The 230,686-nt window shown below is 39.1% G+C and carries 218 protein-coding genes, 1 pseudogene, 1 riboswitch and 1 other annotated feature (2 of these 221 running past the window's edge); of the genes and pseudogenes, 41 read left to right on the forward strand and 178 right to left on the reverse strand.

The features are described 5' to 3' along the window. The 23 genes from MHH70_RS04115 to MHH70_RS04225 form a co-directional block, all read right to left on the reverse strand. Positions 1-117 carry the 5' end (the start) of an immunity protein YezG family protein gene (locus MHH70_RS04115; protein WP_342472635.1) on the reverse strand. 372 nt of this gene lie to the left of the window's left edge, so only the first 117 of its 489 coding nucleotides appear in the window; it begins with the start codon at positions 115-117; its stop codon lies beyond the left edge, outside the window. A gap of 5 nt (positions 118-122) precedes the next feature. Further along, positions 123-1,481 carry a DNA/RNA non-specific endonuclease gene (locus tag MHH70_RS04120; RefSeq protein WP_342472636.1) on the reverse strand — a complete coding sequence of 453 codons (1,359 nt, stop codon included), beginning with the start codon at positions 1,479-1,481 and terminating at the stop codon, positions 123-125. Continuing rightward, positions 1,481-1,858, reverse strand: coding sequence for a hypothetical protein (locus MHH70_RS04125; RefSeq protein ID WP_342472637.1), 378 nt, complete (start codon positions 1,856-1,858; stop codon positions 1,481-1,483). The genes MHH70_RS04120 and MHH70_RS04125 overlap by 1 nt, the downstream gene beginning before the upstream one ends. 329 nt (positions 1,859-2,187) lie before the next feature. Continuing rightward, positions 2,188-2,643, reverse strand: coding sequence for an immunity protein YezG family protein (locus MHH70_RS04130; RefSeq protein ID WP_342472638.1), 456 nt, complete (start codon positions 2,641-2,643; stop codon positions 2,188-2,190). Positions 2,644-2,662: 19 nt separating this feature from the next. Next, on the reverse strand, positions 2,663-3,973 hold the full coding sequence (locus tag MHH70_RS04135; RefSeq protein ID WP_342472639.1) for a DNA/RNA non-specific endonuclease: 1,311 nt from the start codon (positions 3,971-3,973) through the stop codon (positions 2,663-2,665). After that, positions 3,973-5,430, reverse strand: a complete 1,458-nt coding sequence (locus MHH70_RS04140; RefSeq protein WP_342472640.1) for a contractile injection system protein, VgrG/Pvc8 family — start codon at positions 5,428-5,430, stop codon at positions 3,973-3,975. The genes MHH70_RS04135 and MHH70_RS04140 overlap by 1 nt, the downstream gene beginning before the upstream one ends. A gap of 18 nt (positions 5,431-5,448) precedes the next feature. Further along, positions 5,449-5,859 carry a DUF4280 domain-containing protein gene (locus MHH70_RS04145; protein ID WP_082798950.1) on the reverse strand — a complete coding sequence of 137 codons (411 nt, stop codon included), beginning with the start codon at positions 5,857-5,859 and terminating at the stop codon, positions 5,449-5,451. Positions 5,860-5,885: 26 nt separating this feature from the next. Beyond that, on the reverse strand, positions 5,886-6,434 hold the full coding sequence (locus MHH70_RS04150; protein WP_107942540.1) for a serine protease: 549 nt from the start codon (positions 6,432-6,434) through the stop codon (positions 5,886-5,888). 13 nt (positions 6,435-6,447) lie between these two features. Further along, a complete protein-coding gene (locus MHH70_RS04155; protein WP_342472641.1) occupies positions 6,448-7,578 on the reverse strand; it encodes a pentapeptide repeat-containing protein in 1,131 nt (376 codons plus the stop codon). Between the two features lie 11 nt (positions 7,579-7,589). Next, a complete protein-coding gene (locus tag MHH70_RS04160; protein WP_342472642.1) occupies positions 7,590-9,011 on the reverse strand; it encodes a hypothetical protein in 1,422 nt (473 codons plus the stop codon). Then, positions 9,008-9,643 (reverse strand): hypothetical protein, encoded by a 636-nt coding sequence (locus tag MHH70_RS04165; RefSeq protein ID WP_342472643.1) that lies wholly within the window; start codon positions 9,641-9,643, stop codon positions 9,008-9,010. Before MHH70_RS04165 ends, MHH70_RS04160 begins: the two co-directional genes overlap by 4 nt. Before the next feature lie 17 nt (positions 9,644-9,660). Beyond that, positions 9,661-10,434 (reverse strand): DNA and RNA helicase, encoded by a 774-nt coding sequence (locus MHH70_RS04170; RefSeq protein WP_066163759.1) that lies wholly within the window; start codon positions 10,432-10,434, stop codon positions 9,661-9,663. A gap of 21 nt (positions 10,435-10,455) precedes the next feature. Beyond that, on the reverse strand, positions 10,456-13,101 hold the full coding sequence (locus MHH70_RS04175; protein WP_342472644.1) for a molecular chaperone: 2,646 nt from the start codon (positions 13,099-13,101) through the stop codon (positions 10,456-10,458). Between the two features lie 20 nt (positions 13,102-13,121). Then, complete coding sequence (locus MHH70_RS04180) at positions 13,122-13,811, reverse strand: iron-dependent peroxidase (RefSeq protein WP_066163764.1); 690 nt, start codon at positions 13,809-13,811, stop codon at positions 13,122-13,124. Next, positions 13,808-15,085 carry a normocyte-binding protein gene (locus MHH70_RS04185; protein ID WP_342472645.1) on the reverse strand — a complete coding sequence of 426 codons (1,278 nt, stop codon included), beginning with the start codon at positions 15,083-15,085 and terminating at the stop codon, positions 13,808-13,810. Before MHH70_RS04185 ends, MHH70_RS04180 begins: the two co-directional genes overlap by 4 nt. Beyond that, entirely contained in the window at positions 15,085-16,701 is a 1,617-nt protein-coding gene (locus MHH70_RS04190) for a serine/threonine protein phosphatase (protein WP_342472646.1), read from the reverse strand. Before MHH70_RS04190 ends, MHH70_RS04185 begins: the two co-directional genes overlap by 1 nt. A gap of 28 nt (positions 16,702-16,729) precedes the next feature. Next, positions 16,730-17,569 (reverse strand): protein phosphatase 2C domain-containing protein, encoded by an 840-nt coding sequence (locus MHH70_RS04195; protein WP_066163767.1) that lies wholly within the window; start codon positions 17,567-17,569, stop codon positions 16,730-16,732. 6 nt (positions 17,570-17,575) lie between these two features. Further along, positions 17,576-18,100 carry an FHA domain-containing protein gene (locus MHH70_RS04200; protein ID WP_066163770.1) on the reverse strand — a complete coding sequence of 175 codons (525 nt, stop codon included), beginning with the start codon at positions 18,098-18,100 and terminating at the stop codon, positions 17,576-17,578. A gap of 21 nt (positions 18,101-18,121) precedes the next feature. After that, on the reverse strand, positions 18,122-18,700 hold the full coding sequence (locus MHH70_RS04205; protein WP_066163775.1) for an FHA domain-containing protein: 579 nt from the start codon (positions 18,698-18,700) through the stop codon (positions 18,122-18,124). Positions 18,701-18,715: 15 nt separating this feature from the next. Then, positions 18,716-19,138 (reverse strand): DnaJ domain-containing protein, encoded by a 423-nt coding sequence (locus MHH70_RS04210; protein ID WP_342472647.1) that lies wholly within the window; start codon positions 19,136-19,138, stop codon positions 18,716-18,718. A 277-nt stretch (positions 19,139-19,415) separates the two neighbouring features. Then, the gene (locus MHH70_RS04215) at positions 19,416-19,841 is read right to left on the reverse strand and encodes a membrane-associated protease 1 (RefSeq protein WP_066163783.1); all 426 of its coding nucleotides are present in this window, start codon (positions 19,839-19,841) and stop codon (positions 19,416-19,418) included. Positions 19,842-20,091: 250 nt separating this feature from the next. Then, positions 20,092-22,263: a transcriptional regulator gene (locus MHH70_RS04220; protein ID WP_342473163.1), complete on the reverse strand. Its 2,172-nt coding sequence runs from the start codon at positions 22,261-22,263 to the stop codon at positions 20,092-20,094. A gap of 435 nt (positions 22,264-22,698) precedes the next feature. Continuing rightward, positions 22,699-23,526: a serine/threonine-protein kinase gene (locus MHH70_RS04225; RefSeq protein WP_235616017.1), complete on the reverse strand. Its 828-nt coding sequence runs from the start codon at positions 23,524-23,526 to the stop codon at positions 22,699-22,701. Positions 23,527-23,710: 184 nt separating this feature from the next. Here MHH70_RS04225 and MHH70_RS04230 point away from each other — a divergent pair, with 184 nt between their 5' ends. Next, positions 23,711-24,574 carry a helix-turn-helix domain-containing protein gene (locus tag MHH70_RS04230; RefSeq protein WP_342472648.1) on the forward strand — a complete coding sequence of 288 codons (864 nt, stop codon included), beginning with the start codon at positions 23,711-23,713 and terminating at the stop codon, positions 24,572-24,574. A gap of 304 nt (positions 24,575-24,878) precedes the next feature. Here the strand turns inward: MHH70_RS04230 and MHH70_RS04235 are convergent, their stop codons facing one another. The 4 genes from MHH70_RS04235 to MHH70_RS04250 all read right to left on the reverse strand — a co-directional run bounded on the left by MHH70_RS04235 (position 24,879) and on the right by MHH70_RS04250 (position 28,229). After that, positions 24,879-25,304 carry a universal stress protein gene (locus MHH70_RS04235; protein WP_066163795.1) on the reverse strand — a complete coding sequence of 142 codons (426 nt, stop codon included), beginning with the start codon at positions 25,302-25,304 and terminating at the stop codon, positions 24,879-24,881. A gap of 152 nt (positions 25,305-25,456) precedes the next feature. Continuing rightward, the gene (locus MHH70_RS04240; RefSeq protein WP_107942529.1) at positions 25,457-26,032 is read right to left on the reverse strand and encodes an aminodeoxychorismate/anthranilate synthase component II; all 576 of its coding nucleotides are present in this window, start codon (positions 26,030-26,032) and stop codon (positions 25,457-25,459) included. Then, a complete protein-coding gene (gene trpE, locus MHH70_RS04245; protein ID WP_342472649.1) occupies positions 26,029-27,393 on the reverse strand; it encodes an anthranilate synthase component I in 1,365 nt (454 codons plus the stop codon). Before trpE ends, MHH70_RS04240 begins: the two co-directional genes overlap by 4 nt. Positions 27,394-27,444: 51 nt before the next feature. Further along, positions 27,445-27,647: a binding site (T-box leader), on the reverse strand. A gap of 39 nt (positions 27,648-27,686) precedes the next feature. After that, positions 27,687-28,229, reverse strand: a complete 543-nt coding sequence (locus MHH70_RS04250; protein WP_066163803.1) for a biotin transporter BioY — start codon at positions 28,227-28,229, stop codon at positions 27,687-27,689. Between the two features lie 160 nt (positions 28,230-28,389). Here MHH70_RS04250 and MHH70_RS04255 point away from each other — a divergent pair, with 160 nt between their 5' ends. Continuing rightward, positions 28,390-29,937 (forward strand): amidohydrolase, encoded by a 1,548-nt coding sequence (locus tag MHH70_RS04255; protein ID WP_342472650.1) that lies wholly within the window; start codon positions 28,390-28,392, stop codon positions 29,935-29,937. A 165-nt stretch (positions 29,938-30,102) separates the two neighbouring features. On the opposite strand, the gene phoU is transcribed toward MHH70_RS04255, so the two are convergent. From phoU to MHH70_RS04295, 8 genes are all read right to left on the reverse strand, one after another. After that, positions 30,103-30,762 carry a phosphate signaling complex protein PhoU gene (phoU, locus tag MHH70_RS04260; protein WP_066164495.1) on the reverse strand — a complete coding sequence of 220 codons (660 nt, stop codon included), beginning with the start codon at positions 30,760-30,762 and terminating at the stop codon, positions 30,103-30,105. Positions 30,763-30,780: 18 nt separating this feature from the next. Then, positions 30,781-31,608, reverse strand: coding sequence for a phosphate ABC transporter ATP-binding protein PstB (gene pstB / locus MHH70_RS04265; RefSeq protein WP_066163810.1), 828 nt, complete (start codon positions 31,606-31,608; stop codon positions 30,781-30,783). 12 nt (positions 31,609-31,620) lie between these two features. Continuing rightward, on the reverse strand, positions 31,621-32,499 hold the full coding sequence (gene pstA, locus MHH70_RS04270; protein WP_066163813.1) for a phosphate ABC transporter permease PstA: 879 nt from the start codon (positions 32,497-32,499) through the stop codon (positions 31,621-31,623). 1 nt (position 32,500) lies between these two features. Then, the gene (gene pstC, locus MHH70_RS04275; RefSeq protein ID WP_066163816.1) at positions 32,501-33,442 is read right to left on the reverse strand and encodes a phosphate ABC transporter permease subunit PstC; all 942 of its coding nucleotides are present in this window, start codon (positions 33,440-33,442) and stop codon (positions 32,501-32,503) included. A gap of 75 nt (positions 33,443-33,517) precedes the next feature. Beyond that, positions 33,518-34,507 carry a PstS family phosphate ABC transporter substrate-binding protein gene (locus MHH70_RS04280; protein WP_066163819.1) on the reverse strand — a complete coding sequence of 330 codons (990 nt, stop codon included), beginning with the start codon at positions 34,505-34,507 and terminating at the stop codon, positions 33,518-33,520. A 440-nt stretch (positions 34,508-34,947) separates the two neighbouring features. Then, the gene (locus tag MHH70_RS04285) at positions 34,948-35,361 is read right to left on the reverse strand and encodes a hypothetical protein (protein ID WP_066163824.1); all 414 of its coding nucleotides are present in this window, start codon (positions 35,359-35,361) and stop codon (positions 34,948-34,950) included. A 169-nt stretch (positions 35,362-35,530) separates the two neighbouring features. Next, a complete protein-coding gene (locus MHH70_RS04290; protein WP_342472651.1) occupies positions 35,531-37,747 on the reverse strand; it encodes a penicillin-binding protein 2 in 2,217 nt (738 codons plus the stop codon). A gap of 196 nt (positions 37,748-37,943) precedes the next feature. Further along, positions 37,944-38,339 carry a VOC family protein gene (locus tag MHH70_RS04295; protein ID WP_342472652.1) on the reverse strand — a complete coding sequence of 132 codons (396 nt, stop codon included), beginning with the start codon at positions 38,337-38,339 and terminating at the stop codon, positions 37,944-37,946. A 120-nt stretch (positions 38,340-38,459) separates the two neighbouring features. Here MHH70_RS04295 and MHH70_RS04300 point away from each other — a divergent pair, with 120 nt between their 5' ends. Further along, positions 38,460-39,512, forward strand: coding sequence for a hypothetical protein (locus MHH70_RS04300; RefSeq protein WP_342472653.1), 1,053 nt, complete (start codon positions 38,460-38,462; stop codon positions 39,510-39,512). 193 nt (positions 39,513-39,705) lie between these two features. Here MHH70_RS04300 and MHH70_RS04305 read toward each other — a convergent pair whose 3' ends face one another. Together MHH70_RS04305 and MHH70_RS04310 are read right to left on the reverse strand one after the other, a co-directional pair. After that, complete coding sequence (locus MHH70_RS04305; RefSeq protein WP_066163841.1) at positions 39,706-40,311, reverse strand: superoxide dismutase; 606 nt, start codon at positions 40,309-40,311, stop codon at positions 39,706-39,708. A 113-nt stretch (positions 40,312-40,424) separates the two neighbouring features. Beyond that, entirely contained in the window at positions 40,425-40,901 is a 477-nt protein-coding gene (locus MHH70_RS04310) for a DUF456 domain-containing protein (RefSeq protein WP_342472654.1), read from the reverse strand. 337 nt (positions 40,902-41,238) lie between these two features. Between MHH70_RS04310 and MHH70_RS04315 the strand changes: the two genes are divergently transcribed. After that, positions 41,239-41,751 (forward strand): DUF1189 family protein, encoded by a 513-nt coding sequence (locus MHH70_RS04315; protein WP_066163851.1) that lies wholly within the window; start codon positions 41,239-41,241, stop codon positions 41,749-41,751. A gap of 326 nt (positions 41,752-42,077) precedes the next feature. Here MHH70_RS04315 and glsA read toward each other — a convergent pair whose 3' ends face one another. After that, a complete protein-coding gene (glsA, locus tag MHH70_RS04320) occupies positions 42,078-43,013 on the reverse strand; it encodes a glutaminase A (protein WP_342472655.1) in 936 nt (311 codons plus the stop codon). Positions 43,014-43,116: 103 nt separating this feature from the next. On the opposite strand from glsA, the gene MHH70_RS04325 reads away from it, so the two are divergent. The 3 genes from MHH70_RS04325 to MHH70_RS04335 all read left to right on the forward strand — a co-directional run bounded on the left by MHH70_RS04325 (position 43,117) and on the right by MHH70_RS04335 (position 45,344). Beyond that, entirely contained in the window at positions 43,117-43,446 is a 330-nt protein-coding gene (locus tag MHH70_RS04325; protein ID WP_107942521.1) for a hypothetical protein, read from the forward strand. Between the two features lie 203 nt (positions 43,447-43,649). Beyond that, positions 43,650-44,756 (forward strand): flavodoxin-dependent (E)-4-hydroxy-3-methylbut-2-enyl-diphosphate synthase, encoded by a 1,107-nt coding sequence (ispG, locus tag MHH70_RS04330; RefSeq protein WP_066163865.1) that lies wholly within the window; start codon positions 43,650-43,652, stop codon positions 44,754-44,756. A gap of 15 nt (positions 44,757-44,771) precedes the next feature. Continuing rightward, entirely contained in the window at positions 44,772-45,344 is a 573-nt protein-coding gene (locus MHH70_RS04335) for a hypothetical protein (RefSeq protein WP_066163869.1), read from the forward strand. A 224-nt stretch (positions 45,345-45,568) separates the two neighbouring features. Here the strand turns inward: MHH70_RS04335 and MHH70_RS04340 are convergent, their stop codons facing one another. The 6 genes from MHH70_RS04340 to MHH70_RS04365 all read right to left on the reverse strand — a co-directional run bounded on the left by MHH70_RS04340 (position 45,569) and on the right by MHH70_RS04365 (position 52,355). Continuing rightward, entirely contained in the window at positions 45,569-45,697 is a 129-nt protein-coding gene (locus tag MHH70_RS04340; protein WP_268807852.1) for a hypothetical protein, read from the reverse strand. Positions 45,698-46,320: 623 nt separating this feature from the next. Further along, the gene (locus MHH70_RS04345) at positions 46,321-49,716 is read right to left on the reverse strand and encodes an InlB B-repeat-containing protein (protein WP_342472656.1); all 3,396 of its coding nucleotides are present in this window, start codon (positions 49,714-49,716) and stop codon (positions 46,321-46,323) included. A 298-nt stretch (positions 49,717-50,014) separates the two neighbouring features. Next, on the reverse strand, positions 50,015-50,446 hold the full coding sequence (locus tag MHH70_RS04350; protein WP_342472657.1) for an HIT family protein: 432 nt from the start codon (positions 50,444-50,446) through the stop codon (positions 50,015-50,017). After that, entirely contained in the window at positions 50,443-51,075 is a 633-nt protein-coding gene (locus tag MHH70_RS04355) for an esterase (RefSeq protein ID WP_342472658.1), read from the reverse strand. Before MHH70_RS04355 ends, MHH70_RS04350 begins: the two co-directional genes overlap by 4 nt. 12 nt (positions 51,076-51,087) lie before the next feature. Then, positions 51,088-51,648, reverse strand: a complete 561-nt coding sequence (locus MHH70_RS04360; protein WP_342472659.1) for a DNA helicase — start codon at positions 51,646-51,648, stop codon at positions 51,088-51,090. Positions 51,649-51,668: 20 nt separating this feature from the next. Continuing rightward, complete coding sequence (locus MHH70_RS04365; protein WP_342472660.1) at positions 51,669-52,355, reverse strand: O-linked GlcNAc transferase; 687 nt, start codon at positions 52,353-52,355, stop codon at positions 51,669-51,671. 141 nt (positions 52,356-52,496) lie between these two features. On the opposite strand from MHH70_RS04365, the gene MHH70_RS04370 reads away from it, so the two are divergent. The 6 genes from MHH70_RS04370 to MHH70_RS04395 all read left to right on the forward strand — a co-directional run bounded on the left by MHH70_RS04370 (position 52,497) and on the right by MHH70_RS04395 (position 58,477). Further along, positions 52,497-53,888 (forward strand): L-cystine transporter, encoded by a 1,392-nt coding sequence (locus tag MHH70_RS04370; protein WP_342472661.1) that lies wholly within the window; start codon positions 52,497-52,499, stop codon positions 53,886-53,888. A gap of 498 nt (positions 53,889-54,386) precedes the next feature. Next, positions 54,387-54,989, forward strand: a complete 603-nt coding sequence (locus MHH70_RS04375; protein WP_107942516.1) for a hypothetical protein — start codon at positions 54,387-54,389, stop codon at positions 54,987-54,989. A 343-nt stretch (positions 54,990-55,332) separates the two neighbouring features. Beyond that, positions 55,333-56,244, forward strand: a complete 912-nt coding sequence (locus MHH70_RS04380) for a methyl-accepting chemotaxis protein (RefSeq protein ID WP_066163886.1) — start codon at positions 55,333-55,335, stop codon at positions 56,242-56,244. Positions 56,245-56,259: 15 nt separating this feature from the next. Next, entirely contained in the window at positions 56,260-57,009 is a 750-nt protein-coding gene (gene pgeF / locus MHH70_RS04385; protein WP_066163888.1) for a peptidoglycan editing factor PgeF, read from the forward strand. A gap of 140 nt (positions 57,010-57,149) precedes the next feature. After that, entirely contained in the window at positions 57,150-57,485 is a 336-nt protein-coding gene (locus tag MHH70_RS04390) for a PadR family transcriptional regulator (RefSeq protein WP_066163891.1), read from the forward strand. After that, complete coding sequence (locus MHH70_RS04395; protein ID WP_107942515.1) at positions 57,485-58,477, forward strand: hypothetical protein; 993 nt, start codon at positions 57,485-57,487, stop codon at positions 58,475-58,477. The genes MHH70_RS04390 and MHH70_RS04395 overlap by 1 nt, the downstream gene beginning before the upstream one ends. 1 nt (position 58,478) lies before the next feature. Here the strand turns inward: MHH70_RS04395 and MHH70_RS04400 are convergent, their stop codons facing one another. The 10 genes from MHH70_RS04400 to MHH70_RS04445 form a co-directional block, all read right to left on the reverse strand. Continuing rightward, positions 58,479-59,090 carry a DUF3298 domain-containing protein gene (locus MHH70_RS04400; RefSeq protein WP_342472662.1) on the reverse strand — a complete coding sequence of 204 codons (612 nt, stop codon included), beginning with the start codon at positions 59,088-59,090 and terminating at the stop codon, positions 58,479-58,481. Positions 59,091-59,324: 234 nt separating this feature from the next. Next, positions 59,325-60,005 (reverse strand): hypothetical protein, encoded by a 681-nt coding sequence (locus MHH70_RS04405; RefSeq protein WP_342472663.1) that lies wholly within the window; start codon positions 60,003-60,005, stop codon positions 59,325-59,327. Positions 60,006-60,008: 3 nt separating this feature from the next. Next, positions 60,009-60,500 (reverse strand): ECF transporter S component, encoded by a 492-nt coding sequence (locus MHH70_RS04410; protein WP_342472664.1) that lies wholly within the window; start codon positions 60,498-60,500, stop codon positions 60,009-60,011. Continuing rightward, on the reverse strand, positions 60,497-60,901 hold the full coding sequence (locus MHH70_RS04415; RefSeq protein WP_342472665.1) for a bifunctional adenosylcobinamide kinase/adenosylcobinamide-phosphate guanylyltransferase: 405 nt from the start codon (positions 60,899-60,901) through the stop codon (positions 60,497-60,499). The genes MHH70_RS04410 and MHH70_RS04415 overlap by 4 nt, the downstream gene beginning before the upstream one ends. Next, complete coding sequence (locus tag MHH70_RS04420) at positions 60,853-61,443, reverse strand: histidine phosphatase family protein (protein ID WP_066163905.1); 591 nt, start codon at positions 61,441-61,443, stop codon at positions 60,853-60,855. The genes MHH70_RS04415 and MHH70_RS04420 overlap by 49 nt, the downstream gene beginning before the upstream one ends. Next, positions 61,416-62,183 (reverse strand): adenosylcobinamide-GDP ribazoletransferase, encoded by a 768-nt coding sequence (gene cobS, locus MHH70_RS04425; protein ID WP_107942512.1) that lies wholly within the window; start codon positions 62,181-62,183, stop codon positions 61,416-61,418. Before cobS ends, MHH70_RS04420 begins: the two co-directional genes overlap by 28 nt. 12 nt (positions 62,184-62,195) lie before the next feature. Beyond that, a complete protein-coding gene (locus MHH70_RS04430; RefSeq protein WP_342472666.1) occupies positions 62,196-62,849 on the reverse strand; it encodes a bifunctional adenosylcobinamide kinase/adenosylcobinamide-phosphate guanylyltransferase in 654 nt (217 codons plus the stop codon). A gap of 336 nt (positions 62,850-63,185) precedes the next feature. Then, entirely contained in the window at positions 63,186-63,605 is a 420-nt protein-coding gene (locus MHH70_RS04435; RefSeq protein ID WP_107942510.1) for a Fur family transcriptional regulator, read from the reverse strand. Then, positions 63,602-64,453 carry a metal ABC transporter permease gene (locus MHH70_RS04440; protein WP_107942509.1) on the reverse strand — a complete coding sequence of 284 codons (852 nt, stop codon included), beginning with the start codon at positions 64,451-64,453 and terminating at the stop codon, positions 63,602-63,604. Before MHH70_RS04440 ends, MHH70_RS04435 begins: the two co-directional genes overlap by 4 nt. A 13-nt stretch (positions 64,454-64,466) precedes the next feature. Then, entirely contained in the window at positions 64,467-65,213 is a 747-nt protein-coding gene (locus MHH70_RS04445) for an ABC transporter ATP-binding protein (protein ID WP_107942508.1), read from the reverse strand. A gap of 104 nt (positions 65,214-65,317) precedes the next feature. Here MHH70_RS04445 and MHH70_RS04450 point away from each other — a divergent pair, with 104 nt between their 5' ends. Continuing rightward, a complete protein-coding gene (locus tag MHH70_RS04450; protein WP_082798955.1) occupies positions 65,318-65,557 on the forward strand; it encodes a hypothetical protein in 240 nt (79 codons plus the stop codon). Between the two features lie 324 nt (positions 65,558-65,881). On the opposite strand, the gene dacB is transcribed toward MHH70_RS04450, so the two are convergent. The 3 genes from dacB to MHH70_RS04465 all read right to left on the reverse strand — a co-directional run bounded on the left by dacB (position 65,882) and on the right by MHH70_RS04465 (position 69,892). Further along, positions 65,882-67,303, reverse strand: coding sequence for a D-alanyl-D-alanine carboxypeptidase/D-alanyl-D-alanine-endopeptidase (gene dacB, locus MHH70_RS04455; RefSeq protein WP_342472667.1), 1,422 nt, complete (start codon positions 67,301-67,303; stop codon positions 65,882-65,884). Positions 67,304-67,690: 387 nt separating this feature from the next. Beyond that, positions 67,691-68,578, reverse strand: a complete 888-nt coding sequence (locus tag MHH70_RS04460; RefSeq protein ID WP_066163922.1) for a deoxyribonuclease IV — start codon at positions 68,576-68,578, stop codon at positions 67,691-67,693. A 12-nt stretch (positions 68,579-68,590) separates the two neighbouring features. Next, positions 68,591-69,892 (reverse strand): DEAD/DEAH box helicase, encoded by a 1,302-nt coding sequence (locus MHH70_RS04465; RefSeq protein ID WP_342472668.1) that lies wholly within the window; start codon positions 69,890-69,892, stop codon positions 68,591-68,593. A 173-nt stretch (positions 69,893-70,065) separates the two neighbouring features. Between MHH70_RS04465 and vrrA the strand changes: the two genes are divergently transcribed. From vrrA to MHH70_RS04480, 3 genes are all read left to right on the forward strand, one after another. After that, positions 70,066-70,509 (forward strand): VrrA/YqfQ family protein, encoded by a 444-nt coding sequence (gene vrrA / locus MHH70_RS04470; protein ID WP_342472669.1) that lies wholly within the window; start codon positions 70,066-70,068, stop codon positions 70,507-70,509. 824 nt (positions 70,510-71,333) lie between these two features. Continuing rightward, positions 71,334-72,302: a 4-hydroxy-3-methylbut-2-enyl diphosphate reductase gene (locus MHH70_RS04475; protein WP_066163933.1), complete on the forward strand. Its 969-nt coding sequence runs from the start codon at positions 71,334-71,336 to the stop codon at positions 72,300-72,302. Between the two features lie 480 nt (positions 72,303-72,782). Beyond that, complete coding sequence (locus MHH70_RS04480) at positions 72,783-72,950, forward strand: aspartyl-phosphate phosphatase Spo0E family protein (protein ID WP_082798956.1); 168 nt, start codon at positions 72,783-72,785, stop codon at positions 72,948-72,950. A 9-nt stretch (positions 72,951-72,959) separates the two neighbouring features. On the opposite strand, the gene MHH70_RS04485 is transcribed toward MHH70_RS04480, so the two are convergent. The 10 genes from MHH70_RS04485 to MHH70_RS04530 form a co-directional block, all read right to left on the reverse strand. Further along, positions 72,960-73,157: a hypothetical protein gene (locus MHH70_RS04485; protein WP_066163937.1), complete on the reverse strand. Its 198-nt coding sequence runs from the start codon at positions 73,155-73,157 to the stop codon at positions 72,960-72,962. 141 nt (positions 73,158-73,298) lie between these two features. After that, a complete protein-coding gene (locus MHH70_RS04490; RefSeq protein ID WP_342472670.1) occupies positions 73,299-74,420 on the reverse strand; it encodes a Nif3-like dinuclear metal center hexameric protein in 1,122 nt (373 codons plus the stop codon). Beyond that, positions 74,417-75,115, reverse strand: coding sequence for a tRNA (adenine(22)-N(1))-methyltransferase TrmK (locus MHH70_RS04495; protein ID WP_066163943.1), 699 nt, complete (start codon positions 75,113-75,115; stop codon positions 74,417-74,419). Before MHH70_RS04495 ends, MHH70_RS04490 begins: the two co-directional genes overlap by 4 nt. 167 nt (positions 75,116-75,282) lie before the next feature. Then, a complete protein-coding gene (locus MHH70_RS04500) occupies positions 75,283-75,612 on the reverse strand; it encodes a cytochrome c (protein WP_066163948.1) in 330 nt (109 codons plus the stop codon). A gap of 142 nt (positions 75,613-75,754) precedes the next feature. After that, positions 75,755-76,897 carry an acyl-CoA dehydrogenase family protein gene (locus tag MHH70_RS04505; protein WP_342472671.1) on the reverse strand — a complete coding sequence of 381 codons (1,143 nt, stop codon included), beginning with the start codon at positions 76,895-76,897 and terminating at the stop codon, positions 75,755-75,757. 497 nt (positions 76,898-77,394) lie between these two features. Then, positions 77,395-77,943 carry a hypothetical protein gene (locus MHH70_RS04510; protein ID WP_066163954.1) on the reverse strand — a complete coding sequence of 183 codons (549 nt, stop codon included), beginning with the start codon at positions 77,941-77,943 and terminating at the stop codon, positions 77,395-77,397. A 362-nt stretch (positions 77,944-78,305) separates the two neighbouring features. Further along, positions 78,306-79,430 carry an RNA polymerase sigma factor RpoD gene (gene rpoD, locus MHH70_RS04515; protein ID WP_066163957.1) on the reverse strand — a complete coding sequence of 375 codons (1,125 nt, stop codon included), beginning with the start codon at positions 79,428-79,430 and terminating at the stop codon, positions 78,306-78,308. Positions 79,431-79,462: 32 nt separating this feature from the next. Continuing rightward, the gene (gene dnaG, locus MHH70_RS04520) at positions 79,463-81,283 is read right to left on the reverse strand and encodes a DNA primase (protein WP_066163960.1); all 1,821 of its coding nucleotides are present in this window, start codon (positions 81,281-81,283) and stop codon (positions 79,463-79,465) included. 409 nt (positions 81,284-81,692) lie between these two features. Further along, entirely contained in the window at positions 81,693-82,505 is an 813-nt protein-coding gene (locus tag MHH70_RS04525; protein ID WP_107942500.1) for a pyruvate, water dikinase regulatory protein, read from the reverse strand. A gap of 8 nt (positions 82,506-82,513) precedes the next feature. Next, entirely contained in the window at positions 82,514-83,143 is a 630-nt protein-coding gene (locus MHH70_RS04530; RefSeq protein ID WP_235616047.1) for a helix-turn-helix transcriptional regulator, read from the reverse strand. Positions 83,144-83,524: 381 nt separating this feature from the next. On the opposite strand from MHH70_RS04530, the gene MHH70_RS04535 reads away from it, so the two are divergent. After that, positions 83,525-84,913 carry a glycine--tRNA ligase gene (locus MHH70_RS04535; RefSeq protein WP_342472672.1) on the forward strand — a complete coding sequence of 463 codons (1,389 nt, stop codon included), beginning with the start codon at positions 83,525-83,527 and terminating at the stop codon, positions 84,911-84,913. A gap of 231 nt (positions 84,914-85,144) precedes the next feature. On the opposite strand, the gene MHH70_RS04540 is transcribed toward MHH70_RS04535, so the two are convergent. The 4 genes from MHH70_RS04540 to MHH70_RS04555 all read right to left on the reverse strand — a co-directional run bounded on the left by MHH70_RS04540 (position 85,145) and on the right by MHH70_RS04555 (position 89,834). Then, positions 85,145-86,755 carry a glutathione ABC transporter substrate-binding protein gene (locus MHH70_RS04540; RefSeq protein WP_342472673.1) on the reverse strand — a complete coding sequence of 537 codons (1,611 nt, stop codon included), beginning with the start codon at positions 86,753-86,755 and terminating at the stop codon, positions 85,145-85,147. A gap of 515 nt (positions 86,756-87,270) precedes the next feature. Continuing rightward, complete coding sequence (locus MHH70_RS04545; RefSeq protein ID WP_107942497.1) at positions 87,271-88,578, reverse strand: methyl-accepting chemotaxis protein; 1,308 nt, start codon at positions 88,576-88,578, stop codon at positions 87,271-87,273. A gap of 91 nt (positions 88,579-88,669) precedes the next feature. After that, positions 88,670-89,251 (reverse strand): hypothetical protein, encoded by a 582-nt coding sequence (locus tag MHH70_RS04550; protein ID WP_342472674.1) that lies wholly within the window; start codon positions 89,249-89,251, stop codon positions 88,670-88,672. Positions 89,252-89,468: 217 nt separating this feature from the next. Next, positions 89,469-89,834 carry a hypothetical protein gene (locus MHH70_RS04555; protein ID WP_342472675.1) on the reverse strand — a complete coding sequence of 122 codons (366 nt, stop codon included), beginning with the start codon at positions 89,832-89,834 and terminating at the stop codon, positions 89,469-89,471. A 46-nt stretch (positions 89,835-89,880) separates the two neighbouring features. Continuing rightward, positions 89,881-89,988: riboswitch (TPP riboswitch) on the forward strand. 72 nt (positions 89,989-90,060) lie between these two features. Here MHH70_RS04555 and MHH70_RS04560 point away from each other — a divergent pair. From MHH70_RS04560 to MHH70_RS04585, 6 genes are all read left to right on the forward strand, one after another. Then, the gene (locus MHH70_RS04560) at positions 90,061-90,591 is read left to right on the forward strand and encodes a thiamine phosphate synthase (RefSeq protein ID WP_342472676.1); all 531 of its coding nucleotides are present in this window, start codon (positions 90,061-90,063) and stop codon (positions 90,589-90,591) included. 12 nt (positions 90,592-90,603) lie between these two features. Continuing rightward, positions 90,604-91,713 carry a glycine oxidase ThiO gene (gene thiO / locus MHH70_RS04565; protein ID WP_342472677.1) on the forward strand — a complete coding sequence of 370 codons (1,110 nt, stop codon included), beginning with the start codon at positions 90,604-90,606 and terminating at the stop codon, positions 91,711-91,713. A gap of 5 nt (positions 91,714-91,718) precedes the next feature. Next, entirely contained in the window at positions 91,719-91,931 is a 213-nt protein-coding gene (gene thiS / locus MHH70_RS04570) for a sulfur carrier protein ThiS (RefSeq protein WP_342472678.1), read from the forward strand. Positions 91,932-91,933: 2 nt separating this feature from the next. Next, complete coding sequence (locus MHH70_RS04575) at positions 91,934-92,698, forward strand: thiazole synthase (RefSeq protein ID WP_066163991.1); 765 nt, start codon at positions 91,934-91,936, stop codon at positions 92,696-92,698. Continuing rightward, positions 92,695-93,711: a ThiF family adenylyltransferase gene (locus MHH70_RS04580; RefSeq protein WP_342472679.1), complete on the forward strand. Its 1,017-nt coding sequence runs from the start codon at positions 92,695-92,697 to the stop codon at positions 93,709-93,711. The genes MHH70_RS04575 and MHH70_RS04580 overlap by 4 nt, the downstream gene beginning before the upstream one ends. Before the next feature lie 79 nt (positions 93,712-93,790). Continuing rightward, positions 93,791-94,318, forward strand: a complete 528-nt coding sequence (locus tag MHH70_RS04585) for an isochorismatase family protein (protein ID WP_066163996.1) — start codon at positions 93,791-93,793, stop codon at positions 94,316-94,318. A gap of 292 nt (positions 94,319-94,610) precedes the next feature. Here the strand turns inward: MHH70_RS04585 and MHH70_RS04590 are convergent, their stop codons facing one another. The 39 genes and pseudogenes from MHH70_RS04590 to MHH70_RS04780 all read right to left on the reverse strand — a co-directional run. Then, a complete protein-coding gene (locus MHH70_RS04590; RefSeq protein ID WP_107942490.1) occupies positions 94,611-95,207 on the reverse strand; it encodes a dienelactone hydrolase family protein in 597 nt (198 codons plus the stop codon). Between the two features lie 40 nt (positions 95,208-95,247). Continuing rightward, positions 95,248-96,057 carry an enoyl-CoA hydratase/isomerase family protein gene (locus tag MHH70_RS04595; protein ID WP_342472680.1) on the reverse strand — a complete coding sequence of 270 codons (810 nt, stop codon included), beginning with the start codon at positions 96,055-96,057 and terminating at the stop codon, positions 95,248-95,250. 13 nt (positions 96,058-96,070) lie between these two features. Further along, a complete protein-coding gene (locus MHH70_RS04600; protein WP_342472681.1) occupies positions 96,071-97,105 on the reverse strand; it encodes an acyl-CoA dehydrogenase family protein in 1,035 nt (344 codons plus the stop codon). Next, the gene (locus tag MHH70_RS04605) at positions 97,102-98,247 is read right to left on the reverse strand and encodes an acyl-CoA dehydrogenase family protein (protein ID WP_342472682.1); all 1,146 of its coding nucleotides are present in this window, start codon (positions 98,245-98,247) and stop codon (positions 97,102-97,104) included. The genes MHH70_RS04600 and MHH70_RS04605 overlap by 4 nt, the downstream gene beginning before the upstream one ends. An 80-nt stretch (positions 98,248-98,327) precedes the next feature. Next, on the reverse strand, positions 98,328-99,089 hold the full coding sequence (gene recO, locus MHH70_RS04610; protein ID WP_066164010.1) for a DNA repair protein RecO: 762 nt from the start codon (positions 99,087-99,089) through the stop codon (positions 98,328-98,330). Between the two features lie 263 nt (positions 99,090-99,352). Next, positions 99,353-99,754, reverse strand: coding sequence for a cytidine deaminase (locus MHH70_RS04615; RefSeq protein WP_107942486.1), 402 nt, complete (start codon positions 99,752-99,754; stop codon positions 99,353-99,355). 154 nt (positions 99,755-99,908) lie between these two features. Continuing rightward, complete coding sequence (locus MHH70_RS04620) at positions 99,909-100,595, reverse strand: YjjG family noncanonical pyrimidine nucleotidase (protein ID WP_107942485.1); 687 nt, start codon at positions 100,593-100,595, stop codon at positions 99,909-99,911. A gap of 1 nt (position 100,596) precedes the next feature. Beyond that, positions 100,597-101,514 carry a GTPase Era gene (gene era / locus MHH70_RS04625; protein WP_066164019.1) on the reverse strand — a complete coding sequence of 306 codons (918 nt, stop codon included), beginning with the start codon at positions 101,512-101,514 and terminating at the stop codon, positions 100,597-100,599. After that, positions 101,489-101,908 carry a cytidine deaminase gene (locus MHH70_RS04630; RefSeq protein WP_066164022.1) on the reverse strand — a complete coding sequence of 140 codons (420 nt, stop codon included), beginning with the start codon at positions 101,906-101,908 and terminating at the stop codon, positions 101,489-101,491. Before MHH70_RS04630 ends, era begins: the two co-directional genes overlap by 26 nt. A gap of 22 nt (positions 101,909-101,930) precedes the next feature. Then, positions 101,931-102,281, reverse strand: a complete 351-nt coding sequence (locus tag MHH70_RS04635; protein ID WP_066164025.1) for a diacylglycerol kinase family protein — start codon at positions 102,279-102,281, stop codon at positions 101,931-101,933. Further along, the gene (ybeY, locus tag MHH70_RS04640) at positions 102,281-102,757 is read right to left on the reverse strand and encodes an rRNA maturation RNase YbeY (protein ID WP_342472683.1); all 477 of its coding nucleotides are present in this window, start codon (positions 102,755-102,757) and stop codon (positions 102,281-102,283) included. Before ybeY ends, MHH70_RS04635 begins: the two co-directional genes overlap by 1 nt. A gap of 11 nt (positions 102,758-102,768) precedes the next feature. Further along, positions 102,769-104,868, reverse strand: a complete 2,100-nt coding sequence (locus MHH70_RS04645) for an HD family phosphohydrolase (protein WP_066164031.1) — start codon at positions 104,866-104,868, stop codon at positions 102,769-102,771. Between the two features lie 447 nt (positions 104,869-105,315). Further along, positions 105,316-106,275, reverse strand: a complete 960-nt coding sequence (locus MHH70_RS04650) for a PhoH family protein (protein WP_107942482.1) — start codon at positions 106,273-106,275, stop codon at positions 105,316-105,318. An 11-nt stretch (positions 106,276-106,286) separates the two neighbouring features. Then, positions 106,287-107,405, reverse strand: a complete 1,119-nt coding sequence (locus MHH70_RS04655) for a sporulation protein YqfD (protein WP_161956378.1) — start codon at positions 107,403-107,405, stop codon at positions 106,287-106,289. Then, positions 107,377-107,610 (reverse strand): hypothetical protein, encoded by a 234-nt coding sequence (locus MHH70_RS04660; RefSeq protein WP_066164039.1) that lies wholly within the window; start codon positions 107,608-107,610, stop codon positions 107,377-107,379. Before MHH70_RS04660 ends, MHH70_RS04655 begins: the two co-directional genes overlap by 29 nt. Positions 107,611-107,923: 313 nt before the next feature. Further along, positions 107,924-108,415, reverse strand: coding sequence for a hypothetical protein (locus MHH70_RS04665; RefSeq protein WP_107942480.1), 492 nt, complete (start codon positions 108,413-108,415; stop codon positions 107,924-107,926). Between the two features lie 33 nt (positions 108,416-108,448). After that, a complete protein-coding gene (floA, locus tag MHH70_RS04670) occupies positions 108,449-109,444 on the reverse strand; it encodes a flotillin-like protein FloA (protein WP_066164046.1) in 996 nt (331 codons plus the stop codon). Positions 109,445-109,448: 4 nt separating this feature from the next. Continuing rightward, the gene (locus tag MHH70_RS04675; RefSeq protein WP_107942479.1) at positions 109,449-110,777 is read right to left on the reverse strand and encodes a nodulation protein NfeD; all 1,329 of its coding nucleotides are present in this window, start codon (positions 110,775-110,777) and stop codon (positions 109,449-109,451) included. Positions 110,778-111,041: 264 nt separating this feature from the next. After that, positions 111,042-111,986: a malate dehydrogenase gene (mdh, locus tag MHH70_RS04680; protein ID WP_066164052.1), complete on the reverse strand. Its 945-nt coding sequence runs from the start codon at positions 111,984-111,986 to the stop codon at positions 111,042-111,044. After that, on the reverse strand, positions 111,986-112,339 hold the full coding sequence (locus MHH70_RS04685) for a BMC domain-containing protein (protein ID WP_066164056.1): 354 nt from the start codon (positions 112,337-112,339) through the stop codon (positions 111,986-111,988). The genes mdh and MHH70_RS04685 overlap by 1 nt, the downstream gene beginning before the upstream one ends. Then, positions 112,332-112,616: a EutN/CcmL family microcompartment protein gene (locus tag MHH70_RS04690; RefSeq protein ID WP_066164059.1), complete on the reverse strand. Its 285-nt coding sequence runs from the start codon at positions 112,614-112,616 to the stop codon at positions 112,332-112,334. Before MHH70_RS04690 ends, MHH70_RS04685 begins: the two co-directional genes overlap by 8 nt. A 34-nt stretch (positions 112,617-112,650) precedes the next feature. Beyond that, positions 112,651-113,520, reverse strand: coding sequence for a phosphate propanoyltransferase (gene pduL / locus MHH70_RS04695; RefSeq protein WP_066164062.1), 870 nt, complete (start codon positions 113,518-113,520; stop codon positions 112,651-112,653). Between the two features lie 15 nt (positions 113,521-113,535). Beyond that, positions 113,536-114,126 (reverse strand): phosphate propanoyltransferase, encoded by a 591-nt coding sequence (locus MHH70_RS04700; RefSeq protein WP_107942478.1) that lies wholly within the window; start codon positions 114,124-114,126, stop codon positions 113,536-113,538. A gap of 418 nt (positions 114,127-114,544) precedes the next feature. Beyond that, entirely contained in the window at positions 114,545-114,832 is a 288-nt protein-coding gene (locus tag MHH70_RS04705) for a BMC domain-containing protein (protein WP_042478217.1), read from the reverse strand. A 15-nt stretch (positions 114,833-114,847) separates the two neighbouring features. Continuing rightward, positions 114,848-116,341, reverse strand: a complete 1,494-nt coding sequence (locus tag MHH70_RS04710; protein WP_342472684.1) for an aldehyde dehydrogenase family protein — start codon at positions 116,339-116,341, stop codon at positions 114,848-114,850. 16 nt (positions 116,342-116,357) lie between these two features. Beyond that, positions 116,358-117,008 carry an ethanolamine utilization microcompartment protein EutL gene (eutL, locus tag MHH70_RS04715; RefSeq protein WP_342472685.1) on the reverse strand — a complete coding sequence of 217 codons (651 nt, stop codon included), beginning with the start codon at positions 117,006-117,008 and terminating at the stop codon, positions 116,358-116,360. Between the two features lie 11 nt (positions 117,009-117,019). Beyond that, complete coding sequence (gene eutC, locus MHH70_RS04720) at positions 117,020-118,000, reverse strand: ethanolamine ammonia-lyase subunit EutC (protein WP_342472686.1); 981 nt, start codon at positions 117,998-118,000, stop codon at positions 117,020-117,022. 9 nt (positions 118,001-118,009) lie between these two features. Further along, the gene (locus MHH70_RS04725) at positions 118,010-119,377 is read right to left on the reverse strand and encodes an ethanolamine ammonia-lyase subunit EutB (RefSeq protein WP_066164079.1); all 1,368 of its coding nucleotides are present in this window, start codon (positions 119,375-119,377) and stop codon (positions 118,010-118,012) included. Positions 119,378-119,383: 6 nt separating this feature from the next. After that, positions 119,384-120,802, reverse strand: coding sequence for an ethanolamine ammonia-lyase reactivating factor EutA (locus MHH70_RS04730; RefSeq protein ID WP_342472687.1), 1,419 nt, complete (start codon positions 120,800-120,802; stop codon positions 119,384-119,386). Between the two features lie 17 nt (positions 120,803-120,819). Further along, on the reverse strand, positions 120,820-121,320 hold the full coding sequence (locus MHH70_RS04735; RefSeq protein WP_107942474.1) for a EutP/PduV family microcompartment system protein: 501 nt from the start codon (positions 121,318-121,320) through the stop codon (positions 120,820-120,822). Between the two features lie 10 nt (positions 121,321-121,330). Next, positions 121,331-121,672, reverse strand: coding sequence for a BMC domain-containing protein (locus MHH70_RS04740; protein ID WP_066164095.1), 342 nt, complete (start codon positions 121,670-121,672; stop codon positions 121,331-121,333). Positions 121,673-121,698: 26 nt separating this feature from the next. Further along, the gene (eutH, locus tag MHH70_RS04745) at positions 121,699-122,931 is read right to left on the reverse strand and encodes an ethanolamine utilization protein EutH (protein WP_066164099.1); all 1,233 of its coding nucleotides are present in this window, start codon (positions 122,929-122,931) and stop codon (positions 121,699-121,701) included. A gap of 80 nt (positions 122,932-123,011) precedes the next feature. Continuing rightward, positions 123,012-123,590 (reverse strand): response regulator, encoded by a 579-nt coding sequence (locus MHH70_RS04750; protein WP_066164103.1) that lies wholly within the window; start codon positions 123,588-123,590, stop codon positions 123,012-123,014. Next, a complete protein-coding gene (locus tag MHH70_RS04755; RefSeq protein WP_107942473.1) occupies positions 123,583-125,013 on the reverse strand; it encodes a PAS domain-containing sensor histidine kinase in 1,431 nt (476 codons plus the stop codon). Before MHH70_RS04755 ends, MHH70_RS04750 begins: the two co-directional genes overlap by 8 nt. A gap of 268 nt (positions 125,014-125,281) precedes the next feature. After that, the gene (rpsU, locus tag MHH70_RS04760; RefSeq protein ID WP_004227078.1) at positions 125,282-125,455 is read right to left on the reverse strand and encodes a 30S ribosomal protein S21; all 174 of its coding nucleotides are present in this window, start codon (positions 125,453-125,455) and stop codon (positions 125,282-125,284) included. Between the two features lie 265 nt (positions 125,456-125,720). After that, positions 125,721-126,389 (reverse strand): deoxyribose-phosphate aldolase, encoded by a 669-nt coding sequence (deoC, locus tag MHH70_RS04765; protein WP_342472688.1) that lies wholly within the window; start codon positions 126,387-126,389, stop codon positions 125,721-125,723. A gap of 251 nt (positions 126,390-126,640) precedes the next feature. Then, entirely contained in the window at positions 126,641-128,890 is a 2,250-nt protein-coding gene (locus MHH70_RS04770) for an excinuclease ABC subunit UvrA (protein ID WP_342472689.1), read from the reverse strand. 964 nt (positions 128,891-129,854) lie between these two features. After that, positions 129,855-131,204, reverse strand: coding sequence for a tRNA (N(6)-L-threonylcarbamoyladenosine(37)-C(2))-methylthiotransferase MtaB (gene mtaB / locus MHH70_RS04775; protein ID WP_342472690.1), 1,350 nt, complete (start codon positions 131,202-131,204; stop codon positions 129,855-129,857). Positions 131,205-131,481: 277 nt separating this feature from the next. Further along, a pseudogene (locus MHH70_RS04780) lies at positions 131,482-131,673 on the reverse strand (IS5/IS1182 family transposase); the annotation flags it as partial. A gap of 1,044 nt (positions 131,674-132,717) precedes the next feature. Here MHH70_RS04780 and MHH70_RS04785 point away from each other — a divergent pair. Then, complete coding sequence (locus MHH70_RS04785; RefSeq protein WP_107942470.1) at positions 132,718-133,554, forward strand: hypothetical protein; 837 nt, start codon at positions 132,718-132,720, stop codon at positions 133,552-133,554. A gap of 512 nt (positions 133,555-134,066) precedes the next feature. Further along, positions 134,067-134,498: a stage III sporulation protein AH gene (locus tag MHH70_RS04790; RefSeq protein WP_107942469.1), complete on the forward strand. Its 432-nt coding sequence runs from the start codon at positions 134,067-134,069 to the stop codon at positions 134,496-134,498. A gap of 413 nt (positions 134,499-134,911) precedes the next feature. Here MHH70_RS04790 and MHH70_RS04795 read toward each other — a convergent pair whose 3' ends face one another. From MHH70_RS04795 to hemW, 7 genes are all read right to left on the reverse strand, one after another. Beyond that, a complete protein-coding gene (locus tag MHH70_RS04795) occupies positions 134,912-135,655 on the reverse strand; it encodes a 16S rRNA (uracil(1498)-N(3))-methyltransferase (RefSeq protein ID WP_066164117.1) in 744 nt (247 codons plus the stop codon). Positions 135,656-135,761: 106 nt separating this feature from the next. After that, positions 135,762-136,700 (reverse strand): 50S ribosomal protein L11 methyltransferase, encoded by a 939-nt coding sequence (gene prmA, locus MHH70_RS04800; RefSeq protein ID WP_342472691.1) that lies wholly within the window; start codon positions 136,698-136,700, stop codon positions 135,762-135,764. Between the two features lie 21 nt (positions 136,701-136,721). Further along, complete coding sequence (gene dnaJ / locus MHH70_RS04805) at positions 136,722-137,837, reverse strand: molecular chaperone DnaJ (RefSeq protein WP_107942467.1); 1,116 nt, start codon at positions 137,835-137,837, stop codon at positions 136,722-136,724. Positions 137,838-138,001: 164 nt separating this feature from the next. Further along, positions 138,002-139,834 carry a molecular chaperone DnaK gene (gene dnaK / locus MHH70_RS04810; RefSeq protein ID WP_066164127.1) on the reverse strand — a complete coding sequence of 611 codons (1,833 nt, stop codon included), beginning with the start codon at positions 139,832-139,834 and terminating at the stop codon, positions 138,002-138,004. Between the two features lie 108 nt (positions 139,835-139,942). Beyond that, positions 139,943-140,482: a nucleotide exchange factor GrpE gene (gene grpE / locus MHH70_RS04815; RefSeq protein ID WP_342472692.1), complete on the reverse strand. Its 540-nt coding sequence runs from the start codon at positions 140,480-140,482 to the stop codon at positions 139,943-139,945. Between the two features lie 23 nt (positions 140,483-140,505). Next, positions 140,506-141,525: a heat-inducible transcriptional repressor HrcA gene (hrcA, locus tag MHH70_RS04820; RefSeq protein WP_066164132.1), complete on the reverse strand. Its 1,020-nt coding sequence runs from the start codon at positions 141,523-141,525 to the stop codon at positions 140,506-140,508. Between the two features lie 201 nt (positions 141,526-141,726). Continuing rightward, complete coding sequence (hemW, locus tag MHH70_RS04825) at positions 141,727-142,866, reverse strand: radical SAM family heme chaperone HemW (protein WP_342472693.1); 1,140 nt, start codon at positions 142,864-142,866, stop codon at positions 141,727-141,729. Between the two features lie 170 nt (positions 142,867-143,036). On the opposite strand from hemW, the gene MHH70_RS04830 reads away from it, so the two are divergent. Continuing rightward, entirely contained in the window at positions 143,037-144,071 is a 1,035-nt protein-coding gene (locus MHH70_RS04830) for a YdcF family protein (protein WP_107942463.1), read from the forward strand. A 33-nt stretch (positions 144,072-144,104) separates the two neighbouring features. Here MHH70_RS04830 and MHH70_RS04835 read toward each other — a convergent pair whose 3' ends face one another. The 6 genes from MHH70_RS04835 to gpr all read right to left on the reverse strand — a co-directional run bounded on the left by MHH70_RS04835 (position 144,105) and on the right by gpr (position 151,803). After that, positions 144,105-144,956: a pentapeptide repeat-containing protein gene (locus MHH70_RS04835; RefSeq protein WP_342472694.1), complete on the reverse strand. Its 852-nt coding sequence runs from the start codon at positions 144,954-144,956 to the stop codon at positions 144,105-144,107. A 1-nt stretch (position 144,957) separates the two neighbouring features. Beyond that, entirely contained in the window at positions 144,958-145,659 is a 702-nt protein-coding gene (locus tag MHH70_RS04840; protein ID WP_342472695.1) for a Type 1 glutamine amidotransferase-like domain-containing protein, read from the reverse strand. A gap of 139 nt (positions 145,660-145,798) precedes the next feature. Further along, entirely contained in the window at positions 145,799-147,628 is a 1,830-nt protein-coding gene (gene lepA, locus MHH70_RS04845; RefSeq protein WP_066171333.1) for a translation elongation factor 4, read from the reverse strand. Positions 147,629-148,044: 416 nt separating this feature from the next. Beyond that, a complete protein-coding gene (locus MHH70_RS04850; RefSeq protein WP_342472696.1) occupies positions 148,045-149,613 on the reverse strand; it encodes a family 10 glycosylhydrolase in 1,569 nt (522 codons plus the stop codon). Positions 149,614-149,905: 292 nt separating this feature from the next. Then, the gene (spoIIP, locus tag MHH70_RS04855) at positions 149,906-150,730 is read right to left on the reverse strand and encodes a stage II sporulation protein P (RefSeq protein WP_066171339.1); all 825 of its coding nucleotides are present in this window, start codon (positions 150,728-150,730) and stop codon (positions 149,906-149,908) included. A 53-nt stretch (positions 150,731-150,783) separates the two neighbouring features. After that, positions 150,784-151,803: a GPR endopeptidase gene (gpr, locus tag MHH70_RS04860; RefSeq protein WP_066171342.1), complete on the reverse strand. Its 1,020-nt coding sequence runs from the start codon at positions 151,801-151,803 to the stop codon at positions 150,784-150,786. 165 nt (positions 151,804-151,968) lie between these two features. On the opposite strand from gpr, the gene rpsT reads away from it, so the two are divergent. The 3 genes from rpsT to MHH70_RS04875 all read left to right on the forward strand — a co-directional run bounded on the left by rpsT (position 151,969) and on the right by MHH70_RS04875 (position 153,497). Next, positions 151,969-152,217, forward strand: coding sequence for a 30S ribosomal protein S20 (rpsT, locus tag MHH70_RS04865; RefSeq protein WP_066171347.1), 249 nt, complete (start codon positions 151,969-151,971; stop codon positions 152,215-152,217). Between the two features lie 118 nt (positions 152,218-152,335). Next, positions 152,336-153,031 (forward strand): response regulator transcription factor, encoded by a 696-nt coding sequence (locus MHH70_RS04870; RefSeq protein WP_342472697.1) that lies wholly within the window; start codon positions 152,336-152,338, stop codon positions 153,029-153,031. Positions 153,032-153,209: 178 nt separating this feature from the next. After that, positions 153,210-153,497, forward strand: a complete 288-nt coding sequence (locus MHH70_RS04875) for a YesK family protein (protein ID WP_342472698.1) — start codon at positions 153,210-153,212, stop codon at positions 153,495-153,497. A gap of 140 nt (positions 153,498-153,637) precedes the next feature. On the opposite strand, the gene MHH70_RS04880 is transcribed toward MHH70_RS04875, so the two are convergent. Both MHH70_RS04880 and holA read right to left on the reverse strand, forming a co-directional pair. Then, a complete protein-coding gene (locus MHH70_RS04880) occupies positions 153,638-154,585 on the reverse strand; it encodes a c-type cytochrome (RefSeq protein ID WP_342472699.1) in 948 nt (315 codons plus the stop codon). A 288-nt stretch (positions 154,586-154,873) separates the two neighbouring features. Then, a complete protein-coding gene (gene holA, locus MHH70_RS04885; RefSeq protein WP_342472700.1) occupies positions 154,874-155,887 on the reverse strand; it encodes a DNA polymerase III subunit delta in 1,014 nt (337 codons plus the stop codon). Between the two features lie 205 nt (positions 155,888-156,092). Between holA and MHH70_RS04890 the strand changes: the two genes are divergently transcribed. Beyond that, complete coding sequence (locus tag MHH70_RS04890) at positions 156,093-156,263, forward strand: YqzM family protein (protein ID WP_082799124.1); 171 nt, start codon at positions 156,093-156,095, stop codon at positions 156,261-156,263. Between the two features lie 216 nt (positions 156,264-156,479). On the opposite strand, the gene MHH70_RS04895 is transcribed toward MHH70_RS04890, so the two are convergent. The 12 genes from MHH70_RS04895 to MHH70_RS04950 all read right to left on the reverse strand — a co-directional run bounded on the left by MHH70_RS04895 (position 156,480) and on the right by MHH70_RS04950 (position 166,699). Further along, positions 156,480-158,792 carry a DNA internalization-related competence protein ComEC/Rec2 gene (locus tag MHH70_RS04895; protein ID WP_342472701.1) on the reverse strand — a complete coding sequence of 771 codons (2,313 nt, stop codon included), beginning with the start codon at positions 158,790-158,792 and terminating at the stop codon, positions 156,480-156,482. Beyond that, positions 158,761-159,336 carry a ComE operon protein 2 gene (locus MHH70_RS04900; RefSeq protein WP_066171365.1) on the reverse strand — a complete coding sequence of 192 codons (576 nt, stop codon included), beginning with the start codon at positions 159,334-159,336 and terminating at the stop codon, positions 158,761-158,763. Before MHH70_RS04900 ends, MHH70_RS04895 begins: the two co-directional genes overlap by 32 nt. A gap of 70 nt (positions 159,337-159,406) precedes the next feature. Beyond that, complete coding sequence (locus tag MHH70_RS04905) at positions 159,407-160,018, reverse strand: helix-hairpin-helix domain-containing protein (protein WP_342472702.1); 612 nt, start codon at positions 160,016-160,018, stop codon at positions 159,407-159,409. A 423-nt stretch (positions 160,019-160,441) separates the two neighbouring features. Then, positions 160,442-161,179, reverse strand: a complete 738-nt coding sequence (locus MHH70_RS04910; RefSeq protein ID WP_107942455.1) for a class I SAM-dependent methyltransferase — start codon at positions 161,177-161,179, stop codon at positions 160,442-160,444. Then, positions 161,179-161,523, reverse strand: coding sequence for a ribosome silencing factor (gene rsfS, locus MHH70_RS04915; RefSeq protein ID WP_066171375.1), 345 nt, complete (start codon positions 161,521-161,523; stop codon positions 161,179-161,181). The genes MHH70_RS04910 and rsfS overlap by 1 nt, the downstream gene beginning before the upstream one ends. A 7-nt stretch (positions 161,524-161,530) precedes the next feature. After that, the gene (yqeK, locus tag MHH70_RS04920) at positions 161,531-162,091 is read right to left on the reverse strand and encodes a bis(5'-nucleosyl)-tetraphosphatase (symmetrical) YqeK (protein WP_342472703.1); all 561 of its coding nucleotides are present in this window, start codon (positions 162,089-162,091) and stop codon (positions 161,531-161,533) included. Next, entirely contained in the window at positions 162,069-162,650 is a 582-nt protein-coding gene (locus tag MHH70_RS04925; protein ID WP_342472704.1) for a nicotinate-nucleotide adenylyltransferase, read from the reverse strand. The genes yqeK and MHH70_RS04925 overlap by 23 nt, the downstream gene beginning before the upstream one ends. 12 nt (positions 162,651-162,662) lie before the next feature. Next, complete coding sequence (yhbY, locus tag MHH70_RS04930) at positions 162,663-162,968, reverse strand: ribosome assembly RNA-binding protein YhbY (RefSeq protein WP_342472705.1); 306 nt, start codon at positions 162,966-162,968, stop codon at positions 162,663-162,665. An 86-nt stretch (positions 162,969-163,054) separates the two neighbouring features. Further along, the gene (gene aroE, locus MHH70_RS04935; RefSeq protein WP_107942452.1) at positions 163,055-163,879 is read right to left on the reverse strand and encodes a shikimate dehydrogenase; all 825 of its coding nucleotides are present in this window, start codon (positions 163,877-163,879) and stop codon (positions 163,055-163,057) included. Positions 163,880-163,898: 19 nt separating this feature from the next. Continuing rightward, positions 163,899-165,002, reverse strand: coding sequence for a ribosome biogenesis GTPase YqeH (gene yqeH / locus MHH70_RS04940; RefSeq protein WP_342472706.1), 1,104 nt, complete (start codon positions 165,000-165,002; stop codon positions 163,899-163,901). Then, positions 165,002-165,520 carry a YqeG family HAD IIIA-type phosphatase gene (locus MHH70_RS04945; protein ID WP_066171392.1) on the reverse strand — a complete coding sequence of 173 codons (519 nt, stop codon included), beginning with the start codon at positions 165,518-165,520 and terminating at the stop codon, positions 165,002-165,004. The genes yqeH and MHH70_RS04945 overlap by 1 nt, the downstream gene beginning before the upstream one ends. A gap of 396 nt (positions 165,521-165,916) precedes the next feature. After that, positions 165,917-166,699 (reverse strand): phosphatidylserine decarboxylase, encoded by a 783-nt coding sequence (locus MHH70_RS04950; protein ID WP_066171395.1) that lies wholly within the window; start codon positions 166,697-166,699, stop codon positions 165,917-165,919. Between the two features lie 303 nt (positions 166,700-167,002). On the opposite strand from MHH70_RS04950, the gene pssA reads away from it, so the two are divergent. Together pssA and sigK are read left to right on the forward strand one after the other, a co-directional pair. Continuing rightward, a complete protein-coding gene (gene pssA / locus MHH70_RS04955) occupies positions 167,003-167,542 on the forward strand; it encodes a CDP-diacylglycerol--serine O-phosphatidyltransferase (RefSeq protein WP_066171399.1) in 540 nt (179 codons plus the stop codon). A gap of 257 nt (positions 167,543-167,799) precedes the next feature. Next, positions 167,800-168,501 (forward strand): RNA polymerase sporulation sigma factor SigK, encoded by a 702-nt coding sequence (sigK, locus tag MHH70_RS04960; protein WP_042478132.1) that lies wholly within the window; start codon positions 167,800-167,802, stop codon positions 168,499-168,501. A 561-nt stretch (positions 168,502-169,062) separates the two neighbouring features. Here sigK and mtnN read toward each other — a convergent pair. The 14 genes from mtnN to MHH70_RS05030 all read right to left on the reverse strand — a co-directional run bounded on the left by mtnN (position 169,063) and on the right by MHH70_RS05030 (position 184,886). Further along, positions 169,063-169,755 carry a 5'-methylthioadenosine/S-adenosylhomocysteine nucleosidase gene (gene mtnN, locus MHH70_RS04965; protein WP_342472707.1) on the reverse strand — a complete coding sequence of 231 codons (693 nt, stop codon included), beginning with the start codon at positions 169,753-169,755 and terminating at the stop codon, positions 169,063-169,065. A 29-nt stretch (positions 169,756-169,784) separates the two neighbouring features. Further along, a complete protein-coding gene (locus MHH70_RS04970; RefSeq protein ID WP_342472708.1) occupies positions 169,785-170,528 on the reverse strand; it encodes a YrrS family protein in 744 nt (247 codons plus the stop codon). Positions 170,529-170,732: 204 nt separating this feature from the next. Further along, positions 170,733-171,224, reverse strand: a complete 492-nt coding sequence (gene greA, locus MHH70_RS04975) for a transcription elongation factor GreA (RefSeq protein WP_066171405.1) — start codon at positions 171,222-171,224, stop codon at positions 170,733-170,735. 505 nt (positions 171,225-171,729) lie between these two features. Further along, positions 171,730-172,365, reverse strand: a complete 636-nt coding sequence (gene udk / locus MHH70_RS04980) for a uridine kinase (RefSeq protein ID WP_107942450.1) — start codon at positions 172,363-172,365, stop codon at positions 171,730-171,732. After that, on the reverse strand, positions 172,366-173,643 hold the full coding sequence (locus tag MHH70_RS04985) for a U32 family peptidase (protein ID WP_342472709.1): 1,278 nt from the start codon (positions 173,641-173,643) through the stop codon (positions 172,366-172,368). Positions 173,644-173,661: 18 nt separating this feature from the next. Then, positions 173,662-174,594 (reverse strand): peptidase U32 family protein, encoded by a 933-nt coding sequence (locus tag MHH70_RS04990; protein WP_107942448.1) that lies wholly within the window; start codon positions 174,592-174,594, stop codon positions 173,662-173,664. 5 nt (positions 174,595-174,599) lie between these two features. Continuing rightward, positions 174,600-175,232, reverse strand: coding sequence for an O-methyltransferase (locus MHH70_RS04995; protein WP_107942447.1), 633 nt, complete (start codon positions 175,230-175,232; stop codon positions 174,600-174,602). Positions 175,233-175,521: 289 nt separating this feature from the next. Next, the gene (gene mltG / locus MHH70_RS05000) at positions 175,522-176,640 is read right to left on the reverse strand and encodes an endolytic transglycosylase MltG (RefSeq protein ID WP_066171421.1); all 1,119 of its coding nucleotides are present in this window, start codon (positions 176,638-176,640) and stop codon (positions 175,522-175,524) included. Between the two features lie 544 nt (positions 176,641-177,184). After that, complete coding sequence (locus MHH70_RS05005; protein ID WP_066171424.1) at positions 177,185-177,700, reverse strand: DUF1292 domain-containing protein; 516 nt, start codon at positions 177,698-177,700, stop codon at positions 177,185-177,187. Between the two features lie 166 nt (positions 177,701-177,866). Continuing rightward, complete coding sequence (locus MHH70_RS05010; protein WP_066171427.1) at positions 177,867-178,157, reverse strand: DUF1292 domain-containing protein; 291 nt, start codon at positions 178,155-178,157, stop codon at positions 177,867-177,869. A 134-nt stretch (positions 178,158-178,291) separates the two neighbouring features. Next, entirely contained in the window at positions 178,292-178,714 is a 423-nt protein-coding gene (gene ruvX / locus MHH70_RS05015) for a Holliday junction resolvase RuvX (protein ID WP_107942446.1), read from the reverse strand. Continuing rightward, positions 178,711-178,983: an IreB family regulatory phosphoprotein gene (locus MHH70_RS05020; RefSeq protein ID WP_066171433.1), complete on the reverse strand. Its 273-nt coding sequence runs from the start codon at positions 178,981-178,983 to the stop codon at positions 178,711-178,713. The genes ruvX and MHH70_RS05020 overlap by 4 nt, the downstream gene beginning before the upstream one ends. Positions 178,984-179,186: 203 nt before the next feature. Next, positions 179,187-181,847, reverse strand: a complete 2,661-nt coding sequence (gene alaS / locus MHH70_RS05025; RefSeq protein ID WP_066171436.1) for an alanine--tRNA ligase — start codon at positions 181,845-181,847, stop codon at positions 179,187-179,189. Positions 181,848-182,477: 630 nt separating this feature from the next. After that, positions 182,478-184,886: an ATP-dependent RecD-like DNA helicase gene (locus MHH70_RS05030; RefSeq protein WP_107942444.1), complete on the reverse strand. Its 2,409-nt coding sequence runs from the start codon at positions 184,884-184,886 to the stop codon at positions 182,478-182,480. Positions 184,887-185,379: 493 nt separating this feature from the next. On the opposite strand from MHH70_RS05030, the gene hisA reads away from it, so the two are divergent. After that, the gene (gene hisA, locus MHH70_RS05035) at positions 185,380-186,135 is read left to right on the forward strand and encodes a phosphoribosylformimino-5-aminoimidazole carboxamide ribotide isomerase (RefSeq protein WP_107943085.1); all 756 of its coding nucleotides are present in this window, start codon (positions 185,380-185,382) and stop codon (positions 186,133-186,135) included. Positions 186,136-186,158: 23 nt separating this feature from the next. Further along, a complete protein-coding gene (locus MHH70_RS05040) occupies positions 186,159-186,449 on the forward strand; it encodes a hypothetical protein (RefSeq protein ID WP_066171443.1) in 291 nt (96 codons plus the stop codon). Positions 186,450-186,596: 147 nt separating this feature from the next. Here the strand turns inward: MHH70_RS05040 and MHH70_RS05045 are convergent, their stop codons facing one another. From MHH70_RS05045 to MHH70_RS05065, 5 genes are read right to left on the reverse strand one after another with little or no spacing between them, the layout of a single operon-like run. After that, complete coding sequence (locus MHH70_RS05045; RefSeq protein WP_342472710.1) at positions 186,597-187,109, reverse strand: TraR/DksA C4-type zinc finger protein; 513 nt, start codon at positions 187,107-187,109, stop codon at positions 186,597-186,599. 55 nt (positions 187,110-187,164) lie between these two features. Continuing rightward, on the reverse strand, positions 187,165-187,824 hold the full coding sequence (locus MHH70_RS05050; RefSeq protein WP_107942442.1) for a tetratricopeptide repeat protein: 660 nt from the start codon (positions 187,822-187,824) through the stop codon (positions 187,165-187,167). A 44-nt stretch (positions 187,825-187,868) separates the two neighbouring features. Then, positions 187,869-188,990 (reverse strand): tRNA 2-thiouridine(34) synthase MnmA, encoded by a 1,122-nt coding sequence (gene mnmA / locus MHH70_RS05055; RefSeq protein ID WP_342472711.1) that lies wholly within the window; start codon positions 188,988-188,990, stop codon positions 187,869-187,871. Between the two features lie 53 nt (positions 188,991-189,043). Next, the gene (locus tag MHH70_RS05060; RefSeq protein WP_342472712.1) at positions 189,044-190,186 is read right to left on the reverse strand and encodes a cysteine desulfurase family protein; all 1,143 of its coding nucleotides are present in this window, start codon (positions 190,184-190,186) and stop codon (positions 189,044-189,046) included. 12 nt (positions 190,187-190,198) lie between these two features. Then, entirely contained in the window at positions 190,199-190,618 is a 420-nt protein-coding gene (locus MHH70_RS05065; protein WP_066171459.1) for an Rrf2 family transcriptional regulator, read from the reverse strand. A gap of 215 nt (positions 190,619-190,833) precedes the next feature. Here MHH70_RS05065 and MHH70_RS05070 point away from each other — a divergent pair, with 215 nt between their 5' ends. Then, the gene (locus MHH70_RS05070; RefSeq protein WP_342472713.1) at positions 190,834-192,120 is read left to right on the forward strand and encodes a replication-associated recombination protein A; all 1,287 of its coding nucleotides are present in this window, start codon (positions 190,834-190,836) and stop codon (positions 192,118-192,120) included. A gap of 794 nt (positions 192,121-192,914) precedes the next feature. On the opposite strand, the gene lpdA is transcribed toward MHH70_RS05070, so the two are convergent. Continuing rightward, entirely contained in the window at positions 192,915-194,252 is a 1,338-nt protein-coding gene (lpdA, locus tag MHH70_RS05075; RefSeq protein ID WP_342472714.1) for a dihydrolipoyl dehydrogenase, read from the reverse strand. 244 nt (positions 194,253-194,496) lie between these two features. Beyond that, entirely contained in the window at positions 194,497-197,586 is a 3,090-nt protein-coding gene (locus MHH70_RS05080; protein WP_107942437.1) for an efflux RND transporter permease subunit, read from the reverse strand. Positions 197,587-197,678: 92 nt separating this feature from the next. Here MHH70_RS05080 and MHH70_RS05085 point away from each other — a divergent pair, with 92 nt between their 5' ends. Continuing rightward, positions 197,679-198,518: a TetR/AcrR family transcriptional regulator gene (locus MHH70_RS05085; protein ID WP_066171480.1), complete on the forward strand. Its 840-nt coding sequence runs from the start codon at positions 197,679-197,681 to the stop codon at positions 198,516-198,518. 60 nt (positions 198,519-198,578) lie between these two features. On the opposite strand, the gene MHH70_RS05090 is transcribed toward MHH70_RS05085, so the two are convergent. Further along, entirely contained in the window at positions 198,579-199,754 is a 1,176-nt protein-coding gene (locus MHH70_RS05090) for an MFS transporter (RefSeq protein ID WP_107942436.1), read from the reverse strand. A gap of 147 nt (positions 199,755-199,901) precedes the next feature. On the opposite strand from MHH70_RS05090, the gene MHH70_RS05095 reads away from it, so the two are divergent. Beyond that, the gene (locus MHH70_RS05095; protein ID WP_066171485.1) at positions 199,902-200,450 is read left to right on the forward strand and encodes a flavodoxin family protein; all 549 of its coding nucleotides are present in this window, start codon (positions 199,902-199,904) and stop codon (positions 200,448-200,450) included. Positions 200,451-200,903: 453 nt separating this feature from the next. Here MHH70_RS05095 and MHH70_RS05100 read toward each other — a convergent pair whose 3' ends face one another. From MHH70_RS05100 to MHH70_RS05120, 5 genes are read right to left on the reverse strand one after another with little or no spacing between them, the layout of a single operon-like run. Then, a complete protein-coding gene (locus tag MHH70_RS05100) occupies positions 200,904-201,944 on the reverse strand; it encodes a glycosyl hydrolase family 18 protein (RefSeq protein ID WP_107942435.1) in 1,041 nt (346 codons plus the stop codon). 21 nt (positions 201,945-201,965) lie between these two features. After that, the gene (locus tag MHH70_RS05105) at positions 201,966-203,717 is read right to left on the reverse strand and encodes a polysaccharide deacetylase family protein (RefSeq protein ID WP_342472715.1); all 1,752 of its coding nucleotides are present in this window, start codon (positions 203,715-203,717) and stop codon (positions 201,966-201,968) included. Then, positions 203,714-205,576, reverse strand: coding sequence for a glycosyltransferase (locus MHH70_RS05110; RefSeq protein WP_342472716.1), 1,863 nt, complete (start codon positions 205,574-205,576; stop codon positions 203,714-203,716). The genes MHH70_RS05105 and MHH70_RS05110 overlap by 4 nt, the downstream gene beginning before the upstream one ends. A 5-nt stretch (positions 205,577-205,581) precedes the next feature. Next, positions 205,582-207,012 (reverse strand): polysaccharide deacetylase family protein, encoded by a 1,431-nt coding sequence (locus MHH70_RS05115; protein WP_066171494.1) that lies wholly within the window; start codon positions 207,010-207,012, stop codon positions 205,582-205,584. Between the two features lie 11 nt (positions 207,013-207,023). Continuing rightward, positions 207,024-208,337, reverse strand: a complete 1,314-nt coding sequence (locus MHH70_RS05120) for a nucleotide sugar dehydrogenase (protein ID WP_342472717.1) — start codon at positions 208,335-208,337, stop codon at positions 207,024-207,026. A gap of 1,734 nt (positions 208,338-210,071) precedes the next feature. Here MHH70_RS05120 and MHH70_RS05125 point away from each other — a divergent pair. After that, entirely contained in the window at positions 210,072-211,061 is a 990-nt protein-coding gene (locus tag MHH70_RS05125) for a M23 family metallopeptidase (RefSeq protein ID WP_066171497.1), read from the forward strand. A gap of 227 nt (positions 211,062-211,288) precedes the next feature. On the opposite strand, the gene MHH70_RS05130 is transcribed toward MHH70_RS05125, so the two are convergent. The 4 genes from MHH70_RS05130 to MHH70_RS05145 all read right to left on the reverse strand — a co-directional run bounded on the left by MHH70_RS05130 (position 211,289) and on the right by MHH70_RS05145 (position 214,045). Then, complete coding sequence (locus MHH70_RS05130) at positions 211,289-211,822, reverse strand: hypothetical protein (protein WP_066171499.1); 534 nt, start codon at positions 211,820-211,822, stop codon at positions 211,289-211,291. After that, the gene (locus MHH70_RS05135; protein WP_342472718.1) at positions 211,815-212,927 is read right to left on the reverse strand and encodes a hypothetical protein; all 1,113 of its coding nucleotides are present in this window, start codon (positions 212,925-212,927) and stop codon (positions 211,815-211,817) included. Before MHH70_RS05135 ends, MHH70_RS05130 begins: the two co-directional genes overlap by 8 nt. Next, the gene (locus MHH70_RS05140) at positions 212,908-213,435 is read right to left on the reverse strand and encodes a sigma-70 family RNA polymerase sigma factor (RefSeq protein ID WP_235616013.1); all 528 of its coding nucleotides are present in this window, start codon (positions 213,433-213,435) and stop codon (positions 212,908-212,910) included. Before MHH70_RS05140 ends, MHH70_RS05135 begins: the two co-directional genes overlap by 20 nt. Positions 213,436-213,673: 238 nt before the next feature. Beyond that, on the reverse strand, positions 213,674-214,045 hold the full coding sequence (locus tag MHH70_RS05145) for a DUF423 domain-containing protein (protein WP_066171508.1): 372 nt from the start codon (positions 214,043-214,045) through the stop codon (positions 213,674-213,676). A 180-nt stretch (positions 214,046-214,225) separates the two neighbouring features. On the opposite strand from MHH70_RS05145, the gene MHH70_RS05150 reads away from it, so the two are divergent. After that, complete coding sequence (locus tag MHH70_RS05150; protein ID WP_342472719.1) at positions 214,226-215,389, forward strand: PLP-dependent aminotransferase family protein; 1,164 nt, start codon at positions 214,226-214,228, stop codon at positions 215,387-215,389. Between the two features lie 441 nt (positions 215,390-215,830). Further along, positions 215,831-216,625, forward strand: coding sequence for a GNAT family N-acetyltransferase (locus MHH70_RS05155; RefSeq protein ID WP_342472720.1), 795 nt, complete (start codon positions 215,831-215,833; stop codon positions 216,623-216,625). Positions 216,626-216,799: 174 nt separating this feature from the next. On the opposite strand, the gene MHH70_RS05160 is transcribed toward MHH70_RS05155, so the two are convergent. The 10 genes from MHH70_RS05160 to MHH70_RS05205 all read right to left on the reverse strand — a co-directional run. Further along, positions 216,800-217,054 carry a hypothetical protein gene (locus tag MHH70_RS05160; RefSeq protein ID WP_342472721.1) on the reverse strand — a complete coding sequence of 85 codons (255 nt, stop codon included), beginning with the start codon at positions 217,052-217,054 and terminating at the stop codon, positions 216,800-216,802. Beyond that, the gene (locus MHH70_RS05165; protein ID WP_342473164.1) at positions 217,044-217,550 is read right to left on the reverse strand and encodes an RNA polymerase sigma factor; all 507 of its coding nucleotides are present in this window, start codon (positions 217,548-217,550) and stop codon (positions 217,044-217,046) included. The genes MHH70_RS05160 and MHH70_RS05165 overlap by 11 nt, the downstream gene beginning before the upstream one ends. 7 nt (positions 217,551-217,557) lie before the next feature. After that, positions 217,558-217,941 carry a group-specific protein gene (locus MHH70_RS05170; protein WP_342472722.1) on the reverse strand — a complete coding sequence of 128 codons (384 nt, stop codon included), beginning with the start codon at positions 217,939-217,941 and terminating at the stop codon, positions 217,558-217,560. Positions 217,942-218,103: 162 nt separating this feature from the next. Next, positions 218,104-218,850 (reverse strand): ABC transporter permease, encoded by a 747-nt coding sequence (locus MHH70_RS05175; protein WP_342472723.1) that lies wholly within the window; start codon positions 218,848-218,850, stop codon positions 218,104-218,106. Further along, positions 218,847-219,566 carry an ABC transporter ATP-binding protein gene (locus tag MHH70_RS05180; RefSeq protein WP_342472724.1) on the reverse strand — a complete coding sequence of 240 codons (720 nt, stop codon included), beginning with the start codon at positions 219,564-219,566 and terminating at the stop codon, positions 218,847-218,849. The genes MHH70_RS05175 and MHH70_RS05180 overlap by 4 nt, the downstream gene beginning before the upstream one ends. A gap of 248 nt (positions 219,567-219,814) precedes the next feature. Continuing rightward, complete coding sequence (gene proS / locus MHH70_RS05185) at positions 219,815-221,236, reverse strand: proline--tRNA ligase (protein WP_342472725.1); 1,422 nt, start codon at positions 221,234-221,236, stop codon at positions 219,815-219,817. 303 nt (positions 221,237-221,539) lie between these two features. Then, complete coding sequence (locus MHH70_RS05190) at positions 221,540-222,430, reverse strand: acetamidase/formamidase family protein (RefSeq protein WP_342472726.1); 891 nt, start codon at positions 222,428-222,430, stop codon at positions 221,540-221,542. Positions 222,431-222,771: 341 nt separating this feature from the next. Further along, complete coding sequence (locus MHH70_RS05195) at positions 222,772-223,398, reverse strand: response regulator transcription factor (protein ID WP_342472727.1); 627 nt, start codon at positions 223,396-223,398, stop codon at positions 222,772-222,774. Then, on the reverse strand, positions 223,395-228,365 hold the full coding sequence (locus tag MHH70_RS05200) for an AAA family ATPase (protein ID WP_342472728.1): 4,971 nt from the start codon (positions 228,363-228,365) through the stop codon (positions 223,395-223,397). The genes MHH70_RS05195 and MHH70_RS05200 overlap by 4 nt, the downstream gene beginning before the upstream one ends. Positions 228,366-228,558: 193 nt before the next feature. After that, on the reverse strand, positions 228,559-230,686 hold the 3' portion of the coding sequence (locus MHH70_RS05205) for an S-layer homology domain-containing protein (protein ID WP_342472729.1). It continues 1,085 nt past the right edge of the window; 2,128 of the gene's 3,213 nt are visible here — the last part of the coding sequence; its start codon lies beyond the right edge, outside the window; its stop codon occupies positions 228,559-228,561.

Below are 230,686 nucleotides of genomic sequence, written 5' to 3' on the forward strand. Positions count from 1 at the left end.
TTCCTTATCCTTAACTTCACCATTAAAATAGAAATTACTCCATTCAATAGGTATAATCACATTAACTTGCTGTGCTATTTCTTTATATAGTTTATTCAATTCTATTTCAAAACTCATCAATTTTAACCCCCTTTTTTATTTGCAATCTCACGAATTACTGGAAATTCCCCTTCAATTACATATTCAACCAAAAAGGAATCTGGCCGCATTGAATCTCCAGAATATGTCGGATTGATTTGTACCGTCACTTTTTTCGGCGGTGTTTCTTTCAGTGCATTCGCCCATTCTGTCTCCATATCGAACCATTCTCCACCCGAACGATTAATTTGGCTATTTTGTGGTACTAGGTTATCAATATCCTTTGGTCCTTTAAACTGAGCTCCGATTAAATGGCCTCCGTCATCATCTGGTAATCTATCCTTACCTCCTACCGTTCTTTGTGCATAAGGGCTTCGGTCTGCTTTCCCTAATACGAGCGTTCCTTCACACTCAACAATACGTCCATTGTAATCTGTACGGTACGTATACCCATCTGGTGATTTATATTCTACATTCGGTTTTAAAACTTTTTTTCTACCATCCTTTGTGAAATGCTCACCATATTCCACTGGGGTCGGCTTCTTACTTGACTGCGGCTCTTTCTCTTTTTTTCCTGAGGATGGAGAGGTACTTGAACGACGATCCTCCATTCTCCATACACTGTTATGCGATGATGAACCACCTACTGTCGCCAATGTAGGCTCATTCCCCCGCAACGCACGACCAGCGTTATCCATACTTTCTCGCATGCCTTGCTTCGCTTGGACCATCATCGTATTGGCTTGGGCTTTCAGTTCCGTTGCCTTCGCAGCGGCTTTCTCTGCTATTTTTTGACCGCCCTCTTTGAGCTTGGCAAGCGGTTCCGAAAGGCTGTTGACGAGTTTATTGCTATTTGGGATGATTTTCATTGCGCCTTTGCCGACATGCTTTGCCCCTTTGACGAGTGGACCGCCGATGATGGCGGCACCTGCGATGGCGCGTTCGGCGGTGCTGAGCTTGCGTCCGGTAATCGGGTCGATGCCGATAACCGCCTCAATGCCGGCTTTTAGATTGCCGACAATGGGGATGAAATCGACGCCGATGGAGAGACCTTCACGCCAGCCACCTTTTACCCATTTTTTTGTTTTTTTATAGGCAGCTAGCACAAAGCTTTTCGCATCATTCTTCACCCACTGGACTAGTGCGAGCTCATCTAGGTTGTTTTGCAGCTTGCGGGCGTAGGTGGTGACTTTGCCGAGTGCTTCTTCTACGGATTCCTCTAATTCCTCGAGGAGCTCCTCCACGCTCTCCTTTAACTCGGTTAGCTTCGCTTCTACCTTTTCAGCAACTTTTTTGACTTCTGTTTTCACTTTTTGTGCGGTTTTTTTCGCACTTTTGATGGCATTTCCTACGACAGGAATGCTGGCAATGGCTTTGCCTATCGATTTCCAGAACTTCCCCATTAGGCACCCCCTAATGGAACAGGGGCTTTCGAGCTACCTGTCATGTATACGACTTGTCCTTGAATATCAGCAATGCCATCGAGCACGAGGCTGCTTGAGCGACACGTGAAGTGGATGGATTCGGTCGCTGTCCACGAGATGGTGTTGCCTGTGAGGACGAGATTGCCGCCTGCTGTCACGGCTAAAGGATGCTGGCTCTGCACCTCGATTCCACTGTCTTGGTGTACGCTGATATAGACAGCACTTTCCGTCGCAGTCAAGGTCACTGCTTGCGGGTCAAGCTTAATTTCCTTGCCGTTTGCATTGCCCCAGTAAGCGGTGTCAGCCTCAGCCGTTTTTGGATTCTTGTCGCCATCTTGGCGTAAGCTCTGTCGCACAAAAGCTGACCTTTCTTCAAGGGAGGGAACAATGAGTTGAACACTGTCCCCTTGCTCTGGCGGGCTATAGAAGCCACTATGTTCTTCTGCACTATAGGGGTTGCCAGTGAAAGAGATTATCTATAGGCTTCATCTATGTATAAAAACACTTGCCATTCTTTATAACAGACAAGTGTTTTTAATCTAGTTCTTCTAGCCGTATAATATCTCTTACTTCCTACGTTAACGAACTTCTTTCATCTTCTTTTAATCTATACTGTCAATGTTCAATTCAATTAGAAGTAGTTAATCATCGCCTCATACTCTTAGCTGCTTATTCATACAAACAATTAAAGATTATTACTTTTCACTTCTTCAAACCACTCATCCGCGATATCACCAGCCGTTTTAACATCATCATTAAAATAGATTAACTCATACTTATATTCAGCTTTGAAATTTCCACTCTTAACATCATATATTAATTTCATCTCCGTTGGCATATCTCTTCCGTGTTCTTCACACAGTACTTTAATTTTTTCAATATCGTCTCCTATTATATGTAATACCTCAAACATCCGTTTTGGAGACACATCATATCTCGCATCTCCTTCCTTCAATGCCTCATTCACTTTATGGCATTTTACATATTTATTATTAATCTGATAAAAAAACCTACCTGAAATAACACTCTCTTCACATGAAGCATAGATATATACTTTATCAGCTCTATCTTCTACATACTCCATACATATGGATATCATATCTGCTTGTAATTCACTAAATTGTTCTTCGAATTCTTTCATCCTATTTTTCACTCCTCGATTAATTTATGAGAATTTCGAATTCTGGTTCACCATCAATAGTATAGTTAACTTTAAATTTCTCCGGGCGTTTATTATCACCCGAGTAAATAACTTCAATATCAATCGTCACTTTTTTAGGAGGTGTTTCGTTTAAAGCTGCTGCCCATTTATTCTCAATCTTCTTATATTGACTCAAATTAACATTTGATAATTGCGAAACTAAATTGTCAATTTTAGGAGAACCCCCAAATCTATCAGCCACTAAATGGCCAGCATGATCTTGACCTTTCACTTTACCAGGCGTATTTTTACTATGAGATAACCTCTCCTCTCTTTTTGTTAATTGTAAATTATCTGTTTCAAATTTAGCAATCCTACCTAAATTATCTGTTTCATAAAAATAATTGTACTCTCCGGTTTTATATCTAACGTCAGGTTTCAATTTATTTTTTCTACCATTTGTAAATTGTTGCCCTGTTTCCACTAATGTTTTGGCCCCAATTACTCCGGAACCGCCTTTATTTATATCTATCTGAATTGTCGAACCGTTAACCTTCGCGCCATTCGCACCCGCCATCGCCAGCTGCGGCTCATTCCCCCGCAACGCACGACCAACGTTATCCATACTCTCTCGCATGCCTTGCTTCGCTTGGGCCATCATCGCATTGGCTTGGGCTTTCAGCTCCGTTGCCTTCGCAGCGGCTTTCTCTGCTACTTTTTGACCGCCCTCTTTGAGCTTGGCAAGCGGTTTCGAGAGGCTGTTGACGAGTTTATTGCTATTCGGGATGATTTTCATTGCGCCTTTGCCGACATGCTTCGCCCCTTTGACGAGTGGACCGCCGATGATGGCGGCGCCTGCGATGGCGCGTTCCGCGGTGCTGAGCTTGCGTCCGGTAATGGGGTCGATACCGATAACCGCCTCAATGCCGGCTTTTAGATTGCCGACAACGGGGATGAAATCGACGCCGATGGAGAGACCTTCACGCCAGCCACCTTTTACCCATTTTTTCGTTTTTTTATAGGCAGCTAATACGAAGCTTTTGGCATCATTCTTCACCCACTGGACTAGTGCGAGCTCATCTAGGTTGTTTTGCAGCTTGCGGGCGTAGGTGGTGACTTTGCCGAGTGCTTCTTCTACGGATTCCTCTAATTCCTCGAGGAGCTCCTCCACGCTCTCCTTTAATTCGGTTAGCTTCGCTTCTACCTTTTCAGCAACTTTTTTGACTTCTGTTTTCACTTTTTGTGCGGTTTTTTTCGCACTTTTGATGGCATTTCCTACGACAGGAATGCTGGCAATGGCTTTGCCTATCGATTTCCAGAACTTCCCCATTAGGCACCCCCTAATGGAACAGGGGCTTTCGAGCTACCTGTCATGTATACGACTTGTCCTTGAATATCAGCAATGCCATCGAGCACGAGGCTGCTTGAGCGACAGGTGAAGTGGATGGATTCGGTCGCTGTCCACGAGATGGTGTTGCCTGTGAGGACGAGATTGCCGCCTGCTGTCACGGCTAAAGGATGCTGGCTCTGTACCTCGATTCCACTGTCTTGGTGTACGCTGATATAGACAGCACCTTCCGTCGCTGTCAAGGTCACTGCTTGCGGTTCAAGCTTAATTTCCTTGCCGTTTGCATTGCCCCAGTAAGCGGTGTCAGCCTCAGCCGTTTTTGGATTCTTGTCGCCATCTTGGCGTAAGCTCTGTCGCACAAAAGCTGATCTTTCTTCAATGGAAGGAACAATGAGTTGAACACTGTCCCCTTCCTCTGGCGGGCTATAGAAGCCACTATGTCCCTCTGCACTATAAGGGGTTGCCAGCGAAAACCATGTCGCCTCCTCTTTCTTTTGCTTTTCATCCATCAACAAATGAAGACGTACTTGGTCTTTTTTGACTTCCAACACTTTCCCCTGTAGTGCAATCCCTGTATGAGCCGAGAGTGTTTGTTTCGCTTGGTAAATACCTGTTTTGGGGACGAGATGATAGTCATACGTCCATACTCCTTGCTCCATACGAGCAATGGACTTGGCGATGACGAGCTCCTTGCCTTGGAAATGCACGCGGTCGCCTAAAGCGGCTGGCTGTGTGGAAGTCACGCTATAATGCAGTATATCCTCCTCCGCTAGTGGGTGGCTTGTATCATTTTGTTTCGCTTGTAAATATAGCATGCGATTTTTGCTTACACTATAATGATTCGCCGCAAGCTGTACGATATTCCCTTCCGGTAAACCAAACCATAATTTAGGCTGTGCGCTGTCAACTGCTGGCACAAGTACTGTGCGGAAATGACTCGCTAATCTTTGGAGAAATTGCCAGTCTGTTTCCCTATATTGTAATATAAATGCTTGTGTTTTTGCACCCTTGGATGCTTGGTCGATAATATCTGCACCTGCATAGCTTTTTATGATTTCACGCAGCATGGCTTCATAGGTCATTTGCCCATTTTGAAAGGAGCGGGATTGCTGCTTATAATCAAGCTGCGCTGTAGCAGATATTGCCTCTAATTCGATTTGATAAATCCCTCTGACCATCCGAACAACTAACTTTGTTACTTGCCCTCGAAACAATGGACGCACGCGCTTACCTTTACTCAGCTGGTATAGCTCAACTTGGTCCATACTCGTTGCCTCCTGCATACATCGGTCTTTTTGTTCTGCAGGGATGATTCCAGTTAAGACCAGCCTTGCATGGTCATTCACTGCTTGGCTAAGGCGTATATCCTGTAATGTCTGCACATCATAAGGGGATACAAGCGTTAGTTCACCGTATCCAATAGCTTCATGCTTGCTCATCTGCCTTCCTCCTTTCCATTATTCCTGCCCGTCATCCTCCACACGAATTGTTCCACAATATAAGCACATATTCGTTGATTGCGTCGTTAAAGCAGGGGAGTTTTCAATTAATTGGTCACTTTTACCGTTAATCCAAGGCATTGTTAGGACAGGTGTGCAGGGCATAGGCTTTAAAACACCGTTATTAGCTGCTGTAGCCGCAGCGACGGCTGGATTTGCCAATGTTTGACATAGCCCAAAAGGCTGGACATGAACGTTCGGTTGAAAGTCCATTTCATTCATTTTCGCCTTATTTTTTAGAAAAACCCCATGACTAACAGGCAATTGCAATGTACTTGTTTGGTCTCCCTCAGAACAGGATAAGGTTGCACCTGCTACAACATAACTAAGCTGTACGGCACCTTTGTTTTGTAATGGTTGTTCTGCCATGCTCATTCGCCTCTTTCTTTAAGTAATTAGTTAAATAACTCCTGCCATCTGCCTTCTGTTTGCACTCTTTGTAGCTGGATACCGCGAAATTGTCTGCGCAATAAGCTTTCAGCCAGTTCGATATTGATTAAAATAAATGGCTCATGAATTCCTTCGATTTGAAAAATGCTGTAGGGCTTAGCTTTTTCTTCATCAATGACTAGCTTTTTGAGCGTGCCATCGAGATGGAATTCTGTTTGTGGCGATAAACAAGCTATTTTAGGTGGAATCATTAGCCAGTAAAGCGTTTGCTGGACATTTGGAATATCAGCCAAGACAACAGATTTCCAAGGTAAGCTCGTATCATATTTTTCAATAAGCTGTTTGAGTGTGTCAGAAAATAATGCAATTGGTCTTTCAATAAAGTCGATATAATCAGGCTCTTTTTTAGTCGTTATGGAAAACTGTCGGTTGACTAGCTCTAGTTCTTCTAGTCGCTCGGCCGTTAACAGCTCTTTTGTGAGTACTTTTGTTATTCCTATTGGTTCCACTGCCTGTAGGTTGCGTTGGTCCTGTCTTACAATAAAATAGTTCATCGCCTCTACTCCTTTATTGCCAAATAGCTTCGGCTGCTTGCTTTGCTGTAAGCTGTATCGATGGCTGTGCTGCCTTTGAAAAAATTGCGCCTTCTAAATTAGCACCCGCAAAATGAGTATTATATAAATTAGCACCTAGAAAATTAGCACCTCGTAAATCAGCTCGCTCAAAATTGGCTCTTTCTAAATTAGCACCTGTAAATTGAACGGGGTAATAGCCTGGCATGTCCCATTGTTGGCGACTTTCCAGACCCACTGCCCCCTGTACTTGTTGAAAATTTGCACCTTGTAGTTGACAGAGGCTAAAATTTGCCTCATGTATCATACTTGCACTTAAATTAGCGTTCATTAAATTCCCCTTTGCAAAATCCGTCCCTATTAATGCACAACGACATAGCTCGCTATTTGCTAGATGGCTATTTTCAAAAAACGCATAGCGCAAATCTATGTCATTGTACATACCGTTGGATAGGTCAAGCTGACGAAAGTTCTCGTAGGCATAGACATTGGGCAATTTTTCACCTAGCCATGCTTTTATTTCATCTGCGGTTTTAGTGGGGGTTCCTTCACGATAAACTGTTTCACTGTAATCGAAAAATTCCCCTATGCGCACTTCAAGGTTTGCCTCTCGCTCTAGTTGTTCATAGGCTGTACTTACTGCTCCATCTCTAAGTGCAAGGCGTGCGAGACTAGCAATATATTGGTGAAAATACTTTACATCCTGTAATTTCAAGCCATCTATTTCTAGCTGGGAAATCGTCCCTGCAAACACTTTGCTATATTTTTCGAGCTCCACTATATATTGCGCTAAAAATTGTAATGCCCAGCTCGCATCATAAATCGTGATAATTGGGGCAGCATCAAAAAACCATTTGCCTGTTGTTCCTTCCACTACATAGCGAAATTTGCCCTCTAGCAATTCCGTACGCAGCAGCGAAATCGTGATATTTCCAAGCGGCTCTTTATGCTGAAGAATTTGTTGCGCTACAAGCTGCTCGCAAATTTGTTGAAAAGCCTGCTGAAATTGCCTAATAAGCTGCTCCCTATTTCCTTGGAAATAATCTTCTAATGCAAGCAAATAGCGTAATCGCATTTGCGCAACTTCCTGTTCATAAGAAAGCTGTGACATAACCGTTGTTTGCATCGTTCTCCCCCCTAATTCGCCTTGACCTCTTGACCAAAGATTTGGACATTCCCATCCATTGTGATACTGCTCCCTTGACATGTTAATGAAATTTCCTCGTCAGCAGAGACAATGATTTTCTTACTCGCATTCACTGAAATATCTGCCTGTGAAGTCAATTGGATAGCCCCTTTACTATAGAGCTCAATACCACTTGCTTCATTTAAGCGAATAAAGACACTGCCATCCTGTGCTGTAATCACAATTTCATCTGGACTCATTTTTATTTCCTTACCAAAGGCGGTACGATAATATTTTGTTGCAGGATCATCGAGCTTGTTTGTAGCGCTTGTTTCTCGGTTTTTACGAATCGAATGGCTCGCTACTCCTTCCTCCTCTTGATGTGTTGGGAAATAAACATGAACAAAATCATTGATTTCTGGCATTGCATACCAGCCACTGCTGCTCTCTGCTGTATATGGTGTGCTATAGAGAAACCAATGTGCCTTGCTTTTATCTTGCTGTTCATCAATTGTAAGATGCACCTTCATCTGGTCCTTTGCCACCTCTAACACTTTGCCCTCTAACGACAATCCGGGAATTGCTTCGTTAAAAACTTCCTTTTGCTGCATACCGTTTTCCGTCGTTAAGGTATATAAATGCTTTAATAGACCATCTTTCATTGTTGTATAAATTTCATATACATAGAGCTTCTGCCCATTAAAAGTTACTGTATCGCCTAGCGCAAAAACATCGTCTGTTTCAATCTCATAATATAAAAAGTCCTGTTCTGTCATGCCTTGTTGACCATTTTCTGTATAGCGTAAATAGTCTGCTAGATTTTTGCGCGTTGTATAATGATAATCCTCTAACTTGCCTCGCTCCTGCCCATTCGGTATACCAAAATAAAATTTTGGCTGCTCAAAAGTAGAGGCAGGTACTAAGCCTGTTTGAAAGCGTGAAGCAAGGCGCTTTAAAAATTGCCAGTCTGTTTCTCGGTATTGCAATGTAAATTTTTCAAGGTTCGCACTATTTGTTGCCTTATCGATTACATCAAGCCCTGTATATGTGGTACTTAGCTGTTTAAATAAGGTTGCAAATACCATCTCTTTGTCTTGGTAGGAGCGTGTATTTTGTTTAATATCAAGCTGGTAGGTGCTAGATACTGCTCCCATCTCCATATAATAAATACCGCGCACCATTTGTATTTTTATGTCTAAAATCATGCCTTTAAAAAGCGGAGTTGATGTGCCCTGTTCAGTAAGCTGATTTACCTCTATCGTCGTTTGCTTTTCTGCCATTTCTACATATTGGTCACGCATTTCATCTGGGACAATTGCCGTCATATATAAATGTGCATGCTCATTTATTTTCTTCGTTAATGTGAGTTCTTGCAGACTTACAAGCTGAAATGGCTCTACCTGCAACTGGTGATAGGTCGTTACCCCTGTCATTGCACAATCCCTCCTTTATCTTGTCGTTGCATAAATTGGATGCTATCGATGATTCCTAATGCAATCGGCTGCCATGTATCAAAATCTCCCTCTAAACAATTAAAAGTGCCTATGAATGCATAATTATTGAGAGCGCAAAAGAACATTAAATTAAACAGCCTTCCATCAATCGCTGGCGTAATAACAGAAAAATAGCTTATCGGCTTCTCTTGTATGATAGATGTCCCTGAATCCAGCCATTGTGCATTTGGCTGCATTTCCTCCATCCCTTCCACCATCTCGTCTCGAAATTGCTCTACCTCATCATCCATTAACTCCATTGTCGTATGGCTAAAGGCTAAATTAACAGTCGTCGTTTCATCCGTGAAAATAATATTCGGCCTGTGCTCTGATGGATATTTCAATGCAGCAAGCTCCTTTGACATTTCAAAAAACGATGCAGGCATGCGTAGTGTCATGCTACTGTTTAGCATTGTAGTTGTTTGAATTTTGACCGTTTTATTATTGATAACAATAAAATCTTGCGTTAAGTCAATTGGATATACGGCCTCTGCTTGTACCGCCTCCTCATGCCTTTCTTGCTCACGCATTTCATTTCTTAGTGCGAGTATTTTCTCGTCTAAAAATTCCATTTTGATTCAGCCTCCTTTTAATCCACAAGCATGCGTACAGGACGACCTGTATGTGCATCCGCTCTGCGTCTACTGTTTTGTCCATTGCTTAAAATGCGCGTTAAATAATGATGGGCTTGCTTATTTGATAATGGTTGGTAGGCTACCTCTAATCGGCTGCTAATATACCAATCTACTACTTCTCGCTCGATACGCTCTTGATTTAAGCATTGGAGCGCAAAGCTGATATCGTAGGGGTTTGTGCTACGGCTTTCAAGCAGCTCTCGCGCATAGTACTTCAACAGCATTGGATGATAGGTGCTTTGCTGTAAGCCTGCATATTGGCAATACAAATAATTAAGCGTGTTGTACTCTGTTGCTAAGTCTGCAAAATCTGTGTAGCTTGCACGTAGCATCGCTCCTGCCTTTAATTTAAAGCGTGCCAATTCGAGCGTATTATCCATTACGGCTGTAGCATCTACTAATAATGGCCTTGCTGTGTACTCCGTATAATCAGGCGTCAGTTGTGGCTCATCGAATTCCAGTAGCAGTGCTGTTTCCCGCTCAGTTGCCGTGTAGGATAGCGTATAATCTGTCGTTAGCGTATAAATAGTGCCTTGCTGCTTTACAATGCCTTTTGCGATTATTAAATTTGTGCCATCCACTGTTATATCCAGTCCAGTAATAATGCCATCTGAATAATTTTGAAAATATAAATCGACAATGTCCCTCGGATAATCGCGCAAGCTTTCTAGCATTCCCCGCTTTAAAATCCTTCCCTTTTGAAAATGGGGGTATTTATTTGTGACCATGTTGGTTCACCTCGTTTCTTACTACTTCAAGCCATCAAAGAAATCGAGCTCTGATAAGTCTGTTTCAAAGGCAAAGAAGTGCTTTTTCCCTAGCAATAATTGCTCGTTTTGACGAGCAACAGGAACGACATGGAAGCCCCAATGGTCTTGACTAGCAAAGACAAAAAACTTTACCTCACCATTGACAATTGAGTCTGTTTCATTTTGCGGAATATGCTCACCGTAATATGTAGCAATTTGCTCATACAGCACTGGAACAAAATCTTCCGCATGATTTGTGTAAACATATTTATAGGAGGATTTATCCTCATGGTTATGCAAGTAAAACTCTACATCGATTACACCTAACGGACGTGAAATCGTCCCGTGTATTTGATTAAGTCTTTCTAGGCTGCTAATTAATAGCTTTTCTTGCTTGTTATGTGTCAATGCACTTACGGCATATGGTACAACAGGTGCATCATTTGTCACATTTGTCTCAATCATGCCGATTTTTTTTGCATTTAAGTAGCGTAGCGCCCCTCGCAGACAGGCAAGCTTTAGCTCTGGTACATTGCCGACGCTTTCAGCCTTTTGTTTAAACTCAATGCTACGTCCCGGCACAAATTCCTTTAAAGCCTCCCGAAAGGCATCAATTTTACACGATTGCCCTGTTAATTTAATAATGGAGTATTCATTTAACACACCTGTTTCATAAAAGTCCTCTAAAAATTTGCGGACAATATCGTAAATATCTGCCTTGATTAAATGGTTAATTTCTTTAATATTGAAGTAAACGTTCGGATAGTCATATACGTCTTGGAATTGTTCGTTTTCCTTTATTGATAAACACCAGCGCTCGACCGCGGTAACATTGAGGTCGCTCTCTTGCTCTGCATCAATTGTCGAGTGGAAACGACTGCGTAAAATGCCCGTTTTACGGAAAAATTCCTTCTTCATTTCCTCCGCCATTTCCCACAAGAAATAATAATTATTACGCACACGTAAATATTCGTCGCGCGTGCGGTTTTCATATTCTTTGAAACGGGTTGGAATGATGTGCTCTGCCTCTAAAAAAGCCTGCTCGAACTGAGCATAGACTGCCTCCACACCAAATTCATCCACATAACGATAAATATCTTTGCCTGGAATATCAATTAAGGCATCAATATCATAGGCTCGCTTGCCGCGATTGTAGTAATTGGCAAAAACAATTTTCATAAATTGGAAAATTCGATATGTAATATTGTTGCCGCCAAAATTAGTATCTCCATTTTCATAGGTTGTATGGATATCAATCTTATAAGAGATACGCCCATCTTCAATGCGAAATTGACAGGAGGAAAGGTCTGTTGTACCACCACCACAATCAATAACTAATGCTTTATAAGTTTTGCCATCCAAAAAGCTATTGTTTTCTATTTGATTGGCGATTGTATTGTAAAGAACGGCCATGCCTTCATCAAGCGCATATGTTGTTTCAATATGATATTCAGGTAGAATTGCCTGAAACATATCTAAAAATTGCGTTTTCAGCTTTACAGGGCTGGAAATATGTAAATGCTGAAAACGGCACTTAAATTGATGCTCCGCAGTCCGTATAATATAGAGCAAAAATTCTCTGAGCATTTGACTGCGCGGGACAATCGCTGTATTGCCGTTAACATCCATAATTTCTTCGCTTTTGTTATAATGATTGACCCAGCGCTTCATGCCTTGAAATTTCGTTGCAAGCGTTGTGTAATTATTTTTTTTCATTACCTGCAAGGCGTCATAGCCAAAGTGATAATGAATATGGTCTCCGTCAGCGCAATCGGCTACGCTAATAATCGTCGGAACAACCGCTGTCCATTGTTGATGAAGCATATCTGGAAAGGTGACAAAATTAATTTGATTCAGCTGGATGCGATTATTAAGTAAGTCTTGCGAGCAGGGCGATGCGACATAGTCATGCGCTAAATAGGCACCTGCTGTTGTATTCGTTGTGCCAAAATCAATCGCTAAAATCGCATTTGTCGTTTCAAGCTCCTTAATTTCTAAATCTAATATAGGTACTTTATAATAGTGCAAATTTGTTGGTGGCTGCGGAACCTCTTGGTAATAGGTTTTGTATAAATAATCCGAATCTTGCTTTCTCAAAAAAATAAAGCTATAGTTTTTATTTTTTGTATTTTGCATATTCATTGCGGTATCTGTTACGAAGTAGTAGCGATTTGGCTGCTGCTTGTCCTTTTGCAATGTCAAAATCGCACATAGCGCTTGCTGCTCATTTACAAGTAGTACATTCGATTCTTCAACTAGCCCAGCTGTTTCTACAATATATTTATCTGTTGCATCTATTTTCATCTCTCGATAAATACTCATTTTAGCAGGGACTTTAATATTGCCATTATCAGCAAGCGGCGTTTTTAAATAGCTTTGCATAGCGGCCTCAACTCGTGCAAAGCCCCCTTCTGCATATTCCTCAATTAACAAATGCTCCTCCGCGCCACGATAACGTAAAATCATTTGCACAAGTTGGTCTCTTGTTAATGTATTGACAAGTCCTTTTACAAGCTTTTCCTTGTAGCAAATATTGCGTAGCTGAAAAGTTGTCATTTCCATTAATTCAGCGCGTGTATATGTCACCATATAGCGCTCTGTATAACGTCGATTTGTATGTAATTTATAGGAATAATTAGCTTTCATCTTGCCATCCTCCTTTGTATTTAATACAGCGCAATATAATCAATCTTCATCGTGTCCTCTACATCGACAATGCCGAAATGCTGTGTCCAATAAATATCAAGCGTAAAGCCGATTGGCATGAATAAAGTACGTATCAATTGAATTTTCATCTCCCGCTGCGCTGTTTGGCGCTGTCCGATATAAAGCAGTACCTCATCCTTGTTCTCTGAATTTATATATACGGCACAATGAGGAAACAGCTTTTTCAATGTATTCTTAAAGTTGTAAATGACATCCCCCGTTTGATACATGCGAATCATATTGAGTGCTACTATTTCCTGCTCCGCCTTTGTCAACGCTTGACAATAAGAGTGAACGGCTTGACCAAATGTATGGGCGGCGAATTCCTGCAATAAAAAGCGCATGAAATATTCCTTGCGATTCATTCCCTGCATACGGTCTATATCTCCTAAAAAATGAATGACGATATCAAGCAAATATTCCTGTATTTCCATGTCCGTCACATTATCAGGTTGGAATAAATGTTTAAAAACTTCTGAATAACGATAATAAGGATTAATTTCTATCGTTTGCTCTATTGTTGTTGTATTCAATACTTGCGGACTTAGCTCCATATAGGGGGAGTAGCTCGTCGCGCATATGAAATGAATATCGTTGCGAGCAAAACCTTGCTCCTCAGCACGAATCAATAAATCCCAAATATAATTCATTGCCACACCCCTATGCAGTTGTATTCATAGAAATGGCGCTGCACCTCTGATACAACAAAGCTTAATAAATCATTTGCAATAAAATCCTGCTTGAATGCTTTGAACTGCAATACCATCGTTTTTTTATGATGAGGCTTGCTAATAATCTCTGTTAAAAAAGGGTTTAGTGCATAGCTATAGCTGCTCACCGCTTCATTTTCTATAATTTCAAAGTCAATAAAAGCTAAACGCTCCGCTAAATTGAAAGAATGAATAAGTCGCACCAATTCACCTGCTGTATGAATGGCTACAGGATGGCTCGCCGATAGCCTTTGCATAAAACAATCAAGCGGACGATTCGAAAATAGCTCGTAAGCAAGTGTACCAATTTTGTCCTGCTGTACATTGGCTACTTTAATAAGCTGCCATATGCCCGCTTTATCCTGTGGACAGACAACCGTTATTGCATTTTCAGAGCGCTTCACATAACGAATCGTCGCCTCATCCCCTACCACTAAATAACTATGTTCCGCTCCTAGCTTTCTAATGGAAAGCATATGCTCAAAATTGACCTTGTCGATTGCTGGAACTGGGAAGCCTGCATTTTTCACCTTATGCCTTTCGATATTCCAGAGCGGTAGCATATTCATTTTTTTATAAGGCTCATATTCTTCTAAATCGATTGTCATATCGATAATTTCTATTTCATCCTGTGGTAAAGGTTGAAAAGTCAAATGAACATCCAAAAATTTATGGATATATGGGTGATTAATTGTTTTCCAAGGGATACCATTTACTTGAAACGTATTGTAAAGCTCCTCAATCTCCTTGCTATATATTTGCTGCTTCCTTAAGTAAACTTGAATATCTATATCTCCTGCTGTCGTATGAAGCTTGCCATGAAACTGCCTATTTTCTGATAATAGTTGCTGTATTTGCAAGCTGTCACATTGCAAAAATACTGTGCATACGACAGCAGGCTGCTGATGCAAGAAAGCAAGCTTTATTTCCTCCATCGAGATAACTTTGCGCTCTGGGTCTGTAGGGATTATAGGAAATAAATATTCATGAATTGGGTCATATTGTTCTTTCGCGATAACCGTGCCGTAAATAGCAAACTGTTGCTCATCTGGCTTCAGCTCATCCAATAAGCGTTGCTCTAAGCGATCATTCATTTGCTGCTGATAATCGATTAAATTAGTAAAAACGCCGCTTATCATATCCTTTAATAATTGACGTTGTTCTAAGTTTTCAATCTTTTTAAGGCGTTCCAACATAAGCTCTTTCATCGACATTATTTTCCTTCCTTAAACATTTCACTTTCGAGACTTTGCTCTAAGTCGTCTATTTCATTATTTGACACCTCGATAGTAGATGGTACAGGATGTAATTTATCATTGCTGTTCATAATTTTGCGCTCTAATCCTAACACTTTTGCAATTAGTCCCGTTTCCTGATAGATTTCTTGTGCAACTGTGTACGATTCGATTGCCTTTGTATATTCCTGCATCGCATAGTGTTTGTCGCCGTTTTTCTCTAAGCCCTCTGCGCGAAGCTCTTGCTGTGCCTTTGTTAGCTCTGCAACTTTCCCCTCTGCTTCCTCTATTTTCGTTTTAATTTGTGGCTCACCTGTAAATGAAATGGCAATTGCCTTTTTTCTAGCCTTTTGATAAATGTCTAATGCCCCGTTGTAATCCTCTGCGTTAAAAAGTGCGTCTCCTTCTTTCGTTTCCTCTACAATTGCAACAATTGAATCCATATTGGCCATGCGCTTTTCAATCTCTTCCTTCCCAAAGCTTTGAAGTAGCTTGCCCTCTTTATTCGCTTTTTCATAGTGCTCCATTGCTTTCGCAAATTCGCCCGCTTCTGCTGCCTCATCTCCTTGAACAATAAGCTGGGTAATGCGTAGCTTTGTTGCTAATAGATTTCTATGTACAGGGTCCTTCAATTTTTTCGCTACATTTCTCCCTTCGCTATACTCCATTACAGCCTCGCCATAATTGCCATCTTGGAAATAGAGGTTACCATTTTTCTCATGTTCCTTCATATCAACTGTCAACTCTGCTATTTTTTTCACTTGTTTTGCCTGATAAAAAGCTGCACCTCCACCGACTAATAACAATGTAATAAGCGCTGCGGCGAGCCATTTTATATATTTCATTTTTTTCTTATTAGATTCTTGATACACTTTATTAATAAAGATAGCCGCAATTGTGTAATTATCTACGACCTTCCTTTGTCTGCTTAATAGCACTTCCTCTAAGACATCAACGTATTGTGCTGGCTCCTTAGCTAGCTCCAACGCATCAATCATTTCAACATCCTCCACATGCTTCCAAAAACCTGCTGAGCATAGTAGCAGAACGTCTCCCTCATGCAGCTTCATTTTAGGTGATATAGAGGGATTAAAATTCGATGGCTGCCCTAAATAGGTTAATAAATTGTCACGTTCCTCATGCTGTCTTGTATCGACTACCTGCTGCTGGCGCTCAAATATTTCCTGTGCCAAGCTTTGGTCATTGCTCTTAAATAGCGTAATACCATTTCTAAAATGATAGAGCCGCGTATTCCCTGCAACAGCACATCGTATTCGTCTATAATCCGAAACGACGATAACGATGCTAGCCTTTAATCGCACACGTAAGCTTTGCTGCTGCAAAACTTTATGTGCTTGCCGCATATAGTTTGCCAAGCTGCGCTTCGCCATTGAGGGCTTAGCGATAAAGCTTTCCAATACGGCTTGTACAGCGATTTTTGCACTATCTACCTCCTGATCTGAATCAAGCCCTTTCACAGCTACCCAGCAAGAGTAGTCATCCAATGTCGTATACGCAAAATAATCTCTATTTCGCAAAAAGGAGCCTGCTTCAGATAAGAAGCTCGTTTGGAAATCGCTATTTTCCTTTCTCATATGCGTCCTCCTTCTACAGCACGATTTCTTACCACGTTTTCTCTAAAATAATAATTGTTGCATTATCCTGATTTTTTAAGCGCTTATTATCAACCGCATTGATTATATTTTGTGCGATATAATGAGGTGGAATATTTTCCGAAAGAAGCTTTTCTAGCTCAACTTCCGTCAGCGTGCCGTATACGCCATCACTCAATAGGCATACTTTGTCTCCCTTACGTAGCGGAATAGGCGTCTGACCAATATCAATTTTTTTAAAACCTTCATAGCCCAAATAGTTGACTAGCCTCTTTTTAAACGGATTTTCCTGTATTTCTAATTGAGAAATTTCACCGTTCAAATAGCGCTCTGTTAAGATAGATTCAAAAATATGTTTTTCGTTCACTTCTATAAATTCCCCGTTTCGAAAAATCGTAACGATACTATCCCCAACTGCGCCCCAATGTAGCAAGCCCTGCTCATCAATAAATGCTGCGACAAGCGTTGTCCCACCATTAGAGCCCTGTAAATTTTCAACAATCATCTGATTGCTTTTCGTTGCCGCTGCTTTGAAATAGTCACTGATTTGTTGTACATTTGTTAACTTTTTCAATTCCTCTATGAAGGTCGAGACTGCTATTGTGCTCGCTATCCGCCCATTCGCTAAGCCGCTGATTCCATCAGCCAGCACCGCAACTGTTCCGTAAGCCGTTTCAACTGTAGCAAAATAATCATCTTGCTCTTCGCGCCTTCCTATCGTTTGTCCGTTACCAAGCTCAATCCGTTTATCAGCAATTTTATATACAAGCTGTCTTCTTACTGCTACAAGAATGAGTAGCACGGTTAAAAAGAGTAGCGTTATTATATATGGATGTAATGCTGTAGCCATTTCTAATCATCCTTCGCTTTGATTATTTTCCCATTCAAAGTGCACACCACAAAGTGGCAGGAATAGGAACATGCTCACTCCTAATTGAATGACATCGTATGCAGTTAATTCTGTCGGTGTATATACTGCCTCATTATTCAAGTAAGCTAAGCCCGAGGCATCGCCTGGTAGGAGAAAGAAATTACGCTTTTTTGGGTCATAAACAATGACTGCATGATTGCGCTTAGCAATCGTATTGTCCCCAATAATTCGAATATGCATATCCTCATCTCGCCCGATAAAGTTTTTCTCAGACAGTATGCGATAATCCCTTCCCATTTGTGGTCCTTCAATACAAACTAACCAGCCTGTTACAGGGTCAATTCCGTCCATTTCTCCAAGATAGGGCATTGTTTTATCATCCACCTCTGTTGGTGATACTGACGTTACCGCGCGCGGCTCCTGCTCCACTAATACGTGGCAATAGGGGCAAACATTTTTATGTCTTCTTGAACTAAACATATGGCCGTTTGTGCATCTAATTAAACTCATTTGTACATCTCCTACTCGCGATTATTTTGCAATTATTTTTGTATTGGCAATATAAAGTATGTCCCCATAGCCAATAGCACAAGGGTTTTCTTGCTTTAGCTTTTGTGTTAGATGGCGATAGGGCTTGCGTATTCCAACGCCATTCACTGAATCAATATCCTCAACATACCAAATACCATCCACACAATTTAATAAGGCATGCTCTGTATTAATTAATGCTGCATACTCCGCATGGCTCAAATCAATTTCTGGCTGGTAATCTACCGTCTTTTTTCCAATTAACAAGGAAGTTTCATCTGTTAATGACCATTCCTGCACTTCCTGCCCTTGCTCATTTAGTAGCACTAGCTTTTCTATAGCAGTTGTTTGAGCGAGTGCTTGTTTTTTAGTAGCTACATAGTGATAAATAAGAAAAATAGCAGCACTAGCTATAATGAATATGATTAAAATCATTTGCAATAAAGTATCTCTATTTAAAATGAATATATATAATAGTAGAAACGCACTAACAACGAGCAATAAAATATCAATCACTTTTATCATGACATAGGCTTGCTGACGCTTTTTATATGTATTTGTTAAACTCGTCCATTTCTCCATTGCAATGCTCCTTTTTTATTTTCGGAAAAACCGTTCAAACAGCTCTGTTGTATCAAGCGGATTTTTTTTATTTTCTAGACTTGAGGAAACCTCCTTCGTTTGAGGGTTGAAGCCAAAAAATTGCTCAAAGTTTTTTTGAATATTTTCCATATTGAAATCCGCTTGCTGCCACTCGGCTTTAGTCCTGTCTTTTGCTGATGCCTGCTGCTGTGAAAAGCTTTGCCCCCCCTTGGCTAACTTAGCATCATATGCTTCCTTCAATGCAGGGTCTTTCAAAACTTTATAAGCTTCTTGTACTTCCAAAAATAGCTTTTCTGATTCTTTGCTGCCTCCATTTCTATCTGGGTGATGCTTTTTAGATAGTTGACGATAGGCAAGTTTTATTTGCTCTGCCGTTGCATTGTGCCCTAAACCTAATGTTTCATAATGTGTAGCCATCTGCTCCTCCTTATAAATCTACCTATTACGCTAGCATTAATGGACAGTATAATTCCTACCTTAAAACCGCATAAATTGTAGTTTAACTGCTTATTAAAGCCCTGTTGAAAGCGAACAATCTGCGTCCTGTGCGCCAAAAACCACACTGATTGAAATTTCACTTTATGTACATATGAAAAAGCTAGCATGCTAGAAAAATTTCTAACATGCTATCCTTGTTGGTAAACAGCTATCAATTACGCCTCAACTAACGCTAGTCCAGAACTACTGCTGTATGTTATACAGCGTAGCCTCCTTCAATTTTCGCTAAGTCTGTTTTGTCTTTTTTCTGCTTGATGAATAAGAAAAACTCACCAACACCTTCTGTATCACCAAAGCGCTCTTGATAATCAACTACAAACGCGTTCGGGAAATGAATTTTTCGCACTACTTGATCAGCAGAAATAACTTCTAATGTTACTTTGCGGTAACAATCTGCTTTTTCAGCTGGTACTAATGACCAAAGCGCTAGCTTCATCGTGTCATCTGCATTATCACCATCTGTAGCAGTTAAAATTTTCCCCTTCACTTTTAAAGTTGAGCCTACATCTGTAGAGCGTGCATTTGAATCATTTGGTGTATCTGTTTCATACTCCACCGTCATAATGCTGTCTAAGCCCAATTCAATTGCCTCTGACCCTTCAATCTTTAATACAAAACCCATTCTTCATTCCTCCTAATTATGTTTTTGTGAACAATTTCCTCATCATCTGACACCAAAAATTATGTAATAGTGCCATTTCAGAGAGAAAACTGCTCATAATTTATTTTAAAAGATTCATTTTGAATAAAAACCTGCTAAGCATTCATCTCGCCACCTGTGAAGATAGGAGCTTTCTGTATCTTACGTTTTGCTTTCGATACAAAAATACTTGCTGAATCAAAATAAATCTTCAACATCCCATTTCATTTAATTATGCTTTGACAGCACTTGTTCCCTTTGTAATCGTCACTTCAAGATTTTTCACATTGCCATTAAACACAAGGTCGATTTGACATAGACTTGTTTTTTCATCAATGACATAGCCAATATCATCTCCCTCTTGAATAATAGAGTTTACATAGCCTTTATCATTAAGCCATTTGCTCTTTTGGCTATTTGGGTTATTACTGAAAAATTTGACGATATTATCATGTTTGAAATCCCCGGATTGAAAACGTAAAATACGCTCAATATATGTGCTCACCTGTGTTTTATAAATGGAGTCAAATCCATTATCATCCATCGCTAAGCTTCTTGCCTTGTATACCGTGATTCGCTTAATATCCTTATCTTGAAGCTGTGCATTTTCCGAGGAGAATACAAAGCCAAAGCTTCTACTATTAATCGCGTCCTTAATATTGTTAGTAAATCCTGAAATCTCTTTCGCCATCGTTGTTACTGCTCTTAAAGCATGGTCACCAGCTTCAATGTCAAATCGGACACCCGGATAATTTCTTTGTACTTGCCTGAAGGACGCTTCCTTTAAATACTCTGGACATTGATAAGCTGATACAATACCTGCTGCAACATAGCTAGCACCTACATAGACGCCTTCAATCCAAAGTTTTAAAATATCTTCTTTTTCCTTCGATAGCTGTGCACCGTTTTCTGTCGCATGCATCCGTGTATCAATAATGACACCTGATTTGTCTTTAGGAATAATTGTAAAGTTCGGTAAACATGGAATAGCAAATTCGCTATAATCTTTTCTTGTTAACACCGCACATTTATCAATTAAACGGTCAATACCAGTTGTCGCAATTCCATTAAATGTCGTTTCAACCTCCGCCATAAAGTTGAAGAAAACTTGCACTTTATGCTCCTTCACTGTATCAAGTAGCATAGAAAGTGATTCCATCGTATTGCCCTCTTGCTTTGCAGTTTTTTCATTTCCTTTAAAGCGCGCTCGGCTTACTTTCGTGCTACCTGTTTCCTCAAGCTCAATACCCGGCACGATTCCATACCAAATGGTATCTGTAAAATCGTTTTTGCCATTCACTGTATTCAAATAAGCACTAAGTCGAGGAATATTATTGCTTTTCACAAGCATATCTAGCTTCGTGTTTGTAATAAGTAAGGATGGCTGCATCCCTCTATTTTTCGTTGTGTATTGGTCAAAGTACATTTTGACTCCTAGCAGCTTTTCAACTAAAGGCTTCACCGTTTTTACAAACTCATCCTTCGCATCTTTATAAAATTCTAGGTATGTGTTGTAATTTTGCACCTCTGTTTCAATATTGAAATCGGTTTTTATTGCTGGCAGTGGTGCAAATGTGCGAACAACCAAATCCTTGACATAGGCAGAAGGCGAATCCGTAATTGCTTGATAATCTTCTTCAAATACCGTACTCAACCCATACTGACTATTTTCTTCAAGTAACATGACATCTGTGCCCGTTGTTTGAGGGGCCTCAATAATTTTTAGCTCTCCCGCCTCACCGATTGTTAATGTTCCGATTTGTAGCTTTTCCGTCTCGCCATCCTCTTGACTATTGCCAAGCAATAATCTCGTTTTAATATCCTCAATAGCTAACGGCAGCATCGCCATAACATTGTTATAATTTTTGCTTGCAACCTCAAATAAAATATTTAGCTTATCGCCTGTATCTAATTTTTTCGGGTCACCTTCATCTAGCTTGTCGTACTCATCGTAAAGATAATGAATTTCCTTACGAACTTGTCGAATATCATCCATGACCTTTTTCGGCGAAATCATATCTAGTAAGTTTTCGAATTTGAAATCAACATTTGTAATCCCTTGGCTACGCTTCGTATCAATTAACGTGAATAGCATTTTTAAAAAGTCATTGTTTTGGTCAATAGCTATTTCAGAAATACAATCATCCTGAATTCCTTCTGGCTTTTTCAACGTGTACATTACCTTTTGATTAGCCGCATTATAGAAGGAATAAACAGTAGGCGAAAATTTATCTAAAAATTCATCGAAGCTTTTTACAAGTAGCTTTTCATTAATTTCTTTAATTTTCTCGTCACTCAAGCTGTCAATTCCTTTTACATCTCCAACTAATGTAAGCAAATCGAGCTTTTCTGGATTAATTTCTTCAAAAAGCATTGTGCGATTTGTCTGATTAATAATCTCCATTAGATTCGGCTGCTTCAATCACAGCCTTCCCTCCTTTTATGTATAAATTGGCAGCTCAACTAATCGTTGGACTACAAATATATTTAATCACAATATATTTATATCTATATTTTAATAAAATGTATATACCAAAATAATATAACCAAAAGTATATTAGTACATAAATAATATAACTTTTATACCTAATATTTATTTTTCAATAAATATTTTTATAAAATAACGCAAATCATATATTTAATAATGCGTAAATTTAGATTAACGAAATACGTTTATAAATATTTTAATTTTCATATTCCCCACTCAATAAAAAAAGCTGACCAGATTTTTTCTAGTCAACTTTTCTTTAAATAAGATGGCTTATAAGCTATTAAAATACAAAATTGCCCCTAAAACAGCTTCGCACAAATAGATGATTTCTGTATGCCCCTTTCATCGCTATTTTTTTATTAAATGTTCATATAGTAAGGCAAGTTTTATAAACTTTAACGAAAAACATCGCTTTTTCTGCTCTATAGCAAGCGCCCACATAATTGTTTTTCTTAAAAAATAATTGAGATTTGGATTATATTTTTTAATGTCTACTAGCTTGTCCTCTAGTAGACGCTCTGATATATCAATAGGAGGCTTTTTGGCGAGGACATAATACAGTGTTGCACTAAGACTATATATATCTGCACGAATACTTTGTTTCGATTTACTGGAATAAAGCTCTAAAGGAGAATAATGTCTACTAGTAAAAATCGGTACATTTTTAGCTACACGATAATCCATTGCTGAGCCAAAATCGATTAAACATGGTGTACCATCACTAGCAATTAAAATATTACTAGGTTTAATATCTCGATGGATTATTCCCTTTTGATGCATCGCATTTAACGCCTCAATTAAAGACAAAAATATAGTTGTGTATGTATCATTCGTATTATTATATTGATTCAATGGTATACCTTCAAAATGCTGCATTACAATATAAACTGTTCCGTTCTCCTCAAAATGCTCAATATATTTTACAGCATATGGGCAATTTAATTTTTGTAAAATGATTGCTTCTTGTATAAACAGTTCCTTTAACTGATTAAATTTTGTTTTGTTGGATGGAAGACGACTTAATACTGTTTGATTGTCCATATCCCGAATTGCAATTTCACGTGGATAAAATTCTTTTATAATATGTACTTGATTCGTCCTCATATCCTCTGCCAGATAGACAATAGACAAATTACCTATTTTCACTAAATTTTTGATGACATAAAATTCTTTCAAAAAAGAGAAAAACTCCAAATTAGTCATATAGTTTTATAACACCTCTCATATTTATACATTTTTATTGTAGAAAAACAAAAATCGCTTCTATTATTCATCTATTAATAAGCATATTAATCCCCTAATACATTTATCATAAGTTATAATAATTCATATGTATACTTAGGATAGGGGAAAATCCATTATGAATCATATGATTTCACAAAAAATAAAGGAATTACGAAAAAAGAGAGGACTTACACAGAAAGAGTTGGCAGATGGTATTTGTACACAGGCGATGGTAAGTAATTTTGAGAAAGGAGAAATGATTCCTTCAAGTCTTACACTATACGCAATTGCACAGAGGCTGGGCGTTGATATGAATTATTTTTTTGATATGGCTAGCACTGATAACGCCTCGTTTAATTCATCAGATGCACAAAATATTATTCGTAAGCTAATTCATCAGCATGATTATGAGTCTGCGTATTTTATTGTGCAAAATGAGCTTGTACAAGAGGCTTTGCTAGCACCAGAGCACAGACAATTTTTATTATGGCATAAAGGCATTTGCCAATGGTTCTTACACCAACAGCTTGATACAGCAATCCAAACACTCGAGGAGGCCTTACATGCAAACGACAAATCCAATATTGAACAAGAAATAGCAATTATGAATAGTATTGCAGTTGTTTATTTCGGGGCAAAGCATTATGAAAAATCATTAGCTTATTATGAAAAATGCCTCCCTTTAATTGAAGAACATGCAACAATATCTTATTTAGTGAAAATTCGAGTTTTTTTTGGCGCTTCTCGTACCTTCCAACACTCCAAGAAATTTACAGAAGCATTGTTCTTGTCAAAACAAGGTATCCAATTATGCATTGAGCATGAAACACTGTATTTATTAGGGGATTTACTTTTCCAAACAGCTCATTGTCTTATCTCTATGCAGGACAAAACAAATGCAGCTATTTATTTAGAACAGGCAAAAACAATCTATTCTTTACAAAACAAATATGATTACTTGAAAATCATAGAGGATTTGAAAATAAATTACCTTAATTAGTAATTATTTGATTGATATCTTTTATATTAAATGGTAAATTATAAAAGGTTGTTACTTAATTTTCTAATAAAGGGTGTTATTTATGAAAAATAATTTAATAAATTTACTATCTTTATGTTTAGCATTACTAGTAGTATTTACTTTTACTCCGCAATATGAAGCTGGAAGTTTAACAATAAATAAACTGTGGATAAGTAATTGTTCTGAAGAATCCCCTTCGATAAATATCCCTGATCGGCCTTAACAAAAAAATGAGTGTCCTTTTAGTAGACACTCATTTTTTATTAGAAAATCTATACTTAAATTATCCTCTCACTACCATCACATCACACTTAGCATTTCGTACAATACGTTCTGCATTCGAGCCGATAATCATTTTTTCAAAGCGATTTAAGCCGGTTGCACTAATAATAACGAGGTCGATATCTTTTAAATTCGTTAAAATTACCTTTGGTGAGCCGAGTTCAACAGTTGTCTGAACAGCCGCAACGCCTGCTGCTATTGCCTCATTTTTTAGTTGCTCTATTTGCTTTTCGCGGTCCTCTTTTACTTGCTGTGCGTATGTTATATCGTATGCTTGTACTGAGCCAAAAGAATATGTGTCGACTACGCTTACAATATGTAAAATAGCCTCATTTTGCTTTGCTATTTCTATCGCACGTTGGAGTGCTTGTAAAGATTGCTCAGAAAAATCAACACCAACTGCAATTTGTTTATAGGAATTAGTCATTTTATAGTCCTCCTTTTTATTTTTATTATAGCAAAAAAACGTAGAGGGGATGTCGCCTTCTGACAAATAGTATTTGCTGCACCAGTTTTATAAGCAAATATAAGCTTCTCGCGGGCTTTAATAAGGAGATTCCTATGCCCGCGAACAGTTCATTATTCTTTTACTACATTCAAAAATGCCTCAATCATTCGATTCCCAGTTTTTGTGCCGATAGACTCTGGATGAAACTGTAGACCATATAACGGATAATTTTTATGCTGAATAGCCATAATTTCTCCATCATCTGCCGCACGAGCTGTCACAATAAAATCGCTTGGTAGTGTATTTTGTTCAATGACTAATGAGTGATAACGCATTACTTCCTCATTTGGTGCTATGCCTTGTAATAAGCCTTGCTGTTGATGTGTCAAAGGGCTCATTTTACCATGAATAATGTTTTTTGCACGTACAATTTTTGCACCGAATGCCTCACCTATTGCTTGGTGACCTAAGCAAATTCCTAGTATCGGTACCTGCCCGTGAAACTCTAAAATAATATCTATAACATTCCCCGCCTCACTTGGCACACCTGGCCCAGGTGAAACAACGATTGCCTTTGGTTGCATTGCATGGATTTCTTCAAGTGTTATTTTATCATTACGCACTACACGCACTTCTTGTTCAAACGCAGCAATTTGATGGTATAAGTTATAAGTAAATGAGTCGTAGTTATCGATTAATAAAATCATTTTCGCACCTCCAATAATGCGCGCGCTTTATTTAACGTTTCCTCATATTCCAAGCTTGGAACAGAATCATAAACAATTCCCGCCCCTGCCTGTACATAAGCTTTTCCATCCTTTACAAGCATTGTACGGATGGCTAATGTTAAATCCATATTGCCAGAAGCAGAAATATAGCCAACAGCCCCCGCATAGATGCCGCGCTTTTTTTGCTCAAGTGCGTGAATAATTTGCATCGCTCGTATTTTCGGTGCGCCTGATACCGTACCAGCTGGTAAGCTTGAAGCGAGTACATCGACTACATGTGCCCCTTCTTTTAGCTGACCAGCCACCTCTGACACAATATGCATCACATATTTATATTTCTCAATATGCATATAGCGCTTCACTTGTACGGAGCCCACCTCACATACACGCCCAATATCATTGCGTCCTAAATCAACGAGCATGCGATGTTCGGCTAACTCTTTTTCATCATTCAACAATGTTTGTGCGAGCTGCTCATCTTCCTCCTGTGTTACACCACGTGGCTTCGTACCAGCTATCGGATTTGTTGTGACAACACCGCCCTGTACCTTTACTAAGCTTTCTGGCGAAGTACCAAGCACAATGACATCATCAAAATTCATGTAAAACATATAAGGCGAGGGATTTGTTGCACGCAGCTTGCGATACAGTGCAAATGCATCTCCCTGAAAGCTCGCTTCAAATGTTTGCGATAGTACGACTTGGAAAATATCCCCACGCTGAATATGTTGCTGCGCAGTTTCGACCATTGTTGTAAACTGTTCTTCAGTCATTGTCGCTGAAAAATGAATGTCTACAGCTGTATTTATTGTTTGCGTTATTTGCTGCTCGATTTGCTGCTCAAGCTGCTGAATTGCTTGCTGCATTTGCTGCTCTGTGCGGCCTCCAAATAAATCAACCGCAACTAACGATAGCTTTTGCTCAATATGGTCGATTACGATAAATGTATCGTAAAAATAAAGATGAACATCCGGCATATTGTAGACATCGTTCACGATTTGCCCAATTGCTTCAAAATGAAAGGCTGTTTCATAGCTAAAATAACCAATCGCTCCACCAAAAAAAGCAAATGGATAGTGCCCTCCGACAATTGGTAGCACGTCTTTTAAACGCTCGGTTACTGAAATGCTTTTCATTTCTCCATTAAAAGTCGAGGTTTTCTCATCGCCTATTAGCTCTCCTACTGGATTGACCATAATAAATGAATAACGACCACTTTCAGCATATTTAGTATTCGATTCAAATAGCATTTTATTTTGCCCTTGTAGGCATGAATAAATGCCGATGGGGGTGTAAGTATCCCCCTGCAATGTTTTCATTACGTACTTCATCTCTGTCATGCTCTGCTCCCCTATCTCTGCTCATTTGTACACAAAAAGGCCCTCCGTACTGTAAAGGACGGAGAGCCGTGGTACCACCTTCATTGGCTAATTGCTTAGCCCACTCGATTGCTTGTAACGTCAGCAACTACGACAAGGCATTTCCTCCTTGTAGCTAGAAAATCCATTCACTTATGCTGTCTACTAGCTCTCACCAACCGCTAGCTCTCTTCTAAAACGAACATAAGCTACTATTTTTTCATTATCGCTTTATACGTAATTGTAACGTGATTTTTTTCATAATTCAAACATTTTTAACTTGTTGCAGCGATTAATTTTGCTTGCTTCAAACGATTGCGCACGAAAATACCGAGCCATGTAGCAACTCCAGCTTTTAATAAGCCTGGAATGATAAATGGTATTGTTCCTCCCATCATAGCACCTGTCCATGACAAGTCATTGGCAATCTTCAGCCAGATTGTTCCAAATAGTAAAGTAACAAACATGCCAATAACATTCGCCACCGCTGCTTGTACATACGTATAAGAAGTTTTTTCTAGGTACAGCCCCATTAAATACGCGGCTGGCAAAAACCCAACCAAATAACCACCTGTTGGCCCAACTAACTTAGCAAGCCCCCCTGTAAACATTGCAAAAACAGGTAATCCTGCCGCACCCAATAATAAATAAACAGCCACTGCTAATGTGCCAAGCCGCGGACCTAAAATTGTAGCTACAAGTCCTACTGCTAATGTTTGTCCTGTAATTGGTACAAGCGGCAACGGAATTGTTACTTGTGCTAACACCGCAATAATCGCCGCACCAAATGCTGCTAATACATAATTTTTAACATTCATCACTATTTCCCCCAAGCTTTAGTAAACCTAATATAAATATAAGTTAACATAAAACGATATGCATATTCAATCATTTTTGTTATTATTTTTTTAGAATACGTGCAGGCCTAAATTGTCAGAATTGTTTGTGTGCCTGGCACTCAAAAAATGGAGGATGAATATGAATTTATGGTATGGTGGGACAATTTATACGATGCAGCAGGAAGGGCATACTGTAGAAGCCGTTTTAGAACATGATGGTATCATTTTAGAAGCTGGGGCATTTGCTGATTTGCAAGGAAAGGCACAGCATTTAATTGACCTAAAAGGAAATGTGTTATATCCGGGCTTTGTCGACAGTCATTTGCATATTATTGGCTATGGAGAAAAGCTGAAAAATTTAGATGCGAGCAATATATCATCTAAAGATGAGCTGATGATGGCTTTGCAGCAACGAGCTGCACTATTGAAGGAAGAGGATTGGCTTGTTGCAATTGGCTATAATGAAGGCGCTAGTGAGCAATTAACATTTCCTACGATTGAGGAATTAGATGCCTTGAACTGCCATGTTGTCATTAAGCGTAGTTGTCATCATTTAATTATGGTGAATCATCTGGTACTTGCCTATGTCAATATTGATGAAACTACGGCAAATCCTACTGGTGGTTTAATTGATAAAAGGAATGGGCATTTAACAGGGATTTTGAAGGATAGTGCTTTATATTTAGTCGTCCATCGCATACCAACAACTACCCAAGGCTATGTTGATGATGCTTTGGAAAAATCAATTGCATCATTGCATTCATTAGGTATTGTAGGTGGGCACTCCGAGGACTTAAGCTATTATGGACATCCTTCCATACCTTTACAAAGCTATGAATATATTATTAAAAATAAAAATTTCAAGGCACATTTATTACAGCATCATGATGCATGGGATGATTTACAGCAAATTGATTTTACACCTTCCACTTGGCTGGAGCTTGGTGCGATGAAAATCTTTATTGATGGTGCATTTGGAGGAAGGACAGCGGCACTTTCATCTCCGTATGCCGATGACCCTATGAACAGTGGTTTATTTATTCATTCTAATGAAGATTTAGCACAGCTCGTTCGTAAAGCGCGTGCTGCAAACGCAACGATTGCGGTTCATGTAATTGGTGATGCCGCCATTTCAGCAATTGTCGGATTGCTTGAGCAATATCCACCTTTAGCAGGCCAAAAGGATCGTATTATTCATTGTAGCTTAATTAATGATGAGCTGCTTGAAAGGCTTGCAAAACTGCCGATTATTGTTGATGTGCAGCCGCAATTTATTCAGTCAGATATGAATATTTTACAGGCAAGATTAGGGACGGAGCGCCTACATTATGCACATCCTATACAATCATTATTAAAGCGAGGCATCGTATGTGCGGGAGGCTCTGATGCCCCAATCGAGCACCCGAATCCGCTATACGGTATTTATGCTGCAATAGCACGTAAAAAAATGGGTGATGCACAAGTTTTAAATGCTGCCGAGTGCATTTCTCGCTATGAGGCTGTTGCACTTTACACGACTGCACCAGCCAAAGTTATTGATAAAGCGCATAGCCGCGGACAAATCGCGGCAGGCTTTGAAGCAGATTTTACGATATTAAATGAAGATATTTTTAAAGTAGATGTCGAGCAAATCCCTCAATTACAAGTAGTCAAAACGGTCGTTCACGGGCAAATTGTTTATGGTTAATTTTATGAGCGAATTTCGGTGTTATATGAGCGAATTTCTATGTTTTGTGAGCGAATCCCGCGACTTTACGAGCGAATTTAAAGATTTAACGAGCGAATCACCGCTTTAGTCATACAAAAAGCGTCCAAAATACCGGCAACTGCGCGGTTTTTTGGACGCCCTTTTCTAGTTATTTAATTCGTAGTGCTGACCTTTTACTAAATAGAATAAATGCTCTGCGACATTTGTTGCATGGTCTGCTGAGCGCTCTAAATAGCGACTAACAAAGGATAAATACATAAATTGTGAAATGTTATCAGGATGCTTGCTAGATAGCTGCATAAAGCCGGTAATAGCTTGACCGTACAAGCCGTCAATTTTATCGTCAAGCTCCGCTATTTCTTTTGCCTGTGATGTATTTTCATGAATGAATGCATCTACAATTTGGCGTAGCATCGAAACTGTTTTCTTAGACATTTCTTCTAATATCTCGATATTTGTAATGAATTCATCCTTGCCGATGCGAATTGTATCCTTCGCAATATTCACAGCGTAGTCACCTACACGCTCCATATCGCTTGCCGCCTTAACAATCGTCATTAAGCGACGTAAATCTGTTGCCACAGGCTGTTGCTTCGCAATTAATAAAATAACACGGTCATTAATCATTTCCTCTAAACGATTAATATGAATGTCATTATCAATCACTGATAATGCCCTATCAATATCTTTATTAACAAATGCTTTGAATGAAATTTCTAAAGCTTCAATGCTTTTATTACATAAATCTAATAAATCCTCTTGCACCGTTTTCATATCGTGCTCAAATCGTTCACGTACCGCCATCATACTATAAGCTCCTCCTTATCCGAAACGACCAGAAATGTAATCTTCTGTGCGCCCATCTGCTGGTGTTGAGAAAATTTTATCTGTTTGATCAAATTCAATCACTTCACCATTTAGGAAAAATGCTGTTTTATCAGAAATGCGTGCTGCTTGCTGCATATTATGTGTCACGATGATGATTGAGTATTGCGTTTTTAACTCTTGTACAAGCTCCTCTACTTTCAATGTAGAGATTGGGTCAAGTGCCGATGTTGGCTCATCCATTAAAATAACATCAGGCTCAACAGCTAAGCATCGAGCGATACAAATACGTTGCTGCTGACCACCAGATAAGCCATAGGCATTTTGGTTAAGGCGATCCTTTACATCGTCCCAAACTGCTGCACCGCGCAATGATTTTTCTACAATCTCATCTAATATTTTTTTGTTTTTAATGCCATGGATTCGTGGTCCATAGGCAATATTGTCATAGATTGATTTTGGGAATGGGTTTGGCTTTTGGAACACCATACCTACTTGTGTACGCAATTCCTCAACCTCGTAATCTCCACCAAAAATATTGCGCCCACGGTAATTAATTTCCCCCGATGTTCTAACGATTGGCACAAGCTCAATCATACGGTTCAATGTTTTAACATATGTCGATTTACCACAGCCAGATGGCCCGATAATCGCAGTGACTTCATTTTCTTTTATTTCAAGATTAATATTTTTTAACGCATGATGCTGCCCATACCATAAATCGAAATTTCTTGTTTCAAATACTGTATTTTTACTATTTACTTGCGCAGACTGTACAGTGTCATTGCTTTGCACATTTTGCACTTGCTCTTGAACTTGTATCATAATTTCCCTCCGTTAGTATCGTTTTTGGAATTTATTGCGAATATAAATGGCAATTGAGTTCATGAATACTAGCAATATCATTAAAACGATAATCCCTGCTGCTGCAACATATTGGAACTCTTCTTGTGGACGCTTTGCCCAGTCAAAAATTTGCATCGGTAATGCTGTAAATGTACTTAATAAATTCTCAGGTAAGAATTGTAAAATAACAGGAATACCAATAACTACTAATGGCGCAGTTTCACCAATTGCACGTGATAGGGCTAAAATACTCCCTGTCAATATACCCGGAATCGCCGCGGGCAAAACAACCTTCACAATTGTTTGCCATTTAGTAGCACCCATACCATATGAGGCTTCGCGTTGCTCCTGCGGGACAGCTCGAATTGCTTCCTGTGCAGAAACGATAATAATTGGCAAAATTAATAAGCTCATCGTAAAGCCTGCTGCTAAAATGCTTTTTCCTAAGTCTAATAAGCGAACGAAAATCGTTAATCCTAATAGACCGAATACAATGGAAGGTACACCCGCTAAGTTGGAAATATTAATGCGAATGAAATCATTGAAACGATTTTTTTTCGCATATTCCTCTAAATAAATCGCTGAACTTACACCTAAAATAATGGAAACTGGTGCGACAACAGCCATTAGCCATAAAGAACCGATAAGTGCCGCTTTAATTCCCGCTTTTTCAGGTACACGTGAGGCAAAATTCGTTAGGAAGCCAAAGTTTAAATGACTTAATCCTTGTGAAAGAATTCGCGCTAATAATATTAATAAAGCTACTAAAGCAAAAGTTGTTGCGACAATAAAAATAGTTTTCCATACTTTATTCATCTTTAGTCGCATGCTCATGCGCTTCATTACAGCAGTATCATTCAAATATTTCATTTTAATACTCCTCTCTGAAGCGTTTTGAAATATATTGTGCAAGCAGGTTCATAATCAGTGTGAAAATAAATAATGTGAAGCCTACTGCATAAATAGAATAATAAATTGTTGTACCATAGCCAGCATCACCTGTTGATACTTGTACGATGTATGCTGTCATTGTTTGAATTGAATCTGTTACCGCAAAATCAAATTTAGGTGTTGACCCACCTGCCAGCGATACAATCATCGTTTCACCGATAGCACGTGAAATCGCTAAAACGATAGAGGCAATAATCCCCGATAATGCGGCTGGTAAGACTACCTTAATCGCTACCTCAAATTTTGTTGCACCAAGTCCAAGTGCACCTTCACGAATAGAGTTCGGTACAGAGCTCATCGCATCCTCTGACAGTGATGCAATCATCGGCAAAACCATAATCCCTACAACAATCCCCGGGCTAAGCGCATTGAATATTTTCAGCGATGGTATCAATTGCTGTAAAAGCGGTGTGACAAATGTCAATGCAAAGAATCCATAGACAATTGTTGGAACACCAGCAAGTACTTCTAAAATTGGCTTAATAATACGGCGCGTTTTATCAGATGCATATTCACTTAAATAAATCGCCGCACCAAGACCAAATGGTACTGCTACTAATACAGCGATGCCAGTAACCTTTAATGTCCCAAAAACAAGTGGTAATATGCCATATAAAGGCTCTTTCCCTGAGAATGGAAGCCATTCTGTACCGAATAAATAATCAGTTATTGATACTCTCTGAAAAAACTCAAACGTTTCAAAAATAAGTGTAAAAACAATACCAAAAGTCGTTAGTACAGATAATGCTGCCGCTACTAAAAGCAATATAGGCATTGTTTTTTCTACTAGTTTTTTACCCTTTCTTTCACGGGATTTTGCAATCATTTGTTGTACGGATTGCTCACTTGCTTTTCCGGTCATTTGTCGATAAACTCCTTTCCGTTTAAGGAAAGAATGTGTGCTTTACGCACACATTCTTAAATGTTGCTTGATGCATTATTTTTTTAATGCTTCTAAAGCAGCTAAGCCTTTTGTATACTCTTCAGCCGGTAAGCGTACATAGCCTGTTTCTTCAGCCATATCGCCAGCATTTTCTAATGTAAAGCGTAAGAAATCATAAGCTGCTTCGTTAGTTGCCATTGCTTCATTTTTCACATAAACAAATAATGGACGAGATAATGGTGAATATTCTCCTGATTCAATTGTGTCGCTGTTTGGCTCTACACCATTTACAGAAACAGCGTGTAATTTACCTTCATTCGCAATATAGTATGAGTAACCAAAGAATGCGATGGCATTTTTATCTGCAATAACACCTTGTACTAATACGTTGTCATCTTCAGATAAAGTAGCTGATTTCACTAAATCTTCACCGTCTAAAATTACTTCATCAAAATAATCGTAAGTACCTGAATCTGTTCCTGGTGCGTAGAAGACTACCTCTTCAGCTGGCCAAGATGGGTCAATATCAGACCATTTTTTCGTTGTACCGTCTTCAATCCATAATTGCTTTAGTTGGTCAACTGTTAAGTCTTTCGCCCATGTATTTTCAGGGTGAATAACAACAGATAATCCGTCATATGCTACAGCAAGCTCTGTATATTCAATACCTGCTTCTGCTAATTTCTCTACTTCTGTATCTTTAATCGGACGAGAAGCATTCGAGAAGTCTGTCTCTCCATTAATGAATTTTTCAAAACCTCCACCAGTACCAGAAACCCCTACAGATACTTGAACTTTCCCTTGTACTGCAGCGTACTCCTCAACAAGTGCCTCAGTAATCGGTGCAACTGTTGATGAACCATCACCAACAACCGTTCCTGTTAATTGTGCGTCACCAGCTTCTGCGTTTTGTGCTCCACCAGTTTCTACATTTTCTGCATTATCAGTGTTTGGTGTTGATTCAGAATCATCTCCGCCACATGCTGCTAATAATAATGCTGCACTTAATACTGCTGCCTTGCCTGCGTACTTCCATTTACTCATTTGTCTAGTCCTCCAATAACTTTCGTAGTCAGTTGTTGTTACATTCATTACTATAAAGACTTTTTGTTGAGTGAATTTAAATACAATGTTAAGGCTGTGTAAAGTAGTGTAGAAGTTTTGTAAATAGAAAAAGACTCCTCTATACAAAATATCTTGTATAGTAGAGCCCTTCGCTTGTTATAGCAACCTTATAGTCAATTACGCTGAAATGTAATTGCGTTCAGCGGGTGTCTGAACACCTGTTGAAAGAAGTTAGATTTCTATAATTACTTGAAAATAGATAATCAATCATCATCTAAAAGAACTGATTTCATTTTATTTATATACACTAGTAAATGAAGTCTATAATTGTCTTTTATTTAATGTAAAAGTTTCCTCAAGAAAGATGAGAACAACGTCCTTACTATTATAGAAGCTTTTTCACCAAGTTAAAATGCCTCCTATAATACTTTTTTCACTTCTTTAATATGTGTTAATAAGACATCTCGCGTTTCTATCTTCTCTGGCTGTTTTTTAGTTTTTGGCTGTGTAATATCTAGCTTAATTGTGTTAGCGTCTTTCGGGTTACTGTAGCCATTAAATGAAGCATTATAAATAACTTCGCCTGTTTTAAGTGTAACAGTTGCTTTTTTTGCATCAATTAAATTTTTCAAAAATGGATATGTTGTTAAATTGCGTTTACGTGCAGCAACAGCTAAACGTGGCTCTAAAAATAAAAAGAGCCCTTCTAATACAACAACATAAGCAACTGTCGTACCAATTAATATAGCAGGTCCTACATTTAAGCGTGCCATCATAAATGCATTGCTTATCGCCCCTAAAAACACAATAATGTGATATAAAATTTTTCGCATAGTAAAATCCTTTCTTCTTTTAATTAAGCAGTAGTTTATATCCGATTTTCGGCAATGTTTAATATAGAAAATAGCTATTTAAAATACTCTGTTATGTACTGATTAATTAACTATGGGGCCACCCAAAAAGGATTTTCTTTTTTGAGTAGCCCCTTATGCTATTATAACGCTATTCTGTTGCTGTTTTCTGCTCCTCATCTTCATCAAGACGCTCTTCAGAAAATGGCGCAAGAATTTTTTGTGTTGCTGAGCTTTCTTTTATTCCATTTTGCTCATATTTTTTTTGTAGTTCAAAGTAGTAATCTGCGATTTCACGTGCGATTTCATTATTTTGCGTTAAATACACACTGAAATCTGTCGTTACCCACGGAATGACAACCGCATATGCGATTTGTGGGTTATCGTATGGCGCAAAGCCAACATGTGTTAAAGTCGTTGTATTCGTCCCAAATTTATCACGCTGCGGTCCATAATATACTACCTCTGCCGTACCAGTTTTACCTGCTGCCGTATATGGCGCATCATGGAATGATCTATATGCAGTCCCTTGGGAACCAACATAAACTTGTCGCAAACCTTTTTTCACTTGCTCGATTTCAGCATCTGTATTCGAAATACGGTTTAAAATTGTTGGCTCTACTTCCTGAACGAGTGCGCCTAATGTTTCCCCGTCTGTAGAAGGTTTACGAATCTCCTTTAACATACGAGGCTGTACGCGGTAGCCACCATTGGCAACTGTCGAAATATATTGTGCTAACTGCAATGGTGTATACGTATCAAATTGTCCGATAGCTAAGTCTAAAATTTTACCCGGCGTATCCATTATCCCTTGATAACCAGCAAATTCTCCCGGTAAATCGATGCCAGTTGGCACACCTAAACCGAATTGCGAGTAGCCATTGCGCATTCTTTGTAATGTATCATCACGCAAGTTAAGTCCCATATTATACGTATAGCTTTTTCCACCAATTGCCATTGCAATTTTAAACATATACGAGTTCGATGAGCGCTCTAATGCTTTAAGCTCATTCATTGCAATACGGCTGCCACGGTTAAAAATGGAGCTTTTCGGGTCTGTGTTTAATAGCTTAATCGGTTCATCTATCATTGTCGTATTTAAGCTCAACACATTTTCTGAATAGCCGGTTAATACAGTTGCAGCCTTTATGCTAGAGCCTGCCTCGTAGGCAGTTGTAAATGCACCGTATGAATAATCAATAATGTAGCTTTCACCTGTTTCAGGGTCCTTTTCGATTTTTTTACCTACAACGGATAAAAGCTCTCCCGTATTCGGGTCCATCATTACAAAAAATGCACGGTCTAATAGACTTGAAGAGCCTAGCGACTTTAACTCAAGCAGTTTTTCCTCAACAATGCGCTCCGCCTCTGCCTGTAGTTCCATATCAAGCGTTGTAATTAAGTCTTTTCCCGGCTCACCAGCATATGTCGTTTGAATTTCAACAACTTGCCCTTTTTTATTCGTCATATTTTTAACGACGGATTTTTCACCCTGCAATATTTCCTCATATTGCGCTTCAAAATAACTTTCACCAACGCGATCATTGCGTGAATAATCACGAGCTAAATAAAAATCAAGCTTATTTTTGGGTATCCCTTTGCTCGGTACAGTTGTTCGACCTAAAAGTGCAAGCGGCGATAACCTAACACGCTTCCAATCTGTCGTTGTATTGACGCCTGGTAAATCAGCTAAACGCTCCGAAACACGAGCAAATTCATCGTCTGTTACGCCTTCACTTTTAATAATTTGCGGTGATAAATTGTAGCCTGATGCCATTTCTCTATAAATAGCAAGCACCTCTAAATCAAAATCTGTCAGCTGTGCTAATTCTTCATCAGTGATACGCTCACGAATACGGCGATCCATTTCTGCATTCACCTGCTTCTCATCAAGCGTTTCATCAGAAGCACGATACGCATCCATTTCTTCCTTTGTTACTTTAGCTAACGCATCTTCATTTTTTAGTAAAATCCAAAAATCCTGCTTATCACGGTAAGTAACACGTTTTGTCGGCTGTTCTATTAATTTTGCTAGTTCAATCGCTACCTCAAGCATATCTTTTTGTTTTGTCGTTTGCATTTTTGTATATGTAATCGCATTTTCTGGCTGATTATCTACTAAAATTCGACCGTAACGATCGTAAATGCGTCCACGTGGTACACTCGTATTTACTCGCACTTCCTCTTTGCGTTCAAGTTCCATCACATATTCCTCGCCCTTAACAATTTGCAAATAACCTAATCGAAAAATAAGTGCTGAGAACAGAATAAAAATTGAAAAGAAAAGGACATTCATTCGAAATGTAAGATTAGCTCGTTGCTTTGCTTTAGGATTTTGATTATTTTTTGTCTTTTGTACTTTTCGCATCTGAAATGCCTCCCCTCCTTTACTCCATAAGATTTAGTATACCATCTGTATACGCTAGAAAAAAGAGAATTACCGCTATTTTGTGACGCTAACAATAAGAAAAAGTTGCAACTCATTCCTTTTCGCATTAGATGTTAGCTAGACGACAAAGAAGCTGCCTGAAAAGTAATAACTTTTCAGGCAGCTTCATCAAGTTCTATTTCGCATTTTCATCGGTTTGATGAATACCGAATATATTGCCTTCTGTATCCTTGTAATATCCTTGCCATGCCATACCCGGAAGCGCATGCTTCGCCTTCGCTACTTTACCGCCATTTGCTAAGATTTTGGATTCAGTTGCATCATAATCCGCTACAATCATTGTGCTTATATAACCATTTGCTGGTTGATTCTCTTCTGGCTCTGCGCCTTGACGCTGCATTAATGCGCCGTTAATGCCGGGTTCTTCCTCACTTCCAGTCACTGCACCAAAATAGGGCATCCCTGCATAATCGCTCCAGTCTTGAAACGTCCAGCCAAACACTTCCCCATAAAATGATTTTGCTCTTTCCATCTCGCTAACATGAATTTCAAAATGAATTAATCTCCCCATACTCCATCCCCTTTTCCTGTCAGTTTTTTCTTACTATACATGTTGATTGATTAATTGTAAACATTATAGAGGCAACAAGCGGTATAATGATAGAAGCATTGGAGATGGAGTGATTTCAAATTGAATAAAAACAACTTTGTAAATGTAGTAGGTTACCAATTAGAAAAAGTACATACAGGCGTGATTAAATGGATAATGGATTCCCAAAATAATTCTGTTTCACTCGATAATAAATACGCTGTCTTAAAAAAATTATTTGCATTTTGCGGCAAATCAATAACATTTAATAAACAGGATATCGAATCTATTATTTGCACACCTGAATTTTCTTTTGGGCGTAAAAGAAAAATTGATTTGGTTATCAAAGTGAATTTATTTTCTGGTCAATCGAAATACATTGTTATCGAAATGAAAGTCGATTCAATTCCTTATGATAAACAACTTGATGGCACATTCCAAGATTTTGTGAGCACAATTAATAGCGATAAGGACACATGTTTTATGTTATTTCTTTTCGGGTCTTCACAAGTATGCACAGTACCACCAAATAAGAACTTTTTCGTTTGCCGAATTAAGGAGATTATTCACTTTTTCAATCATTTGCAAATACAAAATACAATATATTTCGATTGGATTGAATCTCTAATTGAAGAAAAAGCACGATTAGAAAAAATAAGTGAATTCCTACTTGCAACAGATAATCTTTGGGATACAAATTATTGGTTAGAAAATGGATATAGAATCTGGTTCTCGCTATTTTATTATCTTTATAATCAACTCAAGATGGAGTCGAATATGCCTGAGGAATGGGAGATTTACAGTGGTAGTAATAACCCTGTAATGAATTGGACGCCCGGTTGGAAATCGATTGTCTATAACGATAAGCCACTTTCACTTTATTGGGAATTCAATTATGAAGAACTCGTACTAAAAGTAAAAGTCGATAATACAAACCCAATACCGAGAGAGGCTTTAGCTGATTTTAGAACGAAGATAGCAACCATTTGCGAAATTTCTCCTATTAAAACGGGGAAGAAAACAAAAAATACATACGGCATATACAATTCTCTCTATAAGTGGCATTTTAACTTCAAAGAGCAAACATTTCATGAAATCATGTCAAATACCGAAGATATTTTAAAGAAAATACACCCGCAATTACATTCTCTATAATTTTTTCATACTGTTTGTGGTTTTAAAGGCATGTAAACCTTGCTATACCGATATGTTAGGGAAAATAAAAGAGAATCAGGGAAACATACGAATTGTATGTTTCTGATTCTCTTTTGATTTTTAATTTCATTTATCTTCCTACGCTAGTACCAACTCTTTTACAGAGGGGGATTTAGTATTGAAAAGATAACGATTATTTTGCCGCTTGGAATTTAGCTTCTACGACATCCCAGTTTACTACGTTCCAGAATGCACCGATGTAGTCTGGACGGCGGTTTTGGTAGTTTAAGTAGTATGCATGCTCCCAAACGTCTAAGCCTAAAATAGGCGTTTTGCCTTCCATTACAGGTGAATCTTGGTTAGGTGTAGATGTTACAGCAACGCCATCTCCATCAACGATTAACCAAGCCCAACCTGAGCCGAAACGAGTTGTAGCTGCTTTTGCAAACTCTTCCTTGAACGCATCGAATGAACCAAACTTTGCGTCAATTGCAGCTGCTACTTCACCAACTGGTGTATTTGAACCGCCTGGTGCGATTACTTCCCAGAATAATGTGTGGTTAGCATGTCCACCACCGTTGTTGCGTACAGCCGTTTGTTTGTCAGCTGGAAGTGCATCTAAATTTGCAATTAATTCGTTTACATCTTTACCTGCAAATTCAGTACCCTCTAATGCAGCGTTTACATTCGTAATGTACGTTTGATGATGCTTTGAATGGTGGATTTCCATTGTACGCGCATCAATATGTGGTTCTAATGCATCATATGCGTAAGGTAATTTTGGTAATTCGTAAGCCATTATAAATTCCTCCTCAAGTTGAAAAATCATCCTTCATGTATAAGGTTATCAAAATTGGTACAGTCCTTCAATGAAAAAAACTTAAGAACAAATATTTCGGTCTTTTGACGGAACTAAATCGCAAAAACAAAAATAATAATCATAATTGCTTGAATTGTACCTTTTGCTGCGACGGACGTTAAAAAACCTATAACTGAGCCAACACCCGTACGAACTGCCTGCTTCAATGTCGTTCTCTCAACAACTATTTCACCAATGACTGCCCCTAAAAATGGACCGATTAAAATACCTGCAAAGGGAATTACAAATGGCCCTATAAGCAATCCAATTGTGCTTCCCCACATCCCTGCTTTTGAGCCCCCAAATTTTTTAACGCTGATTAAATTGGCAATCGTATCAGCTGCAAATAATAAAGCGACAAACAGCACTTCAATTACCCAGAACCACCACGGCAAGGAGAATGTGTAAAACACGCCATAAACAATAAAGCCTGCCGCAATAAATAAAACAGATGGAATAATTGGATAAACAAGCCCAATAAAACTAGTGATGAAACATGCAATTATTAATACCCATGCGATTATATCCATGAATTCAACTCCTTATCATTATTTATCCCGCATTAACGGGCAGTAAGACGCCCACTTCAAGACTTAAGTGAAAATACACAAAGGATAAGTAGGAGATCAACAGCCCGTAAAAGCCCGATTGAGGCCAACACGATGTTGGTCACACAAGCATTTTCGCAGGATGCGAAGATCTTAGTTTGTGTTCCTCTATCAACAATCAGTGGAGGATGAGGAAAACCTCCACTGATTGAAGTTTCACTTTATCTACGTCTATATTGATTGAATGGTTTCAAGATGGCGCTTTCTATTTTCCTGTTATACTTTTCATGATACACTGACTGTTGGAGGAGAGTATAAAATGAAATTAAAACATTCACAGCTTTTTCTTGCAAGCTTGTACGAGCCGAAAAAGCTTGCTGCCTATAGAATTATGCCGATTGGAAAAGTGATTCAATACGTTTTTTTGCTCATTACAGCAATGACTGCTTTTTCACTAGGAAAGTTTTTTAATACCGAGGTGGAACAAATTTTCTCTTATAAAGAGATAGAGGAGTTTGCCAGTGATTTAAAGTGGCTCGTTTACATAATTTCAATTGTTTTTTTATTCGTTATGAACACGCTTATTTTATTTGCTAAAATTAGCATTTATGCTTATGCAGGAAAACTATTTTTAAAGCCGTTGAAACGGCGCGGTGAGTATCGACAAGTATGGCGCACAGCCGCCTTTGCCATTACATGGGAAGTAATTTTATCCATCGTTTTAAGCTTCTTCGTCATCCCTTCAGTTATCTCGATGTTATTATTTATTGTTGTGACGATGACAATGCTGTTAATGGCAATAACGAAATACCCGAAAATGCCTCGAGTGTAATGAGTGTTAAAGACAACGAAAACGAGATTTTTTTCAAATTCAAAAAACTGCTTGATTCACTATTTGCAACCTTTTAATAAATGATTTCCCTTTATAATGCGGCTGAAACATAAACGCCACGGGACTGTCTGAAAAGTCCCTTTTATCTTGTCAAAGCATTGAATTAAAGCTTCTCTTTTATCGAAGGTAAAAATCGTTGAAGCCCGTGTTTATCATAGCTTTAAAGGAGGCCCTCTCTATTTCTATAAGTGAATATTTTTGTGAAAGATAATCGCTACTGTCCCAAAAGCCGGCTATGCACGGCTTTTGGGACAGCCTCGCCACCACTAAAAAATACTTAAATGATAATGCTTTGATAGTTCCTCTAAAAACCTCATACCAGCTACGCTATTTCCTACAGCATCAATTGCTGGGCCAAAAATCCCGATACCAATCGTCCCCTGTAATTGTTCAATTTGCGCATCCATTGCAACACATAAAATGCCACCAGAAACACCGCTTTTTGCTGGTAAGCCAACAAATGCTGCAAATTTGCCAGATGCATTGTACATACCGCAAGTAAGCATAAGTGCTTTCGCGATTTTAGCGATTTTAACATCAAAAATTTGCTGCTTTAATAGCGGGTGATAACCATCGTTTGCAATAACTAAGGCAATCATTGCGAGCTGCTTTACATTAATCAATAAAGCGCATTGCCTTAAATAGGCTTCTAAAGCCATTTCTACATCGCCCTGCAAATAGCCGTTTGCCTTTAAATAATAGGCAATCGCTCGGTTACGGTAGGCTGTTTCCCATTCAGAAGTAAAGACTTCTTCACTCACCTCACATCGTTCATTCGTAATTTTTTGGATAAAGCTTTGCAAATTGCTCACTTTTTCCTCTACCTGCTCACCCGGAAGCATCGATGAAATTGTAATAGCGCCCGCATTAATCATTGGATTAAAGGGTTTGCCTGGCTGATGACTTTCTAGGCGAATAATTGAATTGAAAGGATCGCCTGTTGGCTCCACATCAACATATTTTAGGACTTGTTCAATACCGTATGTTTCACAAACAAAAATAAAGCTAATGACCTTTGAAATGCTCTGTAAAGTAAAAAAATGCTCATAATCTCCTTCTTGAAATGCTCTACCATTCCCATCAATTAATGAAACCGCTAATAGCTTTGGGTCAACATTACTTAATGCTGGTATATATGTAGCAACATGCCCTTCTTTATAAAATGGCTGTGCATCATGAAGAAATTGCTGTAATTGTTGCATCTCTTATTTCCCTCCAAAAATTAATAAATGTCGATTGTCAAGAATAGAATACACCAATTAGACATGAAATAGTATCGCTACTCTATTTTTTAGGAGGTTTACTATGCGTTATATTATTTTTACAATATTATTTTTTATTATTGCGACAGTCGTCAAAATAGATTTACAGGAAGGGACACTGCCCCTTGCTTCCTTTTATGCTCAAGAAGATTGCGAGGAACAAATCGACTACGAATGGCATAATGTTATCGTTCGAGTACAGCATCGCGATACGATTTACAGCTTATTTGCAGCAACTCCTTCTGATGCTCCATCACCTGAACGCCTTGCTGAATTTTATAAGGCAAACCCACATTTACAACAGCAATCGCTTGTTCCGGGTGAGTTGATAAAATTACCAATTCGCAAACAAAAGGAAAATAAATGTCTTTAAAGCGCTCTCTTTCTGAAACGCCGTAGTTAATTCTTGTCCTTGCTTATTTTCACTGCTAAAATAGTGACTGTGAGAGTATTTTTTCGAGCATTCGTTTTGTCATGCAACTACAAATCATTATGTTGCGTCATATTACGAAAACTTGAAGGCAATTGCACAATCGTGCAATTGATTTTTGTAAGCCCAAAAAGGAGAGAATTTATATGAGTGAAATCGTTCACCGTTCCAATACACGCCCCGTACGCGTAGGAAACTTAACAATTGGTGGCAGCAATGAATTATTCATCCAAAGCATGTGTACAACAAAAACACATGATGTGGAGGCAACTGTAGCAGAAATTTTACGTTTAGAGGAAGCAGGCTGCCAAATCGTACGTGTTGCTGTACCAGATGAACGTGCGGCGGATGCAATCGCAGAAATTAAAAAGCGCATCCATATTCCACTTGTTGCAGATATTCATTTCGACTATAAGCTCGCATTGAAGGCAATTGAAAATGGTATAGATAAAGTACGTATTAATCCAGGTAATATCGGTCGTCGTGAAAAAGTAGAGGCGGTTGTAAATGCAGCAAAAGCAAAAAATATTCCTATTCGTATCGGTGTAAATGCTGGTTCATTGGAGCGCCATATTTTAGAAAAATACGGCTATCCTACAGCAGATGGGATGGTTGAATCTGCACTACATCATATTAAAATTTTAGAAGACTTAGATTTCCACGATATTATCGTATCGATGAAAGCATCTGACGTAAACCTTGCAATCGAGGCATATGAAAAAGCAGCAAAAGCATTCGATTACCCATTACATTTAGGGATTACAGAATCGGGTACATTATTTGCAGGTACTGTAAAATCAGCGGCTGGTCTTGGTGCTATTTTATCAAGAGGTATTGGTAACACATTGCGTATTTCCTTATCTGCTGACCCAGTAGAGGAAGTAAAAGTAGCACGTGAGCTATTAAAATCATTTGGTCTTGCTTCTAATATGGCGACACTTATTTCATGTCCAACATGTGGACGCATTGAAATTGATTTAATATCCATCGCTAATGAAGTGGAGGAATATATTTCCACGCTAAATGTTCCATTAAAGGTTGCAGTGCTTGGCTGCGCAGTAAATGGTCCGGGTGAAGCGCGTGAGGCTGATATCGGTATCGCAGGTGCCCGCGGTGAAGGCTTGCTATTTATGAAAGGCAAAACAGTCCGCAAAGTTCCTGAAGAGACGATGGTTGAGGAATTGAAAAAAGAAATCGATAAGCTTGCTGCCGAAATGGCAGAAAAACGAGCAGCGGAAGAAGCTCGTGCTTAATAAGGCGTGATGACAATGACAAAAAAAACGAGATTCGGCATTGATATTGATGGCACTGTTACTTGTCCAGCAACGTTAATTCCACATATTAATAAACAATACAATGTTCATATTACGCTTGACGATGTCGTAGAATATGATTTTTTAAGTGCATTCCCGCATCCTGTCGACCGGGATGAATTTGCCCATTGGTTTGCGACAAATGAGCCTCAGCTTTATGCAGCGAGCGAGCTTGCAGACAATGCTAAATCCATTTTAAATGACTGGAAAAATCGCTACGAGCTATTTTACATTTCTGCACGTGGTGAAAACGTTCTTGATATAACAAAAAATTGGTTTCATACACATGCCATTCCATATGACCATATCGAATTGATTGGCAGCCACGATAAGTTGTCTACAGCGAAGCAACATGGTGTCGATGTATTTTTCGAGGATAAGCATGACAATGCTGTGATGCTTGCAGAAGAATTAGACATTCCCGTTATTCTATTCGATACACCTTATAATAGGCTTGCAATCCCTAACAAAGTGATTCGTGTTAACAATTGGATTGAAGCAAACGATTGGATTCGTAGAAATTTTTAATGACCTAAAAAGGGGGCGTCCAAAAAGCCGTGCATAGCCGGCATTTTGGACGCTAATGCTGGTATTTTAGCAAAATGTTTGCGTCTCTAAAATAGAGAGCTTTCTTTGAAAACGCTAGAAACACAGGGGTTAGCGGTGCTTCTCCAAAATGAAAGAGAAGTGGCAAAAGTCCTCCTTAACATGCGATTTCTAGACAAAACCCTCTTTTTAGACAGCAGCTTTTTTTAGATGTCCAAAATCCCGCGCAACCACCTGTCCACAAAGCTTTCAAATGTAATGCCATATTGATTATAAATTTCGTGATAAACAAAATAAACACCGAGCCTTTCTAGTAGCTCATCATCAATGCGCATACACCCCTACCCTTTCTAAAACTAGCATACGTGCTGGGACTGGCTAATATGAAAAAACTAGCTAAAGGAACGCAATTATAGTCCTAAAGTAATTATTCTCCCAATTCCCGTGAAAATCATTATTATTGATACTCCATAATATAATTGTTTCATGTTGAAGCCCTGAAAACACATTACACCAACTACATTACTGGGCGGTCAAGTAATATAGTTGCTTAGTTTTTTGCAAGGTCACTAAATAAGAATCAATGGCTGTAACAATAAAGTCGTTTAATATACTGGATGATTTTAGATAATCAAAACGTGTGGCTGTGGAGATCCATAGGTCAAATTGTATGTGAGGGACGATAAAACGATAGAAGCGACATCGTCAGAAGTCTTACATTGTATTTTGCACAAAAAAGGGGGCGTCCAAAAAGCCGTGCATAGCCGGCATTTTGGACGCTAATGATGGTGTTTTAGCAAAATGTTTGCTCATCTAAAATAGAGAGCTTTCTTTGAAAATGTTAGAAAAATAGGGTTTAGCGGTGCTTCTCCAAAATGAAAGAGAAGTAGCAAAAGTCCTCCTTCACATGCGATTTCTAGACAAAACCCTCTTTTTGGACAGCCCCTTTTTCTTTTTATTATTTTTGCATAATTCGATATAAAAATGCGACAAATTGCGCTCTTGTGACAGGCTCGTTTGGTCTGAATTGGCCGTTATCACCGAGTGTAATCCCTTCGCGCTCTAGCGTCGCAATATAACCAGCACTCCAGTGGGAGCCTGCCACATCTACAAAGGAACTTGTGCCTTCTGGTGTTAGCTCAAGCACGCCCACAAGCACTTTAGCTAATTGCGCTCTCGTCATATTTTCTGCTGGGAGAAACGCACCACTTGCCCCGTCTATAATGCCTGCTTGTTGCAATGTTTGAATCGCCTCATAATGAGGGTGTGTGGACGGTACATCCGAGAAACCATCTGCTTCTCTCACTGCATCTAGTGAAAATGCTCTTGTTAGTAGCACTGCCACATGCATACGACTAATCGGAGCATTCGGACGGAAAGTACCATCTTCAAAGCCTTGGATAATACCGAGAGCTGTTAGTTCCTCAATCATCTCTTTTGCCCAATGTTTTTCTACATCATGAAATGGTATGATTGGCTGTGCTGGCTGTGAGGGTTCAGGTTCCTCTATAGGTATTGCTGTCCATTTTGCATAGAGCGAAATATTTTCTCGCAAAATCGTTTCCTCTTCCCATCGTTTTGTCAATGCCTCATCTTGATACCAACCTTCAAAGCGATAGCCCTCCCTTATTGGTACAGGTAAATCGCCAACTTTTGTATGAGAGCTTATGTCGATTGGTGCTATCGCTGTGCCACCGTTCGCATGCAATGTGATTCTCACCTTTGTTGGTGGCGAGTAATAATTGTTGTTTAATGTAGGGGCTGGATTGCTACCTCCACCTGTTGTTGGTGGATTTGCTGTCCACTCGGCATAAAGTGTGACATTCCCTTGCCCCATTTGGAAAATTGCATTTTCAGCATAAGATATCCCTTTGCCGTCTGCTTGCGTATTCCAGCCCTTGAACGTATAGTTCGTTCGAACAAGCTGACCACTATTGCCCTGCACTGTTGCGCTAGCATTTTCTTCATATGCTTGATAATCCTGTGGCACAGTACCACCTGTTGCCCCGTTTCTATCATAAATCACTGTATATGTTGGATTCATTGTCCATTTCGCATACAGTGTAATCGCCTCGGTTACGACATTCGTCGCAAAACCCCATTCATCAGTGAATGCCGCATCCTTATACCATCCAACAAATGCATGCCCTTGTTTGCTTGGTGGAGTGGGTTCACTTATCTGCGTATTGTACGGTATTTGCTGTGCGATTACAGCACTGCCACCGTTTGATTCAAAGGTTACTAGATAGGTTTCCACTGTCCATTTCGCATAGAGTAGTTGATTTTGGGTACCCATTATGAAAGTAGTATTTTCAGCATAGTCGAGTCCTTGACCATCCGCCTCAGTATTCCAGCCTTCGAATGTATAGCCTGTTCTTTCTAAAATGCCACTATTATTTTGTACAGTTACAGTGTCGCCCTGTTTATAAGTCATTTGATCAACTGGTCTATTACCTGTCGCGCCGTTTGCATCATAGAATACATGATAAGCAAATTCCGACTCATATGCACCTAAATCGATGAAACTACCTTGAATACGTGGATTGTTTAAAAGGTCAGTTGATTGTGTATTTAACGCATTATTTCCTTTATTAATGGCCGGCGACCCTGCCCGTAATTGATAGTTGTGTTGACTTGAGTCTATAAAAATAGCTTCTGGTGTATACGCAACGGATTGTATATCCGTTGTTGACTGATGGAACTTAGCTAAAATATTCCCACTTTCCTCTACATCCAGTAAACTGTTTTCAATCATCGCGTTAACACTTGAATGAAGCGCTGGCTCGCCATTGTTGCCAGCAATGATACTATTGTCTATTTTTGGACTGCCACCATAGATGGCTCCTTTATTCAGTGTTGTTTCATTACCACTCATTGTGACATTTTTTAGCGTGGGGCTACTACTATTATTGAACATGCCGCCTCCAGAATGCGCTTCGTTGCTGCTGAATGTCACATTTGTTAGCGTGGGGCTACTATTATAATTGTACATGCCACCTCCATCAGATGCTGTGTTGCGCTCAAAAGTGACATTTGTTAGCGTGGGACTGCTACTACTACTATTGGACATGCCGCCTCCAGAAGATGCTGTGTTGCGCTCAAAAGTGACATTTGTTAGCGTGGGACTGCTACTACTATTGTACATGCCGCCTCCATAATATGTTGCTGTGTTGCTGCTGAATGTCACATGTGTTAGCGTGGGGCTACTACTACTATTGGACATGCCGCCTCCATAATATGTTGCTGTGTTGCTGCTGAATGTCACATGTGTTAGCGTGGGGCTACTACTACTATTAGACATGCCGCCTCCAGCAGTTTTTGCTGTGTTACTATCAAATATGACATTTGTTAACCTGGGGCTACCACCAATATTGTACATGCCGCCTCCTTCAGAATATGGTGCTGTGTTGCTACTGAATGTCACACGCGTTAGCGTGGGGCTACTATTATTATTATACATGCCGCCTCCATAAGATGCTGTGTTACTTTCAAATATGACATGTGTTAGCGTGGGGCTACCACCAATATTGTACATGCCGCCTCCTCTAGAATATGGTGCTGTGTTGCTACTGAATGTCACATGCGTTAGCGCGGGGCTACTATTATAATTATGCATGCCGCCTCCATCAGATGCTGTGTTGCCCTCAAAAGTAACATTTGTTAGCGTGGGGCTACTATTATAATTATGCATGCCGCCTCCCCTACGATTTATTGCATTTCCTCCCTTAATCGTTACACCGTCTAAAATGGCTGTAGCGTTTAACTGCAAGCCATCTGGATGATAGAATACATGGTAACTATTTCCTTCATTATCGGTTGGTGTGTTATCAATATCACCACTTAAAATCGTTGGATACTGCTCCCAATCGCGTGCTGTTCGCTCGGTTTCTGTACCACTAAAACCTCCGTAAATGGCTACATTATTTTGCATTTGGAAGGTTTTATAACGATTATCTGTCCCCCCAACTTTTTTTGTCGGTTTATACGTACCTTGTGCTAGCCAAATTTCTACTGCCGTTGCCCCTGCATTTAATTTACTGGATGCTTCATCAAGTGCTGACTGTAAATCGTTATAGGCGGTTGCCCAATCTATGCCATCGCCACCGTTTTCCTTTGCTGCATCGACATAAATAACCGTACTATCCGCTGTCGTTTGTATCATTTGGATGGTAGCACTATCAGGGGAAGCCGTTACCAATTGTTCTACTATAGGGCTTTTCGCCGTTTTCCCTGCATAATAAGGCTGACTAGACAAATTCTCAATTGCCATTGTTGGTAAACTACCAAATAACGTTTGCATAAACAAAACAACAATCGCTATAAGTACAAGAGTTAGCTTTGTTTTTCGTTGCATATTTGTTGCTCCTTTCGCTTGATTTTGTTATCTCGTAGACACATTATATAGTGCGAAGGTTAAAATTAGGTTAAAAAAGTTGATTTATTTTTTCACTACTCCTTGTTGGAAAATGCACCTAAAGCGGTGTTTGGTTGCTTTTCATACAAATGCTATTGAATATTATGGGCTGTTTATAGAATAGCATGGCTAACATTTCTAAATGACTCCATTAAACAACTTTATTATTTATTCGCCGCAAATAACAAAAGCACAGGAACTCTCGAATTTTAACAAGATTCCTGTGCTTAATTAGGTTTTAAATTGTTTTTTCTAAGCTTTTAATCATATTAACCATATGTGTTTGCGTTTTCACTAGCTTTTGTTCATCTACGTGAACTTCTTCGCCTTCCCTAAAGAAATCTGCAAAATGTTGTCCTTCATATCTTGGCACAACATGCATATGGAAATGTGTTAATTCATCAAAAGCGCCACCGTTTTGACATACAGTAATGCCATCTGGCTGAAACAACGTTTTGATTGTCTTTGATATAAGCTGTGTCGCTTCCATTACTGCAGCTGCCATGTTTCTATTAAGCTCATCGAAATAACATACATGTTTTTTAGGCAAGATTAACACATGTCCTTCATTATAAGGGGCGCAATCTAAAATGCAGCATACATGCTCGTTTTCAAATATTACATAAACGGGTGCTTTTTTGTTTGCTAAATGACAGCCTAGACAATTCACTTGCTTACCTCTGAAAACCAAGCCATCAAATCGTTCAATTCTTCCGCGATTACTCCATGCCCATCCGCGTATGTTTTAAAGGTTATTTGTGCGCCGTATTCCTCGAAGAATTCTGCACTAGCTTTGCCCCATGCAAGTGGGTAAACATAATCATACTCCCCATGCGCAATAAACATTTTGACATTGCCTAATGGTAGTTTGCGATATTCCTCTACTACAAATTGAGGGACAAAGCCGCTTAAAACTACAGCCCCGTGAAGCGTATCGCCCATTATAACAGTTAAAGCCTGAACAAGTGCTGCGCCTTGGTTGAAGCCCATGAGATATAGCGCTTCCTTTTTCAATGAAAACTCTACGACTGCTTCTTCAATAAATTGTTTTGTGAATTGTACAACTTGGTCAAAGACATCCTGATTCGGTAGACCTTCCTCTTCAAATGTATAAAAGGCGTAGCCTGGCGGATGCGTAATCGGACCGCGCAAGCTAAAAATATGACAGTCAAACGGCATATTTTCAACAAGTTGTAATAAATCTTGCTCATTGCTACCTAAGCCGTGCAATAAAAAGATAGCAGGCTTTTCGCCCGTTTCCTTTGGTGCTATATGTGTAAATATATATGGTGATTTCATCGCTACTTTCTCCTATTCTGTTAATTCCATGCGATTGACAAACTGATCAGCATAATAGGCTACATAGCCCTCAATAATTTTTAATGTTTCCTCAAAATCTCCCTCTAACACTACGTTTGCCTGTGGCTGTATTGTTAAATAGGTTAAAAAATCATAGCGCAGCGAGTGCTCTACTGATGCATACGCATAATCATAGATAACTGCTTCCTCTGTGACATTTAAGGCCTTATATTGGCTATGGAATAATTTTGTATAATCCTCCATTTTTTCAGAAACAAATTGGCGGATGCGCATCTGCTGTGCGAGCGATTCGCTTTCAATATAGGACACTGCTGGCACTTGTCCTTGTCCATATGTAGCGCGTAAAATTTTTATCCATGCCGCTTTATTTTCAACAAAGTACGTAATATTTAACATTAAACGGTCAAAAAAGTCTTGCTCATTTGCCGCGGACTCTTTTTTAGTAGCAATATTTTGTTTAATTGTTTTTTCGAATTGTGCTACATCTGCTTTTTGTGTTAGCAGAAACATTAATTCTTCAATATAATGGTTTACTTCTTGCTGTGTTCGCAAACTCTACACTCCCTTTTACGTTAAAAAATATATTGTCTCATATTTTCAAGTGTGTTTTCAATCGCACCCTTTAATGACTTTTGTTCCTGACGACAACAGGCCAATGCATCTTCCAATGCAATAAGTGCTTGCTCTAAAAACGCATCATGTTGCAAGCTTTTATATAGCTCTACTAAAATAAGTGCCCGATTCCAATGCCAGCGAGCATTTTGTTCATCTAAGTCAATCGCTCGCTCCAAATAGCCTAATATCTCAAACGGTGTGTAATCTAAGCGCTGCATTGTTTGCGCTGCTAAACCATAATAAACAGCTTTATTTGGATTATATTTAACAGCCTGTAAAAAGCAATGCACACTTTCCTCATAATGATGTGCAAATAAAAAAAGCTGTGCTTGTGTAAAAAAGGATTGCGCCCGCTCTTGGTCTGTTCCAGTACGCGCGCGTTCTTCAAGTTGACGTGTTCTTGCTACAAACTGCTCTTCCTCAGTAATTTCGCGAATAGCTAATACTTCGTCCTGCTCGACATATGTCTCATCTGCCCTCTCGATTGCTTGCTCTTCACGCATTGTATAGCGAGGAATATTTGCTAATTGATAACGTTCATACAATGCAATCACCTGCTGTGCAAATGGTGAATCTTGCTGCAACTGCGCCTTTTGAAAGCAGGCATGTAATTGTCCATTATAAAATAATTGCTCCAGTTTCAATACTTTTCACTCCCTATCTTTTTAGTATACATGATTCAAGCAAAAATTTTTTAATAAAATTATTAATCCCTACTTGACTAATACACTTTATAGGAATAGAATACAATATGCTAAGTAAATATAACTAGGAGGTTATTATTAATGAATTTCATTGTACTGATAAATATTATCGCATTACTTGTGTTAATCGGTATTTTATATGCTTTAAAGAAAAAGAATATTAAATTTTCAACACGTGTCTTTATCGCATTAGGTTTAGGTATTTTGCTTGGGGCAGTGTTACAGTTTATTTATGGCTCCGGTGCTGAGGAAGTAGTAAATACAGTTCCTTGGTATAATATTATCGGAACAGGCTATGTCAAATTATTGCAAATGATTGCTATGCCACTTATTTTTATTTCTATTTTAGTAGCATTCACAAAAATGAAGGTTGGTAAAAACTTCGGAAAAATGGCTGCACTCATTTTAGCTATTTTAATTGGCACTACAGCAATTTCAGCAGCGGTTGGTATTACAACAACAGCCGTTTTTAATCTAGATGCAACACAAATATTACAAGGTGATGCAGAAGTTGCACGTGGTGAATCACTCGTAGAACGCTCTGAATCTTTAGCTGCGGCATCGCTACCACAGCAAATTGTGGAATTATTCCCAGCCAATCCATTCGCTGATTTAACAGGGTCTCGTTCAACTTCAACAATTGCTGTCGTTATTTTCTCTGCATTTTTAGGCTTCGCTTATTTATCAGTGTCACGTAGAGATCAGGAAACTGCAGCAACAATAAAAAAAGGTATTGACGCTATTTATGCCCTTATTATGGGGGTTGTGCGCATTGTACTTCGCTTAACGCCATATGGTATTTTAGCAATTATGGCACGCACTGTTGCTACAAGTGATTTTGGGGCAATTTTCAATTTAGGTAAATTCGTTATTGCCTCATACGTTGCATTAATTATTGTGTTTATCATTCATTTGTTGATTATTACATTAACAGGTTTAAACCCATTCACATATGTGAAAAAAGCAGCGGAAACGCTATTATTCGCTTTTACATCTCGTACGAGCGCAGGTGCTTTGCCATTAAATATTCAAACACAAACAGGCCGCTTAGGGGTTCCAGAAGGAATTGCAAACTTCTCCGCTTCTTTCGGTCTATCGATCGGACAAAACGGTTGTGCTGGTGTGTACCCTGCTATGCTAGCTATTATGATTGCACCGACTGTCGGTATTAATCCGCTCAGTCCAGTCTTTATTGCAACAGTTATTATCGTTGTAGCAATTAGTTCATTCGGTGTTGCAGGCGTTGGTGGTGGAGCAACATTTGCCGCTATTTTAGTACTATCTGCACTTGATTTACCAATTGCCCTTGCAGGTGTTTTAATTTCGGTTGAACCATTAATTGATATGGGTCGTACAGCATTAAACGTAAGTGGTTCGATGACAGCAGGTGTCGCTACAGCTCGTGTAACAGGAGAACTTGATAAAGAAGTCTATGATACACCTTCCGCTACAAAGCAGCTAATCGACGCATAATAAAAGCGTCCAAAATAGCCGTGCAGTTGTCGGCGGTGCTTCTCCAAAGCGCTCGCTCGATAAAATAACAAAGGTTTCTATGAAAATAGGAAAATATTAAGTATAACAAATTTCCTTCGTATAAAATGAAGAAGTAAAAATTGAATTTTTATTGTAGACGAAAAAATGGGAGCGTCTAATAAGTCTGCAACTATGCGACTCATTAGACAGCCCCATTTTTGTTTTAATGAAGCTTCTGGAAAGTAAGTTTTTCATTTCTTCTCTTACGCTTAGAAGAAACATTACTAAATCATCCATTTTCAAAGAATCCCCTCACTATTCTACCAAGTGAGCATTTTGACAAAATCCCATCAAAAGCGTTCAAAAGGACGACTAACACACGGTCTTTTGAACGCTAAACTGCAACTCTTGTACTAAATTCAGGTAAATATATTGCATAAAAAATTGGAAACGATACAATAGTGGTAAAGATTAGTAAGCCGAGTGAGGTGAGCAAGGATGTTTGAGACAGTTACAGCTGAAAAAAGTTTATTATTTCTAGAAGATGATTTATTAGTAAATGAGTTTAAAGCGTTAGCAAGAAAATTACCGCAATATCATTCAATTCCACAAGCGGGAACCATTAGCTCAAACGATGTTTGGGTTGCTGCATTTAATATTTGGCTACTCTTGCAACCAGATGAATATCTCATTTTGGAATCAGTAGAAAAAACACTCTATTATTCAAGCAATTTTATCATTTTAGATGAATTAAAAAATGATCATTATTTCAAATTTATTAAAACACATCCTGATATAGCTACCGAGTTACTATTCATTACAGCACTTTATCTTGCAGAAGCTTTAAGCCAATGGCTAGCAGAAGTATTATTAGTAGAAAACCGCGAGGATATTATTATTCGCAATAGACGTCGCTCCTATTTTGAGGCACACAAAGGCAGCGACGAAGAGGTACGTCAATTCGTGGAAGATCAAGCAGCCATCGTCAAAATCATCATGCCGATTTTGACGAAAGAAAACACGCTAGAGCGCCTTATTAAAAATAGCTACGATGAGGCTTCAACGCACTTCCATAAAAAAAATATTGTGGTGGAAAATTAAACTATATATGTCAATGGAACTACATGGAATCAATTATGATTTATGTAGTTTTTTTAACGTCTCTCAGCAATATTTTTTGTACCGAAAGCGTAGCGACAGGTACACAGGTATGAGACCAATTTCAGCGGGTGTCCAAACACTCGCTGAAATTTAAGCCTCCGGCGGATGTCAGGGACTTTGAATTGTGCAAGCACCGTTCAAAATCCCAACGCAATTACGCCAAGGCGTAATTGATTAAAGTTTTAATATGTATAAGAAAAAATTACTAGTCAGATGCATGCTTTTTCATTACACTAAACTATAACGAGCATTATTTTTATAGGCTACAAAGAGGAGGCTATATATGATAAACAAACAAATTGAACAAGTGACAGACCAACATGTTGTAAAATCTTTAGAAAAAAATCTAGCAATTGTCCGCTTTAATCTAAATCATGATGTTGAATATGTAAATGAGCAGTTTGCTGCGATGCTCGGCTACAAAGCAGCACAATTAATCGGGGTAAATCATAGCCAATTTTGCTTCCCTGAATTTTCTGAAAGCCCTTCATATAAAGAATTTTGGAGACATATAGAACAAGGGAACTCTTATAAAGACAAAGTTATACGAAAACATGTTTCTGGAGAAAAAATATGGCTAGAAGTAACTTATATGCCTATTTTCTCTGATAATGGTCGTCAAGTGATTGGTGTTAGTAAAATCGCTTTAAACATTACAGAAAGAATGGAAAATGTGAATTCTTTAGCAAATCAACTAAAAGATATGTCGGAAACATTAAATGAAAAATCCCAAATCGGCCATAATGATAGCATCACTTTGCTGAGCAACATTGAGCATATCGAGGAAGAGTCAACAATAAATCAACAAAATTTGCAAGCTTTACAGCGAGAAGCGGAGTCCATTACCAATGTCGTCAAAACCATTCGCGATATTGCTGCACAAACAAATTTACTTGCGCTAAATGCGGCAATTGAGGCCGCTCGTGCAGGTGAGCATGGCAAAGGATTCAATGTTGTCGCTCAGGAAGTACGCAATCTATCAACAAAGGTTTCACAGTCGATTGGCGAAGTAAAGGATAATGTTGACCGTATTATTGATAGAATAAATTCCGTCACGACTAGTATTGATGCTATAACAAAAAGTGTGCAGGGCAGCACAGAGCAAATTGAAAAAACAGTAAATCACTTTCAATATATTGCCCAAACTGCTGAATCATTGGAAAAAAACACAAATGAATTTATTGAGAGAATTTAAAGGGGTTGTACGCTAATGCTTCAACTTTATATGAATAACGAGCATTTTTTAGCTGGAATAACACTGAAGAACGATAGCATGGAATCCAATAATATGGCATTTTACACATCTGAAAGCCCACTGACTGTTCTTCAAAATCGCCAGCAACTTGCTAACGAAATTGGCTATTTACTAAAAGATTTTGTTTGCCCAGAACAAACACATAGTGCAAACTTCCAAAAGATAACGAAATCCCAAAAAGGTAACGGCGCAGAAAATCAAGCATCTGCCATCCCGCAAACGGATGCCCTGTATACGTATGAGCAAGGAGTTGTACTCGCGATTTTTACAGCAGATTGCGTGCCTGTTATCATAACGAATGCCACAACAGGTTTATGTGCCGTAATTCATAGTGGCTGGCAAGGAACTGTGAAAGAAATTACAGCAAAATTGCTACAAAAATTAATGGAGGAAGGAAACAACCCTACTGATTTTCACGTGCAAATTGGCATGGCGTTAAGCCAGCAACGCTTTGAAGTAGATGCAGATGTATATAAGCAGTTTCAAGCGCTTGGCTATGCTGATGATTTTATGTACTTTCATAAGCCAACAAAAAAATATCATATCGACAATCAATTCACTGTACGACAGCAATGTCTACTAGCTGGTGTGCCAACAGAAAATATACAGCTCGACCGAACATGTACATACGACGCAGCACATGGCTTCTCCTACCGCCAACAAAAAACTTGTGGTAGACATATGATTTTTGTTGTACGTAAATAAAATAGAAAAGCCGCCTGAAATCAAAATTCCGATTTTAGGCGGTTTTTTTAAAGAAATTTGCAAAACTGTAATCAAGATAACATACATTGACATACAATACACTATACTGTACTATACACAGTATATAAGGAGTGGATTATATGAGCTCGTTAATTGATTCTTTCACAATTGAATTGAGACGCGGCACGTTGACTTTAGCCGTCTTAAGCCAATTACAAACACCTCAGTATGGCTATTCACTTGTTCAGCGCTTAGAACAAGCAGGCGTTAGTATTGAACAAAACACGCTATATCCCCTGCTAAGACGTTTAGAAAAGCAAGAACTTGTCACAAGTAGTTGGGATACAACTGAAAGCAGACCACGTAAATATTACGTAATTAGCAATTATGGCAATGAGATTTTTGAGCAGCTAAAAACAGAATGGCTAACTTTAGCAAGTGAATTAAATACTTTGTTACAAGGAGATGATAAATAATGAAGTTAATTGAAGCGTATGTGTATGAGGTAACACGTAGATTACCTAAAAAAAGCCGAAATGATATTGCACTTGAGCTGACATCAACAATTGAAGATATGCTACCAGACAATTACAGTGCAGACGATATTAAGCTTGCTTTAGAAAAGCTTGGTAGCCCTGCTCATCTTGCTGCAAATTATCGTGATGAAGCGCGTTATTTAATTGGACCTTCGCTGTATGATTCATACGTCGATACAATTAAATTGATATTGCCATGGGCACTATTAATAACGCTTATTGTGCAAGTCGTCCAAAATATTTTATTACTTAATGAAGTACAATCTATTCTAGCAATTTTAATTAAATTTGTGAGTTTTAGTATTGTAGATTTAATCATGGTGGCATTGCATGTGTTGTTTTGGATAACAATCACTTTTGTTATTTTAGAGCGTAGTGGTGTTAGAAATTTAACGGTGAATGAAGAATGGACAGTAGAGGAGTTAGACAAAGTACAAATAATTCCTGATAAAAAAGGAATTTCTATCGGTGAAATATTATTTGAATTTGGCTGGTTTATTATTTTTACGATTTGTTATTTCACAGCAGGGCATTTTATTGGTATACACCAAACTACTGACAGTGGTAATTTGCTGTTCGTTATGCCTATTTTCCAGCAACAAACTTTGTTGGCATTCGCCCCATTTTTTCTACTAGCTATTGCATTGGAAATTGTGCTACTTTTATACAAACTGAAGCATCGGGTATGGACAATGAATATGGCCATAGCAAATCTTATAATTAAATTAATTAGTGTTGTCATTTTTATTATTATCATTCGCAACACAAATTTAATAAATGCTGAGCTTGCTCCTTATTTAGCTAATTTAATGAATATCGCTACTATAAAAATCGAGCAAAGTCTAAGCTACATCGTTATTTTGACAATAATTACAATTATCATTACAACTTGTATTGATATTTATAAAGGCTTTCATAAAGCGAAAATATAACTTACATCATTCTCCCAAGTGGTCCATCTTCTACTACGATATCGGCAAGTTCATACACCGAAATTGGGAACATTGGTAAGCCATAATAATACGGTGCTAAATCGTATAATTGGAAGAAAATAACGAGTGTTTTATCTGCAATATAGAAAAATTGATTTGGTGAAATGGTCGTAAATGGCTCAATTACTGGGATATTGCGCTCTTTTATTTGCTCCTTAATATGCCGAGATATGACGTTGACATAATCGCTATTTGGTTTAAATAAATCTTTCAACTGACATAGCTCTCCTTTTTTCAAGTCAAATGTCAGCGGTTGAACAACCGTCATCCCGTGTGCGGCATGATAAAAATAAACATAGTTCGATAGCGTTAAGCTGAGCACATCGCGCTGATTATTTTTCAGCTCATATGTGCCTAGCATTTGCTCGATTGTAGAAGGCATACTACCTGCTTGTTTATTTATTAATTGCTGCGTTTCATGGACGATTGTTTGATTAATAAAAAATTGTAATGAAGGATTATGCATTTGTATTGCTTGAGGATAGTAAATAATTTGCTGTGGCGTATTTTGGACAGTATGCGTTTGCGTTGTCACTGGAAATGTAAAAGACAAAAAAACCAACTCTTTTCTCATTTTTGACATTGTATGCTAGTCAAAAGTCTTTTATCCATGAGGGACGTCCGAAAAACGTGCGGAGCACTGCTTCTCGGACGTTTTATTAAACTTAAAAAAGTACAGTAGCTCGTTTCAAAAGAGTGTAAACAGTAAATCTAACATCTTCACCCTTCCGTTTATAATGAATAAGTAAAATTATATTTTCATCGTACTAAATATAATTCATTCGTTTTAGAAAGCCTCGATTTTTTCTAAACGATAAATCGGCGCCGATATCGCTTGATATAACTGCTCAATATTAGTTTCTTCGACAGCAACAAGAATAGCTGTTGCGGGACCAGCGGAGCTCTTCATATCTACAGTGCAGTCAAATCGTTGCCCTGTAAACGCAGTGATTTCCACACCGATTCCTTTAGAGCCACAGGGCCATAATGCTTTAATAACATCTGCCTGTAACAGTGTATAAAGCTCGCATAAATTTGCCACATCTTGTCTATGCTCCATTACTTGCTGCCCTACTAAAGGTCGCCCAATTACAAAGTAGTGGCAATTTACAATTGTTGGTGTAAACTTCCTTTTTCCAATCATCGTTAAGCTTAAGCCTGATTGCAACGCAGAAAAATTGGATTCTGTTGAGCCTACAATTGGTGGTAAGTCTTTTCCGATTTCTTCAAATTGTCGCTGACAGCCCCTCACATAGTCAGCCCAAGCAGTTTCTCCTGTAAAGTTCGCTAATACTAAATGACTTGGCTCGGCTCCAGCGCACCATTGCTCTAAAAGTGCCACTCGCGTTGCAAAATAAGCGACAATTTCATTCGGCACTTGAACATAGTCAGCATCTTTTTCACCGATACACCCTGAATTGTCTATTGTTAAAATGGTTGTGGAATCAAGCCGGATAGCGTTTCGCATTGCTTACCCCTCCCATTTCGCCATTTTTTTCACACGTTGGAGTACAGGAGCACAGGCAATAGCCACTCCAATATTAATGACTGTAGCAAGCAATAAACCCGGCAATGCACCGATGTAAAAGGCTGGTGAAATTAAAAAATAAAATGGTAATGCAGCTATAAAACCATTTGCGACAAGCATCCAAGCCCATTTCGTTTTAGCAAAGCCCGCTTTATGTAAACGTGCAAAAATCCAAATAATCGTGAACATTTCAAATCCAATAATGGCATGAAATGAGCCGAACGGCATTCCTGAGCTTAGCGCTGTTGCCAGATGTCCTAAAGCACCCACAAAGCCTGCATAAATAGGCGGCAGCACAAAGGCGGCTAATAATGCTGGAGCCGAATCAAGCGCGGCTGACGCGATAAAAACAGGTATTTTAACAAGCCCTCCTATTGCGCATAAGGCTGCTAATAATGCCGTTAAAACGATAAAACGTAAATTTTCTCTCGTCATAGTCCCTTCTCCTTTACTATTTGCGGAATACCGTACCAAATGCGTGTCACTTGCTCGCTATATGCAAACATCGCTTGATACAATCTACCACAAGTATCTCGTAGAAATCGCTGCTCTCTCTCTAGTGGGACAATGCCTCTTCCCATATCTGTACAAATACATACTACTGTTGCCTGAGCATCTAGCTGTCGCAATTTCTCCATTAATATAGCTACAATTTCATCCTCTGTTAAATGGGCAAGCTGCTTGACCATTTCTTCAAAGCGTCCTAGGATTACAACATCTTGCTGCCTAAAAGTAGTCGGCTCTGGTAAATGTCCCTCAAAAATATGCTGCTGTTTATAATGCTGCCTTACATACTGTCGTTTACCATTATAGGCACCTCCGATATAGACGTGCATCGCTCTCCCTCCTTCCATGCAGAAAAATGCGACCAATAGCAGCTATATAATAGATGATGCTCTGCATGTAGGCCTTCAAATGGCTGCTGTGAAAACTGTGCCAACAATAAACGAATCACCCCTCCATGTACAACGAAGGTATACTGACCTGGCCCTGTAATAATTTGTTGTACAGCATGCCCTACTCGTTCTTTAAACGCTTGAAAGCTTTCACCAGATGGCGGTGTTACTTGCGCAGGATTTGCTAACCATTTTCTATAGTGTGGGTCGTCTTTTAATTGCTCATATGTTTTCATTTCAAACTGCCCAAAGTCAAGCTCACGTAAATCCGCGCTCGCCTCATAAGGTACTTGCGGAAAATAGCAGGCTGCCGTCTGCTGACAGCGTTTTAAGTCACTTCCATAAACAATGGTAGGCTGTACGGCAATGTGCACCGGCTGCAATGGCAAAATTGGTTCATCCGTATGCCCAATATATTTTCGTTCAGTATTCGCCTGCGTTTTACCGTGACGAATTAAATGAATAGTAATAGCGTCCCCCATAGCACAAGCTCCATCCCTTCATAAAGTGCACCAAGTAAGTCCCCTGTCATTCCTGCAAAGTTTTTATTTGACCAATGGCGATAGAAAAGCAGGCTACATAGCATGATAATATATAAAGCAAGTAGTGACCAGTCGCCCATATACAGTGCAAAGGTGATGACAAGCAGGCTATAAAAAACACAGGCTACAATTACTGCTTTTGTCTGCACTCGCTCCTTAAAATAAGCAGCTAATCCTGTTGTTTTTGCGTTTTTCATTGTAATGAAATAAAGTAGCATCGCAACACGTGCTAAAAGAGGAATTGCAATAAAGTAAAAAAGATTAATTTCACGCAATAAAGCCTCATAGAGAAATCCCACTTTTAGCAATAATAAACAGACAACTGCTAAAACACCAAAGGCTCCTACCCTTGGGTCCTCTAAAATTGTTAAACGCTTTTCTGTATCACGATAGGAAAAAAAAGCATCGCTTGTGTCGATAAACCCATCTGTATGTATACCACCTGTTATGACAATCATACCTACGACTAAAATGGCGGCTGTTAATAATGGCGATAATTGTAGCCAGTAATTATTTATAGTCAAAAATCCTATAAGCGCTCCACCCGTCAATAAGCTAAGAAGAGGCATAAGTATATACATGGCTGTCACATTTTTTTTCGTTAAAGATAGTTCTCGCTTAATTGGCAGCACGCTAAAAAACTGCAAGCTAAGGAGTAGCCCTGTTAAGAAATGCTTCATTTTTACCTCCTCTTACTTCCAACGCTTACTTAATCGATGGTCTATTTCATAGGCTTCATCACATTGTGCCACAATCCATTGATGAAGCTCGCCTAATAATTGCTTATATAATTCTGTTTCTTCATATTGCGATGCTGGCTCGTCTAATACCTCATTAGAAACAAGTAAAATACTTATATCTTGTTCTTTCCACTTTTCAATATATTGCTTGAATGATTTAATGTAATGTGAAATGGCATGAGCTTGTTTATTATCTGAGCTTGTTTTATATATCACATTCCCTAGCCATGTTGTTAAGCAATCCCATAGCACAACCTCAGCATTCCCAAATACGAATAGCTCTTCTTCTAATACATCTGGTATTTCGAGCGTATGCCAAATAGCCTCGCTAGCTTCTCGGTCTGCTTGGTGTCTGGCAATTCTTGCTTGCATTTCCGCATCAAAGGCTACTCCTGACGCAATATAAGTCAAAGAACGGCTATCATTAGTTGCCGCAAGCTGCTGTGCATATTGCTCCGCGAATGCGCTTTTTCCACTGCGAACACCGCCTGTCACAAATATTAAATGTCCCATCATTCCACCACCAAAATAGTTAATGCTAAAAAGGGGGCTGCCCGAAAAGCTAATATCTTTTCGGACAGCCCCACTGATGTATTGAATACCCACAAAAAATCCCCTGCCTCTGCGGTAGCCACAATACTCCATCGCAAAGGAATCATCTATCAATGACGCCTCGGCTAACTTTAGGTCAGATTTTTTCAAGCTTGCCCAAAAACACCTCTTAAAATCTGTAATATCCACCGAAGCTTAGGTCAACACGATGTTGGTCACTCAGTCGTTATCTTAGTATGCGATATTCTTAGACTAAGTTCCTATGATTCAGCCATCTACACGAGGTGGAAGACTTCTGTGCCTGTTGTTACACGATCGGTGCAGTAAACATCGTGAAAAAAGTGAAATGACTTTTCAGACGGTCCTTTTTCAGTCATTATAACATATTTATTACTGCACGATAACACAATCTGGGCATTTGCCATACACTTCAAATTTATGTGCTTCAACTTCGAAATTCGGCAAGCTCCCACCAAGAAATTCCATCGGACATAAAGGCAATTCTTTCACACTACCACATTCACGACAAATAAAGTGATGATGATGGTGCTCTGATTCACAATGCATTCTGAAGTTTCGTTCCCCTTGCATCTCTGTTTCGTCCAAAATGCCGAGCTCGACAAATGTTGCTAAATTACGATAAATTGTATCAAAGCTCATCCCAGGAAAATCCTTTTTCAAAACATCTAATAAATCGCGAGCCGTTAAATATTTATCCGTCTCTTCAAACATTTTCAAGATGAGCTCCCGCTTATCCGTTTTTTTATAGCCATTATCCTTTAAAATTTCCAATGCACGTGTCAAATTCATAGCGCTGCCTCCTTTGCTTGTGTTTTAAATTTTTTTGCAAGTATCACACATAATAATATGACTATGGATGTGACAACAATTGTTCCACCCGGTGCTAAATTTAAGTAAAAGGCGCTAACAAGTCCTATAATTACCGCTAGTTCGCCAAAAAGAATCGCGTAAATGATTGCTTGCTTAAAGCCTTTGGCCAGACGCATCGCTGCAGCAACAGGCAATGTCATCAAGCTCGATACAAGCAAAATGCCTACAATGCGCATACTTGCCGCAATCACAAGCGCCACAACTACCATAAATAATAAATGAATCCACTTTGCCGGCAGTCCACTTGCCTTTGCGTATTCCTCATCAAAAGAAAGGACAAATAATTCCTTGAAAAATAACAGTAAAAAGACAACAACAACTGCTGCAATCGCTAAAACAATCCATAAATCTTGCCGCGACACAGCGGATACTGAGCCAAATAAATAGCTCATTAAATCCGTATTAAAGCCGCTTGCCAATGATATAAAAATTGCACTTAAGCCGATTCCTCCCGACATAATAATCGGAATTGCCAGCTCCTCATAATGCTTATACAGGCGGCGTAGACGCTCTATTAAAATCGAGCCACTAACAGAAGCGACAATGCCCAAATAGATTGGGTTCAATAAAGCCATTGCCGCAAAGCTTTGACTTATATATAAGCTACCTGCAATCCCTGCAAGCGTAACATGTGAAAGTGCATCCGCAATAAGCGATAGCCTACGCACAACAATAAATACGCCAAGTAAAGGTGCAATAATGCCGATAATTAGCCCTGAAAAAAAGGCATTTTGTAAAAATTCGTAACGTAAAATTGCTTCTATCATCCTGCTACCTCTCCTAGTGGATCTTTCGTACTTTATGGCCATACCACGCATCAAGCTTTTGCTGTGAGATATGGTCAAAGTCATCTTTATAACCATGAAAATGAATCGTTTTATTTAAGCATGCCACATGGCTAATATGTTCTGATACAATATCCACATCATGCGTAACTAAAATCATTGTAATTTGTCGTTCCTCATTTAGTTTAACGAGCATATCATAAAACGATTGCACATTTTCATGGTCGATACCAACTGTCGGCTCATCAAGTATAAGTAGCCTCGGTTCGGCAATAAGCGCTCGTGCAATAAAAACGCGCTGCTGTTGCCCACCAGATAGTTGTCCGATATTACGCATCGCAAAATTTTCCATTCCCACTGCTCTTAATGCTTCTACTACACGTGTATCAACATCTTTTGGAAAACGCTTAAATAAACCCATTTTCTTCGTCAAGCCACTTCTGACAACTTCTGCAACTGTTGCGGGAAAGCCTGAATTAAAGGCATTTGATTTTTGCGATACATAGCCAATCCATTGTCGCTGTTTAAATGCTTGTATCGGCTGACCAAACAGTTCGATTTCACCGTTTGCTGGCTTTAATAAACCAAGTATAAGCTTTAACAATGTTGATTTACCTGACCCATTCGGACCTAATAGTGCTAAAAAGTCTCCCTGCTCTACTTGAAAGGAGATATTATTCAAAGCTTGTGTACCATCATATTGAAATGACACATTGCGTAATTGGATAATCGGTTTTGTCATATTCATTCTCTTCTTTCTAATTCAAAATCATTACGATTTACAATTTGAAAGTATAGTAGACTTTTTGTGATTTGTAAAGGTAAAACGCTTGAAAGGATGAATAAATGAATCAAATGGAATTAATGCGTTTTTTTATGGATGCGAATGACCAACAGGTGCAAGCCTTTATAAAGAAACAAAGTGGCATCGAGCTGTCCACCAAAGAAATTAAGCAATTACGCCCACTGCTAGCGCGCGCCAATATGAGCTGGCTTTTTAGCGGCATTCCAAAAGATGTTTTAAAAAGCGTCGATAAAATTATTGGGAAAGAGAAAAGAAAAAATTTAATGCAATTGCTTAATTAAAAGAACGAGGCTGTATGCTTCTCATCGGCATAGTAAATTATTTCAAATGCAAAAAAATCTTTTCTATTTTCAATAGCCATTATTTTAATGTAACATCATTGAAATGCGGGGTTGTCTGAAAAGCCTATTTTATTTTGATGCCGCATAAAATAATGATTTTCATTGTTCCACTTTTATTGAAAATCAACACTGCTAAAGCTAATGTTCATCATGTTTTTAAAAGATGTCTTGTCTATTTAGTTGATTCAATAGTTTGTCAAACATCATCTCCACTGTCCAAAATACCGGCTATGCCCGGCTTTTTGGACAGCCTCGCCTCTCTCATTAATAATGCTGAATAATAACCTCTACTAGCTGGTCTATTTGCTTCAAAGCCTGCGCATTTTTCTTGTCAGTCATTATGGCAAATGCATATTGGCGTCCACTTTTAGCTGTTACATAACCCGATAATGTGTAAACATTTGTAATGCTACCTGTTTTAGCGACAACACGTCCTCTAAGTGCATTTGTATCAAAGCGCTTGCGCAGAGTACCTCCGACAAAGCGCTCCTCCTGCCCACCAATTGGTAAGCCTTGATAAAAATTAGTGTAAATTGACTGCTGCTGTATTTTTGCTAGTAAGGCTGTCAATTCATTGGCAGAAACCCGATTAGCATGTGACATACCTGAACCATCTTCCAAACGCCATTGCTTCGTGTTTAAGCCTAAAGAATACGCATAATCGCGTAAAGCAGCTACTCCATTTTCTGTATTGCCTTCACCGTACATTTCTAATCCTAATGTTTTCACTAGTATATCTGCAATGCTGTTATTGCTTAGCTTCATAAAAACAGGATAAAGCTTATGTAATGGCAAAGATTCTTTTGTATATAATTTTGATGCTGTTGCAGGTATAACTTTGCGTCCAACTGTTACTTGTGAAATGTTTAAACCTGTTGATTGCCAAGTATTTTTAATAGCGTGCAACGTATTAATCGTTGGGTCTTGTAATGTTACCCATTCCTTCACAGTGCTCCCTTGTGGGATATTACCTGCAATAATAACTGTGTTAGAGCTGTATTGCCTTTTCACTGTTAATGTATTTTTGCCTGTTTTGGCAACTGTCCTTGCTTGATTGACAAACTTCATTCCACTCGCATTTGGTAAAACCCTAAAGCTTGGGGGCTGTGTAGTCTTATCACCTGTTATTTGTACAATAACCGTCCCAGCATCATAATCTGTGTTCGGAGACATTGTTAGGGCAGATATTCTTGCCGCATAATATTCTGTTTCATCTTCCTTAGCGATTCCCGGCGTCAATGCATTGCCGCTAAATGCGCTATCATCTCCATACAAATTGCCTTGTATCTTGCGGATGCCATGGCGCTTTAATATTTTTGCAAAAGTGAGAAAATCCTGCTGCTGTAATGTAGGATCCCCGCCACCCTTTATGTACACATCACCATATAATGTTGCATCTGCAATTACACCATCTATAAATAGCTCTGTTGAAAATGTATAATCACGCCCTAGTACATGCAAGGCGGCACTTCCTGTTAAGAGCTTTAATGTGGAGGCAGGCTTCATCAACGCTTGCCCATTATGCTCATATAAAACATTACCAGTTGTTAAAGAGCGCAATGACACACTTGTATGTGATTTTCCAATATTTTTCGTTATCGCTTGGTCAAGCATATATGCGTTCGCTGTAATAGGTAGCCCTATCAAAAGTAAACAAACAAGAAGCATTTGCGTTATTTTTTTCATCTATTATTTAGCGAGAATAACTCGCCCTCCCCCTTTCATATTACTTATTTTAAGTGTACTGCGATTTTTTATCCCGTATTAACAGGCTGTAAGACCCCCACTTCAAAACAACAGATAAAATCAAGATGTTTAAGTGGGGGATCCAACAGCCTGTAAAAACCCGATTGGTGAAACTACCAATCAGTGGGGGATGAAGAAAACCCCCACTGATTGAAGGTTCACTTTATGAGCTATCTGCACATTCTTACGGATTATCTGCGAATCACACAAACCATCTGTAATATCTCTTATTTCCTTAACAGTCATAGATAGGGGTATCGGTGAGCAAATATTTAGGGCTGCCTAGCAATAATGTACTTGCTAGACAGCCCGGACAGCGTTGATTATTTAGCCTCGCATTGCATCTATTAACGCTGGTCGGAATTCTGCATCACGTAGCATGGAAATTTCATATAAATATGGTGCTGCTTTCGTTTTTGCATCTGCCCCAACAAAAGGTGTTTCAAGTATTTTCGGTATGTGCATTAATTGGTTATGATGCACAATATAGTTCAATACATTGAAGCCAATCTCGCCAAAGCCGATATTTTCATGGCGGTCTTTTGCTGCACCACGCACATTTTTCGAATCATTAATATGCAACACTTTTAAACGGTCTAAGCCAATTATTTTATCAAACTCATTTAAAACCCCATCAAAATCATCGACAATATTGTAGCCAGCATCATGGACGTGGCAAGTATCGAAGCAAACTGAAAGGCGCTCATTATTTGTTACGCCGCTAATAATTTGCGCGAGCTCCTCAAATGTACGACCACATTCACTCCCTTTGCCAGCCATCGTTTCCAGTGCGATTTGCACGGGATGCTCCTCAGATAATACTTCATTTAAGCCTTCCACAATTTTAGCAATACCCGCGTCTGCCCCCGCCCCAACATGTGCACCTGGATGCAGAACAATTTGTGTTGCCCCGATTGCTGCTGTGCGCCTAATTTCCTCTTGTAAAAAGTCTACGCCAAGGCGAAATGTTTCTGGCTTTGTCGTATTTCCAAGATTAATGATATATGGTGCATGGACTACAATATTTTGCATGCCATGCTCCTGCATATGTGCTAGCCCTGCCTCAATATTTAGCTCTTCAATAGGCTTGCGACGCGTATTTTGTGGCGCACCAGTATAAATCATAAACGTATTAGCACCGTAGCTTAATGCCTCTTCACTAGCACCTAGCAGCATTTTCTTCCCATTCATAGATACGTGCGAACCTAATAACATACTTCAATCCCCCTATTTACGACCTCTATTTTTCAAACGGCGTTCACGTTTTTTTATTTTTTCCATTTCCCATTTCATATTGCGCTTATAACCTGGCTTTACTTTTTTCGGCTTACGCACAAGTGCCTTTGCTTTCGCATCAATTTCATTTTCATGCTTCACGCGATTTTGGCGTTGGTGACGATCCTTTAGCTCAATCCATTCACCATTTTTCACATCTTTTTGCTCGAATGGAATACCCATTTTTTCGACGCGAACTAATGCGTCCTCATCTTCTGGTTTGAATAGTGTAATCGCCGTCCCTTTATTGCCGGCACGCGCTGTACGACCTACTCGATGAATAAAGAATTCCAAATCCTCTGGTATCTCATAATTAATAACATGTGAAATACCTTGAATATCAATACCACGCGCAGCTAAATCAGTCGCAACGATAAATTGGTATTCTAAATCACGAATTTGCTTCATCATTTTTTTGCGATCACGTGGGCTCAAATCACCGTGAATTTGCCCAGCGCGAATACCTTGCTCAGCTAGATAGCCAGCTACGTGCTCCGCTGTTTTACGCGTATTACAGAAAATAACGGCTAAATAAGGATTGATACTTTTAATAACATCTAACAAGCGCGCATCACGTGACTTTGAGCGAACAGGCACTAAGTAAAAATCAATATTTTCAGCCACTGGTCGTTTATCATTCATATGGATATGAACAGGTGATTCCATATATTTCTTTAAAAATGGTTGCAGTTTTTCTGGAATTGTTGCTGAAAATACAAACATTTCTAAGCTTTCAGGCATATGACTAGCAAAGCCATCAATCTCTTCAATAAAGCCCATATCAAATGCTAAGTCAGCTTCATCTACAACAAGGATATTTGCTGTATGCACAAGCAGCGCATTTTCCTTCACTAAATCTTTTATACGGCCTGGTGTGCCGACAATGATGTGCGGCTGTGTTTTTAATTTATCAATTGAACGCTGTTTATCCGTACCACCAATAAATAATTTTGCTTGGATTTCTGTTCCTTCGATTAATTGCTGCAATGCATCGAAAATTTGCTGTGCAAGCTCACGTGTTGGTGAAGTAATAACGGCTTGTACTTCTTGCTTGCTTTCATCTAAACGCTGCACAATCGGAATTAAAAAGCTATGCGTTTTCCCTGTTCCCGTATGCGCTTGTCCAATAGCACTCTTGCCTTTTAGCACCAGTGGAATCATTTCTTTTTGAATCGGTGTTGGTTCAACAAAGCCTAATTTTGCAATAGCGTCCTGCAAAAAAGGTTTTAATTGATAATCTGTATATTTCGACATAATCGCTCCTCCTTAAATCTTTATTATTGTACCATGAAATACTGTTTTACGTGCCTAATCAAGCAACGATGTTGTAAACTTTTTCATTCAGAACCCATGTGACATTCTTTGCATATGATAGTTGTAAATCCACCATAGTGTCCATTTGATGTGCAGATAGAAAGGAGAGTTTTATGCGCCCGTTACCGTATTTTCAAATGCCTATGCCTTATTCTGCTCCCCCGTATGGTTTCATGCCAAGAGGCTTTGCACCATTTATGCGTGCTAATGCATTTGCCCCACCAATGGGAATGGGGATGCCTATGCAGGCGGCACAGGCAGCTCAAGCAGCCGCCGCCACACCAAAATGGGAAACCTTTTTGCAAACTGCTAATAGCTTTATGAATAATGCACAAAAATTCACACCTTATGTGCAACAAGCTGCACCAATGATTAAAAATTTACCAGCCCTTTGGCGAATGTATCGAGGCTTCCGCAATTCACCAAATGAATCCAGCACGATTCATGCGCCGCATAAGGATATTAAAGGCAGGAATGCAGAAAGCTCTAGTAGACCACTTGAGCGTCAAACACGTCCGTCTGTACCAAGAATTTATCAGCCACCCTTCGAGCCTTAAAGGAGAATTTAAAGGAGTTGTCTCACTGCTATAAAATCTTGAATATTGATTGAGGGGCACTGTCTGGAAAGAACTTTCTTTCTGAAGTGCTCAATTTTTTATATTAAATACGTTGTACATGAGAAAGCAGGGGGCCGTCCAAAAAGCCGTGAATAGCCGGCATTTTGGACAGGAGCGATGATATTTCACAAAATGTTGATTCATATAAAGTGAACCTTCAATCAGTGGGGGTTTTCGCACATCCCCCACTGATTGGTGATAGAGGTACACAAGCTAGGATCTTCGCATCCTGCGAAAACGCTTGTGTGACCAACATCGTGTTGGCCTCATTCTTAGTTTTTACAGGCTGTTTGATCCCCCACTTAAACATCTTGATTTTATCTGCTATTTTGAAGTGGGGGTCTGTGCTCCTGCGGTTACTCGTCGCAAACAAATTTGTTAATACGGGATAAACAGAGAACGCCTCTTTTAAAAAAGGATGAACATTGGCTTTAGCAGCGGTATCCTTCAGTAAAAGGGAAGCGATGAAAACATTGATTTCAATGCGGTGGCAAAACAAAATGGGCTTTTGGACAACTCCCTTTATAACGTGGAAGTTATTTGGACTGATTTTTTAGCAAATATCTAATAGAGCAGAGCAGCTTCAAATTAATTTTTGTTTACAAAAACCTTTGAAATATAAGCTTTCTATATAGATGTTTAAATCTATTATTATAGGTGTACAAGCTCCTTCCATTCAATAAATGACTTAAAAACACGAACTTTTGTATTCGCTATGCGTCATTTGCTATAATAGAGGCAGTGAAGCGAAAGGAGTTTGAACAATGAAAGTAATTAAAATAAATCCACGTGGTTATTGCTATGGCGTTGTTGACGCAATGGTCATCGCGCGCAATGCTGCATTAGATAAATCTTTACCAAGACCTATTTATATTTTAGGGATGATTGTTCATAATAAACACGTTACGGATGCTTTTGAGAAGGACGGTATTATTACACTGGACGGGGAAAACCGTAAAGAAATTATTGAACAAGTGGAGCAAGGCACTGTTATTTTTACCGCGCACGGTGTTTCGCCTGAAATTCGCGAGATTGCAAAACGAAAAGGGCTTATTTCAATCGATGCGACTTGCCCTGATGTAACCGTAACACATGATTTAATTCGTGAAAAATCGGCATTAGGCTACGACATTATTTATATTGGGAAAAAGGGACATCCCGAACCAGAAGGGGCAATTGGCGTAGCTCCTGAACATGTTCATCTTGTTCAATCTGTTAAAGATGTTGAGCAGTTAAATATTACAAATGAAAAATTGCTCGTAACCAACCAAACAACGATGAGCCAGTGGGATGTTTCCACACTAATGGACAGCCTACAGCAAAAATTCCCTCATATCGAGGTGCATAAAGAAATTTGCCTTGCTACACAAGTGCGACAAGAGGCAGTAGCAGAGCAAGCAGGGGCAGCGGAATTACTAATCGTTGTTGGGGACCCTATGTCAAACAACTCCAACCGCTTAACACAGGTGTCGGAGGAAATTGCCAATACGAAATCATACCGCATTGCCGATATTAGTGAGCTCAAGATAGAATGGCTAGAAGGGATTGAAACAGTTGCTGTAACAGCAGGTGCCTCTACACCGACGCCAATCGTTAAAGAAGTTATTGCTTTTTTAGAAAAATACGACCCTGCAGATACGTCAACTCACGAGCTTACTCGCACTGTAACACTTGATAAAATATTACCAAAAATTAAAGAGCCTAAGCCTGTAGAAAAAATAATGCCCTATTAATAGACGAGGACGTCTGAAAAGCGCTACTTTTCAGACGTTTTTTCAATTTAAAATGAGGATGCAAAAAATCATCTTTTCAGTATAACAAAAACCAGCAGCTACAAGAGCACACGGTTTAGCGTATATTAATCAATTATGCCACTTGAATCAACACGATGTTGGTCACTCAGTCGTTACGCACATATCGCAGTAATCTTAGCAGGTGTCTCACCGCTTATTGAAAGAAGTTAAAAATAAAGCAGTCCAGAAAATGTTACACATTCTGGACTGCTTTCTTATTATTTTGTACCTTCGACAAAATTCTTCGACATTTCTTGCTAAAAAATTCTGTACACTTTCATAACAAAACAAGTAACCATTCATTTTCGACGTAATTTTGACAAATTTGTGAACTTCAAATTCCGCACACAATGTGACATTATTTTCATTTAAAGTAATATACAATACATATATCAATCAAATTTAAGGAGTTCTATCATCATGTTGAAACACTTTTTCGAGAAAACGATTCTGAAATATAGAATCGAATTAAAAAGAAAGCAAATGTATAAAATAGCCAAGGACTTAGGCTACACACATCCAAAAGTAGTTGAATCCAGCCAGCAATTAGATACATTACTCAACATATACTTAAAAAGAGCTTCGTAGCAAGTAAACTTATTGCTGTGCTCGCTTACGCTCTTTTCGATATTCCGTATAACGCAATACACTGCCTCCAATTGCAAAAATCATACCGATGCTAATAAAGATAACACGCATCGCTACTGATGTAGTAGGTAGGACATTAAAAATCGTCGTTAACACAACAAATAAACCAGAAATTGATACTAAATAACCCGCTAAACCGATACTCATGTTTTTCACCTCAAGTCAAATTTTATCGTGCTCGTCTTGAAATTGCAATGTAACATCATTAAGTGATTATCCTGTAGACATCAATATGTAAAGGGCTAAAGAAAAGACAGATGCACATCTGCTCTCCCTTAGCCCAATTTTTTAAATAAATTGGAACGGCTCTGTATGAATTGTCGACTCGATAAATTGTACAGGCAGTTTTTTCTCCTTGCATAGCGCTGTCATTTTCTCCGTAACACCTTTAATCATAACCTTTTCCACATGATGTCCTGGATCTACAATGCTTAACCCATTGACCTCCGCATCTTGCGCCATATGGAAGCCGATATCTCCTGTGACAAAGACATCTGCACCTGCACGTTTTGCGGCTGCAATATAACTATTACCATCGCCGCCTACGACAGCTACTTTTGCCACAGTTTGCTGTAAATCACCTACCACCCGTAAGCAAGGAACATTTAACTGTACTTTCACAAATTCTGCAAACTGCTGCAATGTTAAGGGCTCCTGTAACGTGCCGATACGACCTAAGCCCGCCTCGTTTGTCGTGAGTGCCATTGCCCATACATCATAAGCTGGCTCCTCATATGGATGTGCATTAAGCATCGCTTTTAATACACGATTTTTTTGACTGCTTGGGAAGACAACCTCGATTTTTTGCTCTGGCTCTATATTTACTTCACCTATTTCACCTACAAATGGATTGGCTCCCTCTAAAGCACGAAAACGCCCTTCACCAGCCGTCGTAAAGCTGCATGTATCATAAGCACCTATTTGCCCTGCTCCCGCATTAGCTAGGGCTGTTCTTACTGTCGTTGCATATTCAGCAGGCACATATACAGCTAGCTTTATGAGCTGCTCACTATATGTATGCTCTAAAATTTTGCGATTTTCAAGCTGTAACGCATCCGCCAGTAAATCATTCACACCACCCTCTACAACATCTAAATTCGTATGGGCTGCATAAACTGCAATATCGTGCTTTAAGCATTTTTCGTAAAGCTGTCCAGCTGGTGTATCTGTTCGTAAATGACTTAGCTTACGAAAAATAGGTGGATGATGGGCAATAATTAGCTCACAGCCTTGCTCGATTGCCTCCTCCACTACTGCCATCGTTACATCTAGAGTAACAAGCACTTTCGTTACCGTTTTATTCACTGTCCCAATAGCTAGTCCGATTGGGTCATTTGGCATACATGCAAGCTTTTTCGGTGACCAGCTTTCGAACAATTGAATAATTTCATTTCCATTCACTAATTTCATGATGATAGCACCCCTTCGACAAGTTGAATTAATATCTGTAGCTCCTCTTTCTTCGCTTGTATTTCAGGCGTTGTTTCTGCTTTATTCAAATCCTGTAAAATTCTTTGCCAATTATCTATTTCCTTCGTCCATTTCTTCACAAAGGTAGCTGAACGCTGTGCAATTAAATGATTTCCCAGTAAAATTTCAGCAGATGTTAAATGCATTGCTCCGCGCTGTAATACGAGTATTTCATAGATTTTATCATCCTCCTCTAAAATTACTTCATCTAAAATTGCCCAGCCATGTGCTAATGCCCATTCACGTATAACTTTTGCATGAATATTTGGTTGTAAAATTAAGCGGGTCACTGAACGTAGCACTTCCGGATGTTTTTCTAATATCGAGACAATTAAAGGACCACCCATTCCTGCAATTGTAATCGTATCAACCTCATCCCCCTGTTCAACAGCGGCTAAACCATCAGCTAATCGCACCTTAATATTATTTGTTAACCCTTCCGCACGCACTTGACGTAGCGCAGACTCATATGGACCTTTCACAACCTCACCTGCTATTGCGCCTGAAACGATGCCTTGCTGCACTAAATAGCACGGTAAATAAGCATGATCGCTCCCGATATCTGCTACAATTGCACCTGTTGGTACGAAGGAGGCTACTGTTTCTAATCGTTTAGATAGCTTTTGCGCGTTCATAAAATACCTCTTTTCTGCAATATCTCCACTCTATTATAGTAGAAAAGCTTATCATTTGCCGAGTTAAAGAAAAAAATAATCGACTCAACCCTAAGTAACTGGGGTTAAGTCGATTAATCATTTTGCGTTATTCATATTGTTTCATGAATAGGACACAACTACACCTATTATTCTAAAGATAAAATGTATTCAGCTACTGCTTCCTCGTTACCTTTTGCAGTACCTGCAGGCATTGCGCCTTTACCATTCGTTAAAATATCAACGATTTCCTCTTTAGATAGTGCTATGCCATGTAAATTTGGTCCCATACCACCTGTTAAATCGCCACCGTGACAACCAATACAACCAGCCGTTAATGCTGCGCCATCTGTTTGTTCAGTTGTTTCGCCGCCTTCAGCCTCTTCGTTGCCTCCAGCACCGTTTATTGACATGAAGAAAATAAGTCCGATACCGAATGCTAAAATTAAGATGTACGGAAAAACTGGATTGTTTTTCATTCGATTTACCTCCCTTGTTAGTCATTTTGGTTCTATATGATAGAATCTATTCAACAATAATCATTGTACTGCATTCAGTTGAAAACGGAAAGCCCTAAAGCATAAGTTTTACTTTGTTTGTAACAATTTCGCCATCTAACTATTAATCAGTCAAAATATGTCTTGCAATTACTAGCTTCTGTACCTCAGAAGTTCCCTCACCGATTTCTAATAACTTGGCATCACGCATATATCGCTCTACCTCATATTCGCGCATATAGCCATAACCGCCATGTATTTGGATTGCTTCATCACACACTTCCATTGCCATCTCGGATGCGTAATATTTAGCAATTGCTGCTTCTTTGCTGAAAGGACGTCCTTGATCCTTTAACCAAGCCGCTTTGTACACATATGTACGTGCAATTTCCACCTTTACTGCCATATCCGCTAGTTTAAATTGTGTCGCCTGAAAATCAGCAATCGCTTTGCCGAATTGCTTACGTTCCTTAGCATATTGTACAGCTTTATTCAAAGCACCTTGTGCTATACCTACAGCCATTGCCGCAATACCGATACGTCCACCGTCTAATGTTTGTAAAAATTGCTTAAAGCCATTCCCCTTTGTACCAAGTAAATTTTCCTCTGGTACAACAACGTTTTCTAAAATAAGCTCTGTCGTATTAGAGGCATTTAAGCCCATTTTTTCATATTCATCCTTAATCGTGAATCCTTTAGCATCTGTCGGTACAATAATCGCACTTATTTCCTTTTTTCCATCCTTCATATCTGTGATGGCCGTTAATGCTAAATGCTTGGCGTAGCTAGCATTTGTAATAAACATTTTTGAGCCATTAATCGTAAATTGATTATCTGCAAGTACCGCTCGAGTTTCAGTACCACCTGCATCAGAACCCGCATTCGCCTCTGTTAAACCAAAAGCACCGAAGGATTCTCCCGTACAAATTGGCGTTAAATAACGCTCTTTTTGTTCTTTCGTGCCAAATAAATGAAGAGGTGCTCCTCCTAAAGAAATATGAGCGGAATATGTAATGCCTGTCGAAGCACATACGCGGCTTAACTCCTCCGTCACAATGGCAAAGCTAATTGTATCTGCTCCAGCACCACCGTACTCTTCTGGGAATGGCAATCCCATAATCCCCATCTTGCTTAATTGCTCAAATACCTCTTTTGGAAACGCTTTCTTTCTGTCGCGATCAATAGCGCCCGGTGCCACTACCTCATCTGCAAATTCTTTCATTGTGCGTTGAATCATACGTTGCTCATCTGTTAAATCAAAAAACATTATGTCCACCCCTTTGTATGTTTACACTTTTATTCTATAAGAAATAGCTGCATTTTAACAGCATTTTCGAACTAAAAAGAAGAAAATCAGCTTTCATCATATGAAAAACTGATTTTTAGGTTTAAAAATATTACCAATTACACCTCGGCGTAATTGCGTCGAGATTTTGAATTGCGCTCGCATAATTTACTCCTTTCAAAATCCCTAACATCCCCTGGAGGCTTACTAGGATGGAGCTGGCAAAAAAATGATTTTGTATAGCAATCGCATAGAAAGGGAAATTTTTCTTCTTCTCTTTCATTTTAGAGAAACACTGCTAAACCCTGTGTTTCTAGCATTTTCAAAGAAAGCTCTCTCTATTTTATAGGAGCAATTTTTTTGCCAAAACGCCAGCATCAACGTCCAAAAGCTATGCACAGCTTTTTGGACGCCTCTATAAAAGGCAATTTAAGTATTCATCACACCACCTATAGAGGTGGGCGTTTTCTACTGAACCATTATAAAAAGAAATAAATCCCGATAGCTAGCATTCCTAAAACACCTGATACTGTAAAATAGACAATTTTCAAGGCTAAACCTGAAATAAACCATAGCAGGCAATTTCCTAATAATGCTATATATAGGACGGTAATATTATGTGGGAAATAGGTAATGCAAACTTGCACCGTCACCGCTAATAGCAATAACGCACCCGTTAAATGTAGCAATGGTGATAGCAATTGATTTTTTTTAGCTACGTAAAAAGCACCAATCAAGCAACCTATAGCCAAGACTGCTGTAAAAATAGCAACTAGCCAAACAGCATTCATCGTGAAAAGAAGTATAATAAAAATAATAGCAATTATCGGCATTATTGAATATTTAGCTAATGCCTTTCTTTTTTCTTGTGCTATTACAGATTGAGAGGGCTTGCCCTGTATTTCTGTTTGCTTCTCTCCTTCAGTGTAAAGCGTCGTTAAAAAATCACAATAATGCTCAGGCAGTAGCTTATTTTGCTTCCAAAATGTTATTTCATTAATAATTATTTGCTTTCGTTGGTTCGACATCCTTATTCTCTCCAAACCATTTTGTTATGTATAGTTCTATCATAATGAAAACATTCCTATTCTAACATCGGCAAAAAGTAACATCTACACTAAATTTCACTCATAGTTTTAGTAAATATTTGTGGGAGGTGGCGGAAAAATGCCGTACGGTTGCCGACATTCTTTGCGTCGGTGCTTGTGTTTGGTTAGAGAGTGCAAAGAGCTTTGAGGCTAGTCATTCTTTTTACTTAGAGCAAGCATCTAATGTCCTATCATTTTCAAAGTTAGCGCTTACTATTTTCATAGGCGGACTTTTTTGCTAAAATACCAGCAAAAGCGCCCAAAATGCCAGCTACTGCACGGCTTTTTGAGCGCCCTTTATTTTATTCTAAAAAGTCTTTTAAGCGTTTTGAACGGGACGGATGACGTAGCTTACGCAGTGCCTTCGCCTCGATTTGACGAATACGCTCACGTGTAACGCCAAACACTTTTCCCACTTCCTCAAGTGTTCTTGTACGTCCATCATCTAATCCAAAACGTAAGCGAAGTACGTTTTCTTCACGGTCAGTTAACGTATCAAGCACATCTTCAAGCTGTTCCTTTAAAAGCTCATAAGCTGCATGGTCTGAAGGTGATTGTGCCTCAGAATCTTCGATAAAATCGCCTAAATGTGAATCATCTTCTTCACCAATTGGCGTTTCAAGTGAAACAGGCTCTTGAGCAATTTTTAAAATTTCGCGCACTTTTTCAGGTGTTAAGTCCATTTCCTCGCCAATTTCTTCTGGGGACGGCTCACGTCCTAAATCTTGTAGCAATTGACGCTGTACACGAATCAGTTTATTAATGGTTTCAACCATATGCACAGGAATACGGATTGTACGAGCTTGGTCAGCAATTGCACGTGTAATCGCTTGGCGTATCCACCATGTTGCATAAGTAGAAAATTTAAAGCCTTTGCGATGGTCGAATTTTTCAACCGCTTTAATAAGCCCCATATTTCCTTCTTGGATTAAATCCAGGAATAACATGCCGCGACCAACATAGCGCTTTGCAATCGATACAACGAGACGCAAGTTCGCTTCCGCTAAACGTTTACGCGCTTCTTCATCGCCCTGCTCAATACGCTCCGCTAAACGAATCTCTTCTTCAGCAGAAAGTAAATCAACACGACCTATTTCCTTTAAGTACATGCGCACAGGGTCATTAATTTTAACACCCGGTGGCACGCTCAAATCGTTTAAGTCAAATGTTTCTTCATTCGCTTCTTGCTTAGACAACGCATCTTCTTCGAATTCCTCTTTACCTTCTACCGTAATACCGTGACTTTCGATATTTTCCGCAAAATGGAAGATTTCTTCGCTTTCTAGCTCAAAAGCAGCTAGTCTATCAGAAATTTCTTTCATCGAAATTTCGCCTTCTGTCTTTGCTTTACTTTGAAGAAGCGCCTTTACTTCCTCTAACGATAGTTCATTTACTGTTTCTTTTGAGCGTTCTGATTTGTCCGCCATAAACCTTCCTCCTTCTAAAAAAACGAATCGAGTTACATCGTCGCTAAAGTTCTTCTTAAATGGACAATCTTTTGCATAATCTCCATTGCTTGTTTATATTCATGCATCTTTTCTGCTTCCGACTGATTTTGACGTAATGTGTCAATTTCAAGCTGGATGCGATGTTTTTTAATATGCTTTAAGCAATCTGCAATTTCTGCCTCTGCATAATCTGGAGCTCGTTCTGCTAATGCAGCTTCCATGACAATTTTACGTAACTCTGAATCTTCAATTACCTCTACAAACCGTTGATAATCGGCTGTACTAAACTCCTCGTAAAAGCCGATTAGTCGAACAAAAACAGCCATATACTCATCTCTTACAAAGGGCTCCTCGCCACTCTGCAAAACCTTATCGACTACATGCACATTGTGAAGCATGTGTGAAAGCAGTAGTCGTTCTGCGCGCTCCGTTGCAGTTAACGGCTTCTGCGTCAATGGTACTGGAGCAACTTCATGCAGCGGTATTTGTTCATCTTTATAGCGTTTTGACTTTGTTGCCTCTAGTTTTCGATATTGTGCATAAATAGCTTCTTGAGAAATAGATGTTTCATTCGCAAGCTGCGTTATATATAAATCACGCTCTATTGGTGAAGATACCCCAACAAGCTCTTCTAGCACTTCTTGTACGTATTGCAGCACATCATTTTCAAATTGAAAATTTTTATTGCGCCTTGCATACATCATCATAAAAGCAATATAAGCATGGGGCTTGTCAATTATTTGTGTTTTAAACGCTTCAGCACCATATTGACGTATATAGTCATCTGGGTCGAGCTTGTCCGGTAAAACAGCCACCTCTACTTTTAAGCGTTCAGCCTTGAGCAACTGACTTGAGCGACGCGCTCCCTCCATTCCAGCAGAATCCCCATCATAGCAAACCGTAATTTGCTCCACTAAGCGTTTGAGCCTTTGGATATGCTGTGGTGTAAGCGATGTGCCCATCGTCGCAACTGCATTCGTAACGCCTGCATTTGTCGCTGCTAATACATCGACAAATCCTTCCATTAGAACAACCTGACGTGTTTTTCGAATTGTAGCCCGCGCTTTATCTAAGTTGTATAGTATTTCGCTTTTATGAAAAATTGGTGATTCAGGACTGTTCATATATTTTGCTTCTTCAGCATCTGTATTTAAAATTCGCCCTGAAAACGCAATCACCTTCCCATTATCGTCGCGAATTGGAAACATAATTCGTCCCCTAAAGCGATCGAAATAAGAACCATCACTTTCCCGTCGAATCACAAGTCCACATTCAGCCATTTCTTCTAATGAAAATTCTTTTCTTTCTAGAAATGTAGTAAGTGAATCCCATGAAGGCAATGCCCAGCCAATTTTATGGCTTTCAATTAACTCCTCGGTGAAGCCGCGATTCAATAAATATTGTAAAGCTTCTTCCCCATCCTCGGTATTCATTAATAAATGATGGTAAAACTCCATTGCAAAATCATGTGCCTGTCGCATATTTGCTTCAGCTTTTGAAATGGTTTTTGCAGGCTGTGCACTAGTCGTTAGCTCTGCATCTAATTGGACGCCTGCTCGTTCACCAAGTTTCACAACAGCATCTGGGAATGTTATATTTTCAATATCCATCACAAATGTAATTGCATTCCCACCTGCCCCACAACCAAAGCAATGGAATATTTGCTTATCTTGCGAAACGGAGAAGGAGGGCGTTTGCTCCCCGTGAAACGGACATAAACCAAACCAGTTACGTCCTCTTTTCGTCAGCTGCATATAATCGCTAATAACATCAACTATATCCGACTGTGAACGAATTTGTTCAATTAATTGTTCAGGTATTTTTTTGGTCATTCCATCACCATTTTCAGTTGTTACATAAACATAATTCGAGATATATCTTGAAAATCCTCTATTATACGACAAAAAATAATCGCAAGGGTTGTACAGCCAATTATGCCCCAACTAACTCTAGTTCAGATTTTTTGAGTAAGTTCGAAAACTCTTCTTCAAAATTTGTGACATCTGCCGGAGGCTTTATTTGAATTTAGTGAGTGTCCTACCATTCACGTAAATCAAATACCCAATGGAGCATTCATCTGACTTATCTTTTAAGATGGGCATTTTTCACTAAATCAAGATAAATATCTCTACTTCTAAATATTTTTACCACAATTTTATTATTATAAAACAATTATTTCATTTTAGCCATACATTTTTGTTAGCACACTAAAAAACCTCATCCTTTTCGGATAGAGGTAGCTTATGCCCTTGCACGTATTTTATCCAAAATAACATTTGCTGTTTCTTCCACTGCTGTGTTTGTCACGTCGATTACCTCACAGCCAATACGGTTAGCAACACGAGTGAAATGTTCAATTTCCTGTTGAATGCGATTATGCTGTGCATAAATCGCATCATCATTTAAGCCGAGCGTTTTTAAGCGCTCTTTTCGTATGCCATTGAGGTTTTCAGGTGAAATAATTAAACCGAAGCATTTTTTAGGGTCTACTGCAAAAAGCTCAGCTGGTGGGTCGACTTCTGGTACGAGTGGCACATTTGCTACTTTTAAGCTTTTATGTGCTAAATATTGTGATAAAGGCGTTTTGGATGTTCTTGAAACACCTATTAAAACGACATCAGCAAGTAGCACACCGCGCGGGTCTCGACCGTCATCATACTTTACCGCAAATTCAATTGCCTCAATCCGCTTAAAATAATCATCATCTAATTTATGCATAAGCCCCGGTCGCTCTAATGGTGCCTGTTTGATTGAATTCTCCAATAGCTCTATCATCGGACCGAGCAAATCAATCGCTGCGACATGTTGTGCTAAAGCAGTGGCATAGAGCTTTTGCCGCATCTCTTTTTCTACTAATGTATAAACAATGATTGCCTTTTCCTGTATAGCGAGTTGCACAACTTCGTGAAGCTCTTCAAAGCTTTTAATACGTGGAAAACGGCGAATTTCTACATTTTGAAAGGTCGGTCTAAATTGACTAACCGCCGCTCTAACTGATAATTCCCCTGTTTCACCTACAGAATCTGAGACCACAAAAAAAATCAGATTATCCAAAACATCACCTACAATTCATGAATTTGTGCAAGTGAAATGAAGGCTTTTGTCACATTTGTTTTCGTTAATCGACCAATAATCTCAATGCCATTCACCGTTTCATTTACTACAGGTAAAGAGTCGATTTCACGATCAATTAATTTTTTAGCAGCTTCAATTAAAAAATCACTTTTTGTACAATACGCAATATTTGGCATGCGCGTCATAATAATATGTACAGGAATTTTATTCAAGTCTTGTGAGCCGATGCTCGTACGCAATAAATCTTTACGTGATAAAACACCTTGTAAACAATTATTTTGATCCGCTACAAATAACGTACCTACATCTTCTAAAAACATATGACAAATAGCGTCATAAACGGTCATATTTTCAGAAACAATGACTGGTACAGATTGAAAATCCTTTACTTTTAAATTCATAAGGGAGTCTGTTAATGTCTTTGTGTTCTTTTTGCCTGCATAAAAATAACCAACACGTGGTCTTGCATCTAAAAAACCAGCCATCGTTAATATTGCTAAGTCTGGTCTCAATGTTGCTCTCGTTAAGCTTAAACGCTCTGCAATTTGCTCTCCTGTGATTGGACCGTTTTCCTTTACAATTTGCAAAATAGCGTCTTGACGTTTATTGAGTTCGATTTTGACTCACCTGCTTTTAATAATGTTATACTGATTACGTTATTATTATATACTATTTCAAAGTGGATTGCGAAGAAAAGAATTGGGGCTATAGCACTTGCACAAAAAAAATTTTGTTGTATACTAAACCATATATATTAAGCGATGATTGAGCTATAAGTATCTTTTCACCTTAGCGAGTAGGGATTGGTGCAAGCCTACGCCGAAAAGAGAAACGGCACTCAGGAGCTATTTTTTCGAAAGAGGTTCAAGCAGCGATGTTTGAGCAATCAGGGTGGAACCGCGGATTCTGTACATGACAGCATTCGTCCCTGGGCATAATACGCCCGGAGACGAATGCTTTTTTTCGTTCCAACGGGCATGACAATAGGAGGTATTTTCATGACACAAAAATCAATGGAAACAATCGTATCACTTGCAAAGCATCGTGGATTTGTCTTCCCAGGCTCTGAAATTTACGGAGGCTTAGCAAACACTTGGGATTACGGTCCACTTGGAGTGGAGTTAAAAAACAATATTAAAAAAGCTTGGTGGCAAAAGTTCGTTCAAGAGTCTGAACATAACGTTGGCTTAGATGCAGCTATTTTAATGAATCCAAAGGCATGGGTTGCTTCTGGTCACGTTGGAAACTTCAACGACCCAATGATTGATTGTAAGGCATGTAAAGCACGTCATCGTGCCGATAAATTAATCGAAGATGCTTCTTTAGAAAAAACAGGTAAGGAAATTATCGTTGACGGTATGAGCTTTGAGCAAATGAAGGCAAAGATGGAGGAGCTAGAGGTAGCTTGTCCAGATTGCGGTAAAATCGACTTCACAGATATCCGTCAATTCAACTTAATGTTTAAAACACATCAAGGTGTAACAGAATCTTCATCGAATGAAATCTATTTACGCCCTGAAACAGCACAAGGTATTTTCGTTAACTTTAAAAACGTACAGCGCTCAATGCGTAAACGTACACCATTCGGTATCGCGCAAGTCGGCAAATCATTCCGTAATGAAATTACACCGGGTAACTTCACATTCCGTACACGCGAATTCGAGCAAATGGAGCTAGAATTTTTCTGCAAGCCAGGTGAAGACCTAGAATGGCATGCTTATTGGAAAGAGTTTTGCAAAAACTGGCTCCTAAACCTTGGCATGAAAGAGGAATCTATGCGTCTACGCGACCATGAAGCAGATGAGCTTTCTCACTATTCAAACGCAACGACAGACATCGAATTCCGCTTCCCATTTGGCTGGGGCGAGCTATGGGGTGTGGCTGACCGTACAGACTACGATTTAAAACAGCATATGGAGCACTCTGGTGAGGACTTCACATATATCGACCCTGTAACGAATGAACGTTATGTGCCATACTGCATCGAGCCATCATTAGGCGCTGACCGTGTAACACTAGCATTCCTATGTGACGCTTACGATGAGGAGCAGCTAGAAGGTGATGATAAGCGTACAGTTCTACGCTTCCACCCTGCTCTAGCACCATTCAAAGCGGCTGTTTTACCATTATCGAAAAAACTATCAGAGGAAGCAGGCGAAGTATGGGCAAACTTACGCAAAGCATTCCCTGTGGATTTCGATGAATCCCAATCAATCGGTAAACGCTACCGCCGCCAAGATGAAATCGGCACACCTTTCTGCATCACATACGACTTCGACTCTAAAGAAGATGGCCAAGTAACAGTACGCCACCGCGACAGCATGGACCAAATCCGTATGCCGATAACAGAAGTTAAAGCTTATATCGAAAAGCACCTGCTATTTTAATATGGGTTGAGGGGAAGCGGCGCGCTTCCCCTCTCTGCATTTTATGAGCGAATTTGTGGATTTTACGAGCGAGTTCTCCTACTTTACGAGCGAAAGTCACTTGTTTATGAGCGAATTAGTACTTTAGACCTAATAAATAAGGTTTTTCTTCTCTACAAGTCATTAATTTGTGGCTAAATAAAAAACGCATGAAATCAAATTCAAACACTTTGATTTCATGCGCTTTTCGTTTTATTTTACGAACTTCACATTTTGTAATTTATGGTGACCAGAATCGTTAATCCAATAGCCTTCAATTTGTTCACTCACGCCAGATAAATAGGCTTGGTGGTGCACATAAACCATTGGAGCTTCTTCGATTAAGCGCTCTTGCAACTCTTTATATAACGCTAAACGTTTTGTTGTATCAATTTCTTCGCGCGCTTGATCTAATAGTGAATCAATTTCTGCATTTTCATAGAAAGTACGGTTACCCGGGTCTCCCTTATTTTTAGAGTGGAATAATTGTGTTAGGAAGTAATCCGCATCTCCAACTGGGTTAGATAAGCCTAAAATAAACATATCATGCTCACCTGCGCCTGTTTTTGCTAAATATGCTCCCCATTCCACAACTTCTATAGCAGCATCAATATTAACTTTTCTTAACTCTTCTTGCAGCATAATCGCAATGTTCTGACGCTGTGGATTGTCATTCGTCCAGATTGTTGTTTTAAAACCATCTGCAAATCCTGCTTCTGTCAGCAATTGTTGCGCTTTTTCAAGATTGTATGTTAACGGCTGTAAAGTAGAATCATAGCCAAATACATTTGGCGCTAAAGGACCGATTGCTGCCTCCCCAAAGCCATCATAAATACCATCAATAATCATTTGTTGATCAACTAACATCGAAATTGCTTGACGTACTCGAACATCATTAAACGGCTCTTTTTCTACATTGAATCCAACATATGACAAAGACGAACCTGGTGCAACATCTACACTGTTCGGAGAAGATTCAACAAGTGCCACTTCATTCGGTTGAATTGGTTCGATAATATGCGCATTTCCTGTTTCTAGCTCCGCAACACGTGTCGCACTTTCTGGAATAACTTTAATTGTTACAGAATCGACAAATGCCTTTTGCCCCCAATATTCTGTGTTATTAACAAGCTTGATTTCCGCCCCTGCTGTCCAGTAATCAAACTTCATAAAGCCTGTACCAACTGGCCCTTCCATATTTACTAATTGCCCCGGGCTATTACCAGCAGCCATCGACTCATAATCTGCGTCAATTTGTGCCGGTGAAATCATTACACCTACTGGATGATTCAAGTGGTTAATAAGTGGAGCGAATGGATAATGCGTATGAATGCGCACTACATATTCATCAACAACTTCAACTTCTTTAATAGATTCAAATAAAAACGCACGTGGTGCTGCAATCTCTGGATCTAATAAACGTTCAAAGTTTTTCTTTACAACTTCCGCATTAAAATCTTCCCCATCATGGAATTTAACACCTTCTACAAGCTTAAACTCCCAAGTTACATCATCAATTGCTTCCCAGCTTTCCGCTAGACTCCCTACAATTTCATCGTTTTGATTTTTCTTTACAAGTCCTTCTGTAATATTGGACAACACGGAGGCAGATGGCACGTCTGTTGATAAATGTGGGTCAAGATTTGCCGCATCTGATAGTGTCGCCAATACTAGGTCGCCACCAGTAACCGCTTCTGTTTGCTCACCCGAAGTATTTGCATCTGTATTAACTTCGCTATTTTCCACATCGTCACTATTACAAGCAACAAGAATTATGGAAAGTAGCATTAATACCAAAAATAGTAATCCTTTCAATTTTCCCATTAGTATACCTCCATTTTTACTTCCCTATTATTTTTAAGGAATTCAAACTAAATGCTACCATTGTTAATAGAATATTTCAATGAATATTCTAAATTTTTATTCAATTTTTATTTTTATAAATATAATTTTTTTATTAGAAAAATAAAGAACTTAAATTCCCCACTCTGATAAACAATCAAAAATTCTCTACAATATCACTTAATACACAACTTCTTTCTCTTATGCAGAAAATAAAAATCATTACCCTCTCTATTCAATAAAATATTTTAAAATAATAAACGGAAAATTTTTTATGCATAATAATTCCATTGATTATCCATCGTCTATAGGTGGAGTAAGCTTTTACTAAATTACCAAAAAGGCTGTCCGAAAAGTATTCCTTTTCGGACAGCCTAAGCTTTTATACTAAATATTTGCTAAACATTTTTGTACCTGCTGCTTCACTTTCGACACATAAAACATTGACTCGTTGCAAAGAGACCGTTTCAAAATAGCTTTTCAGACGCCATCCTTTATTACGATTGCACCTTAAACTGACTAATCTCCGACTGTAAGTCATTCGCCATCGTTTCCAATACATTTGCAGAGCTTGCAATTTCCTCATTAGCTGCTGTTTGTTGTTCAGCAGAACGCATAATATTATGTAAGCTTAGCGTAATACCATTTGCAATTTCCGCAATATCGTTCGCTACATGGCTCGTTTCATTTGTTTTATTATTTACTGTACGCACAATGTCTGTTACATCATTTGTACGTGTACTAATATTAGCTACATATTCTACGATATTTTTAAAGGCTTCCCCAGTTTGTTCAACCGATGCTCGCCCTTCTTCCACATACTTTGTACCACTATTAATTGCTGTTACTGCGCTGGATGTTTGGCTTAAAATATCATCAACTAATGTACGAATATCATCAGCTGCTCTACCCGATTCCTCTGCTAATTTTCTTACTTCATCTGCGACAACTGCAAACCCTTTTCCGGCATCTCCAGCACGTGCTGCCTCAATTGAAGCATTTAAAGCTAATAAGTTAGTTTGATCTGTAATGCTTGTGATTAACGCTAAAATCGAACTAATTTCCTTCGATTTCTCGCCTAATGCATTGACAACTTCTGTCGATTCATTCACAGACTTCTTAATTGTATTCATCTTTTCAATGGTTTGCTCAATTAGCTCTATTCCTAAATCTGCTTTTTGGTTCGTTTCAGCCGCTACATCTGCTACATCTTGGACGACAGAGGATACCTGACCCATTTCTTTGCTAATTAAATCCGATGATTCTGATAATTTTTGCATCTGCTCTAACTGCCCCGCTGCGCCAACGACCATACTTTGAATAGAGTTAGAAATCGTTTCGACAGATGTGCTACTTTGCTCTGTAATCGCCGCAAACTCTCGAGTATAAGCTGTTACATCTGTCGAGGCTTTATTTGCTTTTTCAATCACTGTTCCGATTTGCTCTAGCATATGATTAAACTCTGTTGACAATTGCCCTATTTCATCTTTGTATTTATCGTCAATACGTACTGTTAAATCACCATCAGCTGCCTGTGCCATTGCCTTTAGTACTCGATTCATTCGCTTTAAAATAATATAGCGTGTACATAGCGCAATAATTACTGTTCCGATAAATAATGAAATGAATGTATTAATTACAACGCCCGCAATACCATCTAATTCAATTACTTTACTAACTTGTAAACTAATAAATTGTGAAATATGTGAGCTAATAAATAAACTTAGCCCTACAGCTAAAATCATTTTAAATATTAAACTTTTCCAAAATTTTATTTCACGAGAAAATAATTTTTCTTTTACCATAGCTGCTCCCCATTCCTATGTAAATCTACTATCATTGTAAAATAAACATTAAAATTAGTAAAATAGTTGCTCCTCACCCAATCACTTAGTCCTATTTATCATTATAATATTCTTGCCAAAAACGAGTATAGAGCCCTAATGAAAAGGCGATATCATTTTGTAAATTGCTAATCGCAATATTTATACGTTTGCGCGAATAAGTACCCTGCTTATTTATATGATAAGCTACTGTTTCCTCCATGTGCATTAATAAATCGACCATTTGTTCTAAATACATTTTCGCCTCAGTTGAAAGCATCGACTCTTGAAAACCTAAATGAATAAGAGCATTTTTGGCAGATTGAACATTTGTTAAAATTTGTCCCCACTGCGCACGTTTCATAGGTCTATTGAAATCTGTCAGCCAGCTCATCTCATACAATGCCAATAAGGAAATCGAATAAGACACAACATAATCTGGTTGCAGCGCTTTTTCCTCATATAGCGATTGCAAAACCGCTAAATCCTCCTTATATTTCTGCTGACGCATTTCATTAGTCTCTACTGCGACAGTCGGATATACACTAAAAATTGAATATGGAAAGATAATGCCTGAGAACAGCGCAGCAACTAGTAGCCCAATAATTAAAAGCTTCAGTTTTCGTATTATTCCTCGCCTTTTCGCCTTCATCATGGTTTTGATTGATGCCTCCATTCTTTGAAAAAATCTAATAGCTTTTTATGTAATTTTTCATCCACATTTATAATCTCACAACCATGATTATCGTATAAAGAGAAAATTTAATCAGCGGGGGTTTTCCTCATCCTCACTGATTGTTAGTTGAACCAATTGGGCTTTTATGCGCAGTGGAGCTCCCACTTAACCGTAAGCGTCTTAGGGATAAATTACTTTAATTCCATTTAATTCCCCTTGGCATACGAAATTTAATATAACGAATGACATTTTCTATATATCTTTCTATCGGCTGACTTGTATCAACTACTAAACATTTGAAATCGATTGGCTTTTTTGCACTGTTAAGCGTAGCATAAAAGCCTTCCTTCGAACGAATTTCACTAATTTGACTGAGCATCTTTTCTCTGCTTTTTAAACGATGATTGATTTCCTCAAAATCATCAAGGTAGCATTCAATATATTTATATTCTGCATCATATTTTTGAGCTAATTTTATTCCCTTTTCAATCATTTCCTCGTATAAGCACGGGCTATCAAGAATCACACATTTCAATAGTAATGAATTAACTGATAATTCCATCGTGACATTCTAGAAAACATATGCTATATTGTTAACTAATTGCATAGCCATCCACTGGAGGTGCCGTTGTGAACGGCTGAGATCAAAGTAAACTTTGGGATTCCTGGAACCTGATCTAGTTGATACTAGCGTAGGAAAGTGGTCGCCTATTATTTGTTACGATTTTTTAAGTAAGCGTTACTTTTCCTATGGGAGAAGTAACGTTTTTTTATTGGAGGAAACTAAAATGATTCATGCTATTACGAGTGGTCAAGGCTTTACACCACAAACAATTGACCAAATAAAGGATGTCGCTACTCGTGTTGATGCCATTATTATTCGCGAAAAGCAGCTCTCACTTACTGAAATCGATAACGCAATTGCCGCACTTTTACAGGCTGGTATAAGTGCAAAGCAATTAATCATTCATACATATGTGGAGCTCGCTTACAAATACGACTTACTTGGCTGTCATTTTGCAGCAAATCAGGCTGTAAATGTGACACAGCATCCTTTTATATGTGGGCAATCTACGCATACAAAGGCTGAAGCGTTACAAAGTGCTGAAAGAGGTATGCATTATTTATACTTTTCTCCTGTCTTTCCAACAACCTGTAAACCAAGTGTACCAGCGCTAGGGCTTCAGGCACTTGCTGAAACATGCCGTACTGTCAAAATACCCGTGCTTGCACTCGGTGGTATAACAAGCAGCAATGCACAACAAGTGATGCAGGTCGGCGCACAGGGCTATGCCGCAATATCAATGTTTTTTAACTAAGGGGAGCAATTTATGAAGTGTCAAGGCTTTACGATTATCGGTGGTGGGGTTATTGGATTATCTATCGCCTATCAATTATTAAAACAGCAACAGCCTGTGACGATTTTCCATACAGAAAAAACAACGACAGCATCACTCGCTGCTGGGGGTATGCTTGGTGGTCAAAATGAATTTCACACCCCTTCGCCCCTTTATCATTTAGCGCTGGAAAGTCGAGAGCTACACAAATCACTCGCCGAGGAGCTATTACATTTAACTGGGCAAGAAGTTGGTTTATTACCTTCCGGGCTAATTAAAATTGCAGCTGCTGAGGAAGTTAGAGTAAATTTGCAGCAGCAGTATCAATTTTTATATCGGGACCACCCTACCTCTGTACAATGGCTAAATCAAACAGAGTTACAGCAATGCGAACCTTTATTGGGTCATTCTATTACAGAGGGCTTCCATATATACGAGGACCATCAAGTAAATGCAAGAAATTTAACAAAGGCTTTAGCACTCGCTGTACAGAAGCTTGGCGCAAATATAATTGAAGAGGAAGTTATTGCGATAGAGAAAGAGCAACAACAAGTTACACATATCCAGACAGCCTCTAAGCACTACGCTGTTCAGCAAGCTGTTTTGACTGCGGGTGCCTGGACAGCGAAGCTTGCAGCCAAACTTCATATTACTTGCCCGGTGCACCCAGTAAAAGGGGAATGCTTAATGGTAAAAGCGGCACAGCTACCGAAGGCAACCATTTTTTCAACAGATGGCTGTTATATCGTACCAAAGCACAATAATCGTTTATTGATTGGTGCTACGAGCTATCCTCTGCTAGAAGATGATGCAGTAACTGTCGGTGGCATTTATTCTTTATTATCCCGAGCTATTCATATGATGCCATCACTAACGAAGGCTGAGATTGTCGAAACTTGGTGTGGTGTGCGGCCACAAACAATAGACGGACTTCCAATTATGGGTACTACGCAATATAGCAATTTATTTATATGCACAGGACATTATCGCAACGGTATTTTATTAAGTGCCATTACTGGGCTTTTGTTTAGTCAATTCTTATTGGGTGATAGCGTAGCAAAGCAACGGTTAGCGCCTTTTTCATTGCAACGCTTTACGATTTAAAGGAGGTGTGCATTTTGCGCTTATACGTCAACGGTCACAATATGGAAGTACCACAATCTATTACAACTGTTGTCCAATTACTAGAACATTTACAGCTCAATAAAGAGCTTGCCATTGTTGAAGTAAACGCGGAAATCTTACAGCCTGCGGAACGTGACAGCAAGGAAATTAAAGCAGATGACCATATCGAAATTGTACAATTTGTAGGAGGAGGATAATCATGCTACATATCGGACCATATCAATTTAATTCACGCCTCTTATTAGGCACAGGGAAATTTAAAGATTTTGCTACACAGAAAGAAGCGGTGGAAGTATCTGAAACAGAAATTTTAACATTTGCTGTGCGTCGTATGAATATTTTTGAGCCAACACAGCCAAATTTTTTAGAAAAAATCGATGTACAAAACTATACACTCTTACCAAATACAGCAGGCGCGAAAAATGCAGAGGAGGCTGTGCGCATCGCTAACCTTGCGAAAGCCTCTGGTTTATGTGATATGGTTAAGGTCGAAATCATCGGTTGTAATCAAACATTACTACCGGACCCTGTAGAAACATTACGTGCTACAGAAATGCTATTGGAGCAAGGCTTTATCGTCTTACCATACACTTCCGATGATGTGTTGCTAGCAAAGCGCCTACAAGATTTAGGCTGTCACGCTATTATGCCAGGTGCTTCTCCTATCGGGTCAGGTATGGGAATCGTCAATCCACTTAATTTATCCTTTATTATCGAGCAAGCAAAGGTGCCCGTTATTGTTGATGCTGGTATTGGTTCCGCTGCAGATGCGGCTCAGGCAATGGAGCTTGGCGCGGATGCCGTATTATTAAATACCGCTGTCTCAGGAGCTAAAGACCCTGTAAAAATGGCTTCAGCTATGAAGCATGCAATTATTGCTGGACGCGAAAGCTTTGAAGCTGGACGCATACCGAAAAAAATGTATGCAACAGCATCTAGTCCATTAGAAGGTATAAGCAGGTGAGCCGTTATTCAAGACAGGAGCGCTTTCTCCCAATTGGCACTACTGGACAAGCTCTTCTTGCTGAAAAGCATGTCCTCATCGTTGGTGTCGGAGCACTTGGTGCAACAATTGCTGATTTGCTAGTGCGGGCAGGGATTGGTGAGATTTCGCTGATTGACCGAGATTTCGTCGACTTATCTAATTTGCAGCGTCAAATGCTATACAGTGAAGCCGATGTGACCGCCCGTTTACCAAAAGCGACCGCCGCTAAAAGACGCTTACAGAAAATTAATCATACATTGACAATCCATGCTTATAACGAGGAAGCCAATGTCGAACTTTTTGAGCATATACTAGCAACACAATCTATTGATTTGATAATTGACGGTACAGATAATTTCGATATTCGTTTTATCATCAATGATATTGCTCATAAATACAGGATTCCATGGATTTATGGTGCGTGCGTTGCATCAAGCAGCCTTTCCTTTTTCATTAAGCCAGGAAAAACTGCTTGCCTGCACTGTATAATGGGTGGATTACCTACTACAGGACCAACTTGTGACATGGCAGGGATTTTAGCCTCTGCCTCACAAGTAACAGCAGCCCTACAAGTAGCAGAGGCATTGAAATATTTAACAAATAATGAAACCGCGATGCGCGGAAGCGTTTTTTCAATTGATGTGTGGCTAAACACCTTCTCCTCTATCAAGGTGGATGCACTAAAAAAGCAAATCTGCCCAACATGCGGAGAAAAACCAACATATCCATTTTTGCAGCCCAATGCCACAACAAAATTTGCCTCACTATGTGGTCGCGACACAGTTCAAATTCGCCCTGTTTATAAAATGCGTGATTTATATGCGTTAAAAAAGCAGCTAACTTCCGAGAAAATAACACATTTCAATGATTTTCTCATTAGCTTCAATGTAGAAAATTATCAGCTCACCGCATTTAAGGATGGGCGCGTTTTCGTGCACGGCACTGCCGACATACAACAGGCAAAAAGCGTCTATTATCAATATTTTGCTTAATAAAGGAGAGAACAACTATATGAAAACACCACCATTTACTACATCCTCATTTTAAATTCAATTTTGAGGAGGAAACAATATGCAAGCTTTATTAGTAATTGATGTACAAAATGGATTGGTTAATCTCACACACTGTGATGATACATTAGCGAATATCGAAAAATTGATTCAAGCATTTCAAGAACAGCAAAAACCTGTTATTTTCATTCAGCATACCGATAATGCCAAAGAAAGTGTGCTCCACCATGCAGGAAAAGGGGCTGATATTATTGCACGCTTTCAGCCATATATTGAGCATCTTGTTGTTAAGCAAACACCAAGTGCTTTTTATCAAACAAACTTGCAAGAGCTGTTAGCAAGTTTAAATATTGAGCATGTATATATCTCAGGCTTTAATACGGAGTTTTGCTGTCAATTTACAGCGATTGCGGCTTATGACCGCGGGTTCCGCACAACATTTATCGAGGATGCTACAAATACAGTAAACAACGCCAACACCTATGAAATGACTGGCTTAGATATCCGAGATTTCGTCGGAACTGTATTGCATTGGTCGAATGTTATTGAGGTGCTTGATATGGAGGAATATTTGGAAACTCAATTATAAATTATAGAAGATGGCTGCCTTTTGTGTAGAAATTCCATTCGGGACTAGAGGTGAAGGATAATTTGCTTAATAAATAGCGAATTTTATCTACAAAGCTCGAACTATATTACAAAACTCTCATTCGATTTTATTAAATTTAGATAACAAAAGTAAAGCGGTATTCGAATCAAGCTGCTTCCAGACAGATACATTATTATATAAAATATAATAGAAGACGGTTTGATAAAATGAATGATGTATCCAAAACAGCTATTGAAAACATTATTTTCAATAGCTGTTTTTACTATTATCTTTAGGCCTTATCTAAAATATATGCTGTCTTCTGCGATGCTTGCTGACTAGAATTTTCATTATAAGCATCCGCACATTTATCCGCAAAGCCATGTGCTCCTTCAAACACAAACACCCGCACTTCTTTTTTCCGTAAAGCTTCAATCAAAATCTTTACATCAAATGATTTTTCTTCATTTCCGTAAAATAATGTCACTGGACAATGTGGTGTGATATCTAGGTAACTGCGGATACGTGAGCCATAATAACCGATAATATGCTGAATTCCGTTTAATTCGCTACATAACCATGCCACTGTCGCCCCGATACTAAAACCCATTATATATACTGCTTCATATTTTTGCATGAGTTCCTCTAATAGTATTTTAATTTGCTGTGCTGCTTGCTCAATGCCTATATGCTCCATAAAATTGTAGTAAGCTTGTTGTTCCTGTTCATATGGAAAAACATTGTCGTCTTGCAACATATTCGGGCATACTACATCAAAGCCCATCTGGCTTAAACGCTGTGCATATGATTGGATATGACGATTAATACCATATATTTCATGGAGTACGACAACGACTCGATTTGCTTGATTATTGATTATAAACTTCATTCATATAAAGGCTATAGGATAATCCTACAGCCCTTCCTCCTCACTCTATAAACTTTGGCTTGCGCTTCTCCACAACGGCCTGCACGCCCTCCTTAAAATCAGCAAGCTCTGTAACGAGCCCCATTTGCGAGGAAATATAGTCTAGAGATGAGCGTAAGGACATTGTTTGGCTTTGGTATACTGCGCGCTTAATAAATTGAATGGCGGTTGTCGGTCCATTCGCAAGCTTTTCTGCATAGCTTCGCGTATATTGTTCAAGTTCTTCATCTGGCACAACGAATGTGACAAGTCCCGCCTCCTTTGCCTCATACGCTGACAGTACACGTGCTGTCCATAACATATCTAATGCTTTATCAATCCCTACTAACTTTGGTAAAAAGTACGCGCCACCGTCTCCCGGCACAATCCCAACATTGACATAGCTCTCCGAAAATTTCGTCGACTGTGCGACAATACGAATGTCACACATTAAAGCCATATCAAGCCCTGCACCAAATGCAAAGCCATGCACTTGGGCAATGACTGGCTTATCAATTTCCTCTAAAAGTAGTGGCACACGCTGTACGCGCTTCCATAAAGAATTTTTGCGGGCGAGCGCTGTCGATGTAATGTCGTCCTCACTGTCAAAAAAGCCTTTGCCTGCTGCCATCGCTTTAATATCACCACCTGCGCAGAAGCATTTGCCATTGCCCTTAACGACTAGCACACGAATTGCCTCATCGTCGCGCACCGTTTCAAGTGCCCGAATCCATCTCGTTAGCATATCCTCACTAAAAGCGTTCATTGCTTCAGGGCGATTGAGCGTAATTGTCGCAACTCCGTCCTGTACATCGAATAATAAGTCAGCCATTTTCAAGTCCCCCTTATTTCGTTGTCATCCATGACCAAACATTCTCTACTTGTAGCAAATCATCTGCCAGTTGCTTTTGCCAGTAATGCGTTGTAAGGCCTTCCTCACGCCATGCCCATAAGCGACGCGTGTAATGCTGTAGGCTATGCTCATAGGTTACACCAATTGCCGCATGAACTTGGTGAGCAGAAGTTGCTACGATTTTGCTTGCCTCGTCTAAACGAATGCTTGTGAAAGCTACTTCATAGCGCTCGGTCTCATTTACTAATGCCCCTGCCATATTTTCAATCGCCGCCGTCGCAATTGCTGCCTCTCCTGCAAGATTAGCCAAGTGCTGCTGCACAAGCTGAAAGCGATGAATCGGGCGACCGAACTGTTCACGTTCCTTTGAATATCTTATTGATAACTGAAAGGCTTTATCGAGAGCACCACTCAGTGCAGCTAGCTTTGCGGCTGTCGTATATTTGATTAGCTTTTGAAGTTGCTGCTCGTTGATTTCCGTTTGTGCAATGATTTCAGCTTGCTGGAAGTTCACTGTATCACGCGGCTCGGCTGCTAAATTTGTTGCCTGTACAATGCTTGCTTGTGCTAGACCTACGGCAATTAGCTTCAGCACCTCTCCCTCTTGAGCAAAAGTTACGAGCTGCTGTGCACTTCTCGCCCACGGCACATTGGGAATGTTGCCATCAAGTTTGCCATTTGTCATTGTTAGCATCTGCTTGTCGTTAAAAGAAATCGTTGTAATAGATTCAAACGGTGTAAGCCTTACGTATTCCAAAATAAAATTAGCGAGCGTATGCTCAAGTACGGGTGCAGGTACGGCATAATAGCCAGTTAGTTGATAGAGTGCTAGTAAATCAGCTATATCCCCATTTGCTCCTCCGTACTGCTCTGTTATCGCGACTTTCAATAGTTCATTGTCAACTAGCTGTTGCCATAATGTAGTAGCCCATTTACCTTCCTCTAGTAAGTCAACAGTTTCCTTTGTAATAAGGTCGTTATATATTTTCTCAACGACCTCTGTTACAAATTCCAGCATTTCACTCATTGTGCAACAACCCCCTTTGCGACAATGCCATATAGCACTTCTGATGTGCCACCTCTAATTGTAAAGCCGGGTGCATGTAGAATTGATTCCGCCATATAGCGGTCAAAGGCGCGTTCTGCCTGCAAGCGTGGGTATGTTGCGACAAGTAGGCGTGCAATTTCGGGTATTTTCTGTTCAAACTTCGTTCCAATGCTTTTTACAAGCGCTGCTGGAATTGCCACCTCACCGCCTTCCTCCAATACTTGCGCTACGCCAATTGATAAATTACGTAAGCTCCACATTTCTGCTAATAGCTTGGAAGCAGTAGCTAAACCAACAGTGTCATATGCCTGTTTTAATTCAATAATTAGTTCATTCAATAACGGAAATGTGCTTAAAATACGCTCTGGACCGCTGCGCTCAAAGGCAAGCTCCGCTAACCCCTGTGCCCAACCATTACCAATCGTGCCAACAACCATTGCATCTGGCACAAACACATTTTCAAAAAATACATCGTTAAAATGTCGCTCTCCCGTTAAATAAGGAATCGGAGTAATCGTCACACCGGGCGCATGCAAATCAATAATTAACTGGCTTAAGCCGCTGTGCTTAGACACTTGGTCATAGGGTGCAGTACGCACAAGTGTCACCATATAATGCGCATCATGAGCGTTACTCGTCCACGTCTTCGCCCCATTCACAAGCCAGCCACCCTCTACCTTCTCTGCTTTTGTACGGACAGATGCTAAATCAGAGCCACTATTCGGCTCACTTAAGCCAATCGCAAAAAAACAATCCCCTCGAATAATTTTAGGCAAAAACAATTGACGCTGCTCCTCCGTACCAAAGCGCAACAGCAAAGGACCTGTCTGCCTATCTGCAAACCAATGGGCTGCAACTGGTGCACCCGCAGCCAAAAACTCCTCTGTCAATATATAGCGTTCAATCGTACTACGCTCGCCCCCACCATACTCCTGCGGCCAAGTCATCCCAATCCAGCCCTGTTCTGCTACTAATTTAGAAAAAACAGGGTCACTTCCACTTAACCATGAATCACACTTCGTTCGAAATGTCCCTTCCTTGAGGTGACGCTGTAAAAAAGCACGCACCTCTAACCGAAACTGCTCCTGCTCTTGCGTAAAATGCACAACTGGTAATTTCATTTCTCCCATCCCCTTTTGTCATGCTTCCCCCTTATTTTATCGCTTGCTACACATAGATGTCTAACAATTTCGAATTGTATTTAATTTTCAGAATTGTTTGCGTGCCAGGCACCGAGTTGCTCAATGAAGCTACGTGACTTCAAGCGAATCCCTGTCTGTTCTTCGTAAATTGTTGTCACAATTTTTTTAATAAACATCTTCGTTTGGGGCTTTAAATCTAGCTTGCCGACTTGCTCAATTGGCATCATATAAAACATCCGAATAAGCTTGAGCTGCGTTGGCGAGAGTCGGATAATATATTGGTCATGATGGAAGCAGCGATGGCATAAAAAACCTCCGTGTGAAAAGGAGAAGGCAAATTCACCGTCTGTTGATGCGCAGCTTGCACAAGCTTGTAAAATTGGCTGGACGCCTGCATAGGGCAGCATTTTCCAATCAACGAATAAAGCAATCGCCTCAGGGTCATAGCCTTCATCTATAGCAAGTAATGCTTGCCTTACTACTTCAAAGGCAAATGGCTGAGGCTCGCCCTCTTCTACTAAACGGTCGACCAGCTCACCGACATAGCTTGCATAGGCTGTTGCATGAATATCAGTTTGCATTGTGCGCATCGCATTCAAATGCTCCCCCTGCTGCAAAGTGCCCATCCCCGTTGTTCGCTGCACTAAATACAGGCCGTACATAAAAGGTTGAGTAATACCTGCTAAACGGCTAGTCGGTTTTTTCGCACCACGTGCCATAACGGCTACCTTACCTGCTTCACGTGTCAGCAATGTGACGATTTTATTGGATTCTCCGTATGCTCTAGCCTTGAGAACAATTCCCTCCCATTTATGCAACATTTATAACACACCTCCACTTCATTTTGGTGAATGACTAGATTAATCTATGTTTCACGTAAAAATAGATTGATTTTGAAACATTCATTTCTTATATAATACTTTTCTTAAGATAATGAGAATAGGTGTCGAGAAAACTAAAAATTTCCCAACACCCTTTATATGTTTAATCAATATTTGTTTATAATTTGGTATGTCTTAATAAAAGGTTATGTTTATCTTATAAGAGATGTCTCTATACAAGCTTCTATGAGCTAGTTTAGCAATCACTTTTCATAAGCTTTATACCAATGATATGGTTGGATTTCCTTTAATGTTTTATACTCCAGTCTACCATCTTGGTTAGTTATAGCTGCTTTTACACTCTCTCCCCAATAAAAAAGTCTTTCCTGACATACACCACAAGGGGTTAAAATTGTAAATTCGGATTCTTCATTTTCTCTTACAATACAGATAGTATGAGTAACCTTTGTATTAAGTTTATGTGCCTCAAGAATTGCACCCGTTTCAATACACAATTCAGTAGAAGCATTGATAATATCTGGTGCTACACTAGTTAAAATTTGACCATCTTCAGTGTACATTGCCGAAGCCCCACCCCAACCAGAAGGGTATCTTTTTTCTATCAAGTCTATTGCTGATTGATAGAGTTTTTGTTCAATATTCATGCCGATATTACCTCCCAATTCATTTAGCGACAGGCGTTTCCTACACCCGCTGCTCCCCTATTAAACACTTATCACAGGAAACATAAGCTGACTCAAAATTAGGAAATGATAACGCTACAGAAATTTCAATATTATCGCCTAAAATACTATACACTTATTTCACAATTTGCAACAGGTGTTCTAGCTGATTTATTTCATAAGTAGGCTTTAAATTTGTAGTATTTTCTTTATATTTAGGATTGAACCAACATGTATCAATACCGTAGTTAATTCCACCTTGAATATCAGAAGTCAACGAGTCACCTACCATTAGGACATTTGATTTTTCTGTAATTTGCAGCTTATTAAAAGCATAATCAAAAATTTCAGCTTGTGGCTTTTGAAATCCTGTGGATTCAGAGATAATAATATGCTCAAATGTACCTTCTAAAAAGGAATGATTAATTCTAGATGTTTGTACATCTGTGTAACCGTTCGTAATAATGGCTAATCGCTTATGCGACAAAGCTTCAATAACTTTTTCGGCTCCTTGAACGAGATAGGTTTGTTGGCCAAGAAATTTCAAATAGTCTTGATTGAATACAACTGCGTCCATTTCAAGTTCGTGTTCTAAAAATAATCTCCTAAATCTTTCTGAACCTAGCTCCACTAAGCTTATTTTTCCTCGTTCTAAATCTTCCCATAACACTTTGTTAATTTCTCGATAACTCTTTTCATACAATTTTAAGTTATTTAACAAATTATATTTGCTAAAAACTTTTTTAAAAGCTTCTTGCTCCGATATAGTAAAATCAAAAAGTGTATCATCGATATCGAAATAAATAATATCGTAATTTTTCATTTTAATACTCATCCTCACGGAAGCCGAAGTCACGTAAATGTGTTTGTTTGTTGCGCCAATCCTTTTGCACCTTTACCCAAAGCTCCAAGTATACCTTTGAGCCAAGAAGCATTTCGATATCTTTACGTGCCAGTGTACCGATTTCCTTTAGTAATGCGCCGCGCTTGCCAATGACAATGCCCTTTTGCGAATCGCGCTCAACCATGATTGTTGCTTGTACACGAATCATATGTTCATGCTCTTCATCACGCTTAATTTTATCAATGACAACTGCAATCGAATGGGGAATTTCCTCACGTGTTAAATGCAAAACCTTTTCACGAATCAGCTCTGAAATAATAAAGCGCTCTGGATGATCGGTCACTTGATCTGCAGGATAATATTGCGGTCCTTCAGGTAAATACTCACCGAGCTTTGCTAATAAATTTTCGACATTATTTCCTTGTAGCGCGGAAATCGGCACGATTTCGCTGAACGGGTATTTATCTTTATAGGATTCAATAATTGTAATAAGCTCATCTGGATGAACTTGGTCAATCTTATTAATGACTAAAAAGACAGGCGTTTTATTACCAGCTAAAAGGTCTAAAATAAATTCATCACCTTTACCGATTTTTTGCTCTGCATTGACCATAAATAAAATAACATCCACTTCACGCAATGTATTTTTAGATACTTTCAACATAAATTCGCCTAATTTATGCTTCGGCTTATGAATACCTGGTGTATCAATAAAAATCATTTGCGAATTTTCAAGTGTCAATACACCTTGCACTTTATTACGTGTCGTTTGTGGTTTATCTGACATAATCGCAATTTTTTGTCCGATAACACGATTTAAAAATGTTGATTTCCCTACATTCGGTCGACCAATAATGGAAATAAAGCCCGATTTATAGGGACTGTTTGCTTGCTGCATAATCTAAATCCTCCGTTGTGAATGCACCAGGTAACAGTTCACCTACTGTCGTTTCTTGTACATCACCTTTTAAGTTTGTTAAATAAACTGGCATACTTGCTGGGAAAAACTCGCTCATCACTTGACGGCATGCCCCGCATGGTGAGCAAGGCTTGTCCGTATCTGCTACTACAGCAATCGCCTTAAATTTCATCACACCTTCAGATACCGCTTTAAAAATTGCCGTTCGCTCTGCACAGTTTGCCATGCTATATGCGGCGTTCTCGATATTACAGCCTAAATAAACTGTACCATCCTCTGCTAAAAGTGCTGCGCCTACTGGAAATTTCGAATAAGGTACATACGCCTTTTCACGCGCTATCTTTGATTGCTCCATTAATGTATGTTTATCCATTCTTTTTGCCTCCTATATCACATTAAAACCATTTCGGGAAAAAAATGAGTACTCCGATTATAACACTGCCAATCGCAAATACAAGTACCGCGCCTGCTGCTGCGTCCTTTGCAGCCTTTGCTAAAGGGTGGATTTCTGATGTTGCTAAATCGACAACTCGTTCGATTGCACAATTCATCATTTCCGCACCAATAACTAAAATAATGACTAAAACGATAATTAGCCACTCTATCACGCTCAAGCCTGTTAATAAGCCTGCAACGATGACGATACAGGCACTTGCTACATGAAAGCGCATATTTTGCTCCTTTACCGCCTCCAGTATTCCTTGAAAGGCATAGACAAAGGAGCGTAAAAATTTACGGATATCCATTATGCCTCGCGCCCTAGCCCGAAGGACGACAAAATTGCATTTTGTTTATCAAACATTTCTTTTTCATCTTGTTCATTCATATGGTCATATCCCAATAAATGCAAAAATCCATGGAGTGCTAAAAAGCCTAGCTCTCGCTCAAAAGAATGTCCATACTCCTCCGCCTGTTCCTGTGTACGCTCGACCGAAATAATAATATCTCCTAAAACACGTGGTAGACCTTCACCAATAATTTCTGTTTCTCCTTCACCTAGCTCCTCTAAAGCAAAGGAAATAACATCTGTTGGCTGGTCTTTATCGCGGTACTCTCGATTGATTTCATGTATGGCTTCATTCGTAACGAATGTAATTGATAGTTCGCTACCATCATCAACCTGCTCTTCTTTTGCCGCATACTGCAATAAGCGCTCGACTAAATCGATATGCGCTTTTTGAACCGAATCCGTTTCATCTAAAAAATCGATTTCTAACGCCATTTGCAAACCCCCTATTTTGGATATTCGATGCGTGAATGGAATGTACCGTTTAATGTTTCACATAACACATCTTCAATAATTTTTAATTCCTTCAACGATATATCGCATTCATCAAATTGGTCATCCTGCACGCGGTCCTGAATAATGGACTGTACTAGCTTTTTAATTTTGTCAGCAGTCGGCTCCTTCATGGATCGTACCGCAGCTTCTACACTATCTGCAATGCTAATAACAGCAATTTCCTTCGTTTGCGGCTTTGGTCCTGGGTAACGGAACGCTGCCTCATCAACATTCATGCCCTCTTCCTTCGCTTTAAATACAAAAAATTTCAATAAGCTTGTGCCATGATGCTGTAACGCAATATCAATAATCTCCTGTGGCATGCGATGCTTATGCAGGAGCTCTGCGCCGTCCGTCGTATGTGCAATAATAATATCTGCACTCGATTGTGGAGGTAATGTATCATGCGGGTTAATACCTGTCATCTGATTTTCAATGAAGAAGGAAGGTCTTCTCGTCTTCCCAACATCATGGTAATAACAGCCGACGCGCGCTAATAGCCCGTCCGCACCAATTGCTTCACAAGCTGTTTCTGCCAAATTTGCTACCATAATGCTATGGTGGTAAGTACCCGGCGTTTCCGTTAATAATTTGCGAAGTAACGGATGGTTTGGATTCGATAGCTCAATCAAGCGCATTGTTGATAAAATGCCAAATGCCGACTCAAAGAACGGTAATAACCCCATCGTCAACGCACCGGAAAGCACTGCTGAAATGATAGCCGCCGTCAAATAGAAGCCTATTTCGGTGATACCATAGCCCGACTGAGACATTAATAAATAAAAACTAATAAATAAAATATTAATAACTGAGAGAATGCCACATGCCTGCAATAATGATGAGCGCTTTTCAAGATTGCGCATGAAAAATAGCGTCGCAAAACCGCCAAACATTATGTACAAGGCAATATCCATTTGTAACACAGCAGCATAGCCACTATGGAACATGACACCTGCTGATGTCGCCGTCATAACCGTTACAATTGATGCCACTCGGTCATCCACAAGCAAGCGAACAAGCATTGTCGCTAAAGCAACTGGGAATAAAAAGGCAATCATCACATCAAAATTATCCGCTACAATGCTAATTAATTTCATAATAATAAGACATATTGTATAAACTATTGTTGTAACAAGCAGCTCGTTTCGACGTTTGGCTATCGGCTTTTTTGAACGGTCAAAAACGATATAAATAAAGGCCATCTGCAAGAAAATTAAAATGAGTAACCCAAAAATCGGCTTTAAAGATTCCTTCGTATCTAGCATACCTAGCAACTCTAATTGTCGGTATACTTCACGGTCTATAAGCTCCCCTTCTTGCACGATAATTTGACCTTGTAAAATACGTGTTGCTTCAACCATTTCGCGTGCTTGTCGAACGCGCAACTCGGTCTTTTCTTCATCTAGCACTTCTGTTTCGACAATAGCAGCTCGTCCAAGTGTAATAACTGTATTAAGTAACGGCTCCGCTATTGCTGATTGCTGACGTATTTTACTATCAATTTCATTGCGAATTGTTAAGATTTGCTCTTTACGGAATGGTCGGTCTAACGCATTTGTTACGAGCTGTGCTAAACTATCACGCGTATTAATCAATAGCTCCTCGTCAATCGTTAACAATACTTCAAGCTGTGTATTGCTAATACTTATTGAAGTTTGTGATTCCGTAATATCTTTTAAACTTGTTTTTAATTGCTCTACTCTTGATTCAATTGAATCATCCTTTGTCTCTTCTCGTACATCAAGCACGATATCAAAAACAGATGTAATAATGGCTGTACGATGGTCTGCTACTTCCTCATTGAAGACGTAGACAGGCTCAACAGATTTCTCCGCATTATCACGTTCCCTTTCCGTTTTCACCGAATCTTCTACAGTTTTCACAGAACGAATTGTTTCGGGTGCTAGCTGCAGCAACTGTATATCGTATGTAATGCCCCTTACATTGCCTGCCATAAACAAAAATTGAATAGTTGCTGTAATTAAGAGGACTAATATTAAAAAATAACGAAATTGAATGATTTGCATTATGTTTTTTAATTGTTTTCTCATTGCACACCTCCACTTATTATTTTACCAATTTTTGAGCGTGATTTCATGCTTATTTCGTGTCATTTTAACTTCTTTTAGCAATGTTTTCTGCGGCGAGTAATCGCAGGAGCACATATTTTGTACAGATAGCGTAAAAACTTTCATACCTTTCTAGGTAGTAAGATGAATGCAAGTATTAAACCGATTTTCAGCAGGTGTTCAAATAACCGCTAAAAAGTTATGCCTTCGACGGATGTCACAGATTTTGAAGGGAGGTCTACCTGATGCAGGTCAGTTTATTTTCCACTGGTTAGCGTGAAAAATCTGGACGAGAGCTAGCCAAGGCATAATTGAGTGGAATAGCTAAAAAGAGACTGCTAGTAAGTCACAACTCTCCCTGACTTTCTAGCAGCCCTTAGCAATTTATGTCGTTAAGTTGCTTTCAAAAATCGGTGCACAGCTTACTCCTTACAGCTCCTGCTCCGCATATGCTTGAATTACTTTTGCTACGAGTGGGTGACGCACAACATCCCCTTGCTCAAGAATTTGGAAATGTATGTCCTTGACATATTTCAGTGTACGTTCCGCAATAATCAGACCAGATTCCGTATTTTTCGGAAGGTCAATTTGGGTTTTATCCCCAGTAATAACCATTTTAGAACCAAAGCCAAGGCGTGTTAAAAACATTTTCATTTGCTGATGCGTTGTATTTTGTGCCTCGTCTAATATAACGAAGGCATCATCTAATGTACGACCGCGCATATACGCTAATGGCGCAATTTCAATTGTACCACGCTCAATTAAACGCTGCGTTTGTTCTACGCCGTAAATATCATGTAGTGCATCATAAAGCGGGCGTAAATAAGGGTCAACTTTTTCCTTTAAATCACCTGGCAAAAAGCCTAACGACTCACCAGCTTCAACAGCAGGTCTTGTTAAAATAATGCGCTTCACATGACCGTTTTTTAAAGCTTGTGTTGCCATAACAACAGCTAAATAGGTTTTACCTGTACCGGCTGGGCCGATGCCGAAAATCAAGTCACGATGGCGAATGGCACGTATATATTCTCGCTGTCCAATCGTTTTCGCACGAATCGGCTTGCCCTTTGTATTACGTGCAATTTCTTCCTCATAAAGCTCTGCAAAATATTCGATTGTACCTTTGTTTGCCATTTCAATTGCTGTTGATGCGTCCCGTTGGTCAACATTAATCCCTTTACGAATCACCTGTAGTAGCGCATGTAGCACGGATTTAGCCTGCTCCTTCTGTGCCTCATCATCGCCCGCAATTTGTACTACTTCCCCACGTGTAATAACTTGTACTTTATACGTTTCTTCAATTAATTTAATATTTGCATCCGACATGCCTAATAACATAACTGCTTCATTCGGATTATCTAACTGTAATTGTGAAATTTTTTCTGACATCCTAACGCTCCTTAATTAATAGGATAAGGTTTGGCAATATTTTCATTGATTAAATATAGAACCTTCCCCTTTACTTTACCATCTACAAATTGAATGTGTAAAAGGTTTTCTTTTTTAATAATGCTCTTCGTTGGTAATGATTGTACCATTTTTTCATGCAGCAATGGCATAATTCGCGATTCAATCTGTTCTTCTGTCAACGTTTCAACTATTTTTTCTCTCGTCTCTATTTTAGCAACACGTATATAACGCGCTAACCATTCAGGCAATGGCAGTGCTTTTATTTCTGTTGGTAGCCCTTCAGGAGTAAACGTAAAATGCCAAGCCTCTGCTGTTACAACTTCGTATTGCACTTCTTGCGGAATTGTAAACTCGCTCTCTAGCCAATAATCTGCATAAACGTCACCAACTGCACCAATTAAAAGCTGTCTTTCCCCTACTAGCATCAGCCCAGATACAAGTGTATCCCCTTTATATACTGTCGTATTTGGCGTTACTTTACGCTCACCACTTTTTATATCAAAATGGGTGATGACACCACTGCTACCAGCAATAAGATGATAATAGCCATCTTTATTTTCCTTCATTTCATTTTTCGGTGCGAGCTGTGGACGGATGGTCATTTTACTTCCTACTTTCGCAACATGCACCCATGAATACTCGCGAAAGTTTTGCATAATGAACTCTCGTACCTCTTGATCTGTCGGTAAGCGTTTTTTTAGAATAGGTGCAGCAAATTCCTTTTGCACTAAACGCTCGATTGCAGCCTTTTGTTCTGGTGTATCTCCTTGTATATCAATTTCCCATATCCAATAATTGCAAAGTAACGGTATGAGCCATAGACAAAGTAAACTAACAATTGTCATCAATCGCTTTGGAAGTAGCTCGTCTGTCGTTAAATAGTGTAACTTCAATTTGACACGATGCTTACTGCGTGCTTTGCGCAATATAGCGATATGCTGGCGAGCCAATTCAAATTGTAGCACTTCTTTTGTCGTACGCACATGATAAATCGGTACATGATGGCTATGTAAATATTGTAGTAAATCATTTGTTTTTTGATTTTTTTGCACCGATACGCGAACACGGCGATAATCAATATTACGCATGCTTTTCAATTTGTAGTGCATGTAATTTTTCACATGATACGGTAAAACCATTTGTCGCCAATACAGTTACAGTAATTTGCTCTCCCTTAATATGCACAACATAATCTTCTATCATACACGAGCAACTCGCATCAGATGCAGCTAGTATGCGATAATTCCCATGCCATTTAAGCAATTTAAAATTGGTCATTTCAAATATTGCAGCCATTTGAAATAATTTTTTCATAAAAAACAGCCTCCCTTTCTCATACTATATGCATTAGAAAAAGGAGGCATGTATAAGATTAATTAGGCATCAACGTAATTGCGTCCAGATTTTCTTCGAGCTAATTGGTAGAAGTGAATCTAAAATTGGCACATCACGTGACATCCGTTGGAGCTTAAACCACATGATGTTAGACATTCAATCGTTGCCACAGAAAGTAGCATACTTAGACTGAGCTCCTTGTATCAAGATGTGTTTTGGCACTCGCTGAAAAGGCCTAAGGCAAGCATTCATCTCGCCATTTATAGAGATAAGGAATTTCTTCTAAAAGAAGTTAACGTACTTGTCGTCGCTTTGCTCTTGGCGGACCTAAAATTTCCGCGGCAACAATTGCCTGAACAAGTGCTTTCTTTGTCGTAGGAGCTGTAAAAACAGCTGTTTCTCGCTCCTTCATTTGCGTCACACGTAGTGATTGTTCAATATTTGGACGTGCTACCGTCTTCTCATAGGTTACTTTTGGTACCTCTACCGTTTCAACAATCGGCTCTATTTTTCGCTCAGTTCGCTCAGTTCGCACTGGCACAACGGGCTTAATTTCTTTCCATTGCTGCTCTACCTCAGCCTTTTTTTGTTCAAGCTGCCCAAAGATTTCACTCGCGAAATCCTCTAAAGACCTAGTTGGTGTTGTCTTGGCTTGGCGTGGCTCACGATTAGGTTTTGATTGCTCATTAAATGGTGGCATGCTTTTCGTGTTTTTGGACTTATCTTTTTTACCGAGCAATGAGGAAATAATCCCAAGCACAATAAGGATAATTAAAGACTCCACTTAAGCAACCTCCCTTCTAACTTAGACGATACACTATTTGTTCTGCGTATTATCATCATTTGTTGATTTCGCAATTGAATCACGCATCATAGTATCCGCTTGAATGTTTTTATAGTTCATATAATCCATAATACCAAGGTTACCTGAACGTAAAGCTTCTGCCATTGCCATTGGTACTTCAGCCTCAGCTTCAACAACTTTTGCTTTCATCTCTTGAACTTTAGCTACCATTTCTTGTTCTGTTGCTACGGCCATCGCACGACGTTCTTCCGCTTTCGCCTGTGCAATATTTTTGTCCGCCTGTGCTTGCTCAATTTGTAATTCAGCACCGATGTTTTTACCTACATCAACATCCGCGATATCAATCGATAGAATTTCAAAGGCTGTACCGGAGTCCAAGCCCTTCGCTAATACAGTTTGTGAAATCAAATCCGGATTTTCTAATACAACAGAGTGCGATGCTGAAGAACCGATTGTCGATACAATCCCTTCCCCGACACGGGCAATAATTGTATCCTCACCAGCACCACCGACTAAACGGTCAAGGTTTGTACGTACTGTAATACGTGCCTTTGCTTTTACTTCAATCCCGTTAATTGCCACACCCGCGATAAATGGTGTTTCAATTACTTTCGGGTTAACCGACATTTGTACTGCCTCTAAAACGTCACGACCTGCTAAATCAATCGCAGCGGCACGCTCAAAAGATAATTCAATATTCGCACGGTGCGCAGCAATTAACGCATTAACTACGCGGTCAACATTACCACCTGCTAAATAATGTGATTCTAACTGATTAATTGTTACTTCAATTCCTGCTTTATGCGCTTTAATTAAAGGGTTAACAATACGCGATGGAATTACTCGACGTAGTCGCATCCCGATTAATGTGAAAATACTTACACGAACACCTGCTGCTAACGCACTAATCCACAGCGTTACTGGAACGAATGTGAAAAAGATAGCTAGGACGATAAAAATAGCAACGATAATTATCGTTAAACCAATTACACCTGCTTCAACAAACATACTATTATTCCTCCGTTTCTTCTGATACTGCTCTCACAACAATGCGTGAGCCTTCTACCTTAATAATTTCTACATGCTTACCAGCATCAATATAACTGCCGTCTGACACTGCATCAACGCGCTCCCCATCGATGGAAACAACACCTGCTGGTCTAAACGGTGTCAGCGTTTTACCTTTTTTGCCGATAAGCTCAAGTCGATTGACATTGGACACATAGCCTTCCTCCGTCGTCGTTGCATCCTTTAACACAAGCTTGTTAAACATATGCAATTTTTTGCCAAAGAATTTCATAAGTATCACCATTCCTATAACTGCGATTAACAGCGCAATTAAAATTGAATACCCCATCTGGACAAAATTAGCACCTGCTAAAAGCAAACTTAATACTATTGAAGCACCTCCAATAATACCAACAATGCCACCGGGGACGAAAAATTCCGCAACTATAAGAATTATACCAATAATTAGTAGTAAAATCGATTCATAGCCTGCAATACCAGCAATTAAATGACCGAAGAAAAATAATCCAAGTGCGGACAAGCCCATCACGCCTGCTACGCCAAAGCCCGGTGAATAGAGCTCAATAACTAAACCGAGACTGGCAATCGATAAAAGTATTGGTATAACAATTGGATTTGTCACGATACGAGCAATTTGCTCAGCAACAGTTGGTTCTAAATCAATGACTACACTGTCCGCTAAATTTTCCCGCTCTAACACTTCCTGCAAATTTTTCACAGTGCCGTTTGAGTATTCTACTTTAAGCGCTTCCTCAGCAGATAAAGTAAGGAAGTCTCCCTTCGGTGCCCCATACTCACTCATATCTAGCGATGAATCTGCCATCGCCTGTGCATATTGCGGATCTCGATTTGAGCTTTCTGCTGCTGCAATCATTTGTTTAATCCAAGCACTTTGCGCCTTTAATTCTGCCGCGTTGCCAGCGCTATCCACAACACCTGCTGCACCAATTGTTGCATCAGGCGTCATATAAATACTGTCTGCATTTAACGCGATAAGCGCCCCTGCTGAATGCGCTTTCGTATTAATAAAGGCAATGACTTTCATATCTTCGGATTGCTTAATGATTTTTGCAATATCTTCTGCTGCGTCTGTGAAGCCACCTGGTGTATGTATTTCAAGCACAATCGCTTCCGCACCATGTTCTTTTGCATCTTGGAATGCACGTTGTAAAAAAGCTGTTAAACCTTTTTCAACATTATTTTCAACTGGCACATGATATACTTTGCTCTTAGCAAATGTTTGCGTAGGGAAAGCTAGGACAATTGACAGCATAAGAAGTACTAACCAGCTCAGTATTCGTGTCCTTTTCATGACGTCTCTCCTTTCTAAAAATTTGATTAACTGTTTATACGATTAGTATGCATAAAAGTTTCAAAAAAAGTATAAAAGCATTACTTTAATTTAAGTATAACTTATTTCATATTAATAAGCCTAAAGTGAACCCTTATTTTTTGAAGAGGGGTTTTCAGGTTCTTTTTGCGCTTGCCCTATTTCCTCAAAGATTCCTCGATATTTTGGCAACAAGCAAAAAATGCCTGAAAAGCAGTGCGAACACGCTACTTTTCAGGCAATCACTTAAATATTACGACAAATCTCAAGCACTTGCTCCACAGCTTCTGCTGAATGTTGAAGTGCCTGCTTTTCTTCTGCTGTAAGCTGTAACTCAATAACGGATTCAATCCCATTGCCACCTAATATTGTTGGTACGCCTAAAAATAAATCGTTGTAGCCATACTCACCTTCTAATAGGGCGATTGATGGGATGATTTTACGCTGGTCTTTCATGATAATTTCAACCATTTGCGCACAGGCAGCAGCGGGTGCATAATAAGCACTCCCGTTGCCAAGTAAGCCGACGATTTCACCGCCACCTTTGCGTGTGCGCTCCACAATTTGCGCTAAGCGCTGTGCGGGAATTAGCTTCTCAAGGGGAATGCCACCCGCATATGAATAGCGAATTAATGGCACCATCTCATCTCCATGTCCACCTAACACAAAACCTGACACATCCTCTGGTGCAATTTGTAGCTCTTGTGCAACAAACGCATTAAAGCGTGCGGTATCGAGCACACCAGATTGCCCAATTACGCGGTTTTTCGGGAAGCCAGTTTCCTTATAGCAAACATATGTCATCGCATCGACAGGATTGCTCAATACAAGCACGATACTATTCGGTGCATAACGCTTAATTTGCGCAGATACTTGCTTTATAATATTAGCATTTGTTGTTACTAAGTCATCGCGGCTCATACCCGGTTTACGCGGAATGCCGGCAGTTATAACAACGATGCTAGCACCTGCTATATCCTCATAGTTGCTTGTCCCTTTAACAGACACATTAAATTTCTCTATTGGACCTGTTTGTAGCAAGTCGAGCGCCTTTCCCTTTGTTGGATTTTCAGCATCAGGAATATCTAAAAGTACAACATCGCCTAATTCCTTTTGAGCTAAAAACAAACTAAGTGTTGCCCCTGTGTGCCCGGCTCCAATTACTGCAATTTTATGTTTTTGAAATGGCATTATACTTCACCGCCATTTTCGCTAGGAGCTACCTCTGATGCTTTTTTTGCGCGTGCTGGCGTTGGCTTTTTTTTCGGTGTCTCTGCCCCTTTAATCATTTGGAATACATCCACATCTGGTCGTGGAATAACGTGTGCGGATAACAACTCACCAACACGCATCGCTGCTGCCTTGCCCGCATCAACTGCTGCTTGTACAGAGCCAACATCTCCTTGGACAACGACTGTGACAATACCACCATCTACAAATTCCTGCTTCACAATCGTAACATCTGAAGCTTTAATCATAGCATCTGCTGCTTCTATAGAGCCGACTAGCCCTTTTGTTTCAATCATACCGATTGCACTACTCATTGTCTTCACCTCGCATTACTTCTGTAGAGTCTATAATTCCAATTATGACCGCATCAATTGGCAGTGGATTATCCTTCATAATATAGCGTGACGACCCTCCACTTGTAATAAGAACATCATCACCTATACCTGCGCCAATGCGGTCTGCAGCTACAAGTTCAGTTCGTATTGGCTGTTGGTTTGAATCGATTGGTTGAACGATTAATAATTTTAAGCCATTTAACCCTTCTTCCTTACGTGTAGCCCAAACATTCCCAATCACTCTTCCCATTTGCATTTGCTCACCCTCTATTCTGCATTAGCTAAGCCATTTATTCTTTATGAATCGTTAACGTTTTATTTAATTCCCGAATTTTGTCATATGCCAATGCTGTCACAATCGTCTTTTTAGAAACAATGATTTCTTGCTCTGTTATTGCAGCTACATCTACTTGCGATAATAACCTTTTCGTGAAGTGATAGGCTGACTGCTGTTCAGGTATTTGGTTAACTGGCTGAGCAACCTGCGTCTCCCCTCGCTCAAGCGTTGGGCCTTGAACGATTTCAGCTAAAGCTCCTTGCTTTATGAAGCCTGCATTTGCCTCATCCGTATCAATATGCATTTCCAAACGGTAACGCTCCGACACGCGAATCATCACATCCGATAAAATAATTGGTCGAATGCCCGCAAGCTTTATTTGCACGCTTTGTCCGTCCGTCACGCCGAGGCGAACGCTATCAGTTGGCGTCATATGAATATGAGCTTTCGCAACAATTAGCCCTTCCTTCAACACCACACTTCCTTTTGGACCGATTAAGGTAATGGGACTTGAACCCTTTATATCACCAGAAATGCGCAGGGGAGGTGTTAAGCCTAGTTTAATAGCATCAGTAAAGCTAACCTCTACTTGAGATAAAGAGCGAGCCGGACCTAAAATTCTTACCCTTTCAATCGAGCCCTTTGGTCCAGCAATAACAACTGTTTCCTCTGCTGCAAACTGACCTGGCTGCGAAAGCTCGAATTTCGGTGTAAGCTGATAGCTCTTGCCAAATAGCTGCTCAACCTCAGCCTGTGCTAGATGAACATGTCGTGCTGATACGCCAACTGGAATTTTATCATCGTGCTGCTGAAGGGAAGGCTGATTTTTCAACACTTGCTGTAGCACTTCTTCCACAATTTTTTGCACTAAATTTTCCTGCATCCAACCTCCTCCTCCTTACTTCATTGTTTTTATAATTGTTCCTTTTGCTTGCTGCTCAATAAAGCCTGCATTTGCTTCATCTGTATCAATATGCATTTCAAGGCTGAAATCCTTTGAGACGCGAACGACCACACCACGCAATGTAATAGGGCGCTTGCTTTCAACCTCAACGGTAACAACTTCATTGTTTTCTACATTAAATTCCTGCGCGTCTTGCTCTGTCATATGGATATGTGCTTGTGCAATAATGGCACCTTGCTTTATTGTAATGGATTTGTCGCCATTGCTAATTTTTATACTTGCTGAATTTTCGATATCGCCTGACTGTCTTAAAGGCGGATTTAAACCCAATTTCACCGCATCCGTTTGGCTAATTTCTACTTGTGTTGCTGGTCTGACAGGTCCAAGTATACGCACATTATGAATAGCTCCTTTTGGTCCTTCAATCGATATTCTTTCCTTCGCAGCATATTGCCCCGGCTGTGAAAGGTCAAAATCTTTTGTTAATGTGGCATCGGGTCCGAAAAGTGCTTGTAAATCCTCTTCACACACATGTATATGACGTGCCGAAATCGCTACTGGGATTGCTTTTGTCACTAGGCTCACGCGAGTCACCTCAATTCATTTATACTAATACGCGCCAAGGCGTAATTGCGTCTAGATTTTTTCACGCTAACCAGTGGAAGTTAACCTAAAACTGTCACGTCCTATGACATCCACCAGAGCTTAGGTCAACACGATGTTGGTCACTCAGGTATGCGATATACTTTGACTGAGTTCCTATGATTCAGCGGGTGTTTGAACACTCGCTGAAATCGGTCTAATACTTGCATTCATCTCACCACCTCTAGAGGTGATGAATTCTGTACCTGTCATTACGCTATCGGTACAAAAACGTGTGTTCCTGCGGTTACTCTTCACAGTAAACATTGCTGAAAGACGTTAAACCAGCTAATAAAGGCTGTCTGGAAAGTTTTGCTTTCGTCCGCTTTCTAGACAGCCCCAGCCTGTATCGTTGAATGAACTATGCGTCGAGCTTTGGTAAAATTAATTCTAATTCATTATGTGGACGTGGAATTACGTGTACTGATAATAATTCGCCAACGCGCTCTGCAGCCGCCGCACCCGCATCTGTAGCCGCTTTTACTGCACCAACATCACCACGCACTAATACCGTAACAATTCCACCCCCAACATGTACTTTCCCTACTAAATTAACGCTTGCCGCCTTTACCATTGCGTCTGCTGCTTCAATTGCTCCTACAAGTCCTTTTGTTTCTACCATTCCTAAAGCTGTACCTTCTCTGTTCATTTGTCATTCCTCCAATTAGTTGTTTTGTAATGTAATTTGTTTTAATACTTGATCAACAATTTGCTGCACCATATCAGCATTAACTTCTCCTGCTTGGGCAACCTGCTTTTCTACAATCGCCTCTAGCGGCTCGTACTGTGGTTCTGGCACAGTTACATCTTTCGTGCCGTAAGCCATACGTTTAATATTGATTAAATGCCTTGCTGTGACATTGTCTGATGTAATATTGCCACCAAACGTCCCACAGCCTAGCGTGAAGGATGGAGCTAATCCTGTTGTTCCTCCCACTGCGCCAATAGATGATAGAGTGTTAATAACAATGCGTGATACTGGCAGTTCAACTGCGAACTGCTCCGCCAACGCTGCATTTTCAGTATGAATTGAGCATGTATGTCCACGTCCACCAATATTTAACAAATCAATCATTACTTGCTTTGCCGCTACACTATCCTTTACAGTATAAAGGGCAAAAATTGGCGATAATTTTTCAAGTGAAAACGGAATTTCTTTTCCTACTTTTGTTTCTAAACCGATAAGCACCTTCGTACCGGCTGGCACTGTAATGTCTAATAAGTCAGCCAAACAAGCGGCTGATTTTCCAACAATTTTAGGGTTGACCTTGCCCGGTGTAGGAGAAATGAGCTTCTCCATTTTTTGCTTTTCTTCCGCTGTTAAAATATAGGCTCCCTTTTTCTGAAGCTCTGTAAGTAATCGCTCCGAAACTGATTCATCAACAATAATCGCTTGCTCCGTTGCACAAATCGTTCCGTTATCAAATGATTTACTTTGCACTAAATGCTGTGCTGCCTTAGCAATATTGGCTGATTTTTCAACGTAGGCTGGTACGTTTCCTGGTCCAACACCATATGCGGGCTTACCTGAGCTATAGGCAGCCTTCACTAATGCCCCGCCACCTGTTGCTAAAATTAAATTGATTTGTGGATGCTTTAATAATTGCTGTGTTGCGTCCATGGAGGCCATCGTTAAGCATTGTAACAAGCCCTCTGGTGCACCCGCTTGCTCAGCCGCGATTCGGCAAACATCTAAAGCCTCGGCTGTACATTTCACAGCATACGGATGTGGGCTTAAGACAAGTGCATTTCTCGTTTTTAATGAAATCATCGCCTTGAAAATAGCCGTTGATGTGGGATTCGTAGTTGGTACGATACCTGCAATTACGCCGAATGGACTTGCGATTTCAGTAACCTTTGCAGCACGGTCATAGCCAACGATACCTACTGTTTTTAAGTCTTTAATATCTTCATAAAGGTCTCTTGAAGCTACTTCATTTTTTATTTTTTTATGGTTAGGAACGCCCATGCCTGTTTCTCTGACAGCCATTTTCGCAAGTCGGTCCGCCTCTTTAAAAGCTGCATCGGCTACCGCTTTGACAATTTGGTCTACTTGCTGCTGTGAAAATTGCATATAGGCTGCCTGTGCTTCACTTGCTTTTTTCACCGCATCACGCATTTCCTGTATTGCTAATAAATCTTTGTCTAATGTAGGCACTCACGTCGCCTCCTTTCTAGCTTATTGGATTTCTTGCCAAGTTTTCGATGGCTTCTTTAAATGCATCGGCTGCTGCTTGGCAAGATGATTGTGAGCCACTTAATAAGCCGCCCCCAAAGTTTGTTTCAGACGGAGGTCCGAAAAATACTTTTAGCTCAACATCTGCCGCCTTTAAAGCTGCATCTAGACCTACTACTGCTTCAAGTGGCGGGGCAATCAAGTAAGCAATTGCTGTGCCAACCTCCACTCCTGCCTGCTCCGCAAGATATGTGCCACAGCTTGCTACCGTATGCGCAAATAGGGTATGTCCGTCATTTCCTAAAATAGCTTCAAAATAGGTGTCGAATTGTACTTTTTGTTCAATCGCATCAAGCCCACTTCGCACCTCATCTGGGGAGCTACCAGCAATGATGCCAATCACCTCTCCTGATAACGGACCCGAGGCATGAGCTGCTCCTGCATAAAAGCTTTTTGCGTAGACAACATCGACATCTGCTTTTTTCGTCGCTTCATCAAATGCTACATAGCCAACATCATCAATTGTTAATGTCACAAGCCCTAAGCTTTTTTGATGGGGCTTTAGTGAGAACTGTTCAGCAAGCTCCTGATTGACGCGTGGAATAATTTGTAGCGCCAAAATTTCAGCCATTATTTTTTGAGGATTCATCTGCTTACCTCCTAGCTTTCTTTCTCGACAAGCGCTACACCACTTGCCTTGTGTTGTAAAATTCTTTGCACAACTGTTCCTAAATAAGCGCCAGCCTCCAAAGGCGGGATGCCCCCTTTGTGAATATTAGAAATAACCATACGCTCTGCTTCAACAGTACCGATTCGTGGCTTATAGCATAAATAAGCACTCATCGACTCTGCAGAGACAAGCCCTGGCCGCTCACCAATTAAGTACACAATTACTTCAGGCTGTAAAATTTCGCCGATTTCATCCATTAAGGCTACACGCCCTTTATCAATGTAAAACGTCGTACCAATTTCGATATTCAAATTAGTCAAGCTTTGCTGTAATGATAAATAGACATCCATGACGTTTTCCTCAACAGCACTTGCACTTAAACCGTTGGAAATAATAATTTGTACTTGTGGGTTGCTTTTACAATTCGCTTGAATAAATTCTTTCGATTCATCGGACAGTCTTCGTCCTAAATCAGGTCGCGTAATATATTCCTCTTTATCTGTTACTCTCGTAGTTACTGTAGATACATTTAATTTTTGCAGTAGCTCCTCAGATACTTCACCGTAAACAGCGTCGACTGCCGCTGCATGGTCGAGGCGGAATTTTAACCATGTTTTCGTTTTTGGCCTTGTCCCCGCTCTGCCGACACCAATTCTTGCAGGTGTATGCTTGCGGGCTGCCAGCACACTTTCAGAAGGGCTATCTGCTTCAAATTGAAAGACTTTTGCTTGCGCATTTGTTAAATTTCCTTCTTCATTATCCATTGGCAATACTTGTTCTCTTGCCGGCGCGTTGTTGTACAGCTTGATTAACGAACTATCAACCGGCGATGTCTCAATCGTTTCAGGCGTTTCAAGAAGACGAAATGTTGCATTATTTTGCGCTGCTTCAGCTACTTGCTGTGTTACTGTTTTGCCATTCATTTTCTCCATCACAAGCTGTGTGATTTTGGTTACTAATTCCTCATTCAAGTGATCCACCTACCTTTCAAACAGCGATATATCGCCTGCTCTTGAAGAAAGACGACCGTTTTCATAAATGCCCATTTTCTCTAGCCAAGCTAAATAGGCTGGTGCGGGTGTTTTCCCTAAAGTTTGCAGCAATGTCGCTACATCATGATAGCTCATCGATTGATAATTCAGCATGACATCATCTCCCATTGGCGCAGCAATAATAAAATTGACGCCAGCAGCAGTTAATAGCACACTTAAATCCTCAACATCATTTTGGTCTGCTTTAATATGGTTCGTGTAGCAAATATCCACACCCATCGGTAAACAATGCATTTTACCCATGAAATGGTCTTCAAGCCCTGCTCGAATTACTTGCTTATTGTTGTATAAATATTCCGGACCAATAAATCCTACAACCGTATTGACGATGTATGGATTAAAATGACGAGCAAAGCCGTAGTTACGCGATTCAAGCGTTAGTTGGTCAACACCGTAATGCGCCTCGGCTGAAAGCTCGGAGCCTTGCCCTGTTTCGAAATAAAATAAATTCGGACCAGTGCCTGTGCCCTGCTTTTTAATTAATGCCTCAGCCTCACGAATCAAATCAGCGGAAATACCGAAGGAACGGTTTGCGATTTCTGTGCCGGCAATACTTTGGAAAATCATATCTGCTGGTGCACCTTGCTGAATGGCCTTCATCTGTGTCGTAATATGTGCTAGCACACAGTTTTGTGTTGGAATGTCCCATTCATTGATAAAGTTTTTTGTTGCATGCAATACTTTTTTTACACTTTCGACTGAATCATCTACAGGGTTAATACCGATAACTGCATCACCAATTCCGTAAGACAAACCTTCCTTCAAGGAGGCGATAATTCCATCGATATTGTCTGTTGGATGGTTCGGCTGTAGGCGTGATGCCAATGTCCCCTTATGCCCGATTGTAATATTACATGTTGATAAAACTTCTACTTTATTGGCTGCATGTACAAGGTCTAAATTGGACATAAGCTTTGTCACAGCCGCAATGATTTCGGAATTCATTCCTTTGCTCAGACGCTTTAACTCTCGGTCGCCTGTATCATTCGATAAAATATATTCACGCAGTTGCTCAATGCTCCAATTTTTAATTTCTCCATAAATTTGCTCATTGACATCCTGCTCGATAATGCGTGATACTTCATCATCCTCTGGAATAAGTGGGTTTTCTCGAATATCCTTTATTAATAATTCGCTTAATACAGCCTTCGCTGCGATGCGCTCCTGCACCGTCTCGGCTGCGATTCCCGCAAGACGGTCGCCTGATTTTTCTTCATTGGCCTTCGCCATCACATCTTTCAGCGATTTAAAATTATATTTTTCTCCACCCAATATAACTGATAAATTCACGTCCATCCTCCTTTACTGTGAGTGGAATGCAAGTGTTTTGACAACAACAGGTACTACGCCAGATGGCAGCACTTCCCCGATGTCGATATAATCACCTGTTTCTACCTTAATTTGGTCAATGCAAATAATTGGCACTTCCTTATTAATTGATTGAATCGTCTGACCAATTACTTTAGCGTAATCCGATTGAATAATTAAAATAATCGGTATCGTGCTCCTTGAGGTGAATTGCTGCAAAATGACTTGGCATAGCTCATGCACATCTTGAAAGCTCAAATATGGTAGCTGGCTAAAATAGAGCGCATAAGGCATGGGGCTTTCTTGCACAGAAAAAAGCGTATTTGCCTGTGCGACTGCATTTGCAACAATGCTGTTAATATTAGCCATTGACGCATGCATATTACACTGGAAAACAGGCACATTTTTTAATGGTAAGACAGCCGCATCAACCTGAATTGTCGCCCCACTAATATCGGTTGTTTGTGTACCTGCTCCCGTCACAGTAGCTCGTGCCGTTTCTTCTGGCTTTATCCATAAAAATGATTGCAGCCCTACATGCTGTTGCAACGCTTTTGCTAATCTTTCACCGATATCGTCATATTGGCGCATGGAGCAATTATCCTCGTAAATACAAGCGGCTACACCACCTGAAAAAACGACAGCCTCTACTTGCTTTGACCAATTTGGTAAATGCCCTAATAATAACGGATGTTGCGCATTAGTTAATTGACCTGTTAGCACATGTGCAAGCACTGTGACCATTTCCTCTATACACTTGGCAATGCGCGGGTCATTTGCTGCATCACCAATTTTTAAAGGGTTATCCCAGCGCTGCATCAAACGTTCTAAAGGTGGTGAGATAGAGTGGATGACGCCATTTTGAAACTCTAATAATCTGCCACCGATATGCATTGTACATGTGCCTATTACTTCTCCATACTGAACGACTGCAATATTTGCAGTACCCCCACCAATATCAATATTGGCTATCACTTTTCCCGTTTTCTTTGATTGCTGTACGGTACCCGAGCCCTTTGCCGCAATAATGCCTTCTAAGTCTGGACCAGCAGTAGCTACTAGAAAATTTCCTGCACTATCTGAAATAGTATGCACTACCTCACTCGCATTGTGTTTCGTTGCCGATTCACCTGTAATAATAATTGCACCTGTTGAAATGTTTTCTGGCAACACATTTGCTAGTTGGTATTGCTGAAAAATAAATTGTTGTATTTTTTCCATATCAATTACATCTTTGCTTTTAAAGGGCGTTTTAATGATGGGACTTTGATGTACGAGCTTTTTCTCAATAATTTCAATACGTGGCACATGTGTTAACCCTGCTACATTGCGTAATAAGAAGCGGCTAACGACCATTTTTGTTGTACTCGTACCAATATCGATACCTGCACTCAAAATTTCTTCTGTTGTCAATTCACCCTTCCCCCCATTCACGGTTCGCAATATTCGAGATAAGGACTTGCACTATCTAACACAAATTGTTTAATTGCTGCTGTGTCATTTAATTCAATTAGCGGTGCAATAAACTCAATTCCTCGTTTTTCTAGTGCAGATGTTTTAACAATCGGCCCTCGCATCATTACATTTTTCAATAAGCTTGTTGCTCGCTCCGCATCAGCCTGTGGATGGTCAATTTTTGTAATGACACCGATTTGTATTTTTGGAATACCCAAGCTAAATTGTGGCGGAAAAACAGTGCGAGAGGAGGTCGCATCTTGCAAATAAATTACATGTGTTACCTCTAACGATGTCGCCATAATATTCCTGTAATACAATGGATTTTCAATATATTCCCCCGGTGTATCTACAATCCAATCCTCGTAGACAAGTGCCTGCGTCTTATTTGCTGAGCTATTTTTTCCTAATAACGCATTCATTAGCGTCGACTTTCCAGCTTGAACGCCACCTATAATCATCACGCGATTTTTCATATGGGCACTCCTATGATTTCGTAATTCGTGATGGTGTGTAGCCTAAGCTTTCAGATAAAAATCGATTGATTTCAATCATCGCCATTTCCACTTCTGATACGCTGCCAACAATAACAAGACTCCCTGTAAAACGGTCTAGAAAGCCAAGACGGACATTGGCAGATTTCGTTGCCAAATCTCCTGCAATAATCACTGTTTCACTTGGTGTACAAGTCATAATGCCTAAAGCACCTGCCTCCTGTATACCTAATTTTTGAAACATATCAGGATCTGGGTTCGCAATTAAATGACTCAATGTTAGTTGTTTACCAGGCACAAACTCCTGTATAAATCGTTTTTTCTCCTCGCCCACACCACTCACTCCTTACTATTTTTTACTTAAGTTAAATACTCATTTTCTTTAATTACGCCAGCTTTACGGTCTTCCTGCTCTAGTTTTAAAGCAGTTGGTACTGATAGCTTGTACGCTAAGTAAATCGCGATAATACCCGCTAATAATTTACCAACGATAACTGGTAAAATAATTGTCGGCTGGAAGTTTGCCGTAAACGATAAATGGTCACCTAGTAGGAATGCGGAACAAACACCAAATGCGATATTAATAACTTTATCTTTTGGCGGCATATCACGCACAAGTGTAAACATCGCTAAAATATTAGCTACTGTTGCTAAAAGACCCGCGCTTCCCGCTGATGATAAACCAAGCTTGCCTCCAACAGCTTCCAATGGTTTTGATGCATATTTTCGAATCAAATAAACCATTGGGAATGCACCCGCTAACATAATTCCTATATAACCGGCTGTTTCTAATGCTCGGAATTGGTCAGCTTCGTCCGCCATAATTGGGTCAAAGCCCCATGCGCCAAAGATTGTTGAGAAAAGACCTGTGAAAATTTCGACAATTGAGAACACAAGCACTAATTTAATTCCAGCATCCATAATGCGTCCAAATAACATAAAGCCTGTAATCATCGCATTTGGAACAAGCTTTAAACCAAGTGCAATTAAAATAACGAAAATAAATAACGGCAGTAAATTAATTAAAATTTGTAACACAGAAATTGCAAACACATATGTAGGTGCCTCTGTTGTGCTAATAATTTCACGAACTTCCGTATTGAATGTCACAATCATAATAGACGAAATAAATGCACCAATCGGTATCGTTAAAACTCCAGCCATAATACCTAACGCCATATACTTATGGTCACGTTTGTCTAACATTGCTAGTCCCATCGGAATGGAGAATACAATCGTCGCCCCTGACATAAAACCAACAACTAATGCCATTACCCAGCCTTCATAGGATGTTTTCAAGGCATTTGCTAGCTGATAACCTCCCATATCTGAGGCTAAAATGGTTGTTGCTGCAATCGCTGGATCCGCACCAATCATTTCGAAAATGGGGCTAATAAAATTACTAATAAACCAAGTTAAATATGGAATGGACGCCATAATACCCGCTGCAGGCACGAAAATGTGACCTACCGTATGCATACCATTCATGAACTCTTTTCCAATCCCATACTCCGCATCTCGGATTGCTCCGATTGCGCCTAATACTGCACAAATCATAATAATATAAACGATGACCGTTCCTATCATTTCCATAGACTCATACACCCCTTTATTGTTTTATCTATATAAAAAAGGCGCTTAAAGAAAAATACTTTTTCTTTAAGCGCCTTTGCTTAGCTATTTACTTGTTGGGTATTGATAATTTGCTGTGCGATATGCACCATTTCCTGCTGTGTCCGCATACTCTCATTGCGGATTTTTTTGTAAGCCTCTTCTTCGCTAATATTTTCTAGCTGCATGAGCAATCCCTTAGCTCGCTCAATGACTTTACGTTTTTCCATCTGATTTTGAACCTGCTGTAGTTGCCCACTTAAACGGTCAAACTTCTCAATTTGATGAAAAGCGACTTCCAACGCTGGTAGTACATTTTTCTCTGAGAAAGGTTTCATCACATAGCCAAGTACATTATCTTGCTTCATGTATGATAGCAATTCTTTTTCACTATATGCCGAGATAAAAAGAATTGGTATTCCAAACTGCTGCTCAATAATTTTACTTGCTTTTAGACCATCTAGTTTTGGCATTTTAATATCCATCAGTATGAGGTGCGGTTTGTGGAGATAGGCTAACTCAATCGCTATTTCTCCATTTTTCGCATGTGCTACAACCTCATAGCCATTATCTTCTAAAATATATTGTAGGTCAATTGCAATAAGCGATTCATCTTCAACAATCATTACTTTCCTAGTCATTTAGAATAAATACCTCCTCACATACAGGAAACTGAATTTGAGTATGTGTACCTCTATCGCTAGGGATAATCGTAAATGTACCCGCTAGGTCATATTCGACAAGCCGCGTAATAATTTCCATTCCTAATGATGGCTTCGCTTCATGCATACCGACGCCGTTGTCGGAAATATGGAGCGAAATAACCGAATTATCTTGATAAAAGTGAATATTTATTAAACCTTCCTTACGACCTATAAAAGCATATTTCAATGCATTTTGCAATAACTCGCTAATAATTAGTGCAAGCGATACCGCTTTTTTAGAGTGACAAAACAGTTGTAAATCATTATGATGCACTCTTAATTGAATATCAGCGCTATGTGCTGTGTCAATCATTTTGTCACCAATTTTTCTAGCTAGTGCAATGACATCTACCTTTTCTTCTGCATTGTCCTCATTTTCTAAAATGAGTTCATAGACAGAGGAAATGCTATAGATCCGATTTAAAGCTTCTTGAAAGGCCACTGTATGTGATGCTGATACCGCATTGCGCATTTGCAGACGGAGTAAGCTTGTGACCGTTTGCAAATTATTTTTCACACGATGATGAATTTCACGAATGGCGAAAGTTTTCATCATTAGCTCATTTTCTTTCAATTTCAGCTCGGTCAAATCATGAATGATTAAGAGCGTCACCTTTTCACTTTGATTGCGAATAGGAATTTTCTTGACAATAAATGATTTTCCATCAATCGTAATTTCAATGAAAAAGACATCGTCGTCTTTATCATATATTTCTTGAAGAAATGGAAAAATCTCATTTAACGCAATATTATCAAACGAATCGCGTCCTGATAACTCGGATATAAAACGATAGCCAGCAGGATTTGTATAAATCACTTTATTTTCATGATTCGTTAAAATAATTGATTCTACTAGCAAGTCTGAAACGACAGGAACTGGTTGAAAATCAGGCTTCACAATATGCTCAATCAATGCAAAAGGCATTTGCTGCACAACTTCATCGTTTTGCTCCTTTACTGCCATCCGCTTTTCCTTAATTAAGACAGCAATCACTTGCTCATCATCATTAAAAATGGGAATGACGTGTTGCTCAACCGTAATTCCTTCCTGTGTAATTGCCCTAGACACAGAAGCCCTTTCACCTTTTCTAAAAGCAGAAAATACCGCGGGTTCAAAGCTTTCAAAAACAAGCTTGCCAATGACCGATTGCTCATATAAATTATTTTGCTTTTTAGGGAATGCCTCTGCCACGACAATTGCGTGTGACTGCTCCTCAACGAGACAATCGATGAACATATAGCATTCTGCCAATTCAGCATAATACGCTAGTGTCGTTTCTAGTTGCTGCAACTTTGCAATATCTGCCGTTGATAGACTCGTATATTTTTTGCAAAGCTTTTCGATATTTGACAGGCCCAAAACCCCCTGTTACAAAATACACAAAATTGTGCTGAATTTTTGTCATTATTATAACCATAATACTATACATTTTTCAATAATAATTTATTTTTTACGAGCAAAAATTGTGCATTTTTAAGAAATTTATAGATTTATCTAACAATAAAATTACTTTTTTCGAAAGCAAAACACCCCAATTTTTACAATGTAAAAATTGGGGTGTATCATTGTTGTCTGCTCAGTGAATCATAAAATTGCGTGTTTTGAACGTAGGGATTTTAGGAAAAAATTACCACTTACGTTTACGTGCAGCTTCTGATTTCTTTTTACGTTTTACGCTAGGTTTTTCGTAGAACTCGCGCTTTCTAACTTCTTGAATTGTACCACTTTTTGATACAGTACGTTTGAAGCGGCGAAGAGCATCTTCAAGCGATTCGTTTTTTCGAACGACAGTTTTTGACATCTCTCTTTCCCTCCCTCCGAACACACGTCAATACAACACTAATAAAATCCTTAGTGTGTACTAAAAAATTATAACGCAAGATTAGCAGTCAGTCAATAAAAACTATCACATTTCAATTACGTCTCGGCATAATTATACCCAGATTTTTTCGAGCTAACAACCTAAAACCGTCATGTCCTATGACACCGGTTAACTGACCTGCATCACGCAGATCTCGCTTCAAAATCTGTGATATCTACCCTCTTTTCAGCGTGCGGCAGGGCGCTTAATAGTTAGTTTCAGAAGTTAAACCATTCATAATTGCAACGCCAGAGCTCGCTCCAATACGCGTTGCTCCGTGCTCAACCATTTTTTTCATATCTTCTAAACTACGAACACCACCAGAAGCTTTTACACCTAAATCTGGTCCTACTGTTTTGCGCATTAAAGCAATATCTTCCGCTGTTGCACCTGCTGTTCCAAAGCCAGTTGATGTTTTTACAAAGTCTGCACCTGCTTCAACAGATAATTGGCATGCTTTCACCTTCTCTTCGTCTGTTAAGAAGCATGTTTCAATAATCACCTTCACAAGCGTTCCATTTGCAGCCTCTACAACCGCTTTAATATCATTCAACACAATATCATACTCACCATTTTTGAGTGCGCCAATATTAATAACCATATCAATCTCACCAGCACCATTCGCAATGGCATCCTTCGTTTCAAATGCTTTGACCGCTGAAGTCGTAGCGCCTAATGGGAAGCCGATTACTGTACATACTTTCACATCAGTACCTGCTAAAAGCTCCGCACTGTACTTAACCCATGTTGGATTAACACAAACTGAGGCAAAATCATATTGCTTTGCCTCCACGCAAATTTCCGCAATTTGCCCCCGTGTAGCATCCGCCTTTAATAAAGTATGGTCAATCATTTTTGCATAATTTTGAGTCATGATGATAGCTCCTTTAAAATATATGTTGTACGTACAACTATATCATAGTTTACCCTTGAAAGAGAAATGTTAAATAAAAAAGCGTGAATTTCTTTTCACATACTAAGTCTCACGGGAAAATTCGTTTTAATGCATAATCATTTATTCATTTTAAAGTTAAAAAAAGGGCATTAAAATTAGCTCAATAAAAATACAAAAGATGCTTGCACAGTGGTATTTTAGCTCACTGTACAAGCACCGTTCTAGTTCTATTATTCTTGCGTCAAATGTTTAGCCGTAATCGAGCGTTCACAGCTCACAATGTCAGCGGGTGGACCCTCATATAAAATTTCTCCGCCACCGATTCCCCCTTCAGGACCTATATCAATAATCCAATCACTGTGGCGAATTACATCCAAATTATGCTCAATAACAATTACTGTGTTTCCTTTGTCTACAAGCTTGTTCATAATCGTTAAAATTGTCGCAACATCAGACATATGTAAGCCTGTTGTAGGCTCATCTAAAATGTATAGATTCCCTTTTGTCGACATTTCCTTTGCCAGCTTTAAGCGTTGGCATTCTCCACCAGATAATGTATTTAGCGGCTGCCCTAAAGTTAAATAAGACAAACCAACTGTATTTAAGCTTGTTAATTTGCGCTTAATATCCTTCGCCTCAAAAAATTCTACTGCCTCTGCCACTGTCATATCCATTACTTCTACAATATTTTTGTCCTTATACGTATATTGAAGTACTTCCTTTTTGTAGCGTGTGCCATCACATTCAGAGCAAATTACTTCTGCTTTATCCATAAATGACAAATTCAATTCAACTGTTCCAGTACCACCACAGCCCTCACAGCCCCCCGTTGAATTATAACTGAACAAGCCTGCCTCAACAGCGTTTTCATCCGAAAAGGCTTTGCGAATTGAATTCATAACACCTGTATAAGTAACAGGATTCGAGCGACTGTTGGCATGTACAGCACTTTGGTCAATGCGTATCGCTTCAGGATATTTTTTAGCAAACACTTCATGCACTAGCGTACTTTTACCAGAACCAGCTACCCCTGTCACAGCAGTCAATACCCCTACTGGCACACGTAGACTAACGTTTTTCAAATTGTGTAAAGAGCTTGCCTCGCTCTCTAAAAATTCTGCTGCAGGACGCGGATTTGCCTTGACTGTTGCTGCTGATTTTAAATATTGCGCTGTTAATGTATCGGATGTTAAAAGCTCTTCATAGCTACCGCTAAACATAATTTGTCCACCTTTGGAGCCAGCAGCAGGACCAACATCAATAACATGGTCTGCAATTTGGATAACATCAGGGTCATGCTCTACTACGAGGACGGTATTGCCTTTATCACGCAATTTAATAAGTAAATCATTTAAGCGATAAACATCATGTGGATGCAGACCTGTGCTCGGCTCATCAAATATATAAATCAAACCTGTTAAATTACTCGATAAATATTTAACCATTTTGACTCGTTGTGATTCCCCACCTGATAATGTCGGCATTTCCCGCGTTAACGTCATATAGCCAAGACCAATATCGCATAAGCTTTGCAATCTTTCCGTTATACCTCCGACTAATTGCTGTGCGAGTGGTTCCTCAATTTTTTGCAAAGTAGCCATTAACTCATCAAGCTGCATCGCTGTCATATCATAAATGGACAAGCCTAAAATTTTCGAGGATAGCACTTTTTCGTTATAGCGCTTTCCATCACATGTAGGACAGCTACACATCGTCGTAAATTGCTCTAACTTACTCGCCGCAGCCTTTGTCGTATCTTTATCTGTCTTGACATTTTGACGCATAAATTTCACAGCAACGCCTTCGTACGTTGCATTTATTTCACTATTTTGATAGGTAACAACAACTTTTTGTGGCTCCGCATACATTAATTGATGTAGCTCTTCATCTGTGTAATCATTAATTTTTTTATCATTATCGAAAAAGCCCGAGTCAGCATATGCCTTCCATTGCCATGTTCCCGGTCCAAAGCCTGGCAGTAAAATCGCCCCTTCATTTAATGATTTTTCTTTATCTAATGTTGTGTCTATATTCAATGTAATGATTTTCCCAATCCCTTCACATTGTAAGCACATTCCACTTGGGTCATTAAAGGAATAAGCATTTCCATAGCCAACGCTCGGTTTTGCAAAGCGTGAAAATAGCAGTCGCAGCAGCGAATTAATATCTGTAGCCGTACCTAATGTCGAACGCGCATTGCCACCAAAGCGCTTTTGGTCCACAACAATCGCCGTTGATAAATTATGAATTGCATCTGCCTCTGGGCGACGATATTTCGGTAAAAATGTGCGCACAAAGCTGCTATACGTTTCATTCAATTGGCGACCAGCCTCTTGAGCAACTGTATCAAAAACGATTGATGATTTCCCAGAGCCTGAAACTCCTGTGAAAACAGTAATCTGCCCTTTCGGAATTTGTAGGCTGACATTTTTCAAATTGTTTTCTCTTGCATTGACAATTTCAATATAAGTTTGCTCCATGGAAGTTCCTCCTTTAAATTTAACTTCTTAAGGCTGTCCAAAAAGCCGTGCATAGCCGGCATTTTGGATAGCGGCGATGATGTTTGACAAAAGATTGACTCAACTAAATAGAGAAGAAATCTTTTGAAAGTGAGGTGAACATTGGCTTTAACGGTGTTCACCTTCAATAAAAATAAAGCAATAAAAACCTTTATTTAAATGCGGAGGTGAAATAAAAAAGCTTTTCGGACAACCTCATCATAAGAACTCAGTCTAAGAACATCGCATACTAAGATAACGACTGAGTGACCAACATCTTGTTGCCTATAGCCCCAGCGGATGTCATAAATTTCCAAAAGCAGTTTCCGAGCAAGCTCGAAAAGACCTGAACTAGAGTTAGTCGAGGCATAATTGATTAATCGCTTTCTAACTTTATCGTAAGTTTAAGTAGATGGCAAGATAAGAACTAGAGCTTTAGATTTTGTGTGGATGGTGCGCTATAAAATATATGGAGGATTTTGGCAACCTTGAAATATATCGAAAGCACACGTCCTTCTAAGTGATTTTCATTTCAAGTGAAAAATGGAAAACTCGAGTTATCTAAAAGATAGCCTCGTCTTGCGTAATCAATGAAATGTCAATTTTCACTTATTCACGTTCATAGGGCTGTCCAAAAAGTCGTGCATAGCCGGCATTTTGGACAGGAGCGGTGATGCTTCACAAAATGTTGATTCATATAAACAGAAAATGCCTCTTTTAAAAGTGGGATGAACATTGGCTTTAGCAGTGTACTCCTTCAGTAAAAGGGAAGCAATGAAAACATTGATTTCAATGCAGTGGCAAAACAAAATGGACTTTTCGGACAACTCCTTTCCAATGAATCTTCTGCTATTCTATCCGAGTGAATTTTTTGAAGAAACATCAACAAAAGCGTCCAAAAAGCCGGCAACTGCACGGCATTTTGGACGCCTTCAATCTCTCATTGTTATTGTATTTGTTCTTCTAGTACGCGGACAAATTGTCCTTCATTATATGGATAGCCCGCTTTTGTAATTTTTAATTTGACAAGCTTACCAATCATCTCTTCTGCACCTTCAAAAATAACTTTTAAATAGTTATCTGTATAGCCAACATATAAATTTTCGTTGTCTGTTTCTTTGAAGCGCTCCTCAGGGATGATGTCCATTACTTCCCCCTCAAAGCGAGATGCATATTCTTTTGCGAGTTGATTGTTTAACTCGATTAAGCGATGTACACGCTCATTTTTAATTTCCTCATCCACTTGATCCTCCATACGTGCTGCAGGTGTGCCTGTACGTTTAGAGTATGGGAATACATGTAATTCCGAAAATTTATGATCACGAATAAAATTATATGTTTCCATAAACTCTTCCTCTGTTTCGCCTGGGAAGCCAACGATAACATCAGATGTCACCGCTAGATTTGGCAATGCTTCAGCCAATTTTGTAATGCGCTCTGCGAAAAATTCCATCGTATATTTACGACGCATACGCTTTAAAACAGTATCTGAGCCTGACTGTATTGGTATATGAAGATGATTGACAACAATTTTTGAATTGCGCAGCACTTCAATTACCTCATCTGTTAACTGTGATGCTTCTATTGAAGAAATACGTAGACGCTTTAAACCCTTCACTTGCGATTCCAAATCACGTAATAATTGCGCTAAATTATAGTCTTTAAAGTCTTGTCCATATCCACCTGTATGGATGCCCGTTAAAACAATTTCTAAATAGCCTGCATCAACTAATTGCTGCGCTTGGCGAATAACTTCCTGCGGATCACGTGAACGCATTAAGCCACGCGCCCATGGAATAATACAAAATGTACAGAAGTTATTACAGCCCTCTTGAATTTTTAAAGATGCACGTGTACGGTCTGTAAATGCGGGTACATCTAATTCCTCATAGACGCGATTTTTCATAATATTACGCACTGCATTAATTGGCTCACGCTCTTCACGATATTGCTTAATTAAGCCGAGCATTTTATGACGGTCTTGTGTACCAACGACGATATCAACACCCGGTATTGCCATAATTTCCGCTGGCGATGTTTGAGCATAACAGCCGGTTACACAAATAACTGCATCAGGGTTACGACGTACCGCACGACGTATAACTTGACGTGATTTTTTATCCCCTGTATTCGTTACTGTACAAGTGTTAATGACATAAACGTCTGCCTGCTGTTCGAAGTCGATGCGATTATATTCTTGCTCTTTAAATAATTGCCATATGGCCTCAGTTTCGTAGTGATTAACTTTACAACCTAATGTAGACATAGCCACGGTTTTTCGAAGCTTGTTACTCATATATATCATCCTTTCGAAATTGCTTTATATGTTCAAATTATCAACGTGTTTTATAATAGCATAAAAAAATGAAATGAGCCTAGTTTTTAATTTCGCTCGTTTCTTTTTTTATTTTCTTCCTATTTATATATCCCATCTGAATATGACAATATTATTTCTTTGTTCCATCCTCCATTATAAAATAAGCTTCATAAAGCCTCAAATACTTTCACTGAGAATAGTTCTGATTTCTTCTAGCTCACGTGCGAGAAAAGCCAAAGGAAACATAAGTATGGTTCGATATTAATTCAACTACCTTTTTCAGTAAGGAAATTACCGCTTTACTATAACTTAAATTGCTGGATGACATTAATCGAGCCAAAATGTATTGGCTTTTTGTGGAGACAGCTAAATGTCCCTTGAAGCCATACCAGAACGCGTTTTAACCGTCACTATTTTTCTTGATATCCCATTTCGGTTCAATTGGGATATCTCGCCAAAGCATGTTCGCTGGAATCTTTAACTACATCTCTAGCTTCTTTTCGTAAGTCGTTTGATTCAGTTGATAAAACAGAATTGACTGAATGGGCATTACCTGTCCCACTTATCTTATCTGAAAAATAAGCAAGTTGGTAGGGAATGAAAAAAGGTTGGGAAGGTAAAATTCAGGATTAAAATAAAATCACATGATGAAAATAATTTACTAGATTTATAATACCAACCATATTTTGATCATGAATTGTTTATCGAAGAGATTTTATATGCTGGTCCTATAGAATTATTAGGACATGAGAGTATAAATTATAAATTTGTTTATTCAAAAGATGAACGGTTAGTATATGTATCTGATTTGAATCTAGGTGTTTTACGTTATTGAATGGCTTTCTTGGAATCAGTAAGTATAAGAAATCTAAGGGCGGTATTAAATACAGTTTCAGAATTTCAAAAAGTCAATCAGAAAAAACTCTAGAAAATTTTACTTTATTCTTTAAGGATAAGTTCTGGATTCAAACATGGAATAGGCAGTAATGATTTTGAAACAAAAATCAGCTATTTTTTAGAATATGATTTTTAATAAGTTTGAAATTTATAGATATATTTTATCCAATGTTTTTTGAGGATACATTAATTTCAGGCAGAGGAAGAAATATGTTAATTATAGGGCAGAGCGATTATTAATTGTAAATATGGAAGAACAGAGAGAAAAAATGTTACTTTTAAGTCCTTATATTAGGGGTTATAGAAATTTAAAAATATCGAACTGAATTTAAATAAATTAGTCATCTCTATTGGCGAAAATAATAGAGGGAAAAGTAAGTTATTAAAAGCAATTACCCTAACATCTTAATATAACGAAAAAATAAATGTTAAAAAAACTCTAATTCCGTTATATAAATTATAATATATATAACACCTATTTTACCTTTATAATTAAAAAAATATTTTAAATTACTTATTTACTTCTTATTTGTTTTATTGGTATAATTTACCTGGTGGCTCTTAGAATCTAAATTATAATAAGGAGATAAATAAAATGATAGGAAAAATTAAATTAAAGAACTTTTTTATTAATATTTTAGTGATGGCTATGGTGTTTACTACACTTTTTCCATTACATAATGTAGCAAATGCTGAAAACCCAGAAGATAACCTCTTACCTCCTGGAACCGAAGTAATTACTACTGATAATCTTACAAAGGTAAGTTATTTTGAAGATGGAAAAAGATATACCGTTTCCGTTGATAAATTATCTAAGAAGATGTATATGGAAACTGGTCTTGTTAAATACGAAATTGTATTAGAAAATATAGAAGGTGATTCAAACGAAATGCAAGGTTATCTAATTAACATTGCAGATGGAAGTATTATTAATTTTCAAGATTTAAATCAAAAAATAGACAATGGTAATATTACGCCTTACTTTGGTTTTGCTGTACCATTAGCGTTACCATATATAGCAAAAGGTATTGAATTACTCTTATTAGCCGGTACATTGATTTATATTAGTGGGTTAGAATATACTATTCCTACTAACATCGCTGAAATAACAAATAAGTATCCAAATCATAAATATCATGCTGCTTGGACCCACTTACCAAACGGTGATGCTAAACAGAGTATAGTAGTAATTGGTCCTGGAATATCTGAAGCTGAGGCTCGAGCTCGATTGGCTTTGGGTGAAAGTGTTTTTGGTAGAACCGAGACCTATGCAAAAAGTATTTTTAGAACTATTGTAAGAGGTCCTGAACAACATGGGCCTTTCCCTAGATATTTACCGCATTATCACGGAGAAGTATTTGATGCAGAACGAGGGATTTTTGTAAACGGAAATGGTCATTCATGGTACATGGGTAATATTTGGAAAAACTAACATATTCTAAACTTAGATGTTTTTTAGTATATTCACTTATAAGTTTGTTAAAGACAAGTAGTTAAATTTAGTTTTAAACAAATATATGATTTTATTTGGGAGCCACCGATTCTAAAAAATTTCAATTTAAAAATTTAACATAACAATGTATCTTTTATAGAAATATCCGAACTATTGTAAACGTCAACCCTAATTGGTTTATACATAGTTTGGGATTTTTTTGCTAGCGGAAATTTAAAGCGGACTCAAGCACACATATTTAAAGTGATTTCAGAGTTATTTAGAATATTTAATACACTTGAACGCAAGTCTACTCCAATTCATCTAGGGGGAAGTTAAAGTTGCTCAAGCGATTATACAAAAAGAGTAATATCAGAAAAACGCGGATTTAAATAAAATTACCAAACAAAGGTTTGGAAATGTTATACTTTTAATTAAAAGAGTAGAAGAGTTTAATAATTATCAAAAGATAAAAATTGCTATAAAAAAAGTTATACGCTGGAGGCATTCATATGTTAATGATAAACAAAAATGTAATAGGTGAAGAGTATAAAAAATTAATAAACATATTATCTGAACATTGCGATTACTTTGCTTTTGTCGAAAATAGACAAATGATGAAAAATGAAAAGGAGCGCCTTGATTATATCACTAATCTGATTACTAAAATTCAAGGAAATTTAATCAAAACCAATATACAATCAAAATGGGAGACAACAGCACTTGGTGCGGGTAATACAGCATATGTTTTTTATTTTGAGATAAACGATGCTACAAGTGAATTTTTAAAAGAAAAGAGCAATTCTCTTTTTGAGTGGCATAACCCAAAATTACCAGAAGACTTAATGTTTTATCAAAATGATAAGTGTTTGTTGGCTGGCTGTTCACACGAGGGGTTTTTTATGGTTGATGAAACGTTGTGGAACAGTTTCTTATTAAGTTAACTAGAGCTTGTTTGGAAATACATAAAAGTCCACAAATACTGCTAATGAACTGCTCCCTATCAAGTAGTCAGGGAAAATAATAAAGATGCTTTATGCGGCTTCAGCCCTGTATTCTAAAGGACTCAAGCCGTTTAATCATTTTTTGTAACAAATGCAAAATTCTAGGCTTGTTGATTATCGAGAACTTTCGGATGCTATGGGCAGAGAGATGTTGTCTGATTTCAAGCAAATTATTATTGAAAAAATCATTGTATAACGAGAAAATCACTTGAAACTCCAAATTTCAAGTGATTTTTTCCAAGCTATTGAACCCTTGATACATCTACATTCCTACGCAATCGTAAGTCTCTTCACTACCGCACATCCCAAAGTTTGAAATGCTACTGTTCTCAAGGCTTCGACACCTCTTTCTTTCATTCAAATTCATATGAAATGGCAGAAAGCGCATATAATGGTGCGGTTTCTGCACGTAAAATTCTAGGACCAAGCGACATCGTTTCAGCACCTGCTTTTAATAAGCTAGCAGATTCTTGACGCGATATGCCTCCTTCTGGACCAAAAATACATAATATTGATTCCAATTTATTATCATACACCTTTTTTAGCTTATCCGCAAACTTTGTACGTTGTAATTGCTTTGCATCTTCTTCATCTGCAATGAAAACGGCATCGTATTTAGGTATTAGCTCAAGCAATTGCTTGAATGAGATAGGCTGAGAAATGCTAGGGACATATGTACGGTGCGATTGCTCGGCTGCCTCCTGCGCAATTTTTTGCAGGCGCTCAGTCTTTTTCTCTCCTTTTTTATCATCCCATTTGACGATGGAACGTTCCGCAGCAAATGGAATTAACGCGTGCATACCTAGTTCTGTCGCTTTTTGCGTAATGAGTTCAAGTTTATCACCTTTAGGTAAACCGCATGCAATATCAACTTTAATTGGCATTTCTGGTGATGCAACTGTGCGACCAGTATTTTCTACAATAATTGTTGTATCCAAAACAACAATTGTACAAATATACGCTTCCCCATTTGTTACAACAATTAATTCATCACCAATTTGCATACGCATGACTTTGCTTATATGCTTGGCACTCTCCCCAATAATTTCTAGCTGTGCCTTGTCGTCAAACTGTTCATTAATAAAATATCGTTGCATATAATCGCTCCTTAATTATGAAGAGAAAAGTGGCTGCCAAGAAAGATTTCATCTTTCCCGACAGCCAAAACCCCAGATTGTTTCTATATTTGCGTTCCTACTCGCATTAAGGTCTACGAGAAATAATCGCTACCCAATCTTCCATCATTAAAATTTCTTCCACTTGGAAGCCTGATGCTTCAAGAGCCGCTTTAACATCATCTTTTTTCGCACCAATAATACCAGATGTTACGTAAACACCGCCCGGCTTTACGATAGAAAAAGCATCATCTGTGAAGCTCATAATAATTTCAGCTAAAATATTGGCAACGATAACATCTGCTGGCTCTTTCACTGTGTCTAATAAGTTGCCGTGGAATACTTTAACAATATGCTCAACTTTATTTAATTGCGTGTTTTCCTGAGCAGACTTTACAGCGACTTCATCTAAGTCAAGTGCATGCACTTTTTCTGCACCAAGCATTGCTGCACCTATTGATAGGACACCTGACCCTGTACCAACATCAACAACCGTTTGCCCCTGCTGGACAACTTTTTCAAGAGCCTGTAAGCACATGACCGTTGTTGGATGTGTCCCTGTACCAAAAGCCATACCGGGGTCAAGCTCAATGATTAACTCGTCTGTTGAAACAGGCGTGTATTCCTCCCATGTTGGGACGATTGTAAAGCGCTCTGAGATTTTTACTGGGTGATAGTATTGTTTCCAAGCTGTTGCCCAGTCTTCCTCCTGCACTTCATTTGTCGTTAGTAAATTTTCACCTATATTTATGTCGAAATTAACAAGATTCGCGATTGCAAGTCGGATTTCTTCAACCGTTTCAGCTAAAAAGCTTGTGGCAGATAAATATGCTTTTACTACTACACCATTTTTCGGGAAATCATCTGGATTTAATGCATAAATCTCACCAAATTGATCAATTCTTTCCTTCGTTAATTCGATTGAATCCTCTATAACAACACCACTCGCACCTGCCTCATGCAATATATTTGATACAGCGTCTACTGCCTCATGTGTTGTTAAAACTGACAACTCTGTCCACTTCACTTGCAACCACTCCTCTTAAAATTATTCACCCTTAAATTTTTTCTTTAGCTGATCCCATAAGGAGCTACCATGTTCTTCTGGAATATCACCGCTAATTTCTGCAAAATCACGCAATAATTGCTTTTGCTTTTCTGTCAACTTTGTTGGTGTAATCACTTTTACAACGACATATTGATGACCTGTTCCATAGCCATGCACATTTTTAATTCCTTTGTCCTTAATGCGGAATTGTGCACCAGATTGCGTGCCCGCAGGAATTTTCAGCTTCACTTTTCCATGGACTGTAGGCACTTCAATTTCATCGCCTAATGCTGCTTGAGGGAATGTTAGCTTTAATTCGTAATAAATATCGTCACCATCACGCTCAAAATATTCGTGGTTGCGCACGTAGAACACGATATATAAATCCCCCGCGGGACCGCCATTAACACCTGGCTCCCCTTGACCTGCAACACGTAATTGCTGTCCATCATCTACACCAGCAGGAATTGTTACTTTAATTTTCTTGCGTTTTTGAACTGTACCTGCACCACGACACGTTGTACATTTATCTACAATAATTTTACCTGCGCCACGGCAACTTGGACAGCTTCGCTTATTTACCATACGACCTAATGGCGTATCAACTGTTTGATTAATTTGCCCTGCCCCGTTACATTGAGAACATTTTTGAGGTGTTGTACCCGGTTTAGCCCCTGAGCCATGACATGTGTCACAAGGCTCATCTTTTGGAATTTCAATTTCTGCCTCCTTGCCAAATACCGCTTCCTCAAAATTAATATTCATGCGATATTGCAGGTCGTCACCTTTGCGCGGTGCGTTTGGATCTTGACGTCGACCGCCACCGAAAAATGAGCTAAAAATATCTTCGAAGCCGCCAAAGCCGCCGCTAAATCCGCCACCGCCAAAGCCAGCATTCGGGTCCTCATGACCAAACTGATCATAGCGTGCTTTCTTCTGCTCATCAGATAACACTTCATATGCTTCTGCGATTTCTTTAAATTTTTCGTCAGCACCTGGCTCTTTATTAATGTCTGGGTGATACTGCTTCGACAGTTTTCGATATGCTTTTTTTATCTCATCCTTACTGGCACCTTTTGCAAGGCCTAGCACTTCATAATAATCGCGCTTACTCATCTAATTACACTCCGATCTTTTTTGCATAAAGTTTATTTTACCATGTGACGACAAAAACTGCTCTAAATTTATACTATGCAAATGAAAAAATCATCCATCCATACGGGGCAGTTTTTGAACAGTGAAAAGCCAAAGCCGCAAGCGGTCTTTGGCTTTTTTTACGATTATTTATCGTCTTTTACTTCTTCAAAGTCAGCATCTACAACACCGTCATCTTTTTTGTCTGTGTTTGCATCTGCATCACCTTGTGCAGCCTGAGCTGCTGCAGCAGCTTGTTCATAAACTTTCATAACTAGCGGTTGTAAAATACCTTCTAATTTTTCTTTCGCTGCTTTAATTCCTTCAAATTCGCCAGCTTCTAAAGCTGCCTTTAATTCATCGCGAGCGTCTTCCACAGATTTCTTCTCATCCTCAGAAATTTGCTCTCCTAAATCCGTTACTGTTTTATCCACTTGGAATACAAGTTGATCCGCTTCATTGCGTAGCTCTGCTTCTTCCTTGCGCTTTGCATCTGCCTCAGCATTTGCTTCAGCGTCTTTCACCATACGCTCAACCTCTTCATCCGTTAAGCCAGAGTCAGATTGAATTACAATTGTTTGTTCTTTATTCGTGCCTAAATCTTTCGCTTTAACAGATACGATACCGTTTTTATCGATATCAAATGTTACTTCAATTTGTGGAATGCCACGTGGTGCTGGTGGAATATCAGCTAGTTGGAAGCGACCTAATGTTTTATTGTCTGCTGCCATTGGGCGTTCCCCTTGTAATACGTGAATATCTACTGCTGGTTGGTTGTCCGCAGCTGTAGAGAATACTTGTGATTTCGATGTAGGAATCGTTGTGTTGCGGTCGATTAATTTTGTAAACACGCCACCCATTGTTTCAATACCTAATGATAGCGGTGTTACGTCTAATAACACGATATCTTTTACATCACCAGTTAAAACGCCGCCTTGTACAGCCGCCCCCATTGCTACTACTTCGTCTGGGTTTACACCTTTATGTGGCTCTTTACCTGTTGCATTTTTAATTGCTTCCACTACAGCAGGAATACGAGTAGAACCACCAACAAGAATTACTTTATCTAGCTCAGAAGCTGAAAGACCTGCATCAGATAATGCTTGACGTGTTGGAATAATTGTACGCTCTACTAAATCGCGAGTTAAATCATCGAATTTCGCACGAGTTAATGTTACTTCTAAGTGTAGTGGGCCATCAGCACCTGCTGTGATGAATGGTAATGAAATTTGTGTTGATGTTACACCAGACAAATCTTTTTTCGCTTTTTCAGCAGCATCTTTTAAACGTTGCATAGCCATTTTATCTTTTGATAAATCAATCGCATTTTCTTTTCTGAATTCTTCCACTAGGAAAGCGATAATTTTGTCGTCGAAGTCATCGCCACCAAGCTTGTTGTCACCCGCTGTCGCTAATACTTCGAATACACCATCGCCTAGTTCAAGAATCGATACGTCAAACGTACCACCACCAAGGTCAAATACTAGTACTTTTTGGTCTTCATCTTGTTTATCTAAACCGTAAGCAAGCGCTGCTGCTGTAGGCTCATTAATGATACGCTCTACTTCAAGTCCCGCAATTTTACCAGCGTCTTTTGTTGCTTGACGCTGTGCATCATTGAAGTAAGCAGGAACTGTAATAACAGCCTTCGTTACCTTTTCACCTAAGTAATCTTCAGCATAGCCTTTTAAATATTGAAGAATCATCGCAGAAATTTCTTGCGGTGTATAATCATTGTCCTCAATAGTTACTTTGTCAGCAGTTCCCATTTTTGATTTAATTGACATAATTGTGTTTGGATTTGTTACAGATTGACGTTTTGCCACTTCACCAACTTGACGCTCACCGTTTTTAAACGCCACAACAGATGGTGATGTACGGTTACCTTCTGGGTTTGGAATTACTTTTGGTTCTCCGCCTTCTAATACAGATACACAAGAGTTAGTTGTACCTAAGTCAATACCGATAATTTTGCTCATTTGAAATTTTCCTCCTAATAATTAAACACAAGTATAATTAATTTATTATGAACGCATAGGATATGCAGTGTTTTACTGACAATTATGCGCTGTAAATGAAGTTATCAATTATTCGTTTACAGAAACCATCGCCGCTCTTAATACGCGGTCTTTTAATTTATAGCCTTTTTGCAACTCGCGTAAAACAATGCCCGATTCCTTCTCGCTATCCTGCTCTTGCATAACAGCTTGATGGAAATTCGGATCAAATTGCTCCCCTTCAGCAGGAATTGCCTCTAATCCCTCTTTCGCTGTTGCCTCTATGAATTGACGGTACACCATTTCAACCCCTGTATATAATGACGTCGCTTCTTCTGATGTAACTTCCACTTGTAGGGCACGCTCTAAATTATCTAGTACAGCAATTAAATCCGTTAACAAGCTTTGTGCACGGAATTTTTCTGCCGCCTCTCTATCCAATTTATTGCGACGTAGCATATTGTCATAGTCAGCTCGCAATCGTAAATAACGATCCTCTTGCTCTGCCAATTTTGCTTCAAGCTCTGCGATTTTTTGCTCGTTTTCATCTAGTGGGGTAGCGGCTTCCTCTACCTCTACTTCTTCAGCAATTTGTTGCTCTAGTTCTTGATTTTCCACTTTTTCTGACACCCTATATCCTCCTTCAATCGTTGCTAATGTTTCGTTAAGGCGCTCGTTAGACCACTACGCATCATCTCTAATAAAGTGACGACACGTCGATAGTCCATCCGTGTTGGTCCGATAATCGCAATGGCACCATGTTGCTCTTCACCAGTTGAAAAGGCCGTCGTAATCACACTACAGTTTTCCATTGCTAAAAGATTATTTTCAGAGCCAATGCGAATTTGAATACCTACTTGATTTGGCTGGAATAAAGTTTGCAGTTGGCTTTCTTTATCCATCAAATCCATTAGCATACGAATTTTATTCAAATCATGAAACTCCGGCTGGTTTAACATATTCGTTTTACCACCATAATAGATTTTTCCTTCTTTTTGACTTATTGAAACATCTACTAATGATTGAACGATTGAATCTGCTGCGGCAATATGTTGCTTTAATAAGCTTAGCACTTCAGCCTCGAGTTTGATGTGTAGCTCATGCAGCGGCACACCGATTAAGCGGTCATTTAAAATATTGACCATTTTTTCAATATCCGAAGGACTAAATCCTTGCGGTAAAGTTAGAACACGATTTTCCACATGACCATTGTCTGTTACAACGATTGCAACAGCTGTTTGCTCTGAGAGCGGCACAATTTGAAATTTTCTCACTTTATGCTGCTGCACATCTGGACCAAGTAAAATCGCTGTATATGTCGTTAATTCCGACAAAATGTTAGCTGATTCTCGAATAAGCTCCTCCATTTCACCAATGCGGTGATTGAAAACAGATTGAATTTGACTTATTTCTTCATCACGAATCATATGAGGCTGTAATAAATGATCGACATAAAAACGATAGCCCTTTTCAGACGGCACACGTCCTGAAGAAGTATGGGTTTTTTCTAAAAAGCCAAGCTCCTCAAGATCCGCCATTTCGTTGCGAATCGTTGCGGGGCTATACATAATACCCTCTCTCTTCGATATTTGACGTGAACCAACAGGCTGAGCAGAAGTTACAAAATCATCTACAATTACTTGTAAAATTTGCAACTGACGATTTGTTAGCACTTTGATCACCTCTGTTAGCACTCGTTTTAATGGAGTGCTAATACTACTAATAAATTAACAAATCTCTAAATTGATGTCAACCATATCGCTCGATTTAACAAGCCGCTGTCTGAAAAGTAATTTTGAGGCAGTTATTTGTTATTATTGCAAGATAGAGTAGCCCTCCATTTAAGCGTTTTTTATAGCTAATGCTTCCAATCATCAAACTAAAAACTGTTGGAATACCTCGTTGCCTACAAAGCGCCCTTTTCGAGTTAGACGAATTCCATGCTCGTCCTGTTGTAAAAGCCCTTCTTTCACAAGCTGCTCAATTACGTCACCATAGCGTTTTTGCATCGATTCATGCATTTTCCTTTCATATGACTCAAATGTTACACCTTCTACTTTACGTAGACCTAAAAACATTTGCTCCTCCATTTTTTCTTCTAATGAAACGACATGCTCATGAATAATTGGACGCACACCTGATTGCACTGTTTCAATATATTTCTTAATTGGACCATGATTGGAATAACGCACCCCCGCCAAATAGCCATGTGCACCTGCACCGAAGCCAGCATACTCATCGTTATCCCAATAAATTTTATTATGCACAGAGGCAAAGCCATCACGTGCAAAATTGCTAATTTCATATTGCGCTAAGCCTGCTGCCTCCATTTCACGCAATAACATATCATACATATCTGCCTCTAAATCTTGCGTCGGTAAATGCAATTTGCCTTTTGCGTATTGAATGTAAAAGACAGTTTTTGGCTCAACGATTAATGAATAGGCTGAAAAATGTGGTAGCTGCAGCGCTAAGGCTGCTTGCAATGTTTGCTCCCACTGCTCCATCGTTTGTCCAGGTAGACCATACATTAAATCGATGCTTATGTTGTCAAAACCTACTTGCTTCGCTGTTTTAATCGCCTCATATACATGCGAATTGCTATGTGTACGTCCGATTTTCGTTAGCAGTTCGGCATCAAAGGACTGTACACCCATACTTAATCGGTTCACACCACCAGCATACAATGCTTGCAACTTATCTCGCGTCAACTCGTCTGGATTTGCTTCCGATGTAAACTCTTTTACGTATTGCATCGGGATAAAGTTTCGAATAATTTCAAGTAATCGACTAATTTGTGTTGCAGATAAGGAGGTTGGAGTTCCTCCACCTAAAAAAATCGTTTCAATTTGTTGAAATGCCTCTGGATGCTGCTCTACAACCATCGCTATTTCTTGTCCAAGTGCCTCAATATATTCATCTACTGGCTGATTTTTAAAAAATACTTTATTAAAATCACAGTAATGACAAATTTGATGACAGAAGGGAATATGAATATAAACACCTCTAGCCATTAAAATCACTTCCCTTTTTTAAGTCGGTTGTGCAAATTACAACTTGAGTTCCTACAATTATAACGAAAAAACAGCGCTGATAAAACTGATTCATTACGCTACGGCGAATTACATAGAGCATTGACGAATTGTTCTTTAGCCTTCATCATAATTGGTGGAGGTGTCTCACTTTGTATTTATATCTCGGAATTATCCCGCTTTCCCTGTTTATTATTTTTCTTATTTCATATTTAATAGACCCTAGAAAAATAATCAATGGCTTTCTATTTAACTTTTTCCTTATTACTTTTTTAACATTTTGCTTAGCGGTCTCATTATCGTCTGAGCAGTATATATTGAAGCTCGCTATTATTATACCTGTCGCTGCCTTGCTCCTATTAATTCCTTTTGCAATAGTAGCTTTCACTGTCGCATTATTTTTGAATGCCCGCACTTTAATGCGTAGAGAAGGGCGACGTTTTGCCAATTCCTTAACATTGCTGTTAGGTCTTGCTATTGTTGCCTATTTTATTATAGGGTCATTCAACTTAACAGGTCGATTTCCATTAGAATTTCAACCATTCTTTGCAGCAACTTCTTTTGTTATTATGTATTTTTTATTCCATGTGTCAAACTTTCTATCTGCTTATTTTTTATATCAATTTAATCGCCCACGCCTACACCAGGATTTCATTATCGTATTAGGCAGCGGTTTAATCAATGATAAAGTACCGCCACTTTTGGCAAGTAGGATTAATAAGGCAATTGATTTTTATCATAAACAGGCTAAGGTGACAACGCCTCCGATAATTATTTTTTCTGGTGGTCAAGGTCCAAATGAAGGGCTTCCAGAGGCGGAGGCAATGCAAAAATATGCGCTCGAAAAAGGAATTCCGCTTGAGCACACTATGCAGGAAAATAAATCTGTCAATACGTATGAAAATATGCTTTTTTCTAAGCGAATTATGGATTCATTAAAGCCTAAGTATAACAGCATTTTCACTACGAATAATTTTCATTTATTTCGAGCAGGCTTGTATGCGCGGCAAGCAGGTTTAAACAGCCAAGGAATCGGCGCAAAAACGGCCTTTTACTATTGGCCGAATGCTATGATTCGCGAGTATGTTGCAATTGTTGTGATGGGCAAAAAACGTCATTTGATTATTATTAGTATTGTTTTCTTCTTTGCAGCATTATTATCATTACTCATTTATTTAGTAAATTAGCAAGTAAGGCTGTCTAGAAAATGAGCGACTATGCTATTTTTCAGACAGCCAGTGCAATGGAGACTGAATATGGGCTGGTAATTTCGTTCGATTGTCACCATGCGCTGAATTAATTTGCATTTGCGTTAAAAACATAGCCGTAGAAAGATTCGCCCCTCTTAAATTGGCATCGCGTAAATCGGCTCCAATAAAATCAGCGCCCCTTAAATCCGAATCCTGCAAATTTGCCGCAATTAAATAAGCTCCTCTTAAATCGGTCGTTCTTAAATCTTTCCCTTTCAGATTTTTGCCAACCCAATCTATACCTCGACATTGTTTTCCTTTTTTTATTTTAAAAACGTTTGAACTTAGCTCACTACGGATATACTCACTTGTTTCTAAAAGCAGTTCATTGATTGGTTGCCGACAGCCGATAATATCTAATGCTAATAAGTAGTCAGCGTCCATATTTGTTAGGCTCTGCAACTTGCCCAACTGTTTGTCTAACTGATTTCTCATTGAATGTGAAATTGGATATGTCAATGCTTCAGCCACAAAGGCAATCATTTCATAAAGTTGTTGCATAATCGGAAATACACGGAACATTTTTTGAGAAACCTCAGGATAATCCTGCCAGTTTTGTCCATCAAACGTATGTTGAGAGACTTTTTGTCCAGCCCCTAAACAATCGAATACTGTACATCCTTTAAATCCTTCTGCCCTTAAATTTTTATGTATTTTACAACGAAAATCTTTTTGCAAATTAGAACAAGGTGTTTCAGCAGGCTTATTCATAGCGAAATCACTCGATGCAACAATATTAAGCGCTGTACAGCACAGCCCAAAGCATTTCGTACAATCCGCTTTTAAATTTCCCCTAATATTTTCAGCTGCTTTACTCTCCATTTTATTCCTCCCATTCAGCACCTAGATAGGCTGGCTTAAGCTCTATTTCGGTTATTTGCTTATCGCATATTACTTGATATGCTTTTGCATGCGGTCTTGAGCTAACGATTGCCTGCACATTTTGTTCTATAAAATGAATTGCCACACCATCATCCAACGCGTAACCCGGTTGAATTTCTCCTCGTGTAATTAGTTGATGATAACTCCGTCTACGCACCACTTCTCCGTCATAATGTGGGCAATTACTCCCGCGTAGAAAACCTAAACATTGTAACGCTGCCAAGTCTCCCCCATAAGAATCCGTTACACCTTGTTCGAACCAACAAATAGCCCCTGCGCTAATACCAGCTAACACAATTCCTTGCGACCAAGCTTTATGTAAAATTTTATCTATCTCATGCTCTTTCCAAAGCATTAACATATTTTTCGTATTGCCACCGCCGACATAAATAATATCCTGAGCAAGTAAAAATGACTCTATATCATTTGTATTCATTATAGACAAATGACTAGGCTGGCATGATTGTTGCTCAAAAAATTGATAAAAATGTGCAATATAATCTTGCGAATCTCCACTTGCGGTTGCTAAAAAGCAAATTTTAGGGCATACTTTCCCACTTTGCTTCAAAATATATTGGTCTAGCAACTGATTATTCGGCTCCATTGAAAAACCACCGCCACCCATCGCAATTATTTGTTTCATTTTGCATGCCTCCTCTTTATTTTCACCTAAGCTAATTCTATCAAGTTGAAGAAAAATGTTTAACTAAATCAAGAAAAAATCTGCCAATAACAGAAATTAATTGGCAGACTTTGTCGATAATAAAATGTTCGATTATTAGTTATTTCTGGTCGTCCATCTTCAGCACAGCCATGAATGCTTCCTGAGGAACTTCTACAGAACCTACTTGCTTCATGCGCTTCTTACCTTCTTTTTGTTTATCAAGAAGCTTGCGTTTACGAGAAATATCTCCACCGTAACATTTTGCTAGAACGTTTTTGCGGATGGCTTTAATTGTAGAACGCGCGACGATTTTTTGTCCGATTGCCGCTTGTACAGGCACTTCGAATTGCTGTCTAGGAATTAATTCTTTCAGCTTTTCTACAATTACTTTACCGCGCTCGTAAGCAAAATCACGGTGGACGATGAAGCTTAGTGCATCGACATGTTCGCTGTTTAATAAAATATCCATTTTTACAAGCTTTGATGGCTTATAGCCAATAAGCTCATAGTCAAATGATGCGTAGCCTTTCGTATTTGATTTTAAATAATCAAAGAAATCGTAAACAATTTCCGAAAGTGGGATTTCATATTGAATGCTAACGCGTGTCGTATCGATATAATCCATGCCCATGAAATTACCGCGCTTCATTTGACATAGCTCCATTACTGCGCCAACATAATCATTCGGAACCATAATTGTCGCCTTTACATAAGGCTCCTCGATGCGATCAATTTTTTGTGGGTCTGGCATCATCGATGGGTTATCAACACGAAGTGACGTGTCATCCGTCATAAATACTTCATAAATAACAGATGGTGCTGTTGTAATCAAGTCAATATTGAATTCACGCTCGATGCGCTCTTGAATAATTTCCATATGCAGTAAGCCTAAGAAGCCACAGCGGAAGCCGAAGCCAAGTGCTTGTGAAGTTTCTGGCTCATACTGTAATGCAGAGTCATTTAACTCTAATTTCTCCAACGCCTCACGTAAATCATTATATTTTGCTGTATCAATCGGATATAAGCCACAGAATACCATTGGGTTTAATTTACGGTAGCCCGGTAATGCTTCTGTTGCGCCTTTACTGCCTGCAAATGTTACCGTATCACCAACACGTGTATCTTGAACATTTTTAATAGAAGCCGTTAAATAACCAACATCCCCAACTGTTAACTCTGCTTGTGGCACTGATTTTGGTGTATGAATCCCTACTTCAATTACCTCGAATTCTGCACCAGTAGCCATCATGCGGATTTTATCGCCAGGTTTCACTGTACCATTCACGATTCGGATTGAAATAATAACACCTTTATATGCATCATAAACAGAGTCAAAAATTAAGGCTTGCAACGGCGCTTCAGGGTCACCCGCTGGCGCAGGCACTTTTTCTACAACTTGCTCTAAAATATCCTGAATCCCAATACCGGCCTTAGCTGATGCTAAAACTGCCTCTGATGCATCTAAACCAATAACATCTTCAATTTCCTGCTTGACGCGCTCTGGGTCAGCAGCAGGCAAATCGATTTTATTAATAACTGGTAGAATTTCTAGGTCATTATCCAAAGCTAAATAAACATTTGCTAATGTCTGCGCTTCAATCCCTTGCGCCGCATCAACAACTAAAATAGCTCCTTCACATGCCGCTAAGGAACGCGATACTTCATACGTAAAATCGACGTGCCCCGGTGTATCAATTAAATGGAATGTATACGTTTCTCCATCTTTCGCCAAATATTTTAATTGGACAGCATTTAATTTAATCGTGATGCCGCGCTCACGCTCTAAGTCCATGGAATCAAGTAGCTGCGACTTCATTTCGCGCTGTGTTACTGTTTGTGTTGATTCTAAAAGTCGGTCCGCTAATGTCGATTTCCCATGGTCGATATGGGCAATAATCGAGAAATTTCGGATATTCTGTTGTCGTTTCAAACGTTCTTCTCGGTTCATGTATATGTTCTCTCCTAAATGTAAACTATATTAAATTATACTATGAACAATACATAAAGCACAACATTAGACTAAATGGGAATGCGATTGTATCAACAACTCAGCACATTTAGATTGTTTTTTGATTATGTAAAATAAGACATATTCGTGTGTGCTTTAACTAATACTAGTTCAGATTTTTTTGAGCAAACAAGTAGAATTTCTCACGCCTGCGGTTTTAAGTCAACATAACGTTTATCTCCTAGTTATTATAATGTTTTTACAGGAAGCTCTTTAGGCATCTACTGAATTAAGCAACAAAATAAAAAAATACAGGAAGGATAGTTTTTCTTTGTTAACATCTAAAGTTTTTACCTATTCCTGTATCCATTGCAAATGGGCGGGTGATTCGAGATGAAGAGCCTAAAATAGGCTGGTCATTTGCCTTCTTTCACCACAAAAGCATTTTTGCTTTCCACACCTGTGGCAGATATAGCAGTAATACCATATGTATAGCTATGTTTAGCAAGAGCTGTCTTATCCACAAATGCGGTAATACCATTCATATTATAAACAACATCCACTATGTTTTTGGGATTATCATAGGAGCCTTCACTGTTTCCTACAAAACGATAGATTACATATTTGCGTGGCTGTATCGCATTTTCATCTATAATTTCAATTTTACGACCACTTGCTTCCTTCGTCACTTGTACAAAAGTTGGTTCGGCAGGCGCTGTCGTATTATCCCAAACCGTACCCGGTGTCAATGCTGTATAGTTATATAGCTGCTGATTAACAATCGTTGCATAGCCTAATTTATTGCTTTCCATACTTTTTAAAGAAAAATGCATTTGCCCCATAGCCGCTGTTTTTTCTGAGCGATTAGCAAGTATTTGATTTGGTAGCTCCATTTTATTTTTCCATGCTGCATCACTATCATTGCCAACCTTGTAATCAGCAAGTCCAATATATAGATGAACGGGATGCGTTTTTGTATATGTTTGTACTTCATGGCTCCACCAATCTAACAACGTTCCGTATTTGGCAACAGATAATGTTCTTGACCAATAAATTTGTGGTGCAATGTAATCAATCGTGCCATTTTTAATCCATGTTCTTACGTCCGCGTATAAATCATCATAATTATTGACGCCCGCTTTCGTATCACTTCCTGTTTTATCTACCGATTTATTACGCCATACACCGAATGGTGAAATACCGAACTGTACATGTGGCTTTGTCTCTTTAATAGCTATATATAGCTTTTTTACAAGCTGATTGACATTATCTCGTCGCCAGTCCTCCACCTTTTTAAAGGAGCCGCCATATTTTTTATAGGCAGATTGGTCTGGAAAGGCTTCTTTCGCAATTTTGTATGGATAAAAATAATCATCCATATGAACTGCATCAATATCGTAATTGGCTACTAGCTCTTTTACTGTTTCTACTAAATAGTTTTGTACTTCTGGTAAACCGGGATTTAGATAGTATTGCTTACCATATTTAACAACCCAGCCCGGATTTGTTCTTGCCACATTATTTGAAGCGAGGTCTGATAATTTTTGGCTAGGCATTGTGACACGATACGGGTTCATCCATGCATGTAACTCCATCCCCCGTCTATGTGCTTCCTCTACCATAATCGCCAGTGGGTCGTAACCCGGATTTGTTCCTTGCTTTTTCCCTGTTATATAAGAAGACCACGGTGCAAGCTTCGATGGATACATCGCATCATTTGTTGGTCTTACTTGATAAATAACCGTATTTAACTTGCTTGCTTTTAATTTATCTAATGTTTGACGTACCCAAGCTATGTATTGCTCCTTCGTCATGCCCGCTTTCATATCGATGTTAAGAACTGTTGAAATCCAGACAGCACGCATTTCCGTCTTCGGTTGTTCAGTGCTTGCTGACACTGGATTAACAGCAACTGTTGATAGGCATAAAATAAAAATTATCAAGACTAAACTAACAAATTTCCATTTACTATGTTTTCTTTTCATAATTCCTCCACATGATTATTTTCCTATTTTAGTATACGACAAGTGCTAGATACATGCTAGAATATCAAGCATTTCAGCGATGGGAAAATGCAAAAAAACTGCCGAGAAAGCTACTAACTATTTTCTCGACAGAATTTTTATTTTTTAATAATATACATTGCTCAATACATAATCGCTATAAATTGTGTGCGTGTAACAGAATCATTTGCTTTGAGGTAACCAACTTCATAGAAAAAATTGCTGAATCTTGATAAAATAATCTACCTCAGCAGTATGACGATATGCCTTCTTACTATATTTTCTCATTCGCATTAATTTTTGCAATAGCCTGTGCCAATACTGCTACTGTACGCAAAATTTCTTCTTCGGTATTATCAATGCCGCCAAGCTCTACTAACAGCATTTTATGAAATAAATCTTGATTATACACACCATCTACACCTACACCAGACTTTTTCATCACACCTCTTGAAATTCCGGGTACAATATTGTTCATTGCTGTATGCAGTGCTTCAGCATACGTCAAATTCCCTTCATAGCCTGGGTGGTCTAACCCAACAACGAACGCGACTTTTGCAAAGTTCATTTCAGGTGTTTCTAATGTTGTCACCTTTCTTCCAACTGCGTCACGATGAAAATCGATTACTAAATCGTATAAATTTGTTGCCAGCTCCTCTTGAATATACGGACGCACAACTCGATATGCTTGGTGAAAATCTGCCCCTTGCTGCTTCATTACATTCATCACATCAACGTCCAGCACAGTTCCTTGCAAATTATTTAATTGGAAATGATTAAGCATTGCCTGTTGCATTGTAAAAATATTCGTTTGCTCATCATACACTGCCTGCATACCTGTTTTACTTTCTACAACAGGCTTATATGCCTCATGAGAATGCGTGTAAACAAACAGAATTTCCAAAGGTTTAGGCGTGGCATTTACAGGACTAGGATTGATAGTTGTTGCAGCAGCATAAACGACCTTTTTTTCTGGTACAGATTCAGATTCAGTTTCCTTTATAGCCACATGGTTATTCGGAAAAGGAAGCTGTCCCATAATAATTGGTAGTAAAAATAAAACAAAGAGCAGCAGAAAAAAGCGTTGCATCACTTTCATAGCTTGCATCCCCTCCTTCCACTACTCTATGGAAGGAGAAGAATGTTTAGAACTTATGAATCCGCTGTAGTTAAATGGAATAAACTGTTTGAAATTAATAGCGCATATTGCATAAGCCATATATCGACTTCCTTTGGTGTGACGATAAAGCGCTCCTGTGCATGAAATGCTTCTTCAAATAACTGTCTTTTATCATCAATTGACCATGTCGACCATTCACCAAAAATCGGCTTCACTAATGATAAATCGGCATTCTGCGTATCTGAGCGCCAGCCTGTTACAGAAAGTTTACCAGAGGGCTTCTCACGCTCGCTAATACGCGCCGCTATCGAACGAAATACCATATCAACTGCATCGGCTATTAGCACAGTCGCCTCCACGACAGTCGGAATACCGATAGCTAATACAGGAATCCCAAGCACCTCTTTTGATATTTCTGCACGCTGATTGCCAACACCAGAACCCGGATGAATGCCTGTATCCGTTAATTGAATCGTACGGCATAGTCGCTTACTGCTCCTTGTCGCAAGTGCATCAATAACAATAACGGCAGCTGGCTTAATTTTTTCCGCTAAGGCTTTTACAAATTCACTCGTTTCAAAGCCCGTTTGCCCCGTTACCCCCGGCGCATACATGATGAACTGTTCATTCGGATTTTCTGAAAATGCGCTTTGTAACTCATCAATTGCTATCGGTCCAATTGCATCTGGTGTAATCGTTTTATTACCTAGCCCTACAATAAGTATTTTATTTGGAGATTGGTAATGAATATCTTTTAACAGCATGGCAATATACTTTTGCAAAACTTGCTGCAATTGTGTAAAGCCATCCGTATCACTTGGGTAAAGCGTTGGAATCGACAGTGTTATATATGTTCCTTGCTTTTTGCCAATCTGCTGTTCTCCTTCTTTTGATACAGTTACCTTCGTAATCTCAACGCGCTGCTCACGCAGTTCTTCCATCAAAACCCCGCTTTGTCGCGCTGTTCTTTCCTTCTGTTGCTGGGATTCATACGTTAACACTTCATCTGTTTCATCTACTAAATCCGTTCTACCCCAATTTACTTGTTCCATATTTTCACCTCATTTTTTAGTGTGGTCAAACTGTCAAGTAAATATTCTTTGCATTTATGTATTGCAATTAAGCTTGGGGTTTGGTAGAATGATTTTTGTTGTATTGACACATGAAATAAGTGAGAAGATACTCATCTCGTACCTAATATTTAGGAGGTGAAAGTTATGCCAAATATTAAATCAGCTATTAAACGTGTTAAAGTTAACGCAAAAGCAAACGAAGCAAACTCTCAAGCAAAATCTGCTATGCGTACTGCAGTTAAAAAAGCTGAGCAAGCTTTAGTTGCTGGTGCTGAAAATGCACAAGAATTAGTAGTTGCTGCTTCTAAAGCAGTTGATACTGCTGTTGGTAAAGGTCTTATCCACAAAAACGCAGCTGCTCGTACAAAATCTCGTTTAGCTAAAAAAGCTTAAGTCATATATTATGATGATGCTGCACCCCAAAGGTTAGAAAAAATCTAACTTTTGGGGTATTTTTTATCATTCGATTTCTTTCCAGAACAGACTTTATTATTAACTTAAGGTGATTGAAATGAATCAAAAAATTTTAATTGTAGAAGATGATTTATTATGGTGCTCTATCGTTAGTGATTTTTTACAAAATCATCAATATGATATTACCATTGCAAACAGTGCTGAAGAAGCCATGGAAAAGCTAGATACAGATTATCCATGTATGATTTTACTTGATTTACTGTTACCTGGAATGAGTGGAGAAGCTTTTTGCGAATGGGTCAGAAATCATCACATGCATGATATATCTATTATTATGATGAGTAGCAAACATACTATAGAAGATAAAATTAACGGTTTAAAAATGGGCGCAGATGACTATTTAGTAAAGCCTATCAATTTAGAGGAACTACTTGCCCATATTGAAGCTGTATTACGTAGAACAGGATTATTTTGTCAAAAGATAATAAATAAAGGGCTTTGTATTAAACCACGAAAAGGTGAGGTTTTACTAAACGGTAAACAAATCAGTTTGACAAAACATGAGTTTATGATGCTATATTATTTCATGAATCATCCTAATATTATCCTTTCTCGCGAGGATTTAATTACACATTTATACCCAAATATTGAACGAGAAGTATTAGACCGCACTATTGATGCACATATCAAAAAATTAAGACTTAAAATTGAAAATGACCCTAAAAATCCAACTCGAATTATAACTGTTCGAGGCTTAGGTTATAAATATCTTGACGGCAATCAAATAAAATAAGCTTTCTTGAATTTATACTTTGCTCTTTTGATGTTAATAAAAAAGCGATTGTCCCAAAAGCATTGCACCGCCTGCCTTTAAGACATTTTCGATAATGTTTAAGCAAGTCTATTTTCGTAAACCTTGTTGCTTTTTGACAGATATTACTGTGGTAGAATACAGTAAGGGGGTTAGATTGATGGAAGGTTTTGAAGTTTTTATTTATATTGCGTTCGGAGCAACTGTGCTTTTGGTTGTCGCATCGATACTTTTGAAAAAATTTATTCCAGAGAAGAAAGATACGTATCTTAGTATTAGTTTTTATGGGCTACTAATAATAAGCATAGGTATTGTTATTATCGGCTTGTTTATAGGTGGTTGGAGTGGTATGGGTTATGGGCTTATTGGGGCCTCTATTCTCGTAGGTACAATAATAGGTCGTATTATAAACAGTGTCACAAGTTACTTTTTTGGCAAACAAAATTAATTGGGGTGGCAAGTTAAAAAAGTCATTTGTTTTGTAAGTACATGAAAAGGAAGAATTTCGTTTCTTTACTGCCAAAACACCATTGTCAGCGTCCAAAATGCCAGTTAGACAAAGCTTTTTGGACGCCTCCTTAAGTCAGTTTATTTAAAATCTGCTAATACTTCTTCCCAATTAATCGTACCATCTTTTACTTGGTCACGTCGCTCCTTCGTCATAATATCAGAAGGTTTTCCACCTTGTGGCCAATCTTTATCATGACCCGTCCACTCTGGGCGGTCTTGAGATAAAATATAAGCGGCTAAATCTGCTGCATCTTGATCAGATAGAGAGCCAGCCGCACCTATAGGCATATATGCTTGAATATAGCCAGCCATTTTTGACATACGCCCTAAACCTGCCCCATCATTAAATGATTCTGGTCCCCATAAGGCCGGGCCTGTGTTCGCACCATTTCCGGTCCCATCTACTGCATGACAAGCAACACATGATTGTTGATATAGCTTTTCCCCATCTGTCACGCTTGGTGTCGGCACCTTTTTCATATCTGCTGATTTTGCCCATGGTCGTTCCTGACCAATTGTCACACCTTCAGAAATATATTTAAAATAGGCAACCATTGCTTCAAGCTCATCACTGTTTACTTCAAATTTTTCACCATTCATGCTTCGAACCATACAGCCATTAATCCGTTCTTCAATTGTTACAATATCACCTGAGCGAGCGATATATTTTGGATAATCTGCCATTACACCTACAAGGGATGCTACATTTTCATCTAAGCCAGCCCCTGCGTGACAACTCGTACAAGACAAATTGGCCCCAACCTTCTCTTCCGCATAAATATGTGTTTCGTTAAAAAGATTAAAGCCATAAATAATATCTTCTTTCATTTTATTGTCTGGCACGTCATCCATACTAATTTTAGGAAATAAGTTACTTGCTGTAGTTACTTGATTTGTACTTACTAGTATGGGAGTTTCCACTATTAGTTCTGGTGTTTCTGAAACAAACTTTTGATTAACATAAGAACCAATTCCAATTGAAATAATGACACCGAGCCCAATTAATACTACTTGAAATATTCTCATAATCGTTCCTCCTCCTTTACCTACAGCATACTAGAAAGGAATAGGAAAAAATGGCTTTTGTATCATTTTCCATTAGATTGCCAAAGTTCTAAGAATGATATAGAACAATATTTTATTTTCATCAAATTTTCATATTCCATCTGTATAATTAGAATATTGTTTATGAAAAAAGTTTTTAGATGAAAACTATAGCGGCTGTTCCGAAATAATCTCTCAAACAGCTCTATCGCTTTCTTGGATTTGAATTTTATAGTTTTCATCTTCTAGTTCGTCAAAAAACCCCTCCTTTTAAAGGAGAGGTTTCATTAAAAATAGCTCTAAAATACGTGCTCGGTTGTTACTTGCTGATTTTAATTGTAAATCTACAGTGGCAAGTGCGTTGAGCGCCTGTAATAATCGCTCCGCTGATGGGCGATTGCGCTGTTCAAGTATCATTTTTATGCGATATGGATGGACTTTTAGCTGTTTAGCAATTTGCTGTGGATGATAGCCTTTTGTTAATAAATAAAACGCCTGGCTCATTGTACGAATATTTGAAGCTAGCAAGCCAACGAGCATAATTGGCTCCTCTTTTTGGCGTAATAAATCATGATAAATCGTTAACGCCTCCGCCTGTCGATTGCCTAAATAAGCATTCAACATTTTAAAGGCATCATGCTCCAAAGTTTTCGCGACAAGCTCCTCCACAAGCGCTTCCGTTATTTCATGCTCTTGCCCTAAATAAAGCGCCATTTTTTCTAGCTCCATTTTTAGCTGCAACATATTGGCACCTACCGTTTCCACTAATCTCACTGCGGCTCCGTCCTCAATCGCTTTTCCCGAAGCCTCGATTTCAAGCTTAATCCACACATACAAATCTTGCTCCTTCGGTGTTTCAGCCGCAATTAAAACCGAATGCTCCTTCATTAACTTTGTTATTTTTTTACGCTCATCTAACTTTTCATACGGCGCTATAAAAACAGTTACTGCGGTATCGGTAGGATAAGACAACCAAGTTTCCAAACGCTTTAAATCATGCTCTATTTTTTCCTTCCCTTTTTCTGTCGCCTTTAAAAAAGAAGCATTTTTAGCAATAATCAATTTTTTGTCTGTAAAAAAAGGCAATGTGTCTGCTTCATCTATTACAATATCTACAGGCTGCTCAGCTAAATCAAAAGGAATCATCTCGACTTCCTCCTGCTCGCTTAACGCTTCCTTCAAACGTTTTATCGTCTCATCTATAAAATACGTTTCCTCGCCAACAATCAAATAAACAGGTGCAATATCCCCTTTTTTTATATCTTGCCAAATTTTTGTAATCATCACGAAACCCCTCTTTTACTTCATCGCTCCTAGTATAACATTTCTCTTCATGCAATGGGGCGCACAAAATTGTCAGAATTGTTTGCGTGCCTGGCACCGACAAAATTGCGACAATTTAGCACATACTATGGCGAGGAAAGTTCGATTGCATATGGATTTTTGCAATGGCTTGACTTATAATTGAAAAAGAGTAGGAGGGATATATATGGCAGGTCATAACGATCCAAATTACGTAACAGAAAACCCATTTGAAGGCCGCGGTCGCGCTTCTCAACGCAATGATGCTATCGATGCTGGTATTGGCTTCGTCGTACCTTTTGGGGTATTTACAATAATGTTCATCATCGCAATGATTGTAGAAGTAGCTACTCGCTAATTTTTGAAAAAAAAAATTGTCTGAAAGGCATGCGAACGCAATGCTTTTCGGACAATTTTTTTGTTGAATTAATTTCCGTTTAGTTTAATATATTTTATTTTCCAAAGTATACATACAATGATTTTAAAGCCTTTGCTATTAGCTTTAAAATGAATAAATCAAAATGTGTTTTCATTTGTATCTCATGATGCTTTCGTCTTTTAGATACCTGTCTCGTCATTCAAAATGCATTGCCATTGTCTCATATGTTAGCTTATTACCATCCCATTTGACGGTTATCGTTCCTACTTCGCCTGTTACTAAATAAAAAATATTGTTGTTCTGTAAACGTGCAACTACTTCGAGATGCGGATGGTTATAGCGATTGTTTTTCCCAGCCATAATGATGGCTAACTGTGGATTCGTTGCCTCAACAAATTCATCAATACTTGATGTTTTACTCCCGTGATGCCCAAGCTTTAATATACTGACATCGCGAATGTCCTCATAAGCGGTTTGTAGCAGCGCTATTTCTCCTTCGCGCTCTAAATCACCCATTAATAATACTTTTAGTGCATCTGCTTCCATTAATAAGACGAGCGAATCATTATTGCCCTCGTATTCAATATCTTTTGGCCATAAATAGCGAAATTGGATATTTTCTGTTTCCCAAGCATCACCTACCAGTTGTTCTCGGATGATTAATTTCTGTTTCTCTGCCTCTCGTAAAAAATCAAACATAACAGCCTTTTCTAACGAACGAGGCGATACATGTACTTCACGTACTGCTATTTCACGCAATATTTCTTCAGCACCTTCTACATGGTCGGCATCGGCATGACTCAAAATTAATTTATCGATTTTTCCGATTCCTTTGCCTTTTAAAAATGGCACAACAATTTGACGTCCCACCTCATATTTATTATGACGCCGCTTCCACTCCTCTTGCTCAAAGCGTAGCAAGCCGCCTGTATCTATAACATAGACTGCCCTGCGATAAGGCAACTCAATCACAATACAGTCACCTTGTCCCACATCAACAAAGGAAATGAGCAATTGCTTATTTGTATAAGGGAGCAGTTGCACAATAAACGCTGGTACAATAAGCACTGCGATAGCAAGATGCCATTTTTGTCGTTGTAAAAAATACAACGCTATGCAGGAACTGCTAAATAGCAATAACAGAACAATTGTTGTGGGCTTGCCAGCAACCCACATTTGATAAGGGATGCTCTGTACAAAAAGAATAAACTCCGTTAACAGCAAACGACACGGCTCATACAAGAAAAACGCCATTTCCGCAAGCGGCTTACATATATAGGTCAATAACAGAAATAATAAATTCAGCGGTAAAATCACGAAAGAAAATAAAGGGACAAACACAACATTGGCGATAAAAGAGGATAAGCTAATTTCATAAAAATGCAGTAATAACAATGGATAAACAAGCACTTGACATACGCATGTCATCATAAATGTTTGGGCGAGTATACCTTGCAAGGCTGCTAGTAGCTTTGATGATAAAATTAAACTAAGCGCTGCCAAATAAGATAATTGAAAGCCAATTTGATACAAGACAGCAGGCTGCCAAATAACAAAAACAATAAAGCTAATTGCCATTGCGTCCAAAGCAGACAGTCGCCATTTAAAATAGCGCGCTAACATAACAATTTCCACGACAAGAACAGCTCTCCAAATAGAAGGTGCTCCACCTGCCACTATTGCATAGGTAGGTAAAAGAATTAATAGTAAAAGCGTCGCTAGCTCCTTGCGAATGCGCATACGTAAAAGCGTCTCAAAAAATAGCTTGGAAAGGAGCGCGACATGCAACCCAGAAATGGCAAATAAATGTGTAATGCCAAGCTTTTGATAAGCCCTATTCAATTCGACATCAACTTGCTCCTGCGAGCCGATTAATAAAGCTTGCGCTTCTGCAACAAGATTCGCAGGAAAACTTTTTTCTATATGATGCAGCATTTGAAAGCGTTGTTGGGCTAAAAGGCTTGTGATAAAATGCTCCTTTTCAATAATGCCCATAGAGGAAATTTCTAAAACCCCGCGCGCATGCTTACCCTTTAAATACTCAGTCATAGCAAAGCTATAAGGATGTGCTGGCATTTCAGGAATTACTAATTCCCCCTTTACTAGAAAACTTTGACCTGCTAAGGAATATTCGCTATAATATTTCTTTTCCTGCTCGTTATTCATTTCATAATGCACATAAAACTTCCGCCCATTATCTGCCTTCATGAAGCCGCGCAATGATGCACCATCAATTTTATAGTCGCCTGTCCAACTAAGCGTTATAGGCATTTCGAAGGGCTTATCTAACTTATTTATTTGCCAGATTGTATAGCAATAAACAGCAACACAAACAATTGTTAACCACATTAAATGCATGTGTGGTAGTCGCTTATATTTACAAAAAGCAAAAAGCACAGCTAGCCATAAAAAAAGCCATAGTGACTCAAATGCTGCACCTACTGCAATGAGAACTACTATGGCATAGTATAACCATTTATTTTTTAAGTAATTGACCAAAAAGCGCATTCACCTTCTCTTCTAAAGGATGCAATTCCTCTTGAGAAGCACCGTAACTACGCAATTTTTCAAGCATCGTCAATAATAGTTGCAATTTTTCCTCCTGCAAAAAGTCAATTTTTGCTTCGTCGAATGGAATATGCTTGACATTGACATCGGCTTTCGCTAATAACTCTAATGCATAGGGATTATTTTTATAATCCTTTGCATAATAAACATTTTTTATACCTGCTTGAATAATCGTTTTTGTACAAGGCAGACATGGAAAATGGGTTACATACAAATCTGCTCCATTCGCAGGTGTACCATATTTAGCACATTGCAATAAAGCATTCGTTTCGGCATGTACTGTACGCACACAATGATTGTCAACAACATAGCAACCTTTCTCAATGCAATGTTCGTCTCCGGAAATGGAGCCGTTATAGCCACCTGCAATAATGCGTTTTTCCCTTACGATTGTGGCGCCAACCGCAAGCCTTGTACATGTGCTTCTTAATGCTAATAAATGGCTTTGTGCCATGAAAAATTGATCCCACGTAATACGCTCCATATGACAACCTCCAAAATTTCTTAACTTTAGTTTAGTCTTTTCGTGTAATTGGCGCAACGGGGTTGTAGAATTAGTTCACTTTAATTAAATCTTTTATTCGCTCAAAGGATTTTTCGCCAATACCAGACACTTTTTTTATATCATCAATCATTTGAAATTTCCCAGCTTCATTGCGATAGCTAATAATCGCCTGTGCCTTAGCTGGCCCAATGCCGGGTATAGTCATTAGCAATGCTTCATCTGCAGTATTAATATTTACCTTTGTCGGGGTTTTGTTTTGACCATTTGGATGTGAAACAAAATTTATTTCTGCCATCTCTTCTCCTTGAAAAGGCACATAAATCACCATTTCATCCTGTAGGCGCTGGGCATGATTAATCATTTTCGTGTCTGCTTGCTCCGTATAACCACCGGCTAATTGAATGGCATCAATAATGCGATGTTCTTCCGTTAATTCGTATACGCCAGGAAATTTAACTTGCCCTTTTACATCGACAACTACGGCTAAAACGCTTATTACCTCTTCCAAATCATTTTCGCTAGCTTGTTCGAGCTGCACAGTCGCAGGAATGATTTCTACTGTTGCTGAATGGTTTTGTTGAAGAAAAAAATAGAGGAGTCCAATGATAAGAGCACTGGGGAGTAGCACCCTTTTACCGTATTTTTGAAGGTATCGTTGCATACCACACCTCTCTAAGAAGGAGGTAAATTCATATGGAGCTACCCTCACTATACAAGATTTTACCAATGATGAAAAGCCCTTTTATTTTATGTAAAAAGGCGAGGCTGTCTAAAATAGCTTTGCAAACATCATAAGCAATTTCACCTCGAACCAGCATGCGAAGAAAATCTCTCCTATCCGAATCAATATGATGCTGCTTGTCCAGCCACTGAAATAGAGCATTCCTCTCACCACTTTATAGAAGTGTAGGATTTCTGCTAAATCAAGCTAAATAACTTTATCAGTTACGCTCGGATTTTTCCAAGCTGTGACGTCCGCCGGAGGCATATGTCAACACGATATTGGTCACCCAGTATGTCGGGGGATTCTCTTTATCAGCGGGTGGTTTGGACACCCGCTGAAAGAAATTAAATAGCACCTTACCTATTTTATCGCGCGAATAAAAATGCGCTCGCTTTCCTCCTCAGGCTGTTCAGTCGACCAGTCGGCTGTTATATGCACCTCGCTAAAGCCGGCTACATAAAGCCATGCTTCGTACTTTTCTGGGGCAAATGTGCGTTGGTAGTGCTCCTCATCAAAGCGTTCATATAAGCCCTCAGTCGCCTCTGCAAAAAAAGTCATGTAATGATAAATCGAATGCGGCTCTTTTCCTTGCTCTGTATGCCAAACATAAGTAATTTCTCCATCATCATAAGTGAACGGGCTTTCTAGAAAAATTTCATCCATTTTATAAAGCGAGTGGACATCGAAAAACAATTGTCCACCTTGGCGCAAGCTATCATAAATACGCTGCAATGTTTCAATAACAGCCTGCTCCTCACGCAAATAATTTATCGAATCTATTGGGATAATAGCGATATCTAGCTCATGAAAGCCTTCTAGTTGCTCCATCGACATCGAGATTAATGGAATTGATTTATTCGCTGCTGCAAATCGTGCGCTAGCTACCATCAGCATCTCCTCAGACAAATCGATACCGCTTACTTGATAGCCAGCCTCATCTAATAGCGCCGCAAGCACACCTGTGCCACAGCCAATGTCTAATAGAGTTGGGTATTTGGCTTGTGGTGCATAGGCTTTTATCCACTCTACATATTCGTCATATGGGATATCTGTCATTAATGCATCATAAACCTGCGCAAATCGTTCGTAGCTAGCCATTACAGTTCAGGTGCGTCCAATTGAGGTGCATCTCCCCATAGGCGCTCTAAATTATAATAGGCACGCTCATCTTTATGGAATATATGAACAACAACATCGCCTATATCAACTAAAATCCAGCGAGCTGTATCAAAGCCTTCAACGCGCTTCACTTCAAAGCCATTCTCGTGTGCCTTTTCTTGAAGCTCACGTGCAATCGCCTGCACTTGGCGATCTGAATTACCGTGGCAAATAATAAAATAATCCGCCAGTAAGGAAATGCTGTGCATATTTAATACAACAATATCCTCCGCATGTTTATCATCTGCCGCTTTATATGCTAATTGTAATAATGTTTCATTCATTAATTATTTAATCCTCTCTTATATAGTAGTTATAGCATTCGATTGATTGTGGATAAATCGCCAATTCCATCTTTATTAAATGTGCCACTGAATGATGAATACATGTACGCATCGCGATTGTTAAATCTTTCTGTGCGATTTTACGTAAATCATCAACACCCGGAAACTTGCGATTTGGCTCAATCATATCTGCTATAAAAAGTATTTTTTCTAACTTCGTCATATTCGCGCGCCCTGTTGTATGGTAGCGAATGGCATTTAAAATCGTTGCATCTGCAATTTGAAATTCCGTTTGCGCTATCCACGCACCGACAGGTCCATGTAAAATTTCAGTGCCCCAAGCAATCAATTCATTTCCTAGCTGATGTGTACGAACAATTTCTCTCATCCATTCCTCATCAGCATATTTTACAACATCATGTAAAATCGCTGCTACTTCTGCTTTTTTTGCATCTTCATTATAACGCTTCGCTAGCTGAATCGCAGTTTCCATTACACCAATTGTATGAATATAACGTTTTTTTGGCATACGTGGTTTTATTGCATCAAGTAGTTTTTCGCGCTCCATAAAGACCTTCCTTTCGAATATATGCCTCTACTGCCTCTGGTACAATATACTTTAATGGCCCATCATTTTGACAGCGCTGGCGAATAACTGTAGAAGACAAATTCATTTCAGGTGTCTCTAGTAATTGTACTGGATACGTTGTTGTTGCTTCTGTTCCTGGTCGTTTAATCCCTACAAATTGTACAAAAGTGACAAGCTCCTCAATATGATACCATGTATGCAAGCTGTCAATCATATCGCCACCTATAATAAAATAAAACCGCGTATTAGGCTCGCGCTCCTGCAATAAGTGCATTGTATTATACGTATAGGATATGCCGCCACTTTCCAGCTCGCTCTTCTCTACCTTGAAATAAGGTACATCTGAAATTGCTAATTGAAGCATTTGTATTCGCTGCTCATCTGTTGCAAGTAGCTGTACCTCTTTATGTGGCGGTATGGCATTCGGCATAAAGCGCACCTCATCTAACTTTAACGCATGAAAAGCTTCATTCGCCATTAGCAAATGACCGTTATGTGGTGGATTGAATGTGCCCCCTAAAATTCCCACTCGTTTCATTAACTACTCACCTTACTTTTTTGTCGCCTTCGGTAATATAATTTTTTTATTTTGACGCGATTCCTTATACAAAATAACTGTTAAGCCAATTAATTGAACTAACTCCGCTCTTGTACCTTGTGCTAGCGCTTCAGCTACTTCATGTTTATCGTCCTCACAATTATCTAAAATACGCACTTTAATAAGCTCGCGTACTTCTAATACATCGCGCAATTGTGCAAGCATCGCATCATTGACGCCGCCCTTCCCTACTTGAAAAATCGGGTCTAAATGATGTGCCTCAGCACGTAAAAAGCGCTTTTGTTTACCAGTTAACATATATATATAAATCCTCCTGTGGAATCGGGCGTTTGTGTTTTTTTGAAGGGTTAAAAATATTAAATTCACTGCCCCAATTCCATATTTTATTTTAATTGTGCTGTTAATTCAGCCATCATATTCGCTGTATTTGGATAATGCCCTAGCCAATAATTGTAGGCAATCGCCCCTTGATGCACAAACATCCCCAATCCATTGACAATCGTTGCACCTTTGCTCTTTGCAGCCTGTAAAAAAGGTGTCATTAACGGATTATAGACAATATCAGCTGCAATAGCGCCTTGTGGAAACTTGTCTAAGGAAAAAGGTAATGTAAGTGTGCCACTTGTCATGCCAGCAGGAGTTGTTTGAATAAAAATCGCATACTCGTGTAGCTCATTCTCAGCCTGCTCTAAAGAAATCGCTTGACCACAGCCGAGCTGCTCTATAATCGACTCTGCTTTAGCAATGGTACGATTCGCAATTGTTATCTGCTTATAGCCTGCTGCAAATAGTGCAAAGGCGATGCCTCTCGCAGCACCACCAGCACCGATTAACAAAATTTCTTTTTCTTTATGCGCTGTACTAACGGCATCTTCTAATGAACGAACAAATCCTGCGCCGTCCGTATTATAGCCTTTATATTTCCCTTCAGCTGTTTTTACAACCGTATTAACAGCGCCCATTTTTTCAGCTTGCTCATCTAGCTCATCTAATAGCGGAATTATTGCTTCTTTATGCGGTATCGTTACATTCCAACCCGATGCACCTAACTGCTTCAGCGAGGCAACCGCTTGCTGTAGCTGGCTAGCCTCCACATGAATCGGTATATATGCTGCATCGACATTCATTTCATGATACCAAGCATTGTGCATTGTTGGTGACTTTGAATGACTAATCGGGTCACCAATTACTGCAAACCATTTCTTCATCTCTACTCATCCTCTAACGTTAAATTAATGACGGGCGAATAAATACTTGCACTCCTTTTGGGGCATATGCTGCTATAACTACATTGGCATGTTGTGCTGTAATCCAGCCAAGCCCAGAAAAGACGATATCCGTTTTTGCTTCTTTAATTGAAAATTCATGACGCACAAGCTCAGGCAATTGCCCAATAAATTCTTTTGTCGGTGGTGCTAATAGCTCTCCTTTGTGCTCCGCATATAAATCATCAGCCTTTTCAAGCTTTGTGCGATGAATTGGTAAATCATTTGCTACATGCACAGTAAAGGCAGAGCGCTCTCCTCTAATAAAATCAAAGCGAGCAAGCGCACCAATAAATAATGTTTGACCAGCATTTTGCTGATAGACCTTTGGTTTAATTTCCTTTTTCGGCATAATATATTTCAATTCGCTAGCATCTAAATAATGCGCCATCTGATGATGATTTATAATGCCCGGTGTATCATAAAGCGCCGCACCATCGTCCAGCGGAATTTCAATCATATCTAATGTTGTACCTGGGAAATGAGAGGTTGTAATGACTTCTCCTTCACCTGTTGCCTGCTTAATAATACGGTTAATAAAGGTTGACTTTCCTACATTCGTACAGCCGACAACGAAAACATCCTTGCCTGCACGGTGCGATTCAATCGCCTCGACAACCTCTGCCATACCTTTTCCTTTATGCGCAGAAACAAGCATTACATCAACAGGCTTTAAGCCAAGTGCCTTCGCCTCTCGCTTTAACCAATTAATGACCTTTTGCGGTTTCACCGACTTTGGCAATAAATCCACTTTGTTTGCAACGAGCAATACTGGATTTTTACCAACGAAGCGATGAAGCCCAGGCAGCCAGCTACCGTTGAAATCAAAAATATCGACAATTTTGACGATGAGCCCTTGCTGCTCTCCTAAGCCGTTTAAAATGCGTAAGAAATCATCATCTGTTAAGTTAACAGGCTGAATTTCATTATAGTTTTTTAAGCGGAAGCAGCGCTGACAAATAATTGTCTCCTTTTCTAAAGACGAGGCGGGGGCATAGCCTAGCTTATCTTTATGCTCTGTTTGAATCACTGCTCCACAGCCTATGCATTGTGGCATTTCGACCATTATTTTTCCTCCCAAGTTGTAATTCCTTTACGTTTTAAATCATTAAAAATTCTACGCTCAATAAAGCGATTAAATAATGTAACTACCCCATCTGATTCAGCCACTGGGCGCACTAAAAATGTATATAGCTTTTGACGTTTACCACCAAAAATATCCGTCAATAGCTGATCTCCAACCATCGCAACCTCATTACGGCGTAAACGTAGCTGTAATAGACCCGCATAATATGCGGAACCAAGCGGTTTTCTAGCACGATGGATATAAGGGATACCGAGCGGTTTAGCAAAATGCTGCACGCGCTCTTCATTATTATTAGATACGATAATAACACGAATACCCGCAGCCTGTAATTGCTCAAGCCATGTCATTATTTCCTCCGTCGCGTCTGCTCGATTCCACTCCACAAGCGTATTATCTAAGTCGGTAATAATCCCTTTAATGCCCAGCTCATTTAAGATTTCTGGTGTAATTTCATGCACGCTATTCACATAAGCATCTGGTAATAAAAAATTATACAATATCTTTACTCCTTTAAATATATTGCGAATGTAAGGGCTGTCCAAAAAGTAGGCTAACGCACCACTTTCCAGACAGCCATTTGCTTCTCTCACAGCATCTATGCTTTTTTATCCAGCATTCACGGGCAGTAAGACACCTACTTCAAGACTTAAGTGAAAATCGACTTAAGAATCAACTGCCCGCAAATGCCCGATTGAGGCCAACACGATGTTGGTCACACAAGCATTTTCGCAGGATGCGAAGGTCTTAGCTTGTGTTCCTCTATCAACAATCAGTGGAGATGAGGAAAACCCTCACTGATTGAAGTTTCACTTTATTTGGATAACAAAAAATGTTTTATGCGACAACTTGAGATTGCTTTTTAAAGCTGTGAAACCCTACATATTCTTTCGCTATTATAACATAGTTGCAAAGGCTTCTCCCATTCTAATCGCATGCCCTTGCACGATATTTTCGTGAAAAGAAATCGTTGCATTTTCAAACAGCATCACAACAGTTGAACCAAATGAGAAATAACCGACTTCTTCTCCCTTTTTCCATGTCTTTGTCGTATTCGTTAAAACGATGGAATTGACAAATGTCGCACCTACTTTAATAAATGCGGCGTGTGCGTCATTGCCATAGACAAGCTCACTTACCATACGATAATTATGGCTAATTGGCTTTTTACCATATTGCAAGCCAACTTGATTGACGGGATATGATTTTCGACCGAGAACATATTGCTTCTCCACATAGGCATCAACAGGGCTGTGCATGCGATGATAATCTGCTGGACTTAGATAAAACACGATATATTGTCCTTTATCGTAGCGCCGCGCTGCCTCTTCATTACCTAATAAATCCACAAGCGAATAGGGCTTTTCCTTTACTGTTAAAATGAGTTGTTCCTTGATTTCTCCAAATGCCTCTATTTTTGCATCAACAGGACTAGCGAGTAGTGAGGCATCTTGATTGATTGGGCGAGCATCTACTTTTAGCTCGCGTGTAAAAAAATCATGCAAGCTTTGAAATTGCTCCATTTTTTTTGAAACTTCTTCTATATTAATATCGTATAATTTACTATAGCTTCGAATAAAATTTTTACTATAGCCCGATTTTGCAAATTTCATTAAGATGCTAGAACTTGTCTGACCATTCGTCAATTCAATAAGTTGTTGATAAATTTTTTCTTTCATCATGAATCCTCCGTTGCATTTATTCCATATAGCAGGCTTGTTTGAGTAAGAGATAACAAACCTGTAAAAATCGATTAGTGAAGCTAACAATCCGCCAAAGCCCGCTCGTAACTTAGCGTATTGGAAAGCCTTTACTACCTATTTTTAGTGGGAAGTAAGTAATTTAGTTGAATACATCAAAATAATGCTATGCTATTATATAGTTTAACAGCTTATTAGAAAAGTAGATATATTTTAAAGCTCTATCATTTTAGCGCTTAAAACAGTATAATAGAAAAATATTCAGTCGAAGGAGTGTTTCTAATGTTTCTTCTCCAAAAAGTTGATTTAACTGTGAAGAAAATAAAATCGAACGCTGCCAATTTAATTACGCTTCTAAATTTATCGTTTGGTGGTGCATCTATTATGGCATCGTTAAACGAAGCATATAACTATAGTGTACTATTTATTTTTATTGCAGCATTTTTAGATCGTTACGACGGTAAAGTCGCTCGAAAATACAATCAGGAATCCGCGCTTGGCAAACAGCTCGATTCAATGGGAGATATCATTTCATTCGGTGTCGCACCTGCAATTTTAATGTATGAAATTATTTTCTCGAATTTTGGTCTCCCAGGTATGTTTATCACAGTCTTTTACATTACATGTGGCGCCTTCCGCTTAGCGCGCTTTAATTGCACGGAAACATCTGGTTACTTTGTAGGACTACCGATTACAGCAGCAGGCACATTATTAACGATTACATTTTTCTTAGTGCCAATTTTTTCACCTGTCTTTTATTTAATCGTGTCACCATTACTAGCGTTGTTAATGATTAGCACATTTACATTAAAAAAAGTTTAACAACATAAAGGCTATCTGAAAAAGTTACTACTTTTTCAGATAGCCTTTGCTTTTTATTATTCGATGCAAATAGACCACTTCGGATATCGCTAGCCTATCAATTACATTTTCACTACATTGTGCTTCTGCGGTGGTCGCATTCCATGCCACCATCCTCGACGCAAAAGGAGCATCTCAAAATGAATTTTCAGACGATCCTTTTCATGAAGTGCTAAAAATCGACATATACTGCTAAAAAGGCGGAAGGATGAAGCATTTTGAGCGGTATATTTTTTTCGCTCATTCAACTATGGTTAGAATTCCCTTCATTGCTCGGCTATTTAAAGGGGCAGGCGTTTTCTAAGCCATTTTCTCGTGAAGAAGAAGCAGAAGTACTAGAAAAATATTTAGCTGGGGATGAACAAGCGCGCCTTGATTTAATTGAGCGCAATATGCGACTTGTTGCACATGTCGTTAAAAAATTCCATCCTCCTCACGAACAGCTCGATGATTATATTTCCATTGGTACAATCGGTTTAATGAAGGCGGTCGCTAGTTATACGCCTGACAAAAAAACAAGGCTCGCCACATATGCGGCAAGATGTATTGAAAATGAAATACTAATGCATTTACGCGCACAAAAAAAGGTTCAAAAGGATATTTCACTTTTTGAATCCATTGGCGTTGACTACGAAGGGCAATCATTACAAATTCGTGACTTATTACAGTTAGATGAACAGCCCGCAATCGATATTTTAGAGCAGCAGGAGCGCTTTGCGCAGCTGTACGCCTATTTAAATACATTAGATGAACGAGAACTGGAAATTATTACGTATCGCTATGGATTGCAGCACCAAGAGCCATTAACGCAAAAGGAGATTGCAAAAAAACTCAATATATCGAGAAGCTATGTATCACGCATTGAAAAAAGAGCCTTGATTAAACTTTATCAGCAATTTAAACATAATCAGAAAGATTAGGGATGGCGTCTAACAGGCTGTACAGTTGCCGACTTGTTGGACGCAAACAGTGATGCTTTTTAAAATGAAGCACTCATTAAAAAGCGATAGGCTTTTAAAACATTAAGGTGAGCCGTATTGCCTTTTAGTTAAATTGAGTAGCTCCGTTGCAAGTTTATTGAGCGCTCATCGTGTTTTTAAATGAATCGGCTGTTTGATACGGCAAGTTTGTTTTGGCAACGCATTGAAAGAAAGGCTTTCTTTTCTTTATGGCAAATACCTCAAAAGCTGTTGTTTTTCTCGTTTTCAAAGTAAACCTTCTTTATTTTCATAAGCAAACATTAGCAAAAGCGTCCAAAACGCCGGCAACCGCACGGCTTTTTGGACGCTCTCTTTATGCAGCATTATCATGTATATCTGCTGAAATAATAAGCATTAATACTACTGTCGCCATAATTGCTGCTGTCGCAATAAATACCATAAATATCTTCTCCTCACGACTAGTCATTTATTATAGCTTTATCGTATCATTTTTAACAATAGTCTGACTGTGACTTTTTTAACACTTCCCATGTAAAAAAGCTAAAGCTTTGTAATTGCCTTTAGTACGACCTCTGTCGAATGCTTAGCAGCAGTTGGTAAAAATTCATCAAAGGTAATATTCGATTCTTTTCCAGCAATATCAGATAATGCTCGAATAACAACGAATGGAGTTACAAATTGATAACAAACTTGTGCAACAGCCGCTGCCTCCATTTCCACCGCCTTCATTTGAGGGAAATGCTGACGCACTTGTTCGACGCGAGCCGGATTATGCATAAATACATCTCCTGAGCAAATTAACCCTACTGCCGATGCATGCTCACCCACTTCAGCAACTGCTTCCTTGGCAATATTTACTAAACGTTCATCCGCCTGAAAGGCAGCGGGCATTCCTGCCATTTGCCCTATTTCATAGCCGAAAGCTGTGACATCGACATCATGATGGCGCACTTCATCCGAAATAACAACCGCCCCCACTTCAAGTGTGGCATCAAAACCACCAGCGGAGCCTGTATTAATAACAACATCCGGTTTAAATTGCTGTAGCAATAATGTAGTTGACATTGCAGCATTCACTTTTCCGATACCACTTTTTAATAGTACAACTTCTTTTCCTTCATATGTACCTGCCGTATACTCACAACCTGCGATTGTTGTCACAGTAGTATTCGTTAGTGCCGCGCGCAGTAGTTCTACTTCCTGCTCCATTGCACCAATAACTGCAATTTTCATTTATGTTTCCTCCTACAATAAGTCACCTTTTACCATGACCCTTCAATTGTGTTAAGCTTTTCTAATTTTACAGGCTTCCAGCCCTCATTTGCAACCCATTCAATACTTACACGGTATTTCTCTGTTTTGTCGGCTGAAGAAACAACTGCGATTGCTGTATTTGCACTTCCATTATTTTTAAAATTCCAAACAATACTATCATCCGCTGATAGCGATGTAGCTGCAAAAACAGTCGCTAACTTTTCCTCATAATCGATATGCCCCTCTTTAAAAACAGACGTATGCGGCTCTGTTTGCGCCGTTTTTGTTGGCTGCCAATTAGGATTAACTATCACTTCATCTACAAGTGGGTCCGTAGATGGCATTGCTATATTTTCTTGTGTAGAATCTTCTGAAGAATGCCCTGTTTGCTGCGAATCGTTTGATAAATTCGAATCATCCGTTTCATGTGATGCACTACTCTCATTAAAATCATCTGATTGATTTTGAGAAACGTCATTCGCATCCGTATCTTGCTCATTTCTATCATTTGTATTTACATCATTTGCATGTTCATCTGTTTGCTGTTCATTTGGCTCTTGCTCAGCCGCTTGATCGTCGCCTGTGAAAAAAATAATATAGCTCGCGATACCTATTAATACGATAACGAGCGCAATTAAATAGTTTAGTAAACGATTCATACTATTATTCTTTTGTTGACGACGTTGTGAACGGGAATAGTTATTTTGTTCATAATCTGCCATACATTTCGCTCCTTTATGTTTAGCTGTCATTTTCGCCTCTTTACTTATGATAGCATGACGCGCTACTTGTAAACAAAGTTCCGATGCTAATAAACAATCCACCAGAATGTTGCACGAATATGTATGAAAAAGCCCAAAAAGTAGTCATTACTTTTCGGACTTTCTATTCCGTATTTATTTTAAAACAAGCTGCTGAACTGCCTTCAAATAGCTATGAAAATCTTGCTCAATCAATTAGCCAATTTTTAAAATTTCTACTTCCATATCTCCACCTGGAGTTGTTAATTTTACTTTGTCGCCCACTCGGTGCCCCATTAATGCTTTGGCAATTGGTGAATCGTTTGAAATAAGCCCCTCTAACGGGTCTGCCTCAGCTGAACCTACAATTGTATATGATTCTTCAAAATCAGCACGCTTCCCGTCGATTAATTCGTCGAACGTCACTGTTTTTCCTAAAGTGACTGTGTCGCTTGCTGCTGACTCGTCCTCTGTAATAATTAAAGCATTGCGTAACATTGATTCAATTGTTGAGATACGGCCTTCAACAAAGCCCTGCTCTTCTTTTGCTGAATCATACTCTGAGTTTTCAGATAAATCACCGAAGCTACGAGCAATTTTAATGCGCTCTACTACCTCTTTACGCTTTACTGTTTTTAAGTGCTCTAATTCTTCCTCTAATTTAGCTTTCCCCGCTAAAGTCATTGGGTATTGTTTTTCATTTGACATAATACTCATTCCTCCATTGTTCTAAAACTGTACATTTGTTTTTTTCATATTTTATGCAATCGTTTACTTTTTAGAAATCATACTTTAATCAATTACATGTCGTCCACATTTTCTCAAGCTTAATGGGGAAAGTTAACCTAAAGCCACATCTATTAGAGTTTCTTCATCATTTTCGCTCTTTTAGATGGTGTTCCTCTTATTTTAACGGGCTTTACGCCACCTGTTGTATTTTAGATAAAGTATGTTGCTAGTAAATGTATGAATGAGCGGGCTCCATTAGAAGCTGCCCGCCCATTCTATTTGTATCTACCATATTTTCAGTTAGTTATCTCGACTTGGCGGATGTCACAGATTTTAAAATGACTTCCCTCACTTACTTTAAGTAGAAAGTTTGAACAAAAGTTAGCCTCGGCGTAATTAATCTGAAATTTACGGTTTAAACTGTTTTTTCTCTATTGCAATACAGTGAAACTGCATCTTTAAATGTAAATACTTCCCTATCATATTATACATTTGATTCAGTTTCAAGAATTGTTTTGATTTTTGTTACCATTAAATCAATTGCAACCCCATTATCCCCACCTTCTGGAATAATGACATCTGCATAGCGCTTCGTCGGTTCGATAAACATATTGTGCATTGGGCGCACTGCTGTTAAATATTGTTCGATAACGGAATCAGCTGTACGACCACGCTCCTTAATATCGCGCTGCATTCGACGAATAATGCGTAAATCAGCATCCGTATCAACAAATAATTTAATGTCCATTAAGTCACGTAAACGCTCATCCTCAAGCACTAAAATACCTTCAACAATAATAACATCCTTTGGCTCGACACAAATCACTTCGCTCGCACGTGTATGCTCAACATAATCATAAACTGGTTTATTAATTGGCTGACGCTCTAGAAGCATATTCGTGTGTTCAATTAAAAGCTCTGTGTCAAACGCTAAAGGATGGTCATAATTCGTTTGCAAACGCTCCTCAAACGTCATATGACTTTGATCTTTATAATAATAATCCTGCTCTATTACTACAACAGAATGGTCTTTAAAAACTTCATAAATGGCACGTGTAACACTTGTTTTCCCTGAACAAGAGCCACCAGCAATACCAATAACTACAGGTCGCTTTGCCATCTAGTCATTCTCCTTGCGCATCATATTTAGTTTTGTTAATGGACGATCCACTTTGAATTTTAAAATTTGTAGTGGATGACGTGCAACATCTAATTCATTGCCATCCTCATCCCAAATTTGTCCAACTGTCATTTGGAATGTCTCAATATTTGGACCAAAAAATTCAACCGTATCTCCTGGCTTGAAATAATTGCGTTGCTCCATCGTCACCATTTCTGTCTCTTTATCATAATCAAGCACAAGCCCTGCAAAATCCCATTTCACTTTGCCTGCATGGAAACCAAACATTTGCTGCTTATAGCTAGGCTCCCCTTCAAAGAATGAAGAAGCAGCTGCACGATTGGCACAGCGGGATAGTTCCTCCAGCCATTCTTTTTTTATTTCAAAGTTTTCTGGGTCTGCACAATAGGCGTCAATCACTTTACGATATACCGACACAACTGTCGCCACATAGTGAATTGATTTCATCCGCCCTTCAATTTTTAATGAATCAATGCCTAGCTCAACCATATGCGGAATAGATTCGATTAATTTCAAATCTTTCGGACTCATCGCAAACGGTGCTTCGCCATCTTTAAATAACGGCTGTTCCTCACCATCTACTTGCTCATATAAATCATAATCCCAACGACAAGACTGACAGCATCCCCCGCGGTTAGAATCACGTGCGGTCATATGGTTAGACAGTGTACAGCGACCTGAATAAGCTATGCACATTGCCCCATGTACGAAGGCTTCGATTTCAATATCGACTTCTTCCTTCATCTTTTGCATTTCAATTGCCCCAACCTCGCGCGCTAATACGACGCGATGTAGACCTTCATCCTTCCAGTACTTGACCGCCTTCCAGTTGGATAGTGATTGCTGTGTAGAAAGATGAATTTCTAACTTTGGTGCAACACGACGACAAGTTTCAATAATTAGTGGGTCTGCTACGATAATACCGCGCACACCAACCCCTTCAATTGCCTGCAAATACTCTTCAAGTCCATTCATATTTTCATTATGTGCAAAAATATTTGTTGTAACGTAAACAACAGCACCATATTTATTTGCGAAGCGGACACCTTCAGCCATTTCCTCAATTGAAAAATTGCCCGCATTTGAGCGTAAACCAAACTCCTGACCGCCGATAAATACTGCATCTGCTCCATAATGAACCGCAACTTTTAATTTTTCTAGACTACCAGCAGGGGCCAATAGCTCTGGCTTTTTTGTAATGACACGTTTGCCATCGATTATTTCGCTTATTCTATCATTTTGAATTAACTGCAGCATGACATAAGCTCCCCTTTCTTAATATACTGTTTCTTTATAAATAAAGCCTGTATCTAATGGGCGTAGCTCTGGCTGAATTTCCTCAATTTTCGCTAGAAGCTCGTCCTTCAAATCTTCATATGCCTCTTCACCCTGCTCGAAATAGGCATCAATTGCTTGACGGTATAAATTCGTTACTGTTACAACATAGTCGAAACTTTGCAATATCCCATCAAATTTTAATGAATCAATACCCGCTTCAAAAAGCTCCGTTAATTCATCAATAATACACATATCGTTTGGCGAAAAAATATGAGTGCCATTTATATCTTCATAAATCGGATATTTATTTTTACGCTCTTTATCATGTAAAAACATATTTTTACTATCTTTACGATTTTCAATTGCCATTACTTCATTTCGGTATAGGAAGTAATTGCCTAGCAGCTTTCGTTTCGATTGGAACATGCATGTCATTCCATGTACTTGCACTTCAATTTCATGCGTCGTATTTTCCTTAATTTCAACTACTTCATCTAGCGAAAGCTCGCGTGCTAGAACAGCTCGCTTCGCACCACGCTCTCCCCAATAATTCACTTGGAACCAGTTTGTCGCAATTGTTTCAGGGCTCCAATGTAAAGGTATCGTAATATTTAACTCTCGCACAACCATAACGACAGCTGGGTCTCCAAATAATAGAGCATCTACACCGATACGCTGCATTTCTTGTAAATACGCCTCTAATGCCTCGATGCGGTCATTATGGAATAGCGCATTGACTGACACATACACTTTTTTACCTGCAGCGTGAATGATTTTTGTCGCCTCTTCCACTTCGGCTACGGGAAACTCTCCAGCCAATCGTAAGCCAAACTGTTGCTCACCAATCACAAATGCATCCGCACCTGCCTCGATTAATGCTTTAATATGCATAATTGATTGCGGCGTTACTAATAATTCAGGTTTTTTCACCTTGTTCACCTCTTCAAACAAATTAATAGACCATCACCAATCGGGAAAAACGCACTTGTATAATCTGGGTGCTGTAAAATCCAATTAGTAAAGCTGTGTAAATTGCGAATCATCGTTCGCTTTCTTCTTGGTACTTCCTTCATCTCTAAATCTGATAAGCCATGCATGTACATATTATCAATGTAAAGTACACCACCTGATGGTACAAGTGGAGAATATTTTTCAAAAAACTTTTGATATTGCCCCTTTGCCGCATCAATAAATACAGCATCGAACGGTGAGGCTAACGAAGCAACATCTACTTCTAACGCATCCCCCTCAATAACTTTAATACGCTCTGCTACTTCTGAACGAGCAATAAAATTACGAGCGTGCTGTACTCGCTCAACATCACGTTCAATTGTCGTAATATGGCTATTCGGTAAAGCAAGTGCCATTCGAATCGCCGAATAACCAATAGCTGTACCGATTTCTAAAATTTTTGCTGGGTTTTGAATACGTAGCAATTGATTTAATGCATCAATGCCAATAAGCTGCATAATTGGAACATGATGCTCCTGAGCAAACTTCTCCATCTCCTGTAGTAGCACATTACGCGGCTGTATAAAAGATGCAATATACGTATCTGATAGTTCCATTTGTTTATACTCCTTTTAGACAGGCGTCCTTTTAACAAAAAGAAAAAGCGAAACGATGTGTTTACGCCTGTCGCCTATCATGTAACTCCATATGAATAGAAGGGTGTCCGAAAAATCCATATTCCACGACTTTTCGGACAGCCTTATTAGTATTTCAATATATTCTTTAAAAAACAACATCTATGATAGCACGAATGGCGAAAGAATGCGAATAATGTTTTCCTATTCTCATTTGACTATATAGTCTAAATTATTAAAGGATACTTTACTCTTTCTACAGCCCCTCATCTTAGCGTAAATACTGCTCAATATTCGCTAAATGCTCCTCATATGTTTTCGCAAAATGATTTACCCCATCTTTATCGGCTAAAAAGTATAAATAATCCGTCTGAGATGGGTTCAATGCCGCTTCAATTGAGACTTTACCTGCTCCAGCAATTGGTCCTGGTGGTAAACCTTTATTCTTATACGTATTGTAAGGGTTGTCTACCTCTAAATCCTCGTATAACACGCGATCCTTATGCGAGCCGAGTGAATACAAGACAGTTGGGTCTGTTTGCAATGGCATATCAATTGCTAAACGATTGTAAAAAACACTCGCAATTGTTTCACGGTCGGTTTGTGCAGTAGCCTCTTCCTCCAACAGTGAAGCAAATGTCAATAGCTCATGTATCGTCATTTCTTTCTCTTCTATAATAGAGCGATACTCCATGACAATATCATTCGTCGCCTTCAGCATCGTATCAATAATAACTGCAAGCGAAGGCTGTTCCTCATAAAATGGATATGTCGCAGGATATAAATAGCCTTCTAGCGCATAGCGAATATTTTCATTATAAATATCTTCTGTTAGTAAGTTTGGATATAATCCGATTAAGCTCTCAATATAAGTAGCGTCTGTAACTTTATCCATAAATTGCTGTGCAGTGAAATTTGTATTTTTTTCTATGACCGTTGCAATTTGCTCCAAGGTTAAACCTTCTGGAATCGTCATCGTAAATACTGGCTCGCGATAAACTTTCCCTGTTTTCAAGCTTTCAATAATTTCATCTAATGTCATAGCCTTTGTTAGCTTGTAATTACCAGCTTGGAACTGTGATTCATTTTTAAATTTCGCATAGTATTTAAAAATTTGTGCATTTTTTATAATTCCATTTTTTTCTAGTGTTTTTGAAATTAATGTAACACCAGAGCCCATCGGAATTTCAACCGCAATTTCAGCAGTTGCATTTGGATCAACTGGCTGCAACGCAGAGTTTACATATTTATAGCCAGAGTAGCCACCTACTCCGATTACGATAAGTGCAATTAAAGTAATAATCATCACGATACGGCGAACAATTTTTACTTCTTTTTTCTTGCGTTTCATGCTGTTAAACATTTGTTGCTTTTTTGATTCATTATCCACGGGTCAACCCCCTTATCCCGTATTAACAGGCAGTAATTTGCTCTGCGATGAGTGACCGCAGGAGCATTTCTTTTGTATATCGCTAGCAAATTTTAAGCATCTGATAAACTGCCTGTAAAAACCCGATTGGTGAAAGCTAATAATCAGTGAGGGATGATCCCCCACTGATTGAAGTTTCACTTTAATTTCTCTTTCATATCATACAAGATAATACAAAAGGTGACAACTGAAATAGGAGGCTGCTTTTAACATATCGCTTCCTTTAGAAAGGTGTTCACTTTTTTAACAAGTCTTCAAACGCTTCCTTTACATGTATGAACAGATGTTAATGACGAAATAAGTAATTTTACCTTTTTGGACATATTTCAAGGCTACTGAAACCCACTACATTTTAAAATACTTTAACATAAAATTAGGGCTGTAGGAAAAGGATATACCTTTTCCCACAGCCCCATCTTCCATATTAAATATTTGCTTACTTTTTCCAGTAGTCACAAAAGGGGCATCTCAAAATGTCTTTTCAGACGCCCCCTTATCTCTTTCTTTATTCCGCAACCTCTGCCAATGAAGCAAGTACTTTTTCAATCATTGCCCATTCAGCCTCCGATTCAATTGGTAATAGCTCTGTCACTTCACCATTCTCACCTGCGATATAGGCAGAAGCAAATACTTCAGAAGGCTCTTCTCCTTCTTCATCAACTGCGTAAAATAAATAGGCTTTCCCTTCTACATCGAAACGATGTAGAATGCGGCAATAAATATCCTCGCCGTCCTCATTTGTTAATGTCATATAGTTCGCTTGATCCTCCGAAAATTCATCAACTAGTGTGTTTAACACTTCCTGTACCATTTCCCATTCAGCTTCTGTTTCAAGTGGAGCAAAATCACTTACTTCACCAGCATCATTTAATTCGCAGCGCAGTGCCGAAATTTCACCATCATCTTCACCTTCAATTGTATAAAGCACATATGAATGCTCTTCTGCATCAAATGTAAAGATGACACGGCACACCACTTCCTCACCAGCATCATTCAATAATTTAAAAAACTGTTCGTCCATTATCATTTCCTCCTTTATTCCGTATTAATCGACTGTAGATTCCAACATCTAACTTAAAAAGGTGGCAACAGCCTGTCAAAACTAGATTATTAGCCTTGCTTTAATGCTCAAAAAGAAAGCAGAGTTGGCATACCGCCTCCCCTGCTATCCATGAAGTGACTGACTGCTATTCCTCGTCGTCGAACTCATCCTCTAATGCATTTAATACGTCTTCAATTAAATCCCATTCAGCTTCTGTTTCGATTGGCTCTAACTCGCCATCTTCACCGTTTTCAGATGGTGTAAATGATGACGCAAAAATTTCAACTTGCCCTTCATCATCCTCTTCTGCACCTACTAAAGAATATAAAACGTACGATTTACCGAATTCTTCTGAATCAAATGTGTGTAACACTTCGCAAAGTTGTTCATTACCATTTTCATCAATGATTGTAATATGACGTTGTTCTTGTTCCATTACCAGTCACCTCTTCATGTTATTTAGGCATAGCCTCATTCTTATTATCTATTCATTATACAAAATGAATATTATTTTACACATCAAAGTAAAGAAATTTTACTTTTGATGCTTCTTTAGCAAAGAAGTGATCTTTAGACAGTCCCTTTACTGTCCAAGTATCCTTGCAGAATCATGACAGCTGCCATTTTATCAATCACTTGCTTACGCTTTTTACGGCTGACATCCGCTTCGATTAACATGCGCTCCGCAGCCATTGTTGTCAAGCGTTCGTCCCATAATGTGACGGGGAATGCAAAGACTTCCTCTAGAAGCGCTTTGTACCTCTCACTAGCCTCGCCTCGTGGACCAACAGTATTATTCATGTTTTTCGGATAGCCAACAACGAACTCCGTTACAGCATATTCCTTTACAAGCTCTTTAATGCGTTCAAGACCAAATTGGCCTTGCTCCTCATCAATTTTTACCGTTTCAATCCCCTGTGCTGTCCAGCCAAGCGCATCGCTAATTGCGACGCCGACAGTTTTTGTGCCGACGTCTAATCCCATAATTCTCATTTTGTCGCCTCATTATTCTTCCTAATGTAAAATTTCACGAGTTCCTCTAAAATCTCATCTCGCTCAAGCTTACGGATTAAATTTCGTGCGTCCTGGTGGCGAGGGATGTATGCCGGATCACCAGATAACAAATAACCAACAATTTGATTTGTTGGATTATAGCCTTTTTCTTCTAATGATGCGTATACTTTTAACATCACTTGCTTTACTTCTTGTTCCATTGATTCTTCTGGAAAATTAAATTTCATTGTTTGATCAAACGAACTCAAGACCAGCACCCCGCTTTCAGAAAGTAAGGAGATGGATTTTGCCCATCTCCACTTTTTCTTCATTATACTTGATTATAAATACAAGTTCAATTACGCCTCGACTAACTCTAATCTAGATTTTCCCAAACTCACTCTGAAAATCTATGATATCCGCCGGAGGCATTCATTTCTTTCAGAGAGCATGCAGATGCCCACAGGAAAAATTAAATGCCTTTTACATAATCATACACAGAATCTAACGCTTGTTCAAGTTTTGAGCCGTCTTTCGCGCCAGCCATAGCCATATCTGGACGACCGCCACCTTTACCACCACAAGCCTCCGCAACAAGTTTTACGATATTTCCAGCATGGTAGCTTCCACCTACTAAATCTTTCGTTACCCCCGCACAAAGCATGACTTTTTCACCGTCAACAGCCCCTAAAACAATGACTGCCTTTTCCATTTTCGATTTCAAATCGTCCATCATTTGACGCAATTGATTATTGTCTTTTGCATCTACCTTTGTCGCTAAAACTGTTACATCGCCCACTTTTTGTGCCGCATCTAAAATTGCACCAGCTTGTGCGTTCGCTATTTTTTGTGACAACGATTCGTTTTCACGCTGCAATTCTTTATAATCAGCTTGCAGACCTGTTACGCGCGCTACTAAATCCTTTGGATTTGCTTTAAATTGTGCTGCCGCCTCTACTAAAACAGCTTCCTCTTCCTTCGTAGCGAAATAAGCACCCTTCCCTGTGACAGCCTCAATACGTCTTGTACCTGCCCCAATACCGCCCTCAGAAAGTATTTTAAAGAAGCCAATTTCTGAAGTACGTTGCACGTGAATACCACCACATAGCTCAATTGAATAATCTCCTACAGATACAACGCGTACAACCTCGCCGTATTTCTCACCGAATAAAGCCATTGCTCCCATTGCTTTTGCATCATCAATCGACATTTCAGCAATGACTACCGCAATATCATCCCAAACAATTTCATTTACTTTGCGCTCAATTTGTGCCAGCTCTTCCTTCGTCACTTGCCCGAAATGAGAAAAATCGAAGCGTAGGCGGTCTGGACCTACATAAGAACCCGCTTGGTTAACATGCTCACCTAAAATATCCTTTAATGCACGATGCATAATATGTGTCGCCGTATGGTTTTTAATTGTTAAATTGCGCTCTGCGCGGTTTACTGCCGCGTGTACTGCATCATCTAGATGTAGCTCACCAGATTCCACAATAATTGTGTGTAATGGCTGTCCGTTAGGTGCTTTCTGCACATCTTTAACGAAAGCTGTAAAATTATCATTAGAAATAGAGCCATGGTCCGCAATTTGACCACCCATTTCTGCATAAAATGGTGTTTCAGCAAGCATTACTAACGCTTCTTGACCTTCTGATGCAACGTTTGCTGTTTGACCATCTATCACAATCGCTGTCACCTTTGTCTCTGCTGTTAATGTATCAAAGCCGATAAATTGACTTGGCGCTGTTAAATTTGCTAATACTTCATTTTGCACTTGCATTGAGTCAACATCTTGGCGTGCTGCACGTGCGCGCTCACGTTGCTCCTCCATCGCTACTTCAAAGCCTTTATCGTCAACAGTCATTCCTACCTCTTCCGCATATTCCTCTGTTAGCTCAATCGGGAAGCCATACGTATCATATAGCCGGAATGCGTCAGCACCAGGAATAAATGTTTCTCCCGCTGCTTTTTGTGTTGCGACTACTTCATTAAAAATAGCTAAGCCGCCATCCAATGTTTCGTGGAAGCGTACCTCCTCATTTTTAATAACGCGTTGAATAAATTCTTGCTTATCTTGTACTTCTGGGTAAAAGTCATGCATAATTGCTCCAACTGTCGGCACGAGCTCAAACATAAATGGCTTTTCAATACCGATTTGCTTTGCATAACGCACAGCGCGACGCAATAAACGTCGTAATACATAGCCGCGTCCCTCATTCGATGGTAATGCACCATCGCCGATAGCGAAGGCAACTGTACGAATATGGTCTGCAATTACTTTAAATGGTGTATTAATATCTTCCTGTGAACCAAAAATCTCACTTAAATTTACTTCATGCGGACGTTTATACGAGCGGTTTGCAAATTCCTCGATTTTTTCGATAATCGGCATAAATAAATCTGTATCGAAGTTTGTTGGTACATTTTGGACCACTGAAACGATACGCTCTAAGCCCATCCCGGTATCAATGTTTTGCTTTGGTAATGGTGTATACGTATGGTCTGGATTATGGTTAAATTGAGAAAATACAAGGTTCCAAACCTCTAAATAACGCTCATTTTCCCCACCCGGATACATTTCTTCCTCTGGCGTGTTAACACCATATGCTTCACCACGGTCATAGAAAATTTCAGAGTTCGGACCAGATGGGCCTTCCCCGATATCCCAGAAGTTGCCCTCTAAACGAATGATGCGCTCCTCTGGAATGCCAATTTCATTACGCCAAACATTATAAGCTTCTTCATCCTCTGGATGCACTGTAATAGACAGAAGCTCAGGGTCAAAGCCCATCCATTTTTTATCCGTTAAAAACTCCCAAGCATAATGAATCGATTCTTTTTTGAAATAATCACCAATCGAGAAGTTCCCTAGCATTTCAAAAAACGTATGATGACGCGCTGTTTTACCGACATTTTCAATATCATTTGTGCGAATTGACTTTTGGGCATTTGTAATACGTGGGTTTTCTGGAATAATACGACCATCAAAATACGGCTTTAATGTCGCTACACCCGAGTTAATCCATAATAATGTCGGGTCATTAATAGGCACAAGAGGCGCTGATGGCTCATGATGATGCCCTTTTTCTTTAAAAAACTCTAAAAATAAGCGTCGAATTTCTGTTGCTTTCATAGCTAAAATTCCTCCTAATATTAAAAATAGTGAATGATGGACAATCAATGATTTACTCAATTTAAACCAATTACGCATCGGGATTTTGAATTGTACTTGCACAATTTATTCCTTTTCCCCCCTAACATCCACCGAAGGCTTAAGCCTACATGAAGTTGGTCACTTAGTCGTTATCTTGGTATGCGATGTTCTTAGATTGGGCTCTTCTTTATCAGTGAGTTTCGTACCACATACTGAATTAAATGCTTTCATCTCACATCTGTGGAGCTGGGAGCTTTCTGCTGAATGAACATAAAAAAAGCCCTCATCCCAAAAAGGGACGAAGACATTATTTCGCGGTACCACCCTAATTTATAAACTACTTAGCAGCAATTTATATCTCAAGTGCCTGTAACGTAAGCAAACGGCAAGGATTAGTTGCACTCTGGAGTAGCTGTTCAGCGATAATGTATGGAGATTTTTGCAGCCTGGAAATCTCTTTCTAAACATTCATTAAAGCCTACTTGTTCCATCATCGTTTTGTTTTTATTATGCCTAAATTATATGCAATAGTTGATATGCTGTCAACGCATTGACTAGATTTTTTAGTGATTCATTCGAGTATGTCGTTACGTCCAAGACAAGTATTCCCTATTTCATAAAATCTGATGGTGCGATGCCCTCCATACCAATCAACGGATGAATATAGGGAGCTGTTTCTGCATTTAAAATAGGTGGCGTAGATGTTGTATAGCTTTCTTGTGCTTCAGCAATTACTTCAACAATTTCTTCATCCATTGGATTTAATCGGGCAGTCAGGCTTGTAAAACGCTGTAAATCATCCGTTTTCATTAAGCCCTGTGCTAACACATCTGGCTCTCCGCACAAAATTAAAAAGTTTTTTGCTCGCGTAATGCCTGTATACAATAAATTGCGACGCAGCATTTTCGAGTAACCGCGTACAATTGGCATAATAACCGTTTGGAATTCAGAGCCTTGTGATTTATGAATGGAGCAGCAGTATGCTAATGTTATTTGATTTAAGTCACCGCGCTGATACGTTACTTCAATCCCGTCATATGAGACAACGAGCAAATCTTGCTTTTCCACCGTTTCTTTTGCCTTTATTATCGCAACAACCTCCCCCATATCACCATTGAATACGTTGCTATCTGGTTGATTGACAAGCTGTAGCACCTTATCACCAATGCGATAAACGGTATCGCCAAATGCTAACTCCTTACGCGTGCCGTCATTCGGGTTAACAAGCTCTTGAATTTGCTTATTTAATGCATCAATGCCTGCTGGTCCCTTGTACATTGGTGCTAACACTTGAATATCACGTATCGCCTGACCCTTTGCCGTTGCACTTTTGACAATTTGTGTGACAACGCTCACAATTTGCTCAGTCGATGCTTGGATAAAGGAGCGGTCTGCTGTTTTTTGAGTTATTGTGGGCGGAACTGTACCTTGCTTAATTTGATGGGCAATATCAATAATCGTTGAGCCCTCTGCTTGCCTGTAAACATCTGTTAATTCCACAGTTGGCACTTGCTTTGATGTTAATAAGTCCTTCAATACTTGCCCCGGCCCAACTGGCGGTAACTGGTCTTGGTCACCAACAAAAACCACTTGGACATCTTTTGCTAAGCTTTTGAGTAGCTGGTGCGCAAGCCATGTATCGACCATTGACATTTCATCTACAATGACAAGACGTCCTGTGATTTCACGCTCTGTTTCCTCTTCTTTTTCCTGACCTGTGAATCCTAATAAACGATGAATTGTCATTGCAGGTAAGCTGGTAGATTCAGCCAAACGCTTGGCGGCTCGTCCTGTCGGTGCTACTAATATAATAGGAAATGGCTCTTCTTTTTTAGCATATGTTTTTGGGTCAAGCGACAGGCCGTGTAGCTCTGCATATACTTCTACAAGCCCTTTCACAACAGTCGTTTTACCTGTACCCGGTCCACCTGTTAAAATCATTACCGCATTTTGCAAAGCGCACTCAATTGCTGCGACTTGCGAAGGTGCATATTGTACCCCATCACGCTCCTCTAGCTCGCCAATTGCCTTTAAAATTTCATCCTTAGAAAAATGCGACTGCTTCTTATTGTTCGCTACAAGCTCTAAGATTTTCGAGGCGATGCCCACCTCACTAAAATAGAGTGATGGTAAGTACATGCGCGTTTCCTCACCACAAATTTTGCTCTCCTCACGCATTTCAATGCAAGCCTGCGAAATTGCCTCAAATGGGATTTCAACTCGCTGGCTTTGTTCTAGCATTGACTTAACTGTCGGCAGCACCTGCTCCGCCTCTAAATAAACATGCCCATCGGATAATGCGGCTGCTGTTAAAACATGAAAAATAGCTGCTTTAATGCGGTCAGGGTGATTGCCTGTAATGCCGAGCTTTGAGCCTAAATCGTCGGCACGTCCAAAGCCAATTCCCTCTATTTCCTCGATTAAACGATACGGATTTTCTGTCAATAGAGTGATTGTGTCCTCGCGATATGTTTGATAAATTTTCATGCCGAGCTGCGGTCCGAACCCCCACTCATTTAATTGAATCATCACACGCTCTAAGCCTAAATTTTGTTCGATTACGTCAACGATTGTTTGCTTTTTTTCGTCAGATAATCTCGGAATCACATCGAGTGCACTCGGATTATCCATAATTATTTTCAATGCATCGACACCAAGCTTTTCAACAATTGTTTCAGCCGTTTTACGACCAATCCCTATAAATAAATCGCTTGATAAATATTGAATAACACCCTGTTCCGTAGCAGGTACTTCCTTTTCAAATGTCTCAATTTGAAACTGTACTCCGTATTTGGGATGTGTTTTTATATTGCCTGTGAAGCGATAAAGCTCATCCTCTGACAGCGGCGGAAAATAGCCAACAACGATAATCTCCTTTTCTTCATAAGCTAAATTTGTTTCTTGAATTTTCACACGTATGATAGAATACATATTTGTAGCATTATGAAAAATAGAGACGATTGGGCGACCTAGTACAAAGCGTTTTTCTAGCTCAAATAAATTTAAGTTCTCCACCAGTTTGCGCCCCTTTCCTCTGCATTAATATTGATTGTTGAAATTATTATCTCAACCCAAAAGCCCCATCTCAGGGCTTAAATAAAGTAAAGCTTCAATCGGTGGGGAGTTTCCTCATCCTCCACTGATTGTTAGTTGAGCCAATCGGGCTTTTACGGGCAGTTAATCCCTCACTTATCCTTTAGCATATTTTCACTTAAGTCTTGGAGCGGGAGGCTTACTGTCCGTCAATGCGGAATCAATTGAAAAACACAAGCGGAAGTTTAACTGCAAAATGCGTTCGATTGATGAAAACTAACAAATATGTAGCATTGCCATTAATTACACTTTCACTTTATATCGTTAGTTTAGCATAATTTATTGCTCGTTCCTATTCACCTTATACTTCATTTTTTTCATATTCTACCGCACGAACATTCTATCTTTAACTATGTTCAATTCCTCTCCAATGGTATGATAGACATATAGAATTTTTTTGGGAAGGACTGTGATGACGGTGGAGTTTCGACCGTGCATTGATTTACACGATGGGAAAGTAAAACAAATTGTCGGCAGTACACTCGGTTATGCCGACCAAAGTGTTATCGAGAATTTCGTTTCAGAGTATGATGCTGGCTATTTTGCCAAGCAATTTCAACAAGACAATTTAATTGGCGGGCACGTAATAATGCTAGGTCCAGGCAATGAAGCGGCCGCATTACAAGCATTGCAGGCTTACCCAAATGCACTGCAAATTGGTGGCGGCATTACAGCGCAAAACGCTGCTCACTTTATTGAGGCAGGCGCCTCCCATGTGATTGTTACTTCTTATATTTTTCATGATGGTAAACTCGACTTAGAACGATTAAACGAGCTTGTCATAGCTGTCGGTAAGAAGCATTTAGTCATAGATTTAAGCTGTCGAAGCCGAAATGGGAGATGGTTTGTAGTGACGGATAAATGGACAAAATTTAGCGATTTTGAAGTAAATGCTGCATCCATCCAGATGATTGAAAACTATTGTGATGAGCTGCTTATTCATGCGGTAGATGTAGAAGGAAAACGCGGAGGTATGCAGGAAGATTTAGTGCGTGATTTAGCTGAATGGACAACAATCCCTACAACCTATGCAGGCGGTATTCGTTCACTGGCAGATTTGCAAAAATTCGAAGCCATTACAAATGGGAAACTCCATATTACAATCGGCTCAGCACTTGATATTTTCGGTGGCAACTTAGCATATCAAGAGGTTGTACAATATTGTAATAAGTAAAATTGAAAGGAAGCCTAACAAATATGTATATTCGATATCAAAATTTAATTTTTCCATTTGATGATACAAACTTAGAGCGCATTGTTGAAGAGCGCTACTTCAAAATTAATTTACGCAATAAAACACAGGAAATACGTGTTCACCTAGAAAATGAATTAATGCTTCTAGAGTTTTCGAAATCATTGAAAGCAACATGCAGCTATTTGCGCGACTATCAAAGTGAGCCGTACATTATTGTGGCCATCGATTTAGAGGTTTTCGTTGACGAATTTAATAAGCGCTATAAATTGGATGCGGTCATTAGCCAACCATAATAAAATAGGGCGACTAAAAAGCGTGCATAGCACCGCCTTTTGGTCGCCCCTACTTGCTGTTAGTTAGAAATATTATCGTTCTTGAAAAGGTAAAAAAACCTCCTAAATTTTAAAATGATTTTCTTATCTCTCTAAATTAATTTCATTTTATTCCACGTTCTTCTCTATAGCTAGCTCTTCCACATCAATATAATCTGCTACTTCCTGATTGTCATATGCATCCAAATTACCTTGTTCCATCGCAATTTCAAGAGCATTTACTCCTTCATCGTGAAAAGGATGTAAAACAGGCTGTGCTGTTATTTTTTCGACAGCTTCACTGTGCTCGATACAAACATTGGTAAAAGGAATTGCACATAATCTGTCGTAGTCAATCGGCTGCTTGCAAATGACACAAACGCCGTATGTTCCTTCCTCCATTTGAGCAAGCGCTTTTTCAATTTGCTCAAGCTCATCATGGCGGTGGGCATGAAGGCTAATATCTTTTTCACGCTCAAATAATTCCGTTCCCAAATCAGCTGGATGATTCGCTAGCGTAGATAATTCATCTACAGAATCACGCAAGCTCGTTTGCTCATTAGCAAGTAAATGTTTCATTACCTCATCTTTTTGTACAAGTAGCATTTTGCGCAATTTTAATAGCTGTTTTTCTGTTAACATAACAAAACCCGCCCTTTTTCGAGTAGTATGCTGAAAAAGAGCGGGTGCTATTCATTTAATTAAAGCGCTGGCTAACCATATCATAAATATATTTCGCTTGGTCAAATTCAGGCTGCAATGTGAACGCTTGCTTTAAGTGATAGAGCGCATCCTCGGTTTGCTCTGTCGAAACCGCATATAGCACACCTAAATTATAATGCGCATCTGCATTATTCCAATCCTCGTCAATCACAAACTGCAATTCATTTTTTGCTAAATCGAACATTTCTAGCGTGCATAGTAAAATACCGTAAGATAAGCGAATTTGCAAGTCTGTTGGCGCAAGCTCCGCAGCACGCTGCATATACGGCAATGCCAGCTTAGGCTGTTCTTCACGCTCAAATGATTTAGCAAGCATATAAAAAGCATCTGCCCCTTCAATGCCATGCTCAATCGCTTTTTGATAAAGCTTTGCTGCTTCAATATAACGCCCTGCATTATAATATAAATTTGCTAAGCCATAATAAGCGGTAGCTGATTTTTCATCAACCGTAATCGCTTTTTGAAAAAATCGCTCTGCTCGTTCTATATCGTTCAATACGGCTAATAAATTGCCAAAATTGACGTAGCCAAGTGCATCATTTGGCTCTGTCTCAATCGCCTGTGTAAAAAACTGTGCCGCTTCCTCATATTTTTTTTCCTGAAAGGCTTGAATGCCTTGCTCGTTAAAATTCATTGCCTATCTCCCCCAAAGGGAAAAGACCGCTTTAACAGCAGCCTTTACCCTACAAATGTTAGTTTTTCACTATTTTTAAATACTTCGTCAATTGTTCCGCCACCTAGGCATACATCTCCATCGTACAAGACAACCGCTTGTCCCGGTGTAATAGCACGTACCGGCTCCGCAAACTCGATATAAGCAGTGCCATCCTGACGCAGCTCCACCTTTACAGGTGAATCGTCCTGACGATAGCGGAATTTTGCTGTACAAGTAAATTCTTTTGCCAACCCTTTTTGTGATGTAAAATTCATTTTTACAGCAGATAATGCCGTTGAATAAAGAGCCTCATGATGGAAGCCTTGCCCAACATATAATACATTGCGTTGCAAGTCTTTCCCTAATACAAACCAAGGTTCCCCGTCACCGCCAATACCTAAACCGTGACGCTGACCTAATGTATAGTACATTAATCCATCATGTTGCCCCATCACTTGACCATCAAATGTTTCCATTTTCCCGGGCTGTGCGGGTAAATATTGACCTAAAAATTCCTTGAAATTGCGCTCCCCGATAAAACAAATACCTGTAGAATCCTTCTTTTTCGCCGTTGCAAGTCCTGCTTCCTCCGCAATTTTACGCACTTCTGGCTTCGGTAAATGACCAATTGGGAACATCACATGCTCTAACTGCTCTTGCGATAATTGATTTAAGAAATAAGTTTGGTCTTTATTGCTATCAACACCGCGCAGCATTACCGCTTCTCCATCACGCCGCTCAACACGCGCATAGTGACCTGTCGCTAAATAATCTGCCCCTAAGTTCATCGCATGTTCTAAAAACGCCTTAAACTTAATTTCTTTATTACACATCACATCTGGATTTGGCGTACGCCCTGCCTTATATTCTTCAAGGAAGTAGGTAAATACCTTGTCCCAATATTGCTTCTCAAAATTCACTGCATAATATGGAATGCCAATTTGGTTACATACAGCAATAACATCTTCATAATCCTCGGTAGCTGTACATACACCGTTTTCATCTGTGTCATCCCAGTTTTTCATAAAAATACCGATTACATCATAGCCCTGCTGTTTTAATAAATAAGCAGCAACTGATGAATCGACCCCTCCTGACATCCCAACTACTACTCGAATTTCAGACGGATTCCTTGTTTCTGTCATTGATATCACCTTTTCATTTAAAACCCTGTCGCGTAAAAGGCGCGAAGCATTTATTATTTCACAAGTCGTTTGACAATATTTACTGTGCGTTTGCCAGCCTCACGTACAAGCTCATCATTCAAGTTATGACCAAAGCTAAAACGGATGGAGCTACGAAGTGTTGCTGAATCTTTGCCATACATTGCAACAAGCACATGGGATGGGTCGATGGAACCAGCTGTGCATGCTGAGCCACTCGACACAAAAACACCTGCCATATCTAAATTGACTAAAAATGATTCTACATCTGTGCCTGGCAATGTTACATTGAAAATATGCGGTAACATATATTCCGAATGACCATTTACTGTAAATCCAATATTTGCCTTCGTAAACTCTTCAATTAATAGCTCTTTATAACGGTTATATGCTTGTCGTGTTTGCTGCTGCGTTTCCACTACTAGCTGTGTTGCCTTGGCAAAGCCGATAACTGCTGGAATATTTTCAGTTCCCGCTCGGCGCTTTTTCTCCTGCGAGCCGCCATAAATCAAGCTGTCCATTTTCGTACCTGCTCTTGCATAAAGCAAACCAATCCCTTTAGGTCCACCGATTTTATGACTAGAGGCACTTAATAAATCAACTTGTAATTGCTCAACATTGATTTTCTCTAAGCCGAATGCTTGTACAGCATCTGTATGAAAAGTCGCAGAATGCTGCTTTAGTAGCTTACCAATTTCGGCAATCGGTTGCAATGTACCAACCTCATTATTGCCATACATGATTGTTACTAAAATCGTCTCATCTGTCAACGCCTTTTCAACATCGCTAACGGCAACGCGTCCTGTTTCGTCAACAGGCAAATAAGTTATATTAAAGCCTTGACGCTCTAATTTTTCGCACGCATGTAGTACAGCGTGATGTTCAATTTCTGTCGTAATAATATGTTTTCCTTCGTGCTGACGTGCATAGGCCACACCAAAGATTGCCATATTATCCGCCTCTGTTCCACCGCTCGTCAAAATAATTTCATTTGCCGTTGCACCTAGCTGTTGAGCTAAAATAGCCCTTGCTGCATCTAATGCTTTGCGCGCTTCACGGCCAGCGGTATGTATGCTTGATGCATTGCCGTACACCGTTTCCATTGCAGCATTCATTTCAACAATCACTTCTTTTAGCATCGGTGTCGTTGCAGCATAATCTAGATAAATTGTTGTCATTTTGTAAACTCCTTAAATATAAAACATATAGCCGTCTGTAGGGGATACCTCTGTATATTGTGCTAAGTCTTCTAAACTTGTCGTATCAAGCACATTTTTCACTGCATCACGAATACGCATCCACAGCTCGCGTTGTGGTGCTTCCTCATCTTCAATACCTTCTACTGGTTGGATTGGCCCTTCAAGCACACGTATCACATCCGCAGCGGAGATTTCAACTGGTGGGCTTGCTAACATATAGCCGCCATATGCGCCTCGCACACTTTTTACTAGACCTGCATTGCGTAACGGCGAAACAAGCTGCTCCAAGTATGCTTCAGATAAATCTTTTTCAGCCGCAATTTGACGAAGTGGTATCGGTCCCTCTCCGTGATGCTTCGCTAATTCAATCATAATTGTCAAGCCATATCGACCTTTTGTAGAAATCTTCATATAATAACACCTCTAATTTTCTAGTCCATTCATTCGGTTAATTATAACACATTTCCTGTTATTCCACTCGGAAATGCATCCAAATTTCGACTTCATTCATACAAATTCTATTTGAAGTATCTACTTTCCTTCCAATTGAAAATACACTATTATAAAGTGAAGCTTCAATCCGTACGTGATAAAATGATGATAGACGTAGAAAGTTGGTGGTATACATGCACAATGAACCTTTAGCTTATAAAATGCGACCACGTAATTTAGACGAAATTGTAGGACAACAGGACATTATTGGCAAGGGAAGTGCCCTTTATAAAATGATTGCAAATGGTCACGTGCCATCCATACTGCTATATGGACCACCTGGTGTAGGCAAAACATCCATTGCTAGCGCAATTGCAGGTAGCTCAAAGCTGCCATTTTTCGCTTTAAATGCCACTCAAGCAGGAAAAAGCGATATCGAGCAAGTAGTGATGGATGCCAGAATGTCAGGCAAGGTTATTTTATTTTTAGATGAAATCCATCGCTTTAATAAATTGCAGCAAGATGCATTACTTCCTCATGTTGAAAATGGCTCCATCGTTTTAATTGGAGCGACAACCGAAAATCCTTTTCATAGTGTCAACCCCGCTATCCGTTCACGCTGTGGAGAAATTTTACAGCTCACACGCTTAACAATTGAGGATGTCAGTGCATTATTGCAACAAGCGCTAACAGATGAGGAGCGGGGTCTCGGAAAGCTTGGCGTTTCCGCTACGAACGAGCAGCTACAAAAAATAGCAGAAGCAAGTAACGGCGATGCGCGTAAAGCATTAACCTTATTGGAATCGGTTTATTACGCCTCCGATGAAACGGATGGGGTAACAGTGCTAAACGACCGCGCAATAGAACATTTAGCAAAACGCATCGGTGTCTATGGGGATAAGGGCGGCTCTCATTTTTATAATTTATTATCCGCCTTGCAAAAATCCATTCGCGGGAGCGATACAAATGCCGCATTGTATTATTTAGCGCATCTATTAGAGTCTGGTGATTTAGTAGCTGTTTGTCGTCGTTTGCTTGTCATTGCCTATGAGGATATTGGGCTTGCTAATCCAGCAGTCGGTGCACATATTAACGCTGCCACAGACGCCGCTGGGAAGCTTGGGCTACCCGAGGCACGTATCCCGCTCGCTGCCGCTGTCGTCGAAATGTGCTTAAGCGATAAATCAAATTCTGCCTATCAAGCACTTGATGCTGCCACAGCAGCCATTCATGAAGGGAAAACGGGGGAAATCCCAAACCATTTGAAAGATGCTCATTACGCAGGGGCTCAAGCACTTGGACATGTCGGCTATCAATATCCGCACGACACACCGATTGGCACATTTGGAGGCTGGGTCAATCAGCAATATTTACCTGATGAACTTGTTGGCACAGAATTTTATAAGCCTGTTATTGCTGGGGAAGAAAAGCGCATGGCGGGGATTTACGAGAAACTTAAATCATTTCGAAGCGTTAAATAAGCCGTGCAATTGCCGACTTATTTAACGCTTTTGATGGTGTTTTGGTACAGGGTTAACTCGGATGAAAAGAGTGTAGGCCTTCTTTGAGAATGAGAGAAACACCAACTTTAACGGTGTTTCTCCTTTTGCGATAGAGGAGCTTTATTTTAATGCGCTGCCAAAACGAAAGAATTTGATTGGACAATTAAAATAAACACACTTATAATTACAGTAAATTACAAGTATGTTAATTACATAAACAACGGTTGTTCATTAGCTTTTTACAGAAAGAAACATTTTTTTATTAGGCATACACACTTTAATTGTAGTTAAAGCAGAGAATGCTCATGACAAAGTGAGCTTTCCTGTGAAAAATGTTTCCCTTAAAGAAGTTAAATTAAAGATGAAGGGGAGGAATTAGATGGCTTTTCTTCAAGACTTAGCGAATTTTTATTTCCCGATTTTTCTGACTTTTACTTTTATTATTTTCCAAACTTATTTTAGCAAGAAAGGGAAACTTAAACATGCTTTAATTTTAGCCATTTCCTTCACAATTTTAATACAGGCATTCTTTTTGCAATATGATTTTTTAGTTGTACTAATCATGTCGAATTTCTTCTTTTACATGATGGCTGTAGTGACCTATTTCACTAGGCCAAGATTTTGAGGAGAAATAAAAACGAGCAGGGGCTCATCTCCCTGCTCTCTTGCAGAAGCTTCCCAGCAAATCCGTGCTGTTAGTGGAGGCTTCTGTTGTAAAGCCTGAGCTTTACATAGGTTTGGCACCTAAATTTCAATATACCAAACTATTATTATTATTTCAAATGAATTGCTTTACCAAAGACAGCGCGTGCCGCATCACCGATGTGCTCGCTTACTGTTGGATGTGGGAAAATCATGCGGGCTAAATCTTTGACAGAGCCACCTGTAATTTTACATGCAAGCATAGCATTAATCATTTCCGTAGCGCCATCTCCAACGACACAGGCTCCATAAATATCACCTTCAGGGCTTGCTACAAATTTCATAAAGCCTTGTATATTTCCCTCAAGCAATGCTTTAGCATTTGTCGGCAAGTACATTTTTGTAACGATTGCGTCTGCTGGTGCTTCGTGCTCTAGCATTCCAAATGTTGCAATTTCAGGGTGTGTGTAGACACAGCGCGGAATTTCCTGTTGGTTAATAGCGCGCGGATGCTTGCCTAAAATATAATCTACTGCATGCGCACCTTCCGCACTTGCAGAATGCGCTAATTGGAAGCCACCAACTAAATCACCAATCGCAAAAATGCCTGGAATGCTCGTCTCGTAATGATTGTTAACCGCAATTAAGCGACCGTCCATTTTTAATTCCAAAGCTTCTGCAATTTGTGTATTTGGACGGCGACCTGTGGCAAATAAAAGGTGGTCATATACGTATGTTCCTATAGATGTATGTATTTCATTGCTGCGAATTTCTTCAAATGTGAAATCTGTGACAAGTTCAATGCCTAGCTGTGCCATACGTTGACGAATTAAAGGTCGCGCATCAGGTTCCTCTGTTTGTAAAATATCTTTACTATGATTTAATACAGTCACTTTCGTTCCCATTGGCGCTAATGCAAAGGCCATTTCAATTGCGATGACACCACCGCCAACGATTGTTAGTTGCTTAGGTAGCTCCTTCACTCCGAAAAATGTGTCCGTCGTATAATAACTTGCGGTTTCGATTCCCTTAAAAGGCGGCACAAATGGACGACTACCTGTTGCTAAAATCACATTGTCAGCTGTAAGCGCTTGCTCACCTACCATCACTTTACGCTCCGCTGTCACACTTGCCTCCCCACGATACATCGTAATTTGGGCGCTTTCAATAAAGCCTTCGATATTATCTAATAGCTCTGCTACAACGGCATCTTTACGCTGCATTAATTTAGGAAAATCAATATCGATTGTCGGCACTGTGATGCCCCAATCCGTGCCGCGGCGAATTTCCTGCACTAATTTACTATGCTCTAGCATAATTTTTGAAGGAATACAGCCAACATTATAACAAGCACCACCGACTTTATCTTTTTCTATCAGCGCCACCTTTAAGCCGCTCTTCGCGGCATGAATCGCTGCAACATAGCCACCGGGACCAGCTCCAATAATGGCAATATGATAATGCTCCATAACCTCTCCTCCTTTTTTACTACGATACCATTTCCTATTTATTGTTGCCATAAGAAATGCATATATAATGGAAAATCAAGACCGTCCTCTTAAAGGAAGATACCTTTCATACAAAAATTGCACCTCGACTAACTTTAATCCAGGTTTTTTCGAACTAGTTGGTGGAAAGTCATTTTTTCATAAAACATAAACAAAAAGTCCAAAAAGCAGTGCCTCAGCACGCTTTTTGGACATCAATCCCCTTTTAATTCGTCTCAATATCTTTACGATTCTTCTTCAGCATTTTTGAAAGTAATTCATACACAATCGGTACAACTACTAATGTTAATAATGTTGAAGATAGTAAACCACCGATTACTGTGATTGCTAAATCTTTTGAAATCAGACCGCCGCCTGCGCTACCGAATGCCATTGGTAACATTGCACCGATTGTCGCGATTGCTGTCATTAAAATTGGGCGTAAACGTGTCATACCAGCTTCTAAAATTGCCTCACGCATCGTCATACCGTCGCGTTCCATATGGATAATACGGTCAACTAGGACAATCGCATTCGTGACAACGATACCAATTAACATGAGTAGCCCCATCATAACTGATACTGAAATTGTTTGACCTGTTACGAATAAACCAACAAATGCGCCAATTACCGCGAATGGTAATGAGAATAAAATCGCAAATGGTGCTAAACCTTCACCGAATGTCACAACAAGAATGAAGTAGACAATCGCAATCGCAGCAAGCATCGCAATACCTAATTGCGTAAACGCTTCTTCCATATCTGCTGCAACACCAGAAACGCCTGTTGTTACACCTTTTGGTAAATCTAATTCATCAATTTTTTTATCAGCCGCCGTAGTAGCCTTTGAAATATCATTGTCGGTAATTTTCGCGCTGACTGTTGCGAAATATTCACCTTTTGAACGAGTTAATGAATTTAAAGTAGTTCCTTCTTCCACTTCTACTAAATCACCAATTTTCATTGTTGTACCTAGTGCAGTTGGAATTTCTGTCGCTAAAATATCATCAATTGATTTAGCAGCAGCTTTGGCTTCGCGCTTTACAATTACATTAATATCTTTACCGTTATGCTCGACAGTCGTTAATGTTTCAGTTGTCCCTTGTGGCGCTAGAGCCATCACAATTTGAGCTGTCGTCAAGCCATATTGAAGAACATTTTGCTGTTCTACTTTTAAAACATGCTCTACATAAGGGTTTTCATTGTCTGATTTAATATCTTCCAAGCCATCAACTGTACGCAATGCGTCCTCTACTTGTTGAACTGATGTACGTAAATTATCAAGGTTTTCACTATACAATGTATAGCTTACTTCATTAGAGCCCATGCTCATTGAAGCAAAATCTTGTGACTTCCATTCACCGCTCTGCCCGATATTAAACACATAATCTTCTACTTCCGTACGAGCAGCAGGGAAATCCTTCATATCTGGGTCAAAAATTAAATACATTAATGCCCCACCACCAGCGCCACCCATCATCATCGTAGCTGGGTCAGCACTTTCAGCATCCGTAATCGAAATTTGCACAATCTCGACATCCTTGCGCTTCAATAATTCCTGTTCAACAATTTTTACATTTTCCTCAGTTTCATCCTTCAGCTCACCTGTAGCTGGAGTGTAAGTTAAATACATAACCTTCTCTTCCTGCGAACCTAGGAAACTAAAGCCAATTAATGGTGTTAATGCTAGTGAACCAACAAGCATTAAAATTGCAATTGTTGACGTAATAATTTTATGATTTAATGCTTTTTCTAATATGCCTTTATACCATAATGCTAGCTTGCCAGCCTCTTTATGTTGGCTTTCTACTTTCTCACCATATATTTTTTTGCGGAATAAGTAGTGAGATAGCGCTGGTACAATTGTAATTGCTACGAGCAGTGAAGCCCCTAGAGCAAATGTCATCGTTAATGCGAACGGCATAAATAGCTCACCAATCATACCACCTACAAAAATAAGTGGAGCAAATACCGCTACGGTTACTAATGTAGATGAGAAAATTGGCTTGAACATTTCAATTGTCGCTTCACGAATAAGAGCGCGACCTGTTAATTTCTCTTGCTTTAAGTGAATACGTCGATAAATATTTTCAACGACGACGATGGAGTCATCAATCACTCGCCCAATCGCCACTGTAATCGCACCTAAAGTCATAATATTTAACGTAATATCCATCCAGTTCAATAATAGCAATGCCATAAATACAGAAACCGGAATTGAAATAATCGAAATAATCGTCGATTTGAAATCACGTAAAAATAGTAAAATAATTAATACGGCAATCGCACCACCGAATACCGCTTTTTCAATCATTGTAAATACAGAATCTTCAATTGGTTTTCCTTGGTCAAGCGATATATCAATAATTAAACCATCAATTTTGCTCGTTTCTTCTTCAATTAAATCTTTTACTGCATTTACTACTGTTACAGTATTTGCATCTTGTGCTTTAATTATTTGAAGACCAATAGAATCTTCACCATTTGTGCGTGAAATGGATTGTACTTTACCTTCCACTTCAATTGTCGCAATATCACCTAAGCGAACAAATGGAGATGGATTCGTTTCTGATGGCGTAACCGGAATAAGTAGCTCCTTTAGCTCATCAACCGATTTTACTTTACCATCTACAGAAACAGCTTGCTCACCTACTGTAAACTCATATAAACCTAGCGATAATGCCATATCGCTCGCTTGAATCATTTGCTTAACAGTTTCTTCAGTCAAGCCTAGCTCAGCCATCTTTGCTTCATCATACTTGAATGAAACCTGTTCAATATGCTGACCTGTAATTGAAGCTGATGCAACGCCTTCAATTTTGTTGATTTTAGGAAGTAAAATATCTTCAACTGTTGAAGTAAGCTCTACAATATCCTCTTTTGAGCTACTCACTGATAGTGCAGCAACAGGCATCATATTCATGCTGATTGCCATAATAGAAGGTTTTTGTGCTCCTTCTGGCAATACCACATCATCTAAAGCAGACTCTAATTGGCGCTTCTTTTCATCCATGTCAACGCCATAATCATACTCTATTTGTACTTGCGAAACGTTAGATGATGAGGTTGAAAATACCGATTTCACATCCTCTAAGCTTTCCACTTTTTTCTCAAATGGAATGGATAAATCATCCATTACTTGCTCTGGTGTTGCACCTGGATAAACACCAACTACAATTAAATATGGAATCGAAATATCTGGAATTGACTCCATCTTCATTCTAGTTCCTGAATAAATACCTGAAACGGTAACAATAATCGTTAATAACCATACAGCTAATTTGTTTTTTACAACAAAATTCACTAAAGAACGCACGTTTATACCAACCCTTCCTTGACACTTTTTTTCACAAATCCTATAATAATGACTAATCAGTCAGTTGTCAATTAAGAAAGGTGGTTAAAATTATGTCAAAAAAGCAACTTATTTTAGAAACGGCCGCACAACTCTTTGCTGCTAAAGGGATTGACGCTACTTCCGTTCAACAAATAACAGATGCTTGTGGCATATCAAAAGGAGCCTTCTATTTATCATTCAAGTCAAAAGATGAGCTTATTATCGCAATTATTGACTATTTTGTGAAAGATGTCGCATCGCGAATTGACCAATCAGTCAATGAAGGCCAAAACCCTGAACAAAAGCTTTATAATTACTATTATTATACATTTTCAATCGTCCAGGAGCATATCATATTAGCCTCTGTTTTTTTCAAAGAGCATACGCAGTTTATGAGTGAAGAGCTGATACAAAAAATGGCGCATTACGATCGGATGATGAACAAGCTAATTGAAAACATTTTGCTAGAGCTTTATCCCCAATCAGCACAGCATGTTTATGATTTAGCTATCATTGTTCGCGGCTTTATCTCTGGCTATGCAGAGCATATGTTTCAAAAGGCTAGCGATTATCCTTATGACTTACAAGCGCTTGCCAAAACACTTGTAGAGAAAACCACTATTATTGCAATGCATACAAAAACGCCTTTTATTACAAAGGAAATGGTTGCCCTGCATACAACAGCAGACCCGCTAGTTACATTAGAGAACATTTTGCAGGAAGCAGGGATTTTACGCTCTTATTTAGATGATGAATTGCTGCAAGACTCAGTAACAATTATTACTGAGCAGTTACAATCCCCTCATCCACGCGTAGCCATTTTACAAGGAATGCTTGCTAATTTACAGGCAGACCCCGTATGCAATTGGTTTTGTTATCTCGTTAGAAAATATATAAAAAAGATTGTCTGAGAGCGGCACACTAGCCTGCTTTCGGACAACCTCATTATACGGAAATTTTAAAATCACTTATCAGCTATTTGGTAAATGAAATGCACGTTTATAAAATGGGATGCTTACTAACACAAGTAATGCGATGATGAAAAATAGCTGACCTTGAAAATGAGTTAATAACCAGCCCCCTAACACAGGCCCTATAAAGCCTCCGATGTTTTTTAATTGCGATGCTCCTAAATAAGTAGCCTTCTGGGTTTCAGGTGCAATTTCTTCGATAACAGCATTCATCATAGGAAAAGTGAAGATTTCACCAATCGTAAAAATAACTAACGCTACAATAAATAACCAAGCCGCATTCGCTATTCCAAACATCATTAAGCCGAATGCAAAGAAAATGATACCAATAATAAGCGATGTTAAAATTGAAATTTTCTCCATCAATATACTGATTGGTAATTGTAAAATTAAAACAACAACTGCATTCAATGAAATGAGTAATGAATAAAGTTTCACACCATCCTCTAATGTAAGTTGGATAAATTGTGGTAATGTTGAATCAAACTGGGCATAGCCCAAACCTATCAATGTACCACCAGCTAAAAATAACAATAGTTTATAGTCAGAGAAAACAACATGTAAAATGACCTTAATATTTTTCCCGTTCTCCAATCGCTTTTGGCGCATCTCGTATTTATTTAGTATGCTAAGTAAAAACAAGCCATAGACACTGTACATAACACCCGTCACAACAAATGGAATAACCGGGCTTGCTAAAGTCGAAATCATTACCCCAATTAACGGTCCAATAACCGCCGCAATATTAATGGCTGTATAGCGTACCGAAAATAACCGTCTCTTCTTCTCATTTTCTGTGAAATCAATCATTAATGCCTGTGTTGCAGGCTCAAAAAAGGAGCGACATAGCCCATTTATGGCATTTAAAAGAACAAATATTGGTGCAAAAGTCGTTAATGCAAAGCCAAAGAACACGCTTCCCCAAACAAAAATTGTTATAATAATAACAATTTTACGACCAAAGCGATCCGTTAAGTAACCGCCTAAAAAACCACCAAATGTCGCAAAGAGTGGCGCGACACCTATTGTAAAACCAATTAATATCGGCGATGCATGATGCACATTATGTAAATAAATCGCTAAAAATGGCATTGTCATAAAGCTAGCAATTCGCGTGAAAATAGTGCCACTTAAAATAATCCACACCAGTGGATGAAAATAATATAACGGTTTCATTGACGCATCCTTTCATGTCCTTTAAATTTGAAATTTCCTAGTAATTTCGTCAATACAATAATCTTTTTAGCATATACTACATTTATGTGAAAAGCTATAGCTTGTTAGGATAGTTACTTTCAGATAACATGAAAAAGGGGTATGTAGATGAAAATTTTACTATTAACAGGCAGTACAAGAAATGATGGCAATAGTGAAGAATTGGCTCATTTAGCGTTAAAGGATTTACCTTATGAGGCAATTCAGTTAAAAGACCTTCACATCAAGCCAATTGAAGATTTGCGTCATACACCTGAAGGCTTTCATCCTGTCGACGATGATTATACAAAGGTGTTGGAGGCAATTTTAAGAAGCGATATGCTTGTTTTAGCAACGCCGATTTATTGGTACAGTATGTCTGGCACAATGAAAAATGTGATTGACCGCTTTAGCCATGCCATCCGTGACACACGCTATCCAAATGTTACAGCGCATTTAAAAACGATGAAGGCTGTAGTTATCGCAGTTGGTGGCGACCAACCACGTATTAAAGGCTTGCCACTTATTCAGCAATGTCAGTACACATTCGACTTCTTAGGCATCGAATTTTATTCTTATCTTATTGGAGAAGCACGTAAGCCTGGCACAATTAGCAGCGACCTGCAAGCAATTCAGCAGGCGCATTATTTGAATCAACAACTGAAGCAAGGCATCTAACAAGCTGCGCCTTCAAGGGAAATAGCAACACTCCCTATTTTTTTGTGCCAAGGGCCGCGATTCAAATACTAAAACATAAACCTATTTATCCCTTTTTGAATATATTTGCGACTTGTCGTCTACTATTGGCGGTTTTCTCGGTTCTATTGGCGGTTTTCTCGGTTCTATTGGCGCTTTCGCGGATATATTTGCGAGGTTCTTGATTCTATTGGCGCTTGCCGGTTCTATTGGCGGTTCGCTATTTTTTAGCTGCCACGTGCTGTTTCGTGGTGGCTTGCATGGGGGATTCATTGCTGGCTTGACAGGCACTTTTCGGCAGAAAGTCACCTCGCCTACTTGCTTTGACATTGAAGCAAGAGTTTATACTTTTCTTTTAAAGAAAAAAGTCGATTTTCACCACATTTTGGTGGCAAATCGACTTTTTAAAAGAGGGCTCTGGACGCCTTCGTCTACTTATTCCTTGTTTTCATGTGTTGCAATCCATTCAACAGCACCCGCACTTAAGCCACCTGCACGCCATAATACAAAATGCTCGTATTTTGCGTCTTTTTCTTGTACATAGGTAATCCATTTTTGTAAAGTTTCCGCATCTGCATACCATGCCTCATAATCCATTCCTTTATCACTGTATTGGAAATATACAGCATGGCTATCTTTATCACGCTTTGTTGCCGATTTTGTTGAAGCAATTAATTTTTCTGCTTCATCCCCTGTTAAAGCGATTATTTTACCATTTTTCGGCCATGTGAAACCACCTGTTGCAAAGGCAATACTAAAATGCTGGTTCGATTTTCCCATTTTTACAAGCAGCTGATCTAAAAATGCAAATGTTGCTTTTGCACCTGGACCACTATGATAACCATGCACATTATATGCCATTACTGTATAGCTCGGCCCATCTGGCAAAGGATTTTCAAATGGGAAGCTTGGCACTAAGACGACATGCATTGATAAACCTCTTTTTTGCAATACCTCATAAAGCTCCTGCAAAAATAAAATATAATTGGCTGTATCTTCTTTAGCTATTTTCTCATAATCAATTTCTACGCCATCGACAGGAAACTTTTCGGTCAGAGCAATTATATCGTCAATATGCTTTTTTCTCGCCTGTTCATCCTTTACAAGGCGATGCAGCAGCGTGCTATCTTTTTGGACGGAAGGTTTACCCTCTACAACATAATCATTAATAAATGTTAAAAGTATTGAGTGGCTATCTCGAAAATTATCATACATATGCTTGTGAATTTTTTCTGCTGTTTCCGTTAAAAATGGCTGGTCTTGCGCATTAAAATAAGCACCAAAAACACGTAAACTTTGTAAACCTTCAGCGGAATTCTCAATATTTTCTACAGTTGATTTTAATTGCCATTCTGGGAGCCAAATTGATAATTTAGGTTTATTTGCTTCCTCTTGGTGACTCTTCTTCGCCTCACTACTACTACATCCAGCTAGTACAACAATTGCTATAGCAAAAAAAGTGAATATATTTTTCATTTTTATAAGCCCTCCAGAGCTTTAGAAGGTTTCAATGAAGAAATCTACTAGACTATTAAACCATGTAGTTATATTATACTTTACTCGGTCAAATTTTGTATATTGGTTTGTAAATATGACCTGTTCTTCTACATCTGTTATTTTGATATTCTCTATCACTGTATCATAAATATCATCCGCATATTGCTCATGCGTCGTATCTTTTTTAGAATACGATGCGCCGAAACCAATTTGCCCGCCTTGGATTGTATCATTAATCGAGATATTTGCTGATAGCTCCTGATCTACTGTTAGTTTAAACTCGCCTCGCCCTACTTGCAGTGATAAATGGCGGCGATTTTTTAAATTGCGTGGATATTCCTCTTCATCAATGCGTGAGCCTCGCTGCGTATCATTATAAGAATACACCGTCGCCTTATTGAAGGCATAATCCTCTCCACTCCATTTTACTTCTGCAAGCATATGTCGCTCGATTTCACTTTCTTGTTTATTCGGCTGCCTTTCATAGATAATGATTTCATTATCCTTTAGCATTACGCGAATATAGCTGTTCGTCGTAGCATCATAATTAATATAAATAGACTGCTCTCCAACAACATTGCCATAAAAATCAAATTCAAAATTATAGGATTCTGGCATTGCTTCCTTTAAAAATAATGTGCCCTCTGTTGCTGGCAAGGATGTCAAAATAATCTCATTATTTAAAAACTCTGCTGCACCATTTGCAAGTGTCCATTGTTCTGCAAGCTTCGAATCACCTATTTCAAATTCAACATTTTTATTACTAGCTTGCTGAATTTTCATCATTAGATGGTTTGTTGACCAATACGGTGAAACTTGAAGCCTACTCAAATTATAAATGTCTGCATCTGACTCGTTATAAGCATCCTGCTCCAGATTAAAATGCATTTTGTACAGCTCTTTAATATGCTGATCATTCGCATTTTCCACGAGCGAATCCATATTATTGTAAAGTGAATTTGCATGCATAATCGCATATGCTTTTGGCATTTCATCTAAGGTTTCTGTATAAATATCATGCATTAACTGATAATCTGTTGCAATACGGGCTTCCATTTCCGCTCTTGTTTCTGTAGGAATCATATATTCGTCACGAATAAAATCCATTAAATAATGATTATAGTATTCAATCATCATTTTGTCAGGCACATCGTTTTCATCAATAACGCCTAACGATTGCCCTTCATCGTTAAAAACATTAATATACGTTAAGCGATAGCCATTTGACCCAAGCTCCCAAAATCCACTATCTTCCATTAACTTCAAGTGCTTAGGCTTTAAAAATTTTGTATCTTTCGTATCCATTTTGTTAGCGTACGTATACATCGTTGCTTTGTAATTCAATTTTTCTAATATTTTTTGAGCGAAAATACTCGAATCTGTTCGTCCATCCTCAAACGATAAATATAAAGCTTTTTCAGGTAATCGTTTGCCTTGCTCATAAAAATCGATAATATCCTGCTGTGAAATTGTTTGATAGCCCTGCTTTTCTAGTAATGATAATTGTTTGTCTAAATTGCCCTTCGATACATATTTTGGCGATTCCCCTCGACTAACCCCAAAGTATGATAGAGCAACAAAGCCATCTTCATTTATCAATGGTATCGTTTCTTCTTCAAACTTATTGATTAAAAAGATAGCACGAATTAAAATGGTCGCAAGTAAGATTACAATAACCGCCTGAATGATGGAACGAATGACTTTTTTACGGTTTTTACTTTGTGGATTTAGCACTGTATTATTTTTTCTCATTCATTCTCACCTATAGTTCTCTTTTTCCATTTCTTCTTACGTTCTTCTTTTCTTGCCTGCTTCTTCTCTCGCTCTAACACGTCCTGCGGTGTTTCACGAGTACCCCAAGTTGATTTCCAAAATGTCACCCAAGCAACAGGCATTTGCCATAGTAAAATAAACTCGTAAAACAAAACGAAGATAAAGCCGAATGCCCATAGTTTACTTTTCCTAAAATATAAATGTGCCAAACTCATTAGCATTGCCATCAAAAGTAGCCCTACAAGAAACGTTGTTGGGAAAATACCATATGTTATTGGCACCCAAAGCAAGTTGTAAACGACGACAATAGGTGCGGCAATCGGCACAATTAAACCAACAATAAAAAATAAAAACATAAACGGCTCTTTTTTCCACATAAATGTGAAGGCACGTAATGACTCTCTTAGCCATGAACGTTTCCAACGCATTTGCTGTGATAAAAAGGATTTCGAATCAGATGGAACAATCGTAGAGCATACCGCATTATCTTGATAACCTGTGCGATGCGTTTTTAAAATATAGTTTGTCATACTACGATCGTCCCCAAATGTAGCTGGCTGACCAAGAAACTTTTGATTTAGCCATGCCTCTTCGTTTTTTATGACAAGGTCTTTACGATAGCACGCTAAAGGTCCTGATAAACAAGTAACTGTATCAAACCATGATTCTGCTGCTTTCATAATACGAAAAGCGATATAATATCTGACCGTTTGTAGCTTTGTTAAAACATTAGTAAATTTATTTTCTACTTCAGTACGCCCAGCTACTCCACCCATTTTAGGGTCTTGGAAAGGCTGCACAATATTGCGTATCGCATTTGGTTCTAGGAAGCTATCAGAATCAACAAATACAACTAAATCATGCTTCGCCATATGCACCCCTGCAACAAGCGCTTCCCGCTTTCCACCGTTTTGAGGTAGCTTATAAAATGTCAAACGCTCTTTCGTTTTAAAGCGTTCTCCCTCGTTATTAATAAGCTCAATCATTTCCTTTGCCTTCTCCTCTGTTTTATCAGTGGAGCAATCATCTACAACAATCACTTCCAGCTTGTCGACAGGGTAATACTGATTAATACAGCTTAAAATGGTACGGTGAATCCATTGTTCCTCATTAAACACAGGAATAATAATCGATACACCAGGCTCATAATCTGGATTAATTGGAACATTGCGAAACAGCATGCCGAATAGATAGCGGCTTAATAAAAATGTCGCCGCAATAATACTATAAAAGTATAAAAATTTATTGAATTGGAAGTAAATAACGCTCTCTGCACGCATTAAGACAACAATAAGCGCGACAACGAACAGCACTAAACTTGCAACAAAGATTGACATACCCCAACGCTTTTTCACCATATATTCATTTAAAGGCTGTAAAAATTCGTATGCATAATAATAGCGTGTTTTACCATCTACTTCTTTTTCAAATGCCCGAATCATTTTTGCTTGTATTTTAACATTCGCTTCATAGCCCTCTGGCATTACACCACCTGGGATTTTAAAGCGCATCGTCGTTACTTCATCTACTTGAAAAGCATTTGGTACATCAGAATAAATAAGAATACCTGTTACCGAAATATCTTCAGAATAAAAATGATGCGAGATTTTCTTTTGCTTGCGAGTTGGCAAAATTTTTACGGGAAAGGCAGAAATATATCGCAAACTTAATGATTGTAAGCGAAAGATTTCATTCACATCTGTTATATTAACTTCGGACTGCTGATAAGCAGCTCCTCGACGATTAACTAAGCTTCGTACATTTTCTGGATCAGGGATATTTGACAAAATACGTCTATCAGCTCTTGGTGTCATTAATATTTCTTTTGTTTTTTTCATCCGTATCAATCTACTTTCTCATCAAAATCTTGTTCAATCCATGTAGAGAGTTTTTCAAAAGTGTAGCCTTGCTGTTGTAATTGCTCAATTACTAATGGCAGCGCCTCTACTGTCTGCGTATCATCTAAAACATGCATCACAATAATTTTCCCTGGACCTACTCGTTCCATAATTCGTTTATAAATATCTTGAGCAGAATAATCTATATTCCAATCAAACGAGGCAATATCGTATAGTGCGGTTACTTCCATCCCTGTAGCGGCAATTATTTTTGCCGTTCTTTCATCCATTACACCTTGTGCTGGTCTAAAATAAAGTAACGGCGCTTCCTGCAATGCATACGTTAATGCGCGATGTGCTTTAATCAAATCTTCCTGTAACTCTTCTGGAGTCATTTGCGTTACGTCCAAATGGTTATAGGAATGACTAGCTATTTCATGTCCCTCATCCATAATTAGCCTTGCTATATGTGGATTTTTTTCAACACCACTGCCGATTAAGAAAAATGTGCTTTTTATATCGTACTGCCGTAAAACATCTAATATTTTCTTTGTTTGCTCTTCACTTGCCCAATCATCAAATGTTAAAGCAATCTCTTTTTTTGCTGTGTTTTTTCGGTAATAAATAAAGGGCTCAACATTTTCATAATCTAAATTAAATTGAATTTTGTCATAACCATCAATTTCCTCTAATTGTTTTACCGTATATTTATTATTAATGACGTCCGTTAATGTTGTCAGTGTATAACCCTTTTGCTCTAAAGACTGCGCTAATAAAGGGATGGCATCAATAATAGCAGGATTAATATATGTGTTTAAATGAATAATTGCCCCACTGTTTATAAAGCGTTCGATATACGCTACAATTTCTTCAGCACTTTGCATATTACGATCTTGAGGGTTAATTGAAGATTCAATGACCGCTGTCATATCAAGCATCGCTGCTGCCGACTGCATATTTTCTGTCGCGTCCCCAGAGCGACTGCGCACAAATTGGGGAGTAAAGCCTAAATGCTGTTCAAAAATTTGATTAGTCAGAAGCAAATCTTTGTACGTCTGCTCATAATTAAGCGTCGTCATATCCTCAAATGATAATGTGCCACTCTGCACTTCATGCCCTTGTGCTACAATGCGTTTGACAAGGTCTGGCTCTTGCGCTACACGCATCCCTTCAATGAAAAAGGTAGCATGTATTGATAGTGCATCGAGCTGCTCTAACAAATGTAACATCGTTTCTTCATCTGCTAGCCCATTAAAGGTCAACGCCATTTTCGGCTGCAATATGTTAGAGTCGCGAATGACTTCGCTTAATGTTCCATCTGATTGAACAACATCAATTGAGGGTTCAACTACCTCAATTGCGCTCTTTTTTGTATCAGATTGACAGCCTGATAAAAATAAGAAAACTATAATGCTGTAAAATAATAACCTTCGCATAGAAAAGCTCCTTATAATTTATAATAGTTTACATTGTTAAACGAAAAATCTGTTTGACGCGTATCGAAAATTAAAGACGCATGATTATCAATTAATCGATAATCGATGGAAGAATGATTCGTTATAATAAGTACACCATCGGCTTGCTGTATTAATTCCACAGTGAGTTGCTCTGTTTCAATCCCCTGTACGGTGTTAATAAAAGGTTCAATAATATGAATTTCACATTGCTGTTCTTGCAATAAATGAATAATTGGCAATGCTGGCGACTCTCTTATATCATTTATATTTGGCTTGTAAGCAGCACCAACGACTACAATCCTTGCACCTTCAAGTTTTTTATTCTGCAACTGCAAATAGCTTGCCAATCGTTCAACAACAAATTTAGGCATTGATTCATTAATTTTATCTGCAGCATCAATTAATGTAATCGTCGTACCATGCTGCTGACCAGACCATAATAAATACTTCGGGTCGACAGGAATACAATGTCCCCCAACTCCTGGTCCCGGTGCAAATCGCATAAATCCATACGGCTTCGTTGCAGCCGCATCAATCACTTCCCATACATCAATGCCCATCGTATAACACACTTTACTTAGTTCATTTATTAATGCGATATTTACTTGCCGAAATGTATTTTCTAAAAGCTTTTCCATCTCAGCAATTTCTGGAGTAGATACACAATGAACTTTTGTTTGCAAAGCCTCCTCATAAAATAGCTTACTCATCTCTTGACAATGTGATGTCATTCCACCAATCACTTTTGGCGTATTCGTTACATTGAAATTTCTATTGCCCGGGTCTATTCGCTCAGGAGAATAAGCTACAAAGCTGTTTTTCCCCACTGTAAAGCCATGCTTCTCTATTGCTGAAGCCACAACCTCCCTTGTTGTTCCAGGATACGTAGTGCTTTCTAAAATAATTAGTGTATTTTCCTTCATATGCTGTCCGATTTGTTCAACAGCTTCAATGATATAAGTAATGTTTGGATTACCATGCTCACCTAGTGGCGTTGGGACACAAATGACAATAATATCCGCTTGATGAAGTAGCTCAAATTGACTAGTTGGAATAAAACGCTGGCTCGCTATCGCCTCCTGTATTCTTGCTGATTGTAAATCTGTAATATAACTACTTCCTTGCTGTAGCTGATGAATTTTAGTTAAATCCTTATCGAAGCAAAGCGTAGAAAATCCGTTCTTTGTCACTTCTAATGCTAAAGGAAGACCTACATATCCAAGTCCAACAATGCCAATTATTGCTTTTTTATTTTTTATTTTTTCAATTAAAGTAAATACTTCTTTGCATATTTCTTTATTCAAAAAACCACCCCTTTTTCCTATATGGTTAAATATCGACTGAGCTTTCTAAATACAAATAGGTCTATATATCCCTTTAAAAATACAAATACGCGTAAAAATATCATTAATTAATATATTTTTATTATTCTCTTTATTTTTACTTACAAGTGCCCATATTAATTGAGCGTGATTTAGGAATGCCCATATATAAAGCCCTCTACATTATCTCGTAGCCGTGAATCAGTCTAACCATAATAGAGTATAATCACAAAATAATGTCTAAACTTTTAGTTACAATACGTATTGAGCCTTCAGTCCGTAGGAACCTTCATATGGATGAAAGGGCGCATAAGAAAAGACAGAATACATGATACTCGTCACTGGTCTACCATTAATTATGTTGGAGATAATGACGTCTTTCGTTGTTCCTATGTAATCTGTAAAGGGTACACCTATACTATTGGGGTGTATCAGGTGTGTTGATTAGCCTTTATTTTAAAGAGAAAACCTAGTCATTCGTTAATTTCCGCTGCGGGGGACGCTTTCCTCGGGGTGCGGCTTCAACTAATTTATTTCGGCATTCGCCGAAATAAATGGATTTTCAGCTCGCACTGATCCCGATGGAGTCGCCCCTCCACTCCAATCAATGAGTGTATGCCTAACAAAAGGTGCTTCCTCTAAATAAAACATGCTAATTAATAGACAATATTTACATAATCAACACATCTGGGGGTGTATTTCAAAATCTATTTTGCTATTCACTGCACCTTATATTGTAAATTGAAGAGTGCCAGCATTCGACTAGGCTAGCTAGTTTTTCGTTTCGCAATTCCTCACTATCTTCTTTATAATTATGTAGGAGAAACCTCAACTAAAACTGAACATACTCATTTTATCGAATTACAGTAAAGCCCTCTTTTAGAACATATAAACTAAAAAATAACATGCAAAGGTTAAAATTAGGTTAAAAAATTAAAATTAAAAAATAATTTTTATCGAGTGGTCAATTAGCGATTGTTTTATAGAGAAAACTTAGTAATTTGTTCATTTCCGCTACGGAGGACGCAGGCTTCAATTAATTTTTATAAGACGCTCCTTTTTTAAAAAACATTTTCAAATGCACGTTTGTGGACACAATAAAGTGAACCTTCAATCAGTGGGGGTTTTCTTCATCCCCCACTGATTGGTAGTTTCACCAATCGGGTTTTTACAGGCTGTTGGATCCCCCACTTAAACATCTTGATTTTATCTGTTGTTTTGAAGTGGGGGTCTTACAGCCTGTTAATACGGGATAAAACTAGGAGTTGTCCGAAAAGTCCATTTTTTTTGACACCGCATTGAAATAAATGTTTTCATCGCTTCCCTTTTACTGAAGGATAATGCTGTGTTCATCCCATTTTTAAAAGAGGCGTTTTCGGTTTATATGAATTAACATTTTGTGAAACATCATCGCTACTGTCCAAAATGCCGGTTATGCATGGCTTTTTGGACAGCCCCTTCATTCATTAACAATTCTTTATTTGAACGTAGCTATAATAAGATTTTGCTGAAAAAACAGCAGATATTGATGGTTTATTTATTCAGTAATTCTCATACAATTTGATTTTAAACAAAGGCAATCATTTTACATGTATTTTTCTTACATAAAAGCGATTAATCCGCATTCCTAAGCTTATTCATTTACAAGTCCTTAATATCACTCATAAAATCAAAAAAATTGGTTATGTTATACGTGTAGAATGGAGGGAATGTAGAATGGAACGTTTCCAAATAATATTTTGTTTCGTACTGCTTAGCCAATTGTTCGCAATACCATCCAGCAGTGCACAGCAAACACCTTCACAAGATGAAATATATGCACAAAGAATGGCCTATTATTATGAATTCGAAAGCCCAATTGTCCCCTGGTATTATATTGCTGCGATCGATCAATATGAACGAAATATCCAAGCCGTACGTAAAGACTTACCAACACGTGAAGGTATTATTTCTATGCAATTCCCTACACATTTTTGGACTGGTCCATTTAACCCTTCTATGCAAGATACATCGCCTGCAACTATCGCTTATTTCGGAGGTAATGGACTAGATGGCAATAATGACGGTATCGCAGATCAAGCACAAGATGCAGATGTTTTGCGTACATTGGTTAGCTATTTGCACAAGGCACACACCACAGCAGGTACATTTCAAGCAGCATTAGAGGAATATTATGAGAATGACCAGACAATTAATCAAATTCATGTCATTGCATCTATTTATAAAAAGTACAACACCGTCGCCTTAGCCGAGCGTGCTTTTCCTATTCCTATCCGAACAAATTACAGCTACAAAGGTACTTGGGGAGCAAGCCGTGGATGGGGTGGCAAGAGAATGCATGAAGGCACTGATTTATTTGCAAGTTACGGAACGCCCGTTCACTCTACCTCCTACGGTGTTATTGAAGTAATGGGCTGGAATGAATACGGCGGTTGGCGCATTGGCATCCGTGATTTGCATAATACGTATCATTATTATGCACATTTATCCTCCTTCCATCCCGAATTAGCCATTGGTGATATTGTCGAGCCAGGCACTGTAATAGGCTATGTTGGCAGCTCCGGCTATGGTAAGGAAGGAACATCTGGTAAATTCCCACCTCATTTACATTATGGTATGTATAAGTTTGATGGGCGTAATGAATGGGCATTTGACCCATTTCCATCACTACTCATTTGGGAGCGCCAAGCAAAAAAAGGGCAATAAAGTGAACCTTCAATCAGTGGGGTTTTCTTCATCCCCCACTGATTGGTAGTTTCACCAATCGGGTTTTTACAGGCTGTTGGATCCCCCACTTAAACATCTTGATTTTATCTGTTGTTTTGAAGTGGGGGTCTTACAGCCTGTTAATACGGGATAAAAAGCACATGAAATCAGAGGTTTATTTCTTGATTTCATGTGCTTTCCTTATCTTTGTACGAATGGGCAAAGCGCTAGTTTTTCAAAAACAATAACCCCGTGCGCAGCATAAATCTTAAAAAATGAATAACTGTAATTAAGGCTGCTATATAGAAAAGACCTGCTCCAACAATAATTAGCAATTGGGAATTCTCAGTTACGTTCATACCGAAAGAAAATGCGATTAACGAAGTGACAACAACAACTGTGCAAAAGTGCTCCATTTTCTTATATTCTCGCATGCTGTCTGTTTTCTCCGAAAGTGGTTTAAGTAAATAAACAATAAATAGCAGTAGTAAATATGGCAAGACAGGTGTTATCCAACTGAGGCGATTTGCAAAAATAACATCATGTGTATACCATTTTTCAGGTCTCAATTGCTCCAAAAGCATAAGAAGTAAAACAATAGAAACAATTGTTTTTAGTTTGCTTTTTTCAGGGAATTTTAATACAGCATAGAAAATCATCAATATTGGTACTATATATATATATGGTAGAAAAAATGTAAACACTGAGAAAATCAATCCTCTAAGTAGCCATTTCAATGCGATTTGCCATTGTTCATTCATGCTGCATCATCTCCTGTCGTACTTTTTTGACGACATCGCGAGAAAAGGGAGGGAAAAGGATATTTACCATTTTATTAATAGTACCGTCTGGCGTCTCAATTATAAAATATAAATTTTGATAGCTTCTCAGCTCTCTCTCTTCGTTTACCCAATAAGATAACTCAAGTAATTCCCGTTTCATCGGATATGGTAATAAATCGATTTCTTCTTCCTCCCCCATACCAACACTTTTAATTACTTCACCATCATTTTCTAACTTATAATTACTTATAATTGGGGGTGGGATAATGTCTAACACTGTTGTAAGTTCTGTTTTAAACAAATCCTTATTATTTTGATTTGAGTCAATTTCAAATCCACTACTCTCTGTTTCTTTACCTCTCTCAAATTGTTCAAATTGGATATCGAAAGGTATTTTTTGACCGTCTGAAAAAATAGCATATGCTTCAATCGGCGTGCGTTCCTTCATTAAACTATTTAATTCATTGCCTTGTAAGTCAAGTGTAGCATCAGTCGTTATATGATGTGCTGTACTTCCTAAGCTAAGACCGCCTATTCCATTTACGTGGAGTTTAATATCATTAATAGTAATTATCTGTATCGTTTTTTCAAATTCTCCTTTATTAATAATTGCATGAACATAAATGGATTTAATATTTTGTTCTTCCGTCACATTCACCGATAATGGATAAACATAAGGTTGCGGTAACTGCTGCTCTTCATAGTAAGCATTGTTCCAAATCCATGACAGCATAATGACCATAATAAGTGCCAATTTTTTACGCCATCTTTTATAACGTTTGGCAATAAGTATCACAAAAATAAGCAGTAGTGCTGTAATAAGTCCTGCTATCCAATAAGCGCTGTACGCTCCTAGTAAATTATGTTGCAGCGTCGTCGCTTGACTATTTTGCTGTTCAGGCGAGGTTGCTGAGACAAGCCAAATGAAATAAACGACTGCGGCTGTCAACGAAACGCTTAAAAAAGTCGGTAGCCACTTTTGTCGACGTTGCTCCCTTGCCGCCCGCTGAATACCTGTCATAGCACGTTTATGTAAGTCTTTTGGCTGCACAATTTGGCGCATTTCATCTTTCAAAGATTTCATCTGTCATGCCCTCCTCCTCTAGCTTTGCCTTTAATTTTTTCAATGCACGATATAAAATCGTTTTCGTCGTTCCGAGCTTTAACTGTAAAATATCTGCAATTTGCTCAAATGTAAAATCCTCATAATACTTCAGTAATACAACATGCTTTTCTTCTATTGATAAATGCTCCATTACACTTTGCAATGTAAACTGTGTATCAAGTGCGACTGGCTCTTCTATTAAATCTGTATCGTGCAATTCCTCATAATGTGGTCGCTTTTTCAGTAAATCATGTGCACAATTGATTAAAATGCGAATAAGCCATGTTTTAAAATAATTCTCCTCCCGCAATTGTTGGATGGCTTTATAAGAACGATAAGCACATTCCTGCACAATATCGAGTGCATCATCCTTATTTTTGGCATACACATAGGCCATCGCATACAGTTCTTGCTCATACTGCTGAAAAAGCTTAATATATGCCGCATCATCCCCCCTTTGTGCTTGTCTTAATAGCCGTTCATTCACATTTTTCACCTCTCTCTATAAATTAGACTGTAATTTTACGAATTTAGCTTGCACTATTTTAAAAAATTGCTGATATTTCTCAAAATCCCACAATAAAAAATAAGGCTGCCCAAAAAGGTATTCCTTTTCAGACAGCCCGAGCTTCTATATGAAATATTCGTAAAAAAACTTTTGTACCTACCGCCTTGTTATCGCTACAAAAATAATTTGACTACTACATAAACATTGCTAAAAGAAGCTATATAACTGCAATAATTACACATGCCCATGCGCCAATAAATAATAGCCCGCCCAGCGGTGTAATCGCGCCTAGCTTTTTCACACCTGTCACAGCTAAAACATAAAGACTACCAGAAAATAGCAAGATACCCCCTACCATTAAGTAGCTTGCCCATTGTAAAACACTTGTCGTACCGAGAATGACATCAAAGCCTAAAATTCCAACTGCTACAAGCCCTAATGCATGATACATATGATACTGTACAGCTGTTTCCCAAATCGCAGCATAGCGCGGCTCTGGAAATTTATCTTTTAACGCATGTGCACCAAATGCACCTAGCACAATCGCTAACAAAGCAAAACTAGCACCTATTACTAAAGCAAATGTCATAATAGTAACCTTCTTTCTACATTAAATTCACCTCATTTATTATACGCCTATTTTGCTAGCATTTTCTACTTTCTTTGCTAAAAAAGCTTGCTTGTAATTTTTTTCACAAACTATATTGTATAGCTAATTTAAAAGTGTTATAATTTTCGAAAAATTAAAACAAAGAAGGTTGTTTACACGATGCAGTACTCAGACAGAATTTTAAATACCCCCTCTTCATTTATTCGAAATATTTTAAAAGTTACCGAAGCGAATGATGTTATCTCTTTTGCAGGCGGCTTACCGAACCCCATTTCATTCCCATTAGAGGATATTCATATATCCATCGACCGTGCAATGAAACAACATGGTGCCAAACTATTCCAATATGCCTCAACCCAAGGCTATTTGCCTTTGCGTCAATATATTGCCGATAAATATAATCGTCAATATGGCCTGCAAATTCATCCAGATGATATTTTATTAACAACAGGCTCGCAACAAGCATTGGAGCTGTTAGCAAAAGTACTTGTAAATAAAGGGGATGGCATTATTATTGAAGAGCCCGGCTATTTAGGCGCAATTCAAGCATTTACAATGACTGAGCCTGCATTTTATCCTGTTACATTAGAGGAGGACGGCTTAAATTTAGAGCAGCTTGAGCAAGCATTACAGCAACCTAATGTAAAGCTAATTTATACAGTACCCAATTTCCAAAATCCAACAGGTCTTACTTACTCGCTTGAAAAACGTCAGCAAGTGTATGAGCTTGTTTCACGCCATGATGTTATTTTTGTAGAGGATGATCCTTACGGTGAGCTCCGTTTCGAAGGTGACCATTTACCTTATATCGCCGCAGGAAAAATGGAAAATAGCGTGCTGCTTGGCTCTTTCTCAAAAACTGTCACACCGGGCATGCGTCTCGGCTTTATCATTACGAAAAATAGAGAGCTATTACAGCACATTGAAACAGCAAAGCAAGCAACAGACCTGCATACAAATATTTTCTCACAATATATCATTGCAGATTATTTATTAAATAATGATTTACCGCAGCATATTCAAAAGATTAAAGATTTATATAAAACACAGTCGGATGCTATGCTACAAGCAATGGCAACATATTTCCCTACCCATGTCTCATATACAAAGCCTCAAGGCGGCATGTTTATTTGGGCAACGATGAATGATGGGCGTTCTGCGATGGATGTTTTCAATAAAGCGATGGAACAAAAAGTTGCATTTGTACCGGGGAATCCGTTTTATATAAATCCGGGCGATGTTCATACAATGCGCCTCAACTACACAAACTCCACACCTGAAATTATTGAGGAAGGTATTAAACGCTTAGGCAGCATTTTGTAAAATCGCGTCTCAAAAGCCGTGCAGTTGCCCACTTTGGGGACGCTGTTTGGATAAAATGAAACTTCATTCAGTGGGCGCTCTCCCCACTGAATGTTAGTTGAACCATTCGGGCTTTTACGAGCAGTTGGTCTCCCACTTAGCCTTATACCGATTTCATTTAAGTCTTGAAGTGGCAGGCTTACTGCCCGTTAATGTGGGATAAAATGGTAGCTCCTATGAAAAAAATATAAACTTTCTTTGAGAATGAGGGAAAAACATCAACTATAGCGGTGTTAACCTTAAATAAGGATGAGCTTGAATTGATTTCTTCCGAATGAAAGTGAGGGCATTGCCCCTCACTTTTTTATTCTACGTTTTGCAAAATTTCTGTTAAAATACGGTTGACATATGGAAACTTTTTCTCTATCATTGCATTAATTTACCTTTTAAGGAGGAGATACCATGATACGACTTTTGACTACAGCAGACCACGACATTTGCATGGCACTCGTCCAACAGCAGCCCGCTGAAAATCTTTTCATTATTGGAGATATTGAGGCATTTGGCTACGACCAGCCATTTCAAAAAATTTGGGGACAGTTTGAAGGAGAGGAGCTAATCGCTGTTCTGCTAAAATATGAGAGCAACTATATCCCTTATGCACAAGGAGCCTTCGATGTACAAGGCTTTGCAGCTATTATAAACAGCGACGACAAGATGACTGAGCTATCTGGTCTCAAGCATCTTACAGACCTGCTTGAGCCCTATATTCATAAAGAATTGTTCAAAAAACAAGAGCTTTATTATGCGAAATGTACGGAGTTGCAAAAAATTTATGAAGAGCAAGAGTTACAACATGTTGAACTCCTTACACGCGACGAAATTGAGGAAAATATTGCATTATTATCGACCATTCCTGAGTTCGAAGGCAGCCCCATTACAGTTGAGGGAAAGCTACGCGTATTAGAAAGCAAAACAGGACGCACTTATTTTATGCGAGAAGACGGTGTAATGGTTTCAACAGCTTCGACGACAGCTGAAAACAGCCTATCCGCCATGGTTGTTGCTGTTGCTACACTTGAAAACTATAAGAAAAAAGGCTACGCCACAAAATGTATGCAAAAGCTTTGTAGCGAGCTACTAGACGAAGGCAAATCACTGTGCCTTTTTTATGACAACCCTGCCGCTGGTGCTATTTATAAACGTCTAGGCTTTGAGGATATCGGCTTTTGGAATATGTTACGTTATAAAAACTAATGGGGCGAGTGCGTCCAAAAAGTAGTGCATTGCCTGCTTTTGGACGCTTTTGTCGATAAGAAAGAAGAGTTTCTCTGAAAAAATATGATAAACACTAGGGTGTGTAGCTTTTCCTTTTAATTAAAAATAAATACAGCCTATTGAAATGCTCGCAGGCTACTCATTATTTTCAACTTATATTCCAATGCTTAGCCACTGCACAATTGCCAGTACTAACCCGCAAACAATCGGCATAATACGCAGTGCTGTGTAGCCTGCTGATGTACTGTTCCATTTCTCCAATGGGTCTTTCGCAGGTGAACCTAAATATGTAATAAAACGATCTAAGCGACTTTTTTTATAGGTCGCTAGCTTCTCAGGGATTTGCACCCCAAATTGGTCAAGGTGCTGCTGTAGCTTTTGCTCCTTTTTCCATTCCTTATTCAGCATGAAAATCCTCCTTTAACTCCTCTTTTAAACGCTTTAATGCTTGATGTAATCTCGACTTAACCGTCCCAACAGGTATCGCTAAAATTTTAGCAATATCATCCTGCTGCAAATCATGATAGTACGCAAGTAAAATAACACCGCGCTGCTTTTCCGGTAGCTTGGCAATCGCTTGCTGCACCGCAAGCTTATCCTCCGTTGAAAAAGAAGTCACCTGCATAGGTACTAAAAATGGAAAAAAGCTACGCCACTTTTTCCTACGATTAAGCTTATTAATTAATAAACGATAGCCAATTTGAAATATGTATGATTTTACAGTGCCCTTTTGCACATCAAAATCTTGCCGCTTTTTTTGTAGCTGCTCAAATGTATCCTGTACAATATCAATACTTAACTGTTCCTCACCTGTATAGCGAAATAAAAAGCTGTACAAAGGCTTATACAATTGATTATACAGCTTATTAAACGCCTCAGCATCCCCCTTTTGATAAGCCAGCATCAAATCCTCACTTGTCATCATCTAGCTCACCCTCCAAATGGGCTTTGATGGATTTTAAAGTGCTTGATATACGTACAAATGAATAAATCACAATAATAATCACCCATACTTGTGATTGATTTGTAAAAAATTGAACATAGGGGCTCGTTACATCTTCCCCTCTTGAAATCAACATATTTAAAGCCTGCACACAAACAATTGTATAAATGCCTAAAACAAATATTAATGTATCAAAAACATTCCAGCGCAAATAGATCGTCGTTTTACGATAATTAATTTTGCGATTTTCTCGTACAATATGCTTTCTGTCAAAGGGTATAATAATTGCTAAAATGATAATTATCCATAGCCCTCCAACAATTAGCGAAACAATCCAGCCAGCTCCCATCATTCTTTCCTCCTATCTGTGATAAAGTGAATCTTCAATCAGTGGGGGTCCTCATCCCCCCACTGATTGGTAGTTTCACCAATCGGTTTTTTACAGGCTGTTTGATCCCCCACTTCAACGGCCTAATTTTATCTGGTGTTTTTGAAGGAGGATCTTACAGCCTGTTCATACGGGATAAATTTTGCGTGCAATCAGCATAAGTATTAAGCTCCAACCTGCCAAAATAATACAATACTGATACAAGGGAAGCCATGTATTTGTCGTTAAGCCTAAATAATATTGTAAGCTATCATTCAAATAAAGCACTGGATTCCACACTAAAAAAATAAAATATTGCTGCGGATCCTTGCCCGCAAGCGTTAAAAACATCGTTGTCATCGTTATCGAAAACATCAATAAAATCATCGTTGGCACAAGCATACTTTGTGCCACTTTGCCATTTTTAAAAAGCCCTGCCAAAATAAAGCTTAAAGGATATAATGCAAGCAAAACGAAATTGCACATTAATAATATTAGTAAAAAATTACTCCAAGTAATATCAATTAATAGTTTATAGCAACCTAATAACAATATTAATGCAATATTTACTAATGCAAATACACCGATACCCATCCCAATATAATAAGTAGAAGGTGCAACTTTTGTACGCTTTAGCCAATCAAATGTGCGATTTGCCTTCATATCTGCTAAATAAATCGTAGCACTCGAAAAAGCAAAAGAGAATAGCAGCAGCAAAATTGAGACTGGCAAAAACTGTCCCTTCACCATGTATTGAAATGTTTCCTCATTAACAACAGACTTTATAATAAAGGACATGATTAAAAAAATAAATGCTGGTAACACATTGCCAAAGCCTACTCCATAATTACGCATGCTTTCTAACATAAATGTATGTGTAATTTGTTTTATCATCCTACTCGCCCTCCTAATACTTTTCCTGTTATTTCAAAATAGATGCCTTCAATACCCTTAAACATAGGATTGGGGTATTTTTCCTCCAAAACATTTAATGTACCGAAATCTGCTAGCTGACCATTTTGTAAAATATAAATCGCATCGAATAGCGATTCAAAGCCTGCTACTTCATGACTAATTACGATGATAATGCACTGCGACTGTTTAATCTCCTTTTTTAAAAAGGAAGCAAGCTGTTTTTTCTTCATTAAATCTAAATCTGCAAACGGCTCATCCAGCAAAATAATTGGTTTATTTAATAAAAACGCTAAATAAATTGACAATGCCTTGCGTTGACCACCCGAGGCATTTTTTACTAAAACATGGCTATATGTAGTAAGTTCTAGCAAGTTATGTAGCTCTGTTAAATCCTTTGAACTCCCTGTCAACGCTTGAAAAAGACGAATTACCTCAGCAATTTTCAAATGGCTATAGCTATCAAATGCTTGGTACTGTAACGCTACATCTTCTGCTACTAAACGGTTACGTTGATAATGCATTGTCCCGCTATCATAAACAATATCTCCCGCAATGCATTTTGCTAGCGTCGATTTCCCTGCGCCATTTTCCCCTAGCAACAAATAGCAGCCTCCTGCTGAAAATGTGGCAGAAAATCGATTTAAAACTACCTGCCCATTATATGTTTTCACAATGTCTTGTAAAGAAAGATTCATTCGAACACGCCCTATTCATTTATTTACTTACTATACAAACGGGAGTTCAAGAAAGTTCATTTTATTTTTGTAGTCTGGAATAAAAAACAATGAAGGCGCATTGAAATGTACTTAACATTTCAATGCGCCCTCTGTCTATAGATGTTTCTTTCACTGCAAATATTTACTAGACAGATAGCCTTTATATTTTTCCCTATCATTTCACTTATAAGTAGTATAAAAAGAATGAAAGGGAATTTCAACCATCATCAATAAGCTCTAGCGAACCAAACCGTGTGCTGAGCTGGTTGCTCACAGCAAATGCATGTCTTCTTTTCGATAGGCGGATTGAATGGGATATTACGTGTTGTGAATTTTGTTTGTTCCTTTACCTTTTGCTCACATTCCACACTGCCACACCAGCCTGCTAAAATCCAACCTGGCACTTTGTTTGCTTCGATATGCTGCTCAAGCTGTGTCATTGTGTCGATTGCCGTATGAGAGTGGGCATCTCTAAACGCACGCGCCTTTGTCAAAAGACGTGTCTGCATGACTTCAAGCTCTTCCTCAATGACTGTGATTAATTGTGCCAAACTCACTGTTTGTTTCTCCTCTTCATCACGAGTTTTAACTATCGCTTGCCTATTTTGATAATCACGAGGGCCAAGCTCAACACGCAAAGCAGCGCCTTTTTGCTCCCATTTGTTAAATTTAAAGCCTGCTGTTTGGTCTGTATCATCTAGCTTCGCACGGATGCCTTTACCCTTTAAAGCTAGTTGAATTTCCTCAAGCTTCTCTAAAATTTCTGGATGCTTTTTAAATGGACCGACTGGCATTAGCACGACCTGTGTTGGGGCAATTTTCGGTGGTAAAACCAATCCTTTTTCATCGCCATGCACCATAATGACTGAGCCAATTAGCCGTGTCGAAGTACCCCAAGAAGTCGTATGCACATACTGATGCTCATTATTTTTGTTAAGGTATTTAATATCAAAGGCCTCTGCAAACTTTGTCCCTAAATAGTGAGATGTACCTGCCTGTACCGCCTTGCCATCCTTCATCATCGCTTCAATTGAAAATGTATCGACAGCACCAGCAAATCGCTCTGTCTCTGTTTTTGTGCCCTCATATACAGGAATCGCTAAAATATTTTCTACGACCTCCTTATAAATAGCGAGCATTTGCATCGTTTCCTGACGCGCCTCCTTCTCATTTTCATGTGCAGTATGTCCCTCCTGCCATAAAAATTCCGATGTACGGATAAACGGCAATGTTTTTTTCTCCCATCGGAAAACATTCGCCCATTGATTTAACAGCAGTGGTAAATCACGATAGCTTTTCACCCATTTTGCATAAAGATGCCCAATCATCGTTTCAGATGTTGGTCGCAAAGCTAATCGCTCCTCCAAAGGCTCTCCTGCCGCCTCCGTCACCCATGGCAACTCAGGTGAAAAGCCTTCAATATGGTCCTTTTCCTTTTCGAAAAATGATTCAGGAATTAACATCGGGAAATAAGCATTGCGATGCCCTGTTTCTTTAAAACGCTTGTCCATAGCAGCTTGAATATGCTCCCAAATTTCATAGCCATCTGGTCGAAACGTAATACAGCCACGAACAGGTGTATAATCCATTAACTCCGCATCTTGAATTGTTTTCAAATACCATTTCGTAAATTCATTTTCTTGTTGCATAAACAATACACTCCTTTAATTCAAAAATAAAAAAGCATAAAGCCATCCTGAATTAGGACGTCTTTATGCATAATAAACGTGGTACCACCTATTTTTAGCTTTAATCAATTAAAGCCCTCTAACGTTGGATAACGGCAACGAGTCGGCACTTCTCCGTGCTTGGTTTCAATAAAGAAGCGGTGATATAGCTCTCAGCTTTTGCTATACTCTCTGTTTCACAATTCTTTATTTACTTGGGCACATCAACGAATTAAATATTTGCATTCAATCATAGCAAATGAATCTCATCATTTCAATCGCTACTCACGGGAAATTTTTCAAATAACGCAGCGGCAACTCCATCCGTGCTGTTTTATTCGGGTCAACAATTTGACTAATGCGCAGCTGTCCTGCAAGCGATAATAAATGGATTGCCTCCGCATCTGTTAAAGCGGTCGATTGCCTCACAACGCGCACCATATTTTTCGTCGCCATCACCGTAGCTTCATCCAATGTTTTCGCTGAGGCAATTGTGCTAATTGCATCATCCTTAATTAAGTAGGGGGTTGGCACAGTGTGATTTTTCAGAACGCGCACTGTCACTGTTACTTGCGCAGGCACTTCTCCGCCACAAACCGATACTTCGCCATCGCCCATCGCAGCATGGCAATCCCCTAGTGCAAGCAAAGCCCCTTCAACATTAACCGGTAAATAGAGCTTTGCGCCCTCTGTAATAGCTGTTGTATCCATATTGCCCCCATGCGCATCAGGTACACCGCAGCTTATGGCACCATTTGCCGGCGCTGTGCCAATGACACCTATCATTTTGTTAACGGGGATTTTTATATCCTCCGTAAACAGTATCTCGTCATCGACAATAGGCGCACGTTTAATCGTCATTGTATCTAACTCATCACCGAGTACGCCTAATTCAGGACCAGTCATTAAGGTTACAGTATCACCAATATCAATTGTATGAATTTCCACTTCTAATACATCGCCTTGCTTAGCTCCTTCTACAAAAATAGGTCCTGTCGCCGGATTAATTTTGTTCCAATCAAGTGCCTCAACTACTTGATCTTCGCTTGTAATTTGGTCTGTGAAGCAATCATACGCCTCAAACACAACCGTGTCTCCACTTTGCACTATACACACAGGTTGATTGTCTGCACTCATGGCATAAATTGCATGTTCTTTAGAAATAAAATGCTTCATTTTCAATCCCCTCCTCGCTTTATAATAGCAAATTTTTGTATTATTCTGTAGATAATATTAGAACACAAGATAGTGAAAATCTATCTATGAAGAGGGAATATCCGTGAGTTTTGAAAATATATCAGCGCTTTTTGAGAGTATATCAGCGACTTTCACTAATTTATCAGCGAATTGGCTTTTCACTATTCATTATTATGATTTAGGTCAGTAATTTCATTTTGAACTTTTAAACGAAATTCCGCTTTTTGCTATCTAGAGTTTCTTCTATTATAATTAAAAAATGAATGAATATTAAAACCATATTTTCTACGACGAGGAGCACACTTTTTAGACACCCGTCTTCACAAGTATCCTTTCAACTTCACAATCGCTTGCACGCGATCAATCACTTCCAATTTGCTATATAAATTGCTTACATAATTGCGTACTGTGCCTTCTGCAATATAAAGGTCAATAGCAATTTCTTTATTACTTTTACCCTCTACAATTAGTTTAGCGATTTCTAGCTCTCTTTGTGTGAGTTCCACTTTCTCTGTCTGTGTCGTGTTGGTCTGCGATAGTTTGGCTATCAGTTTCACTGCTACCGCTGAAGGCAAAATGAATTGTCCATGTATCGTATCACGAATAGAGTCGAGCATTTTGTCTGTATCCATATCCTTCAATAAATAACCGCTAGCACCATTCGCTAAACCATTGACAATATAGTTCTCTTCCAAAAATGTAGATAAAATCAAAATGAATGTGTCAGGAAATTGCTTCTTGATAGCTTTTAATGCGGTAAGACCGTCCATAATCGGCATTTGAATGTCCATCAGTACAAGCTGCGGGCGATGAAGTTTCGTTAGTGCCACTGCTTCTTCACCGTTGCTAGCAACTGCTACAATTTGCATATCATCTTCTAGATCAATAATCGTTTTTAGCCCTTCACGTATTAACATTTGATCGTCTGCAATCAAAATGGTAATCATTCGACGTCCCCCTTATATGGCAATGTAATATGCACTACGCAACCATTTCCATGCGCTGATTGTATCAAAAATGTCCCCTTTAGTTGCTCTACACGATCCCTCATCATACTCAGCCCGAAGCCTAACAGTAAATCCTCCGCACCGTTACCATTATCCAACAACTCAAACTGCACTTTTTCCCCGTCATCCTGTAAAGTAAAATGAAACGCACTACTCTGTCCATGGCGGATACCATTTGTTAGCCCTTCCTGCAAGGCATGATAAAGTAATTTTTTCATTATGACAGGTAAATGTTCCACATCGTCTATCGTCGCATGGATCTTGACACCCGTATTGCGCTCTGTATTTTCTATTAATGCAGACAGCGCCCGTTGCACATCATAATATTTGTCCTCTCTTAGCATATGCACTGAATTGCGAATCTCACTTAAACTATGACGTACAAGGTCCTGGGCATCCTTTAGTCGTTGCACTGCCGCATCGGTATCCTTTACTAGCAGCCTCCGCCCCGCCTCGATTTGCAATATCGTCGATGTCAATGTATGCCCGACAATATCATGAATTTCCTGTGCAATGCGGTTGCGCTCTGCATAAATACTCATTTCCGTTAAAGCCTCTGATGTCATTTGCATAGACTTTTGTAGGCTTTCTGTACGTTCTTCAACTTGATGCTCTAGATTTTTTGTTAAGTAGTGAATATCCGAATAAAGACGTGCGTTCGTGATGGAAATGGCACATTGCGAACAGAGTAGCTTCAACACATCTAGCCTCTCCTCTGTAAACACACCTTCTGATAAATTGTTTTCCATATACAAAATAGCAAGCAATTTGTTCTGGTGTGTAATTGGTAGACATAGCACAGACCGTAAATTATGCTCCTTAATATAATTGCTCTGACTAAAGCCACTATTCATCGCATCATGTAGTACAACCTCTTGTTTCATTTTTATGGAATAATCAATAATAGATGTTGGCACAAAGTCACCTGCTTCTCGTATCGGGATAGATTGCACAACTATATTTTCCAATGTGCCATATGCTTCTACCACCCAATTTTCCTCTTGTGCTAACAACAGGGCGCCATACTTTGCCCCTGCATTTTGCAGCATAATGCGCAACAGCTTATTGAGCAATTGCTCAATTTCAATTTCCTCTGATAAAGCACTTGCCGAGGATACAATCGTTAAGTAATCCACCTGTTCTAAATCTGTCGTTTTCTTGGAAAATAATAAGTGGCCATATTGAGCCTCGAGTTGTGCGACTTTTGCTAGTGCGCCCCACCTTTGATAAGCAGCATAACTCTCATTCAGATAAACCTTCGCCTGTATTTTTTTGTTCATTTCTAAATGATACTTCGCCAAACACTCTGCAATAATGCCGACATCATGAATATGTCCGTATTGATAAGCAGCCTGCACCGCCTGTTCATACAATTCCTCCACTTTGCCCATTGCCTGACCCCGCATCTGCGCATACACCGCCTTAACCGCCAAATATTTATGCAAATAATTATTCGGGCTGCGCTTCGCCATACGTTGCAAATTTTTCACACAACGTCTCGTCTGCCGCTTGTCGAATGTAGCACTTGTAAATAATTCTTTCGTAATTAACATATAGTAGTAATCATTACTGCCATTTGGCAAACTCCTCTTTTTACGCGCCTGATCAATCTCCTTACTCTCGACAACCGCTTCATACGCCTCCTCATAATCGCCTAATAAATAGCCTGTAATATAGCGAAACAATAACGAACCTTCATATAAAAAAGTGCCCTTCTCTATCGGTTGGCTTTGCGTATAAAATGGATCATGTGCCGCTACGTAACCTGTTAATTTTGTCAATAATGACGATAACACCTCTGCAAATGCCCGACTAGTATCATTTTGTAGTAGCGAACTGCGCGACAATAGATGGGCATATAAATCTTTTAGTGGGTAGCTAAAATTAAATAGCAAACCACAATTTGTTAAAAAACTATGATTCGTTTGCCCTTTACTGTCCGATAGTACACCGTGCTGATTGGCATAATCTGAAATGGATAATAAAAAATCAGGCTCATATTTGCGCCAGCTATCCTGTCCGAGCATAATAATCGTATTCACCTGCATCGCTACTTCTGCATTATTTTGCACAAGCTCACTCGCAAACTTGCCATAAGAATAGGCAGTTTCATAATTAAAGGCAAGTGTATTTTGGATTAATCCATAGCCTGCAAAACCATAGGCCGACTCCTCTGTTACGCCATATTGCCACGTCAAATCAAGCAACAGCACGACCGCCATCAACCAGCCCTCTCTACTTGATACCATGCTAGCATTTGCCATATAGACTAAAATACGCATCGCTGCTTTTATCCGTACATCGCTCATTTTCGGTAACATGGTAAGTGCTTTCGGAGGTGATTTCCCCAGTTTCCTGCTCATACGCAACCAATAATAATACTCTTTCACCTTGCTAACTTCCAATTTTATCGGTAACTGCAACAATGCAAGCGCCTCTTTGCCTAATTGAAATACCTGATCATATGCATCTTGATAAAGTGCCAATTTTACATATAGAACATACACCTGCATCGTATCATCTAGCGTTTGTGATTGCTTAAGAAGTAGCTCACACAGCGCCGTTGCTAACTCATAATGTTCACTAACAATTGCCCACTCCGCTCGCAACTTATAAATCGCATATGTCAATGCATAATGCTGTTGCCAATCCTCTGCTAACAACAAATCAAATGCTGTTTGTAAATAGACCGCAGCCTCATCATGCGCCGCTACTTCTTGCGCCGCCTTGAAATTAAGCTCAATCAACTGCAATCGCCTACCGTGTGCGATCAATTGCTCCTGCACCTGATTAAAATGTTGCAGCACCTCGACCACCGTTACATCTTCATCTAAATATTTCAGCAAGATTGTCCCTGCCTTAATACGCAGCATCTCCTGCTCCCGTAAACTCGCTCGCTGTTCAAACATTTGTCGTATATCCTCATGCTGAAAAGCGTACAGCTGCTGCTCATTCGATAAACGATAAATTAATTGGTAATTCATCGCCGCTTGTAAAGTTTCAAGTAACTGTTGCTGTGTATAGCCTGTCATTTCAGCAAGTGGCTGTAGCTTGAATTGATTGCCTAAAAAAGCCGCCTGTATGAGTAGCTGTGCCGTTGGATGGTTGACATATTTCATAAAAGTAGCTGCGGGATGTTCTTGCTGTTTTCTATTAGTCAACATGGCAATCCCTTGCAAATTCCATTGCCAAAAATCCTTTGAAAAATCAATTTCCACAAATCCTTTTTCTAAAGCCTCTTGTAAAAATTGACGCAAGCGCAACGGATTACCCGAAGTTTTTTTAAACAATATTTGCTGTAGCATTCGTTGCTCTTTCTGCGTCCCCCCAAGTCCAAACTGCAAAAACTGCGCAAAGGACTCCTCTGTATAACATCGTAACGGAATATGTTGTGTGACAACGGTTTGCTGTGTGGCAGGTAACAAAGTCCTCGCATGCACTCGATATGCCGTAATTACTAATAAGCGCTGCATACTTTGCATTTGCAAAAGATAGCGCAATAAATGAAGAGACTGCTCATCTATAAAATGAAAATCATCTATAAATAAAGTAAATAGATGGGCATCCTCAATAAATAATTGTAAAAGATGGGTAATTCCTTCGTGTACTATTTCCTCAACTTCAAGCTCCAGCGATAGTGGTTGCTTCGGATGCTCTCCAATTAGCAAAGATAAACTCGGCACAAGCGAGACGAACAAACTTTCGTTCCCTTTTAACGTAGCTTTTACTTGATATTGCCAACGCTCAAACTGTTCGTTAGGCTTTGCTAGTATTTGCTTTACTAGCTGTTCCACTACTTTTTTAAATAGAGAATAGGGCACTTGCTGCTCCGCCTTCTCAGAAAGAACACTTACGTAGACATCATCGGGTAGCAGCAATTTTTTCAATGTATGTTCAACGAAATAAGTTTTGCCTACCCCTTCTTCCCCACTGACCGAAATAGCCCCCACCCGTCCCTGTCGAATTTGCGTTAATAGATGGGTAAACAGCTGCTGTTCCTTATCTCGACCAAACGGCATGCGTTGTTCAAACCAGTGGATAATTACTTCGTATGTCGCCAATGGAAATGGTTGAATCATCCCCTCTTGCTGGAAGCGGCGATAACATTCCTCTAAATCCGCCTGCAAGCTATATGCGCTTGTGTAACGCATGCTAGGTGTTTTTTCCATACATTTATCAACGAGCGCGGATAACATAATCGGAATGGCTTCATTTCGAACATACATTGGTTGCTGTACAGTCGACACTTGATCATATATCACATCAAGCACCTGCGTAGATGTGTAAGGCGCACGCCCCGTAAACAGCTCATATAAAAGAATACCTAGTGAATAAATATCCATATGCGCCGTTTCTTGCATCGCAACATGTTCCAGTTTTTCAGGCGCTGTATACGTATACAATGACGACACTTTGCGCCCCGCAACCGAGTAGCTGTTTGTTTCATCTTTTATATAGGAAAAACGAAGATCTATCAACTTTACCTCGTCCATCTGGTCAGCAACGATAAAATAACACGGCAATATTTCATTCAAGACGATATTCGCACTATGTAATTGATGTACACATTCTACAAGCGCTATCGCCAACTTTATTTTTTGTAATAAAGATACGTCACGACTAGCTAATGTTGATAAATTGTAGCCCTCTATATTTTGGAAAAGTAAAATAGGGCGCTCACCTACAACTTCAAGCGCTATTGCTTCAATGGTCCCTTTCCCTTGCAATATGCGCATCTGCTTGAACTCATTTCGAAAATGCGCTACCGTCTCCTGTCCCATATACTGCGTCTTCACCGTTTTTGCTAGCAATATTTGACCACTCGCTACGCTTTGAACACGATAAACCTCTATTTCCTCATGGTCCAGTACTTGCTCTAACGTATCATAACCTTGCATTGTCAGCATAGGATTCACCTACTTATCATCTATTAGTAAACAAGGAGGATGCTTCGAATTCAATCGGAACACCTCCCTTGTTCTGCCTGTTTATATATATTGTCAGCTTAACAAAAACAGCCATTCCCTACTAGTGCCTGCTGTCATCTTTTTGTCATATGACAAAAAAGCTGTTGGGTAAATGGCACCCAACAGCTTTCTTTTATTTACTTTGTGCTAATGTTCGTGATAAAAATGCCGCAAATTGCGCTCTCGTAACAGGTTCGTTTGGCTTGAAGCGGCCATTGTCCCCTAACACAATTCCTCTATCGGCTAATGTCGCAATATATGGCGTGCTCCAATGTGTGCTAGGCACATCTTGAAATGTAGTTGTGCCATCTAATGGAATATCAAATGCCAGTACAAGCACTTTCGCCAGTTGCGCGCGTGTCATCGGTGCTTCCGGATTGAAGGCACCGTCTGACCCATCAATTACGCCTGCACGTTGTAGCTTTGTAATCACTTCGTAATACGGATGTGTTGTTGGCACATCTTGAAATGCACTTGCGCCACGTTTTGGCTCTAAATCAAGCAAGCGACTTAGCATTAGCGCAATATGCTTACGCTTTACGGCTTCATTCGGACGGAATGTGCCGTCTGGATAGCCTTGAATGACACCAAGTGCCGCCATTTCTTCTATCGCTTCCTTCGCCCAGCTCTTTTCGATATCACTAAATGAAATCGTCGGCTTTGGCTCTATTGGTTGTGCTGGCTCAGGCGTCGGTTCTACAGGTGCCGGCTGAGGCTGCTCTGGTGTTGGTGTCGGGCTTGGGGTTGTTCCACCCGAGCCCGAATCTCCGCCCCCACCTGGATTCGTGCCTGGACCTGGGCTCGGCGTTGGAGCTGGATTTGGCGTTGGTGTCGGTTCTGGTTTTGGTTCTGGTGTCGGCTCTGGTTGCGTGCCATCCTCCTGCAATGTTGTGAAGCGCTCCACTAAGCCTTCATATCTTGCTGAACCTTCTTCTATATACACTTTATAATAATAAGTTGTGTTCGGTGCTAATTCCGTTAATTCCGTTGAAAAGCTAATTTTCGCTGTATCAATCGTTGTCGCATCGGCAGTTGCGATTGTTACGACTTTTTTATTTGAGAAATCTGCCATCGTCGCATACTCAATACCAATTGCAGTCACCGTATTCACATTCGCTAAGCCTTCTCCACTAACAAGCGCGGTTGTTTGCGTAATTGCAGTTGCTGGCTTTGTATGTGCGCCGTAAGTGATTGTTTGAGTTGCACTGCTTGCACTATCTAACCAAAGGGACTCTTCGCTCGCTTTCGCTTTCACCGTATACGTATACGAGCCGACACCAGCTGTTTTCAAGTAGTCAGAAAAGTCATAGCTTGCCACATTTGTGATAGACGGAGCTGCACCCGCAATCGACACTTCATAATTGACTGCCTGTGCTACTGCATCCCATGTCGTTTTCATTCCATTTATTTGCATATTTTCAGGTGTAGCTAAAGGCTGGACAATTTGCGGTGATGATAGAGCTGACGGTGGACCATCAACAAAGTCAATTCTATCGCCTTCCGCCGTCACTTCTACGGTATAACTACCTGCACTTTGGCGCATCTCTTCAAGGAAATCATGGGTTGTTTCTTTTGTGTTTATTGTTGCTGCTGCGGATGCATTATCCTTCACTAATATCACACGATAAGAAGTTGCATGTTCTACCGCTGACCACTCGGCGATTCCTTTATCCGTTAAAACCACACTACCTACAGCCCCTAATGGTGGAAGCTGGAAATCCTTTTCCGGCGAATCACTCGTAAACTCACCATCTAGTAAAAGTGTGTCGTTTCCTTTGGCTTGCACTCGATATGTGTAACGCCCTACACCATTCGTTTTCATCTGTGCGGCAAAATCCATTTCGTTTGTCGGCGCAGATACCTCTGCTCCTACAGCTGTTCCTGCTTTAAACAATTGGACGGTATAACTTGTTGCCTCAGGTACGGCTGTCCATGTAGCTTTATGATCCGTCCAAGTTAAATCGGTTGCAGTAGCTACTTTTTTCACTGTTTGCCCTGTAGACGGCGTAGAAGAAAGACCATCTACATAATTTGTGCCATCGCCTTTTGCCTTGACTTGTACGGTATAACTACCTGCACTTTGGCGCATCTCTGCAAGGAAATTATGGGTTGTTGTTGTGACATTTTCTGCTTTTACGGCTGTATTATCCTTCAATAATGTCACATCATAAGAACTTGCATTGGCTACCGCAGTCCACGTTGCCACACCTGAATCACTTAATGCGACATCTGTTACTTGTGGCAGCGCGGGGATAGGTGGT

It is taken from the genome of Metasolibacillus sp. FSL H7-0170 (genome assembly GCF_038593115.1).
GTDB lineage: Bacteria > Bacillota > Bacilli > Bacillales_A > Planococcaceae > Metasolibacillus > Metasolibacillus fluoroglycofenilyticus.

Bases quoted from the DNA above. Each gene is read 5' to 3' on its own strand.
- MHH70_RS04120 (WP_342472636.1), bottom strand. From the start codon at position 1,481: ATGGGGAAGTTCTGGAAATCGATAGGCAAAGCCATTGCCAGCATTCCT.
- MHH70_RS04130 (WP_342472638.1), bottom strand. From the start codon at position 2,643: ATGAAAGAATTCGAAGAACAATTTAGTGAATTACAAGCAGATATGATA.
- MHH70_RS04135 (WP_342472639.1), bottom strand. From the start codon at position 3,973: ATGGGGAAGTTCTGGAAATCGATAGGCAAAGCCATTGCCAGCATTCCT.
- MHH70_RS04140 (WP_342472640.1), bottom strand. From the start codon at position 5,430: ATGAGCAAGCATGAAGCTATTGGATACGGTGAACTAACGCTTGTATCC.
- MHH70_RS04145 (WP_082798950.1), bottom strand. From the start codon at position 5,859: ATGGCAGAACAACCATTACAAAACAAAGGTGCCGTACAGCTTAGTTAT.
- MHH70_RS04150 (WP_107942540.1), bottom strand. From the start codon at position 6,434: ATGAACTATTTTATTGTAAGACAGGACCAACGCAACCTACAGGCAGTG.
- MHH70_RS04155 (WP_342472641.1), bottom strand. From the start codon at position 7,578: ATGCAAACAACGGTTATGTCACAGCTTTCTTATGAACAGGAAGTTGCG.
- MHH70_RS04160 (WP_342472642.1), bottom strand. From the start codon at position 9,011: ATGACAGGGGTAACGACCTATCACCAGTTGCAGGTAGAGCCATTTCAG.
- MHH70_RS04165 (WP_342472643.1), bottom strand. From the start codon at position 9,643: ATGGAATTTTTAGACGAGAAAATACTCGCACTAAGAAATGAAATGCGT.
- MHH70_RS04170 (WP_066163759.1), bottom strand. From the start codon at position 10,434: ATGGTCACAAATAAATACCCCCATTTTCAAAAGGGAAGGATTTTAAAG.
- MHH70_RS04175 (WP_342472644.1), bottom strand. From the start codon at position 13,101: ATGAAAGCTAATTATTCCTATAAATTACATACAAATCGACGTTATACA.
- MHH70_RS04180 (WP_066163764.1), bottom strand. From the start codon at position 13,811: ATGAATTATATTTGGGATTTATTGATTCGTGCTGAGGAGCAAGGTTTT.
- MHH70_RS04185 (WP_342472645.1), bottom strand. From the start codon at position 15,085: ATGTCGATGAAAGAGCTTATGTTGGAACGCCTTAAAAAGATTGAAAAC.
- MHH70_RS04190 (WP_342472646.1), bottom strand. From the start codon at position 16,701: ATGAGAAAGGAAAATAGCGATTTCCAAACGAGCTTCTTATCTGAAGCA.
- MHH70_RS04195 (WP_066163767.1), bottom strand. From the start codon at position 17,569: ATGGCTACAGCATTACATCCATATATAATAACGCTACTCTTTTTAACC.
- MHH70_RS04200 (WP_066163770.1), bottom strand. From the start codon at position 18,100: ATGAGTTTAATTAGATGCACAAACGGCCATATGTTTAGTTCAAGAAGA.
- MHH70_RS04205 (WP_066163775.1), bottom strand. From the start codon at position 18,700: ATGGAGAAATGGACGAGTTTAACAAATACATATAAAAAGCGTCAGCAA.
- MHH70_RS04210 (WP_342472647.1), bottom strand. From the start codon at position 19,138: ATGGCTACACATTATGAAACATTAGGTTTAGGGCACAATGCAACGGCA.
- MHH70_RS04215 (WP_066163783.1), bottom strand. From the start codon at position 19,841: ATGGGTTTTGTATTAAAGATTGAAGGGTCAGAGGCAATTGAATTGGGC.
- MHH70_RS04220 (WP_342473163.1), bottom strand. From the start codon at position 22,263: ATGGAGATTATTAATCAGACAAATCGCACAATGCTTTTTGAAGAAATT.
- MHH70_RS04230 (WP_342472648.1), top strand. From the start codon at position 23,711: ATGAATCATATGATTTCACAAAAAATAAAGGAATTACGAAAAAAGAGA.
- MHH70_RS04235 (WP_066163795.1), bottom strand. From the start codon at position 25,304: ATGACTAATTCCTATAAACAAATTGCAGTTGGTGTTGATTTTTCTGAG.
- MHH70_RS04240 (WP_107942529.1), bottom strand. From the start codon at position 26,032: ATGATTTTATTAATCGATAACTACGACTCATTTACTTATAACTTATAC.
- trpE (WP_342472649.1), bottom strand. From the start codon at position 27,393: ATGACAGAGATGAAGTACGTAATGAAAACATTGCAGGGGGATACTTAC.
- MHH70_RS04250 (WP_066163803.1), bottom strand. From the start codon at position 28,229: ATGAATGTTAAAAATTATGTATTAGCAGCATTTGGTGCGGCGATTATT.
- MHH70_RS04255 (WP_342472650.1), top strand. From the start codon at position 28,390: ATGAATTTATGGTATGGTGGGACAATTTATACGATGCAGCAGGAAGGG.
- phoU (WP_066164495.1), bottom strand. From the start codon at position 30,762: ATGGCGGTACGTGAACGATTTGAGCACGATATGAAAACGGTGCAAGAG.
- pstB (WP_066163810.1), bottom strand. From the start codon at position 31,608: ATGATACAAGTTCAAGAGCAAGTGCAAAATGTGCAAAGCAATGACACT.
- pstA (WP_066163813.1), bottom strand. From the start codon at position 32,499: ATGAAATATTTGAATGATACTGCTGTAATGAAGCGCATGAGCATGCGA.
- pstC (WP_066163816.1), bottom strand. From the start codon at position 33,442: ATGACCGGAAAAGCAAGTGAGCAATCCGTACAACAAATGATTGCAAAA.
- MHH70_RS04280 (WP_066163819.1), bottom strand. From the start codon at position 34,507: ATGAGTAAATGGAAGTACGCAGGCAAGGCAGCAGTATTAAGTGCAGCA.
- MHH70_RS04285 (WP_066163824.1), bottom strand. From the start codon at position 35,361: ATGCGAAAAATTTTATATCACATTATTGTGTTTTTAGGGGCGATAAGC.
- MHH70_RS04290 (WP_342472651.1), bottom strand. From the start codon at position 37,747: ATGCGAAAAGTACAAAAGACAAAAAATAATCAAAATCCTAAAGCAAAG.
- MHH70_RS04295 (WP_342472652.1), bottom strand. From the start codon at position 38,339: ATGGGGAGATTAATTCATTTTGAAATTCATGTTAGCGAGATGGAAAGA.
- MHH70_RS04305 (WP_066163841.1), bottom strand. From the start codon at position 40,311: ATGGCTTACGAATTACCAAAATTACCTTACGCATATGATGCATTAGAA.
- MHH70_RS04310 (WP_342472654.1), bottom strand. From the start codon at position 40,901: ATGGATATAATCGCATGGGTATTAATAATTGCATGTTTCATCACTAGT.
- MHH70_RS04315 (WP_066163851.1), top strand. From the start codon at position 41,239: ATGAAATTAAAACATTCACAGCTTTTTCTTGCAAGCTTGTACGAGCCG.
- glsA (WP_342472655.1), bottom strand. From the start codon at position 43,013: ATGCAACAATTACAGCAATTTCTTCATGATGCACAGCCATTTTATAAA.
- MHH70_RS04325 (WP_107942521.1), top strand. From the start codon at position 43,117: ATGCGTTATATTATTTTTACAATATTATTTTTTATTATTGCGACAGTC.
- ispG (WP_066163865.1), top strand. From the start codon at position 43,650: ATGAGTGAAATCGTTCACCGTTCCAATACACGCCCCGTACGCGTAGGA.
- MHH70_RS04335 (WP_066163869.1), top strand. From the start codon at position 44,772: ATGACAAAAAAAACGAGATTCGGCATTGATATTGATGGCACTGTTACT.
- MHH70_RS04340 (WP_268807852.1), bottom strand. From the start codon at position 45,697: ATGCGCATTGATGATGAGCTACTAGAAAGGCTCGGTGTTTATTTTGTT.
- MHH70_RS04345 (WP_342472656.1), bottom strand. From the start codon at position 49,716: ATGCAACGAAAAACAAAGCTAACTCTTGTACTTATAGCGATTGTTGTT.
- MHH70_RS04355 (WP_342472658.1), bottom strand. From the start codon at position 51,075: ATGAAATCACCATATATATTTACACATATAGCACCAAAGGAAACGGGC.
- MHH70_RS04370 (WP_342472661.1), top strand. From the start codon at position 52,497: ATGAATTTCATTGTACTGATAAATATTATCGCATTACTTGTGTTAATC.
- MHH70_RS04375 (WP_107942516.1), top strand. From the start codon at position 54,387: ATGTTTGAGACAGTTACAGCTGAAAAAAGTTTATTATTTCTAGAAGAT.
- MHH70_RS04380 (WP_066163886.1), top strand. From the start codon at position 55,333: ATGATAAACAAACAAATTGAACAAGTGACAGACCAACATGTTGTAAAA.
- pgeF (WP_066163888.1), top strand. From the start codon at position 56,260: ATGCTTCAACTTTATATGAATAACGAGCATTTTTTAGCTGGAATAACA.
- MHH70_RS04390 (WP_066163891.1), top strand. From the start codon at position 57,150: ATGAGCTCGTTAATTGATTCTTTCACAATTGAATTGAGACGCGGCACG.
- MHH70_RS04395 (WP_107942515.1), top strand. From the start codon at position 57,485: ATGAAGTTAATTGAAGCGTATGTGTATGAGGTAACACGTAGATTACCT.
- MHH70_RS04405 (WP_342472663.1), bottom strand. From the start codon at position 60,005: ATGCGAAACGCTATCCGGCTTGATTCCACAACCATTTTAACAATAGAC.
- MHH70_RS04410 (WP_342472664.1), bottom strand. From the start codon at position 60,500: ATGACGAGAGAAAATTTACGTTTTATCGTTTTAACGGCATTATTAGCA.
- MHH70_RS04415 (WP_342472665.1), bottom strand. From the start codon at position 60,901: ATGCACGTCTATATCGGAGGTGCCTATAATGGTAAACGACAGTATGTA.
- MHH70_RS04420 (WP_066163905.1), bottom strand. From the start codon at position 61,443: ATGGGGGACGCTATTACTATTCATTTAATTCGTCACGGTAAAACGCAG.
- cobS (WP_107942512.1), bottom strand. From the start codon at position 62,183: ATGAAGCATTTCTTAACAGGGCTACTCCTTAGCTTGCAGTTTTTTAGC.
- MHH70_RS04435 (WP_107942510.1), bottom strand. From the start codon at position 63,605: ATGAATTTGACACGTGCATTGGAAATTTTAAAGGATAATGGCTATAAA.
- MHH70_RS04440 (WP_107942509.1), bottom strand. From the start codon at position 64,453: ATGATAGAAGCAATTTTACGTTACGAATTTTTACAAAATGCCTTTTTT.
- MHH70_RS04445 (WP_107942508.1), bottom strand. From the start codon at position 65,213: ATGACAAAACCGATTATCCAATTACGCAATGTGTCATTTCAATATGAT.
- MHH70_RS04450 (WP_082798955.1), top strand. From the start codon at position 65,318: ATGAATCAAATGGAATTAATGCGTTTTTTTATGGATGCGAATGACCAA.
- dacB (WP_342472667.1), bottom strand. From the start codon at position 67,303: ATGAAAAAAATAACGCAAATGCTTCTTGTTTGTTTACTTTTGATAGGG.
- MHH70_RS04460 (WP_066163922.1), bottom strand. From the start codon at position 68,578: ATGTTATTAGGTTCGCACGTATCTATGAATGGGAAGAAAATGCTGCTA.
- MHH70_RS04465 (WP_342472668.1), bottom strand. From the start codon at position 69,892: ATGTCGAAATATACAGATTATCAATTAAAACCTTTTTTGCAGGACGCT.
- vrrA (WP_342472669.1), top strand. From the start codon at position 70,066: ATGCGCCCGTTACCGTATTTTCAAATGCCTATGCCTTATTCTGCTCCC.
- MHH70_RS04475 (WP_066163933.1), top strand. From the start codon at position 71,334: ATGAAAGTAATTAAAATAAATCCACGTGGTTATTGCTATGGCGTTGTT.
- MHH70_RS04480 (WP_082798956.1), top strand. From the start codon at position 72,783: ATGTTGAAACACTTTTTCGAGAAAACGATTCTGAAATATAGAATCGAA.
- MHH70_RS04485 (WP_066163937.1), bottom strand. From the start codon at position 73,157: ATGAGTATCGGTTTAGCGGGTTATTTAGTATCAATTTCTGGTTTATTT.
- MHH70_RS04490 (WP_342472670.1), bottom strand. From the start codon at position 74,420: ATGAAATTAGTGAATGGAAATGAAATTATTCAATTGTTCGAAAGCTGG.
- MHH70_RS04495 (WP_066163943.1), bottom strand. From the start codon at position 75,115: ATGAACGCGCAAAAGCTATCTAAACGATTAGAAACAGTAGCCTCCTTC.
- MHH70_RS04500 (WP_066163948.1), bottom strand. From the start codon at position 75,612: ATGAAAAACAATCCAGTTTTTCCGTACATCTTAATTTTAGCATTCGGT.
- MHH70_RS04505 (WP_342472671.1), bottom strand. From the start codon at position 76,897: ATGTTTTTTGATTTAACAGATGAGCAACGTATGATTCAACGCACAATG.
- MHH70_RS04510 (WP_066163954.1), bottom strand. From the start codon at position 77,943: ATGTCGAACCAACGAAAGCAAATAATTATTAATGAAATAACATTTTGG.
- rpoD (WP_066163957.1), bottom strand. From the start codon at position 79,430: ATGGCGGACAAATCAGAACGCTCAAAAGAAACAGTAAATGAACTATCG.
- dnaG (WP_066163960.1), bottom strand. From the start codon at position 81,283: ATGACCAAAAAAATACCTGAACAATTAATTGAACAAATTCGTTCACAG.
- MHH70_RS04535 (WP_342472672.1), top strand. From the start codon at position 83,525: ATGACACAAAAATCAATGGAAACAATCGTATCACTTGCAAAGCATCGT.
- MHH70_RS04540 (WP_342472673.1), bottom strand. From the start codon at position 86,755: ATGGGAAAATTGAAAGGATTACTATTTTTGGTATTAATGCTACTTTCC.
- MHH70_RS04545 (WP_107942497.1), bottom strand. From the start codon at position 88,578: ATGGTAAAAGAAAAATTATTTTCTCGTGAAATAAAATTTTGGAAAAGT.
- MHH70_RS04550 (WP_342472674.1), bottom strand. From the start codon at position 89,251: ATGATGAAGGCGAAAAGGCGAGGAATAATACGAAAACTGAAGCTTTTA.
- MHH70_RS04555 (WP_342472675.1), bottom strand. From the start codon at position 89,834: ATGGAATTATCAGTTAATTCATTACTATTGAAATGTGTGATTCTTGAT.
- MHH70_RS04560 (WP_342472676.1), top strand. From the start codon at position 90,061: ATGATTCATGCTATTACGAGTGGTCAAGGCTTTACACCACAAACAATT.
- thiO (WP_342472677.1), top strand. From the start codon at position 90,604: ATGAAGTGTCAAGGCTTTACGATTATCGGTGGTGGGGTTATTGGATTA.
- MHH70_RS04575 (WP_066163991.1), top strand. From the start codon at position 91,934: ATGCTACATATCGGACCATATCAATTTAATTCACGCCTCTTATTAGGC.
- MHH70_RS04585 (WP_066163996.1), top strand. From the start codon at position 93,791: ATGCAAGCTTTATTAGTAATTGATGTACAAAATGGATTGGTTAATCTC.
- MHH70_RS04590 (WP_107942490.1), bottom strand. From the start codon at position 95,207: ATGAAGTTTATAATCAATAATCAAGCAAATCGAGTCGTTGTCGTACTC.
- MHH70_RS04595 (WP_342472680.1), bottom strand. From the start codon at position 96,057: ATGGCTGACTTATTATTCGATGTACAGGACGGAGTTGCGACAATTACG.
- MHH70_RS04600 (WP_342472681.1), bottom strand. From the start codon at position 97,105: ATGAGTGAAATGCTGGAATTTGTAACAGAGGTCGTTGAGAAAATATAT.
- MHH70_RS04605 (WP_342472682.1), bottom strand. From the start codon at position 98,247: ATGAAATTACCAGTTGTGCATTTTACGCAAGAGCAGGAGCAGTTTCGG.
- recO (WP_066164010.1), bottom strand. From the start codon at position 99,089: ATGTTGCATAAATGGGAGGGAATTGTTCTCAAGGCTAGAGCATACGGA.
- MHH70_RS04615 (WP_107942486.1), bottom strand. From the start codon at position 99,754: ATGAATATTGAACAAAAACTCTATCAATCAGCAATAGACTTGATAGAA.
- MHH70_RS04620 (WP_107942485.1), bottom strand. From the start codon at position 100,595: ATGAAAAATTACGATATTATTTATTTCGATATCGATGATACACTTTTT.
- era (WP_066164019.1), bottom strand. From the start codon at position 101,514: ATGCAGCAAGCAAACAGTCCCTATAAATCGGGCTTTATTTCCATTATT.
- MHH70_RS04630 (WP_066164022.1), bottom strand. From the start codon at position 101,908: ATGGATAAACATACATTAATGGAGCAATCAAAGATAGCGCGTGAAAAG.
- MHH70_RS04635 (WP_066164025.1), bottom strand. From the start codon at position 102,281: ATGGATATCCGTAAATTTTTACGCTCCTTTGTCTATGCCTTTCAAGGA.
- ybeY (WP_342472683.1), bottom strand. From the start codon at position 102,757: ATGGCGTTAGAAATCGATTTTTTAGATGAAACGGATTCGGTTCAAAAA.
- MHH70_RS04645 (WP_066164031.1), bottom strand. From the start codon at position 104,868: ATGAGAAAACAATTAAAAAACATAATGCAAATCATTCAATTTCGTTAT.
- MHH70_RS04650 (WP_107942482.1), bottom strand. From the start codon at position 106,275: ATGTCAGAAAAAATTTCACAATTACAGTTAGATAATCCGAATGAAGCA.
- MHH70_RS04655 (WP_161956378.1), bottom strand. From the start codon at position 107,405: ATGCACTACAAATTGAAAAGCATGCGTAATATTGATTATCGCCGTGTT.
- MHH70_RS04660 (WP_066164039.1), bottom strand. From the start codon at position 107,610: ATGAAAAAATTATTTCAAATGGCTGCAATATTTGAAATGACCAATTTT.
- floA (WP_066164046.1), bottom strand. From the start codon at position 109,444: ATGTTTGTTGAAGCAGGTGTAATTGGTTTAACGATAATTATCGTTGCT.
- MHH70_RS04675 (WP_107942479.1), bottom strand. From the start codon at position 110,777: ATGAAAAGGACACGAATACTGAGCTGGTTAGTACTTCTTATGCTGTCA.
- mdh (WP_066164052.1), bottom strand. From the start codon at position 111,986: ATGCCATTTCAAAAACATAAAATTGCAGTAATTGGAGCCGGGCACACA.
- MHH70_RS04685 (WP_066164056.1), bottom strand. From the start codon at position 112,339: ATGAGTAGTGCAATCGGTATGATTGAAACAAAAGGGCTAGTCGGCTCT.
- MHH70_RS04690 (WP_066164059.1), bottom strand. From the start codon at position 112,616: ATGCAAATGGGAAGAGTGATTGGGAATGTTTGGGCTACACGTAAGGAA.
- pduL (WP_066164062.1), bottom strand. From the start codon at position 113,520: ATGCAGGAAAATTTAGTGCAAAAAATTGTGGAAGAAGTGCTACAGCAA.
- MHH70_RS04705 (WP_042478217.1), bottom strand. From the start codon at position 114,832: ATGAACAGAGAAGGTACAGCTTTAGGAATGGTAGAAACAAAAGGACTT.
- eutL (WP_342472685.1), bottom strand. From the start codon at position 117,008: ATGAATCCTCAAAAAATAATGGCTGAAATTTTGGCGCTACAAATTATT.
- MHH70_RS04725 (WP_066164079.1), bottom strand. From the start codon at position 119,377: ATGGACGTGAATTTATCAGTTATATTGGGTGGAGAAAAATATAATTTT.
- MHH70_RS04735 (WP_107942474.1), bottom strand. From the start codon at position 121,320: ATGAAAAATCGCGTGATGATTATAGGTGGCGTTCAAGCTGGAAAGTCG.
- eutH (WP_066164099.1), bottom strand. From the start codon at position 122,931: ATGGAAATGATAGGAACGGTCATCGTTTATATTATTATGATTTGTGCA.
- MHH70_RS04750 (WP_066164103.1), bottom strand. From the start codon at position 123,590: ATGACTAGGAAAGTAATGATTGTTGAAGATGAATCGCTTATTGCAATT.
- rpsU (WP_004227078.1), bottom strand. From the start codon at position 125,455: ATGTCAAAAACTGTCGTTCGAAAAAACGAATCGCTTGAAGATGCTCTT.
- deoC (WP_342472688.1), bottom strand. From the start codon at position 126,389: ATGACTCAAAATTATGCAAAAATGATTGACCATACTTTATTAAAGGCG.
- MHH70_RS04770 (WP_342472689.1), bottom strand. From the start codon at position 128,890: ATGGAGCAAACTTATATTGAAATTGTCAATGCAAGAGAAAACAATTTG.
- mtaB (WP_342472690.1), bottom strand. From the start codon at position 131,204: ATGAGTAACAAGCTTCGAAAAACCGTGGCTATGTCTACATTAGGTTGT.
- MHH70_RS04785 (WP_107942470.1), top strand. From the start codon at position 132,718: ATGATAGGAAAAATTAAATTAAAGAACTTTTTTATTAATATTTTAGTG.
- MHH70_RS04790 (WP_107942469.1), top strand. From the start codon at position 134,067: ATGTTAATGATAAACAAAAATGTAATAGGTGAAGAGTATAAAAAATTA.
- MHH70_RS04795 (WP_066164117.1), bottom strand. From the start codon at position 135,655: ATGCAACGATATTTTATTAATGAACAGTTTGACGACAAGGCACAGCTA.
- dnaJ (WP_107942467.1), bottom strand. From the start codon at position 137,837: ATGAGTAAGCGCGATTATTATGAAGTGCTAGGCCTTGCAAAAGGTGCC.
- dnaK (WP_066164127.1), bottom strand. From the start codon at position 139,834: ATGAGCAAAATTATCGGTATTGACTTAGGTACAACTAACTCTTGTGTA.
- hemW (WP_342472693.1), bottom strand. From the start codon at position 142,866: ATGGCTAGAGGTGTTTATATTCATATTCCCTTCTGTCATCAAATTTGT.
- MHH70_RS04835 (WP_342472694.1), bottom strand. From the start codon at position 144,956: ATGGAGAGTAAAGCAGCTGAAAATATTAGGGGAAATTTAAAAGCGGAT.
- MHH70_RS04840 (WP_342472695.1), bottom strand. From the start codon at position 145,659: ATGAAACAAATAATTGCGATGGGTGGCGGTGGTTTTTCAATGGAGCCG.
- lepA (WP_066171333.1), bottom strand. From the start codon at position 147,628: ATGAACCGAGAAGAACGTTTGAAACGACAACAGAATATCCGAAATTTC.
- MHH70_RS04850 (WP_342472696.1), bottom strand. From the start codon at position 149,613: ATGAAAAGAAAACATAGTAAATGGAAATTTGTTAGTTTAGTCTTGATA.
- spoIIP (WP_066171339.1), bottom strand. From the start codon at position 150,730: ATGAAAGTGATGCAACGCTTTTTTCTGCTGCTCTTTGTTTTATTTTTA.
- gpr (WP_066171342.1), bottom strand. From the start codon at position 151,803: ATGGAACAAGTAAATTGGGGTAGAACGGATTTAGTAGATGAAACAGAT.
- rpsT (WP_066171347.1), top strand. From the start codon at position 151,969: ATGCCAAATATTAAATCAGCTATTAAACGTGTTAAAGTTAACGCAAAA.
- MHH70_RS04870 (WP_342472697.1), top strand. From the start codon at position 152,336: ATGAATCAAAAAATTTTAATTGTAGAAGATGATTTATTATGGTGCTCT.
- MHH70_RS04875 (WP_342472698.1), top strand. From the start codon at position 153,210: ATGGAAGGTTTTGAAGTTTTTATTTATATTGCGTTCGGAGCAACTGTG.
- MHH70_RS04880 (WP_342472699.1), bottom strand. From the start codon at position 154,585: ATGAGAATATTTCAAGTAGTATTAATTGGGCTCGGTGTCATTATTTCA.
- holA (WP_342472700.1), bottom strand. From the start codon at position 155,887: ATGATTACAAAAATTTGGCAAGATATAAAAAAAGGGGATATTGCACCT.
- MHH70_RS04890 (WP_082799124.1), top strand. From the start codon at position 156,093: ATGGCAGGTCATAACGATCCAAATTACGTAACAGAAAACCCATTTGAA.
- MHH70_RS04895 (WP_342472701.1), bottom strand. From the start codon at position 158,792: ATGCGCTTTTTGGTCAATTACTTAAAAAATAAATGGTTATACTATGCC.
- MHH70_RS04900 (WP_066171365.1), bottom strand. From the start codon at position 159,336: ATGGAGCGTATTACGTGGGATCAATTTTTCATGGCACAAAGCCATTTA.
- MHH70_RS04905 (WP_342472702.1), bottom strand. From the start codon at position 160,018: ATGCAACGATACCTTCAAAAATACGGTAAAAGGGTGCTACTCCCCAGT.
- MHH70_RS04910 (WP_107942455.1), bottom strand. From the start codon at position 161,179: ATGGCTAGCTACGAACGATTTGCGCAGGTTTATGATGCATTAATGACA.
- rsfS (WP_066171375.1), bottom strand. From the start codon at position 161,523: ATGAATGAAACATTATTACAATTAGCATATAAAGCGGCAGATGATAAA.
- yqeK (WP_342472703.1), bottom strand. From the start codon at position 162,091: ATGGAGCGCGAAAAACTACTTGATGCAATAAAACCACGTATGCCAAAA.
- MHH70_RS04925 (WP_342472704.1), bottom strand. From the start codon at position 162,650: ATGAAACGAGTGGGAATTTTAGGGGGCACATTCAATCCACCACATAAC.
- yhbY (WP_342472705.1), bottom strand. From the start codon at position 162,968: ATGTTAACTGGTAAACAAAAGCGCTTTTTACGTGCTGAGGCACATCAT.
- aroE (WP_107942452.1), bottom strand. From the start codon at position 163,879: ATGAAGAAATGGTTTGCAGTAATTGGTGACCCGATTAGTCATTCAAAG.
- yqeH (WP_342472706.1), bottom strand. From the start codon at position 165,002: ATGGTCGAAATGCCACAATGCATAGGCTGTGGAGCAGTGATTCAAACA.
- MHH70_RS04950 (WP_066171395.1), bottom strand. From the start codon at position 166,699: ATGAAAGAAAAAATTTATCAACAACTTATTGAATTGACGAATGGTCAG.
- pssA (WP_066171399.1), top strand. From the start codon at position 167,003: ATGTTTCTTCTCCAAAAAGTTGATTTAACTGTGAAGAAAATAAAATCG.
- mtnN (WP_342472707.1), bottom strand. From the start codon at position 169,755: ATGAAAATTGCAGTTATTGGTGCAATGGAGCAGGAAGTAGAACTACTG.
- MHH70_RS04970 (WP_342472708.1), bottom strand. From the start codon at position 170,528: ATGACAGCTAAACATAAAGGAGCGAAATGTATGGCAGATTATGAACAA.
- greA (WP_066171405.1), bottom strand. From the start codon at position 171,224: ATGTCAAATGAAAAACAATACCCAATGACTTTAGCGGGGAAAGCTAAA.
- udk (WP_107942450.1), bottom strand. From the start codon at position 172,365: ATGGCAAAGCGACCTGTAGTTATTGGTATTGCTGGTGGCTCTTGTTCA.
- MHH70_RS04985 (WP_342472709.1), bottom strand. From the start codon at position 173,643: ATGCTGCAGTTAATTCAAAATGATAGAATAAGCGAAATAATCGATGGC.
- MHH70_RS04995 (WP_107942447.1), bottom strand. From the start codon at position 175,232: ATGGAACTATCAGATACGTATATTGCATCTTTTATACAGCCGCGTAAT.
- MHH70_RS05005 (WP_066171424.1), bottom strand. From the start codon at position 177,700: ATGGACGAACAGTTTTTTAAATTATTGAATGATGCTGGTGAGGAAGTG.
- MHH70_RS05010 (WP_066171427.1), bottom strand. From the start codon at position 178,157: ATGGAACAAGAACAACGTCATATTACAATCATTGATGAAAATGGTAAT.
- ruvX (WP_107942446.1), bottom strand. From the start codon at position 178,714: ATGAGAATTATGGGATTAGACGTCGGCACAAAAACTGTCGGCGTCGCA.
- alaS (WP_066171436.1), bottom strand. From the start codon at position 181,847: ATGAAAGCAACAGAAATTCGACGCTTATTTTTAGAGTTTTTTAAAGAA.
- MHH70_RS05040 (WP_066171443.1), top strand. From the start codon at position 186,159: ATGTATATTCGATATCAAAATTTAATTTTTCCATTTGATGATACAAAC.
- MHH70_RS05045 (WP_342472710.1), bottom strand. From the start codon at position 187,109: ATGTTAACAGAAAAACAGCTATTAAAATTGCGCAAAATGCTACTTGTA.
- MHH70_RS05050 (WP_107942442.1), bottom strand. From the start codon at position 187,824: ATGAATTTTAACGAGCAAGGCATTCAAGCCTTTCAGGAAAAAAAATAT.
- mnmA (WP_342472711.1), bottom strand. From the start codon at position 188,990: ATGACAGAAACAAGGAATCCGTCTGAAATTCGAGTAGTAGTTGGGATG.
- MHH70_RS05060 (WP_342472712.1), bottom strand. From the start codon at position 190,186: ATGACAACAATTTATCTAGATTATGCTGCAACGACACCGATGCTAAAA.
- MHH70_RS05065 (WP_066171459.1), bottom strand. From the start codon at position 190,618: ATGAAGATTTCTACAAAAGGTCGATATGGCTTGACAATTATGATTGAA.
- MHH70_RS05070 (WP_342472713.1), top strand. From the start codon at position 190,834: ATGCACAATGAACCTTTAGCTTATAAAATGCGACCACGTAATTTAGAC.
- lpdA (WP_342472714.1), bottom strand. From the start codon at position 194,252: ATGGAGCATTATCATATTGCCATTATTGGAGCTGGTCCCGGTGGCTAT.
- MHH70_RS05085 (WP_066171480.1), top strand. From the start codon at position 197,679: ATGTCAAAAAAGCAACTTATTTTAGAAACGGCCGCACAACTCTTTGCT.
- MHH70_RS05090 (WP_107942436.1), bottom strand. From the start codon at position 199,754: ATGAAACCGTTATATTATTTTCATCCACTGGTGTGGATTATTTTAAGT.
- MHH70_RS05095 (WP_066171485.1), top strand. From the start codon at position 199,902: ATGAAAATTTTACTATTAACAGGCAGTACAAGAAATGATGGCAATAGT.
- MHH70_RS05100 (WP_107942435.1), bottom strand. From the start codon at position 201,944: ATGAAAAATATATTCACTTTTTTTGCTATAGCAATTGTTGTACTAGCT.
- MHH70_RS05105 (WP_342472715.1), bottom strand. From the start codon at position 203,717: ATGAGAAAAAATAATACAGTGCTAAATCCACAAAGTAAAAACCGTAAA.
- MHH70_RS05110 (WP_342472716.1), bottom strand. From the start codon at position 205,576: ATGAAAAAAACAAAAGAAATATTAATGACACCAAGAGCTGATAGACGT.
- MHH70_RS05115 (WP_066171494.1), bottom strand. From the start codon at position 207,012: ATGCGAAGGTTATTATTTTACAGCATTATAGTTTTCTTATTTTTATCA.
- MHH70_RS05125 (WP_066171497.1), top strand. From the start codon at position 210,072: ATGGAACGTTTCCAAATAATATTTTGTTTCGTACTGCTTAGCCAATTG.
- MHH70_RS05130 (WP_066171499.1), bottom strand. From the start codon at position 211,822: ATGAATGAACAATGGCAAATCGCATTGAAATGGCTACTTAGAGGATTG.
- MHH70_RS05135 (WP_342472718.1), bottom strand. From the start codon at position 212,927: ATGAAATCTTTGAAAGATGAAATGCGCCAAATTGTGCAGCCAAAAGAC.
- MHH70_RS05145 (WP_066171508.1), bottom strand. From the start codon at position 214,045: ATGACATTTGCTTTAGTAATAGGTGCTAGTTTTGCTTTGTTAGCGATT.
- MHH70_RS05150 (WP_342472719.1), top strand. From the start codon at position 214,226: ATGCAGTACTCAGACAGAATTTTAAATACCCCCTCTTCATTTATTCGA.
- MHH70_RS05155 (WP_342472720.1), top strand. From the start codon at position 215,831: ATGATACGACTTTTGACTACAGCAGACCACGACATTTGCATGGCACTC.
- MHH70_RS05160 (WP_342472721.1), bottom strand. From the start codon at position 217,054: ATGCTGAATAAGGAATGGAAAAAGGAGCAAAAGCTACAGCAGCACCTT.
- MHH70_RS05165 (WP_342473164.1), bottom strand. From the start codon at position 217,550: ATGCTGGCTTATCAAAAGGGGGATGCTGAGGCGTTTAATAAGCTGTAT.
- MHH70_RS05170 (WP_342472722.1), bottom strand. From the start codon at position 217,941: ATGATGGGAGCTGGCTGGATTGTTTCGCTAATTGTTGGAGGGCTATGG.
- MHH70_RS05175 (WP_342472723.1), bottom strand. From the start codon at position 218,850: ATGATAAAACAAATTACACATACATTTATGTTAGAAAGCATGCGTAAT.
- MHH70_RS05180 (WP_342472724.1), bottom strand. From the start codon at position 219,566: ATGAATCTTTCTTTACAAGACATTGTGAAAACATATAATGGGCAGGTA.
- proS (WP_342472725.1), bottom strand. From the start codon at position 221,236: ATGCAACAAGAAAATGAATTTACGAAATGGTATTTGAAAACAATTCAA.
- MHH70_RS05190 (WP_342472726.1), bottom strand. From the start codon at position 222,430: ATGAAGCATTTTATTTCTAAAGAACATGCAATTTATGCCATGAGTGCA.
- MHH70_RS05195 (WP_342472727.1), bottom strand. From the start codon at position 223,398: ATGATTACCATTTTGATTGCAGACGATCAAATGTTAATACGTGAAGGG.
- MHH70_RS05200 (WP_342472728.1), bottom strand. From the start codon at position 228,365: ATGCTGACAATGCAAGGTTATGATACGTTAGAGCAAGTACTGGACCAT.